Annotated in this window: 164 protein-coding genes, 4 tRNA genes and 2 pseudogenes (1 of these 170 cut by a window edge); 54 read left to right on the top strand and 116 right to left on the bottom strand. The window is 61.2% G+C overall.

The window, feature by feature from the left end:
- From fliT to C8K61_RS15350, 31 genes are all read right to left on the bottom strand, one after another.
- Positions 1 to 296, bottom strand: the 5' portion of a protein-coding gene (gene fliT / locus C8K61_RS15200) for a flagellar protein FliT (RefSeq protein ID WP_108097111.1). Its footprint begins 4 nt before the window's first position; the window shows 296 of its 300 coding nt (coding positions 1-296); it begins with the start codon at positions 294 to 296; its stop codon lies off the left edge, out of view.
- Positions 297 to 315: 19 nt separating this feature from the next.
- Positions 316 to 696: a flagellar export chaperone FliS gene (gene fliS / locus C8K61_RS15205; protein ID WP_108097112.1), complete on the bottom strand. Its 381-nt coding sequence runs from the start codon at positions 694 to 696 to the stop codon at positions 316 to 318.
- A 126-nt stretch (positions 697 to 822) separates the two neighbouring features.
- Positions 823 to 2,283, bottom strand: coding sequence for a flagellar filament capping protein FliD (gene fliD / locus C8K61_RS15210; RefSeq protein ID WP_108097113.1), 1,461 nt, complete (start codon positions 2,281 to 2,283; stop codon positions 823 to 825).
- A 79-nt stretch (positions 2,284 to 2,362) separates the two neighbouring features.
- A complete protein-coding gene (locus tag C8K61_RS15215; RefSeq protein WP_108097114.1) occupies positions 2,363 to 2,728 on the bottom strand; it encodes a flagellar protein FlaG in 366 nt (121 codons plus the stop codon).
- Positions 2,729 to 2,805: 77 nt separating this feature from the next.
- Complete coding sequence (locus C8K61_RS15220) at positions 2,806 to 4,275, bottom strand: flagellin (RefSeq protein ID WP_108097115.1); 1,470 nt, start codon at positions 4,273 to 4,275, stop codon at positions 2,806 to 2,808.
- A 415-nt stretch (positions 4,276 to 4,690) separates the two neighbouring features.
- Positions 4,691 to 8,644, bottom strand: a complete 3,954-nt coding sequence (locus C8K61_RS15225) for a glycosyltransferase (protein ID WP_146174293.1) — start codon at positions 8,642 to 8,644, stop codon at positions 4,691 to 4,693.
- Positions 8,641 to 9,714 (bottom strand): hypothetical protein, encoded by a 1,074-nt coding sequence (locus C8K61_RS15230; RefSeq protein ID WP_108097117.1) that lies wholly within the window; start codon positions 9,712 to 9,714, stop codon positions 8,641 to 8,643. Before C8K61_RS15230 ends, C8K61_RS15225 begins: the two co-directional genes overlap by 4 nt.
- A gap of 40 nt (positions 9,715 to 9,754) precedes the next feature.
- On the bottom strand, positions 9,755 to 10,438 hold the full coding sequence (locus C8K61_RS15235) for a PIG-L deacetylase family protein (protein WP_108097118.1): 684 nt from the start codon (positions 10,436 to 10,438) through the stop codon (positions 9,755 to 9,757).
- Complete coding sequence (locus C8K61_RS15240) at positions 10,435 to 11,787, bottom strand: FAD-dependent oxidoreductase (RefSeq protein WP_108097119.1); 1,353 nt, start codon at positions 11,785 to 11,787, stop codon at positions 10,435 to 10,437. The genes C8K61_RS15235 and C8K61_RS15240 overlap by 4 nt, the downstream gene beginning before the upstream one ends.
- 3 nt (positions 11,788 to 11,790) lie before the next feature.
- On the bottom strand, positions 11,791 to 12,462 hold the full coding sequence (locus C8K61_RS15245; protein ID WP_158272515.1) for a class I SAM-dependent methyltransferase: 672 nt from the start codon (positions 12,460 to 12,462) through the stop codon (positions 11,791 to 11,793).
- On the bottom strand, positions 12,459 to 13,154 hold the full coding sequence (locus C8K61_RS15250) for a WbqC family protein (RefSeq protein ID WP_108097121.1): 696 nt from the start codon (positions 13,152 to 13,154) through the stop codon (positions 12,459 to 12,461). The genes C8K61_RS15245 and C8K61_RS15250 overlap by 4 nt, the downstream gene beginning before the upstream one ends.
- Positions 13,147 to 13,698: a UDP-4-amino-4,6-dideoxy-N-acetyl-beta-L-altrosamine N-acetyltransferase gene (gene pseH, locus C8K61_RS15255; protein WP_108097122.1), complete on the bottom strand. Its 552-nt coding sequence runs from the start codon at positions 13,696 to 13,698 to the stop codon at positions 13,147 to 13,149. The genes C8K61_RS15250 and pseH overlap by 8 nt, the downstream gene beginning before the upstream one ends.
- Positions 13,695 to 14,768 (bottom strand): N-acetylneuraminate synthase family protein, encoded by a 1,074-nt coding sequence (locus C8K61_RS15260; RefSeq protein WP_108097123.1) that lies wholly within the window; start codon positions 14,766 to 14,768, stop codon positions 13,695 to 13,697. The genes pseH and C8K61_RS15260 overlap by 4 nt, the downstream gene beginning before the upstream one ends.
- Entirely contained in the window at positions 14,768 to 15,856 is a 1,089-nt protein-coding gene (gene pseG, locus C8K61_RS15265) for a UDP-2,4-diacetamido-2,4,6-trideoxy-beta-L-altropyranose hydrolase (protein WP_158272516.1), read from the bottom strand. The genes C8K61_RS15260 and pseG overlap by 1 nt, the downstream gene beginning before the upstream one ends.
- Before the next feature lies 1 nt (position 15,857).
- On the bottom strand, positions 15,858 to 16,562 hold the full coding sequence (pseF, locus tag C8K61_RS15270) for a pseudaminic acid cytidylyltransferase (protein ID WP_108097125.1): 705 nt from the start codon (positions 16,560 to 16,562) through the stop codon (positions 15,858 to 15,860).
- Complete coding sequence (locus C8K61_RS15275) at positions 16,559 to 17,179, bottom strand: pseudaminic acid biosynthesis-associated methylase (RefSeq protein WP_108097126.1); 621 nt, start codon at positions 17,177 to 17,179, stop codon at positions 16,559 to 16,561. The genes pseF and C8K61_RS15275 overlap by 4 nt, the downstream gene beginning before the upstream one ends.
- Before the next feature lie 19 nt (positions 17,180 to 17,198).
- The gene (gene pseC / locus C8K61_RS15280; RefSeq protein ID WP_108097127.1) at positions 17,199 to 18,356 is read right to left on the bottom strand and encodes a UDP-4-amino-4,6-dideoxy-N-acetyl-beta-L-altrosamine transaminase; all 1,158 of its coding nucleotides are present in this window, start codon (positions 18,354 to 18,356) and stop codon (positions 17,199 to 17,201) included.
- Positions 18,357 to 18,360: 4 nt separating this feature from the next.
- Entirely contained in the window at positions 18,361 to 19,356 is a 996-nt protein-coding gene (pseB, locus tag C8K61_RS15285; RefSeq protein ID WP_108097128.1) for a UDP-N-acetylglucosamine 4,6-dehydratase (inverting), read from the bottom strand.
- A gap of 179 nt (positions 19,357 to 19,535) precedes the next feature.
- Positions 19,536 to 20,855 (bottom strand): flagellar hook-associated protein FlgL, encoded by a 1,320-nt coding sequence (flgL, locus tag C8K61_RS15290; protein ID WP_108097129.1) that lies wholly within the window; start codon positions 20,853 to 20,855, stop codon positions 19,536 to 19,538.
- A 12-nt stretch (positions 20,856 to 20,867) separates the two neighbouring features.
- The gene (flgK, locus tag C8K61_RS15295) at positions 20,868 to 22,904 is read right to left on the bottom strand and encodes a flagellar hook-associated protein FlgK (protein ID WP_108097130.1); all 2,037 of its coding nucleotides are present in this window, start codon (positions 22,902 to 22,904) and stop codon (positions 20,868 to 20,870) included.
- Positions 22,905 to 22,939: 35 nt separating this feature from the next.
- Positions 22,940 to 24,208, bottom strand: a complete 1,269-nt coding sequence (flgJ, locus tag C8K61_RS15300; RefSeq protein WP_108097131.1) for a flagellar assembly peptidoglycan hydrolase FlgJ — start codon at positions 24,206 to 24,208, stop codon at positions 22,940 to 22,942.
- A 10-nt stretch (positions 24,209 to 24,218) separates the two neighbouring features.
- Positions 24,219 to 25,319, bottom strand: coding sequence for a flagellar basal body P-ring protein FlgI (locus tag C8K61_RS15305; protein WP_108097132.1), 1,101 nt, complete (start codon positions 25,317 to 25,319; stop codon positions 24,219 to 24,221).
- Positions 25,320 to 25,328: 9 nt separating this feature from the next.
- Positions 25,329 to 26,039, bottom strand: coding sequence for a flagellar basal body L-ring protein FlgH (gene flgH, locus C8K61_RS15310; RefSeq protein WP_108097133.1), 711 nt, complete (start codon positions 26,037 to 26,039; stop codon positions 25,329 to 25,331).
- 101 nt (positions 26,040 to 26,140) lie between these two features.
- Positions 26,141 to 26,926, bottom strand: coding sequence for a flagellar basal-body rod protein FlgG (gene flgG, locus C8K61_RS15315; RefSeq protein ID WP_108097134.1), 786 nt, complete (start codon positions 26,924 to 26,926; stop codon positions 26,141 to 26,143).
- Between the two features lie 46 nt (positions 26,927 to 26,972).
- A complete protein-coding gene (locus C8K61_RS15320; RefSeq protein WP_108097135.1) occupies positions 26,973 to 27,713 on the bottom strand; it encodes a flagellar basal body rod protein FlgF in 741 nt (246 codons plus the stop codon).
- Between the two features lie 208 nt (positions 27,714 to 27,921).
- Positions 27,922 to 29,244, bottom strand: coding sequence for a flagellar hook protein FlgE (gene flgE / locus C8K61_RS15325; protein ID WP_108097136.1), 1,323 nt, complete (start codon positions 29,242 to 29,244; stop codon positions 27,922 to 27,924).
- Between the two features lie 31 nt (positions 29,245 to 29,275).
- Positions 29,276 to 29,953: a flagellar hook assembly protein FlgD gene (locus tag C8K61_RS15330; protein WP_108097137.1), complete on the bottom strand. Its 678-nt coding sequence runs from the start codon at positions 29,951 to 29,953 to the stop codon at positions 29,276 to 29,278.
- Between the two features lie 20 nt (positions 29,954 to 29,973).
- A complete protein-coding gene (gene flgC, locus C8K61_RS15335; protein ID WP_108097138.1) occupies positions 29,974 to 30,426 on the bottom strand; it encodes a flagellar basal body rod protein FlgC in 453 nt (150 codons plus the stop codon).
- 14 nt (positions 30,427 to 30,440) lie between these two features.
- Positions 30,441 to 30,848: a flagellar basal body rod protein FlgB gene (gene flgB, locus C8K61_RS15340; protein ID WP_108097139.1), complete on the bottom strand. Its 408-nt coding sequence runs from the start codon at positions 30,846 to 30,848 to the stop codon at positions 30,441 to 30,443.
- 277 nt (positions 30,849 to 31,125) lie between these two features.
- Positions 31,126 to 31,953, bottom strand: a complete 828-nt coding sequence (gene cheR, locus C8K61_RS15345; protein WP_108097274.1) for a protein-glutamate O-methyltransferase CheR — start codon at positions 31,951 to 31,953, stop codon at positions 31,126 to 31,128.
- Positions 31,954 to 32,008: 55 nt separating this feature from the next.
- A complete protein-coding gene (locus C8K61_RS15350; protein ID WP_108097140.1) occupies positions 32,009 to 32,935 on the bottom strand; it encodes a chemotaxis protein CheV in 927 nt (308 codons plus the stop codon).
- Between the two features lie 80 nt (positions 32,936 to 33,015).
- On the opposite strand from C8K61_RS15350, the gene flgA reads away from it, so the two are divergent.
- From flgA to C8K61_RS15370, 4 genes are all read left to right on the top strand, one after another.
- Positions 33,016 to 33,774 carry a flagellar basal body P-ring formation chaperone FlgA gene (flgA, locus tag C8K61_RS15355; RefSeq protein WP_108097141.1) on the top strand — a complete coding sequence of 253 codons (759 nt, stop codon included), beginning with the start codon at positions 33,016 to 33,018 and terminating at the stop codon, positions 33,772 to 33,774.
- Between the two features lie 151 nt (positions 33,775 to 33,925).
- Positions 33,926 to 34,264, top strand: a complete 339-nt coding sequence (flgM, locus tag C8K61_RS15360) for a flagellar biosynthesis anti-sigma factor FlgM (protein WP_108097142.1) — start codon at positions 33,926 to 33,928, stop codon at positions 34,262 to 34,264.
- 52 nt (positions 34,265 to 34,316) lie between these two features.
- Positions 34,317 to 34,787 (top strand): flagella synthesis protein FlgN, encoded by a 471-nt coding sequence (locus C8K61_RS15365; protein WP_108097143.1) that lies wholly within the window; start codon positions 34,317 to 34,319, stop codon positions 34,785 to 34,787.
- Positions 34,788 to 34,890: 103 nt separating this feature from the next.
- A complete protein-coding gene (locus C8K61_RS15370) occupies positions 34,891 to 35,634 on the top strand; it encodes a flagellar brake protein (protein ID WP_108097144.1) in 744 nt (247 codons plus the stop codon).
- Between the two features lie 67 nt (positions 35,635 to 35,701).
- Here C8K61_RS15370 and C8K61_RS15375 read toward each other — a convergent pair whose 3' ends face one another.
- From C8K61_RS15375 to C8K61_RS15390, 4 genes are all read right to left on the bottom strand, one after another.
- Positions 35,702 to 37,009: an MFS transporter gene (locus C8K61_RS15375; protein WP_108097145.1), complete on the bottom strand. Its 1,308-nt coding sequence runs from the start codon at positions 37,007 to 37,009 to the stop codon at positions 35,702 to 35,704.
- 59 nt (positions 37,010 to 37,068) lie between these two features.
- Positions 37,069 to 38,310, bottom strand: a complete 1,242-nt coding sequence (locus C8K61_RS15380) for a glutamine synthetase family protein (RefSeq protein WP_178086462.1) — start codon at positions 38,308 to 38,310, stop codon at positions 37,069 to 37,071.
- A 255-nt stretch (positions 38,311 to 38,565) separates the two neighbouring features.
- Positions 38,566 to 38,640 (bottom strand) — tRNA-Arg (locus C8K61_RS15385).
- Positions 38,641 to 38,784: 144 nt separating this feature from the next.
- On the bottom strand, positions 38,785 to 42,270 hold the full coding sequence (locus C8K61_RS15390; protein ID WP_108097147.1) for an indolepyruvate ferredoxin oxidoreductase family protein: 3,486 nt from the start codon (positions 42,268 to 42,270) through the stop codon (positions 38,785 to 38,787).
- Between the two features lie 199 nt (positions 42,271 to 42,469).
- Here C8K61_RS15390 and C8K61_RS15395 point away from each other — a divergent pair, with 199 nt between their 5' ends.
- Positions 42,470 to 42,943: an Lrp/AsnC family transcriptional regulator gene (locus tag C8K61_RS15395; protein WP_108097148.1), complete on the top strand. Its 474-nt coding sequence runs from the start codon at positions 42,470 to 42,472 to the stop codon at positions 42,941 to 42,943.
- On the opposite strand, the gene phnN is transcribed toward C8K61_RS15395, so the two are convergent.
- Positions 42,940 to 43,497: a phosphonate metabolism protein/1,5-bisphosphokinase (PRPP-forming) PhnN gene (phnN, locus tag C8K61_RS15400; RefSeq protein WP_108097149.1), complete on the bottom strand. Its 558-nt coding sequence runs from the start codon at positions 43,495 to 43,497 to the stop codon at positions 42,940 to 42,942. The genes C8K61_RS15395 and phnN overlap by 4 nt on opposite strands.
- Before the next feature lie 412 nt (positions 43,498 to 43,909).
- On the opposite strand from phnN, the gene C8K61_RS15405 reads away from it, so the two are divergent.
- The gene (locus tag C8K61_RS15405) at positions 43,910 to 44,236 is read left to right on the top strand and encodes an Arc family DNA-binding protein (protein WP_108097150.1); all 327 of its coding nucleotides are present in this window, start codon (positions 43,910 to 43,912) and stop codon (positions 44,234 to 44,236) included.
- Positions 44,237 to 44,328: 92 nt separating this feature from the next.
- On the opposite strand, the gene mgtE is transcribed toward C8K61_RS15405, so the two are convergent.
- A complete protein-coding gene (mgtE, locus tag C8K61_RS15410) occupies positions 44,329 to 45,771 on the bottom strand; it encodes a magnesium transporter (RefSeq protein ID WP_108097151.1) in 1,443 nt (480 codons plus the stop codon).
- 317 nt (positions 45,772 to 46,088) lie between these two features.
- On the opposite strand from mgtE, the gene C8K61_RS15415 reads away from it, so the two are divergent.
- Positions 46,089 to 46,586 (top strand): DUF4124 domain-containing protein, encoded by a 498-nt coding sequence (locus C8K61_RS15415; RefSeq protein WP_108097152.1) that lies wholly within the window; start codon positions 46,089 to 46,091, stop codon positions 46,584 to 46,586.
- A 41-nt stretch (positions 46,587 to 46,627) separates the two neighbouring features.
- On the opposite strand, the gene C8K61_RS15420 is transcribed toward C8K61_RS15415, so the two are convergent.
- From C8K61_RS15420 to C8K61_RS15520, 21 genes are all read right to left on the bottom strand, one after another.
- Positions 46,628 to 46,704 (bottom strand) — tRNA-Arg (locus C8K61_RS15420).
- A 92-nt stretch (positions 46,705 to 46,796) separates the two neighbouring features.
- A tRNA-Arg gene (locus C8K61_RS15425) sits at positions 46,797 to 46,873 on the bottom strand.
- Positions 46,874 to 46,980: 107 nt separating this feature from the next.
- Positions 46,981 to 47,071 (bottom strand) — tRNA-Ser (locus tag C8K61_RS15430).
- A 61-nt stretch (positions 47,072 to 47,132) separates the two neighbouring features.
- On the bottom strand, positions 47,133 to 47,318 hold the full coding sequence (gene csrA / locus C8K61_RS15435) for a carbon storage regulator CsrA (protein ID WP_003283978.1): 186 nt from the start codon (positions 47,316 to 47,318) through the stop codon (positions 47,133 to 47,135).
- A 196-nt stretch (positions 47,319 to 47,514) separates the two neighbouring features.
- On the bottom strand, positions 47,515 to 48,750 hold the full coding sequence (locus C8K61_RS15440) for an aspartate kinase (protein ID WP_108097153.1): 1,236 nt from the start codon (positions 48,748 to 48,750) through the stop codon (positions 47,515 to 47,517).
- An 87-nt stretch (positions 48,751 to 48,837) separates the two neighbouring features.
- The gene (gene alaS, locus C8K61_RS15445; RefSeq protein ID WP_108097154.1) at positions 48,838 to 51,462 is read right to left on the bottom strand and encodes an alanine--tRNA ligase; all 2,625 of its coding nucleotides are present in this window, start codon (positions 51,460 to 51,462) and stop codon (positions 48,838 to 48,840) included.
- Between the two features lie 145 nt (positions 51,463 to 51,607).
- Complete coding sequence (gene ltaE / locus C8K61_RS15450; protein ID WP_108097155.1) at positions 51,608 to 52,630, bottom strand: low-specificity L-threonine aldolase; 1,023 nt, start codon at positions 52,628 to 52,630, stop codon at positions 51,608 to 51,610.
- Between the two features lie 80 nt (positions 52,631 to 52,710).
- Positions 52,711 to 53,730 carry a succinylglutamate desuccinylase gene (astE, locus tag C8K61_RS15455; RefSeq protein WP_108097156.1) on the bottom strand — a complete coding sequence of 340 codons (1,020 nt, stop codon included), beginning with the start codon at positions 53,728 to 53,730 and terminating at the stop codon, positions 52,711 to 52,713.
- Between the two features lie 31 nt (positions 53,731 to 53,761).
- Positions 53,762 to 54,049: a topoisomerase II gene (locus tag C8K61_RS15460; protein ID WP_108097275.1), complete on the bottom strand. Its 288-nt coding sequence runs from the start codon at positions 54,047 to 54,049 to the stop codon at positions 53,762 to 53,764.
- 13 nt (positions 54,050 to 54,062) lie between these two features.
- Positions 54,063 to 55,418: an N-succinylarginine dihydrolase gene (gene astB, locus C8K61_RS15465; protein ID WP_108097157.1), complete on the bottom strand. Its 1,356-nt coding sequence runs from the start codon at positions 55,416 to 55,418 to the stop codon at positions 54,063 to 54,065.
- On the bottom strand, positions 55,415 to 56,878 hold the full coding sequence (gene astD / locus C8K61_RS15470; protein ID WP_108097158.1) for a succinylglutamate-semialdehyde dehydrogenase: 1,464 nt from the start codon (positions 56,876 to 56,878) through the stop codon (positions 55,415 to 55,417). Before astD ends, astB begins: the two co-directional genes overlap by 4 nt.
- Entirely contained in the window at positions 56,875 to 57,906 is a 1,032-nt protein-coding gene (astA, locus tag C8K61_RS15475) for an arginine N-succinyltransferase (protein ID WP_108097159.1), read from the bottom strand. Before astA ends, astD begins: the two co-directional genes overlap by 4 nt.
- An 11-nt stretch (positions 57,907 to 57,917) precedes the next feature.
- Positions 57,918 to 58,931 carry an arginine/ornithine succinyltransferase subunit alpha gene (gene aruF / locus C8K61_RS15480; protein WP_108097160.1) on the bottom strand — a complete coding sequence of 338 codons (1,014 nt, stop codon included), beginning with the start codon at positions 58,929 to 58,931 and terminating at the stop codon, positions 57,918 to 57,920.
- A gap of 159 nt (positions 58,932 to 59,090) precedes the next feature.
- Entirely contained in the window at positions 59,091 to 60,311 is a 1,221-nt protein-coding gene (locus C8K61_RS15485) for an aspartate aminotransferase family protein (RefSeq protein ID WP_108097161.1), read from the bottom strand.
- Between the two features lie 387 nt (positions 60,312 to 60,698).
- Entirely contained in the window at positions 60,699 to 61,679 is a 981-nt protein-coding gene (argR, locus tag C8K61_RS15490) for a transcriptional regulator ArgR (protein ID WP_108097162.1), read from the bottom strand.
- A gap of 80 nt (positions 61,680 to 61,759) precedes the next feature.
- Complete coding sequence (aotP, locus tag C8K61_RS15495; protein ID WP_108097163.1) at positions 61,760 to 62,524, bottom strand: arginine/ornithine transport ATP-binding protein AotP; 765 nt, start codon at positions 62,522 to 62,524, stop codon at positions 61,760 to 61,762.
- Between the two features lie 60 nt (positions 62,525 to 62,584).
- A complete protein-coding gene (locus C8K61_RS15500) occupies positions 62,585 to 63,283 on the bottom strand; it encodes an ABC transporter permease (RefSeq protein WP_108097164.1) in 699 nt (232 codons plus the stop codon).
- The gene (locus C8K61_RS15505) at positions 63,280 to 63,969 is read right to left on the bottom strand and encodes an ABC transporter permease (protein WP_108097165.1); all 690 of its coding nucleotides are present in this window, start codon (positions 63,967 to 63,969) and stop codon (positions 63,280 to 63,282) included. Before C8K61_RS15505 ends, C8K61_RS15500 begins: the two co-directional genes overlap by 4 nt.
- 154 nt (positions 63,970 to 64,123) lie before the next feature.
- Positions 64,124 to 64,903 carry an ABC transporter substrate-binding protein gene (locus C8K61_RS15510; protein WP_108097166.1) on the bottom strand — a complete coding sequence of 260 codons (780 nt, stop codon included), beginning with the start codon at positions 64,901 to 64,903 and terminating at the stop codon, positions 64,124 to 64,126.
- 613 nt (positions 64,904 to 65,516) lie between these two features.
- On the bottom strand, positions 65,517 to 67,478 hold the full coding sequence (acs, locus tag C8K61_RS15515) for an acetate--CoA ligase (RefSeq protein WP_108097167.1): 1,962 nt from the start codon (positions 67,476 to 67,478) through the stop codon (positions 65,517 to 65,519).
- 434 nt (positions 67,479 to 67,912) lie between these two features.
- The gene (locus C8K61_RS15520) at positions 67,913 to 69,466 is read right to left on the bottom strand and encodes a sigma-54-dependent transcriptional regulator (protein WP_108097168.1); all 1,554 of its coding nucleotides are present in this window, start codon (positions 69,464 to 69,466) and stop codon (positions 67,913 to 67,915) included.
- Between the two features lie 266 nt (positions 69,467 to 69,732).
- Here C8K61_RS15520 and phhA point away from each other — a divergent pair, with 266 nt between their 5' ends.
- The 3 genes from phhA to C8K61_RS15535 are packed head-to-tail and all read left to right on the top strand — an operon-like array spanning position 69,733 to position 72,094.
- Positions 69,733 to 70,518: a phenylalanine 4-monooxygenase gene (gene phhA / locus C8K61_RS15525; RefSeq protein ID WP_108097169.1), complete on the top strand. Its 786-nt coding sequence runs from the start codon at positions 69,733 to 69,735 to the stop codon at positions 70,516 to 70,518.
- Between the two features lie 26 nt (positions 70,519 to 70,544).
- Positions 70,545 to 70,901 (top strand): 4a-hydroxytetrahydrobiopterin dehydratase, encoded by a 357-nt coding sequence (locus tag C8K61_RS15530; RefSeq protein ID WP_108097170.1) that lies wholly within the window; start codon positions 70,545 to 70,547, stop codon positions 70,899 to 70,901.
- The gene (locus C8K61_RS15535; RefSeq protein ID WP_108097171.1) at positions 70,898 to 72,094 is read left to right on the top strand and encodes an amino acid aminotransferase; all 1,197 of its coding nucleotides are present in this window, start codon (positions 70,898 to 70,900) and stop codon (positions 72,092 to 72,094) included. The genes C8K61_RS15530 and C8K61_RS15535 overlap by 4 nt, the downstream gene beginning before the upstream one ends.
- Positions 72,095 to 72,193: 99 nt before the next feature.
- Here C8K61_RS15535 and arfB read toward each other — a convergent pair whose 3' ends face one another.
- The 8 genes from arfB to C8K61_RS15580 form a co-directional block, all read right to left on the bottom strand.
- On the bottom strand, positions 72,194 to 72,607 hold the full coding sequence (arfB, locus tag C8K61_RS15540) for an alternative ribosome rescue aminoacyl-tRNA hydrolase ArfB (RefSeq protein WP_108097172.1): 414 nt from the start codon (positions 72,605 to 72,607) through the stop codon (positions 72,194 to 72,196).
- A 129-nt stretch (positions 72,608 to 72,736) separates the two neighbouring features.
- A complete protein-coding gene (locus C8K61_RS15545; protein WP_108097173.1) occupies positions 72,737 to 74,146 on the bottom strand; it encodes an amino acid permease in 1,410 nt (469 codons plus the stop codon).
- Positions 74,147 to 74,269: 123 nt separating this feature from the next.
- A complete protein-coding gene (maiA, locus tag C8K61_RS15550) occupies positions 74,270 to 74,920 on the bottom strand; it encodes a maleylacetoacetate isomerase (RefSeq protein ID WP_108097174.1) in 651 nt (216 codons plus the stop codon).
- A 3-nt stretch (positions 74,921 to 74,923) separates the two neighbouring features.
- Entirely contained in the window at positions 74,924 to 75,907 is a 984-nt protein-coding gene (locus C8K61_RS15555) for a fumarylacetoacetate hydrolase family protein (RefSeq protein WP_108097175.1), read from the bottom strand.
- A 170-nt stretch (positions 75,908 to 76,077) separates the two neighbouring features.
- Positions 76,078 to 77,214: a homogentisate 1,2-dioxygenase gene (locus C8K61_RS15565; RefSeq protein WP_108097177.1), complete on the bottom strand. Its 1,137-nt coding sequence runs from the start codon at positions 77,212 to 77,214 to the stop codon at positions 76,078 to 76,080.
- 14 nt (positions 77,215 to 77,228) lie between these two features.
- On the bottom strand, positions 77,229 to 78,326 hold the full coding sequence (hppD, locus tag C8K61_RS15570; protein ID WP_108097178.1) for a 4-hydroxyphenylpyruvate dioxygenase: 1,098 nt from the start codon (positions 78,324 to 78,326) through the stop codon (positions 77,229 to 77,231).
- Positions 78,327 to 78,622: 296 nt separating this feature from the next.
- Positions 78,623 to 81,046, bottom strand: coding sequence for an EAL domain-containing protein (locus tag C8K61_RS15575; RefSeq protein WP_108097179.1), 2,424 nt, complete (start codon positions 81,044 to 81,046; stop codon positions 78,623 to 78,625).
- 131 nt (positions 81,047 to 81,177) lie between these two features.
- Positions 81,178 to 81,405: a DUF3820 family protein gene (locus tag C8K61_RS15580; protein WP_108097180.1), complete on the bottom strand. Its 228-nt coding sequence runs from the start codon at positions 81,403 to 81,405 to the stop codon at positions 81,178 to 81,180.
- Positions 81,406 to 81,759: 354 nt separating this feature from the next.
- Between C8K61_RS15580 and C8K61_RS15585 the strand changes: the two genes are divergently transcribed.
- Positions 81,760 to 82,473, top strand: coding sequence for a 4'-phosphopantetheinyl transferase (locus C8K61_RS15585; protein WP_108097181.1), 714 nt, complete (start codon positions 81,760 to 81,762; stop codon positions 82,471 to 82,473).
- Positions 82,474 to 82,563: 90 nt separating this feature from the next.
- Here the strand turns inward: C8K61_RS15585 and C8K61_RS15590 are convergent, their stop codons facing one another.
- Positions 82,564 to 84,165, bottom strand: coding sequence for an ATP-binding protein (locus C8K61_RS15590; RefSeq protein WP_108097182.1), 1,602 nt, complete (start codon positions 84,163 to 84,165; stop codon positions 82,564 to 82,566).
- 36 nt (positions 84,166 to 84,201) lie between these two features.
- Positions 84,202 to 84,927: a response regulator gene (locus C8K61_RS15595; protein ID WP_108097183.1), complete on the bottom strand. Its 726-nt coding sequence runs from the start codon at positions 84,925 to 84,927 to the stop codon at positions 84,202 to 84,204.
- A gap of 905 nt (positions 84,928 to 85,832) precedes the next feature.
- Between C8K61_RS15595 and C8K61_RS15600 the strand changes: the two genes are divergently transcribed.
- Entirely contained in the window at positions 85,833 to 88,742 is a 2,910-nt protein-coding gene (locus tag C8K61_RS15600) for a ribonucleoside-diphosphate reductase subunit alpha (protein ID WP_108097184.1), read from the top strand.
- 374 nt (positions 88,743 to 89,116) lie between these two features.
- Positions 89,117 to 90,364: a ribonucleotide-diphosphate reductase subunit beta gene (locus tag C8K61_RS15605; RefSeq protein WP_108097185.1), complete on the top strand. Its 1,248-nt coding sequence runs from the start codon at positions 89,117 to 89,119 to the stop codon at positions 90,362 to 90,364.
- Between the two features lie 179 nt (positions 90,365 to 90,543).
- Here the strand turns inward: C8K61_RS15605 and C8K61_RS15610 are convergent, their stop codons facing one another.
- Together C8K61_RS15610 and C8K61_RS15615 are read right to left on the bottom strand one after the other, a co-directional pair.
- Positions 90,544 to 91,062, bottom strand: a complete 519-nt coding sequence (locus C8K61_RS15610) for a hypothetical protein (protein WP_108097186.1) — start codon at positions 91,060 to 91,062, stop codon at positions 90,544 to 90,546.
- A 325-nt stretch (positions 91,063 to 91,387) separates the two neighbouring features.
- A complete protein-coding gene (locus C8K61_RS15615) occupies positions 91,388 to 92,131 on the bottom strand; it encodes a class I SAM-dependent methyltransferase (RefSeq protein WP_108097187.1) in 744 nt (247 codons plus the stop codon).
- A 158-nt stretch (positions 92,132 to 92,289) separates the two neighbouring features.
- Here C8K61_RS15615 and C8K61_RS15620 point away from each other — a divergent pair, with 158 nt between their 5' ends.
- Positions 92,290 to 92,787, top strand: coding sequence for a hypothetical protein (locus C8K61_RS15620; RefSeq protein ID WP_108097188.1), 498 nt, complete (start codon positions 92,290 to 92,292; stop codon positions 92,785 to 92,787).
- 118 nt (positions 92,788 to 92,905) lie between these two features.
- Here the strand turns inward: C8K61_RS15620 and uraH are convergent, their stop codons facing one another.
- Positions 92,906 to 93,316 (bottom strand): hydroxyisourate hydrolase, encoded by a 411-nt coding sequence (gene uraH, locus C8K61_RS15625; RefSeq protein ID WP_108097189.1) that lies wholly within the window; start codon positions 93,314 to 93,316, stop codon positions 92,906 to 92,908.
- A gap of 16 nt (positions 93,317 to 93,332) precedes the next feature.
- The gene (locus C8K61_RS15630) at positions 93,333 to 93,827 is read right to left on the bottom strand and encodes a heme-binding protein (RefSeq protein ID WP_108097190.1); all 495 of its coding nucleotides are present in this window, start codon (positions 93,825 to 93,827) and stop codon (positions 93,333 to 93,335) included.
- Between the two features lie 138 nt (positions 93,828 to 93,965).
- Between C8K61_RS15630 and C8K61_RS15635 the strand changes: the two genes are divergently transcribed.
- The 4 genes from C8K61_RS15635 to C8K61_RS15650 all read left to right on the top strand — a co-directional run bounded on the left by C8K61_RS15635 (position 93,966) and on the right by C8K61_RS15650 (position 97,748).
- Positions 93,966 to 94,637, top strand: a complete 672-nt coding sequence (locus C8K61_RS15635) for a heavy metal response regulator transcription factor (protein ID WP_108097191.1) — start codon at positions 93,966 to 93,968, stop codon at positions 94,635 to 94,637.
- Positions 94,634 to 95,998, top strand: coding sequence for a heavy metal sensor histidine kinase (locus tag C8K61_RS15640; RefSeq protein WP_108097192.1), 1,365 nt, complete (start codon positions 94,634 to 94,636; stop codon positions 95,996 to 95,998). The genes C8K61_RS15635 and C8K61_RS15640 overlap by 4 nt, the downstream gene beginning before the upstream one ends.
- A gap of 268 nt (positions 95,999 to 96,266) precedes the next feature.
- Positions 96,267 to 97,079 carry a hypothetical protein gene (locus tag C8K61_RS15645; RefSeq protein WP_108097193.1) on the top strand — a complete coding sequence of 271 codons (813 nt, stop codon included), beginning with the start codon at positions 96,267 to 96,269 and terminating at the stop codon, positions 97,077 to 97,079.
- Positions 97,080 to 97,154: 75 nt separating this feature from the next.
- A complete protein-coding gene (locus C8K61_RS15650; RefSeq protein WP_108097194.1) occupies positions 97,155 to 97,748 on the top strand; it encodes a hypothetical protein in 594 nt (197 codons plus the stop codon).
- Here C8K61_RS15650 and C8K61_RS15655 read toward each other — a convergent pair.
- A complete protein-coding gene (locus C8K61_RS15655; protein ID WP_108097195.1) occupies positions 97,745 to 98,254 on the bottom strand; it encodes a thioesterase family protein in 510 nt (169 codons plus the stop codon). The genes C8K61_RS15650 and C8K61_RS15655 overlap by 4 nt on opposite strands.
- 274 nt (positions 98,255 to 98,528) lie before the next feature.
- Between C8K61_RS15655 and C8K61_RS15660 the strand changes: the two are divergent.
- Positions 98,529 to 98,963: pseudogene (locus C8K61_RS15660) on the top strand (hypothetical protein).
- On the opposite strand, the gene C8K61_RS15665 reads toward C8K61_RS15660, so the two are convergent.
- Positions 98,960 to 99,487, bottom strand: coding sequence for a thioesterase family protein (locus C8K61_RS15665; protein ID WP_108097196.1), 528 nt, complete (start codon positions 99,485 to 99,487; stop codon positions 98,960 to 98,962). The pseudogene C8K61_RS15660 and the gene C8K61_RS15665 overlap by 4 nt on opposite strands.
- A gap of 193 nt (positions 99,488 to 99,680) precedes the next feature.
- On the opposite strand from C8K61_RS15665, the gene C8K61_RS15670 reads away from it, so the two are divergent.
- A complete protein-coding gene (locus tag C8K61_RS15670) occupies positions 99,681 to 100,712 on the top strand; it encodes a GGDEF domain-containing protein (protein ID WP_108097197.1) in 1,032 nt (343 codons plus the stop codon).
- Between the two features lie 143 nt (positions 100,713 to 100,855).
- Here the strand turns inward: C8K61_RS15670 and ycaC are convergent, their stop codons facing one another.
- Positions 100,856 to 101,479: an isochorismate family cysteine hydrolase YcaC gene (ycaC, locus tag C8K61_RS15675; protein ID WP_108097198.1), complete on the bottom strand. Its 624-nt coding sequence runs from the start codon at positions 101,477 to 101,479 to the stop codon at positions 100,856 to 100,858.
- A gap of 156 nt (positions 101,480 to 101,635) precedes the next feature.
- Here ycaC and C8K61_RS15680 point away from each other — a divergent pair, with 156 nt between their 5' ends.
- A complete protein-coding gene (locus C8K61_RS15680; RefSeq protein ID WP_108097199.1) occupies positions 101,636 to 102,541 on the top strand; it encodes a LysR family transcriptional regulator in 906 nt (301 codons plus the stop codon).
- A 51-nt stretch (positions 102,542 to 102,592) separates the two neighbouring features.
- On the opposite strand, the gene C8K61_RS15685 is transcribed toward C8K61_RS15680, so the two are convergent.
- Positions 102,593 to 104,296, bottom strand: a complete 1,704-nt coding sequence (locus C8K61_RS15685; protein ID WP_108097200.1) for an amidase — start codon at positions 104,294 to 104,296, stop codon at positions 102,593 to 102,595.
- A gap of 129 nt (positions 104,297 to 104,425) precedes the next feature.
- On the opposite strand from C8K61_RS15685, the gene C8K61_RS15690 reads away from it, so the two are divergent.
- A complete protein-coding gene (locus C8K61_RS15690; protein ID WP_108097201.1) occupies positions 104,426 to 105,343 on the top strand; it encodes a bestrophin family protein in 918 nt (305 codons plus the stop codon).
- A gap of 32 nt (positions 105,344 to 105,375) precedes the next feature.
- On the opposite strand, the gene C8K61_RS15695 is transcribed toward C8K61_RS15690, so the two are convergent.
- Positions 105,376 to 105,588 (bottom strand): DUF6434 domain-containing protein, encoded by a 213-nt coding sequence (locus C8K61_RS15695; RefSeq protein ID WP_108097202.1) that lies wholly within the window; start codon positions 105,586 to 105,588, stop codon positions 105,376 to 105,378.
- Between the two features lie 172 nt (positions 105,589 to 105,760).
- The gene (locus tag C8K61_RS15700) at positions 105,761 to 106,579 is read right to left on the bottom strand and encodes an alpha/beta fold hydrolase (RefSeq protein WP_108097203.1); all 819 of its coding nucleotides are present in this window, start codon (positions 106,577 to 106,579) and stop codon (positions 105,761 to 105,763) included.
- 228 nt (positions 106,580 to 106,807) lie between these two features.
- Here C8K61_RS15700 and C8K61_RS15705 point away from each other — a divergent pair, with 228 nt between their 5' ends.
- Positions 106,808 to 107,863, top strand: coding sequence for a putative urea ABC transporter substrate-binding protein (locus C8K61_RS15705; protein ID WP_108097204.1), 1,056 nt, complete (start codon positions 106,808 to 106,810; stop codon positions 107,861 to 107,863).
- A gap of 131 nt (positions 107,864 to 107,994) precedes the next feature.
- Here the strand turns inward: C8K61_RS15705 and C8K61_RS15710 are convergent, their stop codons facing one another.
- The 3 genes from C8K61_RS15710 to C8K61_RS15720 all read right to left on the bottom strand — a co-directional run bounded on the left by C8K61_RS15710 (position 107,995) and on the right by C8K61_RS15720 (position 111,649).
- Complete coding sequence (locus C8K61_RS15710) at positions 107,995 to 108,243, bottom strand: DUF1145 domain-containing protein (protein WP_108097205.1); 249 nt, start codon at positions 108,241 to 108,243, stop codon at positions 107,995 to 107,997.
- Between the two features lie 234 nt (positions 108,244 to 108,477).
- The gene (locus tag C8K61_RS15715) at positions 108,478 to 109,860 is read right to left on the bottom strand and encodes a DUF1254 domain-containing protein (RefSeq protein WP_108097206.1); all 1,383 of its coding nucleotides are present in this window, start codon (positions 109,858 to 109,860) and stop codon (positions 108,478 to 108,480) included.
- A gap of 1 nt (position 109,861) precedes the next feature.
- Positions 109,862 to 111,649, bottom strand: a complete 1,788-nt coding sequence (locus C8K61_RS15720) for an alkyl/aryl-sulfatase (protein WP_108097207.1) — start codon at positions 111,647 to 111,649, stop codon at positions 109,862 to 109,864.
- Positions 111,650 to 111,746: 97 nt separating this feature from the next.
- Here C8K61_RS15720 and C8K61_RS15725 point away from each other — a divergent pair, with 97 nt between their 5' ends.
- The gene (locus C8K61_RS15725; RefSeq protein WP_108097208.1) at positions 111,747 to 112,637 is read left to right on the top strand and encodes a LysR family transcriptional regulator; all 891 of its coding nucleotides are present in this window, start codon (positions 111,747 to 111,749) and stop codon (positions 112,635 to 112,637) included.
- 32 nt (positions 112,638 to 112,669) lie between these two features.
- On the opposite strand, the gene C8K61_RS15730 is transcribed toward C8K61_RS15725, so the two are convergent.
- Positions 112,670 to 113,518, bottom strand: a complete 849-nt coding sequence (locus C8K61_RS15730) for a cache domain-containing protein (RefSeq protein ID WP_371919997.1) — start codon at positions 113,516 to 113,518, stop codon at positions 112,670 to 112,672.
- A 131-nt stretch (positions 113,519 to 113,649) separates the two neighbouring features.
- Between C8K61_RS15730 and C8K61_RS15735 the strand changes: the two genes are divergently transcribed.
- Positions 113,650 to 114,078 carry a hypothetical protein gene (locus C8K61_RS15735; RefSeq protein WP_108097209.1) on the top strand — a complete coding sequence of 143 codons (429 nt, stop codon included), beginning with the start codon at positions 113,650 to 113,652 and terminating at the stop codon, positions 114,076 to 114,078.
- 115 nt (positions 114,079 to 114,193) lie between these two features.
- On the opposite strand, the gene C8K61_RS15740 is transcribed toward C8K61_RS15735, so the two are convergent.
- The 3 genes from C8K61_RS15740 to C8K61_RS15750 form a co-directional block, all read right to left on the bottom strand.
- The gene (locus C8K61_RS15740; RefSeq protein WP_108097210.1) at positions 114,194 to 114,991 is read right to left on the bottom strand and encodes a phosphodiesterase; all 798 of its coding nucleotides are present in this window, start codon (positions 114,989 to 114,991) and stop codon (positions 114,194 to 114,196) included.
- Between the two features lie 153 nt (positions 114,992 to 115,144).
- Positions 115,145 to 115,675, bottom strand: a complete 531-nt coding sequence (locus C8K61_RS15745) for a cytochrome b (RefSeq protein WP_108097211.1) — start codon at positions 115,673 to 115,675, stop codon at positions 115,145 to 115,147.
- A complete protein-coding gene (locus C8K61_RS15750) occupies positions 115,672 to 116,757 on the bottom strand; it encodes a catalase family peroxidase (RefSeq protein ID WP_108097212.1) in 1,086 nt (361 codons plus the stop codon). Before C8K61_RS15750 ends, C8K61_RS15745 begins: the two co-directional genes overlap by 4 nt.
- Before the next feature lie 158 nt (positions 116,758 to 116,915).
- Between C8K61_RS15750 and C8K61_RS15755 the strand changes: the two genes are divergently transcribed.
- From C8K61_RS15755 to C8K61_RS15780, 6 genes are all read left to right on the top strand, one after another.
- Positions 116,916 to 117,428, top strand: a complete 513-nt coding sequence (locus tag C8K61_RS15755) for a sigma-70 family RNA polymerase sigma factor (RefSeq protein ID WP_108097213.1) — start codon at positions 116,916 to 116,918, stop codon at positions 117,426 to 117,428.
- Positions 117,425 to 118,180 carry an anti-sigma factor gene (locus C8K61_RS15760; protein ID WP_108097214.1) on the top strand — a complete coding sequence of 252 codons (756 nt, stop codon included), beginning with the start codon at positions 117,425 to 117,427 and terminating at the stop codon, positions 118,178 to 118,180. The genes C8K61_RS15755 and C8K61_RS15760 overlap by 4 nt, the downstream gene beginning before the upstream one ends.
- Positions 118,181 to 118,282: 102 nt before the next feature.
- A complete protein-coding gene (locus C8K61_RS15765) occupies positions 118,283 to 119,560 on the top strand; it encodes an FAD-binding oxidoreductase (RefSeq protein WP_108097215.1) in 1,278 nt (425 codons plus the stop codon).
- Positions 119,561 to 119,764: 204 nt separating this feature from the next.
- Positions 119,765 to 119,977: a hypothetical protein gene (locus C8K61_RS15770; protein WP_108097216.1), complete on the top strand. Its 213-nt coding sequence runs from the start codon at positions 119,765 to 119,767 to the stop codon at positions 119,975 to 119,977.
- 134 nt (positions 119,978 to 120,111) lie between these two features.
- Positions 120,112 to 120,627, top strand: a complete 516-nt coding sequence (locus C8K61_RS26635; protein ID WP_146174295.1) for a hypothetical protein — start codon at positions 120,112 to 120,114, stop codon at positions 120,625 to 120,627.
- A gap of 190 nt (positions 120,628 to 120,817) precedes the next feature.
- Positions 120,818 to 122,104 carry an NAD(P)/FAD-dependent oxidoreductase gene (locus C8K61_RS15780; protein WP_218277817.1) on the top strand — a complete coding sequence of 429 codons (1,287 nt, stop codon included), beginning with the start codon at positions 120,818 to 120,820 and terminating at the stop codon, positions 122,102 to 122,104.
- 82 nt (positions 122,105 to 122,186) lie between these two features.
- Here the strand turns inward: C8K61_RS15780 and C8K61_RS15785 are convergent, their stop codons facing one another.
- The 3 genes from C8K61_RS15785 to C8K61_RS15795 form a co-directional block, all read right to left on the bottom strand.
- Positions 122,187 to 123,509, bottom strand: a complete 1,323-nt coding sequence (locus tag C8K61_RS15785) for an FAD-binding oxidoreductase (protein WP_108097217.1) — start codon at positions 123,507 to 123,509, stop codon at positions 122,187 to 122,189.
- 125 nt (positions 123,510 to 123,634) lie between these two features.
- Positions 123,635 to 124,726 (bottom strand): polyamine ABC transporter substrate-binding protein, encoded by a 1,092-nt coding sequence (locus C8K61_RS15790; RefSeq protein WP_108097218.1) that lies wholly within the window; start codon positions 124,724 to 124,726, stop codon positions 123,635 to 123,637.
- A gap of 27 nt (positions 124,727 to 124,753) precedes the next feature.
- Positions 124,754 to 126,112 (bottom strand): glutamine synthetase family protein, encoded by a 1,359-nt coding sequence (locus tag C8K61_RS15795; protein ID WP_108097219.1) that lies wholly within the window; start codon positions 126,110 to 126,112, stop codon positions 124,754 to 124,756.
- A gap of 337 nt (positions 126,113 to 126,449) precedes the next feature.
- Between C8K61_RS15795 and C8K61_RS15800 the strand changes: the two genes are divergently transcribed.
- The 4 genes from C8K61_RS15800 (at position 126,450) to C8K61_RS15815 (ending at position 129,962) form a co-directional block, all read left to right on the top strand.
- Positions 126,450 to 127,334 carry a helix-turn-helix domain-containing protein gene (locus C8K61_RS15800; protein ID WP_108097220.1) on the top strand — a complete coding sequence of 295 codons (885 nt, stop codon included), beginning with the start codon at positions 126,450 to 126,452 and terminating at the stop codon, positions 127,332 to 127,334.
- A 184-nt stretch (positions 127,335 to 127,518) separates the two neighbouring features.
- The gene (gene lafA, locus C8K61_RS15805) at positions 127,519 to 128,427 is read left to right on the top strand and encodes a lateral flagellin LafA (protein ID WP_108097221.1); all 909 of its coding nucleotides are present in this window, start codon (positions 127,519 to 127,521) and stop codon (positions 128,425 to 128,427) included.
- Positions 128,428 to 128,694: 267 nt separating this feature from the next.
- Entirely contained in the window at positions 128,695 to 129,513 is an 819-nt protein-coding gene (locus C8K61_RS15810) for a winged helix-turn-helix domain-containing protein (RefSeq protein ID WP_256589450.1), read from the top strand.
- On the top strand, positions 129,510 to 129,962 hold the full coding sequence (locus C8K61_RS15815) for a hypothetical protein (RefSeq protein ID WP_108097223.1): 453 nt from the start codon (positions 129,510 to 129,512) through the stop codon (positions 129,960 to 129,962). The genes C8K61_RS15810 and C8K61_RS15815 overlap by 4 nt, the downstream gene beginning before the upstream one ends.
- A 101-nt stretch (positions 129,963 to 130,063) precedes the next feature.
- Here the strand turns inward: C8K61_RS15815 and C8K61_RS15820 are convergent, their stop codons facing one another.
- The 8 genes from C8K61_RS15820 to fliD (C8K61_RS15855) all read right to left on the bottom strand — a co-directional run bounded on the left by C8K61_RS15820 (position 130,064) and on the right by fliD (C8K61_RS15855) (position 136,293).
- A complete protein-coding gene (locus C8K61_RS15820) occupies positions 130,064 to 131,017 on the bottom strand; it encodes an OmpA family protein (protein WP_108097224.1) in 954 nt (317 codons plus the stop codon).
- Entirely contained in the window at positions 131,014 to 131,886 is an 873-nt protein-coding gene (gene motA, locus C8K61_RS15825) for a flagellar motor stator protein MotA (protein WP_108097225.1), read from the bottom strand. Before motA ends, C8K61_RS15820 begins: the two co-directional genes overlap by 4 nt.
- A gap of 8 nt (positions 131,887 to 131,894) precedes the next feature.
- Entirely contained in the window at positions 131,895 to 132,614 is a 720-nt protein-coding gene (locus tag C8K61_RS15830) for a FliA/WhiG family RNA polymerase sigma factor (protein ID WP_108097226.1), read from the bottom strand.
- 6 nt (positions 132,615 to 132,620) lie between these two features.
- Positions 132,621 to 133,145 carry a flagellar basal body-associated protein FliL gene (gene fliL / locus C8K61_RS15835; RefSeq protein WP_108097227.1) on the bottom strand — a complete coding sequence of 175 codons (525 nt, stop codon included), beginning with the start codon at positions 133,143 to 133,145 and terminating at the stop codon, positions 132,621 to 132,623.
- 61 nt (positions 133,146 to 133,206) lie between these two features.
- Positions 133,207 to 134,307 (bottom strand): flagellar hook-length control protein FliK, encoded by a 1,101-nt coding sequence (locus C8K61_RS15840; RefSeq protein WP_108097228.1) that lies wholly within the window; start codon positions 134,305 to 134,307, stop codon positions 133,207 to 133,209.
- 3 nt (positions 134,308 to 134,310) lie between these two features.
- The gene (locus tag C8K61_RS15845) at positions 134,311 to 134,610 is read right to left on the bottom strand and encodes a hypothetical protein (protein ID WP_256589451.1); all 300 of its coding nucleotides are present in this window, start codon (positions 134,608 to 134,610) and stop codon (positions 134,311 to 134,313) included.
- Positions 134,597 to 134,992 (bottom strand): flagellar export chaperone FliS, encoded by a 396-nt coding sequence (gene fliS / locus C8K61_RS15850; protein WP_108097230.1) that lies wholly within the window; start codon positions 134,990 to 134,992, stop codon positions 134,597 to 134,599. The genes C8K61_RS15845 and fliS (C8K61_RS15850) overlap by 14 nt, the downstream gene beginning before the upstream one ends.
- The gene (gene fliD / locus C8K61_RS15855; RefSeq protein ID WP_108097231.1) at positions 134,989 to 136,293 is read right to left on the bottom strand and encodes a flagellar filament capping protein FliD; all 1,305 of its coding nucleotides are present in this window, start codon (positions 136,291 to 136,293) and stop codon (positions 134,989 to 134,991) included. The genes fliS (C8K61_RS15850) and fliD (C8K61_RS15855) overlap by 4 nt, the downstream gene beginning before the upstream one ends.
- Positions 136,294 to 136,751: 458 nt before the next feature.
- On the opposite strand from fliD (C8K61_RS15855), the gene C8K61_RS15860 reads away from it, so the two are divergent.
- The 3 genes from C8K61_RS15860 to C8K61_RS15870 are packed head-to-tail and all read left to right on the top strand — an operon-like array spanning position 136,752 to position 138,651.
- Positions 136,752 to 136,952: a hypothetical protein gene (locus C8K61_RS15860; RefSeq protein ID WP_108097232.1), complete on the top strand. Its 201-nt coding sequence runs from the start codon at positions 136,752 to 136,754 to the stop codon at positions 136,950 to 136,952.
- Entirely contained in the window at positions 136,952 to 138,175 is a 1,224-nt protein-coding gene (locus C8K61_RS15865; protein ID WP_108097233.1) for a hypothetical protein, read from the top strand. Before C8K61_RS15860 ends, C8K61_RS15865 begins: the two co-directional genes overlap by 1 nt.
- Positions 138,175 to 138,651, top strand: a complete 477-nt coding sequence (locus C8K61_RS15870) for a DUF4376 domain-containing protein (RefSeq protein WP_108097234.1) — start codon at positions 138,175 to 138,177, stop codon at positions 138,649 to 138,651. Before C8K61_RS15865 ends, C8K61_RS15870 begins: the two co-directional genes overlap by 1 nt.
- 557 nt (positions 138,652 to 139,208) lie before the next feature.
- Here the strand turns inward: C8K61_RS15870 and C8K61_RS15875 are convergent.
- The 9 genes from C8K61_RS15875 to C8K61_RS15915 all read right to left on the bottom strand — a co-directional run bounded on the left by C8K61_RS15875 (position 139,209) and on the right by C8K61_RS15915 (position 146,932).
- Complete coding sequence (locus C8K61_RS15875; RefSeq protein ID WP_256589452.1) at positions 139,209 to 139,652, bottom strand: flagella synthesis protein FlgN; 444 nt, start codon at positions 139,650 to 139,652, stop codon at positions 139,209 to 139,211.
- A complete protein-coding gene (flgM, locus tag C8K61_RS15880) occupies positions 139,649 to 139,933 on the bottom strand; it encodes a flagellar biosynthesis anti-sigma factor FlgM (RefSeq protein ID WP_108097235.1) in 285 nt (94 codons plus the stop codon). The genes C8K61_RS15875 and flgM (C8K61_RS15880) overlap by 4 nt, the downstream gene beginning before the upstream one ends.
- A 78-nt stretch (positions 139,934 to 140,011) precedes the next feature.
- Complete coding sequence (locus C8K61_RS15885) at positions 140,012 to 140,437, bottom strand: flagellar FliJ family protein (RefSeq protein ID WP_108097236.1); 426 nt, start codon at positions 140,435 to 140,437, stop codon at positions 140,012 to 140,014.
- Between the two features lie 2 nt (positions 140,438 to 140,439).
- Positions 140,440 to 141,765 carry a flagellar protein export ATPase FliI gene (gene fliI / locus C8K61_RS15890; protein WP_108097237.1) on the bottom strand — a complete coding sequence of 442 codons (1,326 nt, stop codon included), beginning with the start codon at positions 141,763 to 141,765 and terminating at the stop codon, positions 140,440 to 140,442.
- A 2-nt stretch (positions 141,766 to 141,767) separates the two neighbouring features.
- Complete coding sequence (fliH, locus tag C8K61_RS15895; protein WP_108097279.1) at positions 141,768 to 142,460, bottom strand: flagellar assembly protein FliH; 693 nt, start codon at positions 142,458 to 142,460, stop codon at positions 141,768 to 141,770.
- Positions 142,461 to 142,471: 11 nt separating this feature from the next.
- Positions 142,472 to 143,521 carry a FliG C-terminal domain-containing protein gene (locus C8K61_RS15900; RefSeq protein ID WP_108097238.1) on the bottom strand — a complete coding sequence of 350 codons (1,050 nt, stop codon included), beginning with the start codon at positions 143,519 to 143,521 and terminating at the stop codon, positions 142,472 to 142,474.
- Positions 143,496 to 145,187 carry a flagellar basal-body MS-ring/collar protein FliF gene (gene fliF, locus C8K61_RS15905; RefSeq protein WP_108097239.1) on the bottom strand — a complete coding sequence of 564 codons (1,692 nt, stop codon included), beginning with the start codon at positions 145,185 to 145,187 and terminating at the stop codon, positions 143,496 to 143,498. The genes C8K61_RS15900 and fliF overlap by 26 nt, the downstream gene beginning before the upstream one ends.
- A gap of 19 nt (positions 145,188 to 145,206) precedes the next feature.
- Entirely contained in the window at positions 145,207 to 145,542 is a 336-nt protein-coding gene (locus tag C8K61_RS15910; RefSeq protein WP_108097240.1) for a flagellar hook-basal body complex protein FliE, read from the bottom strand.
- Positions 145,543 to 145,561: 19 nt separating this feature from the next.
- Positions 145,562 to 146,932, bottom strand: coding sequence for a sigma 54-interacting transcriptional regulator (locus tag C8K61_RS15915; protein ID WP_371919999.1), 1,371 nt, complete (start codon positions 146,930 to 146,932; stop codon positions 145,562 to 145,564).
- A 526-nt stretch (positions 146,933 to 147,458) separates the two neighbouring features.
- On the opposite strand from C8K61_RS15915, the gene C8K61_RS15920 reads away from it, so the two are divergent.
- Genes C8K61_RS15920 through C8K61_RS15950 form a run of 7 tightly spaced genes read left to right on the top strand, consistent with a single transcriptional unit; the run spans position 147,459 to position 153,734 of the window.
- Positions 147,459 to 148,298: a FliM/FliN family flagellar motor C-terminal domain-containing protein gene (locus C8K61_RS15920; protein ID WP_108097242.1), complete on the top strand. Its 840-nt coding sequence runs from the start codon at positions 147,459 to 147,461 to the stop codon at positions 148,296 to 148,298.
- Positions 148,295 to 148,666 (top strand): flagellar motor switch protein FliN, encoded by a 372-nt coding sequence (gene fliN, locus C8K61_RS15925; RefSeq protein WP_108097243.1) that lies wholly within the window; start codon positions 148,295 to 148,297, stop codon positions 148,664 to 148,666. The genes C8K61_RS15920 and fliN overlap by 4 nt, the downstream gene beginning before the upstream one ends.
- The gene (fliP, locus tag C8K61_RS15930; protein ID WP_108097244.1) at positions 148,663 to 149,418 is read left to right on the top strand and encodes a flagellar type III secretion system pore protein FliP; all 756 of its coding nucleotides are present in this window, start codon (positions 148,663 to 148,665) and stop codon (positions 149,416 to 149,418) included. The genes fliN and fliP overlap by 4 nt, the downstream gene beginning before the upstream one ends.
- A gap of 12 nt (positions 149,419 to 149,430) precedes the next feature.
- Positions 149,431 to 149,703: a flagellar biosynthetic protein FliQ gene (locus C8K61_RS15935; RefSeq protein WP_108097245.1), complete on the top strand. Its 273-nt coding sequence runs from the start codon at positions 149,431 to 149,433 to the stop codon at positions 149,701 to 149,703.
- Between the two features lie 5 nt (positions 149,704 to 149,708).
- Positions 149,709 to 150,509, top strand: coding sequence for a flagellar biosynthetic protein FliR (fliR, locus tag C8K61_RS15940; RefSeq protein ID WP_108097246.1), 801 nt, complete (start codon positions 149,709 to 149,711; stop codon positions 150,507 to 150,509).
- Positions 150,502 to 151,635, top strand: coding sequence for a flagellar type III secretion system protein FlhB (gene flhB / locus C8K61_RS15945; RefSeq protein ID WP_108097247.1), 1,134 nt, complete (start codon positions 150,502 to 150,504; stop codon positions 151,633 to 151,635). Before fliR ends, flhB begins: the two co-directional genes overlap by 8 nt.
- A gap of 2 nt (positions 151,636 to 151,637) precedes the next feature.
- Positions 151,638 to 153,734, top strand: coding sequence for a flagellar biosynthesis protein FlhA (locus C8K61_RS15950; protein ID WP_108097248.1), 2,097 nt, complete (start codon positions 151,638 to 151,640; stop codon positions 153,732 to 153,734).
- Positions 153,735 to 153,785: 51 nt separating this feature from the next.
- Here the strand turns inward: C8K61_RS15950 and C8K61_RS15955 are convergent, their stop codons facing one another.
- The 3 genes from C8K61_RS15955 to C8K61_RS15965 form a co-directional block, all read right to left on the bottom strand.
- On the bottom strand, positions 153,786 to 154,139 hold the full coding sequence (locus C8K61_RS15955) for a PilZ domain-containing protein (protein WP_108097249.1): 354 nt from the start codon (positions 154,137 to 154,139) through the stop codon (positions 153,786 to 153,788).
- A 166-nt stretch (positions 154,140 to 154,305) separates the two neighbouring features.
- Entirely contained in the window at positions 154,306 to 155,859 is a 1,554-nt protein-coding gene (locus C8K61_RS15960) for a hypothetical protein (RefSeq protein WP_108097250.1), read from the bottom strand.
- A gap of 145 nt (positions 155,860 to 156,004) precedes the next feature.
- A complete protein-coding gene (locus C8K61_RS15965; RefSeq protein ID WP_108097251.1) occupies positions 156,005 to 156,439 on the bottom strand; it encodes a hypothetical protein in 435 nt (144 codons plus the stop codon).
- A 240-nt stretch (positions 156,440 to 156,679) separates the two neighbouring features.
- On the opposite strand from C8K61_RS15965, the gene C8K61_RS15970 reads away from it, so the two are divergent.
- The 5 genes and pseudogenes from C8K61_RS15970 (at position 156,680) to C8K61_RS15990 (ending at position 159,074) form a co-directional block, all read left to right on the top strand.
- The gene (locus tag C8K61_RS15970; RefSeq protein ID WP_108097252.1) at positions 156,680 to 157,189 is read left to right on the top strand and encodes an ankyrin repeat domain-containing protein; all 510 of its coding nucleotides are present in this window, start codon (positions 156,680 to 156,682) and stop codon (positions 157,187 to 157,189) included.
- Between the two features lie 73 nt (positions 157,190 to 157,262).
- Positions 157,263 to 157,544 carry a peptidylprolyl isomerase gene (locus C8K61_RS15975; RefSeq protein ID WP_108097253.1) on the top strand — a complete coding sequence of 94 codons (282 nt, stop codon included), beginning with the start codon at positions 157,263 to 157,265 and terminating at the stop codon, positions 157,542 to 157,544.
- Positions 157,545 to 157,723: 179 nt separating this feature from the next.
- A complete protein-coding gene (locus C8K61_RS15980; RefSeq protein ID WP_108097254.1) occupies positions 157,724 to 158,032 on the top strand; it encodes a hypothetical protein in 309 nt (102 codons plus the stop codon).
- A 115-nt stretch (positions 158,033 to 158,147) separates the two neighbouring features.
- Positions 158,148 to 158,465 (top strand): annotated as a pseudogene (locus C8K61_RS15985) (DUF2025 family protein); the annotation flags it as partial.
- 207 nt (positions 158,466 to 158,672) lie between these two features.
- Positions 158,673 to 159,074, top strand: coding sequence for a VOC family protein (locus C8K61_RS15990; RefSeq protein ID WP_108097256.1), 402 nt, complete (start codon positions 158,673 to 158,675; stop codon positions 159,072 to 159,074).
- Positions 159,075 to 159,279: 205 nt separating this feature from the next.
- Here the strand turns inward: C8K61_RS15990 and C8K61_RS15995 are convergent, their stop codons facing one another.
- The 4 genes from C8K61_RS15995 to C8K61_RS16010 form a co-directional block, all read right to left on the bottom strand.
- Positions 159,280 to 159,762 (bottom strand): phage infection protein, encoded by a 483-nt coding sequence (locus tag C8K61_RS15995; protein WP_108097257.1) that lies wholly within the window; start codon positions 159,760 to 159,762, stop codon positions 159,280 to 159,282.
- Between the two features lie 250 nt (positions 159,763 to 160,012).
- A complete protein-coding gene (locus C8K61_RS16000; protein ID WP_108097258.1) occupies positions 160,013 to 160,861 on the bottom strand; it encodes an FHA domain-containing protein in 849 nt (282 codons plus the stop codon).
- A 95-nt stretch (positions 160,862 to 160,956) separates the two neighbouring features.
- Complete coding sequence (locus tag C8K61_RS16005) at positions 160,957 to 162,585, bottom strand: serine/threonine-protein kinase (protein ID WP_108097259.1); 1,629 nt, start codon at positions 162,583 to 162,585, stop codon at positions 160,957 to 160,959.
- A gap of 144 nt (positions 162,586 to 162,729) precedes the next feature.
- Complete coding sequence (locus C8K61_RS16010; RefSeq protein WP_108097260.1) at positions 162,730 to 163,524, bottom strand: Stp1/IreP family PP2C-type Ser/Thr phosphatase; 795 nt, start codon at positions 163,522 to 163,524, stop codon at positions 162,730 to 162,732.
- 271 nt (positions 163,525 to 163,795) lie between these two features.
- On the opposite strand from C8K61_RS16010, the gene C8K61_RS16015 reads away from it, so the two are divergent.
- The 3 genes from C8K61_RS16015 (at position 163,796) to C8K61_RS16025 (ending at position 165,240) form a co-directional block, all read left to right on the top strand.
- The gene (locus C8K61_RS16015) at positions 163,796 to 164,497 is read left to right on the top strand and encodes a YebC/PmpR family DNA-binding transcriptional regulator (RefSeq protein WP_108097261.1); all 702 of its coding nucleotides are present in this window, start codon (positions 163,796 to 163,798) and stop codon (positions 164,495 to 164,497) included.
- A gap of 114 nt (positions 164,498 to 164,611) precedes the next feature.
- On the top strand, positions 164,612 to 164,824 hold the full coding sequence (locus C8K61_RS16020) for a hypothetical protein (protein ID WP_108097262.1): 213 nt from the start codon (positions 164,612 to 164,614) through the stop codon (positions 164,822 to 164,824).
- 5 nt (positions 164,825 to 164,829) lie between these two features.
- Positions 164,830 to 165,240, top strand: a complete 411-nt coding sequence (locus C8K61_RS16025) for a DUF3010 family protein (protein WP_108097263.1) — start codon at positions 164,830 to 164,832, stop codon at positions 165,238 to 165,240.
- Here C8K61_RS16025 and C8K61_RS16030 read toward each other — a convergent pair.
- Genes C8K61_RS16030 through modA form a run of 4 tightly spaced genes read right to left on the bottom strand, consistent with a single transcriptional unit; the run spans position 165,222 to position 168,076 of the window.
- Positions 165,222 to 165,530 carry a hypothetical protein gene (locus C8K61_RS16030; RefSeq protein ID WP_108097264.1) on the bottom strand — a complete coding sequence of 103 codons (309 nt, stop codon included), beginning with the start codon at positions 165,528 to 165,530 and terminating at the stop codon, positions 165,222 to 165,224. The two genes, C8K61_RS16025 and C8K61_RS16030, sit on opposite strands and share 19 nt — an antisense overlap.
- Before the next feature lie 14 nt (positions 165,531 to 165,544).
- Positions 165,545 to 166,624 (bottom strand): molybdenum ABC transporter ATP-binding protein, encoded by a 1,080-nt coding sequence (gene modC, locus C8K61_RS16035; protein WP_108097265.1) that lies wholly within the window; start codon positions 166,622 to 166,624, stop codon positions 165,545 to 165,547.
- Positions 166,621 to 167,307, bottom strand: a complete 687-nt coding sequence (modB, locus tag C8K61_RS16040; RefSeq protein ID WP_178086457.1) for a molybdate ABC transporter permease subunit — start codon at positions 167,305 to 167,307, stop codon at positions 166,621 to 166,623. The genes modC and modB overlap by 4 nt, the downstream gene beginning before the upstream one ends.
- A 13-nt stretch (positions 167,308 to 167,320) precedes the next feature.
- Positions 167,321 to 168,076, bottom strand: a complete 756-nt coding sequence (gene modA, locus C8K61_RS16045; RefSeq protein WP_108097267.1) for a molybdate ABC transporter substrate-binding protein — start codon at positions 168,074 to 168,076, stop codon at positions 167,321 to 167,323.
- Positions 168,077 to 168,398: 322 nt separating this feature from the next.
- Between modA and C8K61_RS16050 the strand changes: the two genes are divergently transcribed.
- Positions 168,399 to 168,568: OprD family outer membrane porin (locus C8K61_RS16050; protein WP_146174296.1), on the top strand; the 170-nt coding region annotated here is incomplete at its 3' end.

Here is a 168,568-nt window from a genome sequence, read left to right on the forward strand (position 1 = left end):
CCAAACATCTGATAGATTTTGGCGCTTTGATTGGACTTGACCAGCACGGTGAGCTCGTCAGCAACGGCTTCGCGTTTGCGCACACAGGCGGCGGTCAGTTGGCGATACACCTCCACCAGCGCCTCCATTTGCTCGCGCAACGCTTCTTCGATATCGGCGCTGTCAGCCATGGCGGCACTCACCTGTTCACGGCAGGAGCTGTCCAGGGCGCCGATACGCTCCCAATCTTCCTTCTGAAAGGCGTCGATCAGGGCCAGGCGGGTACTTTCGATTTGTTGCAGCACGGAGTTAGCCATTTCCTTTTCCTCACCCACCTTACGGTGCGATCGCATCCCAGCCGGATTTGACTTCACGCAGCAGACCAGACACCTCGACCAGCGGGGTGGGGTCATTGCTTTTGTTGGCTTCCAGCATGCGGGTGATCATGTATTCGTAAACGCGATCAAGGTTCTGTGCGACTTCGCCGCCCTTGGTCATGTCCAGGCCTTCACGCAGACCGCCAACGATACCGATGGCTTTGCTGATCAGTTCGCCCTTGGTCGAAGCCTGGCCACGTGCCATGGCGCCTTGAGCCTGAGCCAGACGTTCCAGACCGCCTTCCATCAGCATCTGGATCAAACGATGAGGACTTGCTTCAAACACTTGAGACGAGACGCTCACTTGTTTGTACTGATTCATCGCCGACATCGCTCTCATTTTGCAAACCCTCGTGAACCGCTGTTTCGATATTCAAGCTATCGGCCAGTTTCGCGGGAGCTTTATGCCTGACCTGAGCTTTTTCATCATCAAAAAAAGCTATCAGCCAGGGCACATGAGTGCAAATCAGCTCTTCTTGACCAGGCCCGGCAAGCTATCAAGCTGCGATGCCAGGCTGTCGGCCGTGGTCGACAGTTGCGATACCAGGGCGTCCATTGCGTTGTACTGCTTGTACAGCCGCGTTTGCAGCGCCGTCATGCGCAGGTCGAGATCGTCCTGCTGCTTGTCGAGGCTGGTGATGGTGTTGTTCAGCGCCGTGGTGCGCTGCTCAAGGATGCCACCGCCATCGGTATAGGGTTTGAGCTTAGTCGTAAGTCGAGCGGCCAGGCCATCATCGCCGGTGAAATAAGCGGCGACGCCTTCGTAGTTTGAGCTGACTGCGGTGGTGAGCTTGGCGGTGTCGACTTCCAGGGTACCGTCCTGCTTGGTGGTAATCCCCAGGTTCGCCAGCGCCGAGATCGAACCGGTCCCCGATTGCGCCGAAACCAACTCATTGCGGATCGAACTGACCAGCGCCCGGGCAGTGGAGTCACCGGCCAGGCCCGCGACCACAGGATCGCTGTTGGTAACGGTGGTGACCTTGGTCAACGAGTTGATGGTGCTCATCATCTTGTTGTACGCAGTCACGAAGTTCTGCACGTTGGTTTGAACACCCGTGGTGTTGTCCGCCACGGTCAGCGTCAGAGGCTTGTCGGTTTCAGTTACGGCCGTCAGCTTCAAACTGATGCCATCAATGGCCTTGTCGATGGTATTGGAATCACTCACCACCGCCAGGCCATCCACGGTCAGCTTGGCGCTTTGCGCAGTAGCAATGGTCTTGCCGCCCTTGAGCGTCGCTTCGGCGACTGCCGCGTCGTACTCGGCAGTGGTGGCAAAGTCAGCTGGGTCCAGGGCCGCCGGTGGAAAGGTCAGGGCTTCCAGGGAAGTACTGCCCGTGCCGGTACTGGTGCCGGTCATGGTGATGTCTTTGCCATCACCCATCTTCGAGCTGGTGAGGACCAGGCGTGAACCTTGGCTGTCGGTCACGATGGTGGCGCTGATACCCGCGGATTTGCCTTGGGTATTAATGGCATCGCGCATGCCGGCCAGGGTGTTGTTGGTGCTGTCGACGTTGAGCGTCAGCGCATCTTCCCCACCCACTTTTATACTCAGGCTGCCGGTGTTGAATGCAGTGGTACTGCCGCCACTGAACGCTGCGGAAGCAATCTTGCTACTGGAAGCCAGTTGAGAGACTTCGACTTTGTACGTACCGGCTATCGCACTTTGCGACGCGGTAGCGTTGAGGGCCGTGGTATTTGACGAAGTGGCCGACTTGGCCAGGAAGCTGGAAGGGCTGTTGAGCAGTGCCAAAGCACTTTGGAACTCACTTACAGCACTTTTCAGCGAACCCAGAGCGGTCAGTTTGGTGGTTGTTTTAGTTTCGAGCTTGTCGATCTGGTTCTGCTTGGGCGCTTTTTCAGCCGCCACCGAAGCCGTCACGATATCGTCAATGTTGATACCCGAACCAATGCCAGTTACACCAGCCATCTCGCACCTCCGTCAAAATAACGTCCCGAATTCCCTTTAGGAACCGATCTGGCGAGTTGTACTCAAGAACCGTACCAACTCACGCTTTAGCCTCGAACATGAGGCTGCGAATGTCTTCCAGGCGTTCAGCCAGTTTCAGCAGTTCCTCGGAAGGAATCTGTCGTACCAGCTTGCCGGAGTCGGTGTCGATAACTTTGACCACGACTTCGCCGCTTGAGTCATCGACATTGAAATTCAAACCACGCTTTACCGTTTGCACGAAAGACTGAATATCAGCGACCGCTGCATCAATACTTCCGCCATCCGCCTGCGCGTCGGTGGTGGAGTCCGAACTACCGCTTGGCTTCAAATCCTTTGCAGCCTGCTGACCAGAACCTACCGCAGTAGCCCCATCGCGGTTTTGCCTGGGGAGAGCAGCAACAGACGTAATGTTGGAGACATCCATTTTAGTTACCTCACAATGGCCAAATGGGAGGAAGGGTCATCCCCTTCCTCCCACTGATTTTGGCGCCTCTTTCTGCGTTATTGCAGCAGACTGAGAACCGACTGTGGCAGTTGGTTAGCTTGAGCCAGAATCGCGGTACCAGCTTGTTGCAGCACTTGGTTCTTCGACAGAGTTGCAGTTTCAGCAGCGAAGTCGGTGTCTTTGATCCGGCTACGAGCAGCGTCAGCGTTCTCAGAGATGTTCTGCAGGTTGCTGATGGTGTTGTCGAAGCGGTTCTGTACAGCACCGAGGTCCGCACGCTGGCTGTCGATGTTGGCCAGAGCGTTGTCGATTACAGCGATTGCACGTTGTGCGCCGTCAGCGGTGGAGATATCCACATCACCTACGGTTTTCAGCGTAGCAGCAGCAGTGCCAAACACCTCAGTACTGGTACCGGTTACTGCGTACGAGACTGGCGAATCGAGCTGCACATAACCAGTCGCAGTACCACCACCGGCCGCTACGTCTTGAGTTGCACTGTAGGTGCCGTCGTTACCTTGCACAGCCACGTCAATGGTACCGGTACCACCAGCCAGCGTTGCGGTACCAAACTTGATGGTTTCACCGGTAGCCGAAGTAATGGTGACCTTGTCGTTCTGCGAGTCGTAGTTGGCAGTCAGGCCCAACTTACCGGAGTTCGAGTTGATCTGGCTGGCCAGGTCTTCGTTGGAAGTCACGCCGACCATTTGTACGGTGTTGCTACCCACGTTCAGGTTGAAAGTCACCGAGCCCGAGGTCAGGTTCACATCAGCCTGAATCACGGTACGGGCACTTGCCGACAGCCCTGCGATGGCGCCGTCAAATTTCTGTGCAACGCTCTTGGCGCTGTCGCCAGACACGGTCGAAACGACTTTGGTCTGACCGCCGCCTACAACAGTGATGTCGTTGGCAGCGAAGGCCACACCGCTACCTGCCTGGACTGTACCGGCAACAGTGGATGCCGAAGCAGCCGATGCACCAGCGGAGTCAGTAGTAGCACCGCCACCGATCTGGTACGAACCCAGCTTGGCAGCAGAAGCATCCTTCAAGGTAACGTCGATGGTTTCGAACGCGTTCGAACCTACTTGGAAGCTGGTGGTACCGAAAGTACCGTCGAGCAGCTTGCGACCACCGAAGGTGGTGGTTTCAGCGATACGGCTCAATTCAGCTTGCTGAGCGGTCACTTCTTTCTGCAGGGCGGCACGGTCAGTGTCGCTGTTCGAACCGTTGGCTGCCTGGATGGACAGGTCACGGATACGTTGCAGAATGTTGGTCGACTGTTGCAGCGCGCCTTCAGCGGTTTGCGACAGCGAGATACCGTCGTTGGCGTTGCGGGTCGCTACGTTCAGGCCGCTGATCTGGTTGGTCAGACGGTTAGAAATCTGCAGACCGGCGGCGTCGTCTTTGGCGCTGTTGATGCGGTAGCCAGTGGACAGACGTTGCAGGGAAGTATTCAGGGCACCGGAAGAAGCGTTCAGGTTGCGCTGAGTGTTGAGCGAAGCGATGTTCGTGTTAACTGTAAGTGCCATTTGGGCGTCTCCCGAGTACCTAGTATTTGCCTGAGCTTGCGACGTTCGGGGCCTGCAGCTCAGGCGCCCCTAGAATTCGCATTCGAAGTGTTTATCGGCGCTTGTTCTTGGAGCTTTAGCAAAAAATTTAATTTTTTTGCCTGGAGCCTTAGGAACACCAACAAACCATATCCACGACTTATGTATCGGCAGCCTGGGAAAAACTGGAGGGTCGCCCCTTACCTTTCGTCGCCAACTGTATAAAAAACAACCAGTAGACCACCTCAATCGGCAGATTGATGACGCCAAACTTTCGGCAAAACCGGCACTTAGGTGAAAACTTCCCCCCGTGAAGCCCGTGCGAAAAAAAGCCCCCGATTGATCCTCGGGGGCTTTCTTCAGTGCGCGGCAACGAAAAAAACTGCCTGATTGACCGTCAATCCGGCGACCAGGCCTTCAGCCAATTCTCCAGGTTGGCGCCTTCGAGCATCCAGTCACGCCGCACAACGCTGCGCAATTCGTCGCCCATGCGCGCGGTCGCGTCCAGATCGGCCAGGTGCATGCGGATGGCATCCACCCAGTTCTTGAAGCGGTTTTTTACCCGAGTCACCGGTAGGCCATCGCGGTAGCAAATCACGTCGCTACAGATCACCGGAAACCCGAGCACTCCGTACTCCAGCAGACGTAGGTTGCTTTTGCAGTCGTTGAACTGGTTTTGCTCCAGCGGCGCGAGTGCCAGATCCAGGTTCAGTGAGGCCAGCTTGGCCGGGTAGTGCTCAATCGGTACGCCGGCATGGAACTCGTGAACGATAGGTTTGAGCGGCTCCGGGCACATGCCCAAAAACACCCATTCGACTTCATCAGCCAGCTCGCGCACCACGTCGACGATCAACTCCAGGTCGCCGGTATGACTCAACCCGCCCGCCCAACCGACACGGGGCTTGCGCCCGACTCGCCGCTGCGCCTTCAAGCCGCCCCACCAACTGACGGGCAAGCGGTTGGCCACCACGCGGATATCGGGGTGCATATCCGCGCATGCCTCGGCCAGCGGCGCGGTGGACACTACAAAACGATCCGTCAGCGCGATAGCGCGGCGCATCGACTTGCGTACGTCGCGCGGCATAGCGTCGCGGTGAGTGCTTTTTAGCGGCAGATTAGGCAGGTAGTCATCCAGCTCGTACACCTTGAACACCGAAGACAACGCCTTGACCTCCTCCATCTCGGCGATCTGCTGCTCAGTGATCTGACGTTGAAAGATCACCGACTGGGCGTGAAAACGCTCCAGTTCCACCGGAAGCATATGGGTATGGCTGACCAGCCCATCGATAAGCCCCTGGTCGCGCATGGCGGCGAACGGCTGCTTGATGCGGTAATGACCACAACCGGTGCTATCAGCGGCGTAGCAAAGAATCTGCGGCAACAGCGGCTGCACCCGGCGGCTGCTGTAGTCGAACAGAAAGCCCGAGTTGCTCAGCGACAGGTTCGGGTTGTATGCCGGGTCACTCGCCAACTCCGGCAGCCAGCGGTGGTACATCTCATTGCGCTCGGCCTTGAACGCCGTTTGCCGAGCCAGGGCACCATCAATGGCCAGGGCCGGCAGTTCGATGCCGTTGCGCACCACCACGCTGTGGGGCGTCCAGACGTTGAGAAAACCGGCGGCACGCATGCGCAGACACAGATCGACATCGCCATAGAAGGCAGACAAATGCTGCTCATCCATGCCGCCCACCTCGACCAATAGTTCACGGCGCACCATCAGGCAGGCGGCGCCCACCGCGCTGTAGTTCTGCGCCACCTGCAGTCGGTTCATATAGCCGGGGGAATCCCCCGCTTCGCCGGCAAAACCGCGTCCGGCCACATCGTGCAGACCGAGAATGATGCCGGCCTGCTCGATCCTGCCCTGCGGGTCGAGGACCTTGGCCCCCACCACGCCGACCTCAGGACGCTGCGCATGGTTGAGCAATTGTTCCAGCCAATCCTCCTGAACAACCTGTACGTCGTGGCTCAACAGCAGCAGATACTCTGCCTCCACGGTGGCTGCCACGGCGTTCACCATGGCGGCGAAATTGAACTCGCCGTCAAAGCGCCAGACTCGCACCTGCTCGTTGTTCAGCGCCTCGACGCTGGCCAGCCAACTGCAGGCCTGGGCGTCCTGGCTGCCACAGTCGACCAGCAACAGCTCGTAGTTGGCGTAACGGGTTTTCTCCAGCAGGGTATCGACGCAGCGCTGCACCAACGGCAAGTGGTCACGCACGGCCACGACAATGGACACCTTGGGTTGCTGAGGGTGGCCGTAATCGATGTAGTAGCGCCCCGGCAGGAACGCCTGCACCGTGGCCTGATAACCCCGCGCCGCCAGGTGCTGCTCCAGCGCTACTTGCTCGGCCGGGTTGAACGCCAGGCTGGGCAGGTCGGCAATCAGCAGCACTTCCGGTACGCGGTGCAAGCCTTGACCGGCGCAGCCCTGCACCAGGCGCAACTGCAGGTCCAGCTGGAAGGCCTCAGCGAACAGCGGGTTAAAGCCGTCCAGCTCGACCACACTGCGTTGGCGAAACGCCCAATGCCGCCCGACCATGGCAGGAAAACTCAGCAGCAGGTCGAGGTTGAAATCCGGCTTGAACAGCCCGCCGATGGCGCCCAGCGGGGTACGTTGCAATTCATCGCAGAAGAACGCGTGGGCGACCTCGCCAGTGTGCGGCTCGGCGGCTTGAGCTTCGGCCAACTGCAGGCACAGCAGGAGCAAACCGGCCTGGGTAAATTCAACGCCGGCCTCGACGATGATCAGCCAGTCAAACGGCGCCACGCCCTGCTCGCCCACGGTGTAGGCGTTCACCGCTTCGACCAGCGTCTCGGCACTGATCTGAAACTGATCTACCTCGGTTTCCCCAGCAACGGCTGCGGCCGTGCTGAATACCGCGGTTTTGATCGGCGCCGGCAACGCCCGCTGCAGGCTGTGCAGTGTGGCGCGCAAGGCCGTGGCATTGCCCTGGCTGTCGAGCACAAGCACGCCCAACACCGGCCGTTGCACCTGGCAGCGCTGCAAGCGCTCGGCAATCAGGGCGCGCTCGCTGGCAATCGGCAGACGTGCCTCCAACCAGGTCAGCAGCTTGGGCACCAGACCGACCGCCATTTCGCTCATCAACTCGGCTACCCGCGCACTGGCCAGGCCATCGATTCCCAGGTTGAAATACGGCAAGCCCGCGGTGGCACGCGCCACCTGCGCGGCACGAAACTCGGAATCCACCAGCAAGCGCCCGATCGCCTCGGCCAAGCCCGAGGCCTCGACATCGGTGACCCCTGCCCGCGCGTCATAGCAAGGCCCGAACACGCTGTTGGCCGGGTGCTGCAGGTTGATCGCCGGCGTGCCGCAGAGCATGGCCTCGACACAGTAATTGGAGTCAATAGCGATCAGCACATCGGCGGCAGCCGCCCACAACGGCGCGTCGTCGACCAGATAGAAGTAATAGGCAGGATCGGCACCCCGCTCGGCCAATAGTTCTTTGAAGCGACGCTCGCCGAAGTGGTAGTTGGGCGGCCGGTCTTTGACGATCGGGTTGCACAGCACGCCATCGCGGCGCAGCGCCTCGCAGGCGTCAATAAAGTTGCCCACGGTCTGGCCGAATATGCCCTCGTCGCCCTGGGCCGTCAGGCTGCTGGTCCAGGTGGTGCCGAACACCACAATGGGTTGGCCTGCACGCAGCGCATATTTTTCCCGCAGCTCGCCATTGCGCAGCCCTCGCTCGCCCCGCAGCTTGACGAACTTGTCCCAGGCCGGGTTGCCAGTCACGCACATACGCTCGGCCGGCACCCCGTAGTCCAGATAGCCCTCCAGCCCACGCTGGCCGTACACCGCGTGTTTATCCGCGGTGAGTTGGGCATGCACGGTGTGAGGATCATTCAAGGCCAGCGCGTGGGACAGGTGTAACGACGGTATGCCCTGTTCACGCGCCCACAGCATGCCGACCTTGGCCACGCTCATGACATCTTCGCTGGCGATCATCAGGCACAGTCGGTAACTCTCCTGTGCCAGCTCCAGGCCTTGCAACAGGGTCAGCAGCAGCGGCAGTTCAACATGCAGACGGGCGCCGAGTACCGGCACGAGCGCCGGGCTGTCTTCCCCTTCCAGGGTGCTCAGCGGGCTTTCCAGATAAGTGTTGATCCGCTGGCGCAAAGGCGCGAGCTCGGCGTTGATGCGCGCGGCACCGGCCGGCCCCAGTTCATGATCAACCACGAACAGCTTGGCCCCGACCTCGTTGACCACATCCAGCAACGCCTGGGTCGCGTAGGGCGACAAGGTGACCACCGTCAGCGGCCCGTGGCGGCGGAAGAACTCGCGCAACACGCCTAGTTGGGATTCCCAGAGAAAACAAACAATCGCAGACGACTTCACGAGCTGACTCCGCTGTGGGTCTTGAAGTATTCACGCAACAGGCTGGTGGCCAGTTGGTAGTCCAGGCCGGCCGCCAGATTGACCTGCTGGCGCAGCAATTGATCGCCGGCCCAGTCATGCACGATGGCCATGTTGCGTTGATCAATGGCATCGGCGCCAAGCCAGTGCTGCAGTTGCTGTTGAGTCTGTTGATCCAGGTAGGCCTGGGGCTCGAAGCCGGGCCGGTAAGCCGCCAAGGCACGGAGCAGCAGGTACAGCACATGGCGGGTACGCAGGGAAATTGCGTGCGCCGCGCCCTGTTCGGCGAACTGCGCGGCCGTCAAACCAAGCAGCGTCTCGATGCCGGCCAGCGTCGGGCTATCGACCACCGCCTCGAGCGCGGCCAAGCGCGTCAGCCACTGCACGTTGACGGCAGGGTCGGGGCGCTTTTCCAAGCTCACCAGGTAACGACCACTGGCTACCGGCGAGAGCTTGGCCAGTACCTGCTGTTCCAGCAACAGGGCCAGGGCATGCAGGTGCTCATCGCTTTCCAGCCAGGACAGCAGACGCAACCATTTGAACCGATGGGGCAAGGCGCGATACAGCAAGGCGTTGTCCCACAGCCCGGCGTAGGGCTCCAGGGCAACCAGGCTCAGCCCCCGTGCGGAGGCCAGGGCCAGCAGGTCGCTGGGCGCACAGAACGCGGTGGCCTGATCCTCACGGGCGTTTTCCGGCCACTGCTCCATATCGCCCGCAAACGCCGCCTGCCAATGGGCCGGCGAACGCAAATCCAGCACCAGCCGTCCGCCGGGGCGCAGCGCTTCGGCACAGGTGTCGAGCAGCTGTGGCAACTGGCGGTTCGCCGCCAGCGCAGCAAAGGCGACTATGGCCTCCTGGCTCCCAGGCTGCAGGGCTGCTGCGTCCGCGCCGTTCAGCGTCAGCGCCGCGCCGCCGCTCAACTGGCGCTGGGCGAAAGACTGCTCGACACTCTGGCGCAACCGGCTGATGCCGGCATTGGCAAACAGCTGCGGCCCGCTGGAAAGCTGCAGCTGGGTATTGACCCAGTCAGGCGTGTTCGAAGTTTGAGTCATGGTGATCTGGCTCGTTGCGGTGACGACTGGCAGTCATCACTCAGTGAAAATTCAGGCGGCGCCCGAGAACAAAGGCTTCTGCCGCGTCTACCCCAACCGTTGCCCCGCGCCACCGCGCCAGGTGCTCGACAGCGCGTACCGAACGCGGGTGCGGCCAGGCGCGCATCTCCATGGCATAGGCATCCAGGGCACGCAGCTTGGCGTCCAGGGTCTGGGAAATATCGTTGAACCAGTTCGGTAGAAACGCCGGCGCACTATGGGGAATCTGCCACTCGGTAGAAGACGCCACCTCGAAAAAAAGCAGCGTGTGCACCGGATGCCCCGGCTGCGGCCGGCAAGCGGTTACCACTGCCTCGTGCAGCAAACGGTGGTCGATATTCACGTCACCGCTCCAGTGCCCATAGACCACGCCGGGCTGGTGACGCTGCACCAGGGCTTCGACCTTTTGCACGATATCCAGCAGGTCCAGGCTATCGAGACGGTTGTCCGGCAGGTCGAAGCATTCCAGGCTGGCGACCCCCAGGATGGCATTGGCGTTTTTGCAGGCGCTGCGCAGCGCGGCTTGCTCGGCCTCAGCGGGCGTGCCGCGGCTGAACAGCCCTTGCGCCATGATCGCCACATGCACCTGATCACCGCGGGCGGCATGCCAGGCGATGGTGCCGCCGCAGCCCAACACTTCATCGTCGGGATGGGCGGCGATCACCAATACGGTTTCCTGCGTCATTGCGCCTCCTGGAGCAAATCCGGTTGGCCGAAGCGCTGTTGCAACTGCCGGGCAGTTTCCAGCAGCACATCAGTCATAAAAAAAGCGTCCGAAGCGTTACGCCCACACAGCAGCAGCCGCTCGGACAAACCTGAGACCTGCTCACGCAACGCTTGCTGCGCGGCCTCCTGGGCCAGGGTCACTTCGGGAAACCCATTGGTGATCGCCTGCTCCGCCACCACGCGAACCACACAATCGGCAGTCAGCAAGCCGGCCGCACGCAGTTCCGCGATCACCGCCTGGCCCTGCTCGACCGGCGTTTCATCGCCGCGTTCGAGGGCTTCCACCGTCACCCGCCAAGGCTCGCCGGGGCGCGGTAAAAAGTTGTCGTAGAAGGTGACGCGAAAGGCCCGCGCGCCGACCTGGTTGAGATAAACGTAGTGACAATCACAGCCCGGCGCCTGATCGAGCAGCAGATGAAACAGCCGAATCGGCAGGAACCGCGGCGGCCCACCCGTACTCGGCAGCCCCAGTGCGCGGGCGAGAAACGCCACCGGCGCAGTCCAGACCAATTGTTCGAAGTCATGCTGACTGCCATCGGCGAGCAGCAAGTGCCCGCTGTTCAGGTCCACGCTGCGGATGTCGGCACCGGTCAGCAACTGCCCGCCCCGGGCGACCAGTTGCTCACACAAGGCCGTGGTCCACGCGCCCATGCCGCCTTCACTCGGGTAGCAATGGCGAATCGCGCTGCGCCCTTCGGTGTAGTCGGCAAAGCCCACCTTGCTGTCGTACAGAGGCGAGCGCTTGAGCTCGCGGCAGGCCTGCGGCGAGCCGGCGATCACCCGCCCATAGCCGAGAAACAGGTGGGCCTTGCTGCTGAGCTGTTCCAGGCTGGCCTGGTAAAAACGCCCGAGCAGCGGCTTGAACACGCGCTGCACCAGCGCCGCGCCAAAATGCTGGTGCAAGGCCTGATCGAGATTGGCCACCGCTTGCGGTGGCTCCGCCGCACTGATCAAGTCCGCCAGGCAGGCCTGGTAGTCCTCTCGCGGCAAGCGGGTGAGGTCGAGAAACTGGCTACGTGTATTCAGCACGCCCTGGAACACATTGCCGACCTTGAGCACCGGCACGTCCTGCCAGGTCAGCCCGAGGTTGTCGAACATCAGCCCGTCCACCACCGGTTGGCCGGTGAACGCCGGGATATGGGTGCCCAGGTCAAACACATGGCCGTCGCCAACCTGCTGCGAGCGCAACAAGCCACCGCAAGCCTCAGCGCGCTCCAGCAACAGCACCGGTTTGCCACAGGCCTGCAGCCAGCGTGCCGCCAACAGCCCGGCAACGCCACCGCCCACCACCACAATCGGTTTGGCCATGGCTCAGCCCAACGGCTTACGGGCGACCAGCAGCCACGATGCGAAACGATGATGGTCGGCGGGCTCATGGCGCTGGGACTGTTTTTCTTCCAGCGCCAGCAGTTGGAAGTCCCCAAACAGCTCGCGCAGGTGCGCCTGATCGGAGAAATGCACATTGCCGGTGTTGGCGAACGAGCCTGTGGTAAAGGCCTTGCGGGTGTAGCGGTCTTCACCCTCCTCGCCCAGGGCATAGTCCGAATGCAGGGTCGAGTACCAATCCACGCCGATAAAAAAACCGCCGGGCCGCAAGGCGTCATAGACCTGGCGCAAGCAGCGGCGAATCGCTTGCCCACCGTTGCAGGTCAGCGACGCACGGTCGATCACCAGGTCGAACCCCGGGGCGAAATCCCAGGGTTGGGTGAAGTCGCCGGTGACAATGTTCGAGGCCAGTTGCGGCAAGCGCTCACGCAGCTTGGCGGCAATGGTCGGGCTGCCTTCGATGGCGTAGTAGTCCACCCCCAGCGCCTGGAAAAACGGGATATTCGCCCCGGCCCCGCAGCCCAGCTCCAGCACCCGGCTGTGCGCGCCCAGATCGCGGCAATGACGCCGGGTCAGGCTGACCACATCGGACCAGGGCCATACCGACAGATGGGTGTTCTCGGCGTACCGCTGTTCCCACTCGTTGGAAAAACTCATAGCCACTCCCTGCATTCGGTTCGGCTGTCGCCGCTGTTCATCCACCAGTCCAGCACACTCAAGCCGGGCACAAATTCGCCCCACAGCTGTGGGTAGCTGGGCGGGGAAAACGCCTGATAACACACCTCGATGCCCGCTGCCGCAAATGCCGCCTCATCAAGATAATCGCGCCCCAGGGCGCCGGACAAATAATGCTCGGCCGCCAGGCTGCGGCAGATATCCAGCACCAGCTCCGACTTGCGGCTGCTCAGTGCCAGGTCGCTGGCACGCACCAGACGAGTAGTAATGCCAAGCTCCGCCAACCAGAACTGCAACTGCTGCCAGCACAGCTCGGCCAGGTTGTCTTCGTATTGCGCATACAAGGCCTCGAGTTTGCCAAAACGCTCGGCGAACTGCGGCGCCTTGCGGTAGTTCAGGCTGATGGCCTTGAGATGGTCAGCACGCCAGTTCTTGCTGTTGTCGATCTGCGTATCGCGCAGGGTGCCATCCAGATGGCCACGGGTACGCACCGGGATGGTCAGCCACTGCGCGCCCTGGGGCGTCTTGATCCGGTTGCGGTTGATAAAGCTGTTTTTCTCGAACTGCACGGTGTCGAGGAACACAAACACCTCTACCCGGGCAATCCGTTCGAAATAGCCCAGCCAGGGCAAGTAGGCCGGTTGATGGGCGGCGAGCCCGCGTGCCTCAGCCATCTAGCAGCTCACTCAGCAGCGCCTGGCGCTGCGTCTGCCAGGCGTCGGCGAACAAGGCGAACAGCTCGATATCGAACACCCCATCGTCGCGATGAATATGCCGCCGACGCCGCCCTTCCGAGGCAAAGCCCAGGCGTTGGTGCACCCGCAGGCTGGCGCTGTTGAAGCTGAGGACTTCCGAGCAGATTTTTTCCAGACCCAGCTCGGTGAACGCGTAGTCGGCGACGCAAAACAGCATGCGCGCGCCGCTGCCTTTGGGCTGCGGGGTATCGGCCAGATTGAAGCCCCAGGAACACCGCCGATGCTGCACCGTGATGTCGGTGAGGCTGGCGTAACCGATGGCCTCATCGCCCTGTTGAAAAACCAGGTGGCGCGACTGCGGGTTGGCCAGCTCGGCAGCCAGCCAGCGCATATGGGTGGCCAACTCGATAGGCGCGGTGTTGTACATGAACGGGCGATTGCTCTCGGCATTGCGCCAGCGCAGCAGCAGCTCGGCATCGGCCGCTTCGACGCGGCGCAAGCTGAATGCGCCAGCCTCGCTCATCGACCCGCTCCGACCACGAAGTCGCCCAGCTGCAACAGCTCGCCTTCGCCAATGGCGCGGGTGGCAACGCTGCCAATGGCCTGGTCGAACAGCGCCGGTGACAGGCCGTTGCCGGGGCGACGCAAACCGATATTGTTCGCCGTCAGGGTTTCCCCGGCGGCAATGGCGCGGATCGCCATCAGGCTGCGGCGCGCCAGAATGCGCATATCCACCTCGGCGGCTGTCGGCCGTACAAACGGCGAACCGAGAATGCGGCTGGCGCGGTGGATATGCTCGATCCACTCGGTAAGCCCCTGCACATTCTCCGAGAACCAGTGATCCGGGCCTGGCAGGTCGTGGTCGAGGGTGAAGTGCTTTTCAAACAGGCGGGCGCCACGCGCCACCGCCAAGGCTGCCGCCAACGGCCCCTGGGTGTGATCGGAAAAACCCACCAGCAAACCGGGGAAGGCCTGTTGCAGGGTGGTCAGTTTACTCAGGTTCACATCGGCGTCCGGCGTCGGGTACTGCGAGGTGCACAGCAGCAGCGCCACCGGCTTGCCGGCGAACCAGCCCACCCCTTCCAGGGCCTGGTGCACCTCGGCCAAATCGCTCATGCCGCAGGACAGAATCAGCGGCAAACCGGCTTCGGCATAAGAGCGCAGCAGCGGCAGGTTGGTGAAATCGTCCGAGCCCACCTTGATCGCCGGCACGCCGATTTGCAGCAACAGGTCGAGGTCGCTGCGGTTCTGTGGCGACGAGAAAAAGGTGATGCCCACTTTTGCGCAATAGGCCTTTACCTGGCGCCATTGCTCGGGGCTGAACTGGTAGCGCTGGAACATCGCCAGCATCGATTCGGTAACGCTCTGGCCCTGGGACTTGTAGGTGAACATCTGCTGCGGATCGCCGCAGAATTCCTCGGCCTTGAAGGTCTGAAATTTCACCGCATCGGCACCGGCCGCCTTGGCGGCATCGATCATGCGCAGGGCCAAGTCGAGGTCACCGTTGTGGTTAATGCCCACCTCGGCAATGCAGTACGGCGGCTGGTCGGCGCCGATGAGGCGGCCAGCGATGGCAAAGCTGTTGTGCGACATCAGTGTCTACCTTCTGCTGCCAGGGCCTGCGGCCTGGCCAAAATATCCAGCATCGCCAGGCTTACTCGCCCGGCGCCCAAGCCGTCCACCAGCGCCCAGCCGCGGACCGATAACGCGGCAAGCTGCGTCGCATCCAAACCGTCCAGAGCCCGACGATAATCGCCAGGCGTCAGGGCCGCGCTATCGCCCAGATTGATCGCCGCGCCCAGGCTGTGCAAACCGGCCGCCAGGCTGCGTTGATTATCCGCCAGCACCGCCACCAGCGCCGGCACGCCCAGGGCGCAGCGTTCCCAGGATGACGAGCCTGCCGCACCAATTGCCAGGTCCGCCTCGGCCAGCAATCGGGCCATGTAATCAATCTGACCATGCAATTGCCAGCCTTGCGTCTGACACAACGCGGCCAGCTGGCTGCCCTGGGGATGGGCGGCGCCTATCACAACGTCCACCTGCACCTCCGCTCGCCAGCCCACCAACGCCTGCAGCGCCTTGAACAGTTCGCCGCCATCATCACCGCCGGTGAAAAACACCAGCACCCGCTGCAAGGCGCCGGAGCGCGGTGCAGTGCGGGCACGGGCCAGCAAAAACTCTTCACGCAGCAGCGCAAACTCCGGGCCGAACAGGGCCTGCGCAGGCTGTTGCAACCAGGGGGCGTAACGCGCGCTGGACTGGTCATCGAAGCCTTGGTCGAGCAACAGGTCGCAATCCAGCGGGCGGTTGGCCAGGTCATCAATGACCATCAGGTGACGGGCAAACCCACGGGCGTTGCGGTGCCAGAGGGCATCCAGGCCGTAGTGGTCGATCACGCACCAATCGAACTGGCGCCCGCCCAGTTGCTGTGCCAGGGCGCGACTGTCGGCAGCCCCATCGATGGCCGCCTCGGCCGCCGTGACCGCTGCGCTCGCCAGGGCCGGCAAGCGCAGCAACTCATACTCCGCGGGGATCAACTGCAACGGCGCGCCGGGCAGATCACGGCAAGCAAAGGTCAGGTGCGCGCCCTGCTCCTGCAACTGCCGGGCAAGGGTCAGGCAGCGCATCAGATGGCCGCTGCCGACCACCAGGGAGGCGTCTACCCGGAACAGGACGCGCACGTCAGATATCCCCATGCTGCTGCAAGCTCGCGTACATCAGCTCGGCGCGGTGCCAGTCTTCCGGGGTGTCGATGTCCTGCACCAGGTACCGGGGCAACAGCACCGGCAATGAGTGCGGCGCAAACAAGGCCTCACCGCGCGCCCAGGCGGCGCTGCGGCCCCAATAGAACTGGCCGGCATCGTGGTAGACCGGCTCCAGATCCTGCGAGCGGGTTTCGTAATACTCAGGGTACAGCGACTCGATGCACTGCTGCGGATTCAGGCGAATGGCGCGCTGCACCGGAAAACCGTAGCTGGTGATGCTGAAGGCAAACTCCTTGTCCGGCCGCGCCTGCAGAATCGCCAGGCCCTCGCGCAAGCTGGCCGGCTGCACAAAGGGCGCGGTGGCATACAGGCAGCAGGCGTAGTCGGGCTGGTAGCCGAGCTGCGCCAGCTCGGCCAGGGCATGCTGGATCACCTCGACGGTGCCGGCATGGTCATCGGCCAACGCTGGCGGGCGCACAAACGGCACCTCGGCGCCAAGGCTGCAGGCCACTTCGGCGATTTCCGGGTCATCGGTGCTGACCACAACGCGGTCGAACACCCCGGCCGCCAGGGCGGCACGGATGGAATAGGCGATCATCGGCTGGCCATGGAACAGCTTGATGTTCTTGCGCGGAATGCGTTTGCTGCCGCCGCGGGCCGGGATGATCACCACCTTGCTCATGGGCGTTTTTCCAGCAGAAACCAGTTGAGGTCATCGGCCGGGAAATTGCTGTCGCGGCGATACACGAAGCCGTAATCCACCAGGCGCAGATCGGCATACAGATCAAGCATCTCGCCGGCAAAATCACGCTTGAACAGCTTGCCGGTATGGCCGCGATAACTGACCTCGACCGGCGCCGGGCTGTAGTACTCGGCAATCAGCACATACCGTTGGCTGGCGTCATAGAGCTTGGCGTAAGCCTGGGGCAACAACTCCGGCGGCAGGTGGATCAGCACGCCTTTGGTAAAGCTCAGGTCAACGGTCTGGCTCAGCGGGTAATCGAACAACGAGCCCTGCCACACCGTCGCCACGTTAAGGCTGTTGGCGATCTCGCAGGCCTTGGCGTTCAGCTCCACCCCGTGCAACTGGGTGCGCGGAAACAGGCGCGCCAATGCCTGCAAGTTGAGGCCGCGGTTGGTGCCCAGCTCCAGCACGCTCTCCAGGCGCCCGGCGTTACGCAGGGCCTGGGCAAAGAATGCCGTGGCCCAGGCCACGGGCAGCTCGCCATCGTTGCGGTCGACGTACTGATCGCCAAACTCGCCTTGCCAGAAACGCTCTTGTTCAGTCAGCTCACGCATGGGCGCGCTCTCCGCTCGGTCAATGCAAGACGCTGATCAGCGCCTGCACCACCTGCTCTTGTTGTTCGTCGGTCATATCCGGGTAAAGCGGCAAGCTCATGGCCTGGCGGTAATAACGCTCGGCCTCGGGGAAGTCACCGTCAGCGAAACCCAGCTGGCGGTAGAACGGCTGCAGATGCACCGGAATGTAATGGAGGTTCACGCCAATTCCGGCCGCGCGCAGGGCGCTGAAGATCTGCGCCTGATCGCTGTGCAGCGCATCCAGTTGCACACGCACCGGGTAGAGGTGCCAGGCCGACTCCGCGTCCTGTTGCGCACTCGGCAAGGTCAACGGCAAGTCCGCCAGCAGCTCGGCATAACGCGCCGCGAGTGCCCGGCGGCGCGTGACAAAGGCATGCAAACGAGTGAGCTGGGACAGCCCCAACGCCGCCTGGATATCGGTGATCCGGTAGTTGTAGCCAAGCTCGAGCTGCTGGTAGTACCAGGGGCCGTCACTGGCCTGGGTCATCAAGGCCGGGTCACGGGTGATGCCGTGGCTGCGCAAGCGGCGCAGGCGCTCGGCCAATTGATCATCCTGGGTAGTGAGCAAGCCGCCCTCGCCAGTGGTGATGATCTTCACCGGGTGGAAGCTGAACACCGTGATATCGGCAAAATCGCCGCAGCCAACCGGCCGGCCACGGTAGCTGGCGCCGACCGCGTGGGAGGCGTCTTCGATGATCCTGAAGCCGTACTGCTCGGCCAGCGCGCGAATGCCGGCCATATCGCAGCTCTGCCCGGCGAAAGCCACCGGCACTACAATTTTCGGCAAACGCCCACGGCTTTGCGCTTGCGCCAGCTTGGCGGCCAGGGCGGGCACACTGAGGTTAAGGGTCAGCGGATCGATATCGACAAAGTCCACCTGCGCGCCGCAATACAAACCACAGTTGGCACTGGCGACGAAGGTGTTGGGGCTGGTCCATAGCCAATCGCCGGGGCCCAGGTCCAGGGCCAGACAGGCAATATGCAGCGCCGCGGTGGCATTGCTGACCGCAACCGCGTGACGGGCCTGACAGGTGGCGGCCATCGCCTGTTCGAAGCGTTCAATGGTCGGCCCCTGGGTCAACCAGTCGGAACGCAGGACCTCGACCACCGCGTCGATATCCTGCGCGGATATGCTTTGCCGGCCGTAAGGGATCATCGAATCAGGACCAGACTTGGCCAAGCTGACGCAGCTCGTCAATGCTCAGGTAATGGGTGTTGGTGTCCGACACATACTCGAAGCTCTCGCTGACCGGTACGCCCCTCTCCCCCAGGCCATCGAGCGCATAGTCGCTCTGCTCGGTGAAGACAATCGACGGGGCAATCACAAAGTGCCGGGCAAACTCGAAGGTGTGGTTGCTGTCATCACGGGAAATCATCATCTCGTGCAGCTTCTCACCGGGGCGGATCCCCACCAGACGGTGCGGCAGCTCCGGTGCCAGGGCCGAGGCCAAGTCGACGATCCGCGCGGAGGGAATCTTCGGCACGAACAGCTCGCCGCCATGCATGCGCTGGAAGCTCTTCATCACGAACTCGACGCCTTCGTCGAGGGTGATCCAGAAGCGGGTCATACGCTCGTCGGTGATCGGCAGATCGACCGCGCCGTCGTTGATCAGCTTGCGAAAGAACGGCAGCACCGAGCCGCGCGAACCGACCACATTGCCGTAGCGCACCACGGCAAAACGGGTTTGCTGGCCACCGGTGATGTTGTTGGCGGCAATAAACAGCTTGTCGCTGAGCAGCTTGGTGGCGCCGTACAGGTTGATCGGGCTGGAAGCCTTGTCGGTGGACAGGGCAACGACCTTCTCCACACCATTGGCCAAGGCCGCATTAATGATATTTTCGGCACCGTTGACGTTGGTGCGGATGCATTCGGAAGGGTTGTACTCGGCAGCCGGCACCTGCTTCAGGGCGGCGGCGTGGACGACGAAATCGATTCCACGCATGGCTTGCTGGACGCGTTCGGCGTCGCGCACATCGCCGAGGAAATAACGCATGCAGGGCGCGTTGAACTCCTGCTGCATTTCGTATTGCTTGAGCTCGTCACGGGAGAACACCACCACCCGCTTGGGCTGGTAGCGATTGAGCAGGGTGCGGATAAAGGCCCGGCCAAAGGAGCCGGTACCGCCAGAAATGAATACGGACTTGCCATCGAACATACCGCTCTCCCCTGCCTGACCAGATGCTGACGCGCTCTATAGCACGGCCTCTGGCTCCATTGACAATTTTATGGCGCACGTTTCTGTAGTGAGGTCACCATAGCAAGCATGGTGCCAACCCTCGGAAACGCAAGGGAAAGCGCAAATCACCGCCGCGCATTGGCAGCGCGGCGGGTCGGTCAGGTGATGTAGTTGAACAGGCTGAGATTGGCGATCTTCACGTAGCTCTGCTGCGCCGCGGAAAGAATGGTGCTCTGCAGTGACAGCCGGGAGATGGCGTCCGCGTAGTCCAGGTCTTCAAGATCAGATTGAACCGACGTGTTGACCAGGGTGACGTCGGCGATGAAGTCGCCGGTGGAGTCCAGAGTGTTCAGGCGCGCGCCCACCGAGCCGCGCACGGCGTCCACTTTGCTGTACACCGAGTCGAGGTTGGACAGGGCTACGGCGGCGACGTCACGGATCACGCGGGCATCTTCAGCGGAGTCACCGGAGCCTTGCAGCGCCTTGCGCAGGTCGGACACGGTGTTGAGCAGGCTGCGCTTTTCTTCGTCCGGTTTGCGGTTGACGGTGAAGTCATCGCCGTTCTGCGGCACGCCGTCGATTTGCACCTTAACCCCACCGTAATTGATGAAGTCGGAGGTGGCCGAGTTGGTGTCCAGAGCGCCGGTAGCCAGCTGCCCGGCGGGTGGTGTGGCCGGGTTGTAGGTGGTCCAGTCGTAACCGGCCGGCAAAGTCGCCTGGTCGTAGACCACGTAATCGGTGCTGCTGAGAAAGTGAATGCCGATGCCATCGGTGGCAACCGGTGGGTTGCTTGAGGGAAAGGTGGTGTCGTAGGCAGTCTTGTCGGTGACCAGGCCCAGGGAAATCCGCCCTGTGCTCACGGTGCCGTCGACATTCACGCCGACGGTGGGGTGGTTGGTGGTCACTCGGTTGGCGTTAAAGACATTTTCGAACAGGTCCTTGCCGTCGTCGCCCAGGTTCACGAAGGTGCTACTGGCCACCTGCACCGCACGCTCCGATTCATCCCCTTGGTAGCTGTAGGTGCCGTCAGCGTTACGCACAAAGGGCTGCTGACCGGATTGGGAACCGCCAAACAGGTACTGGCCGCTGGCGTCTTTGCTGTTCATCAGGCTGAGCAGTTCATCTTCGCGCTGCTGGATCTCGGTGGCCAGGGACGAACGGTCGGTGGAGTCCAGCGTGCCGTTGCCGACCTGTACGCCAATTTCGCGGATGCGCTGCAGCACGGTCTCGATGGAGCTGAGAATGGCCTCTTCGGAATTCAGGCTGTTCTGCGCGGCGGTGTTGTTGGAGGTGTACTGGGCGTTCAGCGCTTGTTCCTGGCTCAGCTGCAGCAGACGCACGGACGCAACCGGGTCGTCAGCCGGGGTGAGGATGCGTTTGCCGGTACTGATCTGTTCCTGGGTGCGCGAAACGTTGGCGTAGTTCTTCTGCATCCCGCTGACGGAACTGTTAAAGGCCTGGATAGTGGAAATTCGCATAACTAACTAGCCTCAGTTGAAGGCGCCTATGAGCGTATCGAACAACGACTGCGCAACTTTAATCACCTGTGCAGAAGCATTGTAGTACTGCTGGAATTGCACCAGGTTCGCCGCTTCTTCATCCAGGCTGACGCCGGAGAGCGAATCACGGTTGTTTTGCGCCTGGGTCAGGACGGTTTCCGCCGCGTCGGCATTCACCCGCACCTGCGCGGTCAGCGAGCCAACTTGCTCCACCAGGCCACTGTAGGCGTTGTTGTAGGTGGCGCCCGTACCGGCAGCGCCAACACCTACGGTTTTCTGGGTTTGCAGGTCGATCAGTTTCAACGCGTTGCGGTTGTCGGCGGTGCCGGCGGTGTTCTGCCCCAGGGTAAAGGTATCGCCCGATTGCGGCGTACCTGTAATGGTGAATTCGTAGGAGTACGTGTTGTTGGTCGACGGGTCGGTGTAATCCAGGCGCAGGGTATTGGACTGGCCGGGGGTCAGCGCGGTGGTCGACGGCGACACGTAGCTCAGGGTCGCACCCGCCGGCAGCGTGCCGGTCAGGGTGTTGGTGGCCGAGTCAAAGGTCAGCGGCAAGCCGGTGCCGAACAGGTCCTGCAGGTCGGTGACATCGATCGGCGACGGGCCGCTGGTCAGATTCGGCTGACTGATCACGCCAGTGCCGCGATTGTTGGTGGTGGCCTGGGCGCGCGCAGAGCCGGCGAAGGCCAACTGGTCAGCCGACTGCAGATCGGTGCCGAAGTTGAACGCACCGCGACGGGTCGGTTGCAGGCTGAAGCGGTCACCGGCATTCGGGGTGCCATTGATGGTGACTTCGAAGCCCTGGTCGGTGGCCGGCGTGGTGCTTGGGTCGGCCAGCGAAATGGTATAGGGCGGCCCCGCACTGGCGGTGACGTTCATGGTCGCGCCGTCGCTCAGACGGCGGGCGGTGAAGTTGGTGCCGTCGTAATCCAGGCGATAGTCGCTGGTGGTCAGCGCACTGGAGTTGGTGATGGCCAGCGAACCCGTGGCGCTACCGGTATTGGTCGCTTGCGCCAGCACCCGCAGCGAGGCCGCAGTGGGGTCGTTGATATCGCTGAACAGCGGGCTACCGGCGCGACCGGCGAGGTCCAGCCCCTGCCCCAGCTGCTTGTTGACGGTATCGGCGAGCACAGTCGCCATCTGCCCGAGGCTGTTGTAACTCTTGTCCAGGGTGGTGTCGCGATAGGCGATCAGGCCGCCCATTTCGCCACCGCTGATTTGCGAGGTGATGGTCTGCGATACGCCGTTGATGCTGAGGTCAACCTGGAACCGCGTTGGATCTTCGACACCCGGTTTGGCCGTCAGGGTCGAGGCGGTGTTGCCCACCACCAGCGGCTGGCCGGTACCCACGAAGAGGCTGACGCTGCCGTCGGTTTGCTCAACGCTCTGCACGCCGATGATCTCGGAAATCTGCCGAATGGTTTCTTCCCGGGCATCAAGCAAGTCATTGGGCTCGGCGCCGGTACCCCGGGCACGGGCAATGGCGTCGTTATAGCTGGCCACGCTGGCGGCCATCGAGTTCACCTGAGTGGTCAGGGCGCTCATTTGCTGGTTGATCAGGCTGTTCTGCTTGTCCAGCTGGTCGTACAGGGTATTAAACGAGCTCGACAGGCCGGAGGCCTGCGACAGCAGCGCTTCGCGAGCGGCGGTGGAGGACGGGTCCTGGGAGGCGGTCTGCAGCGAGGCAAAGAACTTCTGCAGCGCCGGGCTGATGCCGGTGGTGCTGTTGGACAGCAGCGAGTCGAGCTGCTCGATCTGGCTCTTGAATGACTGCAGCTCGCTGTTGGAGCTAGTGGCAGTGCGCACCTGATTAGTGAGGAAGTCGCTGGCCAGGCGGCGTACGTCGACCACCTGGCTACCGGAGCCGATATAACCGGCGCCGGTGAACTGGGCGATGTTGGTCTGCTGCACCGACTCCTGGCGCGAATAGCCCGGCGTGTTGACGTTGGTGATGTTATGCCCGGTCACCGTCAAGGCGGTCTGCGCGCTGCGCAGGCCCGACAGCCCTACTGATAACAAGTCAGCCATGTCGATTCCTCACTAAAAACATCATCACTGCATCCTTACAAACGCGTAACGGTGGTTTCGCCCGCGGCGATGGTCTGGTACGTCTGCATCTGTTTGGCGATCTGCGCCACTTTATTGGCGTACTGCGGATCGGTGGCGTAGCCGGCTTGCTGCAACTCGCGAACGAACTGTTTCGGGTTGGCCGTTTTATCCAGCGCACCGTCGTAACGGTCGTTGTTCTGCAGGAAGCTTACGTAGTCGTTGAAGCTGTCCTGGAAGCTGTCGTAGGAGCGGAACTTGGCCGCTTCCTTCACCGCCTGGCCGCCTTTGTATTCGGTGGTCAGGGCGCGTGCCGATTCGCCATTCCAACCGCCGGCGGCCTTGATGCCGAACAGGTTGTGGCTGCTGGAGCCGTCGGAATCACGAATGATCGACTTGCCCCAACCGGTCTCCAGCGCGGCCTGGGCCACCAGGTAGGCTGGGTCTACGCCAATCTTGGCAGCGGCCTCTTTGGCCATTGGCAACATGGTGGAGATGAATTCATCCGCTGATTTGAACGCGGCTTTACCCGGTGCCAGCGGCGGTTGCGCCAAGCGGCGGCCGCTGGTGGCGTCGACAGCGGTCAAGTCGGCGTTTTTTCCGCTCGCGGTCGCGCCAATCGAAGCGCTGTTGCTCGCCGAATTGGCGGCCAACCAATCGTTCTGCGCCAACGGTTTGCCATCGTTACTGGTGGCACTCGTTGTATTTGGGACAATTCCGGCCAGCAATCGGTCAGTCAAAGTTCCTGGCAGTGACAAGCGGCGCTTATTCAGCAGCTTGCTGTCGTCACGGGCGCTGTCCACGGCCGGCAACTCCTTGACCGCCTTGCTGGTCAGGGTTTTGTTCGCCGTTTCGCTCGCGGTGGCGGCACTCACACCGATGGTGGCGCTGACGCCAGTGGTGGCCAGGGCGTCGCCAGCCTGGGCAAAAGGGTTAGCCTTGTGGACGCCCTTCTGCATCTTCGACATCTGACGCGCCAGCACGTCGGCCAGGCCGATACCGCCCTCTTTGGACATTTTGACCGCCAGCTCCTGGTCATACATTTGCTGGTAGGTCTTGGCCTCGTTGCTGTTCATGAAGTTGCCTTCGGAGAACGCTTCGTTTGCCGAACGCTGGGCCTTGAGCATCTGGTTGAGGAACAGCGACTCGAACTCCTGCGCCACCTTCTTGATGTTGGCTTCGCTGTCGCGGTCCTTACCCACCTTCAGATTGGCCAGGCGATTGATGTCGCTGTAGGCGCCGCTGTCGAGTGTGGAGCCAACCCCGGATGTCAATTTCGCGTCCATGGCTGCCTCCTTAAATCACAATCAGATCAGCCTGGAGCGCGCCGGCTTGCTTCAGCGCCTCCAGGATTGCCATCAGGTCGGACGGCGATGCGCCCACCTGGTTAACCGCCCGGACGATTTCATCCAGCGTGGTCCCCGGGCCGAACTTGAACATCGGCTTGGTTTCCTGCGAGGCATCCACTTTCGAGCGCGGCACCACAGCGGTCTGGCCGTTTGAGAAAGCACCCGGCTGACTGACGATCGGGTCTTCGGTGATGCTCACGGTCAGGCTGCCGTGGGTAACGGCGGCCGGCTGTACTTTGACGTTCTGGCCGATGACGATGGTGCCGGTACGCGAGTTGATGATGACTTTCGCCACCGCTTGCCCGGCGTCCACTTCGAGGTTTTCCAGGATCGACAGGTAGTCGACGCGCTGGTTGGGGTCGAGCGGCGCACTGACGCGGATCGAACCGCCGTCGATGGCCTGAGCCACACCGGGGCCGAGCAGTTCGTTGATCTGGTCGACCATGTGCTTGGCCGTGGTGAAGTCCGGACGGTTGAGGTTGAGGGTCAGGGTGTTGCCCTGATCGAAGCCACTTGGTACCGGCCGCTCAACGGTGGCGCCGCTGGGGATACGGCCAGCCGAGGGTACGTTGACGGTGATTTTCGAGCCGTCACCACCTTCGGCATCGAAGCCGCCGACCACCAGGTTGCCCTGGGCAATGGCGTAGACGTTGCCGTCGATACCTTTCAACGGCGTCATCAGCAGGCTACCGCCGCGCAGGCTCTTGGCGTTACCGATCGAGGAGATGGTCACATCAATGGTTTGCCCCGGCTTGGCGAAGGCCGGCAGGTCGGCATGGATCGACACCGCCGCGACGTTTTTCAGCTGCACGTTGCCGCCGGTAGGCACCTTGATGCCGAACTGCGCCAGCATGTTGTTGAAGGTCTGCACGGTGAACGGGGTTTGCGTGGTCTGGTCGCCACTGCCATTGAGGCCCACGACCAGGCCGTAGCCAATCAACTGGTTGGCACGCACACCCTGGATGGTCACCAGGTCTTTGATCCGCTCAGCCTGCACCGCCGAAGCGGCGAGCAGGAGACAGCAGGCGGTAAGCAGTCGTTTGATCATGACCGGCACTCAGAAAGGGAACAGCGGGCTGATGAAGAAACGATCGAACCAGCCCGGCTGGTTGGCGTCAGCAAATGCGCCAGTGCCCGAGTATGTGATGCGCGCATCGGCCACACGGGCGGACGACACGGTGTTGTCGGTGGCGATGTCATCGGCGCGGACCAGACCGGCAATGCGCACCAGCTCATCGCCGGTATTAAGGGTCATCCACTTCTCGCCACGAACCGCCAGAATGCCGTTGGGCAGCACCTCGGCGATGGTCACAGTGACCGAACCGGTCAGGCTGTTGCTTTGCGCCGCAGTGCTTTTGCCCGAGGCATCACGCGAACCGCTATAGGCCGCATCCAGGCTCAGCTTGCTGGCGTTGAGCGGGTTGATGCCGACGTCGGGATTGTCCACCGAGACGCTGCCACCGAACAGCGAGGTCAGGCCCAGCGAGGTCGAGCTGTCTTTGGCGATATCGGAGTTGGCCGCTTTGCTCGCCGAGGTGCGCTCGTTGAGGGTGATGGTGATGATGTCACCCACGCGGTAGGCCTTGCGGTCGCCATACAGGTTGTTCTCGAAACCGGTCTGGTAGATCGAACCGTTGTTCTGTGCAGCCGGCAGCGGCGTACGCGGCAACACCGGGGCGTAGTAAGGGTCGTTCGGCTTGGGCGGAGGCGCAACGCAGCCGCTCAGAGCAGCGAGGCCAAGCAGGGGGAGAAGAATCAGCCGTTTCATAACGAGTACCTCACAAACAAAGCAGAAGCGGAGCGAGCCACCGAATGCCTACCAGCTCCTTATGGCGGGCCAAACGGGCTGTGGCTAAACCCAGCCAGTAATTAAAGATTCTGGGTGATAAACGACAGCATCTGGTCCGCGGTGGAAATCACCTTGGAGTTCATTTCGTAGGCGCGTTGGGTGGTGATCATGTTGACCATCTCCTCCACCACGCTGACGTTGGAGTTTTCCAAGGTGTTCTGTTCGATGGTGCCCAGGCCGGTCAGGCCAGGCGTTCCGACTTGCGGCGCACCGCTGGAAGCGGTTTCCAGGAACAGGTTTTTGCCGACCGCTTCCAGGCCGCCCGGGTTGATGAAATCGGCGGTTTGAATATTGCCGACGATCTGCGGCGTCGGGTTGCCGGCGGTGGTCACCGAGGCGGTACCGTCTTCACCCACAGTAAAGGTGCGGGTTTCCGCAGGAATGACGATGGCCGGTTCCAACGGGAAGCCATTGGAAGTCACCACTTGGCCGTCGGAGTTCAGGTGGAAGCTGCCGTCACGGGTATACGCGATGGTGCCATCGGGCTGCAGCACCTGGAAAAAACCACGGCCGTTGACTGCCATGTCGAGCGGCTGCTCGGTGGTTTGCAGGCTGCCGATGGTGAACATTTTTTGCGTGCCGACGATGCGCACACCGGTACCCAGCTGCAGGCCGGACGGCAGTTCGCTGTCCTGCGTGCTCTGCGCGCCGGGTTGACGACGGATCTGGTAGAGCAAGTCCTGGAATTCGGCGCGGTCACGTTTGAAACCCGTGGTCGAGACGTTGGCCAAGTTGTTGGAAATGGTCGTCAGGTTCATGTCCTGGGCGGACAAACCGGTTTTACTGACCCACAGAGCCGGAAGCATGAATGTTCTCCTCGGGCGCCGACATCACGGCGCCGCGTACTGATATTTAGCTAAGTTGCAAAACACGAGCCAGGGACGTGGCGTCGTCTTCGGCCGTTCGCATCATCTTCACTTGCAGTTCGAACTGGCGGGACAGTGAGAGGATCGAGGTCATCTCCTCCACCGCATTCACGTTACTGGTTTCGACAAAGCCCGACTCCAGCTTGACGTTGGTGTCTGCCAGCGGTGGCGTGGTGCCCTTGTAATGGATCATGCCGTCCAGGCCCTTCTCCATTTGCTTGAGGTCGGGGTTGACCAGCTTGATGCGGTCCACCTCGGCCAGCACATTGGGTGCCTCGCCCAGCGCTCGGATGGTGATGGTGCCGTCTTGACCGATCTCCACCTTCTGCTCCGGCGGCACGGAAATCGGCCCGCCGTTGCCCAAAACCGGCAAACCGCTGCCGGTGCGCAGTTGGCCGAGGCCGTCGATTTTCAGGCTGGCGGTCCGCACATAGGCTTCTTTGCCGTCCAGGCCTTGCACCGCCATCCAGCCCTCACCACTGACGGCGACGTCCATGGGGTTGCCAGTGTCTTGCAAGGTGCCGGGGGTGAAGTCGGTGCCGGGGCGTTCGCTCATGGCGTAGACGCGCGACGGAAAGCTGTCGCCGAATACCTGCATGGAACGCGCTTGTTCGAAGTCACGGCGAAAACCGTTGGTGGAGATGTTCGCCAAATTGTTGGCATGGGCGCGTTGAGCCATGGTGTTCTGGCTCGCCCCTGTCATGGCGACGTACAGCATTTTATCCATCGTGTTTTCTCCGAGATTGGGCCCTGCCAAACGCTGGCGGCCTGCGGCTCTATGCAAGCTACAAAGCAGGCATCGTGCCAATCCCGAAAAAATAATGTATGCCGTTGATATAAAAGAATTTTTATAAACAACAAAGGGCTTCCGAAGAAGCCCCTTGCAGGTGTGCGGCGACGGTTTGCCGCCAGCGGCAAGCGCCGGCGACAAAGACTTAACGCAGGTTGATGATGGTTTGCGTCACCGCATTTTCGGTCTCGATGGTTTTGGCGTTGGCCTGGTAGTTGCGCTGCGCCACGATCAGGTCGACCAGCTCGGTGGAGATGTCCACGTTGGACGACTCCAACGCACCGGCAGTCAACGAACCCAAGGTGCCCGCACGCGGCGTACCGACCACCGGCTCACCCGAATCAGCCGACTGCACCCACTGGGTTTTACCCACTGGCGTGAGGCCCTGCACGTTGGCGAAGTTGGCCAGAATCACCTGCCCTTGAATCTTCGATTGGCCGTTGGTGTAGCGGGCAAAGATCTGGCCGGTGTCGTCAATTTCCAGACCGGAAAGTTGGCCGGTGGTGTAACCGTCCTGGGTCACGGCGTTGACCGCGAAGGTGCTGGACACCTGGGACGAACCGCGAATGTCCAGGGTGACAACCGCCGAAGCATCGGCCCCGTTGGAGGACCATACAGGCGGCGTAGCACCATCCGACTGCGCGGGAACCCAGCCAGTGATGGTCAGTTTGTTGTTGGTGTAACCCAAGCCCGCACCCGGAGTAACTGTGGCGAGCTGCCCGGCCCCATCGAAGGTAATGTTGGTGGTCGCAGGTGTAGTGAGTGCCGGGTTTTGCGGGTTACGACCATCGATCAATACGTTCATGGTCCAGTCGTTCGCCACCGGCGGAGCCGCAGCCGGGTCGGCATTGTTGATGAAGTACTGGGTCATGACGTGGGCATTGCCCTGGGCGTCGTAGATGTTCACCGAGGTCGACGAGGTGTAGCTGGTGGGGTCGCTCGGGTCGAACGGCGTGGTCGTCGGCGCCTTGCTGCTGGAGTTCAGGTTGAAGCTCTGAGTAATAGCCGTGGTGGCCTTCGGCGCTTGGTTGGAAGTCTGAATGCTCAGGTTGCCGACCACGCCGTTCTGCAGCTGACCGTTGGCATCAACGGAGTAGCCCTGCAGGTTGTAGCCGTTGTTGTCGACGATATTGCCGACCTTGTCGGTACCAAAGTAACCGGCACGGGTGTAGCTGATCGAACCATTGTTGCTGGTCACGAAGAAGCCGTTGCCGTTGATACCCATGTCCAGGGCGTTTTCGGTGTAGTCGATGGTGCCCTGGTTGAACAGCTGCGCCACGTTACCCAGCAGCACACCACTACCGATGGCGTTGCTGCTGGAAGCCAGCATGGACGAGGAATACAGGTCCTGGAATTCGGCACGGGACTGTTTGAAGCCCACAGTGCCGGCGTTGGCGATGTTGTTACCAGTGATATTCAGGTCACTGGAGGCGGCCTTGATACCGCTAAGTCCGATATTGAACGACATGGGATGCTCCTGAACGCCGGGCTACCGGCAGTTATTGACCTATCACTTGAACTTTGGAAATGCCGATGCTGCCGAGCCCTGCCAGGTTGAGCAGCATTTCGCCGCCGTTGATACCCAGGGTCACGCTATCGACGTTGGCTGGCAGGCTGGTGCCCATGGCCACTTCTTTGCCGTTTACCGAGGCAATGGCATCGAAGCTGTAAGTGCCGGGCGCCATGACATTGCCGCTGGAGTCTTTGCCATCCCACATAAACGTGATCTGGCCGGTTGATTGCTGGCCCAGGTTGACGCGCGATACCTGATTGCCTTTGCTGTCGAGCACGTTGACGTACAGGTTGTCGGTGCCACTGGTGAGCGCGATGCTGCCTTTGAAGGTTTCACTGGTATCCACCACCGCTGTGTCGGTGGACAGGATCACCTTGCGACCCACCAGCGACGAGGCTTGCAGCGCCTGCGAGGACTGGGTGCTGGAAAGGATGCTTTCCACGCTGGTATTGAGGTTGTCGAGACTTTCAACCTGGGTGAACTGCGCCAGTTGCGCCACAAACTCACTGTTGGTTTGCGGGTCCAGCGGGTTCTGGTTGTTCATCTGGGCTACCAGCAGTTGCAGGAACTGATCCTTGCCCAGGGTCTTGTCCGTGGTAGTAGTGTCCTTGACGGCATACTGGTCCAGGATCGAACTCTGGGTGCTTACGCTATCGACGGCCATTTCTTTCCCCTACGTTCGATTTACTGACCCAGGGTCAGAACCTTGGTCATCATTTGTTTGGCGGTATTCATCATTTCGGTGTTGGTCTGGAACGCGCGGCTGGCGGAGATCATGTCAGCCATTTCCTCGACCACATTGACGTTCGGGTAGTAGACGTAGCCGTCCTTGTCCGCCGCCGGGTGGTTGGGCTCGTAGCGCGGCGTCAGGCTGCTCTGGTCTTCCACCACGCCCATTACCTGCACGCCACGACCGGAGTTGTCCTGGTCGGCAAACAGGGAAGTGCCGGTGCCGTTCTGCTGCGCCTGCTGGTCGGTGAACACGGTGGCGAACACCGGGTGACGGGCGCGGTAGGTCTTGTCGACGCTGGAGGACACAGTCTCGGCGTTGGCGATGTTGCTGGAGATGGTGTTCAGGCGGGTGGTCTGAGCACTCATGCCGGTACCGGCGATATTGAAGACACTGGAAAGGGACATGGTGATGGTCTCCGTTATTCGCCGCGAATCGCAGCAACAAGGCCTTTGAATTTGGCATTCAGCAGGGTGAAGCTGGCTTGGAATTGCACAGCGTTTTCTGCGTAATTGGATTGCTCGATCTGCTCATCGACGGTGTTCTGGTCAATCGAGGGCTGTGTCGGCACGCGGTAATTCAGGCCAGCGTCGCCGTTATCCAAGCCTTCAGCGGCAATGTGGCCGGTGCTGGTGGTCGCCAGCGAGAAGGACCCGTTCTTGCTCTTGTCCGCCTGGGCGGCGAGCACGGAAGCGAAATCCAGATCACGGGCCTTGAAATTGGGGGTGTCAGCGTTGGCGAGGTTGTTGGCCAGCACTTCGGCCCGCTGGGAGCGAAAGCCCAATGCCTTTTCGTGAATGCCGAGTGCTGAATCGAAGCTGATGCTCATGTCTGCGAACCTTGCCAACTGGCGAACTGGTTTTCCGTGCAAGACATTTAGCAAAGCCTATGCCAACTTATTTAATCCTTATAAATCAATAGTTTAATAAATTTTAAGGTGTGATTCACGGCGGCAACGGCAAGGCTTTTCCGCTGCCCGGCAACGGCAACGTGGTTTCGCGTGAGGGGTTTGCCGCTTGTGGCAAAGGCGGCAATTACGCGGCAGCTTGAATAGCAGGCATAAAAAAGGGAGGCCCATGAGCCTCCCTTTATGTATCGCTAAAGCCTTACTTCACCTTGTAGATAATGCCAGGGCTGCACTGCACCATCTGGTAATGGTCGGGCAGCCCGTTCAACGCCTCGGATGCGCCAAGAAACAGATAACCGCCGGGTTTCAGCGTGGCGTGAATGCGCAGCAAGATGTCTTTCTTCACTTCGGCAGAGAAGTAGATCAACACGTTGCGGCAGAACACGATGTCGAATTTGCCCAAACTGGCGTAGCTGTCGAGCAAGTTCAGTGCGCGAAACTCCACTCGCGTGCGGATCGCCGGCTTAATGGCAAAACGTCCGCCGCCCTTGGGGTCGAAATAACGCTGCAAACGCTCCTGCGACAAACCACGGCCGATGGCCAGGCTGTCGTACTCACCGGATTTACACGCTTGCAGCATGGCGCTGGACAAGTCCGTCGCCACGATCTGCACCCCACCCTTCAACTGGCCGAGGTTGCTGCGCTCGAACTCATCAGTGGCCATCGACAGTGAGTAGGGCTCCTGGCCCGATGACGAAGCTGCCGACCAGATGCGCAAACGCGCGCTGGGGTTGGCTTTGAGCAGTTCGGGGTAGACCCGGTTTTTCAATACTTCGAAGGGATAGGTGTCGCGAAACCACAGGGTTTCGTTGGTGGTCATGGCATCGACCACCTGCTCACGCAAACCGCCGCGCGGCATGCTCTGCATGCGTTGCACCAGCTCACCCAGGGTTTTGATGCTGTTCTGTTCCATCAGCTTGTTCAGCCGGCTGGAGACCAGGTACTGCTTGTTGGCACCCAACACAATGCCACAAGCCTTTTCCAGGAAAATCCGGAACTGCTCAAAATCCACGTTACCTGAAGACACTAGCGCTGCCTCACCATACATATGGGTTGCTGAAGGGCCGTAAAGCCCTCAGCCCTCATTCCGAAACATTGATGCGCTCAATCACGCGGGATGCCAGGTCGTCCGGCCTAAACTTGGCCAGGAAATCGTCCGCACCGACCTTCTTCACCATAGCCTGATTGAATACGCCCGACAGAGAAGTATGCAGGAGGATATGCAGTTTCTGCATGCGCGAGTCCGCACGGATCTCCGCCGTCAGGGTGTAGCCGTCCATTTCCGGCATCTCGATGTCGGAAATCAGCATGATGAATTCGTCTTCGGGACGCTTGCCCTCGTCCGCCAGTTTGCGCAGGAACTCCAGGGCCTGACGGCCGTCGTTGAGCGCCGTAACTTCAACGCCCACCGACTGCAGACAACGCGTGACCTGCTTACGTGCCACCGACGAGTCATCAACGATCAGCACATGCTTGGTTACCGCTTTGCCTTGGGTGGCGGTATCAATCACGCCAGCGCTGATCGCTTCGGAAATAGGCGCCACTTCGGCGAGGATTTTCTCCACGTCGATGATTTCCACCAGTTGCTGGTCCAGGTGGGTCACTGCCGTCAGGTAGTGATCCCGCCCAGTGCCCTTGGGTGGCGGATGGATCTCTTCCCAGTTCATGTTGACGATGCGCTCGACCGAACGCACCAGAAAACCCTGAACCTTGGTGTTGTATTCGGTGATGATGACGAAACTGCTTTCCAGGTCGGCGAGCCCGGCACGGCCGGTGGCCATCGACAGATCAAGAATCGGAATGGTGCCGCCACGAATATTGGCCACCCCGCGAACCACCGGGCTGGATTTGGGCATGATGGTGAGCTTGGGGCATTGCAGCACCTCTTTCACCTTGAACACGTTGATGCCGTACAGCTGCTTGCTATCAAGGCGGAATAACAACAGCTCCAGTCGGTTTTGCCCCACCAACTGCGTACGCTGGTTAACCGAGTCCATCACTCCGGCCATACCCTGCCCCTCTTTCGAATGTTTGGTCACCGAACCCTGCTTAGCCTAGCAGCCGGCACGGGCTTTGCTTTGAAGCCAATATGAAACTGAAACTGCCACTTTTCCGACACTCGCCGCGCCGATTGCCTTCAGCAATCGGATCATGGCTGGCTTTGCTGGCATTTAGCCACACACATTATGCGGCCGCTGAGCTGACATTACCTGAACAACTTATCGGCGCAAGCCAAGGCTTTCTTGAGGTCACGGTTCAGGACTATTTAGAGCGTAGCGAAATCCAGGCGCGGCAAGAGATCCAAATCAACCGACTCGACCCACGGTTGCAATTGGCCCTGTGCGACGAAGATTTGACTACTTCCCTGGAGAGTCCAGCGCAGCCCGTTGGTCGGGTAACGGTCAAGGTCAGCTGCGAAGGGGCCACGCCCTGGACGGTGTTCGTGCCGGCGCAGGTGAAGCTGTACCGCAAGGTCGTGATCGCCATCCGCCCCCTCAAGCGCGACACCACGCTGGGTGAAATGGACGTGGCGTTGGTGGAGCGCGATGTCGGTTTGCTGACGCAGGGGTATATGACGGATATGGGCCAGGTGCTCGGCACCCGCCTCACCCGCGGCGTGATGACCGATCAGGTGCTGGCCCCGGTGACCATCGAACAGGCCAAAGCCATTCGCAAGAAGGATCAGGTGGTGATCAGCGCCCGAAAAGGCGGTATCAATGTGCGCATGCCTGGGGAAGCGTTGTCCGATGGTGTGATCGGTGAGCAGATCCGCATTCGCAATTTGAGCTCGCAGCGGGTGATTCGCGCGCGCGTAGTCGGCCCAGGGCAAGTAGACGTACAAATGTAAACCCGTTTTCTGCGCGCAATTTGCTGTGGCTTTTCATACACTGACCGCCTGTAGGACGCGGCAAACGACCTGAGGAAAAAAAATTTAAAGTTTTCTCAACCAGCGCCGACAAGCTAGGCAAGCGTCCAAACACCGTCTGAGGTTTTGCATCATGGTTATCGATATCAACCGGCTAAATAATGCCGCCGCGTCCACCAGCACCGGGCGTACCACTACGACCCAAACTGGTAGCCGCAACGATACCGCGAGCGCCACGCAACCCGCCGCGCCAGCCAATGCCGCCGAACAAAGCACCGCGAAAACCGGTGAATCGGTGCAGCTCAGCCAGCAGGCACAACAGTTGCAGAAAGTGACTGACAAACTTAGTGAGCAACCGATTGTCGACAAAGAACGCGTCGCCCGCCTGAAACAGGCCGTGGCCGATGGCAGCTACCAAGTCGACAGCAAACGCGTAGCCAGTAAACTGCTCGATTTCGAATCCCAGCGTTAACCCTTTTTGGGCGACTCTGGGGGTGTTGGACGCCTAACTCCGAGAGTTCGCCATGCACGACAAAACCCTGCTGCACCTCTTCAATGAAGACATCGGCACCGCCTCGCAGTTACTTGAACTGATCGACGCCGAATTCCAAGCCCTCACCGACCGCGACCTGCCCCGCCTGGAATCCATTCTGGCGGACAAGCAACCGCTGCTCGCCGTCCTCGGTCAGCATGGCGGCGAACGCAACAAGTTGCTCACCACCCTCAATCTGACTCCCGACCAAAGCGGCCTCAACGCCCTGGCCGAACAGTCGCCTGTCGGTAGCGAATTGCTCGACCGTGGCGCTGAACTCAGCGCCCTGCTAGAACGTTGCCAAGCGGCCAATACCCGCAACGGCAGGTTGATTCGCGCCAACCAGGCGTCAGTGGGTGGCATGCTCGGTATTCTGCGTGGGAACTCCGATACGCCAGGGCTCTATGACAGTCGCGGCGGTGCCGCTAGAATCGGCCAGCAGCGCCCGCTCAGTCAGGCCTGAGAACCACTTATAACAAGGCGCAGGGGACGTGCTGGCACGATGCTAGTATTCTTGAGCCCTACTTCAATAGCGCCATAGTATTTTGCTCGGAGAATTCTGGACCGTGTCCAACCCCTTCGCCGCGGGTGATGGCCCGCAACCACCGAAAGTCCTCAAAGCTCCGCTGGAAGTTTTTGCTGCGCTGCGCCAGTTGGAAGAACACCGCGACCCGCTGATCATCACTTTCCATGAACGCTCCCAGCGCTTTCAGACCTTCATCATTCAGATCAACCGCGAGCGCGGTCTGGTGGCGCTGGATGAAATGGTGCCCAACGACGGCGAGCGCTTTTTGAAAGCGGGCGAGAATTTTCGCATCGAAGGTTTTCACGAAGGCGTGCGCATCGCCTGGGAGTACAAGCAGCAGGTGCAGGTCGGGCAGATGGAAGGCTCCAACTGTTACTGGTGCCCGATGCCCACCGAGGTGCTCTACCACCAACGCCGCAACGCCTACCGAGCGCCGCTCAAGCAAGCCCAGCCAGTCAATATCGAACTGGGCGGCGACCGTTTGAAAGTGCCGGTAAAAGGCCACCTACTGGATATCTCCGCCACGGGCTGCAAATTGCGTTTCCCTGGCGATGCCAGCAAAGGCCTGCAGTCTGGTCAGGTGTACGAACGTTTGGTGGCGCAACTGCCCTTCGGTTCGATGACTACCGCCGTCGAATTACGCCATATGGTTTATGACGAGAAACTCGACCTGACCTTCGTTGGCATGCGTTTTCACCGCATGAACGGCCTGGAGCAGCGGCAGATCGACCGCTTCGTCTACCAGCTGCAACGCGAAGCGCGACGCGACGATATCGACGACTAAGCCGCGAGCCGCACACACAAAAACGCCACCCGACGAGGTGGCGTTTTTTTTGTGCGGGTTCAGGCCATCAGGTCGACTTGGTATCGGCCGGGTCTTCCACGGCCGCGGCAGACGGCGTTTGCATCTGATCGTGAACGATCTGCTCGTCTACCCGTGGATCAAGGGCCGCCACCAACGGCGAGCTGGTCATGTTGTCCGGCATCGACATATGGTGCAGCGGCGCATCGTCCACTTGGTGCAGATTGGTCACCGCATCCGGACGAATACGCAGCACCAGCACCGCCGCGCAGAAGCAGACAAAGGCGAAAAGCATGTTAGGCCCGAATTGCCGCATCAAGCCGCCAGCCACCAGCGGCCCGATACAGGCGCCGATGCCGAAGGTCACCAGTAGAATGGCTGTCAGCGACACCCGCCGCTCACCCTCGACATGGTCGTTGGAAAACGCAACAGCCAAGGGGTACAGACTGAACTGCAGCAGGCTGAGGACAAAGCCAACGGGGATCAGCAATTCCAGCGGCACCGTTGGCATAACCGCCAAAGGCAACGCCGCCAACACCAACAGCCCGGCACACCCACGGATCAACACGGCGCGATCATGCCGGTCCGATAACCAACCCAATGGCCATTGCACGACCAGGGCGGCCAATACGCAGCAGCCCATGAAGAGACCGACCTGTTCGTTGCTCAACCCTTGACGCGCGGCGTACAGCGGAGCCAACCCGTAGAACGAACCGATGACCAGGCCGGAGACCAGCGTGGTAGTCAACGATTGCGGCACTCGCTTGATAAAAAACCGTGGCTCCAACGGTGCGGGCCGCATGGGTGCGGGGTGAATCTTGCGGGTCACTGCGACAGGCACCAGGCAGAGCGAGAAACACATCGCCACCAGAATCAACAGTTCAAGCCCCAGCGCCGGATGCAGCACCAGCACCAGTTGTCCCAGTACCAGTCCGAGGTACGAGGCAATCATGTAACCGGAAAACACCATACCGCGCTGGCTGGCTTCGGCCTGCTCGTTAAGCCAGCTCTCAATCACCATGTACTGGCACATCATGCCGACCCCCACGATGGCGCGCAGCACCACCCAGGCCGGCAACCAGTCGAGCAGGCCATGGCCCAGAACCGCCGCAGTGACGACACCGGCGCAGGTAACGTAGGCGCGAATATGGCCAACGCGTGCAATCAAACGGTGACCGACCTTGCCGCCCAGCACGAGCCCGAGATAGTAGGCGGCCATCAGTGCACCGACCCATAACGAATCAGTTTTATCGGCAGCCAGACGCAGGCCGAGGTAGGTGCTCAGAAGACCCGAACCGATCAGCATCAACAGGCTGGCGAAATAAAGCGCTCGAAAAGACTTCCAGATTCGATGCATCAGCTTTCCGAACGGCTCCTTGAATGAGGGCCAGGCCACAACGGCCTGGCGGGTGACACTTACGCCTGGGCGGCCAACACACGGCGCTCCCACGGGGTAATTTCATCGAAGAAGCTGGTGAGCTCCATCGTCTTAGTAGCAATGTAGCCGTCAATGAACTCGTTGCCGAACATCTCGCGCGCCAACGTGCTGCGCTGCAGACGGTCGATTGCAGCCTGCATCGTAGACGGTAACCGCAAGGCATCCGGCACGTCGAATTCGCCTTGGATTGCCTCGCTCGGTTGCAGTTCCTGCTCGATTCCGTACAGGCCTGCCGCCAAGCTGGCAGCCAGGGCCAGATAGGGGTTCGCATCGGCACCGGGCAAGCGATTTTCTACTCGCCGCGCGACCGGTGAACTGGCCGGAATACGCAGGCCGGCAGCGCGGTTATCGTGAGACCAACAGGCGTTGTTCGGCGATGCGTAAGGGTGGAACAGACGCTGATAGGAGTTCACGTTCGGCGCGAACAGCAAGGTGAAATCCGCCATCGCCGCTTGTTGGCCAGCGATGAACTGGTAGAACGCCGGCGTCGCGTCACCATCGGCGGCGGTGAAAATATTCCGCCCACTGCCCTGCTCCACCACGCTCTGGTGAATGTGCATCGAGCTACCGGGCGTGTGCGCCAGCGGCTTGGCCATGCACACCACGGTAATGCCGTGTTTGAGCGCCACTTCCTTGAGCAGGTGTTTGAACAGGAAGGTCTGGTCGGCCAGCAACAGCGCATCGCCGTGCAACAGATTGATCTCGAACTGGCTGACACCCATCTCATGCATGAACGTGTCGCGCGGCAAGCCTAGGGCCGCCATGCAGCGATACACCTCGTTGAAGAACGGGCGCAGGCCGGCATTCGACGACACGCCAAACGCCGAGCAGCCATCTTCACGACGGCCATCAAGCCCTACCGGCGGCTGGAACGGACGCTGCGGATCCGGGTTGGGGGCGAAGACAAAGAACTCCAGTTCAGTCGCCACCACCGGCGCCAGACCGCGCTCGCTGTAACTCGCCAGCACACGCTTGAGCAGGCCGCGGGTCGACAGCCCCGAGCTGCTGCCATCCAGCTCATCGGCATCGCAGATGGCCAGGGCACGCGGCACGTCGCTCCAGGGCAGACGGTGAATCTGAGTAGGCTCGGCATTCAACGCCAGGTCGCCATCGTCCCCTCCATAGAACGGCGCCGGCGGGTAGCCGCCCATGATGCATTGCAGCAACACACCTCGCGCCAGCTGCAGCCGGCGCCCCTCCAGAAAGCCTTCGGCGGTCATCACTTTGCCGCGCGGTACGCCATTGAGGTCAGGGGTTACGCATTCAATTTCGTCGATGCCGGCCAATTGCACGGCAAGGGATCTGGGGCCATCAGTACTCATAACTTCTTATCCTTGTTGGAGCCGTCCGCAGACTAGCGGCGGCGCGTACAAAATACGCATCGGCTGTTCAATATTTCAAGCAGCGAGCACAGATATTCCGTCGCAGCGGTTGGCGACAGATAAAAAGAAAGGAGCAAAAAAGACCGCTAGAGATGGTGTCCCCTGCTGGAGTCGAACCAGCATCTAGCCCTTAGGAGGGGCTTATTCTATCCATTGAACTAAGGAGACAAACGCAGTGCAGAACGTGGCAAGCCGGCAAGCGTTGCCGACCGGCCGGCATGTTAACGGCGAGCCGCGTTTTTGTCATGTGTTTGCCAGGCGTAAAAACGCCGCCGCCCTGGCATCAGTGCGGCGGCGCAACCGTGCCGTTCCTCAGGCGGCAGCCACGTACAACGTAGAGGGGGCGCTGCTCTCATCACGCAGCGTGCGCCGCAGTTCTTCGGCCTGCCGGCTGACGGCTAGCAAGGCCTGATCCTTGACGTGACCGTAGCCGCGAATGCGCTCCGGAATACGCGCCAATGCCAATGCGCTGTGGCGTTTGGCGTCCTGCAAGTGCTGCAGAATCAGCGCCACGTCAGCCTCATAACCACCAATCAGCTCACGCTCCAAGCGGCGCTCGTGGCTGTAGCCAAACAGATCAAGCCGACTGCCGCGCAAGAACTTGAAGCGCGCCAGCAGTGCAAATGCCTGCAACATCCACGGACCAAAACTGCGTTTGCGCAGCTCACCGGTACGCGAATCACGCTTGCTCAGCCAGGACGGCGCCAGGTGAAACTGCAAGCGGTAGTCACCTTCGAATTGCGCCGCCAACTGGCGGGTGAATTCACCGTTGCTGTACAGACGCGCCACTTCGTACTCGTCCTTGTAGGCCAGCAACTTGAAGTAGTTGAAGGCCACCGCCTCGGTCAACGCCAACGGCTGGCCAGGAAATGCGCGCTCTTCCGCTTCACGCACCTGCTCGACCAGCGTCCGGTAGCGCTGGGCATAGGCCTCGTTCTGGTAGTCGCGCAACATCGCGGAGTTGCGTTCAAGTCGCTGCTCGAGGGTTTGTTCCTTTTCCGCTAACTGTGCAGCGGCGTCGGGTTTGGCCAGTTGCGCCACCGCCTGCGGTGCATGAGCGGCACGACGCCCCCAAAGGAAGGCCTGCAGATTCAATGGCACCGCCACCGCGTTGAGCTCGATCGCCTGATTGATCGCCTCGGCGCTCACCGGCACCAGGCCCAACTGGTAGGCATAACCGAGCATGAACAGGTTGGTGGCGATGCTATCGCCCATCAAGCCGGTGGCCAGTTCGGTGGCTTCGACAAAATGGGTCTTGCTCGCTCCTACTGCCTCAACGATGGCCTGTTGCATGGCCGCGCCGGGAAACTCGGCGTTCGGGTTTCGGGTGAACTCGGCGGTCGCCGCTTCGTGGCTGTTCACCACAGCATGGGCGATCTGTTCGTTGAGTTTGGCCAAGGCCTCCTCGCTGGCGGCCACCACCAGATCGCACCCGAGCAACAAGTCGGTCTCACCGGCGGCAATGCGCACGGCATAGATATCGTCTTGCGCGGCGGCGATGCGGATATGGGTAATCACCGGACCAAACTTCTGCGCCAGGCCAGCTTGGTCGAGCACACTGCAGCCTTTGCCTTCCAGATGCGCCGCCATGCCCAACAAGGCGCCGACGGTGGTCACGCCACTGCCACCCACGCCCGGGAGCAGGATGTTGTAAGGCCGCTCCAGGGTTGGCTGCGATGGTTCGGGCAGCACCGGGAAATCCGCGCCATGGCCCAACGCTTCCGGCTTGCGCAGACGTCCACCATGGACGGTGACAAAGCTTGGGCAAAAGCCATCGACGCAGGTGAAGTCCTTGTTGCAGGAGTTCTGGTCGATTTCCCGTTTACGCCCCTGGGCGGTTTCCAGCGGCAGCACCGATAGGCAATTGGACTTCACGCTGCAATCGCCACAGCCCTCGCACACCGCCGGGTTGATAAAGGCGCGTTTGGCCGGGTCGGCCAGCTTGCCGCGTTTACGCCGCCGACGTTTTTCCGTGGCGCAGGTCTGGTCATAGATGATCACCGACGTGCCTTTGAACTCACGCAGCTCACGCTGCACCGCATCCAGCTCGCGGCGATGGTGGAAGCTGACGATAGGGGCGAAACCGGCTCGACTGGGGTATTTGTCTGGCTCATCGGAAACCAGGGCAATGCGTTTCACCCCTTCGGCAAACACCTGCTGACTGAGCTGATCGACGCGCAGTTCGCCATCGATAGGCTGACCACCGGTCATGGCCACAGCATCGTTGTAGAGAATTTTGTAGGTAATGTTGACCCCGGCCGCGACCGCTGCACGCAAGGCCAACTGGCCGGAGTGGAAGTAGGTGCCGTCGCCCAGGTTCTGGAAGATGTGCGGGGTATCGGTGAAGGGCGCTTGGCCGATCCAGGTCGCGCCCTCGCCGCCCATCTGGGTGAAGGTATCGGTGTTGCGATCCATCCACTGGGTCATGTAGTGGCAGCCAATGCCGCCCTGCGCGCGGCTGCCGTCCGGCACTTTGGTGGACGTGTTGTGTGGGCAACCGGAGCAGAAATGCGGGGTTCGCACGGTCTTGTGTTTCGGCGCGGCCAGGGCTTTTTCCTTCGCGGCGAGGAAGGCCAGACGCGATTCGATTTGCTCACTGGAATAGATCGGTGCCAGGCGCTTGGCAATGGCGCGGGCAATCATCGCCGGGGTCAGTTCGCTGAGGTTTGGCAGCAGCGACACGCCCTCCTCGTCAAATTCGCCGACCACGCGTGGGCGTTTATCCACAGGCCAGTTGTAGAGCTGGCCGGTGAGCTGATCTTCGATGATGCTGCGCTTTTCCTCCACCACCAGAATCTCGTCCAGACCCTGGGCGAATTCATGCACCGATACCGGCTCCAGCGGCCAGCTCATGCCGACCTTGAGCACTCGCAGGCCAACCTGGGCGCAGAGCTCATCGTCGAGACCAAGATCGACCAGCGCCTGGCGTACGTCCAGGTAGGATTTGCCGGTGGTAATAATGCCCAGGCGTGGATTCGGCGAATCGAGTTTTACCTGGTTCAAATTGTTCGCCAACGCAAACGCCCGAGCGGCGTAAATCTTGTAGGTATTCAGGCGTTTTTCCTGCACCAGAGGCGGATCTGGCCAACGGATGTGCACGCCGTCTTCAGGCAGTTGGAAGTCGGTAGGGAGTTGCACTTGCACGCGCAGTGGATCGACATCCACCACTGCTGAAGAATCGACGTTCTCGGCGATGGTCTTCAGTGCCACCCAGCAACCGCTGTAGCGCGACAGCTCCCAGCCGAGAATGCCGTAGTCGAGAATTTCCTGAACGTTGGCCGGGTTGAGCACCGGAATCGAGGCGGCGATAAACGCGTGCTCGCTCTGGTTGGCGATGCTGGAAGATTTGCAGCCATGGTCGTCACCAGCCAACAGCAGCACACCGCCATGGGCAGACACTCCGGCGGAGTTGCCGTGCTTGAATACATCGCCGCAACGGTCCACGCCCGGGCCCTTGCCATACCACATGGCAAACACGCCGTCGTAACGTGCGCCGGGAAACAGGCTGGTCTGCTGGCTGCCCCACACGGCGGTGGCGGCCAGCTCTTCGTTGACGCCGGGTTGGAAGTGAATGTGGTTGTCTTGCAGAAAGGTCTTGGCTTCCCACAGGCTCTTGTCGAGGTTGCCCAGTGGTGAGCCGCGGTAGCCAGAGATAAAACAGGCGGTATTCAGGCCATGGGCGCTGTCGCGCTGTTTTTGCAGCATGGGCAGACGGGTGAGCGCCTGGGTGCCGGTGAGATAAAGGTGACCGGTTGCGAGTCGGTACTTGTCATCCAGGCGGATCTCGGCCAGTGACATAGCGGGCGCTCCTGTTATTTTTATGGCGACCTGGGCAGCTACGGTGAAAGCCGCCCTTGCTTCGCCCCGACAGGATCACTGCCCGGGCGCATGGCTAAGAATATGACTGGGCGGTACGGCTTTTTTCTTTCTATTTTTGGGTTCCGGCGCCACTCTTGTGCATGATCTATCCAAGAACAAAAACAATTGGGAACGAGTCATGCACAACCCTCTGAGCCCTATCGATCGCAAGATACTTCGCCTGTTGCAACACAACGCCGACCTCTCAGCTGCCGAGATCGCGGAAAAAGTCGAGTTGTCGCAATCGCCGTGCTGGCGGCGCATTCACCGCATGCAGGAAGAGGGGCTGATCGAGCGCAAAGTCGCCTTGCTCAATCCCGCGCTGCTGGGCTTTTCGATCACGGTGTTCGTCAACATCAAACTGTCTGCGCACGGGCGAAACAATCTCACCGAGTTCGAACAGGAAATAGTCGGTTACCCACAGGTGCTGGAGTGTTTCACCATGGCTGGTGGCTCCGATTACCTGCTAAAGGTGGTGGCTAAGGACATCGCCAGCTATGAGCGCTTTCTGCGCGATCAGTTGTTGCAGCGCCCCCACGTGCTGGAGGCCCATTCGAATATCGCCATGAGCGAAGTGAAACGAACCACCGAGCTGCCGCTGGACCTGGTCTAGTGGCGGTGGGTGACGATCAGGTTGAGCAGTGCAGCGACGGTGCGCTCGAAGTGGGCGGAGTTATCCAGCACCTGCAATGAACCATCTTGCGCCGTGTTCGCCAGTTGGAACTGGGCGTTGCGTGCCAGCCGTGCATTGATCTCTATCAGCGACTCACGGCCGCGTGCCAGCAGGCGCTCGCGCAGTACCTGGAGATCGACCGTCAGCAGGATCGCCAACAGATCCGGATAACGACACCGCGCCTCTGGCAGATAAGCGCGCGAACCATTCACCAGCACATCGTCACCTGCCGCCAGCCACGCATTGATTTCAGCGGGAATGCCATAAGCCAAGCCGTTGGCGCGCCAGCTCATGGCAAACGCGCCCTGCGCTTCCATCTGCTCGAACTGCTCGGGAGAGACCGCCTCGGCTTCCTCCCCCACCGCTTCCGCCGAACGGGTTATCACCCGCCGCACGATATGACAGCCCCGCGCTTCGAGTTGTGGGCCAGCGGCTTGCAGAAGGCTGTCCTTGCCCGAGCCGGAAGGCCCGATCAGATAAATCAGAGTGCCCATCTATCAACACCTCGCTGCATTGCTCAGCGCGTTTTCGGCGCTGGGCAAAATTCAGCGGCAATCTTGCCTGATCAAAACGATCCGTAGCAGAGAAAAGGTGAAACCGCTCTAATGTCGAGCCTTGCGGGCGAGACGCAGAGGAAAACATCAGCTTAAATAAACCGCACTGAAGTACCAATTGTGACCACTTTGACAAATGGCGCGCATTTTCGACAGTTGGTGCTGGCACAAAGCCTTTAGCCGGTTCAAAATGCGACACAGATTTGGCGTCAAATAACTGATGCAGTGACTGCTAAGTCAACAGGGGTTTCTTCGTTCCCCGTTGAACGGCTAGTGCTATTGATGGTCAAACCGGTGACAATCATGCAGCCAAGTGCCAGCATCGCTTCCCTGAACTAACCGGTTTAAATGTATGCGCCCTATGAAACAGGCTATTTATTCCAGCCGTACGGCTGACAAGTTCGTCGTTCGTTTACCCGATGGCATGCGCGAGCGCATCGCGGATGTAGCGCGTAATCATCACCGCAGCATGAACTCCGAGATCATCGCTCGTCTGGAACAGAGCATGCTCCAGGAAGGCTCGCTGGACGAAGACCTGAGCATGCGCCTCGATAGACCGGAACTGTCCCTGCATGAGCGTGAGCTGCTGCAACGGTTTCGCCAACTGTCCCGTCGCCAGCAAAACGCCCTGGTCGCTTTGATCGCCCACGATGCCGAGATGAACGCGGAAGAGGCCTAAGCCGGCCCCCACTGCTTCAGTTTCCAAGCCTCCATAAAAAAACCGCCAACGGCGGTTTTTTTATGTCTGCGGTTTGCCCCCTGCAAAGGGCGCTAGAGCAGGAACAGCGTTGCCAGGCCAAGGAAGATAAAGAAGCCGCCGCTGTCGGTCACCGCAGTGATCATCACACTGGAACCCAGCGCCGGATCGCGCCCCAAACGGGTCAGGGTCATGGGAATCAGCACCCCCATAAACGCTGCGAGCAACAGGTTGAGCGTCATCGCCGCAGTCATCACTATGCCTAACGACCAACTGCCGTAGAGCATGTAAGCGACCACACCGATCACCCCACCCCAGACCACGCCATTGAACAGCGAAACCGCCAATTCCTTGCGCATCAGGCGTGACGTGTTGCCGGTGCTGACTTGGTCCAACGCCATGGCGCGAACGATCATGGTGATGGTCTGGTTGCCCGAGTTGCCACCAATCCCGGCCACGATAGGCATCAACGCCGCCAGCGCTACCAGCTTCTCGATGGAGCCTTCAAACAGGCCGATTACTCGCGAGGCAATGAACGCGGTGATCAGGTTGACGGCCAGCCAGGACCAGCGGTTACGCAGCGATTTCCACACCGAGGCGAAGATATCTTCTTCCTCGCGCAGACCCGCCATGTTCAACACTTCGGTTTCGCTTTCTTCACGAATCAGGTCGACCATTTCATCGATGGTCAGACGGCCGATCAGCTTGCCGTTCTTATCGACGACAGGCGCCGAAATCAGGTCGTAACGCTCGAACGCTTGTGCGGCGTCATAGGCGTCTTCGTCCGGGTGAAAGCTCACCGGATCGTCGGCCATCACCTCGGCCACTTGCTTGTCCGGATCATTAACCAGCAACCGCTTGATCGGCAGCACCCCCTTGAGCACGCCGTCGTAGTCGACCACAAAGAGTTTGTCGGTATGGCCCGGCAACTCTTTCAGGCGGCGCAGATAACGCAACACCACTTCCAGGCTGACATCTTCGCGGATGGTGACCATCTCGAAGTCCATCAGCGCGCCGACCTGATCTTCCTCGTAAGACAACGCCGAGCGCACGCGCTCGCGCTGCTGCGCATCGAGGGTTTCCATCAGTTCGTGGACAACGTCACGCGGCAGTTCTGGCGCCAGGTCGGCCAGTTCGTCGGCGTCCATGTCCTTGGCGGCCGCGAGAATCTCGTGATCGTCCATGTCGGCGATCAGCGTTTCACGAACCGAGTCGGATACTTCCAGCAGGATGTCGCCATCGCGCTCGGCTTTAACCAACTGCCATACGGTCAGACGGTCATCGAGCGGCAAGGCTTCGAGAATGTGGGCAACGTCGGCGGAGTGGAGATCATCGAGCTTGCGTTGCAACTCGGCGAGATTCTGCCGGTGGACCAGGCTTTCCACCCGTTCCTGATGCTGGCCTTCCTGACGATGCGTCAGGTCTTCGACCAGCTTGTGCCGGTGCAGCAGTTCAACGACTTGTGCGAGTCGGTCCTGCAGACTTTCTTGCGGCTTTTTTGCTTCTACTTCGGTCATAGCACACTCCACCCCCAGCGGCAGAGCGCGCCAAAGGGATCAATCAGTCAATTCTTGATTGGTAAAGCGAGGTATTGAGCTACTACTGGGTAAGTCCATGATGGCAATCCATAAGCCTCGGCGAGGCTGACCGGCAAATGATACCACTGCTCCTAGGCTTTGCATGCGACAAAATCAGGCAAGAACAAGCGCTTGCACCACAAAGCTAGGTTTTCTCTGAATCCTTTGTACGACGCATTAGAAAGCCCTGGAGGCACGACAGAGCGAAGAAAAAATAGGCGTAGGGTGGACGAACAAACGTCATGGAGGACACCCCAATGCATGCCGCACTTTGCGCTACCGCACTGACCCTATCGCTCTGCCCAGTCGCGCTGTTTGCCGCGACTGTTTACCGCTGCGAAGACCACAACGGGCGAGTCACCTTCACCCATTTGGGCTGCGCAAGTGATCAACAAACCCAGCTACAGACGGCGGATAACCCACCGCCCAGTGGCGGCACCAAAGAAACCGAAAAAGCCGCCGAAAAAAACCAGCCCACAACAAAACCCACGGAACAAGAACACCGAGCGGTGGTAGGTATTGGTCAGCGCGAGGACGGCTGCGGCAATCTGCTCACAGCCAGGGAACGGCGCAAGGCCATGATCGACAAGGAGGCGCGCGCCGGCATGTCGCGAGCAGACGTCGAGAGCATGCTCGGCAAACCGCACAGCATCAGCAGCCAGAACGGCAAACTGCGTTACAACTACGTGGACAAACAGGACAACAACCGCAAGCGCAGCATCAGCTTCGATGCCGACGGCTGTGTTAAATCCTAGGCAATAAAAAAGGGCCTGCATGTCTGCAGGCCCTTTAAATATGGTGCACTCAGGAGGATTCGAACCTCCGACCGCTCGGTTCGTAGCCGAGTACTCTATCCAGCTGAGCTATGAGTGCAAGTACAACTTTTTACTACTTTCAGAGACTCTCAACTTCAATCTCTGACTTAAATCGCCGACTTGTTTTAGCAACAAATCAGGCTGTTTAAATGGTGCACTCAGGAGGATTCGAACCTCCGACCGCTCGGTTCGTAGCCGAGTACTCTATCCAGCTGAGCTATGAGTGCACAGGTGACGCAAATTATACAGCTTCGAAATTGATCTTCAACCAATTTTTCCAGTAATTTCAACGACTTACCGTTAAATCCCAGAACATCAATTTCGTTGAAATTAATGGCGGAGAAGGGGGGATTCGAACCCCCGACACCCTTTTGAGGTGTACTCCCTTAGCAGGGGAGCGCCTTCGGCCACTCGGCCACCTCTCCGCAACACGGGGCGCATGATATCCATGTTTTCCCCGTTTGCAAAGCCAAAAATTGATAAAAATTAGTGGCTTGGTTCTTGGTCCTTCTCTTTCTGGATGCGCTGGTAGATTTCCTCGCGGTGCACAGCAACTTCTTTCGGCGCATTGACGCCAATTCGCACCTGATTACCTTTAACGCCCAACACGGTGACAGTGACATCGTCACCTACCATCAGGGTCTCTCCGACCCGGCGAGTCAGAATCAGCATTCCCTTTCTCCTTACGGATTTACAGTTCAGGACAACTAGACAGTCTGCAAAAATTAAAATGGTGACGGCAGCGGCGCATATCAACCACCCCGCTGCCGTCACCCAAGTATTGACTAGTGTAGGCAGAAAGAAAGTTCCGCCTACCCCGCCAAAAAGACAAAAGGCGCGGAATCAACCGCGCCTTTCGAATAATCGCTTACTCGCCCTGCCGGGCTGGGGCATCCAGCTCGAAGGCGGTGTGCAGTGCGCGCACTGCCAGCTCCAGGTATTTCTCTTCAATCACCACCGAAACCTTGATTTCAGAGGTCGAGATCATCTGGATATTGATGCTTTCCTTGGCCAGTGCTTCGAACATGCGGCTGGCAACACCCGCATGAGAGCGCATGCCAACACCTACGATCGATACCTTGGCGATCTTCAGATCACCACTGACTTCACGAGCATTAATCTCGCGCGCAGTCTGCTCCAGCACTTGCTGGGCGTTCTGGTAGTCGTTGCGGTGCACGGTGAAGGTGAAATCGGTGGTGTTATCGTGCGCGACGTTCTGCACGATCATGTCCACTTCAATGTTCGCGGCGCTGATCGGGCCGAGAATTTTGAAGGCCACACCGGGGGTATCCGGCACGCCACGGATGGTCAGCTTGGCTTCGTCGCGGTTGAAGGCGATGCCGGAGATGATCGGCTGTTCCATGGATTCCTCTTCATCAATAGTAATAAGGGTGCCCGGACCCTCTTGGAAGCTGTGCAACACGCGCAGCGGGACGTTGTACTTGCCGGCGAATTCCACCGAACGAATCTGCAGCACCTTGGAGCCCAGGCTGGCCATTTCCAGCATTTCTTCGAAGGTGATCTTGTCCAGACGGCGAGCCTGGGGCACTACGCGCGGGTCGGTGGTGTAAACACCGTCGACGTCGGTGTAGATCTGGCACTCATCCGCCTTCAGCGCCGCCGCCAGGGCTACGCCAGTGGTGTCGGAACCGCCACGGCCGAGGGTAGTGATGTTGCCCTGCTCGTCCACACCTTGGAAACCTGCGACTACCACCACGCGTCCTGCCTTGAGGTCAGCGCGAATTTTCTGGTCGTCGATCTGCAGGATGCGTGCTTTGTTGTGGGCGCTGTCAGTGAGAATGCGCACCTGATTACCGGTGTACGACACCGCCGGCACACCGCGCTTGATCAGGGCCATGGCCAACAGGGCAATGGTCACCTGCTCACCGGTGGACACCATCACATCCAGTTCGCGCGGAACCGGTTGCTCACTAATCTGCTTGGCCAGGTCGATCAGGCGGTTGGTTTCACCGCTCATGGCCGACAACACGATGACCAGCTCATTGCCGGCTTCGTGGAATTTCTTGACCTTCTCGGCCACCTGCTCGATACGCTCGACGGTGCCGACGGAGGTGCCCCCAAACTTCTGTACGATCAAAGCCATTTGCAGCTGCCTCAGCCCCTCATTAATCAGTCGCCTCGACCCGTTGCCAAGGCCTGCCGGGCAGCAGGCGGCAACTTGGGTCGAGCGTTATAGACCCTGTTCGACGAATGGCACAGTCAGCGCCAGCGCGGCATCCAGTGCGCCGGCGTCAACGCCGCCGCCCTGCGCCATGTCCGGGCGACCGCCGCCTTTGCCGCCGACCGCTTGTGCGGCCTGCTTCATCAAATCACCAGCCTTGAGCTGCGCGGTCAGGTCCTGGGTAACGCCTGCGACCAGCACAACTTTGTCATCGCTCACCCCGCCAAGCAGGATCACTGCGCGGCCGAGCTTGTTCTTCAGCTGGTCGACCAGCGCCAACAGCGCCTTGCCGTCCAAGCCATCCAGACGATGGGCGAGTACCTTCACGCCTTTCACATCCACTGCCGAACCGGAGAGGTCATCGCCTGCCGCACTCGCGGCCTTGGCCTTGAGCTGCTCCAGTTCTTTTTCCAGCTGACGGTTGCGTTCAACCAGACCGCCGAGCTTGTCCAACAGGTTGTCGCGGTTGCCTTTGACCAGCACCGCGGCTTCTTTCAGTTGTTCTTCAGCACCGTTCAGGTACGCCAACGCCGCAGCGCCGGTGACCGCTTCGATACGGCGCACGCCAGCGGCCACGCCGCCTTCGCTGATGATTTTGAACAGCGCGATGTCGCCGGTGCGCGAGGCGTGAATACCGCCGCACAGTTCCACGGAGAAGCTGCCGCCCATGCTCAGCACGCGCACGTTGTCGCCGTATTTCTCACCGAACAGCGCCATGGCGCCTTTGTTCTTGGCAGTTTCGATATCGGTTTCTTCGGTCTCGACCGCAGTGTTTTTGCGGATCTCGGCGTTGACGATGTCTTCCAGCGCTTTGATCTGCTCAGGCTTGATCGCCTCGAAGTGGCTGAAGTCGAAACGCAGGCGCTGGCTATCAACCAGCGAGCCTTTCTGTTGCACGTGCTCACCCAGCACCTGGCGCAAGGCCGCGTGCAGCAAGTGGGTGGCCGAGTGGTTCAGCGAAGTGGCTTGGCGTACGTCGGCTTCAACGTGGGACTCAACCGCAGCGCCAACCTTCAGGCTGCCTTCGGTGACCACGCCGTGGTGCAGGAACGCGCCGCCAGCTTTGGTGGTGTCGCGCACATCGAAGCGCACGCCATTCGCCTGCAGGAAACCACAGTCACCAATCTGGCCGCCGGACTCGGCGTAGAACGGGGTCTGGTCGAGGACCACTACGCCCTCTTCGCCTGCGGCCAGCGCATCGACTGGCTGACCGGCTTTGAACAGCGCCAGAACCTTGCCGTTGCCGGAGGTGGCGTTGTAGCCGAGGAATACGGTTTCGCTGTCGACCTTGACCAGGCTGTTGTAGTCCATGCCGAACGAGCTGGCCGAACGTGCACGCACGCGCTGGGCTTCCATCTCACGTTCGAAACCAGCTTCGTCGAGGGTCAGCTCGCGCTCACGGGCGATGTCGCCGGTCAGGTCCATCGGGAAGCCGAAGGTGTCGTACAGCTTGAAGATCACTTCGCCCGGAATCACGCTACCTTTGAGCTCGGCCAGATCCTGCTCGAGGATTTTCAGGCCCTGCTCCAGAGTCTTGGCGAACTGTTCTTCTTCAGTCTTCAGCACGCGCTCAATGTGCGCTTGCTGCTGTTTCAGCTCTGGGAAGGCTTCGCCCATCTCAGCCACAAGCGCGGCAACGATCTGGTAGAAGAAGCTGCCCTTGGCGCCCAACTTGTTACCGTGACGGCAAGCGCGACGGATGATGCGGCGCAGCACATAACCACGGCCTTCGTTGGACGGGGTTACGCCGTCGGCAATCAGGAAGCCGCAGGAACGGATGTGGTCAGCCACTACTTTCAGCGACGGCTGATCGTCGTTGGTGCAACCAATGGCCTTGGCGCAAGCGGCCAACAGGCTTTGGAACAGGTCGATTTCATAGTTAGAGTGCACGTGCTGCAGCACGGCGCTGATCCGTTCCAGACCCATGCCGGTGTCCACCGACGGTGCAGGCAGCGGGTGCAGCACGCCATCGGCGGTGCGGTTGAACTGCATGAAAACGTTGTTCCAGATCTCGATGTAACGGTCACCGTCTTCTTCCGGCGAGCCAGGTGGGCCGCCCCAGATGTCGGCGCCGTGGTCGAAGAAGATCTCGGTGCAAGGACCGCACGGGCCGGTATCACCCATGGTCCAGAAGTTGTCGGAAGCGTACGGCGCGCCCTTGTTGTCGCCGATACGGACCATGCGTTCAGCCGGTACGCCGACTTCCTTGGTCCAGATGTCGTAGGCCTCGTCATCGCTGGCGTAGACCGTTACCCAAAGTTTTTCTTTGGGCAGGTTCAGCCATTTGTCCGAGGTGAGGAATTGCCAGGCGTAGTTGATCGCGTCGCGCTTGAAGTAGTCGCCGAAGCTGAAGTTGCCGAGCATTTCGAAGAAGGTGTGGTGACGTGCGGTGTAACCGACGTTTTCCAGGTCGTTGTGCTTGCCGCCTGCGCGCACGCACTTCTGGCTGCTGACGGCGCGGGTGTAGGCGCGCTTTTCCTGGCCCAGGAAGCAGTCTTTGAACTGGTTCATCCCGGCATTGGTAAACAGCAGCGTCGGGTCATTGCCCGGAATCAACGAGCTGGAAGCAACACGGGTGTGACCCTGTTCTTCGAAGAAGCGGAGGAAGGCTTCACGGATTTCTGCGCTTTTCATAAATTTTCCCACGGGAAGGCGGCGATCTAATTAGGTACAGCGCGCGGCAGGGCTAATGGCTACCGCTTTTAGGCCGGCAAAGGGCCGCATTATATCGGCCCAAGCCCCGGGGTACAGTGCCTTTGTTCGATAGTTAGCGGCGATTTCAAGCAGTTTTTTGCCCAGGCTCCCGGGCAAAGGCGGCGAATGCCTCGATCACCTGGTCGATATCAGTCCGGCTGACATCCAGATGGGTGACCAGACGCAGGCGCGCCGAGGCCGAAATGGTGATGCCCCGCGCGGCCAGAAACACCTTCAACGCCGCCGCTCGATCAGCCATTTGAACGTAGACCATATTGGTCTGCACCGGCTCAACGCTATAGCCCAACTCCACCAGGCCGGCCGCCAAAGCCGCGGCATTGGCGTGGTCGTCGGCCAGTCGCTGCACCTGGTGCTCAAGGGCATAAAGCCCGGCTGCCGCCAGAATCCCGGCCTGGCGCATACCCCCGCCGACCATCTTGCGCAGGCGCCGTGCCTTTTCGATCAACTGCTCGGTACCGAGCAGCACCGAGCCAATCGGCGCGCCCAGGCCTTTGGACAGACACACCGAAACGGAGTCGAAATACTGAGTAATTTCCCGCGCCTCAACGCCCTGTTTCACCGCTGCGTTGTACAAACGGGCGCCGTCCAAGTGCAGTTGCAAGCCATGTTCCTGGGTCAGTTTGCGTGCAGCCGCCAGGTAGCTGAGCGGCAGCACTTTGCTTTGCATGGTGTTTTCCAGCGCCAGCAGACGGGTACGGGCAAAGTGAAAATCATCCGGTTTGATCGCTGCCGCCACGCGCGCCAAGTCCAGCGAGCCATCGGCTTCGACCTGCAACGGCTGCGGCTGGATCGAACCGAGCACCGCCGCGCCGCCACCTTCGTATTTGTAAGTGTGCGCCTCCTGACCAACTATGTACTCGTCGCCGCGCTCGCAATGCGCCATCAGGCCAAGCAGGTTGCTCATGGTGCCGCTGGGCACGAACAGGCCCCGGGCGAAGCCAAGCTTATCGGCCAGGTACTCTTGCAGACGGATGACGGTGGGGTCTTCGCCATACACATCGTCGCCCACCGGGGCATGCAACATAGCCTCGCGCATGCCGGGGGTTGGTTGAGTGACGGTGTCGCTACGCAGGTCAATAACGGGCATTACGGGTCTCCTTCACGGCGGACCCTCGACCCTAAAGCAGCCGCCCGAGAGCGACAAGAGCTACTACGACTAAATGCCGATTAAAGTGCAGCGGCGCTGGTGGGCACCACCAGAATGCCGGCGCGCAGGCCGTTTTTCACCTTGGGGTTGGGGAAGATAATCCGCGCGCCCTGCTCTTCCACCACCCAGCGCATGCCGGCAATGTCTTCAGCCAGCACATAACCGACCGGCAACTCGCTGAAGTTCTCGATATCCGCCGGCAGGTTGAGGTGGAAGGAATCGCTGTGCTTGATGATTTCCCGCGCCACGGCAAACAGCTGCAGGCCATCGAGGTTACTCGCGTCCAACGCCGGCTCGCGGTTCTCGATCAGGCAGCGCAGGCGCGCTTCCAGCGCCTCGAGATTGATCCCATCGTTCTGGCCAAAGGCGCGTGCCTTGCCCAACTCCAGGGTGAAGGCCTCGGCATTCAACTGCGCATAGGTGTAGGCGCTGAAGGTAATCGACGCCTTGCTTTGCAGCAGCACCGCCGCCACGCCGGCCGCCTTCAGGCGCGCCAGCTCGAGCACCGAGTGCTTGCAGCCCTCACGCCAGGGGTAGAGGGCGAATTGCTCGATCTTCGAGCCGCGAATGGCGGTGTGCAGGTCGTAATGCAGGCGCTGGCGTGGGACATCGGCCGGGGCCTGATTAAAAAAGGTCGCGCTCAAGCGCTCCAGCTCACAGGCACGCAGGGCCTCGAAACCACTGCTCTGCTCGTGACGGCCGTTGAACAGGCGGTTGATGTCCTGCTCTATATACCGCTCGCCCTTGCGCATGGCTTCGGGGTTGCCGAGCAGAAACAACATGCGTGCGCGCGGCTTCAGTTCGCCGCGGGCAATGCTGTGCAGCAGACGGTCGAGGAGCTCGATCGGTGCCGTTTCATTGCCGTGGATGCCGGCTGACAACAGCAGGTCGAGGCCACTGTCCTGCCCCGCCGGCGGAGTGATTTCCAATGCGCCCTCGGCCAGCCAGCGCAAGCGAGCGCCCTCGGGGGTCAGCTGAATCTTGGCGGCCGGTTCGCGGCCTACCAGGGTCAGTTCCAGCAACTTGCCGAGGGCTAACATGGGCTAAGTTCCGTCTTAGTGGGGGCGGGTATCAGTGGTTGCAGTCGGGACCGTGGACGTGACCGTCTTCGTCGTCGATCTGCCCAGCCGGCTCCATTTCCAGCTCCAGGCTCACCAGGTTGGTGGCCAGCGGGCGCAGCAGCAGGTTGGCGTATTCCTCGTCACCCTCCTCCACGTCCACGCCGATGATCAGTTGGCCGCGGCCGTCTTGCTGAATCCACACTTCCTTGCCTTGCCAGATCACGGCAAAACGGGTGCAGGAGGTTTCCAGCTGGGTGCCGTCGGTATCTTCGAGGATCAGTTGCAGGCTATCGGACATGATCAAAACACTCTCAATTAAGCTGGAAGGGGTACACAGAGCCTAGTTTAAGGATCTGCGTCAGCTCATCCAATGCCGAACGGCATTCAGTGAGCAGCTGTGGGTCGGCCAGATCGCTCTCCGCCATGCGGTCGCGGTAGTGCTTGTCGACCCACACAGTAAGCGTGTCATACAGCGTCGGCGTCATGATCACGCCGCTGTTTACCGCGTTCAGCTCGTCTTCCTTCAACGCCACACGTAAGCGCAAACAAGCTGGGCCACCGCCGTTTTGCATGCTTTGCTTGAGATCGAACACCTGCACTTCGCGGATCGGTCCGTCTTCAGCGGTGAGCCGCGCCAGGTACTGCCACACGCGTTGGTTGTTGCGGCACTCCTCCGGCACGATCAGCAGCATGCCGCCATCGGCACGCGACAACAGCTGGCTGTTGAACAGGTAGGAATGCACGGCGTCTTCGACACTCACGGCATCGCGCGGCACGCACACGGCCTGCAGACGACCGCCACGGCGGCTGAGTTTGTCGTGCAGCTCGGCCAGCACCTTGTCTGTTTCGAGGAAGGCGTCCTGGTGATAGAACAGCACCTCGCCATTCCCCACGGCGATCACGTCGTTATGGAACACGCCCTGATCGATCACCGCCGGGTTCTGCTGGGCGTAGACCACACCGGCCTCGTCCAGACCATGCAGACGGGCTACCGCCTGACTGGCTTCCAGAGTCTGGCGCGCCGGGTAGCGCTGCGGGCCAGGGAAACGCGCGTCGAAGGCGCTGCGGCCGAAGACGAAAAACTCCACCCCAGCGTCGCCGTACCCTTTGCAGAAACGCGTGTGGTTGGCCGCGCCCTCGTCGCCGAACTGGGCAACGGCAGGCAAGGCGGCGTGGTGGGCGAAGTGCGCCTGGTCAGCGAACATCGCGCCGAGAATGCGGCTGGTGGTCGGATGTTCCAGGCTGCGGTGGTACTTGCAGTTGAGGTTGGCGGCGGTGAAATGCACCTTACCGTCGCGGGTGTCGGCGCTGGGGCTGACGGTGCAGGCGTTGGCCGTCCACATACTGGAGGCCGAGCAGCTGGCCACCAACAACGGCATCGCCTCTTTGGCGGCGCGCTGGATCACTTCGCTGTCGCTGCCGGTAAAGCCGATACGGCGCAGCGCGGCGACGTCCGGGCGTTCTTGCGGAGCGAGCACGCCCTGCTTGAAGCCCATTTTCATCAACGCCTTCATTTTCGCCAGACCCTGCTTGGCCGCGACCTTGGGGTTGGACACCTGCTGGCTGTTGCCCTGCGAGGCGACGTTGCCGTAGGACAAGCCACCGTAATTGTGGGTCGGACCCACCAGGCCGTCGAAGTTCACTTCATAGGCGTTTGTCGTAGTCACAGGCTGACTCCCGGGGTCAGGGTTGCAGGCAGGCTCAGGCTTTCACTTTCCAGCGAGGCCACGGGGTAGGCGCAATAGTCCGCCGCGTAGTAGGCGCTGGCGCGATGGTTGCCGGAAGCGCCCACACCGCCGAACGGGGCCGAACTGGCGGCGCCGGTCAGTTGTTTGTTCCAGTTGACGATGCCGGCGCGGCTTTCCAGCCAGAACTGCTGGTAGCGCTCGGCCGAGTCCGACAGCAAGCCGGCGGCCAGGCCGTACTGGGTGTTGTTGGCCTCGGCAATGGCGCCGGCAAAATCAGCGTAACGGATCACTTGCAGCAACGGGCCGAAGAACTCTTCGTCCGGGCGCGCGGCCACTGCCGTTACGTCAATAATGCCCGGGGTCAGCAAGGCGGCGTTTTCCAGCGGCTGACTCATTGCCAGCAAGGCTGTGGCGCCGTTGCTAAGCAATTGCTCCTGGGCCTTGAGCAAGTGGCGCGCGGCTTCCAGGGAAATCACCGAGCCCATGAACGGTGCCGGCTGGGCATCGAAGGCGCCGACCTGAATGGTCGCGGCCACCGCCACCAGGCGCGCCAGCATGGCATCGCCCCACTCGCCTTTAGGCACCAGCAAGCGGCGCGCGCAGGTGCAACGTTGGCCGGCCGAAATAAACGCCGACTGAATAATGGTGTACACCGCCGCGTCGAGGTCTTTGACCTGTTCGACCACCAGCGGGTTATTGCCACCCATTTCCAGCGCCAGAATCTTGTCCGGACGCCCGGCGAATTGCTGATGCAACAGGTTGCCGGTACGGCTAGATCCGGTGAAGAACAGGCCGTCGATGCCAGCATGCGCCGCCAGGGCCACGCCGGTATCACGCGCGCCTTGCACCAGGTTGAGCACGCCGGCGGGCAGGCCGGCTTCGATCCAGCACTGCACCGTCAGCTTGGCGACCTTGGGGGTCAGCTCGCTGGGTTTGAATACCACCGCGTTGCCAGCCAACAGCGCCGGAACGATATGGCCATTGGGCAAGTGGCCCGGGAAGTTGTACGGGCCGAACACCGCCACCACGCCGTGGGGCTTGTGGCGCAGCACGGCGGTGGCGTCGGCCAGTGGCCCGCTCTTCTCGCCGGTGCGTTCGCGGTAGCTCTGAATCGAGATGGCGACCTTGTTGACCATGCTGGTCACTTCGGTGGCCGACTCCCACAACGGCTTGCCGGTTTCTTCGCCAATGGTGCGCGCCAGCTCGTCGCTGCGGCTTTTCAGGGTGGCGGCAAAGCGTTCGAGCACGGCAATGCGCTCATCCAGCGAACGTTTGGCCCAGGCTGGAAAGGCCTGGCGCGCGGCCTGCACGGCCGCGTCCACTTGGCTTGCGGTGGCGGCCTTGCCGGTCCATACCACGGCTTGGGTCACCGGGTTCAGCGACTCCAGCGCCTCGCCGGCGCCATCGTGCCAAGCACCTGCAATGTAATGGCTAGTCATCGGCTCAGCTCCTTGTTTTCCACAGCCAGCGGTACCGCACGTACCTGGTCACCCGCTTTCAGTTGCAGGCGTTTGGCGGTGGCCTGATCGACCACCAGGGTGCCAGCGGCAAGCCGCGCCGGGGCGGCGGTGATGCGGCAGTCTTCGCGCTTGCGGTTGTGCATCAGGAATGGCGTGGCGTCATCGCCCGGGGTGCCAATGGCCAACACCAGCGCCTGGCTGTCACGCACGGCGCGAATCTTCGAGGTTTCTGCCTCAATGGCCGGGCCGGCGTCGAAGATGTCGACGTAACCCTGGTAGCTGAAACCCTCGGCCTTGAGCATGTTCAGCGCCGGCTCGGTGTCCGGGTGCACACGGCCGATGATCTGCCGCGCCTCTTCCGAGAGAAAGCAGGTGTACAGCGGAAACTTGGGCATCAGCTCGGCGATAAACGCCTTGTTGCCCACGCCCGTCAGGTAGTCGGCGCGGGAGAATTCCATTTTGAAAAAGTGCCGACCGAGGCTTTCCCAGAACGGCGAGCGCCCTGCTTCATCGGACATGCCACGCATCTCGGCGATGATCTTGTTGCCGAACAACTGCGGGAACTCGGCAATAAAAAGAAAACGCGCCTTCGACAGCAGGCGGCCATTCAGGCCGGTGCGGTGGTCGGCCTTGAGAAACAGCGAGCAAAGCTCGGAGTTGCCGGTCAGGTCGTTGGCCAGGAACAGGGTCGGGATTTCGCGGTAGATATCCAGTTCCTGCGAGGCACTCACTGTGAGGCCGACGCGGTAGTTGTACCAAGGCTCGCGCAGGCCGACAGCGCCGGCGACGGCGGAAATACCCACCACTTCGCCGTTGTCATCTTCGAGCACGAACAGGTAGTCGGCATCGGCGCGGGTGGCTTCGCCGCGGAAGGCTTTTTCCGCCCAACCGACGCGATGGGCCAGGCGTTCTTCATTGGCGGGCAAGGTGGTCAAGCCGGCACCGGTACTGCGGGCCAGGTTGATCAAGGCAGGCAAGTCGGCACTGCGCACGGGACGAACGATCATGGCTATTCCTCTTAAACCGCAACCAGGCGCACGCTCGCGCCCTCACCGACGCCCAAGGCCTCAGCAACATCAGCACTCAGGTTCACCGGCTTGCCCGGCACCCAATCCAGCTCGACCACCACCGCACGGAAATCCTGCAGTTGGCCGTTGGCGACCAGATACAGACGGCCCTTGCCCGGCTCACCGACCCGCGCTGGCACCACTCGGCTCTGGGCGATCGAGCGAATGCCCGAGGTACGCGCATGCAGGGTCGGGCCGCCGTCGAAGATGTCGATGTAGTGATCGGTTTCAAAACCTTCGCGCATCAGGATGTCGAACGTGATTTGCGCGCGCGGGTGGACCTGGCCCATGGCTTCCTGGGCAGCGTCCGGCAGCAGCGGCACATAGATCGGGTAATGCGGCATCAGCTCGGCGAGGAAGGTCCGGCTTTTCAGCCCGCACAGGCGCTCGGCTTCGGCGTAGTTGAGGTCGAAGAAGTTACGGCCCACGGCGTCCCAGAACGGCGAGTCGCCCTGCTCGTCACTGTGGCCGACGATTTCCACCACCACCGCATCGGCGAACCGCTCCGGGTGGCTGGCGACGAACAGCAGACGGCCACGGGAATTCAGCTCGGCCCACGGCGAATCCACCAGTGGCTTTTCCACATAGAAGCTGGTCAGCAGGCTGTTGCCGGTAAGGTCGTGACACAGCGACAACACGTGAATCTTGTTGTGGATCGACAGCGAGCGCGAGGCGTGCACGAAGGTTTCGTTGCGAAAGCTGTAGAACGGCTCGGAGTAACCGGCCGAAGCGACCACCCCGGAGCAGCCGACCAGGCGGCCGGTGTCGGTGTCTTCCAGCACGAAGAAATAGCTCTCTTCACCGTTGAAGCTGACTTCGGCGGCAAACGAGGCTTCCGACGCGGCGATCTTGTCGCCCAGCCGGCCCGCATCGTCCGGCAGCGAAGTAACACCAACCGGGCTGTCCGCAGCCAGACGTTGCACGTCAGCCAAGTCAGCCATTTGCGCAGGGCGCATCACCAGCATGGTGTTACTCCTTAAATTCTCTTTTGAAATGAAAAGCGGGAACGCCAGAGACTCGGTCCATGTGGGAGGGGCTTTAGCCGCGAGCTTTTAAAAGCAAAAGCTCGCGGCTAAAGCCCCTCCCACAACGACGGAAGAAGCTTCAGCGTCCGCGTACAGCCGTCAGGCTTGGGTCAGCTTGGCCACGGCGCGCTCGAAGCGGTCGAGGCCTTCGTCGATGTCGGCATCCGGAATCACCAGGCTTGGGGCGAAACGCACCACGTCCGGACCGGCTTGCAGCACCATCACGCATTCTTTTTCGGCGGCATTGAGCACGTCCTTGGCTTTGCCCTTCCAGGCATCGCTCAGGGCCGCACCGATCAACAGGCCAAGGCCACGCACTTCGGTGAAGATGCCGTATTTGGCAGCAATCGCCTCCAGGCGGGTTTTGAAACGCTCGTGCTTGGCTTTGACGCCATTGAGCACTTCAGGGGTGTTGATCACATCCAGCACCGCACCGGCCACCGCACAGGCCAGCGGGTTGCCGCCGTAGGTGGTGCCGTGCACGCCAACCGACAGGTGCGAGGCGATTTTGCTGGTGGTCAGCATGGCGCCAATGGGGAAACCGCCACCCAGGCTTTTCGCGCTGGAGAGGATGTCCGGCGTCACGCCGTAGTTCATGTAGGCGAACAGCTCGCCGCTGCGGCCCATGCCGCTTTGTACTTCGTCGAACACCAGCAGCGCGTTGTGCGCGTCACACAGCTCACGCACGCCCTGCAGGTAGGCTTTATCGGCCGGCAGAATGCCGCCCTCGCCTTGAATCGGCTCGAGCACCACAGCGCAGGTCTTGTCGGAAATCGCGGCTTTCATCGCGGCCAGGTCGTTGAACGGCACGTGGGTGACGCCCTCGATTTTCGGCCCGAAGCCATCGGAATACTTCGGTTGGCCGCCGACGGTCACGGTGAACAGGGTGCGACCGTGGAAGCTGTTGGTGGCGGCGATGATCTCGAATTTCTCCGGACCATACACATCGCTGGCGTAACGACGGGCCAGCTTGAAGGCGGCTTCGTTGGCTTCAGCGCCGGAGTTGGCGAGGAATACGCGCTCGGCGAAGGTGGCGTCCACCAACTTGTGCGCCAGGCGCAGGGCCGGCTCATTGGTGAACACGTTGGACACGTGCCAGATCTTGTTGGCCTGCTCGGTGAGCGCCTTGACCAGGGCCGGGTGGGCATGGCCCAGGGAGTTCACCGCGATACCGCCAGCAAAGTCGATCAGCTCTCGGCCGCTCTGATCCCAGACTCGGGAACCCTCGCCGCGCACCGGAATAAAAGCGGCTGGGGCGTAGTTGGGAACCATCACCTGATCGAAATCGGCGCGCTGTACCTGCACTTGCTCAACGGACATCGAAGCTCTCCTGACAAGGACCGCCGACCCCAAAGGCCGGCGCTGGAATGAATTGTAGGGACTGAATTGGGGAGGGCATTGTCGGCATGCGACAACTTCTTATAGCGCCAACCCGTTAATTTTCGCGGCTTTCATAAAGGCGACAGAAGCTGTCGCGAAGGCGCAGTCTAAACACTGTTGGGGGTTTGACCAACGATCGGCTGCGCGTCGGCGCTACTGCGTTAAAAATGTGTTTTGAATGCTCATGGGCTACAGCCCACTGCGCTTCAAAACACATTTTTGCCTTGTATCGCTCTAGCTCGCTCGATCTCGATCTGCGTTGCCTAGCAGATTTTCAGGATCAAAAGCATCGAGGCTTGAGCCTCGATGCTTTTGATCGTTAACCGATCAACCGCGTTCGGAAGGGATCGAGCTCAGCTCAAACGGGCTGCTGCTGCGGCGTTGGTTGCGGTCTTCGCGGGGGGTGGCGCCGAAGAAGTTGCGGTAGGCGCTGGAGAAGTGCGGGCCGGATGAGAAGCCGCAGGACAGGCCAATCTGGATGATCGATTTGCTGGTTTGCATCAGCAGCTGGCGAGCTTTGTTCAACCGCAGTTCCAGGTAGTACTGGCTAGGCACGCGGTTGAGGTACTGCTTGAAGATGCGTTCAAGCTGACGACGGGAGACGCACACATGCTGGGCAATTTCGTCGGTGGTCAGCGGTTCTTCGATATTGGCTTCCATCAGCAACACGGCCTGGGTCAGCTTGGGGTGGCTGGAACCCAGACGATTCTGCAATGGAATGCGCTGGCGCTCGCCACCTTCGCGGATGCGCTCGACCACCAACTCTTCCGACACCGCACCGGCCAGCTCGGCGCCGTGGTCGCGGGCCAGCACCGCCAACAGCAGGTCCAGTACCGCCAAACCACCACAGGCAGACAGGCGATCCCGGTCCCAGTCGAACAGGTGGCTGGTGGCGATCACTTTCGGGAAACGTTCGGTGAAGTCGTCCTGCCAGCGCCAGTGCACGGCGGCGCGGTAGCCGTCGAGCAGGCCTAGCTGGGCCAGCGGATAAACCCCGGCCGACAGCCCACCGATCACACAGCCTGCACGCACCAGTTGCTTGAGTGCGCTGGACAGCGCCGGAGCCAGGTGACCCGGCGGCTCATCGGCGAGCAAAAACAGTTTCTGACAACCTTCGAGCCTGCCTGCCCATGGCTCGCCGGGCAGACGCCAGGCGCCCTCGGCAGCCGGTTCGGCCTGGAGAAACACCAGCTCGTAGGCCACATCCGGGTGCACCCGCTGGGCGACACGCAAGGCTTCTTCGGCCAGAGCCAGGGTCATGGCCTTGGTGTTGGGCCAGAGGAGAAAACCGATTCGGTGGGCAGTCATGGCTGGCAGTTTAGGCTCTGATGGCATGCGCGTGCATGCGAGGTGTGCAGCAAAGTTGGAAAAACGAAGCGCGCTGAAGCTTACTTCAAGCTGCCGGAAAGAAACTGCTTCAAACGGTCGGACTGCGGGTTGGCCAGCACTTCTTTCGGGCAGCCGCGCTCTTCCACCACGCCTTTGTGCAGGAACACCAGTTGGTTGGAGACCTCACGGGCAAAGCCCATTTCATGGGTCACTACCACCATGGTGCGGCCTTCCTGGGCCAGGTCCTGCATCACTTTCAGCACTTCGCCCACCAGCTCGGGGTCGAGCGCCGAGGTCGGTTCGTCGAACAGCATCACTTCCGGTTCCATCGCCAGGGCACGGGCAATCGCCACGCGCTGCTGCTCACCGCCGGACATATGCGCCGGGTACGCATCTTTGCGATGCGCCACGCCAACCTTGGCCAGGTAGTGCTCAGCCTTTTCGATGGCTTCTTTTTTCGGCACACCAAGTACATGCACCGGCGCTTCGATGATGTTTTCCAGGGCGGTCATGTGTGCCCACAGGTTGAAGTGCTGGAACACCATCGACAGGCGCGAACGCATGCGCTGCAGCTGCTTGGGGTCGGCTGCTTTCAGCGCGCCGTCCTTGTTGGCGACCAGCTTCAGCTCCTCGCCATTGAGCAGGATCTTGCCGCCGTGCGGCTGCTCGAGCAGGTTGATGCAGCGCAGGAAAGTACTTTTGCCCGAACCACTGGAGCCGATGATGCTGATCACATCGCCAGCCTTGGCCGCCAGCGACACGCCCTTGAGCACTTCATGGCTGCCGTAGCGTTTATGCAGGTCTTGGACTTCGAGTTTGTACATGGTTCAGGTTCTCGACAGGCAATGGTTCAGCCGCAGCTGGCGTTGCTAAACGGAAAATTCTCAGGCCTTGCGTGGCGCCAGGTAGGCCAGCCAACGGCGCTCGGCCAGCTTGAACAGGCGCACCAGCACGAAGGTCAGGCACAGGTAAATGGCACCGGCAGTGATATAGGCCTCAAAGGCCAGATAGAACTGCGAGTTGATGGTTTTTGCCGCACCGGTAATGTCCACCAGGGTGACGATGGACGCCAGGCTGGTGGTGTGCAGCATCATGATCACTTCGTTGCTGTACTGCGGCAGCGCCCGGCGCAGGGCCGATGGCAGCAGGATGCGGCGGTACAACTTGGCGCGCGACATGCCCATGGCCTTGGCCGCTTCGATCTCGCCATGGGGAATCGACTTCAGGCTGCCGGCAAGAATCTCGGCGCTGTAGGCACTGGTATTGATGGCAAAGGCCAGGCAGGCGCAGAAAGTGGCATTGGACAGGTACGGCCACAGGACGCTGTTACGCACTGCTTCGAACTGCGCCAGACCGTAGTAGATCAGGAACAGCTGCACCAGCATCGGCGTACCGCGGATCACATAGGTGTAGAGCCAGGCCGTGGCGTTCACCAGAGGCTGCTTCGACACCCGCATCAAACCCAGCGGAATGGCAGCCGCCAGACCGACCGTCAGGGAAATCAGCAGCAGCTTGAGGGTGATCAGGATGCCACCCAGGTACAGGTGGAAATTTTCCCAGATGGGCGCGAAATCGAAAATCATAATTCAGCCACCTTCATGCCCACCGAATAGCGTTTTTCCAACGCCCGCAACAGCAGCAGCGACACACTGGTGATCACCAGGTACAACGCCGCCACCACCAGGTAGAAGGTGAACGGCTGATGAGTCGCATCCGCGGCGCTCTTGGCTTTGAACATCATGTCCTGCAGGCTCACCGTGGACACCAGCGCAGTGGCCTTGACCAGCACCAACCAGTTATTGGTGAAGCCGGGAATGGCGAAACGGATCATCTGCGGCACCAGCACGCGGAAGAACACTTGCGCGCCGTTCATGCCATAGGCCGCGCCCGCCTCACTCTGGCCTTTGGGAATGGCCATAAAGGCGCCCCGGAAGGTTTCCGACAGGTAGGCACCAAAGATGAAGCCCATGGTGAATACGCCGGTGACGAACGGGTCGAGGTCGATGTAATCCTCAAAGCCCAGCAGCGGTGCCACGCGGTTCACCACGTCCTGGCCGCCGTAGAAAATCAGCAGGATCAGCACCAGGTCCGGAATGCCGCGAATCACCGTGGAATAGGTTTCGCCCAACAGGGCCAGCCACTTGATTGGCGACAAGCGAAACGCAGCGCCGATCAGGCCGAGCACAATCGCCAGCGCCATCGAGGTCAGCGCCAGGGAAATGGTCAGCCATGCGCCATCAAGAATGGTCGAGCCGTAGCCGTTGAGCATGATGAAAAGCCCGTGAGAATAAACGTCACCGTAGGAGCGGCCGGTCCGGCGCTGCGGTTAGCCGGACCGGCCGCTCCTACAGGTTTTTGTCGCGCAAATAAAAAGTGGCACATCCCGCTGTTATCGAGCCTGTGCCACTTTCAGTAAGCGCGGGTTACTTGCCGTAAACGTCGAAGGCGAAGTACTTGTCCTGCACTTGTTTGTATTTGCCGTTGGCGCGGATGGCCAGAATGGCCGCGCTGATCTTGTCAGCCAGGGCTTTATCACCCTTGCGCACCGCAATGCCTTGGCCTTCGCCGAAGTACTTCTCTTCGGTGAAATCGGGACCTGCGAAGGCAAAACCTTTGCCAGCGTCGGTTTTCAGGAAGCCGTCATCGATGTTCACCGAGTCAGCCAGGGTCGCGTCCAGACGGCCGGAGGTCAGATCGAGGAACACTTCGTTCTGCGAGCTGTAACGCACGATCTCGGCGCCAGCTGGAGCGAAGACTTCGGTGGCGTAGCGGTCGTACACGGAGGAACGCTGTACGCCGATCTTCTTGCCTTTGAGGTCAGTCAGCGGATCAGTGATGGTGGTACCAGCCTTCATCGCCAGCTTGGCGGGGGTGGAGTAGTACTTGCCGGTGAAGTCGACCGATTTCTTGCGGTCGTCGGTGATCGACATGGACGACAGGATGGCGTCGAACTTGCGCACTTTCAGCGCAGGAATCAGGCCGTCGAACTCTTGTTCGATCCACTTGCACTCAACCTTCATCTCTTCGCACAGGGCCATGCCGATGTCGTAGTCGAAGCCGGTGATCTTGTCGTCAGGGGTCTTGAAGGCGAAGGGCGGGTAAGCCGCTTCAATACCGATACGCAGTGGCTTGGCATCATCGGCCATAGCCAGGGACGACAGCAGGGACACCGCCAGGGCGCCGAGAAGGGCGAGCTTCTTCATCATGGACTCCTTCGAATAGGTCGAGCGCTGGTTGGCAGGCTGACCATGAAATTATAGGAAGAGTCGCCATCTTTGCCGGGTGATAACCCGAAGGGACGAAGCTCATCGGCCGACGCGCGAGTAGCGGCGTCTGGGTGGCGGCATTCTAACGACAGCCCCAAAGCCGATATTTCTTCAATGCGACAAGTAATTACAAAAGACCCTGGCGGCGTGGCCAGGCTATTGACAGGCGCCGGCAAAACAGGCAGCGCACAGAGCTGGATTAAACGAGAAGCTAAAGCAGGTTTCGTGCCGGCTTTTTAACAACCCTTGTGGTTGCTGGATTTCTGCCGGAAATGGATTTTTATCCGGGGGGGAAAACTGCCCATAAAACGGGCAGGCTGTTTCCTATTGCCCCGTTGTGAATCGTGGGTGCTACCGGCTTGAACAAGGCCGATAAAAATTGGCCCACACAATGCCCCGCAGGAGCGGCCGGTCCGGCGCTCCGGTTAGCCGCGATGTTTTTGATCTTTAAGAGCATCGCGGCTGATCGGAATGCCGCCCAGCCCCTCCCACAAAAATCAAAACAAAAACGCCCGCGGTTACGCGGGCGTTTTAAAGGCGGCGGTAAACGTTATGCCACCGCTTGCTGCATCGACTTGTGGGTATCGATCAAATGCTGCACCACACCCGGATCGGCCAGGGTGGAGATATCGCCCAGGCTGTCGTATTCGGCCGTGGCGATCTTGCGCAAGATGCGGCGCATGATCTTGCCCGAGCGGGTTTTCGGCAGGCCCGGGGCCCACTGGATCACGTCCGGCGCAGCAATCGGGCCGATCTCTTTACGCACCCATTGCTTGAGCTCCTGACGCAGCGCTTCGCTCGGCTCTTCGCCGTTGTTCAGCGTCACGTACACATAGATGCCCTGTCCTTTGATGTCGTGCGGCATACCGACCACCGCGGCTTCCGCCACTTTCGGATGGGCGACCATGGCGCTTTCGATTTCGGCGGTGCCCATGCGGTGGCCGGACACGTTGAGCACGTCGTCGACACGGCCGGTGATCCAGTAGTAGCCGTCTTCATCGCGACGGGCGCCGTCACCGGTGAAATACATGCCGCGGAAGGTCTTGAAGTAGGTGTCGACGAAACGGTCGTGGTCGCCGTACAGGGTGCGAGCCTGGCCTGGCCAGGAATCGAGAATCACCAGGTTGCCCTCGGCGGCGCCTTCGATCAGGTTGCCGAGGTTGTCCACCAAGGCCGGCACCACGCCGAAGAATGGCCGGGTCGCAGAGCCCGGTTTCAGCGCCGTGGCGCCTGGCAGCGGGCTGATCAGCACGCCGCCGGTTTCGGTCTGCCACCAGGTATCGACGATCGGGCAGCGCGACTGGCCGACGGTTTCGTAGTACCAGTTCCAGGCTTCCGGGTTGATAGGCTCGCCCACCGAACCGAGCAGACGCAGGCTGGAGCCGTCGGCGCCTTCAATCGCCGCCTTGCCCTGGGCCATCATGGCGCGGATCGCGGTGGGTGCGGTGTAGAGGATGTTGACCTTGTGCTTGTCGATGATCTTCGACACCCGAGTGATGTCCGGGTAGTTCGGAATGCCTTCGAACAGCAAGGTGGTCGCGCCATTGGCCAGCGGGCCGTAGACGATATAGCTGTGGCCGGTCACCCAGCCGACATCGGCGGTGCACCAGTAGACTTCGCCCGGCTTGTAGTCGAACACGCGCTCGTGGGTCAACGCGGCATACAGCAGGTAGCCGGCGGTGGTGTGCTGCACGCCCTTGGGTTTACCGGTGGAGCCCGAGGTGTAGAGGATAAACAGGGCTTCTTCAGCGCCCATTTCTTTAGGGGCGCAGACGCTGCCGGCAACCTTCATCAGGTCTTCGTACCAGATGTCGCGGTGCTGGTTCCACTTGATCGGCGAGCCGGTGCGTTTGCACACGATGACTTTCTGGATCGAGCTGGTTTCCGGGTTGGTCAGGGCGTCGTCGACGTTGGCCTTCAGCGGGGTTTTCTTGCCGCCGCGCAGGCCTTCGTCAGCGGTGATCACCACCTTCGAACGGCAGTCGATGATGCGGCCAGCCAGGGCTTCTGGGGAGAAGCCGCCGAACACCACCGAGTGAATTGCGCCGATTCGGGTACAGGCCAGCATGGCCACCACCGCCTCGGGAATCATCGGCATGTAAATGGTCACCACATCGCCGCGGTGCACGTCCTGGCCGCGCAAGGCGTTGGCGAACTTGCAGACTTCTTCGTGCAGTTGGCGGTAGGTGATTTCGCGGTGGTCGGCCGGGTCGTCGCCTTCCCAGATGATTGCAACCTGATCGCCACGCTCAGCCAGGTGGCGGTCCAGGCAGTTGGCCGAGACGTTGAGGGTGCCGTCGGCAAACCATTTGATGTCGACGTGGTGGTCGTCGAACGAGGTCTGCTTCACCGCCGTGAACGGCTTGATCCAGTCCAGGCGCTTGGCTTGTTCACGCCAGAAACCGTCGGGGTTGATCACCGACTGTTGGTACATGGACTTGTAAGTGGCCTCGTCGGTCAGGGTGTTAGCCGCAACCTCGGGACGTACGGGATACAGTGACGCAGCACTCATCGGAGATACCTCGGTGAATAGTTGTTTTTGTATGGTGCCTTTTGTAGCCCTCCCCTCCCCGGCGGGCCATTCGACCATGGTCTTAACGGGTTAGAACCATGGTCTTAGAGGGGCCGGAGAAAATTTTAGACAAAAAAAGGCGACCATCGGGCCGCCCAGTCGAAACGCTCCGGGGAAGGAGCGTTCGCAATACCTTGCCTGTGATCACGCAGAACGCAGGACGGGGGTATTGAACGCCTTCTCGTCGCCGCAAACCATTGCACCTAAGTCGTACGGTGTAGGTTGGGTTGAGCTTAAGCGAAGCCCAACGATACCGAGTAGCCCGCCTCTCACCGCTGCCAAACAGAACATTGGTTGCCCACTGTCGTCCTGGTGGGCGTCAGCGTTGGGGCTTACTGCGGCGTATCGTTGGGCTTCACTGCGTTCAACCCAACCTACGGCTTGCCAATTCCATACTGGCGCAGCTTGTTGGCGATGGTGGTATGCGAAACCCCCAAGCGTTTGCCCAATTGCCGGCTGCTCGGGTGCTCGTGGTACAGGCGCTCGAGCACTGCCTGTTCAAACCGCCCGAGAATTGCCTCCAGCCCGCCCTCCAGGGAAAAATCCCCCAGCGGTTGTGGCGCGCCATAGTCCGGCAGGCGGATATGTTCGGCCAACACTCGCGCCCCGTCGCACAAGGACACCGCCTGAAACAGCACGTTTTCCAACTGCCGCACATTGCCCGGCCAGTGGTAGTGGCTGAGCCTCTCGAACGCCTGTGGCGCCAGCTTGGGCAGCGGGCAACCGATCTGCCGGCTGGCCTGGTCGAGAAAGTGCTCAGCCAACGGCATCAGCCCATCCAGGCATTCACGCAGCGGCGGAATGTGCAGGCTCAGCACGTTGAGGCGGTGGTACAGGTCCTGGCGGAATTCGCCCTTGCTGCACAGCTCGGACAGGTCGACCTGAGTGGCGCAGATCACCCGCACATCGAGGTACACCTCTTCGTCACTGCCAACCCGGCGAAAGCAGCCGTCCTGCAAAAAGCGCAGCAGCTTGGCTTGCAGACGCGGGCTCATTTCACCGACGCCATCGAGAAACAGGGTGCCGCCTGCCGTCAGCTCCAGCAGCCCCAACTTGCCCTCCGGCCGCGCCCCTTCGAAGGCGCCTGGGCCGTAACCGAACAGCTCGGTCTCGGCCATCGACTCCGGCAAGCCGGCGCAATTCAACGCCATAAAGGGCGACTGCCCACGCGGGCTGGCCAGGTGGCAGGCACGGGCGAGCAATTCCTTGCCGGTGCCGGTTTCGCCCTCGATCAGCAGCGGCGCATCCAGCGGTGCCATGCGCCGTGCTTCTCGGACCACGGCGGCTAACACCCGCGAGCTTTGAAAGATGCTGTCGAAGCCGCGCAGCTCCTGTTTGCGCACATGGTAGATGCGCTCGCCAACGCGGTCGGCGCGGTGCAGGGTCAGTACGGCGCCGGCCATGGCGTCGCTTTCTTCATGCTCGGTTTGCAGCGGGGCGATGTCGGCGAGAAACACGTCGCCCTTGATCTTCACCCGCAGGCCATTGATCCGCGATTTGTTGGCGCGCACCAGCTCGGGCAAGTCGAAGTCTTCGGCATAACGGGCCAGCGGCATGCCCGGCACTTCATCCACACGCACGCCCAGCAACTGGGCAGCGGCGCGGTTGGCGGCCACGATGGAGCCGGCCATGTCGATGGACAGCACCGGAAACTCCAAGGCGCCGAGCAAGGCATTCAGCTCCAGATGGCGGCGCTCGCTGGGCATCAGCCCCACACGCTTGACCCCGAACACCCCGGCGATGGCCTCGAACTTGGGCCGCAGCGACTGGAATTGCAGGTTGATCAGGTTCGGGCAGTGCAGGTAGATGGCATTGCCCTGCTCACCGCCGACTTCACCGCGGGCCACGTTGATGCCGTACTCGACGAGCAGGTTGAGGATGTCGCGAAGAATGCCAATTCGGTTCTGGCAATGGACTTTGATACGCATGGCGGGCTCTGTTTTTGTTGTTCTGGTGCCGTCACCGTCGGAGAAACCTGACAAGGCGGCGGAATTTTCGTAAAGGATAGTTTACGGATTGACGTCTCAGCAACGCGACACCTCGCTGCCCGCGCCGACTCGTCATCATTTCTTTACGAAATTTGCCACCAACGCCAATCGCCTGCCGCCGCCATGGGGCTGAAAAGCTGCACGCCAACGGTTATCTCTAGTCCCACCTAGCAGTCATTAATAACAACAACTACCGAGAGGCAGCGATGAAGCAGTCGCACTACGTGGCACGCGAGCCGGATGACAGCGGCTTTATTCACTACCCCGAGGCCGAGCATCAGGTGTGGAACACCCTGATCACTCGCCAGCTGAAGGTGATCGAAGGCCGCGCCTGCCAGGAATACCTGGACGGCATCGAGCAACTGGCCCTGCCCCACGAGCGTATTCCGCAACTCGATGAAATCAACCGCGTGTTGCAGGCCAGCACCGGCTGGCGGGTGGCGCGGGTGCCGGCGCTGATCCCGTTTCAGACCTTCTTTGAATTACTCGCCAGCAAGCAATTCCCGGTCGCCACCTTTATCCGCACCCCGCAAGAACTCGATTACCTGCAAGAGCCCGACATCTTTCACGAAGTGTTCGGCCACTGCCCGCTCCTGACCAACCCCTGGTTCGCTGAGTTCACCCACACCTACGGCAAGCTCGGCCTGGCGGCCAGCAAAGAGCAGCGGGTATTCCTCGCCCGCCTGTACTGGATGACCATTGAGTTCGGCCTGGTGGACACACCGCAGGGCCGCAAGATCTACGGCGGCGGCATTCTCTCGTCCCCCAAAGAAACCCTCTACAGCCTCTCGGACGCGCCGGAACACCAGGCCTTCGACCCAGTGGAAGCGATGCGCACGCCCTATCGCATCGACATTCTGCAGCCGCTGTATTTTGTTCTGCCCGACCTCAAGCGCCTGTTTGATCTGGCCCATGAAGACGTCATGGCCATGGTCGCCCACGCCGCCCAACTGGGTTTGCATCCGCCGAAATTTTCCCCTAAAGCTGCTTAACTTCCCTTTTCCCACAGGAGCCCCTGATGACTGCCCTGAACCAAGCCCACTGCGAAGCCTGCAAAGCCGATGCGCCGAAAGTGTCCGATGCGGAACTGGCGGTGCTGATCAAGGAAATTCCGGACTGGAACATTGAAGTGCGCGACGGCGTGTTGCAGCTGGAAAAGCTCTACGCCTTCAAGAACTTCAAACAGGCCCTGGCCTTCACCAACTCAGTCGGCGAGATCGCCGAAGCCGAAGGCCATCACCCCGGCCTGCTGACTGAATGGGGCAAGGTCACCGTCACCTGGTGGAGCCACTCGGTCAAAGGCCTGCACCGCAACGACTTCATCATGGCCGCGCGCACCGACCAGGTGGCCAAGACCGCCGAAGGTTTGAAGTGAGCCATTTTGGCCAGGTGGCGCGGGTGCCGGGCGACCCGATCCTCGGCCTGATCGACGCCTACCGCAGCGACAGCAACCCGCACAAAGTCGACCTCGGCGTTGGCGTGTACAAAGACCCACAGGGCAACACGCCGATCCTGCGTTCAGTGAAAATCGCCGAGCGCCACCTGCTGGAAAGTGAGACCACCAAGAGCTACATAGGCGGCCACGGCGACCCGCTGTTCACCCAGCATTTGGCGCGCCTGGTGTTCGGTGCCGATTCAAGCCTGCTCAACGCCAATCGTGCCGGGGCCACGCAAACGCCGGGTGGCACCGGAGCGCTGCGTCTGGCCGGCGAGTTTATTCACCGCTGTCTGCCGGGCCGTAGCATCTGGCTGAGCGACCCAACCTGGCCGATCCACGAAACCCTGTTTGCCGCTGCCGGGCTCAAAGTTCAGCACTACCCCTACGTCGAGGCCGACAACCGCCTGGTGTTCGACGCCATGCTCGCGGCCCTGCAGCTAATCCCCCACGGCGACGTGGTGCTGCTGCACGCCTGCTGCCACAACCCCAGCGGCTTCGACTTGAACCCGCAGCAATGGCGCCAGGTGCTGGCGGTGGTGCGCGAACGTAACCTGCTGCCACTGATCGACTTCGCCTACCAGGGCTTTGCCGAAGGTCTGGAAGCCGACGCCTGGGCCGTGCGCCTGTTCGCTGCAGAGCTGCCAGACGTACTGGTAACCAGCTCATGCTCGAAGAACTTCGGCCTGTACCGCGAACGAACCGGCGCCCTGTTGGTGAGCAGTGCCACGGCGGACAAACTGGTGGACGTGCGCAGCCAACTGGCCGCCATCGCCCGCAACCTGTGGTCTACCCCACCTGCCCATGGCGCAGCGGTGGTGGCGCAGATTCTCGCCGACGACAGTTTGCAGCGGTTGTGGCAGGAAGAAGTCGAGGCCATGCGCATGCGCATCGCCGAACTGCGCCAGGGCTTGCTGACGGCGTTGCAGCCGTACGGGCTGGCTGAGCGGTTTGCCCATATTGGCCAGCAGCGCGGGATGTTTTCGTACACAGGCTTGAACCCGGAGCAGGTCAAGCGGCTGCGTGATGAGCACAGTATCTATATGGTCGGCACCGGGCGCGCCAATGTGGCGGGGATGGACAGTCAGCATCTCGATTACCTGGCCGCTGCTATCGCCAAGGTAAGTGGCTGACTCGAGATTTTCGTTTCCAGGAATCGAGGCTGAAGCCTCTCCCTCAGGGTCTTGCGCTCTATGTGGGAGAGGTTTCAGCCTCGCGTTTTTGATCTCCAGCTAAAAATCCACCTTGCCCCTACCCGCCTTGATCGCCCCCCGCTGACTCTTACCTTCCAACCGGCGCTTTTTCGAGCCCAGGGTCGGCTTGGTCGGCCGACGTTTCTTTTCCACTTTGCTGGCGGCCAGGATCAGTTCTTTCAGGCGTTCGAGCGCGTCGGCGCGGTTCTGTTCCTGGGTGCGGTATTGCTGGGCTTTGATCACCACCACGCCGTCACTGGTGATGCGGCTGTCGCGCCATTCCAGCAGGCGTTCCTTGTAGAACGGTGGCAATGAGGAGGCATTGATGTCGAAGCGCAGGTGCACGGCGCTGGAGACTTTATTGACGTTCTGCCCGCCAGCGCCCTGGGCACGGATGGCGCTCAGCTCGATGTCAGTGTCGGGCAGGTGCACGTTGTTGGAGATCACCAGCATGGGGGGGGAAACCGGACATAGAACAGAGCGGCAGAATAGCCGGGCTGAGGGGTGTTGTGGGAGGGGCTTTAGCCGCGATGCTGTTGATTTTAAACGCTCGCGGCTAAAGCCCCTCCCACAGGGACCGAGTCAGTCAGTAACGGCCTGCAACGCTGCCGTCTTGGCCCGTGACAACTTCAACCGGTAGCACGCCCACATGATCACCAGCCACACCGGAATCGCGTACACCGATACCTGAATGCCCGGAATCAGCAGCATCACGCCAAGAATGAACAGCACGAACGCCAGGCACAGGTAGTTGCCGTAGGGAAACAGCAAGGCGCGGAAGGCAGTGCGTACGCCCTCTTTGTCCATGTGCTGGCGGAATTTCAGGTGCGAGAAACTGATCATCGCCCAGTTGATCACCAATGCGGCCACCACCAGAGACATCAGCAGTTCCAGGGCGTTTTGCGGCACCACGTAGTTCACCACCACGGCCAGGAAGGTCACCAGCGCCGAGAGCATCAAGGCATTTACCGGCACGCCGCGTTTATCCACCTTGGCGAACACCTTCGGCGCATCGCCCTGCTCGGCCAGACCCAGCAGCATGCGGCCGTTGCAGTAGGTACCGCTGTTGTAGACCGACACCGCCGCCGTGAGCACCACGAAGTTGAGCAAGTGCGCCGCAGTGTTGCTGCCCAGCAGGGAGAACACCTGCACAAACGGGCTGCCGCTGTAGGGGTCGCCGGCGCTGTTGATGTGCTCCAGCAGCAGATTCCACGGGGTCAGCGACAGCAGCACCACCAGGGCGCCGACATAGAAAATCAGGATGCGGTAGATCACCTGATTGATCGCTTTGGGAATCACGCTTTTCGGCTGGTCGGCTTCGGCAGCGGTAAAGCCCAGCATCTCCAGGCCACCGAAGGAAAACATGATAAAGGCCATGGCCATCACCAGACCGCTGACGCCATGGGGGAAAAACCCGCCCTGCGCCCACAGGTTGGTGACGGTCGCCTGTTCACCACCGGCGCCGCTGAACAGCAGGTAGCAGCCCAGGGCGATCATGCCGACGATGGCCACCACCTTGATCATCGCAAACCAGAATTCCGCCTCGCCAAACAGCTTCACGTTGGCCAGGTTGATGGCGTTCACCAACACGAAGAAGCCCGCCGCCGACACCCAGGTCGGCACGTCGGGCCACCAGTAGTGGATGTATTTGCCGACCGCAGTGAGCTCGGACATGCCGACCAGGATGTACAGCACCCAGCAGTTCCAGCCCGACAGGAAGCCGGCAAACCCGCCCCAGTACTTGTGGGCAAAATGGCTGAAGGAGCCGGCCACCGGCTCTTCGACGATCATCTCGCCAAGCTGGCGCATGATCATGAAGGCAATGAAGCCGCAGATGGCGTAGCCGAGGATCATCGATGGCCCGGCGCTTTTCAGCACCCCGGCCGAGCCCAGGAACAACCCTGTGCCGATCGCGCCACCGAGGGCAATCAGCTGGATGTGGCGGTTTTTCAGGCCCCGTTTGAGTTGGCCTGAGGAGAGACTGTCGTGCATGTAACGTCACCTACTTGTTTTTATCTGTGACGGGATCGGACCCGCCGGGCTTGTGGCTCGGCGGAATTTCACAAGGCAGTACAGCTTTGAGTCAGCCTTGGTGCAGTCGGCGCGCGGCGTCCGTTACGGAACGACCGCGGCGTCTGGCTGCACCTCCGGCGCGGCATTGATGAATGCCGGTAACGAGTTGCAGCGCTCGACCACAGCGAGAATGCGTGGGTACGCATGGAGGTCACAGTTAAAACGGCGCGCATTGTACACCTGCGGAATCAGGCAGGCTTCCAGTAAACCCGGCCGTTCGCCCAATGACAGCTCCGTGGCCTGTTGTTGCAGGCCCTGCTCCACTGCTGCCAGGCCAGTGGTGACCCAGTGGCGGTACCAGGCATCTTTGCCGGCCGCATCGACGCCCAGCTCGCTGCTCAGGTACTGCAACACCCGCAGGTTGTTCAGCGGGTGGATGTCGCAGGCGATATGCAGGGCGATGCTGCGGATCTGCGCCCGCTGGCCTTGGTCCCTGGGCAGCAGCGCCGGTTGCGGGTAACGCTCTTCCAGGTATTCCAGAATCGCCAGGGACTGGGCAATACGCTGATTGCCGTCGACCAGCAACGGCAGCAAACCCTGGGGATTCAGCGCCCGGTAATCGGCGCTGTGCTGCTGGCCGCCATCCTTGACCAAATGCACCGGCACCGCCTGATACGCCAGGCCTTTGAGGTTGAGGGCGATGCGCACCCGGTAGGCGGCGCTGGAGCGCCAGTAGTCGTAGAGGGTCAACATGGCTCAGCCCCGGTACTCCGTCACCACCTGGTCGATGGCGCCGAAAATGCTCTGCCCGGCGCTGTCGAACATCTCGATGCGCACCCGGTCGCCAAAGCGCAGGTAGGGGGTTTTCGCCTCGCCATGCTCGATGATTTCGAGCATGCGTTTTTCCGCCAGGCAGCTGCTGCCGGCGCTGCGGTCATAGTTCGATACGGTGCCGGAGCCGACGATGCTGCCCGCCCCTAGCCCGCGAGTTTTCGCCGCGTGGGCCAACAGCGTGGGGAAATTGAAGGTCATGTCGGTACCGGCATCCGGCTGGCCGAACAGCTCGCCGTTGATATGCGAGGTCAGCGGCCGCTGCACCTTGCCGTCGCGCCAGCTGTCACCCAGCTCGTCCGGAGTGATCGCCACCGGCGAAAAGCTCGACGAGGGTTTGCTCTGGTAGAAACCAAAACCCTTGGCCAGCTCGCCGGGAATCAGGTTACGCAGCGACACGTCGTTGACCAGCATCAGCAACTGGATATGCCCCGCCGCCTCAGCCGCCGACACGCCCATGGGCACGTCATCGGTGACCACGGCAATTTCCGCTTCGAGGTCGATGCCCCAGGCTTCGTCGGCCATCAGGATCGGGCTGTGGGGCGCGATAAAAGTATCGGCGCCGCCCTGATAGATCAGCGGGTCGTGCCAGAAGCTTTCCGGCATTTCCGCGCCACGGGCTTTACGCACCAGCTCCACATGGTTGACGTAGGCGCTGCCGTCAGCCCAGTGGTAGGCGCGCGGCAAGGGGCTGGCGCAGGCGCTCTGGTCAAAGGCAAAGGCTTCGCCTTCAAGGCCGTCGTTGAGGCGTTGGTAGACGGCTTCGAGTTTGGGCCGGGTGATGGCCCAGGTGTCGAGCGCGGCCTGCAGGGTGGGCGCGATGTTTGGGACTTTCACCGCGCGGATCAGGTCGCGGGAGACCACTATAAGCTGGCCGTCACGGCCTTGGTTCAGGGATGCGAGTTTCATAGGGACCTGTTTGTTTGATTTGTTTTAAATGGCGCAGGGCGGGACATCGCGGCCCTCTCCCCCGGCCCCTCTCCCGTAAACGGGCGAGGGGAGACCCGCAGACCGTGTTCAGTTCCCCTCTCCCGCTTGCGGGAGAGGGGCTAGGGGAGAGGGCCGAGGCCAACACCTATCTACCCTTTCCCCGGCGCCCGCCACGAATCCACATACGCCGCCACATCCACCGCCGCCGCCGCTTCACCAATTTCCAAACCACGGCGCGTATCGATCATCACCGCCACTTCCTCGACAAACGTCGCCGGGCTTTCCTGGCTCTTTTTCAGCGCCTTGGGGTGCGGGCCATGGGGGAAACCGCAGGGGTGCAGGGTGACCATGCCGGCCTCAATGTTGTCGCGGCTGAAGAAGTTGCCGCGGTGGTAGAACAGCACTTCGTCGTAGTCGTCGTTGTTGTGATAGAACGGCACCTTCAGCGCACCGGGGTCGCTTTCCACCGGGCGCGGGGTGAAGGTGCAGACCACAAAACCGTTGGCGACAAAGGTGGTGTGCGCCGACGGCGGCAGGTGGTAGCGGTGGCTCATCACCGGGCGGATGTCGCGCCAGTTCAGGCGCACCACGGTGTTGTCGCCATGCCAGCCGACCACGTCCAGCGGGTTGTACGGGTAGGTCACGGTGCTGATCTGGTTACGCCGCTTGATGCGGATCTGCCAGGTGCTCTCGTCCTGCTGCGCTTTGAAGATCTCGTCCAGGCGCGGGTGGTCGAGCACTGCCGGGTCGAAGATCGCGTGTGGGCCGAGCAGGCCTTTGTCGGGCAGCTGGTAGGCGCCGTCGGTGTTTTCGATCAGCAAAAAGAAGCTCGGCGCCGTGGCCTCGATGCGCCAGGCGGTGCCACGCGGAATCACCAGGTAGTCACCGTCACGGTATTCCAGGTGGCCGAAGTCGCAGTAGAAATGCCCGCTGCCTTCGTGGACGAATAGCAATTCATCGCCGTCGCTATTGCGCACCAGGTGGCCCATGGCGCCATTGCATTTCCACACCCGAATGCGAACGTCGCTGTTGTGCAGCGCCAGCGGCGCGGCCAGCGGGCAATCGCTCTCGCTCGGCACCCGGTTGAGGTCGAAGGCATGCGGGCGCAGCGGCCCTTGCCAATCCACCCAGCCGGTGGGCGGGTGCTTGTGGTGCAGGTGCGCGGCCGGACCGAAGAAGCCCTCGCGGCCCATTTCGCGCTCGTAGGTGCCTTCGGGGAAATCGCAGTGCGCCTGGCGCGAACACTCGCCTTCGCGCAGGGGAAAACTGATCCAGTTGCGGCTCATGCTCAGTTCCTCGTTCAGTCGGCCGCGATCACGCCGCGGCGCACCTGGTCTTCTTCGATGGACTCGAACAGCGCCTTGAAATTGCCCTCGCCGAACCCCTGATTGCCTTTGCGCTGGATAATTTCGAAGAAGATCGGGCCGATCACCGTGTTGGTGAAAATCTGCAGCAGGATGCCGTCATCACCGGGAGCACCGTCGATCAGCAGGTTGAGTTCTTTAAGCACCGCGGTCGGCTCGCTGTGACCGGCAACCCGGGTATCGACCTTGGCGTAATAGGTGTCGGGGGTGGTCATGAAATCCACGCCGTTGGCGCGCAGCTGGCGCACGGTGGCGTAGATGTCGTCGCTGGCCAGGGCGATGTGCTGGATGCCTTCGCCGTGGTACTCGCGGATAAATTCCTCGATCTGCGATTTGTCGTCGGCCGACTCGTTGATCGGGATGCGGATCTTGCCGCAGGGCGCTGTCATCGCCCGCGACAGCAGGCCAGTGAGCTTGCCTTCGATATCGAAATAACGGATCTCGCGGAAGTTGGCGATGCGTTCGTAGAAGCCCGACCAGACGTCCATCTGGCCGCGGTTGACGTTATGGGTCAGGTGGTCGATTTCGCTGAGGCCGACCGCGTTGTCCTGCGGGGTGCGACCTTCGATGTACTCGAAGTCGACGTCGTAGATGGTCTTGTCGCCGTAGCGATCCACCAGGTACAGCAACGAACCGCCGATGCCTTCGACGCAGGGGATATTCAGCTCACCGAAATTGGCGTGACTGCCCACCAGCTTGGCGCCCTGCGACTCGACATAAGCCGCGGCCTGGGCGGCGTTGTGCACGCGGAACGCCATGGCGCAGGCGCTCGGACCATGCTTGAGACCGAACTCGCGGACATGCCCGGTGGGGCTGCCGTTGAGGACAAAATTGATGTCGTTCTGCTGGAACAGAAACACTTCCTTGGAACGGTGCTTGGCGGTTTCGGTGAAGCCCATGGCTGTGAACAGCTCACGCAGCTGCTGGATGCCTTCGGGCGTGGGCGCGGTGTATTCGACGAACTCGAAGCCGTCGGTGCCGATGGGGTTATGGGCTTCGATGGGGGTAGGTTTGCGAGCGTGCACGGCGTTCATTGCGCCTCCTGGATTGTTGTTATGGGGTGGCCGCTTGGGGCCGCTGCATTCATAACAACCTGTGGGAGCAGGGCTCACAAGGTGGGGGGTTGGCTGGGCTGGGTGGCTAGCCAGGGTGGGTTGGCAATTAAACGTTACGCCCGCCAAAGCCTGGCGGCGGGGCTGGGAAGACCGTAAAGAAAACCTGCCAGCGCGGCCGGAATTCTTGCCACAAACCACCAGCTGACGCATCACCTGTAGGAGCGGCTTTAGCCGCGATGCTTTTTAGATCAACAGCATCGCGGCTAAAGCCGCTCCTACAAGGACGCCGCCGGTAAAGGTTCGACATACGCACTCAGGCGCACATCCCGGCCAAACGGCAGCGGCTTGGCAATCGCATACCCCTGGGCGTAATCCACCCCCACCTCGGCCAGCGCCTGCATGATCGCCGGGCTTTCGACGAACTCGGCGATGGTCAGTTTGCCCATCACATGGCCGATCTGGTTGATCGACTCGACCATGGCGCGGTCAATGGGGTCTTCAAGCATGTCTTTGACGAAGCTGCCGTCGATCTTCAGGTAGTCCACCGGCAGGTGCTTGAGGTAGGCGAACGAGGACATACCGGCTCCGAAGTCATCCAGGGAGAACCGGCAGCCGAGGGTTTTCAGCTCACTGATGAAATGCATGGCGCTGCCCAGGTTGGCGATGGCGCTGGTTTCAGTGATTTCGAAACAGACCTGCTGCGGCGGGATATTGAACAGGGCGAACTGTTCGCGCAGAAAACCGAGAAACGCCTGGTCGCCAAAGGTAGGCCCGGACAGGTTGATGGCACAGGTGGCAATCGGGTCGCTGTCCTGGTTGGCCTGGCGCTGGGCCAATACGCTGAAGGCATGGCTAACCACCCAGCGGTCAATCAACGGCATCAGGCCATAACGCTCGGCCGCCGGAATAAAGCGGATCGGCGGCACCAGTTGGCCGTCTTCATCGCGCAGGCGCAGCAGCAGTTCCAGGTGCGCACCCGCGCCCTGCTCGGCCGCCACCGGAGCGATCTGCTGGTAATAAAGGCAGAAGCGTTCTTCCTCCAGCGCGGCATGAATGCGCTGCACCCAAGCCATTTCGCCGAAGCGGTTAGACATTTCCGAGTCGTCGCTCTGGTACACCTGCACCCGGTTACGGCCCTTTTCCTTGGCCATGTAGCAGGCCATGTCGGCCGAGCGCAGCGCTTCAGCGAGGGTGATGCGCGACTGCGCCAGGCTGACCAGGCCGATGCTCACGCCAATACTGAAATTGCGCCCGTCCCAAGCAAACTGCAGGTCCTGCACGGTAATTCGTAACAACTCGGCAATCCGCGCAGCCGGGGCCGCCGGGCAGTTCTCCAGCAAAATGCCGAATTCATCGCCGCCCAGGCGTGCCAGGGTGTCACCCTCGCGCAGGTGCTCCTGCAACAGCACACAGACCTGGCGCAGCAACTGGTCACCCGCCGCATGCCCGCAGGTGTCGTTGACCACCTTGAACTGGTCGAGGTCGAGGAACATCAGCGCATGCTGACCGGGGTGAGTTTCCAGGCGCGCCAGTGCGTACTCCAGGCGCTGCTCGAATTCACGACGGTTGGCCAGGCCGGTGAGCGCATCGTGGGAGGCCTGCCAGGACAGGGTGTCGATGTACTGCCGTTCGCGGGTCATGTCGTGCAGCACCAGCACCGCCCCGGCAATGTGCCCGGCAATCTGGATCGGCGCCCCCACCAGGGCGACCGCCACCTTGCTGCCGTCCAGGCGCACCACCTGCTGGGCATGCGCACTTCCGCCGATCTCACCGGCCAGAATGCGCTCCAGCAACGGCGCGTCGGCCAGTTGGGTATCGGAATCCTGCAGATGGAACAAGGTGCTCAGGGCACGCCCACGGGCCTGGTCGATGCGGCACAGAATCAGGTCTTCGGCGGCCGGGTTCATGTACTCCAGGCAGCCGCGCTGGTCGGTGCGAATCACTGCATCACCAATCGAGGCCAGGGTGGTTTGCGCCCGCTCCTTCTCGGCGCGCAGCGCCTGATCAAAGGCCTCGCGCTGTTGCAGCAATTTCAGGGTGCGCAAGGTGGCCAATAGAATCAGCACCAGGGCCGCCAGCACATTGGCGGCCAGCAGCAATTGCTGAATAAAGCGCGAACCTTGGCCCAGGGTGTCAGAGAAGGCTTTCGCCACCGGGGTGACTTGCAGGTTGATCGCATAGATCTGCTCGTTCCAGGCATGGATCTGCGCCGCCGTGGCCGTGCCGGCGGCAATGGCCTGATGCATCTGCTCGGCCACCTCCTGCAAGGCCAGAATAAAACCGTCGCCGACCCGCCAGAGCTCGACGGCACGGGCCAGGTAACTGAATTGGCGGAAGTCGCGGTACAACCAGATCAGCCCGGGAATGTCCTGCGGATGGGTGCCGCCGCGCAAAAACCCTTCATAGGCGGCGCGGTAATCCGGACTGGGCAAGTCCATGGCCAGGCGCGCGGCGTGGTCGCCGAGGGGAATGGCGATGGCGGCCTGGTAGGCCTGGTAATCAGCTTCGTCGAGGGTGTCGGCATATAGATGGAGGTAGGAAAAGGCGTCCTTCTGGCCCTTGCTCCACAGGCTTTCGCCGGTGACATAGGCGCGCACCGACGACATCACCTCCAGGCTGATGCCCGCCAGCAAAGCCTGCAGCACGACAATGGCGATGAAAGGCCACACCAACACGAACAGGCGACGTTTGTCCCGCATTCGAAGTGCCCCACACGATCCCTATGAAGCGCGGCGCCAAGCGCTCACGCACGTCCCCCAAAACCGCCCGCGCTGACGAGGCAGTTTTTGCAGCATAGAAGCAAACCGGGAAAGTTGCGCAAGGCGCGGAATTACTGGGGTGGGCGGGACTTGTTGCGCAGTGGCGTCAGCAGCTCACTGAGGCCGTTGTGATCGATCTCCTGCATCAACTGCAGCAACTGGCCGATCTCGCCCTTGGGGAAACCTTCGCGGGCAAACCAATTCAGATACGGCCCCGGCAGATCCGCAATCAGCCGGCCCTTGTACTTGCCATAGGGCATCTCGCGGGTGACGAGCAGGAGGAGGTCTTCGGGTTTCATGGCGGGCCTTGATGCGTTTACGAACTGGCCGATGGTACCCGATCAAAAGATCGAGGCTGAAGCCTGGATTTCTGCAAACGAACCACCTTGCCCCCACTACCAGACAAAAAAAACGGGAGCCCAAACGGGCTCCCGCACTTAATCAGTGACTAAGGTTTGGTGCCTTCCGCCTCGAAGCGTCAGGGCCAAACTACAACCTCACCTGCGTTCCGAAGAAACGCGGCGGCAGTCTGGCAAATGTGGCCGCGAGGTTCCGTGTCGCTTTGTTACGGTTGTGCAAAGAAATGTAAGTGCGCGCCACGCTAATCGCCGCCAAGGCTGGCCGCATGGGCCGCGACCCGGCAGAATGCGGCCATGTCGACCTATACCCTCCCCGCCTGCTGCAGCCCGCTGAGTGACCACTGGCCTCTGCCGCAGCCGCAGCCTCTGGCCAATATCCAGTTCATCAGCACCCAGTTCGACCCGGCGCAGCTGCAGCCCGATGATTTCCAGCACAGCCAGATCCCCCTCACCCACGGCGTGGCCAAGCGCCAGGCCGAGTTTCTTGCTGGCCGCGTGTGTGCCCGCGAGGCGCTGCGCCGCTTGAATGGCAGCGAGGTGGTGCCAGCGGTAGGCGCCGACCGCGCGCCGCAATGGCCGGCCGGAGTGAGCGGTTCGATCACCCATGGCAAAAACTGGGCAGCCGCCATTGTTGCCAATAGCAGCGACTGGCGTGGTCTGGGCCTGGACGTGGAAAACCTGCTGAGCAGCGAGCGCGCCGCGCGCCTGCAGGAAGAAATCCTCACCCCGGCCGAACTGCGCCGCGCCAGCTTGCTCGATCCGGAGCAGCTGGGACTGCTGGTGACCCTGACCTTTTCGTTGAAAGAGAGCGTGTTCAAAGCACTCTACCCGCTGACCTTGCAGCGCTTTTACTTCGAACATGCCGAAGTGCTGGAGTGGACTAACGCGGGGTTTGCGCGGCTGCGCTTGCTGACGGATTTGTCGGCCGAGTGGAAAAGCGGCAGTGAGTTGCAGGGGCAATTCGGGCAGTTTGATGGGCGGTTGTTGAGCTTGATCGCTGTAGCTTAAGAGCATCGCGGCTGAAGCCGTTCCTACAAGGTTGCACAATCCGTAGGAGCGGCTTCAGCCGCGATCCCTGCAAACCTCGGTTGTTCGGCGTTATTGCTTGCGCGGCCACACCAGGCTGAAGCACGCGCCGCCGAGGGCTTCGCTGCGGCTGATCTGGGCGCGGCCGCCGTGCCAGTAGATGATCCGGCGCACAATCGACAAACCCAATCCATGCCCGCCCGAGGCGCGGGTGCGGCTGTCGTCCAGGCGCAGGAAGGGGGTGAACAGGCGTTCCCATTCGGCTTCGGGAATGCCCGGCCCGTCGTCTTCCACGTCCAGCCGGCAGCGTTTGAGCCCCACCTGGTAACTCAGGCGCACCCTCGATTCGGCGTGACGCATGGCATTGCTCACCAGGTTCTGCAGAGCGCGGTGCAGGTAGCGCCACTCGGCTTCCACCAACGCGCCGCTGCCGTCGACGGCGTGAATGCTAGGCCCGCGCTCCACGCGCACGCCCGGGCGCAGCGGCGCCAGTTCGTCGATCACCTGGTCGAGCAAGGCGTCGAGGTCGATGGCTTGGAAGTGCAGCGCCGGCGCGCCCTGCTCCAGGCGCGCGTAGGTGAGCATTTCGTCCACCAGCTTATCGAGGTCCTGGATGTCGCCGTCCATGCCGTCCATGTACTTGCGCCGGGCCGCGTCGGTTTGCGCGTCGCCGATCATTTCCAGGCCAAAACGCAGGCGCGCCACGGGCGTGCGCAGTTCGTGGGACACCGCGCGGACCATCTCGCGCTGGATGGTCAGCGAGCGCTGCAGGTGTTCGGCCATGGCGTTGAACGCTGCCGCCAGGCGCCCCACCGAATCGGCGCCACCGGCCGGCACCCGCGACTCCAGCTTGCCCAGGGCAATGCGCGTGGCAGTTTCTTCCAGGCCCAGCAGGCGCTGTTCCAACTGGCGCACCAACAGGTAGACGATCAGGCCGATCAGGCTCAGACCGAGTACACCGATCAGCACCAACAGCTGCGGTGGATAGGGATTCATCTGGTACAGCGGGCCGATTTCCAGCACCCAGGGCGTACCGGTGACGCCGGAGAACACGTGGATCGAGTCGCCCTCCTTGCCCAGCGCCATCACCGTGTCGCCTTCATCGATACGCCGACGCTGGTCGTCGTCCAGCTCGGCCTGGTCGGGCTTGACCAGGCGCAGGTTAAAACCGAACTCCTTGGCGGCGGCCAGCGCTTCCAGGCGTTGCGGTTGCTCGGCGATGGGGAAGCGGATCAGCTCGTCGATCAGCAGGTACACGGTGGCGCGCGCCAGTTGTTCGCTGATTTGCTGCACCTCGCCCACCAGCACCAGTTGCTCCTGGTCACCGAGCAGGCCGTAGACCTTGGCGGCATGCGGGCCGGTCTGTTCCACCAGCACCTGGCCGTCGAGCAGGCGGTTGCGCGCACGGCTGTCCAGCGTCTGGCTAGCCAACGGTTCGAGCGCCAGGGGAATGCCGAGCAAACGACCCCACACCACCACAGCGCGGCGGCGCTCCACCGGGGTCATGTTGGCGAGGTTATCGGTCATCAAACTGAAGGTGCCGCGCGCCAGGCGTTCGCGGTACTGGTCGGAGCGCACCTCGTTGAGCAGGTGCAAGCTGAACACGCCCAGCAAGGCGACCAGCACGAAGGCCGCCAGCATGCCGCCATAGATGCGCAGGAAAATCGAGTTCATCTGGCGGGCGTCCTGTTCTTCGTTATATAGGTGGCGTTAGCTCGCCAACGCTTCGGCGGCTTCGGCGACAAACAAGTAGCCCTTGCTGCGCACGGTCTTGATCAGCCGCGGGTGCATGGGGTCGTCACCGATTTTGGGGCGGATACGGGAAATGCGCACGTCGATGGAGCGGTCGAGGCCGTCGTATTCGATACCGCGCAAGGCGGTGAAGATTTCTTCGCGGGACAGAATGCGCCCGGCATTGGAGGCCAACAGCCACAGCAGGTCGAATTCGGCGCTGGTCAGCTCGATACTCTGCTCGCGCAACCAGGCTTCACGCATGGCGCTGTCGATCACCAGCACGCCGTACTCCAGACGGCGCTGATCGACCACCACCGCTTCGCTGCTGCCCTCGCTGCGGCGCAACAGTGCCCTGATTCGGGCCAGCAGCACCCGTGGGCGCACCGGTTTGCACACGTAATCGTCGGCGCCCATCTCCAGGCCGAGCACCTGGTCCATGTCGTCGCTGCGCGCGGTGAGCATCAGAATCGGGCCGTGGTAGCTGCCGCGTACCTTGCGGCAAATGGACAAACCGTCCTCGCCCGGCAGCATCAGGTCGAGCACCACCAGGTCCGGCTGCTCACGCAGAATGCGCGCCGCAGCCTGGGCACCATCGGCCTCGATGGCCACCTTGAGGCCGTTACTTTCCAGGTACTCGCGCGTCAGCTCGGCCAGACGCTGGTCGTCTTCGACAATAAGGATTTGCCAGGCTTCTTGCTCCACCACTGTCTCCTACTGCTTGGGCCGCGACCGGGAAAGGGCGGCATTGTATATCAAGGGGCGGCCCTCTCCCCCAGCCCCTATCCCGCACGCGGGAGAGGGGAGCCAATCGCCGCCCGCCGCACCGGCACGAATCAGTCCCCTCGCCCCTTGGGGAGAGGGCTAGGAAGAGGGGGAAACGGCCCACCGCAAAAGCTCGCCAGCGACTGCACAGCCCATGCCAACGCTGCAATAAAAAACACAACATATAGTGGTACGGTGAAAAACTTCGCAGCGGCGACAAAGCGCTGCGAACGACCATTTAACCGGCGACGAGTGGTGTAAATCGGTCTATCCCAGTGACCGTGCGGGCTAAGCCCAGTTACCCCAAAGTAACCCACAGGTTTATCCACAGGCTGTGTGTAACAGTCACCTTGCAATGAGTCGGTCAGCGCTCTATCTTGTATCCCCATCGCGCCAAACACCTACATGTTGGGTTTTGGTGACCTACCGGACACTACTAGAATGAAACGCCCCGGCCCTTTCGATGGCCACCACCGGTAGCTGTGAACGCTCTTTAATTCCCCATTCGCCGCCCGGGCGGCGAATTTGAAAACTGGCCTAAAAAATGCGTGACGAACGGCCAGCTTTCGGTGTAATGCCACCAGGCAAGCACCACTAGGTATTGTGGTTACGTTTTAACCAACGAACTGTAACTTTTTGAGCCAAGGAAGCGCTTGAGCCTTACCCAAACACCCTGCTGTAAGACCTTGCTGCCAGCCCTTCCCTAGTCGACAGGCGCTGTGTGCAGGGCATTTGGATTGTAGAAATAGTGGTTATAGAAACACCTGGTCCACAGAAAACAATGGAATGAACGGCAACACCGTCCAGTGTCCAAACTTAGATAAATGCAGAACACGGAGACTTCAATGCAGACCGACCTCTCTCGCGAGAACCCGCAGGCCGTAGCGCCTCAAGTGCCTGACACCACCCAGGACCTGAACGCCACCGCCCCTGGCCAACTGCGCGTGATCAAACGTAACGGCACCGTGGTGCCGTATACCGATGACAAAATCACCGTAGCCATCACCAAAGCGTTTCTCGCCGTAGAGGGTGGCACTGCTGCCGCCTCGTCGCGTATTCATGAAACCGTTGCGCGCCTGACCGAACAGGTCAGCGCCACCTTCAAGCGTCGCATGCCATCTGGCGGCACCATCCACATCGAAGAGATTCAGGACCAGGTTGAACTGGCCCTGATGCGTGCTGGCGAGCAGAAGGTTGCCCGCGACTACGTGATCTACCGTGACGCCCGCTCCAAAGACCGCGCCGTACGCAGCAGCAACGAACCGGCTCAGCCGCACCCAAGCATCCGCGTGACCCACGCCGATGGCAGCGTTACCCCGCTGGACATGGGCCGCCTGAACACCATCGTCACCGAAGCCTGCGAAGGCCTGGCGGAAGTCGACGGCGACCTGATCCAACGCGAAACCCTGAAAAACCTCTACGACGGCGTGGCCCAGAACGACGTCAACACCGCCCTGGTGATGACCGCCCGTACCCTGGTAGAGCGTGAGCCGAACTACTCCTACGTCACCGCCCGCCTGCTGATGGACAACATCCGCGCCGAAGGCCTGGGTTTCCTCGGCGTCGCCACCAGCGCCACCCACCACGAGATGGTCGACCTGTACGCCAAAGCGCTGCCGGCCTACATCGAGAAAGGCATCGAATTCGAACTGCTGAACCCGGTTCTGCGCGACTTCGACCTGGAAAAACTGGGCAAGGCGATCAACCACGAGCGCGACCAGCAGTTCACCTACCTGGGCCTGCAAACCCTGTACGACCGCTACTTCATTCACAAAGACGGCATCCGTTTCGAACTGCCGCAAGTGTTCTTCATGCGTGTGGCCATGGGCCTGGCGATTGAAGAGAAGCAGAAAGAAGACCGCGCCATCGAGTTCTACAACTTGCTGTCGTCGTTCGACTACATGAGCTCCACCCCTACCCTGTTCAACGCCGGTACCCTGCGTGCACAGCTGAGCTCCTGCTACCTGACCACCGTGCCGGACGACCTGGGCGGCATCTACGACGCCATCCGCGACAACGCCCTGCTGAGCAAATTCGCTGGCGGCCTGGGCAACGACTGGACCCCGGTACGTTCGCTGGGCGCCTACATCAAAGGCACCAACGGCAAATCGCAAGGCGTTGTGCCGTTCCTGAAAGTGGTCAACGACACGGCTGTAGCCGTTAACCAGGGTGGCAAGCGCAAAGGCGCTGTGTGTGCCTACCTGGAAACCTGGCACATGGACATCGAAGAGTTCATCGAGCTGCGTAAGAACACCGGTGACGACCGTCGCCGTACCCACGACATGAACACCGCCAACTGGATTCCAGACCTGTTCATGAAGCGCGTATTCGACGACGGCCCATGGACCCTGTTCTCGCCAAGCGAAGTGCCAGACCTGCACGACCTCACCGGTAAAGCCTTCGAAGAGCGCTACGAGTACTACGAAGCCCTGACCCAGTACGGCGGCAAGATCAAGCTGTTCAAGACCATCCAGGCCAAAGACCTGTGGCGCAAAATGCTCTCCATGCTGTTTGAAACCGGCCACCCATGGCTGACCTTCAAAGACCCGTGCAACCTGCGCAGCCCGCAGCAGCACGTCGGCGTGGTCCACAGCTCGAACCTGTGCACCGAGATCACCTTGAACACCAACAAGGACGAGATCGCCGTTTGCAACCTGGGCTCCATCAACCTGCCGAACCACATCGTCGACGGCAAGCTGGACCTGGCCAAACTGCAACGCACCGTGAACACCGCCGTGCGCATGCTCGATAACGTGATCGACATCAACTACTACTCGGTGCCACAAGCGAAGAACTCCAACTTCAAGCACCGCCCGGTCGGCCTCGGCATCATGGGCTTCCAGGACGCTTTGTACCTGCAGCACATCCCGTACGGCTCCGACGCTGCCGTGCAGTTCGCCGACAGCTCGATGGAAGCGGTCAGCTACTACGCCATCCAGGCTTCTTGCGACCTGGCTGACGAGCGTGGCGCCTACGAAACCTTCCAGGGCTCGCTGTGGAGCAAAGGCGTTCTGCCGCTCGACTCGCAGCAGATCCTGATCGAGCAACGTGGCCAGAAATACATCGACGTCGACCTGGCCGAAAGCCTGGACTGGGCGCCGGTACGTGCCCGTGTGCAGAAAGGCATCCGTAACTCCAACATCATGGCCATCGCACCGACCGCCACCATCGCCAACATCACCGGCGTGTCGCAGTCGATCGAACCGACCTACCAGAACCTCTACGTGAAATCGAACCTCTCGGGCGAATTCACCGTGATCAACCCGTACCTGGTTCGCGACCTCAAAGCCCGCGGCCTGTGGGACTCGGTAATGATCAACGACCTGAAGTACTACGACGGTTCGGTACAACAGATCGAGCGTATTCCGCAGGAGTTGAAAGACCTTTACGCCACCGCGTTCGAAGTCGACACCAAGTGGATCGTGGACGCCGCCAGCCGTCGCCAGAAATGGATCGACCAGGCCCAGTCCCTGAACCTCTACATTGCTGGCGCCAGCGGTAAGAAACTGGACGTGACCTACCGCATGGCTTGGTACCGTGGCCTGAAAACCACCTACTACCTCCGTGCCCTGGCCGCCACCAGCACCGAAAAATCCACCATCAGCACCAGCAAACTGAACGCGGTGTCGAGCGGTGGCGGCGAAAGCCAAAGTGCAGCGCCGGCTCAATCGGCCGCGCCAGCACCGCAAGCCGGTCCAGCACCAGTGCCGAAGGCTTGCGCCATCGACGAGCCGGATTGCGAAGCCTGCCAGTAACAGCAGTAGGCAAAGCTGAGCCTTGGCGGGCTCAGCTTTGCAGTGATAATCGGGGAACGTAGCTCCCCTCGGGAATCTGGGTCCCAGCCTTCGCTGGGACGACGGTGATAGACGTATAAACCTCCGTCATCCCAGCGCAGGCTGGGATCCAGAATCTCAAGCCGAACCCACTGTTTCGCCACAAGACGCTACAAGCACCACGGCCGGGGAGCCGCTCAAACCCCACGAACAACTCACCACCCCGGCAACCCATCGCCTGGCTGGATAAAACCAAAGGTCAGTCATTGCTTTGTGTGCACGAGCAGCGAACTAGACTGGAAACTCACAAAGGCCGCCCGCCCAAGGCGCACGGCCCTCAAGCGGGAGCAACGAACATGCTGAGCTGGGACGAATTCGACAAAGAAGACGGCGCCGAAACCGCCGCTTCCACCACCACTGCCACCGTCAACGACATGAGCCTCGACAAGCTCAATCAGGTGGGCGGTAACGCCGCGCTGGAAGCCCGCGCCGTAGACGCCAACGACTCCGACGCCGTGGCCCGCGCCAAAGCTTCGCTGAACGACCTCGACATTCAGGAAGGCCTCGACGACCTGGCCGGCACCAGCGCCCGCGTGCACGTTGGCGACAAGCAAATGATCAACGCCCGTGCCGATCTCAACCAGCTCGTACCCTTCAAATACGACTGGGCCTGGCAGAAATACCTCGACGGCTGCGCCAACCACTGGATGCCGCAAGAAGTAAACATGAACGCCGACATCGCCCTGTGGAAGAGCAATGACGGCCTGAGCGAAGACGAGCGCCGCATCGTCATGCGCAACCTGGGCTTCTTCTCCACCGCCGACTCCCTGGTTGCCAACAACCTGGTACTGGCCGTGTACCGCCTGATCACCAACCCCGAGTGCCGCCAGTACATCCTGCGCCAGGCCTTCGAAGAGGCGATCCACACCCACGCCTACCAGTACTGCATCGAATCGCTGGGCATGGATGAAGGCGAGATCTTCAACATGTACCACGAGATTCCATCGGTCGCTAAGAAGGCGAGCTGGGGCCTCAAATACACCCGCTCGATCTCCGACCCGAAATTCGAAACCGGCACCCCGGAAACCGACCGCCAGTTCCTGCGCAACCTGATCGCCTACTACTGCGTACTGGAAGGCATCTTCTTCTACTGCGGCTTCACCCAGATTCTGTCCATGGGCCGCCGCAACAAAATGACCGGCACCGCCGAGCAGTTCCAGTACATCCTGCGCGACGAAAGCATGCACCTGAACTTCGGTATCGACGTGATCAACCAGATCAAAATCGAAAATCCGAGCCTCTGGGATGCGCAGATGAAAGACGAAGCCACCCAGATGATCCTCCAGGGCACCCAACTGGAAATCGAATACGCCCGCGACACCATGCCGCGCGGCGTACTGGGCATGAACGCCGCGATGATGGAGGACTACCTCAAATTCATCGCCAACCGTCGCCTGTCGCAGATCGGCCTGAAAGAAGAGTACCCAGGCACCACCAACCCGTTCCCATGGATGAGCGAGATCATGGACTTGAAGAAAGAGAAGAACTTCTTCGAGACGCGGGTTATCGAGTATCAGACTGGTGGGGCGTTGAGCTGGGATTGATGGCCCGCTGACATCAGAGTACGTTCGCCCCACAACCTGCCATGGATGTTGGGGATGAAGCTAATAAAAAGCCCCGCCTTGTGCGGGGCTTTTTGCATATAGGGCAAAGAGTTAATGACCGAAAAGGGGACAGATTTATTTTTAGTGCTCTAACTTCTAGCCCCCCCCTTTTCCAACGCTTAGATAAGCCCTTTAAGTCGATCAATAACATCACGATCCAAACAAAGCACCACCACTCCCTTCTGCTCAATGCAGGCAGCCGAGTTGCTTGTTGTCAGGAAAAATATCCGGTCTCCGGTGATTTGAAACCAGCCCGCGCGAAAGCCATACATGGCCGTGCCATTGATGCGAACACCCCCTCCCATGATTGCGGCGTTGATGGCTGAAGCACTCAACCCTTCCAGTGGCCATTGGGCTTTGTAAAAGCCGGACCGAACATGCAGTGCGCCGTCTTCGACAAAAACCTTTCCCTTGGCCTGGTACACCCACCAACTTTGGAGCAAAAGGAAAATTGCGGCCCCCAATAACAAGCCCACACTACTAAAACGTTTGGTGGCCATGTACTCCACGCCCAACAACAGAGCTACCGGCAGTACTGCAATAAGCAGGCTATTGAGAAAAAACTCTTTGGAGCCAAGCCCTACCGTGATGACTTCCATCTGAATACCCCTGCCGCTCGTTAAGTAAATAGAACCCATGGGATATCCATAGCCTCCACAGGCGCGGATGACAGTAATTATCAACTGAGAACTATTTGTCTAGTTCAGAAAAACCCAACGAACATAACATTGCTTAACCAGCCAGCTGCTCTAGCATGGGGGTTTACAACAGAAAACTTAGAAGACGGAGAATTCTCAAACGGCATAAGCCGCATGTTCTTTAAAGAGGAAAGGAAACTTCTAAAACAATAAGAGCTGTAGCCAGACTTAAATACGGACGTTCACAAAGAAAACCAACGGAACATCGGGCGAGGTCAAAAGAAGCGTGACGAGTGAACTGTACAAATACCCTATCGCCCACGCCTCAAACCTTCACACAAACAAACACCCCATTCCCCTCTACCCCATCCCACTCCAACAGCTTCTGGTAGTCATGCCCAAACACATGCACTTCAAAATACGGCGCCAACAGCTCCTGCAATTCAGCAAAACTCACCGCTACCATCGGGTGTTCGTCGTGCCACACCTGTTTCTCCCCGGCCACGACCCGCTCGATCCGTAACTTCAATGCCTGCCGCTCGCCCTCTCCCGGGTAACTCCAGGCGGAGCTAAAGGCAAACTCGCCGTCTTCATGGGTGGCGGTGTGGGCGACAAAGGCGTTGTTGTCGATTTTGTTTTTATCCACGGCGTTGAAGCAGAACACCCCGCCCTCGGCCAACGCGCTGTGCACGGCGGCGATGCAGGCGTTGAGGCGCTCGATGCTGGCGCTGTAGTGGATGGAGTAGAGAAAGCAGGTGATCAGGTCGACCGGTTCGCTGAGGGTGAAGGTGCACATGTCCTGGGCGCTGAAGTGCGCTTCGGGGCAGCGTTGGGCGGCGCGGTCGAGCATGGGTTGGTTGATGTCCAGGCCCGCGCTCTGGTAGCCGGCGTCGATGAAGTGGCGCACGTGGGGGCCGGTGCCGCAGGCGAGGTCGAGGTGGCGTTTTCCGGTGTTGCCGAACAGTTGCTGCAGGCGGTGCACGCAGTGGCTTTGCGCCTGGTAGTCGATGTCGGCGCACATCAGGTCGTAGTAACCCGACAGGTCGGTGTAGAGGGCGTTGCCGGGCATGTGGGCCAACCGTTAGTGAGCGGGCGCGGATGATAGCCCAGCCGCGGCGCAGGCCGGAAAAATAAGGGATGGGCCACAGTTTTGCGCTTTGCCCGGGTGGCGCGCGCGGTTGTCTGTTCCAATTGCCGATTGCGTTGCGCACCGCCAGGAACTCGCCCATGGAACTCCGCCTGCTGACTCTCTCTGAAATCCACAAGGTACATTTTTATCGCCTGATCACGCTGGTCTGCCTGAGCGCGATGGCGCTGATGATGCTCTTCGCGCTGCTGGAAAAAGCCACCACCGAGACGCAGGTGTTTTCCCTGGTGGTGCTGGCGTTGCTGTGGCGGTTTGGCTGGGAGTGGCTGAAGGTGTCTAGGTGCTCGCCGATGTTTGTCCACGGTGACGAGTTGGTGGTCACCCACAAGGGAGAGACGCGCCGCATTGCCCTGACGCAGGTGCGCGAAGTCACGTCCAAGCACGCAATTTTCATGACACGGCGTTATCGCTCGTGGTCGGAGCATCTGGCGTTTATGCAACTGACGCTGCACAGCGGCGAGCGGCTGTTTACCTTGGCGGAAAGTGGGGTGTTGGAGTTTCCGGCGGGCAAGGTGACGTTGCAGGCGCTGCGGGCGGTTGTGGTGGCGGCGAAGACCAACGCGATTACCAAGGCATAAAAAAGCCGCTCTGTTTGCAATGTGAAAACCCCGCACTGGCGGGGTTTTGTGTATGTAACGGACGTCAGCCCAAACCAAGCCCCGTACTCGCGGGGCTTGGTTCATCTGCTGCAACCACTCAATTACCGCGATAGGTGGAAAACCCGTACGGGCTCAGCAGCAGGGGGATGTGGTAGTGGGCCACGGCGCCGTCGACGGCGAAGATCACCGGCACTTCCGGAAAGAAGGTGGCGGCGTTGTGGCTGCGGAACCAGTCGCCGGTTTTGAAGGTGACGCGGTAGGTGCCTTTCTCCAGTGGTTTGCCTTCGGGGTACAGGGCCGGAATGCGCCCTTGTTCGTTGGTGGTGCCGCTGTTGAGCAGCGTCCAGGTGCTGCCGGTTTGTTGTTCGAGGGTGACCTGTACGCTGGCCGATGGCAGGCCATCTTGCAGGTTGAGTACGTGCACGCTCAGGGGGTTGTCGGCGGCGTGGCTGAGGCTGGCGATGGCGCTCAGGGCCAGGCCGGCCAGTGCGGTGGTGAGGCGTTTCATGGTGGAACTCCTTGGGTTATGGCTGGGTGGGCAGGTGCTGGGCGATAGCTTCCTCGGCGCACCCCTGGTCGTTGGCGCTGCCGCCCGCGCCGGCTACGCCGATGGCGCCGATGACCTGGTCGCCGACACGCAAGGGCAGCCCGCCGCCGAGAAGCAGCAGTTCACTGACCGTGGTGAGGTTGGCGGCATCGGGGTTGCTGCGGGCGCGTTCGGCCAGGGTGCTGGTGGCGGTTTTGGTCGACAGCGCGGTGAAGGCTTTGCGCTGCGCGGCCAGGGTGTTGTGCGGGCCGACGTTGTCGTCCCGTTGCAGCGCCACCAGGTTGCCGCCGCGGTCGACCACGGCGGCAACGGCGGTCTGGCCCAGGGCGTGGCAGGTGGCGAGGGTGGTGCTAAGCAACTGGTTGGCCAGGGCCAGGGTAACGTCAGGCCGCTGGGCGACTGGCGATTCGGCCAGGGCGTGGCTGCTGAGGGTCAGTGCAAGAAGCGTGAGCGGGGCGGTTCGCAGGAGCATGGCAGGGTCCGGTCAATGGCTGGTGACGGCCATGCTGCGCCGCCCTGCCCCACGGGCCGATTACGCCTGGATTACCAATTTGTAATGGGAGATTGGCGCACAAGCGCCTAGCCTTATGCGCCTGTGTAGGAGGAACCGATGCGCATCCTGTTGGTGGAAGACGAAGTGAAGACGGCCGATTACTTGCGTAAGGGGCTGAGTGAGTCGGGCTATCTGGTGGAGGTGGCGGGCAATGGCCTGGACGGCCAGCACCTGGCGCAGGAGCACAGCTTCGATCTGATCATTCTCGATGTGCAGTTGCCGGGCATCGACGGCTGGCAGCTGCTGCAAATCATCCGCCGCAAGCAGCAAACGCCGGTGTTGTTTCTGACCGCGCGCGACGCCGTGGAAGACCGGGTCAAAGGCCTGGAGCTGGGCGCCGACGATTACCTGGTGAAGCCGTTTTCCTATGCCGAGCTGCTGGCGCGGGTGCGCACCTTGCTGCGCCGTGGCCCGCCCCGTGAAGTGGAGCAGTTTCTGGTGGCCGACTTGCACCTCGACCTGTTGCGCCGCCAGGTCACCCGCCAAGGCCAACGGCTGACGCTGACCAACAAGGAATTTGCCCTGCTGCATTTGCTGCTCAGCCGCGAGGGCGAGGTGTTGTCGCGGGCGCAAATTGCCTCGCAGGTGTGGCAGATGAATTTCGACAGCGACACCAATGTGGTGGACGTGGCCATCCGCCGCTTGCGCGCCAAGGTCGATGACCCGTTCCCGGCCAAGCTTATTCATACCGTGCGCGGCATGGGTTACACCCTGGCGGTCCAGCCATGAGGCGCTGGGCGCCGCGGGCGCTGAGTGTGCGCCTGGCGCTGATGTTTGCCCTGGTCAGCGCGCTGCTGTTGGGCGCTATCGGCTTTTACCTGTACCACTCGCTGCAACGGGAAATTGCCTGGCGCGATGACCAGGCCCTGCTCGGCCGGGTGCAGCGGATGCAGGCGATTCTGGCCGATACCCAGAGCATCGACGCCCTGCGTGAACGGCCGCAGCTGTACGAGAACATGCTCGGCAATCGCGACAATCTGTTGTGGGTGGTGGACGGCAACGGTGAGGTGCTGATCGAAATCAACCCACCCAGCTTGCCCCGCCCGGCACTGCCGGCCAGCGCCACCGCGCAGTTGGTCGACGACCCCTCGGGCGCGCCGTTGCGCCTCGCCTGGCAACAGATGCCGCGCGGCAACCAGCAACTGACGCTGATCGCCGGCAAGCTGCTTACCGAGCGCACGCAAATGCTCGCGGCGTACCGGCTGAAGTTATGCCTGGCGTTGGCCAGCGGCGTGCTGCTGGCGTTTGTTCTCGGCTGGCTGGTGAGCCAACGCGGCCTGCGCCCAGTGCGTGAACTGGCGCGGCGCACGGCGGCCATCGACAGCCAACACCTGCACGTGCGCCTCGATGAGTTTCACGCCACGACCGAACTGCAGCCGCTGAGCGAGGCGCTCAACCACATGTTGGCGCGCCTGGAACGCGGCTTCGCCCAGCTGTCACGCTTCTGCGAAGACCTCGCCCATGAAATGCGCACGCCGCTGAGCAACCTGATGGGCCACACCCAACAGACCTTGCAGCGTGAGCGCTCGGTGGCGGTGTACGAAGACTTGTTGGTGTCCAACCAGGAGGAATACGAACGCCTGGCGCGGATGATCGACAGCATGTTGTTTCTGGCCCGCACCGAGCAGGACGCCATCACTCGCCAGACCGTCGACCTGCACGCCCTCGGCGAACAATTGTGCGAGTACTTCGAGGGCATGGCCGAAGAGCGCGACATGCCGTTGCGCAATCAAGCCCACGGCAGTTTGGTGGCCGACCCGGACCTGCTGCGCCGGGCGCTGGCCAACCTCCTGGCCAACGCCTTGCGCTACGGCGCACCGGGCCAACCGGTGACCCTGACCACCGAATGCGTAGGCACCATGTTGCAACTGAGCGTACACAACCACGGCCCGGCGATTGCCGCCGAGCACCTGCCGCACCTGTTCGAACGCTTCTACCGCTGCGACCCCTCGCGCACCTTACACGGAGACTCGGGCGGGCTGGGCTTGGCGATAGTGCGTTCGATCATGCAGGCGCATGGCGGTGAGGTGTGGGTGCGCAGTGACGACACGGGCACCTGGTTTACCTTGGCATTTACCGGGCAGCAGTAAGCAGCGGCTGCTGCTCGATAGATGGGATTCACAACATCGCCGGTGGCGCACCGCCGGCCTTCTGTTGGGTGATAAACCGCTCTCGCTGTGAGGCCGCTGGCAAATCGCCCGACAACGTGAAGAAAACCCGGTATCTGGCCTACCGCCGATATTGATTTTTAGCCACCGTCCCCCCGACACTACAGGCGCTGCGCGGGTGTTCTCACTCCGCGCCCCGAGCACGCCACGTTCCCCACGCGGCGCTGCGTTCTCATGGAGCCGTTGTGTGATGGATCGCGCCCTCCCCGCCTGGCTATTGCTGGGCCTTTGTTTGCTTGCAGGCCGTTGTTTTGCCGAACCGGAGTTGGGCCAGGCGGAGTACGAAACGGCGATCGCTACCCGTGATGCGTTTACAGAACTGATGAAGTTGGGCGTCCTGCCGGACGATGGTGTGCAGTCCAAACTCACGCCCCGCGAGACCCTGAAAAAGCGCCGCGAACTCAATGATCTGCTGGAAAAGTACGAGCTCGAGTTGGAGGTTTCAGCCGACCTTGGTTTTCCCCCGGGGCTGTTTGCCCATGCTCATATCGACCGGCTTAAAGCGGCGACCGATGCCTGGATACGTGTGTCCGCCAGAGCCAAGGCATGCGATCAGCTGTACAAGATCACGAAAACCAACTTGCTGGCAGGTAGCCTGGCCTTCGCGGCCTATTGCTCGCGCCTCGACCCGGACAGCCCCTCTCCCACCGATGCCGAGCAAACCGCCATGGCCATGCGGGCGTTACTGGCCAGCCTGCAAAAACCTGATCAATACAGCAGCTACTACCCGTTGCAGGCCTTCGATCACCCGCAGTGCTTCGATTTACGCATGACCGATATGTACAAAGAAGGCAACGCCATGCACGACGACATGGCCCTGCACCCCTTGCTGCTGACGTTGGAAGACACCCAAGCGGAAGCCTATTTGCAACTGGCACTTTATGAAGCCACAAGTGACCCGGCCACAGCCAGACAACACCTCGCCCAAGCTGGCGCCAAGGGCTGTGTAGGCCAGGCGTTTGTCGACCTGCAGGCACAGTTGAATGGCAGCGCCGCCCGCTGACTATCGGTTTAGTTACACCGCACTACGGCCACTCTCCGCCAGGCAGGACTAACTTCCCCCCACCAAGGACAGGTCATGGAAAACATTTACAACGCCCCCAAAGCCGAGCTGGTGGAGAAACTCTCCAGCGAACACGGCGCACCCTTTTTTGTCGTTTCGCTGCGCAAGGTCTGCCTGCTGTTTCTCCTGACGTTCGGCTGGTATTCGTTTTATTGGAGCTTCAAGCACTGGTACACCCAGCGTCGCAGTGCGGGGGAGCCGGTGACGCCATTGTGGCGGTCGATTTTTTATCTGTTTTTTACCCACAGCCTGTTTGGCCTGATCAACAAACGCCTGGCGGCACGGGAGCTGCCGTACTGGCGATACGCTGCAGCGCCCCATGTGTTTGTCGGGCTCGCGGTGGTGATTTGGCTGATCAACCTGCTGGCTTACGGCGACGAACGCACGATGGTGGTGGCGCTACTGCCGGTGATGGCGCTGTTGATAGTGCGGGTGCTGGCGTTGATGGCGATCCAGCGTCAGGCCAACCTGGCCAGCGGTGACCCGAGCGGTGCCAGCAACTCGGGGTTGTCCGGCTGGACCTCGGTGTTCATCGTCGTCGGTGCGGGCTACTGGGCGCTGATTCTGCTGGGGGCGATTTCCATCTTGCTTGGCGTGACGCCGCGCTAAGGGTGGTTGCCGGGTTCTTGCAGTGCAGCCTCCCATCGCTGCACCTGGGCCGGCATCTCGGTGAAATTGCCGGCCAGAAAGGTAGCTGGCGCCAGGGTGGCGCGGCCTTGTTTGAATTTCATTTTCACCAGTACTTCGGCGGCCAAAGCGTCTTTGGCGTAAATGCGGTGGCCGAAGTAGGCGCATTTTTCGTTGGCGTACAGCACCCGCGTGGCCACCCGCACCCGGCTGAACAACGGCACCGGGCGCAGAAACTGCACCTGCTGGGCGACGTTCACAAAACTCGCGCCGGCGCGCAGCACGGGGAAAAATTGACCGATCTGCAGTAGGTAGTCGAGCTGCGCGGTTTCGGCGTATTGCAGGTATTTGTCGCTTTTCAGCACCTTGAGGCCAGCGTCCAGCGGGGTTACCCAGAAGTGGCTGAACACGGTGTCAGCGACGCCGTGACGCCCCTGGCGCAGCAGACCGATAACAACGGCGATGAGGTTGCGTAGCAAGCCGGACATGGCGGGCTCCTTCCTTGGGAAGGGCCACGCTAGGCAGTGGCGGCGCGGGTGTCCAGGTTTGTCGGGTATTCGCGGGGATGATAGGCCGTCTCCGCAGGCGCCTGCGCCATGAACTGGGGAGGTAAGAGCGGCCTATGACGGTTACCAATTCCTACCAAAAACACCCCATTTCCTACAGTCGTGAAATATCAGACTGACATGAAGCCTGCTCCCCTCCCCCTAAATTGGCGCCGCTACAGAAGAACCTTAAACGCGTCATTTCCGGAGTTTGAACATGAAATTTTTTTTGATGCCGGCATTGGTTATCGCCACTGCCCTAGTTACTACTGGCTGCATGAGCCACAACGTCAGTCAGCCCACAGCCCCACTGGTGGGTAACGTGGACGCAGCGCTGAAAGCTGACGTCGCCGTCGGCGAAAAAATCAGCGGTCAGTCGTCGACCAATCTGCTTTTCGGTTTCCTTCAGATGGGCGGTGACAGCCAGTTTGCAGACGGCGTTGCCTAAGGAGGCGTCGGCGGTTCGGCGTTCAACCTGTTCGACCCGGTAGCATCGACCAAAGCAGCGGCGGCCTACAAAGCGGTCAAGAGCTCCGGCTCCGATCTGATCCTGGCGCCACGCTACGAAGTCAACGTCAAAGACTACTTCTTCTTTAAACAGGTCGACGTGAAAGTCACCGGCAACAAGGGCAGCATCCAAAGCATTCGCTAACGCTGCAAGAAACAAAGGGGGGCAGTGCTGGGCGTTTGTAATGCAACTTCCCAGCGCTGCACCTGGGCCGGCATCTCGGTGAAACTGCAAGCCAGAAAGGTAGCGGGCGCCAGGGTGGCGCGGCCTTGTTTGAATTTCATTTTCACCAGTACTTCGGCGGCCAAAGCGTCTTTGGCGTAAATGCGGTGGCCGAAGTAGGCGCATTTTTCGTTGGCGTACAGCACCCGAGTGGCCACCCGCACCCGGCTGAACAACGGCACCGGGCGCAGAAACTGTACCTGCTGGGCGACGTTCACAAAACTCGCGCCGGCGCGCAGCACGGGGAAAAATTGACCGATCTGCAGTAGGTAGTCGAACTGCGCGGTTTCGTCGTACTGCAGGTATTTGTCGCTTTTCAGCACCTTGAGGCCAGCGTCCAGCGGGGTTACCCAGAAGTGGCTGAACACGGTGTCAGCGACGCCGTGACGCCCCTGGCGCAGCAGACCGATAACAACGGCGATGAGGTTGCGTAGCAAGCCGGACATGGCGGGCTCCTTCCTTGGGAAGGGCCACGCTAGGCAGTGGCGGCGCGGGTGTCCAGGTTTGTGGGGTATTCGCGGGGGTGATGGCGGGATCCCGAGCCTGCGAAATGCCGCACAACATGTCGGCTTAGAGCTATCCAGAATGTAAGTCTTTTGCTATCACTTATCAGGTAGCCAGCCAGTATCGAGCTCCGCCATGGACCATCTCCTGTCGTTCTTATCCGAAACAGTGCCTAAGGCCAGGACGGTCGAACAACTTACCCGCCCACTGTTGACGCTGCTCAACCGTGTTACTGGCATGGAGTCGACGTACCTGACCACCATCGACCTGGAACATGGGGTGCAGCGCATCGAGTTCGCTCGCAATGTGGGCTCCATAACCATTCCCGAGGGCTTGGTGGTGCCGTGGGAAGACACCCTGTGCAAACGCGCGCTGGAAGAAAACCGCATGTATTCGGACAACGTCGCCGAGTGCTGGGGTGACTCCGAGGCGGCTAAGGCGTTGGGAATTCGCACCTACGTGAGCGCGCCGATCCGCGCTCAGGACGGCCGTGTGTTGGGCACGGTATGCGCCGCCAGTGCCGAGCAGGTCGCCCGATCGCCCGAGGTAGAGCCGTTGCTGTTGCTGCTTTCCAGCCTGCTCGGTTATTCGCTGGAGCGGGAAAACCTGGTGGAGCGCCTGCAGGAGGCCAACAGCGAGTTGGCCACCCTGGCGCTGACCGATTCGCTCACCGGGCTGTACAACCGCCGGGCAATTCTCAGTGAGGTGCCGCGCGTGCTGGCCCTGGCCAAACGCGAGCAGCGTTATGCGCTGGTGGCGGTTGTGGATCTGGATGGCTTCAAGTCGATCAATGACACCTACGGCCATCAGTCGGGGGACACCTTTCTCAAGCAGGTGTCTGCCCACCTCAAGGGCTGCTTGCGCGCCAGCGATGTGCTGGGGCGTACCGGTGGCGATGAATTCGTGGTGATTGCCATGGGCATGCAGGCCGAGCCGCATGAGCTGGCCGGTGCCATGCGCAATGCCGCCGACCACCTGCAGGCACGCCTGACCAGCGCCACCATTGGCCGCTATGCCCTGGACAATGGCGAGCTGCGTTATGCGGGCGCCAGTGTCGGGGTGGTGGCATTGATGCCCGATGGGGTGGATGCCGATGAGGCGATAAAACTGGCTGACCGCGAGATGTACCGGGTCAAGCAGCAGCGTAAGGCGCTGGCGATCGCGTAGCGCAAGCCGAAGATCAAGCGCTCGCGGCTAAAGCCCCTCCCACAGGAATAGGAGTTCCATGGTGGGAGGGGCTTTCGCCGCGATGCTTTTCTGAACCTATAAAAAAACCGGAGCTGAGCTCCGGTTTTTTTATGCCTTGCGCCTTACTTCTTGGCGTTGTAGCTGGTGAACAGGTTGCGGTAGTCCGGGATGTGGTTGGCGCACAGGGTGCCCAGGCCTTCGATGTCGTTGCGCCAGTCGCGGTGCAGCTCACACGCCACGCCAAACCAGTTCATCAGTTGCGCACCGGCGGCGGACATGCGGTTCCAGGCGGCGTCGCGGGTCATTTCGTTGAAGGTGCCGGAGGCGTCGGTGACCACGAACACATCAAAGCCCTCTTCGATGGCGGCGAGTGCCGGGAAGGCTACGCAGACTTCGGTGACCACGCCGGCGATGATCAGTTGTTTCTTGCCGGTGGCCTTGATCGCTTTGACGAAGTCTTCGTTGTCCCAGGCGTTGATCTGGCCAGGGCGAGCAATGTACGGCGCTTCCGGGAACATCTCTTTCAACTCTGGCATCAGCGGGCCGTTGGGGCCGGTTTCGAAGCTGGTGGTGAGGATGGTCGGCAGCTTGAAGAACTTGGCCAGGTCAGCGACAGCCAGCACGTTGTTTTTGAATTTGTCCGGTTCGATATCGCGAACCAGGGAGAGCAAACCAGCCTGGTGATCTACCAGCAGAACCACGGCGTTTTCTTTGTCCAGACGGTTGTATTTGTAAGAAGTAGTCATGGTGCGTTCCTCGCTTTCTGTTTGGGTGCCCGCTGTTGGGCGTTAAGGTTTTTGCTTCGCTGCCGTGTTGTCGCGGCATGGGTAAAGATTAAAATCGATCATCTTTTTGCACTAGACTGCAAAAATTGCCTCTAGCGTTCTATTTGGAGAACGATCATCGAAGACCTCAACACCCTCTACTACTTCACCCAGGTGGTGGAACACGGCGGCTTCGCGGCGGCCGGGCGGGCGCTGGATATGCCCAAGAGCAAACTCAGCCGGCGCATCACTCAGCTTGAAGAGCGCCTGGGCGTGCGCCTGTTGCAGCGCACCAGTCGGCACAGCGCCCTGACCGAAATCGGCCAGGCCTATTACCAACGCTGCGTGGCCATGCGCGTGGAGGCGGAAAGCGCCGCCGAAGTGATCGAGCGCAACCGCAGCGAACCCCGCGGCCTCATCCGCCTGGCCTGCCCCACCACGCTGCTGAACTCCTGGGTGGGGCCAATGCTGACGCGCTACATGCTCAAGTACCCCTTGGTGGAGCTGGCGCTGGAGGCCACCAACCGGCGGGTAGATGTGCTCCATGAAGGTTTCGATATCGCCCTGCGCGTGCGTTTTCCGCCGCTGGAAAACACCGACATGGTGATGAAGGTATTGGCCAACAGCACCCAATGCCTGGTGGGCCACCCGCAGTACGCGCAGTGCCTGGACGTGGGTTTTGCGCCGGAAGAATTGAGCCGCCTGCCAAGCCTGTTCTGGGGCGGGCAGCAACGCGAGTATCAGTGGGAGTTGTTCAACAGCGAGGGCGCCAGCCTGCGCATCAACCACCAGCCACGAATGATCACCGACGACCTGCGGGCGCTCCGGGATGCGGCGTTGGCGGGGGTGGGGATCGTGCACCTGCCGAAGGTGGCAGTGCGTGATGACTTGGCGGCCGGCACCCTGGTGGAAATGCTGCCGGGGTGGACGCCCAAGTGCGGCATCGTGCACGCCATCTTCCCTTCGCGGCGTGGGTTACTGCCGTCGGTGCGGGCGTTGATTGATTTTCTGGGGGAGGAATTCAGTCAGAGTGATATGGCGTGAGCCCCTCCCCTCTCCCGTTTACGGGAGAGGGGACGGGGGAGAGGGCTAGGCTTATCCCAACGCCGGCGTACGCGGCGGAATCTGCCGCTTGCTGCCAGTGGCTTCAAACGCCGACGCCAAGCGCAGCAACGCCGAGTCATCGTAAGCCCGCCCGGCAAAGGTCAGCCCCACCGGCATACCGATATCGGCCATCACGCCCATCGGCACGGTCACCGTCGGTACGCCCAGGTGACGGATCGCGAGGTTGCCGTTGGCCACCCACACGCCGTTGCTCCAGGCGATATCCGCCGAGGCCGGGTTGACGTCGGCATCGGCGGGGCCGACATCGGCGACGGTGGGGAACAGCACCGCGTCCAGCCCTAGCTTGTCCATCCACTCTTCCAGGTCGATGCGGCGGGTTTGTTCCAGGCCACGCAGACCTTCGGGCAAGGTCGGGATCTGGTCCCAGGGGGTGATGCCGCGCTCGGCCATGCGCACGTATTCGTCCATACCAGCGGCCAGGTCGCCCTCGCGGTTGGGCAAGGTGCCGGGGTCGTGGGGGAAGATTTTCGGACCGTCGACGTCCACCAGACGGTTGAGCTTCGGGTCGCCGTTGGCTTGCAGGAAGTCGTCGAAAGCCCAGGCGGAGAGGTCCCAGAGTTCGTGGTTGAGAAACTCCGGCGACACCAGGCCGCGGTTGAACACGGTCGGCGCGCCAGGGCGGTCGCCTTCGCAATTGGAGACCAGCGGGAAGTCCACTTCCAGCACTTCGGCGCCGGCCGCTTCCAGGGCGTTGCGCGCGTCCTTCCAGAGGTCGATCACCGAGGCGCGGGTGATGATCCGCTGGCCAGTCGGGCCGCCGATGCCGGGGGCTTCGCTGGTGCCGGTGTCCGGGTCAGCGTTGATAAACATGCGCGGCACGCCCAGGCGTTTGCCGGCCAGGGCGGCGGGCTTGGCGGCCAAGTCCAGGTAAGAGCTTGGGCGTACTTCGGCTACCGGCGGGATTGGCACCCAGGGCTGCAGGCGCCACAGGTCGCCACGCGGGTTGCTGTCTTCGGCCACCACGTGTTCGAGCACCTCCAGCAGGTCGGCCATGGTCCGTGCGTAGGGCACCACCACGTCCATGGTTGGCGTCAGCGGCCAGTTGCCGCGCACCGAAATCACCCCGCGCGACGGCGTGTAGGCGCACAGGCCATTGTTGGAGGCCGGGCCCCGGCCGCTGGACCAGGTTTCTTCGGCCAGGCCAAAGGCGGCGAAGCTGGCAGCAGTGGCGGTGCCAGCGCCGTTGGACGAACCGGAGGCAAATGGCGCCGTCAGGTAAGCGGCGTTGTACGGGCTTTCGGCGCGGCCATAGACGCCACGTTGCATGCCGCCGTTGGCCATCGGCGGCATATTGGTTTTGCCCAGGCAGATGGCGCCAGCAGCACGCAGGCGCTCAATGGTAAAGGCGTCGCGCTGGGCCACCAGGTTGGCGAAAGCCGGGCTGCCGGACGCGGCGGTCAGGCCTTTGACCAGGTAGCTGTCTTTAGCGGTATAGGGGATGCCGTCCAACGGGCCGAGCACTTCGCCTTTGGCACGGCGGGCGTCGGAAGCATGCGCTTCTTGCAAGGCGTCGGGGTTGCGCACTACCACGGCATTCAGCGCGGTGGCAGTGTCGGCGCCATCATAGGCGTCGATGCGCGCGAGGTAGGCCTGCACCAGTTCTACGGCGGTGGTGCGGCCGCTTTCGAGCGCGGCGCGCAGCTCGCTAATGGACACCTCGGTGACTTCGATCATGCTGGCCTCTTTTCTGGTTGGCAGTTGCAGGCGCCTATTCTGCCTCAAGCAGGCAACAGAGGAAGAGTGGCACGCCAGGTGGCCGATGCCGCACAATCCGGCCACGCTCCATTGCCCCCGAGGCCGCGCATGATTACCCGCCCACAGAACCCGTCCGTGTTCGTGCTGCTGTTCTCGCTCAAGGGGTCGATCATCACGGCGATCTGGCGCAAGGTGCTGTTCACCGTGCTGATCAGTTCGCTGGTGGTGGCCAGCCACGGCACCCTGTACCACTACAAAGTGGTGCTGACCGCCACGCCCTTCACCCTCTGGGGCCTGACCCTGGCGATCTGCCTGGGCTTTCGCAACACGGTGGCCTACCAGCGGTTCTGGGAGGCGCGCACCCTGTGGGGCGAACTGTCGATCGTGACCCGCAACCTGACTCGGCAGATCCTCACCCTGCTGCCGGCGGCGGCCGACAAAGAACGCCGTGTACTGCTCAACCTGCTGATCGCCTTTGGCTACACCCTGAAAGACCAACTGCGCCGCACCGAGCCCAGTGAAGAATTGCAGCGCCTGCTGGACGAACCCACCCGCCACACCCTCGCCGACAAACAGAACCCGCCCAGCGCATTGCTGCATCGCCTAGGCGAACAAACCATGGAGTTGGCCCGGCAATCCGGCGCCAGCGATATCGTCCAGGTGCATCTGGACGAGCAGTTGAACCGCGCGAACTACGTGCTGGGCGGCTGCGAGCGAATCAAGAACACCCCCATCCCCTACCCCTACATTCTGATGCTGCACCGCATCGTGCACTTGTACTGCTTTCTGCTGCCGTTCTGCCTGGTGGACAGCATCGGCTGGTTCACCCCGTTTGCGGTGTGCGTGCTGGCCTATACGTTTTTTGGCCTGGATGCGCTGGGCGATCAGATTGCCGACCCGTTCGACACCCAACCCAATGATTTGCCGCTGGATGCAATGTGCCGCGGGCATGAAATTGCGGTGCTGGAAATGCTCGGCGAACCGGCGCCGGAGGCAGCACAGCCGGTGAATGGGGTGTTGCTGTGACAGTTCGGCGGTGACGGGGCTACCTGGCGGTTTTAACCCTGGCCGTGACGGCGGGTCCACTCGGCGGCGACGTCGCCCATGGTCTGCGGCTCACCGCTGCGGATCCAGGCCATGAAGTCTCGGGTGAGTTTGACGTCCGCGCGGCACTGCTCGGCTAAAAACCGACGCACGTTCTGGGTGGAGCGGTAGTTTTTATCCAGCGGTGTGTGTGCGGTGATGGGGTCGGCGTGCCAGTCGAAGGGCATGGTGGGGTTCTTCCGTGAAAAGGGAGACGGTGTTGTAACCCAAAACGCGGTGTTGTAGGAGCGGCTTTAGCCGCGATCCCTGCAAACGATGAAATCAACAGCATCGCGGCTGAAGCCGCTCCTACGGGACCGTGAGCAGGGCGAATACCCCGTGGGTATCCGCCGACTCAAATCACTGCGCAATAAAGCCCAACAAATCTTCATTCAGTTGCTGCGCATGGGTTACCGCAAAGCCGTGCGGCGCGCCCTTATACACCTTCAACTGCGCGCCTTTGATCAACTGCGCGGCCAGTTTGCCGGTGGTTTCGAACGGCACGATCTGGTCGCCGTCGCCATGGATCACCAAGGTCGGCACATCAATCTTGGCCATATCCGGGCGGAAGTCAGTGTCAGCAAACGCGGTCACGCAATCCACGGTGCCTTTGAGGGACGCCAGCAAGGCGATATTCAGGGTTTGGGTGAGCACACCATCGGACACCACTTGGCCCTGATTGATGCCGTAGAACGGCGTGGCGAAGTCGCTGATAAATTGCGCGCGGTCTTTCAGCAGGCCACCTTTGATGCCGTCAAACACAGACTTGTCCACCCCCTGAGGGAAGTCTGCCGTCTTGCCGAAAATCGGCGTCACCGCGCCCAGCAGCACCAGCTTGGCGACGCGCGCGGAGCCGTGTTTGCCGATGTAACGGCTGACATCGCCGCCACCCATGGAGAAGCCCACCAGGGTCACGTCCTTGAGGTCCAGGTGTTCGATCAGTTGGGCGATGTCGTCAGCGAAAGTGTCGTAGTCGTAACCGGTCCACGGCTGGCTGGAACGGCCGAAACCGCGGCGGTCGAAGGCGATGGTGCGGTAACCGCGGGAGCTCAGGTACTCCATCTGGTATTCCCACATATCGGCGTCCAGCGGCCAGCCGTGGCTGAACAGTACGGGCTTACCGCTGCCCCAATCCTTGTAGTAGATCTCGGTGCCGTCTTGGGTTTTGAACGTGCTCATAGGGCTCTCCTGAAGTGTCCATTGTCATCGGGAAGAAAACGCAGCAAGCATCTTCTCTATAACTACTATCTGCCTGGAATATGACGGCGCATTGGATGGCTGTGCTGGGTTGAAAATTTGCTTACAGAGGTAAGCACGGTTCTCAATTTTGTCGACACAAACCACACACACCAACGCCCTGGGATAAGCTCGCGGCGCTTACCCCTTTGCCCTCTGCTGGAGCCTTGCATGCGCCTTTCCCGTTTTCTGGTCATCGCCTTTGTGATGCTGCTGGGCAGCAGCACCAGCGCCCTGGCCCGTGACCAATTTCGCGTGTGCTGGAGCAACGATGCTGGCGCGTTGCCGTGGGGCTATGCGGCGCAGCAGAAGATCGTGGCCAAATGGGCCAGGAAGTACCGCATCAGCATTGACCTGGTGCGCGTCGACGACGCCACCGATGCGGTCAAGCAATACACCGCAGGCCAGTTCGATGGCTGCACCATGAATAACCTCCAGGCCCTGTCCCTGCCCGCCGCAGCCGGAATCGATACCACGGCGCTGCTGATCAATAACTTCTCCGCAGGCAACGACGGCATTCTGCTGCGCGGCAAAAACCTGCGGGCGCAAGACCTCAAGGGCAAAGAGGTGCATCTGGCGAAAAATTCGGTGGCGCATTACCTGCTGGTACGTGCGCTGGAGTCGGTGCAATTGAGCGAAGACGATGTGAGCGTAACGCCCACCGCCGAGGCCGATCTGCTGGCTGCCTATGGCGCCGGCGATATCGCCGCAGTGGCGGCCTGGAACCCGACGCTGGCGCAGCTCAAGGCCGCGGGCGACAGCACCTTGGTGTTCAGCTCGCACCGCATTCCTGGAGAAATAGTCCAGCTGCTCGCGGTCAACACCGACACCCTGCGCGCCAACCCGGCCCTGGGCCGGGCACTGACCGGGGCGTGGTTCGAAACCATGCAACGGATGCGCGCCACGGACGACAAAGGCGCCGCCACCCTCAGCGCCATTGCCAAAGGTGCGGGTATCGAGCTGGAAGACTACGAGGCCCAGCGCCGCAAAAACCGCTCGTTCTACTCCGCCCGCAGCGCCGTGACCTTTGCCGAAAGCCCGGGGCTGCCGGCGGCCATGGAACGGATGAGCGCCTTTGCCTTTAGCCACGGCATGCTCGGCAAAGCCACCAGCGCGCAGAGCATCGGCATCTCCTTCGCCAATGGCGTGGTGATCGGTAGCCCGGCGAATATCAAACTGCGCTTTGATTCGGCGTTTATGCAGGTGGCGGCGGATGGGCGGTTGTAGATCGGTGGTGGATCATCCCCCTCACCCTAGCCCTCTCCCCGAGGGGCGAGGGGACTGATTGGGGTTGCAGCAAGGTCGCAGTTCAGCTCCCCTCTCCCGCCTGCGGGAGAGGGGCTGGGGGTGAGGGCCGCTTAGCGCGCCAGCCCACGCAAATGCAGGAAACCAAACAGCAACACCTGCGCCCGTTCCAGCCACGGAAACGCCTGGCGCTTGAGGCGGCTGTTGAACAGCAAGGCTTCGCCGACATGGGCGGCGAACAGCACGCCGGTCACCAGTAACAGTGGCCGGTGCAGCGGTTCACCAAAGGGATAGATGATGTTGAGCAGCGCCATCAGCCAGAACATGGCGAGGGCGCCTTTGAGGAAGGACATCAGGTGCATGGGTGTTCCTTGTTGGGGTGTAGGTTGAACCCAACGATACGTTGCAACTCAGCCCACTCACCCCGCACTTTTGGGTAGGTTGGGTTGAACGACGTGAAGCCCAACGATACGCCTGAGTCCGCCCCGCCAGCGCCGCCAAACAGACCACTGCCGTTACCTCTCAATCGTCCTGTGGCAGCGGCAATAGGCCTGAGCGCAACGTATCGTTGGGCTTCGCCTTTAGCTCAACCCAACCTACCGCACCCGCTCGATGGCCGGCATATTCCACTTACCAGACAGAATCGCCGCCTCCGGCCAGTACAGCCGTGCAGTCAGGGCGAAGCCACCCTCTTTTGGAATCGGCAGCCAGTTGCCTTGCCATTCGCTGGCCGGGGCATCGGCTTGCAGGATGATATCCAGCGAACCATCGGCGTTGCGTTTGAGCGCGTCGCGGTCGCCCAGGGCGTAGCGGTTCAAGGGGTTGTCGACCAGGTAGCCGTCGGCGTCGTAGACGGTCACCGACCAGAACGCGCGCACTGGCGGCAACTGCCCGGCAGCGAAATGCAGGCGGTAGCGTTGGCCACCTTGCAGCGCGTTGCCCTCACCATCTTTGACGCCATTGGGGTACACCGCGTCTTCGCCCAGGTTGGCGCCAAACCCGGCCATAGCCACCGCCGCACGCAAGCCGTACTCGCTGCCATAACGACCAACTTGCGCCGGTGGCACCCGCCAGCCGGCTTTCAGGTCGACCGGGTGGGCGATCACGTCTTGCAGCTTGCGCTCGGCCAGCCAGATACCCAGCGCCACCGCGCGTTGCTGCAGCCAGCCCCACGCCGGCACCTCAGCCCCGGGCTGCACGCCCAAACGCGCCAGGCCTTGCAGCGCCGGCTGATCCAGGGTGGCCGACGGCGGATTGCTGGCCATCAAGCGCGCCAGGCGTTGGAAGAAGTCGCGGCTCTCCAGCGCGCGCATCTGGAACAGCGGCGGCACGCCGCGCTCGACCTTCACCGGCGGCACCAGCGACGCCGAACGTTTGCCCTGCTGCCACTCACTCAGCGGCGTCAGGCTGATCTGCTGCTGGATGCCGTGCACCGTCTCGTAGTCCGCCACGCCATTGGTTTGCAGTCGGCCGAGCAGCCAGGCAATCGCCGTCGGCGAGCGCAATAGCAGCATGCCTTCCGGCACCGTGCCCTTCCAATTCGGCCCGACCAGCAAATAGGTGGCCGCGTCCTTGCCCGTGGTGCGCGGGCCCAGCGAGGCATAAACGTTGGTCCAGGCATCGAGAAACTGCATCACGTTGTAGCGCTCGGTGGCCGGCATCTCGAACACCAGCGCCTGCTCGCTCAGGTCCAGCCACGCCACCGAATACAGGGTGTCGACGTTGGGCCGGACGATCTCGCGAAAGTGCGCGTCGGGGAATTTCTGCACGTGCACCAGGTGCTGGGTAGGCGCCAGGCTGTGGTTAAAGCCGTCGCGGGTGATTTCAGTAATCACCAGCGGGTAGCCAAACACATAACCTTCGGCGGCATCACGAATCACCTGGCGCTGGCTGAACAGCACGGCAGCCGCCAGCACCACGAGCACCACTAGCGCCAGCACGGTTCTAAACCACAGCCGCGACGTCAGAGGAACGCTCATCTCAACGCACCGTCAGGCTGATCGGGCTGTCGCTGAAGTCGAAGCAGCCGAGGAAGGTTTTGATATCCAGCAGGTTGCCATCGACCTTCACATCGCCCAGCACCGCGCCCTTGAGCAGGCTGTTCTGGCCGCTGATAACGGTGTCCAGGTAAGTTTTGTCGAGGGTCAGTTTCAGCGTCGTGCCGTCTGGAATTCCGGGGTGCAACTGCACCACGCCACGGCGAACTTCCAGGGCCCACTGCTGGTTGATGTCGGGGAACACGAAGCCCAGGGTCAGGTTCACGTCGTTGGCTTTGTCCGGGTCGACACGGGTGATCCAGTTCTGCAGGAAGACTTTCACCGGCAGGTTTTTCAGCATATCCGGCGACAGGAAGGTGCCGCGCAAGCGCTTGGCCATTTCCGCCAGTTGCTCTTCACCCAGGGTGCCTTCCAGCTCCATGGCGCTCATCAGGTACCAGTTGCGCCAGTTGATGTTCATCTGCGCGTAGCCGAGTTTGCGGAAGCTGCGGGCCTTGATGTCGCGCGCCAGTTTGTCTTCGTGGTCGATGCGGATCACATAGGTGGCGAGCTCCGCCGCCCATTGGTAGTCGCCCTTCAGGTAGGCATCGCCAGCAGCCAGCAGCACCTTGTCATGGCCCCCCATCAGCTCGACGGTGCGCTTGGCTTTTTCCACCGGAGGAATCGGGTCGAGGTCGACCGGGTCGCCTTTGAACCAGCCCAGGTAGCCTTCGTAAATCTGCCGCACGCTGTGTTTCACCGTGCCGTAGTACTCACGCAGGTACGGGGTGTAGCCGGCCAGGTGCGGCGGCAGTTTCACCTTTTCCACCAACTCGTCCGGGGTCAGGCCCTTGTTCATCCAGCGCACGGTCTGGTCGTGGATATAGGCGATGCCGTCGCGGGTCATGCGCAGCACTTCTTCCACTTGGTCAGCACCACTCACCGGGCGGCCATGGGAGGGCACCAGGTACTGGGCATGGAAGCTGCGCAACAGATCGAGGCTATTCACCCACGCCACCGGGTCGCGGAATTTGGCGCCGCGCAGGGTGTGGATGTTCGGCAGGGTCGGGCCCTGGTCCACTTCGGCGCTGAGCAGCACACCGCTGCCGGGGATGTACATGACGATCTCGTCCGGCGCCTCGCTCGGCGCCCAACGAAACTGCACCGGCAGGCCGGCGATGGTGGTGTCGAGTTGGTCTTTGAAGGTGATGGTGGGGGCAATGAAGGTGCTCTGCCCACCGACGGCAATCGGACCGATGCCACCGTTCATGTCCTTGCGATCCGCCGCGTTCAGCGCCGCACCGAAGGTGTAGGCCGAGCGCATGGCCAGGATCGGGCCGACCAGCGCGCCCTGGGTGACCACGTTGTCGAGCAGGGTTTCATGGGCGTAAATCTGCACCTCGCCGCTCTTCACTTGCTCTTCGCTGACGAAGCCTTTCACACCGTTGATATGGTCGGGGTGAAAGTGGCTGTAGACGATGGCCTTGACCGGCTTGTCGCTGATTTTGCGGAACTCGGCGAAAACCTTGGCGGACTCTTCTGGCGACTCACCGGTATCGAAAATGATCAGGCCCTCGGGGGCAATCACCATCACGCTGTTGGCGATGCTCCAACCGACTGCCGAGTAGACGGTGTCGGTAACTTTGTAGATCTGCTTGTTGAACACTTTGGTGTGTTCGGCCAGCTCGGCATTGATCGAGGGCTGAATGGTTTCGGCAGGCAGGTCGGCAAGAGCCGTCAACGGCAACGCCGCAGCCAGCAGCAAACCGCTGAATCGGTTGAGTGCGCTCATGAAGGATTTTCTTTTGTTGTTATGGACTGGCGCAGGTTGGCAAAGGCAGACTGATAATTCCAATGCAAAATTATCCAGCTTCTGATGCGAGATTCGCATGAATGACTTACGCCAGCTTCGCCATTTTGTCGCGGTTGCCGAATACGGCCATTTCGCCCGTGCGGCAGAGGCGATCAACCTCAGTCAACCCGCTCTGTCGCGCAGCATTCAGGCGCTGGAGGCCAGCCTCGGCTGCCGCCTCCTCGACCGCGGCCCGCGCAACGCCGTGCTCACCGCCCATGGCCAGTTGGTGCTGGAACATGCGCGACGGCTGTTGCAGGCCAGCCGCTCGTTGCACAACGCGGTCAGCCAACTGGCCAACCTGGAAGCAGGTGAGCTGCGCGTCGGCTGCGGCCCCTACCCTGCCGCGCGCCTGATACCGCGAGCACTGGGACAACTGGTGACGCGTTTTCCCAAGGTGCATGTGCAACTGGTGATCGACGGCTGGCTGCCACTGCGCGAGCAATTGCTCAACGACAACCTGGAGCTGTTCGTGGCCGATATCCGCGAGTTCGCTGGCGACCCCTTGCTGCATATCGAACCGCTGCGCATCCACCACGGGGTGTTCTTCTGCCGTCCCGGTCACCCGCTGCTCCGCGAGGCCACTGTCGACCGGGCCATGCTCAGCCGTTACCCCTTGGCCGGCACCCAACTGCCCGACACGGTAGCCGCCGCCCTGGGGCAACTCAGTGGGCGCCAGCAACTGCTGGAGATCGAGTGCAACAACTTTCTGGTGCTCAAAGCGCTGGTGGCCAGCAGCGACGTGATCAGCATGTCGCCATGGGATGTAGTGGCGGACGATGTGCAGAATGGGCGTTTGGCCGTGCTGCCCTTAACCAGCGATCAGCCGGCGCAGCAGTCGGCCTATGGCGTGGTTACCCGCTCCGGGCACAGCCTGTCGCCTGCGGCGCAGGCGATGCTTGAAGAGATTCGGCGGGAGGATGGCTAAGCGTCTGCATCTGATCTTTGTAGGAGCGGCGGCTACCGCGAGTAATACCCCACCGCCACCATGTAATTACCCACCTGCTGCAGATACGCATGCTTGTGTTCGTTGCGTTCGGTCACCGGGTTGCGCCAGAGGTATTCCAGCTCGCCCTTGCCGTCCTTTTTGATCGCATCGAGCATGCGCTGGCCGATCTCGACGCCGTCGGGGGCTTTCAGGTTGGCGAAGTCGGTGCCGATCAGGCGACGGTTGTAGCCGTGGGCGACAAAACGTTTGCTGTCGAGGTCGACCACAAACACGTAGAGGTCGTCCTGCAGGTAACGCGGGTCAAGGTCGTTGATGGCGGCGAAGGTGGTTTTCGGTTCTTTTTTGATGGCTTCGCTGGCTTCAGCCAAGAGCTTTTCCGCTTCCGCGGGCTTGGCCCGTGGCAGGTAAAAGCCGACGGCCAGAATGCGGTCGTTGATGCGTTGGAAATAGGTGTGCTTGCGCTCCACCTTACCGTCCTGGCGATTGACCCAGCGGTACTCGGCCTCGTGCATTTCCCCTTCCGGCTCGCTGAGGGCGCGGGCAAAGATTTTCTTCGCGTCCTCGTCGAGGGTCGCCGACACATCGCGCCCCACCAGCATCACCGAGGGTCCACCACTGGCGAGCATCACGCCCTGGGTGTTGACCACGTACACATACAATTGGCCGGTAACGAACTCGCCCTGGCGACTGAAGGCAGCGAACGCGGTATCACCGTTCTTCTCGTAGTAGTCCACCGCCTTGAGCAGCAACGCCTTGGCGTGCTGTGCCTCCTCTTGGTAGGCGGCGTCGCTTTGCGCCATGGCGGTAAAACCGAATAACGACAGCATCAACGTCAACAGCGCACGGATAGCCAGGGTCATGGACCAACTCCAGATTGAGGGACTGCTGTGCAGTGTAGACAGGTACGCGCCAATACCATTCATCCAACCTGCTGAACCAAAAAGGCTAACCCCGCTTCACAGCTCAAAGCCCCCAATAAAAGGCCACCACCATGAATGCTCGACTCCTCGTTCTGCTCTTGACCAGCCTCGCCGCGAGCGGCGTGTGGGCCGAAGCCTGCATGGTCGAAACCCGCGCACAAAGCGCCTCGGTGCCGATGGTGGAAGGCAAATCCTGCTACGAATACAAAGGCGTGCCAGCCGGCAGCATCGACTGGTCGTGCAGCAACGAAAGCAAGGAGACGCTGGCCAGCAGTAAAACCAAAGTCGCCAGTTGCCCGGAAAAACCCAAAGGCACCTGCATCGCCACCCTCACCCAGGAGTCGATGGCTAACCAGCGTTCCAGCAGCAAGGACAGCCACGCCGACTCAGCGAACATCCCCAAAGGCGCGCAAGTGCTGACCTATTACTACGACCTCAAGGATGAGTCGCAGGCGCGCACTGATTGTGAAAAAGCCGGGGGGCAATGGCGCACCCAATAGGGCGACTACCCGCTAGCGGGTATCCGTCGTTACGCCGACTTAAGCCCTGCCGCCCACTGCGACGGTGATGTCCATGGCTGTGCGGCGGCGGATATCGCCGGTGGCGCTATTCGCCCTACGCGAACGGCAGCGGCCCCGCAAACTCGCCAATCGGCAGCCAATGGGTGATCAGCCCGGTGTCGGCTTTCCAGTGATGCAGCAGCATGGCCGGCGGCTCGATATACGAGGCCTCCTCAGCATCCGGCCGCAGCCGCAGGGCAATTGCCGTGGTGGTGCTCGGCGCGGTGCACAGCAGGCTGCCGCCGAAACGCAGTTGCATAAAGCGGTGAATATGGCCGCACACCAGTCGCTCTACCTGCGGATGCCGGGCAATCACCTCGGCCAGGCGTGGGCCGTTGTGGCAGGCGTACAGGTCGATGTAGGGAATGCCGCTGGCGAACGGCGGTTGGTGCAGCATCACCAGGGTTGGGCGTTGGGGTTCGGCGGCCAGTGTCTGCTCCAGCCAGGCGGCGGCCGCGTCGTCGAAGTCGCCGTGGTGCAGGCCCGGGATGGTGATATCCAGGGCGACGATACGCACCGGACCGTACTGCCCGGCGACAAAGTGCAGCGGACCGTTTTCCGGCAAATAGCCAGAAGCGGCAAAGGCTGCGCGGAAGGCTTCGCGCTCGTCGTGGTTGCCGGGAATCAGCAGCAGCGGTTGCTGGATAACGGCGAGCAGTTTCTGCGCATGGGAATAGGAGGCCGGCGACCCATCATCGATCAGGTCGCCGGTGATGATCACCACATCGGGCGGCGGGTCCAGTGCCGCGACCTGCGCCACGGCGGCGAGGAACATGGCGTTGGAATCCACCAGCCCCTGATAGAGCTCGCCTTCGGGGCAGATGTGCGGGTCGGAGAGGTGAGCGATCAGCATGCAGATTCCTTTCGGTGTGGCTGAAAGGAAACGGCGCAGCAAATGTTGTACCGAGTAACGGCAATCGAGGCTGAATCGGATGGCCGCCCCCCTCTCCCACAAGGTTTCATGGTCATTTGTGGGAGGGGCTTTAGCCGCGAGATTTTGATCTGCCTACTTACCTCTGAGCATGCTACCGAGCACCTCATCGCGACGAATCCAGGCATGGAACAGCGCGCCGGCCAGGTGCAGCAACACCGTGGCAAACAACAGGTACGCCAGGTAGGTATGGGCGTTGCGCAGCACGGCGAAAGTCGGCGCATTGGCGGCCAGCAGCGCGGGCAAACGCAGGTTGCTGCTAAGCATCACCGGGTCGCCGGCTGCGGAAATCATCGCCCAGCCCACCAGCGGCAAGGCCAGCATCAAGGCATACAGCAGCACATGGGAGAGCTTCGCCGCGAGCTTCTGCACGCTGGGCATGTCGACGGGTAATGCCGGCGTCACGTGGGTAAAGCGCACCAGCAAACGCACGATTACCAACAGCAAAATGGCAATACCCAGGGGCTTGTGCAGGTTGATCAGCCATTGGTGCCGCTCGGACACCGAGGCCACCATGCCCACGCCGATAAACAGCATGGCGATGATCATCACGGCCATCAGCCAGTGCAGCAGGCGTGCCGGTGCAGAGAAGTGTTGAGTGCTCATGGGCGCTGCTCCTGGGCTGCGTTGGCGTGGTGCGGCAGCGATTCAACTTCACCGGCGCGGCGTTGGTACGAGGCGGCGTAGGCGGCGGAGCGGGCGGCCAGCAGCGGGTCGTCCGAGCCTTCGATGCCACTCGGCAAAATCAGCGGGTCGTAGTTGATGTCGCGGCATGCGCCGTTGTCTTGCGCCTGCTCGTGTTCGATCACCAGGGTGCCGGCATTCACTTGGCGGTGTTCGCCACTCCAGGCTTTGCTGGCGTCGTTACTCGGGTCGCCGGGATTGGCCAGGGTGAGGATCAGGCTCCAGCGCTGCGGACCGTTGGCCAGGCGCTGTTGCAGGTCGGCTTGCAGGTAGTCGTCGGCAGTCGGCGCAGCGCTGTCGGCCTGGGCGTCGGCGACCATGCTCCAGCGCACGGTCTGGCGAACGCCTGCGGCATTGGTCAGGTAGAAGGCGTTGACGCTGTTGTAGGTTTCAGTGGTGAAGCTGGCCGCCGGTTTGGCGGTTTTTACCCAGGCCAGAAAGGCGCCGGTTTCCGGGTGGGCGGCGAAAAACGCGCCGGCCTTTTTCGGGTCGGGTTTGCCGGTGGCCGGGTCCGGCGCGGTGGCTTGCAGCAGGCCGAAAAACGCTTCCGGGGTGCCCACTGGAAACACCGCCATGCTGTTCATGCCGGTACGCCACTGCTGGCCGTTGGCTTGTTGAAAACGCAGGGCCATGCTGCGCAGCGGTGCCGCGCTGTCGGGCGAATACGGGTTGCCGGTGGGCAAGGAAAAACGCCCCTGCACCGGCGTGCGGGTGGCGCTAAACACCTCGGCCGAGGACAACTCGACGCCGGCGCCATTGCTGTCGAAGTAGCCGGTCACGCAGATGCCTTTGGGGTGGTTGCGGCGAAAGCCCGGGTGCTCGCCGTTGTTGTGTTCGAGCACATCGACGACCCGCGCCGGGGTCACCCGCTCGGGGCTGAAGTAGCCGCCGGTGTAAGCCAGGGCGGCGGCGATCAACACGGTTACGGCGCCAATGGCGCCCAGGCGCAAGGCCAGGTTTACCGGGCTGAGGGGTGGGCGTTGCTGCGGGTCACTGTCGGCCATGGGAAGCTCCAGAGTCTGGCGAAGGTGCCGTCAGACGCACGTGCTAGGGTTTTATTCCCGGCCGGGTGTTTATTTATTTTTTCCACCCTTCGGGAATAATCTCCGCGCAGTGGCGTCTTGCTCACCACACTCTGCTGACACGACCAACCTGGACCGCCATGCACGGCATAGATGACCAACTGCGCGATCTGCTCCCCCGCCTGCGCCGCTTCGCCCAGTCGCTGACGCGCAACCCCAGCAGCGCCGACGACCTGGTGCAAGCCAGCCTGGAAAAAGCCCTGGGCGCCTGGGCCAGCAAACAACCGGACGGCGATCTGCGCGCCTGGTTGTTCGCCATTGTGTACCGCCAGTTTCTCGATGCGCAGCGCAGCGCCAGCCGCTACCGGCGCCTGCTGGAACTGTTCACCGGTGGCCAGGACGAGCACCATTCGCCTTCGGCCGAACGCACGGTGGTGGCGCAAACCACCCTCGCCGCCTTCGAGCGCCTGCCCCATGAACAACGGGCGATTCTGCTCTGGGTCACGGTGGAGGGCCTGCGTTATCAAGAGATCGCCGATATCCTCGGCGTGCCGATCGGCACCGTGATGTCCCGCTTGTCCCGCGCGCGCCAGGCATTACGCCAGCTCGGCGAGGGCGAAATCACCACCCCTTCTTTACGGGTCCTGAAATGATCACTCTGCCCCCCGGCGACCACGACTTGCATGCCTACGTGGACGGCCACTTGAACGAGGCCGAACGCGAACAGGTGGCGCTGTACCTCGCCGCGCATCCCGAGGTCGCCGCCCAGGTACGCGCCTGGCAACAGGACGCCCAGCACCTGCGCGCGGCCCTCAGCGGCGCCCTGCAGCTGCCACCCAACCCGCAGCTGGACCCGTTCGCCATCCGCCACGGCCTGCGCCGGCAACGCAGCCGCCACTTCGCTACCGCCGCGCTGCTGCTGATTGCCGTCAGCCTCGGCGGCGTTGGCGGCTGGCAGGCGCGCACCCTCAATTTTGCCAGCCATATGCTGCCGATGGCCGACGCCGTGCAGGCCTACCGCATGTTCGCCGTCAACGACGGCATGGCCAGCGACTGGAGCGCCAGCCGTGGCGATGCCCAGGGCTGGCTGGACCAGCACTTTGCACGCGCCGACCGGATGCCCGACCTCGCCGCCGCCGGTTTTCAACCGGTGGGCGGGCGGATGATCAGCACCGAACAGGGCGCGGCAGCGATGCTGGTGTACCAGGACCCGAACGGGCGCAAGGTGAGTTTCTACATCCGCCCGCCAGGCCCGCAGAACTACCTGCTGAGCCGCGGCGCGCGGCGCGATGGCGAATTGCAGGCGGATTATTGGTCGAGTGCCGAATACAACTATGCACTGGTGACGCCGGCTGATGATCCGGCCGCCGCTCAGGTGCGCCAGGCACTCGGCCAATCGATTTAAGCCGCAAAATTTTCGTGCGGACCCGCGACCAAACATGCCGTTGCGGCTCGGGGTAAGGTGGCGCTCTGAACCGATCTCGAAGAGCCCGATAACGAGCCGCACATGAGCACAACCCATCACACCCGCACCCATCACACCCGCGGACACGCCCTGGTAGTCGGTGCCGGCGTGGTCGGCATCGCCACCGCCCTGTGGCTGCAACGCCACGGCTGGCGCGTGACCCTGCTGGACCGCCAACTCCCCGGCACCGCCACCTCGTTTGGCAATGCCTGCACCTTTGCCACCTACTCGGTGGAGCCAGTGGCGACCCCGGGCATCTGGCGCCAGGCGCCAGCGTTGCTGCTCAAGCCGGACAGCCCGCTGAAAGTCCGCCCGGCCTACCTGGGCAAGATCGCGCCATGGCTGTGGCAGTTTCTGCGCCACTCCAGCGAGCAGCGGGTGCACGCCATCAGCCGTGACCTGGATACCCTGCTCAAGCCGTGCATGAGTTCCTGGGGCACGCTGCTGGACGACGCCCAGGCCAACCACCTGATTCGCCACGACGGTTCGCTGTATATTTTCGAAACCCATGAGCGGCGGGTAGCGGAGGAAATGGTCGCCTATCACCTGCCCTTCGAGGTGCCAATCCGGCTGGTGGAAAACCACGAACTGCATGCCATGGAGCCGGCACTCAACGCCCGCGCTGCTTTGGGCGTGGAGTTGCCCGGGGTGAGCCGCACGCTCGATCCGTATGCGTTGAGCCTTTGCCTGTTCCAACGTTTTCTCGCCTTGGGCGGGCGCTTCGAGCGCGGTGAATTGCGCGATATCCACCGCAGCAGCGCAGGCGGCGAACAGGTCAGCGCGGTGCTCGCCAGTGGTCAGACGTTGACGGCCGAGCGGGTGGCGTTGTGCACCGGTGCCTGGTCCAAACAACTGGCCAAGTCATTGGGTGACGAACTGCCGCAAGACACCGAACGCGGTTACCACGTGCTGTTCGAACAAGCCGGCGCCGTGCTCAACCGCCCGGTGTGTTGGGGCGCCGGTGGCTTCTATATGACGCCGATGGCGCAGGGGTTGCGGGTGGCGGGCACGGTGGAATTCGCCGGCACTCAGGCCGCGCCGGACCCACGGCGTTACCGCTACCTGGCCAATGGCGCGCGGCGTTTTCTTAACCTGCAGCATGAGCCGGCGTCGCAGTGGATGGGCTTTCGCTCATCGATGCCGGACAGCAAACCGGTGGTGGGCCAGTCGCGGTTATTGCCGCAGGTGTTCTATAACTTCGGCCACGGGCATGTGGGGCTGACGCTGGGTGCGGTGACGGGGCAGTTGCTGGCGGAGATGGCCAGCGGGTTGCAAACCTCAGTGCCGTTAGCGCCGTTTTCTCCTCACCGGTTTGGCTGATATATCGGGGTTTGCGCCATGATCAGCGATTGCAGGGATCGCGGCTGAAGCCGCTCCTAAAGAAGGCCACGAGGTCTAGGGCGGGGCTCTTAGCGACAATCAATTTCAGCGATATCAACTACCAACACCATGCGTTTCTCAAGGAAGCGGTGACAGGGGAAGCTTGGCCCCGAAGTCACTCACAACCCCCTTGAGGAACACACCATGAAAACCATCGTTACCGCTTCCCTGCTCACCGCTTTGTTGACTGGCACCGCCTTCGCTGGCGCTGATGTAAACCACAGCTACGACGCCGCCACCAGCAAACAGACCACCGAGCAAAGCAAAAGCCAGAAAGCTGATGACACCACCCAAGCCGTCGACAAAAAACTCGACAGCGAAGAGCAACGTTGGGGTCAGCCACGCTGGTGGCATTGATTGATCGCTCTACTCAAAGGCGCCGCTCAGGCGCCTTTGTTGTTTCTGCGTTACGACCACTGGTCCTGTTTGTCGAACAAGGGCAAATTGCCGCCACTCCACTCTGGGTAACTCACAGAAATGGAGCATCGATGATGAGCAAATTACCTTTCACTGCCTTGGTACTCAGCGGCCTGCTGGCCGCCTCTTCTTCCACCCTGGTATTGGCCGCCACAGTCAGCCCCGGCAACGGCGTGGGCGCCCCGGAAGCTGGCACGTCGGGTGAAGGCACCGGCACCTCCGGGACTAACGCGACCAGTCCGGGCACCGGCACCGGTACTGGCGCCACTGGCCAAGGCAACACCGGTACGGGAACCGGCGCACCCGCTGGCACCGGTACTAGCGGTACCGGCACAGGTGTCGGCACCGGGACGGGAACCACCGGCACCGGTGCCGGCACGACAGGAACTGGCGGCACCATGAGCCCTTCCGGCGGTAGCGGCGGTGGCGGCAGCAGCTCCGGCAGCGGTGGCACTGGCACAGGCGGTACGGGAACCGGCGGAACTGGCACCGGTGGTACTGGCGGCGGTGTGGGCGGCGGTACCGGTGGCGGCTCTGGCGGTGCCGGTGGCGCAGGCGGTGCCGGGGGTGGCGCAGGCGGCGGCAGCTGATGCGCCACAGCAGAAAACATGGCCAGTCGGGTTCGCCCCACTGGCCATTTTTTTGCCCGTAACGCGACGCGCTCGGGCTTACCGACTCAGCGCTTTGCAGGTATAACGGCAACGCGCCATGGCACTCGACCAGCAGCGCCCTTCCCCCGTTCCAAGGACATGCCCACTGTAGTCGGGCTGGAGAATTCAGGTGATCAAACCGCTGCGCATTGCCATCGTCGGCGCCGGCCCTGCAGGCCTGGCGGCCGCCCTTTATCTCAAGCGCAGCGAACACCAGGTGACGGTGTTCGAGCGCTTTGCCGAAGCTTCGCCGGTTGGCTCCGGGCTGATTCTGCAACCCACCGGCCTCAGCGTGCTGGAGAACCTTGGCCTGTTCGAGGCCATCGCCCAATTGGGCAGTCGCATCGACCGCTTGTACGGCGCCGATGCGCAGAGCGGGCGCACTGTTCTCGATGTGCGCTACGCCGCGATCAAGGGCGGCCGTTATGGCATCGCCGTGCACCGCGCCGCACTGTTCCACGTGTTGTTCCAGGCGGCACAAGCAGAAGGCATCAGGGTGGAGACCGGGTTGGATGTCGACACCCTGGACACCCGTGGCGACCAGGCCTGGCTGGTGGGTAATGGACAAGCGAAGGCCGGGCCGTTCGACCTGGTGGTGGATGCCAGCGGCTCGCGCTCCAAACTGAAAATGCTGGCCCTGCAACCGAGCGAACCCAAGCCGCTGGTGTATGGCGCCTTCTGGGCCTCGTTGCAGGCTGACCAGGCCGCCCTGAGCAGCCAAGCCCTGGTGCAGCGTTACCACCGCGCGACCACCATGATCGGCGTGCTGCCCATCGGCAAAGCCGGGCCGGGCAGCGCCGACATGAGTGCGTTTTTCTGGAGCACCAAACCGGATCAGGTCGAGGCGCTGAAACGCGCCGGTATCAACAGCTGGAAAGACCACGTCGCCGGGCTTTGGCCGGACTGCGAAAGTTATCTGCAGCAGATCAACGATTTCGACGACATGACCCTCGCCCGCTACGGTCATCACACCCTGGCCATGCCGGTGGGGCGAAGCCTGGCGATCATCGGCGACGCCGCCCACTCCACCAGCCCGCAACTGGGCCAGGGCGCCAACATGGCCCTGCTCGATGCGCGCGCCTTGATGCATGCGCTGAACACCAGCACCGACCTGGCCAGCGCCCTGCCCCGTTACGCGGCTTCACGACGGCTGCATGTGCGCACCTTTCAGGCGTTGTCGGGAGCGTTTACGCCGTTCTATCAATCGGACTCGCGGGTGCTGCCGTTCCTGCGGGATCGGGTGATGGCGACGTTGTCGAAAATTCCACCCGCGCCGCAGATTCTGGCGGCGATGGTGGCGGGGACGTTAGTCGACCCGTTCGGGCCGATTGGGTTGAAGGAAAGACACTGGGGTGTTTGTTTGCCGGAAGAAGCTGATCACCTCCAGCAATCTGGATTCCCGCCTGCGCGGGAATGACGGAGGTGCTCAACCTATCGCCGTCATCCCAGCGAAGGCTGGGATCCAGAATGGCGGGAAAGACACCGATGTCCGTCTCGCCTTAAAACCCAGCAATCTCGCGCAACCGATACCACGACATGCCCAACGCCAGCAGCGGCGTGCGCAGCAATTTGCCGCCGGGGAATTTCATGTGCGGCACGCTGGCGAACAGGTCAAAACCAGTACTGTCCTGACGGCAGATAGCTTCGGCCAGCAGGCGCCCGGCCAGGTGCGTGGTGTTCACGCCATGGCCGGAGTAGGCCTGGGCGAAGTACACGTTGGTTTCCCCGCGCAGACGACCGATCTGCGGCAGGCGGTTGGCGCCGATGCCGATGGTGCCGCCCCAGGCGAAGTCGATACGGGTTTCGGCCAGTTGCGGGAATACCCGCAGCATTTTCGGCCGCATGTAGGCGGCGATGTCCTGTGGGTCACGACCGGAGTAATGGCAGGCACCACCGAACAGCAGACGCCGGTCAGCCGAGAGGCGGAAGTAGTCCAGGCCAACCCGCTGGTCACACAGGGCGCGATTGCCAGGAATCAGTTGTTCGGCCTGGGCCGGGCTGAGCTGTTCGGTGCCGATGATGTAGCTGCCGGCGGGCAATACCTTGCCACTCAGTTCAGGCACCAGACCAGCCAGGTGGGCGTTGCCAGCCAGCACCAGGTGATTGGCGCGGACCATACCGGAGGCGGTGTGCACCTTGACCTTGGCACCGTATTCGATGCGCTGCGCGGCGCTGTTTTCGAAAATCCGCACGCCCAGCTTGTGCGCCACGGCGGCTTCGCCGAGGGCCAGGTTGAGTGGATGCAGGTGGCCGGAGCCGCTGTCGATCATGCCGCCGACAAACACCTTGGAGCCGACCACGCGGTCCATCTGCGCAGGCTCGATCAGGGTCAGCTCATGGCCGTAACCCATGGCCTCGAGCGCCTGTTTGTCTTCGATAAAACCTTGGTAATGCTGCGGCGTGTTGGCCAGGTCGCAGTAGCCCCAGCGCAGGTCGCAGTCGATGCCGTATTTGGCCACGCGCTCGCGGACGATTTCCACGGCTTCCAGGCCCAGGCGTTCCAGGGTGGCAACGCCGTCGGTGCCGATCTGCCCGGCGAATTTCGACAAGTCGTGGCCGACGCCACGAATCAGTTGGCCGCCATTGCGACCGCTGGCCGCCCAGGCAATTTGCCGGGCTTCCAGCAGCACCACCGAGAGGCCGCGTTCGGCCAGTTCGATGGCCGTGTTGAGGCCACTGAAACCACCGCCGACGATGCACACATCGCAGTCCTGCGCGCCATTGAGCACGGGGAAGTCGATCTGTTTGTTGCGAGTGGCGTGGTAGTAGGAGGCGGTGTGGGCAGTGCTAGCTGCGCCAGAGAGAGAAGAATTCAACGACATACAAAGGCCTTTAGCCTGGAGGTTTGCACGCCCCAAGCGGCTGATTGTGTTTCCAGGAATCGAGGCTGAAGCCTCGATGTTGATCGCGTAGGAGCGGCCGGTCCGGCCGCTCCTACAAGGGCCAGTTACCGACCGGACTTGTAGTTGTTCCAGGCGCGGGTGGTCCAGCGCATTACGGCGGTGGTCCATTCGGAGGAAACGTAGAGTTTTTTCAGCACCTCATCCGACGGATAGATGGACGGGTTCTGGCGAATTTCCGGGTCCATCACCGTATCCGCCGCCTGGTTGGCGTTGGCGTAACCGACAAAATCGCTGACCTGGCTGATCACGTCGGGCTTGAGCAGGTAGTTGATGTAGGCATGGGCCTCGGCGACGTTTTTGGCGTCGGCGGGAATGGCCAGCATGTCGAACCACAGGTTGGCCCCCTCTTTGGGCACCACATAGGCGATGTCGATACCGTTCTTGGCTTCCTGCGCGCGACTCATGGCCTGGAAGGCATCACCCGAGTAGGCGAAGGCTACGCAGATATTGCCGTTGGCCAGGTCCGCCACGTACTTGGAGGAGTGGAAGTAGGTGATATAGGGGCGAATGGCATCGAGCTTTTTCTGCGCTTCTTTATAGTCTTCCAGCTTGTCGCTACGCGGGTTTTTGCCCATGTAGTTGAGTACGGCCGGGTAGATCTCGTCCGGCGAGTCCATAAAGGACACCCCGCACGCTTTCAGCTTTTGCAGATTTTCCGGTTCAAACAACACAGCCCAGGAGTCGATGCTGTCGACGCCCAACACTTCCTTGATCTTCGCCACGTTGTAGGCGATGCCGTTGGTGCCCCACAGGTACGGCACGGCGTATTGGTTGCCAGGATCGTTTTCCTGGAGGCGCTCGAGCAATTGCGGGCTGAGGTTTTTAAAGTTGGGCAACAGGCTCTTGTCCAGCTTCTGGAAGACCCCGGCACGGATCTGCCGGCTAAGGAAGTGGTTGCTCGGCACGACCACGTCGTAACCGGTATGGCCAGCCAGCAGCTTGCCTTCCAGGGTTTCGTTGGAGTCGAAAACGTCGTACACCGGGGTGATGCCAGTTTCCGCCTGGAAGTCTTTCAAGGTGGTCTTGCCGATGTAGTCGGTCCAGTTGTAAACGTTCACCACGCCGGCGGCATACACGCCGCCGCTGAGCAGCAATACGCTGCCAGCCAGCACTGTTTTGATCAGTGATTTGCTCATTGAGACGCCCCTTAAGGTTGTTGTTTTTTACACGCTCAGCAGCAGGAACTCGCGCTCCCAGGAGCTGATGACGCGCTTGTAGTTTTCATGCTCGGCACGCTTCACAGCCACATACGCAGATGGGAAACGCTGGCCTAGGTATTCCTGGACCATGGTCGACTGCTCCATGCATTCCAGCGCCTGTTCCAGGGTCAGCGGCAGGCGCAGGTTACGGCGCTCGTAACCACGGCCAACCACCGGTTCGCTTGGGCTCAGGCCTTCGACCATGCCGACGTAACCGCACAGCAAGCTGGCCGCCAGGGCCAGGTACGGGTTGGCATCGGCGCCCGGCAGACGGTTTTCCACGCGCATGTTTTGCGGGTCCGATTCCGGCACGCGCAGGCCGACGGTGCGGTTGTCAGCACCCCACTCTACGTTCACCGGCGCCGAGGTGTCCGGCAGAAAGCGGCGGAACGAGTTCACGTTGGGTGCGAACAGCGGCAGGGTTTCCGGGATGTACTTCTGCAGGCCGCCGATGTGCGCGAGGAACAGCTCACTCATGCTGCCGTCTTCGTTGGCGAACACGGTTTTGCCGGTGGTCAGGTCCACCACGCTCTGGTGCAAGTGCATGGCACTGCCCGGCTCGCCGGTCATCGGCTTGGCCATAAAGGTGGCGGCCACGTTATGACGCAACGCGGCTTCGCGCATGGTGCGTTTGAACACGAAAATCTGGTCGGCCAGTTGCAGGGCGTCACCGTGACGGAAGTTGATTTCCATCTGCGCCGTGCCTTCCTCGTGAATCAGGGTATCGAGGTCCAGGCCCTGGGCTTCGCACCAGTCGTACATGTCTTCGAACAGTGGATCGAATTCGTTGGTGGCTTCGATGGAATACGACTGGCGACCGGTTTCCTGACGACCGGAGCGGCCCACAGGCGGCTTCAACGGATAGTCCGGATCCGGGCTGCGCTCGGTCAGGTAGAACTCCATTTCCGGGGCCACGATCGGCTTCCAGTTTTTCGCGGTGTACAGCGCCAACACCTTCTTGAGGATGTTGCGCGGCGACAGGTCGATGGGGTTGCCCATCTTGTCGTAGGTGTCGTGGATCACCTGGGCAGTTGGCTCCAGTGCCCATGGCACCAGGAACACTGCGTTTTCATCGGGGCGGCAGTGCATGTCGATGTCGGCAGGATCGAGCAGGTCGTAGTACACGTCGTCGTCGACAAAGTCGCCGGTCACCGTTTGCAGCAGCACACTCTCGGGCAGGCGCATGCCCTGCTCGGCGAGAAACTTGTTGGTGGGCGAGATCTTGCCGCGGGCGATGCCGGAGAGGTCGGAGACCAGGCATTCGACTTCGGTGACTTTGTTGTTATTCAGCCAAGTTTTCAGCTGTTGCAGATCGCCTTTCATAAACCCTCAGGGAGTTGTTCTTGAAGGCACCGAGTCTGCACGGCCGGCAATTGGGGCATCTATCCAGTTTGCGCAAAGCGCCCTGCCACTTTTTGGCGCATGCGACGTTTAGTCGCTAAACCGCCAACCTAAGCTCCGCAAACGGCTAAACAATCGCGCTCGCGAGCCCGGCCATAATCGGGCGACTTCTTTATTAATGAGAAAACGTAGCGAGCGAAGGATGGGCAAGGCAAAAACAGGCGAGTAAGCGCAGTTGGCTGTAGCCAATGAGCATTGCGAGTCTGTTTTTAACGCCGCCCAGCCGAGCGCAGTAGTTTTCTGCAGGCTCGGGGGGCGCATGCCGATCAAGGTTCTCCAGACACTCGATGTGGACCAACAGCGCACAGCCATTGATGGCTGGCAGCAGCACTACGCGCAGATGTCGTCCGGGCGTTTCCACGGCAGCATCGTGCATGCCCAGTGCAACGGCGTGGAGGCTTACGAAGAGCGGATGAACACCCGCGTCGAGCAGCATTTCCATGCACCCGACAATGCCCTGGTGTTCAGCTTCGACATGGCCGATGGCGCCCTTTATCTGCTCAACAGCCAGAGCCAGAACACCTGGATCACCCCCGAGAACTACCGCGAAGTGGCCGTGGTGGTCGACCTCAATCTGATGGGCCAGGCGCCCTGCGCCGACAGCCTCGACGGCCTGCTGCTGACCCCTTTGAAATCGCAACAGAGCCAAGTATTCAGCTCCTGGCTGAGTTACGTGCTGAACACACTCTCGGCCACCCCCGGCGCCAGCCTGGATGCCAACCTGTCGCGACAATTGGTCGATGACTGTTTGTTCGTGCTCGACAGCTCCTCGCGTTCACTCGACCAGCCGCGGCAACGGCGCCTGGCCGAAGACCGCCGCATCGTCAGCCAGGTGTTCGAACTGGCCAGCGCCTACCCCGAAGACAACTTCAATGTCCTGCAACTGGCCACGGCGGCCGGGGTGACGGTGCGGCAGTTGCAACATTCGTTTACCCACTTCACTGGCATTACCCCCAGTGCCTGGCTGCGCTTGCGCCGCTTGAACGCCGCGCACCGTGATTTAGCGCGAGCGGCACCGGAGGAAACGACGGTGGCAGAGGTGGCGATGCGGTGGTCGTTCTGGCATTTGGGGCGATTTTCCGAGGCATATCGGGGGCTGTTCAATGAACAGCCCAAGTGCACGTTGCAACGGCGCGGGGCCTAATGCCCAGCTGCCGCGCGCCGGCAATACCACCTCCTTCGCATGGTTCTAAATAAGCGCCGCCCTCCCCGCAAAAAAAGAAATTCACCGCCCCCCTTAATCCAACCAATCGACCTGTCGCCTTACCTTTTCAGCAGGCGATCACAGCCAGCTTCACTCAAGCCCACTAGCTCGAAGGATTACCATCATGGCTCTGTCGATTCATACCAACTACTCCGCTCTGGTCACTCAAACCAACCTGGGCAAAACCAACAGCGCGCTGTCCACCAACCAACAGCGCCTGGGCACTGGCTACCGTGTAAACAGCGCCGCCGACGACGCTGCCGGCCTGCAGATCGCTACCCGCCTCAGCGCCCAATCCCGCGGCATGGCTGTAGCCACCCGCAACACCAACGACGCTGTCTCGCTGCTGCAAACCTCCGAGGGTGCACTCAGCGAAATGACCGACATCGTTCAGCGCATGAAAGACCTCGCCACCCAATCGGCGAACGCCACTGCCAGCTCCGATGACCGCGACGCCATGCAGGCCGAGTACGACCAACTGGGTCAGGAACTGGGCAACGTGATCAAGAACACCAAGTACGCCGGTGAAGGCCTGTTCTCTGACGGCGGCGCTTCGGCGGTAACCGACGGTTCGGCCGGTAAGTTCTCTGCTGCCCTGGACTTCCAGATCGGCGCCAGCGCTGATGAAAAACTGACCCTGGACGTGAGCACACCGCTGACCGACCTGACCACTGCCCTGGACACCCTGTCGGCTCAATACGCCACCCCGGACAGCACCACTCCCGGTACTGAAATCGCTGGCGCTGACGGCACCGCTGCCAACGGCATGATCACCACCCTGAGCGACGCGCTGGACAGCATCGGCTCCCTGCGTGCTCAGTTCGGTGCCAACATCAACCGTCTGAACCACACCGCCAACAACCTGGCCAACATGAAAGACAACACCGACGTAGCACGCGGCACCATCATGGACGCTGACTTCGCTTCCGAATCGGCCACCATGACCAAGAACAGCATGCTGCTGCAATCGGGCATCTCGATGCTCAAGCAAGCCGGTCAGATGCCAGGCATGGTTATGTCCCTGCTGGGCTAAGACCTACGCACTACCCCGCGGTAACAACGCCCCGACTCGTTCGGGGCGTTGTCGTTGGTGCAACTTTTCCGGCTGTCGGGCACTGCGCAAAACAGCGGATTTGGCCTATATAACTAGCCAGCTTGTAAGAAATTTCCGACACAGTCCTTGATGCAACCTTTTTTTGACGCCAAAATGCCGACCGCTTTGTATTTTTTTGTAGCTGCTTAAGCAAATGCTCACAAAGCACCGGGGTCCTTGCAGGCACATATGACGATGAGTGAAACCATGCCGCGCACCGGGACCCAAGAGGTCCAGCCTGCGTTGGTAATCCGCACCGGGCGTTCGGATGAATGCCAGGCGCACTTTCACCCTGACCGCTATCAACTGGTTCTCTGCCGGGATGGCGTCGAGGAGAAAGTCGACCTGGGCTTTTCCGGCAGCCGTCTGCTGGAACGCTTGCTGCGCGTGCCCGGTGAAGTGGTGGCGCGTGATGAACTGCTGGCCTTTGCCTGGAGCGACCGGATTGTCGGTCAGGGCAGCCTGAACCAGCAGATCTACGCCCTGCGCCAAGTGCTCGGGGACGAGAAAAAGCGCGAAATCATCCAGACCCTGCCCCGCCGCGGCTACATGCTCAGCCCGAAATTCCTGGTCAATTTCGACAATGTTGCCGATGTACCCGCGCCGAGTTTTTTCGAACAACTGCAGCTGCCGCGGCGCGCCAACCGCACCGCCAATCAGCAACGCCTGGCCACCCTGATGGTGGCGACGGCGGTCGTGGCGTTGCTCAGCCTGATCGTGTTCACCTATATCTACTACGCGCTGTTCCAGTCCCAGGTACTGGTGGCTGAGCGCGATATCGGCAACAAACATTTCGTTTACGCCGCCACCGCGCCCCAGGCCCTGGCGCAGTTGCAGAGCGACACGGCCGCACTGTCCGTGCGGGTAGCCGGGTTGGCGGAGCAACCGGTGCAGTTTCGCCTCGGCGCCAACGCCGGGTTCTTTGAAATGCTCTGCGTGCAGCGCGATACCACGCGCTGGATGATGATCAACCGGGCGCAGATCGCCAAGGTCGCCGACGAGCAACTGCGGAGCTGCCTGCAATGAGTCGAGTGCAAAGGTGCCGCTGGTTTATCGGCGGCGCGCTGCTGGTGGTGGGCGCTTTGCTCGGCTTGCTACTGGTGTGCGTGAACTTCAAGTCCAGCAATGAATTTAATGGTCGCTACAGCTCCAGCGGTGCGGTGATTCTGCGCGATGGCCACAGCATCGAAGTCAGCCACACCCTGCTGGTCAAGGACGGTCGTTTCTACGCCATGACCCGCCAGGGCCAGAGCATCATGGAGACGTCCGGCATCGTCGAATCAGCCTTTCTCAACCGCATGCGCTTGCGGGTGGAGAAAGGCAAAGCCACCGACCTGGATGCCTCCAGCAACATCGATAACGACCTGCTGTTCAACCTGATGTATGGCGGTGAAGTGGATTCGGTGATTAATTTGCGGCCGATCGGCAAATGCTATTTCGCGGTGGAGACGCGCCAGCTGTATTGCGCGGATTAGATCAGGAACATCGCGGCTGAAGCCGCTCCTACAAGGACGCACAATCCGTAGGAGCGGCCGGTCCGGCGCTCCGGTCAGCCGCGAACCCTGCAAACCGCGACCTACAACTTCTCCACCGGCTGCCCACCTTCAAACTCGGCGCCCTGCTGGGAAAACTTCACCCGCGCATAACTCTCGCCGAACAACTGCCGATACAGACTCTCCGCGCTGTCGGTGAGCAACAGCACTTCAATGCGCCGATTGGCGCCATCCTTCGGGTCGTCCGCGCGCAGCGGCATCACATCCGCCTGCGCTGCCACCTGCAGCACATTGGCGGCCGGCATGCCCGCTTCCACCAGCACATTGCGTGCACGCAGGGCGCGGTCGCCGGAGAGGTTCCAGTTGTCGTAGCCCTGGCGCTGGCGGTACTGCACGGCGTCGGTGTGACCGCTGAGAATCAGCTTGTTGTCGACCTTGGCCAAGACCCCGGAAAGTGCAACCAACAGCCCTTTGAAATGCGGGTTGAGGGTGGCGCTGCCACGCTCGAACATAAAGCGGTTCTGGTCGTCCTTGATCAGAATGCGCAGGCCCTGGGGCACCACGTTGACTTCGATATTCGCCAGCGCGTCGACCTTGCCGGACACCTGGCGAATCAGCGCTGCCAGCTCCTGCAAGTCGGCGGTGGACTGGTAGTGCTTCGGCGTGTTGCCGTCGGCCTCCCCCTCATGCTGCGCCTCAGTCTTGCTGCCGCTGGCCTGACCGCTGCCCTGCGCCAACACTTCCGGCTTGGCCGGCATCGGCATGCCGTCCAGCTCGATCGGGGTTTTGCTGGTGCCGTCGAACACCCCGGCGCCGCCATCCACCAGCGGGTTGGCCGCCAGGTCACCGGCGGCCGGGTTCTCCAGATGGCTCTGCGGCTGGACGATCCACAGCACCATAAACAGCGCCATCATGGCCATGGTGAAGTCGGCAAATGCCACCTTCCATGCACCGCCATGGGCCTCGTCATGACCTTTGCGGCTGCGCCGCTTGATGATGATTTCGCGGTCTTTGTTACCACCTGCACGCTTGTTCATGCGGCGTCCCTTTGTTCCTCGTACTGGGTCACCCAGACTTCCAGTTGCTTGAATGCCGGTTTGACGTCCTGCTCGATCAACTTGCGCCCGGCGTCCACGGCCAACAGCGTTGGCTTGCCGGCGACATGGGCGACCAGGGTGGTACGCACGCATTCCAACGCCGACAGTTCCGTCTTGATTCGCTGGGTCATGGCGCTGGAGAGCGGGTCCATCAGGCAGTAGCAGCAGAAGATGCCGAGGAAGGTCCCCACCAGTGCCGCTGCAACGTGGGCGCCGACTTCGGCCACCGAACCACCGATATTGCCCATGGTGATGACGATACCCATGATCGCCGCGAGAATGCCGAAGCCCGGCATCGCCTCACCGACCTTGTGCAACGAGCGCGCCGGTTGCAGCAGGGCGTGCTCCATGGCTTCCAGTTCCTGTTCAAGGAACCCTTCCAGCTCGTGGGCGCTGATCTTGCCCATGGCCATCAGGCGGAAGTTATCGGCGATAAAGGCCATCAGGTTTTTCTCCTGACGGATCAACGGATACTTGGCAAACAGCTCGCTCTGCTCGGGCTCCTCAATGTGCGCATCGAGCACCTTGAGACCGCCGGCGTCGACCATCTCCAGCAGCTCGTAAAGCATCATCAGCAGTTGGCGCTGAAACTCTTCACCGCGGCGTTTGTACACGCACACGTCTTTGAGCTGTACGCACATTTCGTGCAGCACTTCCTTGGGGTTGGCCACCACCAGGGTGCCGATGCCGGCGCCGAGAATGATCAACATCTCGGCCGGCTGCCAGAGCATCGACAGCACGCCATGGGCCATGGTGTAGCCGCCCAGTACGCAGCCGACGATGATCAGTGCTCCGATTAATTTCTGCATAACAGCACCTAAGCACCTTGGGGTTTATCGGTTAAAAAACGGCAGGCCTTGGCCAGTGCCTGTTTGCTCAACTGACACACGCGGGCGTCAGTCAAATCCAGCACCAGCGCAATCTCTTTGAGGCTGAGTTCGTGCTGGTAGTAGAGGGTCAGAATCAGCCGCTCGCGCTCGTTCAGCGCGCCGAGGGCCTGCTCCAGCAAGCGCTCTTTATGCAGGCGGTCTTCGAAGCCGGCGGTGGCCTGGTCATGGCCGTTCTGCAGCAATTCGTCGAGGCTTTCGATGGCCTCGCTGGCGTCGGCGCAGAGGTAGTCCTGGTAGGCCTTGGCCGACAGACCGGTATCGGCCAGCACCTCTTCCTCACTCGGCACCCGGCCCAGGCGCCGGGCCAGGGCACGAATGGCATCGCGCACTTTGTGCACCTGCTGGCGCAGCTGGCGCGGACGCCAGTCGAGGCGGCGCAGTTCATCGAGAATCGCGCCGCGAATGCGCAGCGCGGCGAAGCGGCCGAACTGCTCGTCGGGTTCGCCGTAGCGGCGCAGGCATTCGAGCAGACCCATCAGGCCGATCTGCTCCATGTCTTCGCGGTCCATGGCCTGGCTGGCCTGCAGCGACAGCTGGCTGACGATGCGTTTGACCAGTGGCAGGTACTGGCGCACCCAGCGCTGTTCGGCACCGGGGGCGAACAGGGCGCGGGGCGTGGGCTGGGCGGCGTAGTCGACGGCATGCATGGCGGCTTACTGCACGAGCATCTTGCTGACCAGCACATGCTGGAACGGCGCGACGACTTTGCGGCTGGCGAAATCCGCCAACAGCGCGGTTTCCAATTGGCTTTGCAGGGCCGGAATGGTCAGGTTGCGCAGCTCCTCGAACTTCATCGCCGACAGGTAGGCCACGGCGGAACTGCGCACCATCGGGTCGGCCTGTTCGAGCTTTTTCGGGTCGGCGTCGGCTTCAGCCTGCAAGACCAGGTCGAGCACAAAGTAGTGCTCACGCTCGCCGCCACGCAGGCTGACGATGACCTTTTGCACCGGGAAGAAGGTGAACTCGCCGGGCTCGCCAGGCGCTTCCTGCTCACCAGCCAACGCCTGCGCGGCCGTCTCTTCACCGGCCGGCGCACCGGGCGCTGCCGGCGCGGTGCTGGCGATGGCGCTGCCGCCATGCAACAACGGTTTGAGCAGCAAGTAGTTGGTCACCACGCCGCCGACCACGACGAACATGTTGAGGACCAGCATGATGAGAATGACCCGTGGCACTGCCATAAAAAGCTCGCTATCCAGATGCTGTGAATAAGGCCCCACGCTTGATGCGCGTGGCCGTCGGTTAAACGGTGACCAGAATGTCGTCGCCGCGTTTGCCCTGCCGTTGCTCCTGCTCGGGCGCCGGCGCGGCGGCGAGAATTTGCTCTTCCACCGGCAAGCGCTGACGGGCCTGTTGCTGGCTCTGTTGCCCGGAGCTGTCGGACGACACCTGCACGTTCACCTGCAAAAAGTTCTGCCCCACCAGCTCCTGGCGCAGGCGTTCGCTGGTGTTGTTGAGCAAACGCGCGACGTCGCTGTTGGCCGCCGAGATCTGCACCGTGAGGCGCCCGGATTCGTGACTGAGGAGAATCTCCATGCTGCCCAGCTCTGGCGGGTCGAGGCGGATGGTGGCGCTCTGTACTTTCTGCTGCAGTTGCAGCTCGACGTTGTCGCGCAGCGCCACCAGCATCTGTTCGCCCCACTTGGCCTCCGGTGCCTGCAACCGCAAATGGCGCTCCAGCGGCGCGGCGGCCAGCTCCTGTGGCACCGCAGTGGTTGCTGGCGTCGGGCTGCTGGCGGTCATCGCGCTGATCGCCGGAGCACTGCTATCTGCCGTGACTGCCGTGCTAGCCGTGGCGGGTTCGGCACCCGCCGCTAAAGTGGCGAGCAAGGCACTGAGGGCATCGCTGTCGCTGTCCTGATTAGCGGCCGGCAGTGGAGGTGTTGCGTCGCTGCTGACGGTGCTGAGCGCAGCCAGTTTGACGTTCAACGCGGGCAACACCGGTTGAGCCTGAGTGAGCACATCCTGAGCCATCGCCGCATCGACCTGAGGCTGCTCAGCGCCTTGCGCAGCGTCACCGTCACGCGCCTGCACGGTGGTCATGCGCTGGCCGAGCATGCTCAGCAGCCACTGCTCGGCGCTCAGCTCCTGCTGTTGCAGGCTCGGGTCCAGCGGCAACTGCGCAAGCCCGTCGAGCAGTTCAGCAGGCTCGGCCGGCGCTGGCGTGACCTCGGCTGGCAAGGCTTCGCTGCTCGGCACGGCGCTCGCCAACAGCGCTTGGGCGTCGAGCACAAAACCCTCGCCGGTGGCTAGCGGACGATTGCCGGCCTGGGCTTGTGGCGCGATGGCTTCGTCGCCCGGCAAGGTGCCCTGGGCAGCAGGCGTGTTGATCAGTTGCAGCACGTGTTAACTCCGGTTTTGCAGCAGTTCGACGCGCTCGTAAGCCGAGCGCCCTTCGGCGTATTCCAGGTGCGACAGCATCAGCTGGCGCACCCGCTCACATTCGCCGGCGCAGGCTTGATAAGCCCGGCCATGCAGTTCTTTGAGCTGCTGTTGCAGACGCTGGCGTTCCAGGCTCGGCGGTACGTCGCGCTGCAGCTCTTCACGAATGGCCGCGTCCACCTCGCCCAATGCCAGCCAGTCACGGGCGGCCAGCACCTGCTGCAAACGCTCGTGCAGCAGGCGCAACCGTTCAACGCGAGGCACTGACACCCTCCCAGCCCTCGCGCAGGGTGCCGAGCAAGCGCACCACTTCGTCGAGGTCGGCGAGCGACAGGCTCACGCTGACGTCAGAGACCTTGTAGATGCAGTAGTCGTACAGCCGCGCCAGGCCCTGCACCAACTCGCCGCCCTGCTCGTAGTCGAGGGCGCCGTTGAGGCCGTTGAGAATGTTCAGGCACTTCTCCAGCGAGCGACCTTTTTGCTGGTAGCGCTTGCCTTCGATATGCCCACGGGCCCGGGCCAGCTCGTCGAGCAGGCCGTCGAACAGCATCAGCACCAGCTCATAGGGCGAGGCGGAGGCCGCTTTGGCCTCCAGGTCTACCGAGCGGTAGCTGTCGTAACCGTCGTTCAGGTTGTAGGTATTCATACGAACAGGCTGCTGGTTTGTTCCATGGAGGTCATGACTTGCATGAGGTTGGTGTACTGCTTGAGGTAGCGGCTGTATGAGCTGTCGTAACGCACCTGCAAGGTGTCGTAGTCATCGTTGATCTTGCTCAGCTTTTCATTGAGGCTGTCGACCCGCGAGGTCAGCAGGCCGTTGGAGCTGCTGGTGTAGACCTTGAGCGATGAGTCGAGGCTGTCGAGCAGATTGCCCTTGCCGGTGAACAGGGTTTCAAAGCCATCCGGGTCGGCGGCGATGGCCTTTTCGAAGGCCTTGGCGTCCAGGGTCAACTTGCCGCTGTTATTCGAGCTGACGCCGAAGTTGATCAGCGAGGTGTCGCCAAAGCTGGTGCGCACCAGGTTGTTGACCACCGACTTGATCGCCAACACGCTGGCGTCGCCGGCCAGCGCGCCACGGGCGCTGCTGTCGCTGCCGCTGGCAGTGAGCGAGCCGATGCTGGTCATCAGGGTGTTGAAGGCGTCGATAAACTTTTGCAGTTTGTCTTTGGTCGCCGACACGTCCTGGTCGATGTCCACGGTGAGCAGCTCGTCGTCGGGGCCGGTGACCTTGTTGAAGGTCAGGCTGACGCCGGTGATGGCGGCATCGAAGGTGTTGCTGCTGTTGGTCAGCTCCACCCCACTCTCGCCACCCAGATAGACGATGGCGTCCTTGGCGGTGGACAGCTGTTTGCGCCCGTCGACGGCGGTCTGCACGGCGGCGTTGTCGCTGCTCAGGCTGATGGCCTGATCGGCACCGGTCTTCTCGCTGGTGAGCACCAGGTTGACCTGACCATTGCTGCGCACCAGGGTGGCTTTGAGGCCGGTGTTGTCGCTGGCGTTATTGATTGCAGAAGCCAGGCCGTCGAGCGTGGTGATGCTGCTCATATCGACGGAAAAACTCTCGCTGCCCTGGCCAAAGGTCAGGCTGCCGCTGCCCAGGTCCGCATCGGTAAGGCCCTGCAGTGCCACCTGGTCTTTGCTAGCCAGCTGCTTGACGAAAAATTCATAACTGCCGCTCACCGCCGTCGCACCGACGCTGGCGGTGGCCACGCCTTCGCTGCTGAACTTGGCGCTGTTGATCAGCATGCTGTCGGCGCTGCTACTGGTGCTCTTCAGCGCCTTGGCGGCGGAAGCAAAGGTACTCAGGGCGGTTTTCAGATCGCCAACCGCCTTCAACTCGGCGTTGTATTTGGTCTCGCTGCGTTTGGCCCGCGCCTGCCCGGCCTGGACGTCGTATTGCGCCAGTTGCGTTGCCATCTGTTGCACGTAGTCGGAATCAATTGCCATGGTTATGTACCCCTCTGAATGCCATTGAGCAATATCGATGCCATACCTATAACTTGTTGATTTATAGGCAATTAGCTCGACTTTATGGAGAAGAAGAACTTCCGCCTGGACGGTGCTGGGCGGCAGGCGGAAACAGGGTTTCCGCCTGGCTGCGGTGTGCAGGATTACCAGGAGATAGGCGACTGGATGGGGTAGCGAATTAAGGGCGTGGGGCGAATATCGGTGTGCGTGGTTGCGGGGGCGCCCGGCTTCAAAGCCGTAGCACAAGGTGTGAGGTTGGGCCTTACACGGAGCTGAAACTCAGCGTTTGCCCCAGGCTGCCAAGATGCATTCATCGACACGTTAGAGGCACTGCACAGCGGCATTTGCGCCGGTGCATCGAGCGTGTGGTCAGTATCGGGCTCATCAACGGTGAGCCGCTTGGTTAGCCCTTAACCCAGAAAACCCCGGAGCACATCGTGAAGCTACCTGCTGCACCTTCGACGCTGTTCGACTTACCCCAGAACGCCAGCGGAACCGAGGCCTTCGTGGCCGCAGCCGCCAACCAGGCCCGCGCCGGCGACCCACTCCAGGGAAACAGAAATACCCAACGCGACTACCGGCTCAACCCAATGAAACCGGCTAAATCCAACCTGACCCTCGGCTACGGAGGCAACTGATGCAGAAGATCAGCGAGAGCACATCGGCGGCTACGCCAGCCGGTGAATTTACCGAAGGCAACCCGGTCGGCGCCGTCCCGGCGACCCCCATCAAAGCCGCGTGGCTGAACGCACTACAACGCGAGCTGGTCGCCGTCATTGAAGGCGCGGGCCTGACATTGAACCGTGAGGATGATGGCCAGCTATTTGTCGCCGTTCAGCGGCTTGTCGCCGACGCCAACACCTGGGCCAGCATCACCGCAAAGCCCAGCACACTGGCGGGTTTTGGCATTAATGACGCGTTCAGCAAAACCGAAACCAGCACCACTATTCAGGCCGCGATTGCTGCGCACTTCGCCACGACGGTAACCAATGCGCTGGCGCTCAAAGCCCCGCTGGCATCGCCAGTGCTGAGCGGCGTGCCTACAGCCCCGACGGCGGCCTTAGGAACAAACACAACTCAGTTGGCCACGACGGCTTACGTTGCCAACTCTATAAAGCAGATTCAAAGCGTCTCTGCCGCTGTGGCGGCTAACGCACTGACATTTACGCTGGCAGCGACTTCGCTAGATTTTCGCTCAAGCTCGATTAGCACCGGCACCGTCAATACACGGGCTGTACCTACGTTATCGCTGGTGATCCCCCAAGGGGCTACGCTCGGAACCACCAATGCAACGAGTGCTCGTATCGCGGTACTCGCCATTGATAGTGGCGGAACTGTTGAGCTCGCCGCCTGCAATCTGGCGGGTGGCTTGAACCTTGATGAAACAACGCTGCTCAGCACTACCGCTATCAGTGCAACCGCCACAGCGAAGAACATCGTTTATTCCACGACAGCCCGCACAGGAGTGCCATTCCGGGTAGTAGGTTTTGCTGACTTGACCCAGACCACTGCCGGAACCTGGGCCGCTACGCCCTCGATCGTCCAGGGCGTTGGCGGCCAGGCCTTAACAGCGCTGTCGTCACTCGGATACGGCCAAACCTATATCGATGTCACCGCTAGCCGCGTCTCCGGCACAACTTACACCAACACAACCGGTCGCCCAATTCTTGTGCAAGTCCAGACCGGTTACGCGATTAACCAGGCACTGACCTTTGTTGTGGACGGGGTTACCGTATTCACTCAGAGCCTCACGCTGGGCGGGGGCACAACAGCCGTCCTTAACCACGTGGTGCTGGTCAAACCAGGCGCCGAGTACACCGTTTCTGCTACCGCAGGTTTTGCTTGGAAGGAGTCCAGATAATGGCGCAGCAACATTTTATTGACCTTGAAACGAACCAACTCTTTGCCTACCAGCTGCCGGGGGACGAAGCGTTTATAAAACCTCACCTTGTTCCGCTAAGTAGTGAAGCACTAACGGCCTACCGAGCGGAGCAAGCTGCAGCTCTAGAGCCTGAGCCCGCACAGCAGATTGCACAGCGGCGATATGAAGCTGAGATTCAAGGCATAGAGTTCAACGGTGTCAGGCTCGACACTGGCCGCGATAGTCAGGCGCTTATCAACGGAGCTGCGCTGGCCGCCGTTATCGACCCTGGCTACGTGTGCAAATGGAAAACCGAGAGCGGATTTACGGAGCTGAACGCCACCGCGTTAGTTGCCATTGCTTCGGCTGTCCGCGCCCATGTGCAGGCCTGCTTTAACAGAGAGGCCGAGTTGTTGACTGCGGTGGCAGATAGGGTTTTCACGAAAGCGATGCTTAGTGAGGGATGGCCGGTATGAGTCGTTTTCCCTCTCCGCTAAAGGTAAAGCAGCAGCCGAACGGACACACCTAAAAACCAGATCAAAAGCCCCTCTCCCCCGCCCCTCTCCCGCAAGCGGGCGAGGGGTGACGTATGGCTAAAGCCGTGCACCTATCAGTTCCCTCTCCCGCTTGCGGGAGAGGGCTAGGGAGAGGGGCTGTTGATCTTGATCTGCTCTGGCCTTGGATATTGCTCTACCCCCCCGTCAGGAGGCCGAGCGGAGTCGTTGTGTAGGGGGTTGAGCGGGAGGGAGCCGCGAAAGGCGAAGACGGGCCAAGGTGACCGTTTTGCCGGCCCCCGGAACGACGACGGGAGCGAGTTGACCTGGAGTGAAGCGGAAGGCCGTATGTTGGGGCTAGACCTTTTGGTTCCTTTTGGGTGGTCCGGCGATCCGGCAATGCCAAAAGGGACTCGCGCGTAAGGCGGGAAACAAAACGTTCGGCGCACGCGGTAACCCAGAACGCCCGCGACACCAAATGCACCGAGTATCGGCGGATATCGCCAAAGCGATATCCGCCCTACGGTCCGGCGCCCCGCTCAGTAGCTTTGCTGGCCGTAAAGCCCACTATCAGCAGAGCCGCCCAACAGCTGCACCAGAATGTCGTTATGCATGGCCAACAACTGCCCATTACGCTCATTCAGCCGTTGGCACTGAGCGGCCAGCTGCCCGAGCTCACTCCAATACTGCTGCAACTGCGTACGCCGTACGCCAGGGTACAACTCGAACAACCGATACATCCCCGCCGCATCCGCATCCAGGCGAAAGGCACCGAGCGCCTTGCTGCGCCGCTCGGCTCGCAGCCGAGTGTCTTCCACCAACTGGCTGACCTGCTGGTTGATCACATCAATGCGCGCCGTATCCCGGCTCATCAGAAACTCGTAGAGCTCCTGCATCAGGCCGCGCAGGCGCAGGTAGTCGGCGCAGTCCTGTTGGATTTCGCGCTCGACCAGGCTCAGCAGTTGTTCGCGTTTAGCGCTCACGCATCGCTGCCGCTGTGGTAGGCCAGCATGCTGCGCGACAGGGCGCCGAGGTCCAGGCTGATCTCGCCGCGCTGCAAGGCGGCCTTGATCTGCTGGACCTTGTCCATGTCGATTTCCGGCAGGCTGCCGAGGGCTTCCTGCAACTGCTCCAGGGGCAGGCTTTCACTGCTCGGGCCAGTGCTGGCGGTTTTCTTTTGCGCGCCAACGGCGCTGCCCGAAGCAACTACGGGGCCTTCGCTCTGGGTGGCGACGACGGGCTTGAACTGCCGAGTGATTTCCATGGGTGCGTCCAACAAAGGTGGTTACAGAGCAACAGGCGACCGTTTTAACCCGTCACTTAAATCGATCACTGAAAAACTTCAAGAAACCTGCGCCCGCCACCACGCCTGGGCGGCGAGGCCATCCTGGATTTTCTGTTCCTGGCGGGCCAGTAGGTCTTGCCACTGGCTCATCTTGCTGTCGATCAACTGGGTGATCACTTTCTCGTTGCGCATGGCGCGCAGCAGTTCGGCCTGGATACGGCCGAGAAATTCTTCCGCCACCCCCAGCTCACGCCGCTGCAGTTCGAGCATCTTGAACAGGGTGGCTTTGTATTGCTGCTGGTTGCTGCATTGCAACGAGGTGGTCACCGGCACACTGAAGCCGCACAGGCGGCTGAGCCCGGTGATGTTGTTGCGGTAGCGCTGGCACAGGTTGCGCTGGTAGTTCACCCGGCCCATCACTTCCTGCACCTTGCTGCCACGCAAACTGGCCAGGCGCGCGAGTACGTTTATCTGCTCTTTCATGGCTACTTGAGGATGCTCTGCAAGGTGGCGATGCTCACGCCCAGCTCACTGCCCTCGCCCACTTCCTGGCGCAGAAAGCGCTCCAGGGCGGGGGCCAGTTGCACCGAGCGGTCAGTTTTGGTGTCCATGCCCGGGGTATAGCCGCCGAGCGGGATCAGCTCTTTGATCTTTTCAAAGGTGCTGTAGAACTCTTTGAACGCCCGCGCCGCGCGTTGCTGCGGCACGGCGCTGACCTGGGTCATGCAGCGGCTCACCGAGGCACTGATGTCGATGGCCGGGTAATGGCCGACATCGGCCAGGCGCCGCGACAACACGATATGGCCGTCAAGAATGGCGCGGGCGCAGTCGACGATAGGGTCTTGCTGGTCATCGCCTTCGGCCAGCACGGTGTACAGCGCACTCAAACTGCCACGGGCATCGGCGCCATTGCCGGCGCTTTCCACCAGTTCCGGGAGCATGCCGAACACCGATGGCGGGTAACCTTTGGTGGCCGGTGGCTCGCCGAGCGCCAGGGCGATTTCGCGCTGGGCCATGGCGTAACGGGTGAGCGAATCCACCAGCAGCAAAACATCGTTGCCCTGGTCACGAAAATAGGCGGCGATGCTGTGGCACAGCTCGGCGGCTTTGAGGCGCATCAGTGGCGATTCATTAGCCGGGGCCACCACCACCACGGCCTTGCGCAGCCCTTCTTCGCCGAGGGAATGCAGGATGAACTCCTGTACCTCGCGGCCACGCTCGCCGATCAAACCGACCACCACCACATCGGCCTTGGTCTGCCGGGTGATCATGCCGAGCAACACGCTCTTGCCCACCCCGCTGCCAGCGAACAGGCCAACACGTTGCCCTTTGCCGACGGTGAGCAAGGCATTGATGGCGCGCACGCCGACGTCCAATGCTTCGGTGACTGGCCGGCGTTTCAGCGGGTTGACCCGTGGCAACTCGGTTGGCAATGGATCGCGGCCGGTGAGCTTGCCGAGTTCGTCCAGTGGCTCGCCCAGGCCGTTGACCACCCGGCCTAACCACGAGTCGTCGATGCGCAGCGCGGTTTCTTCTTCGGCGGGAAACACCCGCGAGCCGGCGGTCAGGCCCATGGGTTTTTTGAACGGCATCAGGTAGGTGATATCGCGGTTGAAGCCCACCACCTGGGCTTCCAGCAGCGTGCCGTCAGCCTGTTCGACCATGCAGCGCTGGCCCGTCATGCGCCGGCAACCGAGGCTTTCCAGGAGCATTCCAGACACCCGCACCAGGCGGCCGCTGACCTTGGCCAATTGCACCGAGTCGAGCGAGCGCAGGGCTTCGTCGAGTTTGAAGGCTTCGCCCAGGGCCATGTTCAGGCCTCGCTCTGCACGTGTTCAGCCAGGGTTTCCATGCAGCTGTCGAGACGCTGCTGGCAGCCGATATCGGCTTCAGCTTGCGCAGTGACCACCCGGCATTCGCCCAGGCTCAGGCGCTCATCGGGAATCAGCCGCCAGGCGCTGGCGCGTTCCGGGGCCAGTTCCTTGATCCGTGCGCACTCCTCCGGGTTAAGCAGAATCTGCACTTCGCCCTGCTCGCCCGGCATCGCCGCCAGGGCCTCTTCGGCCAGGCTCAGCAGTTGCGTCGGGTGCAAGGTCAGTTCGCAGCGGATCACCTGTTTGGCGACCTTCTCCACCAGTTCCAGCAGCTGCTGTTGGCGCGAGCGCTCGAAGTCCTGGGCAAAGCGGCGGAATTCAGCGGCCAGGGCGTCCAATGGGCGCGCGGCGGTGTCGAAGGCTTGCCGCCCTTCCTGGCGACCTTCGTCACGGCCATTGCGCAGACCTTCCTGGCGGCCCTGGTCAAAACCGTCACGCTGACCGGCGTCCTGGCCCTGCTGCAAACCTTCCAGGTAGCCCTTCTCCAGGCCCTGCTGAAAACCATCGGCGACCGCCCGCTGCACTTGTGCCGGGTCGCCGCTCCAGTCGCCACCGGGCAGCACGTTGCAGCGCGGTGGAAAGCGGTACGGCCGCCAGCTGCGGGCATCGGCCTTGAGCACTTTGACGTTCATCAGGGGCGGCTTCATTCGACGGTGGCCTCACGGAACAGCTGCACCTGCAGTTCGCCTTCGGCAGACATTTCGCGCACCACGGCCATGATGTCTTTGCGCACCTGCTCGACGCGACTCAATGGCACCGGGCCCTGGCGGCGGCTGATGGATTCCATCTGCTGAGCCTGACGCTTGGGCAGCGCGCCCTGAATGGCCTTGACCAGCGCCGGCTCGGCGCCTTTGAGGGCCACCACCCACTCTTCCAGAGGGATGGTTTCCAGCAGCACCTGGAGCACGTCCTGGTTCTGCCGCGAGAGAATGAAAAAGTCGTACATCTCGTCTTCGATGCGCGTCACCAGGCCTTCGTTGTGCGCGCGCAGCAACTCGAACATCTGGTTCCGGTCGCCCTTGAAGCGGTTCATGATGTCCGCCGCCTGCTTCACCCCACGCACTTGCGAGCCTTGGGTGGAGAGCACGCTGAGGCTGCGGTCGATCAACTGCTCCAGCTCGGCGATCACATCGCTGTTCACCTCGCTCAAGTTGGCGATGCGGTACAGCAGCTCGTCCTGGCGTTCCACCGGCATGCACTCGAGTACATCGGTGGCCATGCCCGGCGGCAGAAAGGCGAGGAACACCGCCTGCATCTGCGCGTGTTCCTTGGCGATCAAGGCGGCGAACTGGCGCGGGTCGATCCACTCCATCTTGGCCATCTTGGCGCGAATCTCTTCGCCGTAGATGCTGTCCAGCAAGTTGCGGGTAATGTCGCTGCCCAACGCCTTGCCGAGCATGCCGGAGAGGTAATTGCGCGAGGCGCCCTTGATGCTGCTCTGCTCTTTGTAGTCTTCAAAAAAGCGCCCGATCACATCGGAAACCATCGGCTGCTTGATGTTGGACAGGCGCGCCATGGCCTGGCTGATGCCGATGATTTCTTCGCGGGTGAGGTGCTTGAGCACCCCTGCGGAAATGTCGTCACCCATGCTCAGCATCAGAATCGCCGCCTGCTCCATGGAATTGATCGCACGGGTGGCAGGGCGCGGTTTGAGGGCACGGCCGTCGTTAGGCGGGTTTGAGATCTCGGTCATTTCGGCCTATCCAGTGTTTGATCACTTCCGAGACGCGCTCGGGGTCGTTTTTCGCCAGCATCTGCAAATGTTCCACCTGCATTTCCAGGCCGGAGCCCGGTGCCGGCAGGCGGATTTCCGAGAGCGGATTGAGCTCGCCGAGAATGTTCATGCCGGGCAGTTCTTCGCCACGCTGGGTGGGCGTGAGGTGCAAGCGCCGCTCGCCTTCACGGGCTGCCAGCAGGTCGGCGTCGGCAGGTTCTGGCAAGGCCGGCAACTGCGTGCGCTGAGTGAGGTTGCGCAGCACCGGGCGGACCACCATCAGCAACAGCAGCAGGCTGATCAGGCCGAACACGCCAAGCTTGATCAGGGCCAGTACCGCGTCCTTTTCCCACCACGGCAGTTCTTCGGCCGGGGCCAACTCACTGGCGGTGAACGGGAACACGCTGAGGGTCACGCTATCGCCACGTTTTTCGTTAAAGCCGACGGCGCTCTTGATCATCGCCTCGAGGTCGCCGCGGGCTTTGTCGGTCCAGCCGCCTTCGGGCGCATTGGCGGCGTTCAACACCACCGCCACGCTTTGCTGACGCAGGGCAAAGGCCGGGTATTTGATGTGGGTGACGCTCTGGTCGAAGTCGTTGTTGCGGGTGCTTTCGTTGCGCGTCGAGGTGGCGGCCTTGTTCTCGGTTTTCAGCGCCTCGGCGGTGTTTGTCGCTTTCGGGTCGGTGGCCTTGGGATCGGCCGGCGGCGTCGGTGCCGGGCGGTTGCTCAGTGAGCCGGGCACGCCGAGGGCGAGTTGGTCGAGGGTGGTTTCTTCACGCAGCACTTCACTGCGCATGCGCGGCGCCTCGCCATAGGCCTGGAAGGTTTCTTCCTTCTGGCTGAAGTCGATGTCGGCCGCCACGCTGATGCGGTAGTTGTCGTTACCCAGAATCGGCGCCAGCACCTGCTCGATGTTGGCCACGGCTTTCTGCTGGTAGTCGTCGACCACTTCCCAGTTCTGCGACGGCCCGCTCCAGGCACCAACGCCGCGCGACAGCAGCGCACCGTGCTGGTCGACCACGCTGACGTCTTCGGGTTTCAGCTGCGGCACGCTGGCGGCCACCAGGTTGACGATGGCGGCCACCTGCTCGGGCTTCAGTTTGGAGCCGGGCGTGAGCTGCAGCATCACCGAGGCCTTGGCCGGCGCGCGGTGGCTGACCACGAACGAGCTGCTCTCTTCCAGGGCCAGGTGCACGCGAGCCTGCTCGATGCCTTTGAGGGCCATGACGGTTTTCGCCAGCTCGCCTTCCAGGCTGCGTTTCAGGCGCACGTCCTGGACGAACTGGCTGGTGCCCAATGGTTCCTCTTTATCGAACAGTTCGTAACCGGCGGGCACCGCCACCTTCACGCCCTTGGCGGCGAGCAGCATGCGCGCCCGGGCCAGGTCCTGTTCACGCACCAGAATCTGCCCGCTTTGCGGGTGCAAGTGATAGGGCAGCGCTTCGGCGTCCAGCACCTGCATGGCCTCGGCGGCCGGAAAACCCTCGCCAGCGCCATACAGCGGGCGAAAGGAATCGTTGTCACGCCACAGCGAATAGACCACCGCCACAGCGATGACCGCCGCAAGTGCGGCCATGCCCAGCAGTGACAGGCGCGGGTCCAGTTTGAACCCGGCGGGGAATCGGCTTTTGATTTGCGCTAGCACGTTGGCTTATCCCGGCCCGTTAAAGGGGCATTCTCATGATGTCGTCGAAGGCACCGCTGAGCTTGTTGCGTACCTGCAACAAGGCGGTGAAGGACAGGCTGGCTTTCTGACTGTCGATCATCGCGCCCACCAGGTTTTCGCTTTCGCCGCTGTCCACCGCCGCCATCGATTCGCTGGCTTTCACTTGCTCGGCATCCACCGCCCGCAGCGCCTGTTCAAACGAGGCGCCAATGCCCGCTTGCGGGTGGTTTCCAGAAAGCTGCATGGCCGGTTTGATCGCCTCGCCTTCGGCGATCTGGCTGAGCTGATTGAGCTGGCTGAGCAAGCCCTGTTGAACCGTGTTGATGGCACTCATGCTGTTTCTCCCAAAGGTCTTAAACCGGAACCTGCACGCCCTGCTCACGCATGGCATTGAGGCGATAGCGCAGGGCGCGGGTGGTCATGCCGAGGCATTCGGCGGCACGGGTTTTATGCCCGCCGCAGCGGCGGATGGTGTCGATAACATGCTGGTACTCGGCCCACTTGCCACTGGCACGCAGGGCCGCCTTGCCGCCCTCGCCCGGCGGAAGAATGGCGAACAGCGGCTCGGCCGCTGGCAGGCTGTCGAGGTTCATGCCCAGGTCGCGCGGCTGAATGAACAGGCCATTGCGCAGCACCAGGGCGCGCTGCAGGGTGTTCTCCAGTTCACGGGCATTGCCCGGCCAGTCGTGGGCCAGCAGGGCTTGGCAGGCATCGCTGGTGAGCAGGTTGTCGCTGCTTTCCTGCGGCGCGTATTTGCGGATAAAGCGGCGCGCCAGCGGCAGCACATCTTCCTTGCGCTCTCGCAGCGGGCTGATGTGCAGCGGCAATACGTCGAGGCGGAACATCAGGTCGGCACGGAAACGCCCGGCGGCCACTTCGGCCTGCAGGTCACGGTTGGTGGCGGCGACGATACGCACATTGAGTTGGATTTCCTTGCGCCCGCCCAGGCGCTCCACGCACTGCTCTTGCAGCACCCGTAGCAACTTGGCTTGCAGGCCCAGGGGCAATTCGCCGATCTCGTCGAGCAGCAAGGTGCCGCCGTTGGCCAGTTCGAATTTGCCCGGTTGTGCGGTGACCGCACCGGTAAAGGCGCCGCGCTCGTGGCCGAACAGAATCGACTCGAGCATCTGCTCCGGAATGGCGGCGCAGTTGACGGCAATAAACGGGGCGTCGCCGGTGGCGGTCGAGAAGCGATGGATGTAACGCGCCATCAGCTCCTTGCCGGTGCCGGTCTCGCCGGTAATCAGAATCGGCGCGCGGGTCAGGGCCACACGTTGTGCCATGGCCAGCAAACGGCGGCCTGCTTGCGAGCAGGAAACAAAACCTTCTTCGGCGTTGCTGGCGTGCTCCTGGCGGCGCAACAAGGCGGCCACCTGGGTTTCGCTGAACGGTGCCAGCAGGTAATCGACGCAGCCCAGTTCCAACAGCGCGGCGGCCTTTTCCTGGTCGGCGTATTCAACGATCGGCACCAGGCTGATATGCCCGGTCTGGCGCAGCAAGGCGCTGGCCTGGGCATACAGGTCGGCGGCGGCCTGGCTGCTGACAAACACGAACACCAGACGTGCACTGGCCAGCAGCGATGCATCCAGCTCCATAAAGCTGCTGCAGCGCCGAACGCGGCAACCCTGGTCGGCCAACTGCTGGCGCAACAGGGCATAACTGGCTTCATCACCGTGCCCGATCACCACCACGTGGCCGGTGGCCGCGGGCGCATCGAAGTGCACTTCTGATGGATATGTCTGTGCGTGGCTAAGACTGTTCAAGGTCAATTACCTGTGGTCGTCGCTCAAACACTCGCAACTGTTTATTGCTGCACGCAAGTGTGAACGGGTAGCACGAAATATTTTTCTCATGACCCTTTAATACAACTGTCACCAGGGTCGCCTTTTACACCTGCGCATGAACTTCTTATGGGCGCTTCGTTGAACTTCCGCGCCACTCGCCAGGTCCGATACAGGGCGCAGATCAGCTCGTAGGAAAAACCCTACACAACGGTGACGCAATTCACGAAATCACTTGTGCTTAATTAAAATCAACGCGGCGCAATGCCCATCAAAAACAGCATTTGATTTCTATTGATTTAAATTTTCCCCCTCCCCACGCCAGACTCCACCCCATGCCAAAGCCGCCCCCACGGGGTCAGCACGGCTATGTCGCGTTTTCGCCGCCTGTGATCAGGCAGCAACGCATCAGTGCCCTCCGACTATCTCCAGAGGGTTCTGCGGGTTATCCAGGAATACGGCCCTAACTATGACTGGTCATTCTAAAGTTCATCACCGCGTATCAGCGGACAGTGTGACGCGGTTAAAACCGCAGAAGTTGGGACGGCATTACCACAAGATCCCCCAGCACATTAAAGAAGTGGCCAGTAAATACCCACGTATTATTGGTGACTACTTCCTGCGCAACTACCGCATCAACCTTGAACTGTCCAAAGTCGAGGTATTGGAAGAGCGCACCAGTGATCCGGACTGTATATATAAGTCGATTTACGGCAAGGTCGGTTTTGCCATTGACCGGCCGCTGTTGACCGAAGCGCTGGAGTGCTATTACGGCGGCACCGGCCTGCCCAGCGAAGAGGCGCCACCGGTTAGCACCTCCGAGCAGCGCATGCGCAACCGCCTGGGTATCGACATCACCCAGATCTTCGCCCGCGCGCTGCTGTCGGGATCGACCTTCGGCAACCTGACGCCCCATGAAAACGACTTCGACCCCGCGGTCTGGGAGTACGTCGCCGAGTTCAAGTACATCAGTCACCTGTCCGGCAGCCAGTCCTCGATCTTTCTTTATCTGGACAACCAACTGGTCGACGAGCTGACCGCACGCCTCAGTGGCCCGGCCAGCACCAGCCTGAGCGGCAACCCGGCCAAACACATCCAGCACCTGCCGGTGCGCCTGGAATGTGTGGTGGCAGCGGTGCAGATGCCGCTCTCGCAAGTGCTCGCCCTGCAGGTCAACGACATCCTCATGGTGCGCCTGCTGGAGCACACCGAGGTGCGCATCAACCAGCACAAACTGTTTCGCGGCACCCTCTTCGAAGAAGACGGCTCCCTCTTTGTTACCTCGCTTGAGAGCGTGAAAAACCCATGAACGGCCAACTTTCCGATAACGAATTCGAGTCTTTGATCAACGACGACGACCTGGCCGTGGCCAGCCCCGTTACCGACTCCGGTAGCCAGGACCACGCCGCGCAGTTGCCGCAGCAGGACCTGAGTTTCTTCGGCCGCATTCCGGTGAATGTGACCCTGGAAGTGGCGTCCACCGAAATCTCGCTTAAAGAGTTGATGGACGTCGATGCCAGCAGCGTGATCGTGCTCGACAAGCTGGCCGGCGAGCCGCTGGATGTGAAGGTCAATGGCGCGCTGTTCGCCAAGGCCGAGGTGGTGGTGATGAATGGCAACTACGGCCTGCGCATTGTCGAGCTGTGCGGCAACGGCATCAGCGACATCAAGCCATGACAGCCCGTCGTGCCCTCGCCCTGCTCGCTCTGTTGCTGACCGGCCTGTGCCCGTTGGCCGCGCAGGCGGCTGGGGGCGAGATCTCGCTGCTGAGCCTGAACGACACGGCCAACGGCCAGGAAGTCAGCGTCAAGCTGCAGATTCTGATCGTCATGACCTTGCTCGGTTTCCTGCCGGCGATGCTGATGATGATGACCTGCTTCACCCGCTTCATCATCGTATTGGCGATTCTGCGCCAGGCCATCGGCCTGCAGCAGAGCCCGCCGAACAATGTACTGATCGGCATCGCCTTGTGCCTGACCATGTTGGTAATGCGCCCGGTCTGGCAGGAGGTATACAGCACCGCCTATGTGCCGTTCGAAGCCGACCAGATCACCCTCACCGAGGGCCTCGGCCACGCCAAAGCCACCCTGTCGAAATTCATGCTGGCGCAAACCAGCAAGAGCGCCCTGGACACCATGGTCGCCCTGGCCGGAGAAACCGTGCCGGATGACCTCAGCACCCTGGACTTCAGCCTGCTGCTGCCCTCCTTCGTGCTCAGCGAACTGAAAACCGCGTTCCAGCTCGGCTTCATGATCTTTATCCCGTTCCTGGTCATCGACCTGGTGGTAGCCAGCGTGCTGATGGCGATGGGCATGATGATGCTGTCGCCGATGATGATCTCGCTGCCGTTCAAGCTGATGATCTTCGTGCTGGTCGATGGCTGGGCACTCACCATGGGCACGCTGTCATCCAGCGTTCAGCCTTTTTAGGAACGCGCCGCCATGATCACTCCCGAAAGCGCTGTAGAGATCGTCGCCAACGCCGTGCACATCGTCGCGCTGATCGTCTGCGTGCTAGTGGTGCCGAGCCTGATTGGCGGCCTGATCGTCAGCGTGTTCCAGGCCGCCACGCAGATTAACGAACAGATGCTGAGCTTTCTGCCGCGCCTGCTGATTACGCTCGGCATGCTGGTGTTCGCCGGCCACTGGATTGTGCGCACCTTGTGCGACCTGTTTATTCAGACCTTCAAGAACGCTGGCGGGATGGTCGGCTGACTGCCATGCCTGCCAGCGAATCGATCTTTCAGGCCGGCCACTACCTGCAGCAGATGCAGGTGTACTGGTGGCCGTTCTGCCGGATTCTGGCGCTGTTCAGCATGGCACCGATCTTCAGCCACAAAGCCGTGCCCAAGCAGGTGCGTATTCTCTTGGCGCTGGCCGTGACCCTGGCGTTGGCCACGGCCCTGCCGCACATGGAGAGCATTGATCCGCTGTCGGCCAAAGGCCTGCTCACAGCCCTTGAACAGATCGCCATAGGCATTCTGCTCGGCGTCGCGCTGCAACTGGTGTTCACCGTGTTCACCCTGGTCGGTGACGTGGTGTCGACCCAACTGGGGCTGAGCATGGCGGTGTTCAACGACCCGATTAATGGCGTGTCGTCGTCCTCGATCATGTTCCAGCTGTACTTCGTGCTGCTGGTGTTTCTGTTCTTCGCCATCGACGGCCACCTGCTGGCGGTCAGCGTGCTGTACCAGAGTTTCATGTTCTGGCCGGTGGGCAGCGGCTTGCATTACGACGGCTTTGAAACGGTGATCTACGCGCTGTCCTGGGTGCTGGCGGCGGCGGTGCTGATCACCCTGCCCCTGGTGTTCTGCATGGTCCTGGTGCAGTTCTGTTTCGGTTTGCTCAACCGCGTGTCGCCGACCCTCAACCTGTTTTCCTTAGGCTTTCCGATGTCGATTCTGGTCGGCCTGTTGTGCATCTACCTGACCCTGCCCAACCTGCCCGACAGCTACCTGCATCTGTCCCGCGAGCTGCTCAACAACATCGGCCAACTGCTGCGCGGAGGTGCCCGTGTCTGAGCAGAACAGCGCCCAGGAAAAGACCGAAGACGCCTCCCAGCAGAAGCTGAAAAAGAGCAAAGAGGACGGCCAGAGCGCGCGCTCCAAAGACCTCTCCACCACCATCTCGCTGCTGGTGACGCTGCTGGTGTTGAAGTTCAGCGCCATGTACTTCTATGAGGGTATTCGCCAGAGCTTTTCGCTGGCCTACCTGGACCTGCGCCATAGCGAGATGGGCCTGGACGACCTGGACCTGATCCTCGCCCACAACCTGCTGCTGTTTATCAAGATTCTCCTGCCGCTGCTGCTCACCCCGGTGCTGGTGGTGCTGTTCAGCCTGGTGCCGGGCGGTTGGGTGTTCTCCGCAAAAAACTTCAGCCCCAAGCTGAGCAAGCTCAACCCGATTAGCGGCCTGGGGCGCATGTTCGGCATGCAGAACTGGGTGGAGCTGCTCAAGTCGCTGGCCAAGATCGCCGTACTGGTGAGCGTGGCCTACCTGCAGATTATCCACGCCGTGCCCAAGCTCATTGCCCTGCAGCGCAGCGACTTGCCCACCGCCATCGGCAGCGCGTTTGCACAGACCTACGACCTGATTCTGGTGCTGCTGGCAGTGTTCATTCTGTTCGCCGTGATCGACATTCCGCTGCAGTTTTTCTTCTTCCGCAAAAAGCTGCGCATGACCAAGCAAGAGCGCAAGGAAGAGCACAAAACCCAGGAAGGTCGCCCCGAGGTCAAAGCGCGAATCAAGCAGGTGCAGCGCCAACTGGCGCAACGGCAGATCAACCGCGTGATCAAGCAAGCCGACGTGGTGGTGGTCAACCCGGTGCACTTTGCCGTGGTGCTCAAGTACGACCCGAAAAAAGCCCAGGCCCCCTATGTGCTGGCCAAGGGTTTGGACGAAACCGCGCTGTACATCCGCAAGATGGCCAACGCCCATCAACTGGACGTGATCGAAGCGCCGCCGCTGGCGCGCGCCATTTACTTCACCACCCAGGTCAACCAACAGATCCCGACCCAGCTTTACAAGGCCGTGGCCCATGTTCTGACCTACATCCTGCAGCTCAAGGCGCACCGCCAGGGGCGCCGCAGTGCGCCGGTACTGGCGCGCAACCTTGAAATCCCCGATGAATTGCTGAGCCGAGTCTGACCATGAACCTACTGCAGCAACTGACCCTCACCCTGCGCAGCGGACGCATTGCCATTCCGCTGTTGGTCCTGGCCGTGCTGGCGATGATCATTCTGCCGCTGCCACCGCTGCTGCTCGATGTGTTGTTTACCTTCAACATCGGCCTGGCGATTCTGGTGCTGCTGGTCAGTGTGTCGTCGCGCAGGCCGCTGGACTTCTCTCTGCTACCGACCGTGATTCTGGTCACCACCCTGCTGCGCCTGTGCCTGAACGTGGCCTCCACGCGGGTGGTGTTGCTCAGTGGCCATACCGGCACCGACGCCGCCGGTAAGGTGATCGAGGCCTTCGGTGAGGTGGTGATTGGCGGCAACTTCATTGTCGGCATGATCGTCTTCGTGATCCTGATGATCATCAACTTCATGGTCATCACCAAGGGTGGTGAGCGCATTTCGGAGGTGACGGCGCGCTTCACCCTCGACGCCCTGCCCGGAAAACAGATGGCGATCGACGCCGACCTCAACGCCGGACTGATCACCCAGGATGAAGCCAAACAGCGGCGCGCCGATGTGTCCAAGGAAGCCGACTTCTACGGCGCCATGGACGGTGCCTCGAAGTTTGTCCGGGGTGACGCGGTAGCAGGCATTCTGATTCTGCTGATCAACCTGTTCGGCGGTGTCGCCATCGGCGTAATGATGTACGACCTGCCGGCCGGCGAGGCCTTCCGCCAGTACGCCCTGCTCACCATCGGTGATGGCCTGGCCGGGCAAATTCCGGCGCTGCTGCTGTCCACCGCAGCGGCGATCATCGTCACCCGGGTGAATGAGTCGGCGGAAATCACCAGCCTGGTGCAGAAGCAGATGCTGGCCTCGCCGCCGCTGCTGTACACCGTGGCTGGCATTGTGTTGATTCTCGGCCTGGTGCCGGGCATGCCGCACATTGCCTTTATCGGCTTTGCCGCGCTGATCGGTTTTATCGCCTGGCGGGTAGCCCGTGCCGAGCCGCCGATGGAAGCGGCGACCCTGGAGCAGACCGAAGCCATCAGCAAAGCCATGGACCAGGAGCGCGCGCAGAACCTGGCCTGGGAAGACATTCCCCTGGTGGAGCGGCTCTCGATTTCGCTTGGCTACAAACTGGTCGGGCTGGTCAACGAGGCCTCCGGCTCACCGCTGCCGCAGCGGGTGCGCGGGGTGCGCCAGACCCTCTCGGAGAGCCTCGGCTTTCTTCTCCCGGAAGTGCAGATTCGCGACAGCCTGCGGCTCAAGGCGGCGCAGTACAACATCCACATCAATGGCGAACGCATCGACGGCGCCGAGCTGCATGCCGACCGATTGATGGCCATACCCGGCCCGGAACTGTACGGCGAGATCGACGGCATTCTCGGCACCGACCCGGCCTACCGCATGCAGGTGGTGTGGATTCTGCCCAACGACAAACCGCGGGCGCTGAACCTCGGCTACCAGGTGATCGACTGCGCCAGCGTGATCGCCACCCACCTGAACAAAGTGGTGCGCGAACACCTGCCGGACATCTTCAAACATGATGACGTCGACCACCTGATGCAACGCCTGGCAGTGCAGGCACCGAAACTCGCCGAACACCTCAAGGGCGCGCTGAGCTTTACCCAACAGCACAAGGTGTACCGCCAGTTACTGCTCGAAGAAGTGCCGCTGAAAGACATCGTGACCATCGCCACCACCCTGCTCGAGGGCAGCGAAACCACCAAAGACCCGGTGCTACTGGCCTCCGACGTGCGCTACGCACTGCGCCGCAGCATCGTTGGCGGGATTGCCGGCGAGCGCCGTGAGCTATCGGTGTTCGTGCTGGAAAACGCCCTGGAAAATACCCTGCTCAGCGCCCTGAGCATCGCCCAGCAAGCCGGCCCGGTGAGCCTGGACAACATTCCGGTAGAACCCAACCTGCTCAACCAGCTGCAGAACGCCATGCCGGTCGTGAAGGAAAAACTGCGCAAGGACGGCCACCCGCCGATCCTTACCGTGATGCCGCAGTTGCGGCCGTTGCTGGCGCGTTATGCCCGGGTGTTCAGCCCGGGGTTGCATGTGCTGTCGCAGAATGAGATTCCGGAGAAGGTCGCGGTGAATATCCTCGGAAGCCTCGGTTAAACGGGACGTAGGGCGGATATCCGCCCTACGCACAGTTGATTCGGCCGAACGTCACACCTTCTGGCTGCGAGAAAGCACCAACGTCGCCTTCAACGAATCCACCAGATCGGTATACGCCTGCGCTGGCTCCTGCAGCGCAAAGCCCTGTTCGAAGCGCCCCGAGCGGCCGGTCTTGCGTGACCATTGGCAGATCACCGCCACCTCCACCAGGCGAAAGCGCGCCGCGCTGATCGGCACTTCGATACTGACGTGATAGACCTGCCCGACCAGAATCGGCAGCTCGGACATCAGCCGAAAGCCGCCGGCAGAAATGTCAGCGATCAGGCCCAGCGAGTCTTCAGTATCGCGAAGCAGCACCTGCATCCGATTGGCAGGGCGAAAGGTGACGCGAGTGTGTTGGCGCATGCTTGATTCTTATAGTCCCCAGCGGGCCGCCTTCCTGGCAGCACCGAACGGTAGTCGTCGACCACACCCCGCAGCCTGCGGGGTACAACCCAGGTGGCCTGCGCGAAACAACAGGCCACAGGGTAGAAGGCGACCACTTCGATAGGGGAATTAAGCGAGCACTGAATTATTTTTCGATTTTGTAGCGGACTTTTTGCGTGAGGACTTCACCACCCACTTTGTAGGCGGCGACCATGTCGTAAGTGCCGGGACTGCGGCCAGAGGAAGCTACGGTGAAACAGGTGTTGTTGGGCGTGGTTTTAGCGGTGTTTTTGCTGATATCGCTGGCGGCAAGTTGCTGCGGGATACCGTTGGTATCGAGGCGATAGAAGCTGGCAGCAATATCGGTAATGGTGCGCGCGTGGTAAAGGCAATACTCGCTGCTAGCGGCGGTAGGCACGAAGGCCCCGTCGCTATCGACTGGCAGAACAAACACAATGCCTGAGTTATTCAGCGACTCGATTTTTCGCGCGTCCCCCAGCGCCTTTTGGGCCGTGTCGTAGTTCTGACTGAAGCTGATGCCTTCACCCGGCATCTTGATCAAACTTTGAATCGACTGCTCCGCTTGACTGAGGAGCTTGCGTTTCTGCCAAAGCGCCGCGTTTCCGCCTCTGACGATGGAAAGACCCAGCCAGGTCTTGTCGGTATAGGGATCCACGGATGAGGAGCTTTTTTTCGCGAGGATATGGTCCTCGTAAGTCAGGGCACCCATGTCCACATCGTCCAACGAGGCGTGGTCCGGTGTGTCAGTCCAGGCCCTGCGCATGGCGGTGGGAACCAGTAAGGCAACGTCGCCAATCCAGGCAAACGGGTTGTACATCTCCCCATCCCTGCTCAGCTGGAAATAGCAGTTGGCGGGCACGCAATGCTCCTTGTTGATCAGCACGTAATCGCCCACGTTCAAGGGAATAAAAGAGCCATTGCGTCCCTGATTGGCGAGGTCACCTGCATTACCGGTGAAGTTGATGTTGATCGTCATCACCACATCATCTTTGTTGAGGCTTAACAGACTGGCGGCAATCTCCTTCGCAAACGCCCGCTCTGCCGCTGTCACCGGGTTGGCGAGGGAAATGGTCTTGGTTACTGAATCAATGAACTCAAGAAACGCGGCGGTATTGGCGTTTTCACCCTGGTCATATTCGAGCACCGTCAACTTCATATGCAGGTGATCGGCGTCCAGATTTTTAGGGCCATATAACAGCTCGCCCAGTGCCGGTATACCCGCGTTATCTGACACCCCAAAATGCGGGCCGAGAATACGGGTTACCGTGTCGGCCTCGGTGCCTGCGTTGGTTTCAGTGAACTGCGCAATCACTATCACCTCGTTAACGCCGCCAAGGTCCTTCAAATACTTGAAGTAGCCGTCACTGAGGTAAATAGCGAATACGTCTGCACCGGTTTTATCCGCGCCTCCCGGTGCCTGGCGGATAGTCAGCTCTGAGGAAACCTTGTTGCTGAATACCGTTTTGTCCCATATCACTTTGTCAGCAGCGGTTACAGTTGTCGTGTCAGCAGCAGGTTTTGCCGGGGTGGCACTGGTGGTAGCGGTGGCTACTTTGTCGTCATTTTTTCGATAGAGTCGCGACGTGCCGGTAGGTACCGAAATGCAGCTACTGAGGATTGCGCAGACCACCAGCAAAACGACAGCACGTTGGCGATGAGCGAAACGGGGACGGTCCATTCGACACTCCTCCTTGAGATTACCAAGTGACATCAAATTGAGTGGCACGGAATCCTCGAAGCGTAGATCGACATCCTGAAAGCGCAAACCCGCAGGCTAGAGGGGCGAAAAGGCCATCCGAAAGATGGCCTCTGCCTCTGCATTTTTACTTAACGAAGTACTGCTTGGCCCGCTCCGCCTCGGCGCTGGTGGGTTTGTAGCTCATCCACTGGTCGCTCTCTTTTTTCTTGTAACGCACCACGCCCTGCGCCACGTCGAACTCGTAGATGGGGTAGACCTCACGCAGGTTGAAGAACAGCGCCGGGGCGAACAGCAGGATGTCGGCGGTCAGGTAGCCGCCATTGAATTTCAATGGCACCAGGCCGTACATGGGTTCCATGCCGGGCTTGGTCGCTTTGAATTGATACTGGCCAAAACTGGTGGTGTCGTAGGTGCGATGCACCGGGGAGTCGAGGGTGACTTCGCTGTCTTTGTTGATGGCCAACGCCAGTTCCGGGTCAGTGGCGCGCAGGGAGGTGGTCGCGGTGCAGGCGCTCAGTACCGAGGCGGCGAGAGCGGTCAGAAGCAAACGTGTCAGCATGGTCAAATCCATTTTGATTATTAGAAGGCTACGGCGTAGCCCTGCAGAGGTGGTCGACCTCTGGCACATTGCCATCCGTAGCAGGCGAAACTATATAGGAACGTTCGTACAAAAAGCATCGGGCGTTCATGGCGCAAATTACCCATCGCCGCTATCAACAATCTCAATAAGCCCGTCCCGCTTGCAGCGACTAAGCTGCCGCTCACTACGTCCTACCCGCCTTTGCACGGAGCAGCCGCCATGACTACCCCAACCCCCGCCCTTGATGATGAAACCCTGGCCTTTGCCGAACGGGTATTCGATGCCGCACGCAACGGCGCCACCGTCGAATTGCAGGCGCTGCTCGGCCAAGGCCTGCCGGCAAATTTGCGCAATCACAAGGGCGACAGCCTGGTGATGCTGGCCAGCTACCACGGCCATCTCGACACCGTGGCCATGCTGCTGGAGCTCGGCGCCGATGCGGAACTGCGCAATAACAATGGGCAGACGCCGCTGGCCGGCGCGGTGTTCAAGGGCAACCTGCCGATGCTGGAGTTGCTGCTGAGCAAGGGCGCTGATGTCGAGGGGGCGACGCCGGATGGCAAGACCGCCTTGATGATGGCGGCGATGTTCAACCAAGGCGCAGCCATCGACCTGTTGCTGGCCCATGGCGCCAACCGCGACGCCCGTGAACAGGGTGGCCTGAGTGCGCTGGACCTGGCCCTGCGAATGAATACGCCGCTGGCCATCGAGCGCTTGCAAGCGGTCTGATGCCGGTGCGTCAGCCTTGAATACGGTGGCAATTCCGGTAGGCTCGTGGCCTTTCTCATAAGGAGTTTCTGCCATGCCTAAAGCCACCGCTCGCCACATCCTGGTGTCCACCGAAGCCAAGTGCAATGAACTGAAGGCCGCTATCGAAGGCGGTGCCGATTTCGCCCAGGTGGCCAAAGACAACTCGTCCTGCCCGTCCAGCCGTGACGGCGGCAACCTCGGTTCGTTCGGCCCTGGCCAGATGGTTAAAGAGTTCGACACCGTGGTGTTCAGCGCCCCGGTCAACGTGGTGCAGGGCCCGGTGAAAACCCAGTTCGGCTACCACCTGCTGGAAGTCACCAGCCGCCAGGACTGATCCTGCCGTAACGCCCTTGGTGCCACCGCGCGCCATGGGCGTTTGTATTTCTGCACTCTCGCTCCCTCCGCTCTCGCCCCCCCCCTCAGCCCAGCCGTTTTTTTGTATCGACAGGGTAAAGTCGCGTGCGCGCCCAAAGCGCTGTGGTTTGAATGGCCTCCCGTTTTCGAGGAGTTGCCATGCGCCATCTTCCCCTGCTTGCCGTTGCGGCATTCACTGCCACCTTTCTGAATATTCTGGCGATGGCCGCCGACATGCCCCCGCCGCGACCTGATGGCGAGCATCACAAAGGCCCGCCGCCGTTCGCCATTGAAGCCTGCAAAGGCCAGAGCGAAGGTGCCACCGTGAGTTTTAGCGGCCCGGACGGTAAGACCTTCAAAGGTGTTTGCCACGAATTCAACGGCACCCTGGCCGCCATGCCCGACCATCCGCCAGGCCTTGGCGATGGCGAGCACAAAGGCCCGCCAGCGAAACCCGAAGACGACTGACTGGATGCAATGAGTTCTCATTGAGCTCACGTTGATCTGGGGCAAGAGCCTACCGTCAGGGCCGCCGTATAACCGTGCGACCCGCGCCACGGCGCTTTTGCCCATGAGGTCGAGCATGAACATCACATCCGCGAGCATCTGTGCTGCCGCCGACGAGCTGAAGGGTTTCGTCGGCTTCAACACCAAAACCGGCCAGCACCTGGTGCGCTTCAGCGAGGACTCCTTTGGCCTCGACGTGCTGGAAAGCAGCATTACTCCAGCCTGTGAGTTCGTCTGGGTGCAGGTCGAAGGCGATCTGATGAGCCTCAACCGCGACTGCCTGCAACTGTTGCTCGACCAGAACATCGACGACCGCCTCAACCTCACTCCCGCCTTGCACGTGTACATGCGCCGCCGTGATCTGGCGGAAATCCATGCCGAGCGCCGGGTACAGAAGAAAACCTGCAGCGGCGACTGCCAGAACGGCACCTGCAAAAATGGCCATGGCGCCCATGAAAACGCTGAACGGTTACCCACTACCACCCTGCTGTAACCGTGGTTGGTCTAAATAAATGGCTGCGCCCTGTCGATTTGCCGCGCTGGCGTTCGACCAAGGGTGTAGTCGCTGAATCCAGCGACCCGCCATTAAGGAGCAACCACCATGGTTCGGGATATTTTCGTCAACCTGCCAGTCAAGCATCTGCCCAAAGCCATCGCCTTTTTTACCGAGCTGGGCTTCACCTTCAACCCGCAATACACCGATGACACGGCCACCTGCATGATTCTTGGTGAGCACATCTACGCCATGTTGCTGACCGAGGAGAAATTTCAGGCCTTCACTCCCAAGGCGCTGTGCAACGCGAAAACCCACAGCGAAGTGCTGACCTGCCTGGGCGTGGCGGATCGGCAAACGGTGGATGACTTGGTTCGCAAAGCCCTGGCCGCCGGTGGGCGAACCTTGAGTGAACCCAAGGATTACGGCTTTATGTACCAGCACGGGTTTGAGGACCTGGACGGGCATATCTGGGAGTTGGTGGCAATGGCGGATGAAGCGGTTGCGTAACGTTTCACCCCAAACCACCGTCGTCCCAGCGAACGCTGGGACCCAGAATATTGCGGCAGCCACGCAAACTCGCCCCATCCAGAACTCTGGGTCCCAGCCTGCACTGGGACGACAGTAGTAAAAAACCTAAACCGCAGTGAAATCGCGGGCAACAAAAAGCCCGGCCAGTGCCGGGCTTTGAAGGAAGGTGAAACCTGGCCTGGGATCAGGCCAGAGTGCGTGCTTGCAGACGATCAGCACCGCCTTCAGCAACACGGTTAGTACGTTCTGCACCGCCTTCGGCTACACGGTTGGTGCGTTCTGCACCGCCTTCAGCGACACGGTTGGTACGTTCTGCACCGCCTTCAGCGACACGATTGGTGCGTTCTGCACCGCCTTCAGCGACACGATTGGTGCGTTCTGCGCCGCCTTCAGCGACACGATTGGTGCGTTCTGCGCCGCCTTCAGCGACACGATTAGTGCGTTCTGCACCACCTTCAGCGACACGATTGGTACGTTCTGCACCGCCTTCGGCAACACGGTTGGTGCGTTCTGCACCACCTTCGGCAACGCGGTCGAGGACCATGTAGCCGCCTTCGTAAGCGATGCGGTGATCTTGTTGCAGACGGTCAGCGCCGCCTTCGGCATGAGCGGCTGGCAGGGTGAACAGACCAGCGATAAACAGTGCGGCGAATGCTTGAGATTTCATGATGGTTGCTCCGGAAGATTGGGGTGGCGTAAGTGAGTACGGGGCCAATCTTACGGATCGCCAGCTGATTAAAAAGTGAACGCTCGCGATAGCTGTCATCGATAGCATTGATAGCGAAGAAATAGCTTAGCTATCAGCAGGTTAACGATTTTTCACGAGCAAAAAGCATCGCGACTAAAGCCGCTCCTACCGATCAAAGGGTCCGTAGGAGCGGCTTTAGCCGCGATATTTTGAGCTGAACGAAAAAATGTCAGAGCAGGGTCTTGAGGGCGAATGCGCCGCCGATGGCCAGCACCAACGCCAGTACGCTGAGCAGCACTTTATTCACCGGGCGAGCTTCGACCGCGGCCTCTTGCTGCACGGCATTGTCCGCCGCTACTTTCAGTGGGTTGACGGTGGCCGCCTGGGCCACCGGTTTGATCACCGTCGGCTTGGCGATGTTGACCACTGGCATAAACAGCGTCGCGTCTTCGGCATCGGCTTGCGCCACTTCCACTTTCGGGCCAATCACCAGCAGGGTCACCGAGCCCATGCGCACCTGGTCGCCGGGTTGCAGCACGGCCATGCCGACTTTCTGGTGGTTGACGTACACGCCGTTGGCCGAGGCCAGGTCTTTGATCTCCAGCACTTCGTCCTTGAGGAAGAACTCGGCGTGGCGGCGCGACAGCTCCAGGTCGCCAAAACACATTTCGCACTTCACCGAGCGGCCGAAGGTCATCGAGCCGGTGACGTGAAATTTATGCCCTTGGTGCTCCTCGCCAGTGATCACCTGCAAGAACCAACGCGGAGCGGCGGCCGGTTTAGGTTTGCTCTTCGCCGGGTCGATCACGGTCAGTTCCAGGCTGCCCAGGCGTACTTTGTCTTCCGAGCGCAGTTGATACCGCGCGCCCACCCGGTCGCCATTGACGAACGTGCCGGCGGCGGTGCCGCAATCGGTGAGGTAGTAAAGGCCGTGGTCCTGGCGGATTTCCGCATGGAAGGGGCTGATATCGCTGTCGGTCAGTACCAGGTTGTTGCGGCTGTCCTGGCCAATGGTAAAACGCTCGTCGACCAACCAGATGGGGGCCTGACGGTTGTCGCTGAAATGAATCCTGAGCATGCGGCACGACCTTGAGAATGACAGCCAGCGGGGGGCGAATAACCCTTAGTGCGAGGCCCGCCGGAGCCTCGCAGAAAAGGAGTATCACTTTGCCACTAGTTGAAGAGTTTATTCCACAAGCGTTTGACTACATTCGGATTTTTTTCATCGGCAGGAGCGGCCGACGCACTGCTAGTGGGCGTTGTACGGCTGCTTGAAGCGGCCGCCGCAGAGGCCTTTTTCTTCGCCGCAGCCCGTGCCGCGATGGCCGCCTGGGTCTGGCGTACCCGCTCGTCGTGGCCATCCAGACTCTTCAGCAGTTTCTCGTTATCGGGCTGGGCTTCCAGGCCGCTTTTGATCAGTTGCAAGGCCTGGTCGTACTGGAGTTTGTCGTAGGCCACTTCGCTCAAATCGTAGAACCGTTCAGCCACGGCTTGCAGCCCGGTCAGAGCCTGCTCGTTACCCGGCGACCAGCCAAGCACCTGCTGGTAATAGAACACCGCGTTGTCGCCTTCGGGCTGCAGCAGCTTGTCTTCATTGGCGGCTTTCTGCGCCAGGTTCAGGCTGTTGGCGATGCGCGCCTGCAACACCCGCTGCAAGCCATCCAGGGCCTGGGCGTTGTTTTTGTCGATAAGCAGCACCTGGCGGTAGAAGTAGTCGGCGTTGTGCTGCGGCGGGTCGACCAGTTGGCCTTCGTTGAGGCTCAGTTCGCCCTGGGTGAGGAACTCGCTGATCTTCTGTTGTTGCTGGTAGTAATAGCCGCCAAGTCCAGCGCCACCGATCACCAGCAGCAGACCGAGGGCGACCATCCACAGCTTGGACTTGCCCTGCTGGGTCTTCGGCACCGTCACCGCAGGCGCCGATGCCGGCACCGCTTTCAGCGCCTTCTCTTTACTCTTGGCGTTGATCGGAACCACCGGCGTCAGACGGGTGTGGTCGAGGTCCTGTTCGTTCAATTCGGCAAGGCTGGCCAACAGCACATGGCAGTCAGCAAAACGGTCGTCCGGGTTCTTTGCCAGCATGCGGTTGAGCAGGTGCTGGAACTGGCGCAGACGGTCCGGCAGTTCTGGCGCCTCCATCTGCACATGGTTCATCACTGTCTGGGTGTAACTGGAACCTTTGAACGGGTTGGTGCCGGTGAGCATCTCCAACAGGATCACGCCGAGGCTGTAGATATCGCTCCGCGCATCCAGGGCTTCGCACTGCGCCTGCTCGGGGCTGCTGTAGGCAGGGCTGCCGACCGCGATATTGAAGTGAGTCAGCTCGCTGTTGAGGTCGAGCTCTTTGGCGATGCCGAAGTCGGTAATCACCGCCGTGCCGTCGGCGCGAAAGAGAATATTCGCCGGCTTGATATCGCGGTGCACCATGCCTTTGTCATGCACCACGGCCAGACCACTGGCGATCTGCCGGACGATGGCCAGGGCGCGTTGGCTTTCGAAGATTTCGCCCTTGTGCTGAGCCAGGTCACCGCCCGCGACAAACTCCATGGCCAGGTAGTAGCGGCCATCGGGCAACTGGTCGATGTCGTAAATGGTGATGATCGAGGGGTGATGCAAGGAGGCGACGATATGCCCCTCTTTGATGAAGCGCTTGCTGAAGGCTTCGTCGTCTGCGCTGAGCAGCACCTTGATCGCCACCTGGCGATGCAACGACTCCTGGGTGGCCAGGTACACCTCGGCCATACCACCTTTTCCCAAGCGGCCATGCACGAGGTAACCGGGAATTTCTAGCAAGCTGTCATTCATAAGAAGGTCGATACGCGTCGTTATAGTTATCGGGCCGGAGGCTCTAGGTCGCAGGGCGTAGAAGTCGCTGGCAGTGCCGCCCGTTGGCTGTGTCGTGCGCTCGGCGAAGGATTTCCGAGTTTCGGCGCATTTTCCAACAAATTGTCAGAGTTTTCCTAGATTCAAAAGTTTCCTGAGGAAACTTTGTGGGCGCTGATTCGCGCCGATTTGTTCCACGACTGCGAGCCCGATCACGATGCAGGAGATATTGTCGCGCCCGCCGGCCTCGTTGGCGCTTGCGATCAGTTGCTCGACCAGCTCGTCGAGGGTGGCCGCCGAAGCGCAGCGTTGCTGAATCTGCTCATCGCGCACTTCGCCGCTCAAGCCATCGCTGCATAGCAGCAGCAACTCGCCCGGCGCCAAGGTACCGCTGACCACGCTGACCTCCAGGCTCAGCTCGGGTTGGCCCAGGCAGCGGGTGACCACATTGCGTCGCGGGTGATTACGCGCTTCGTCCGGGCTGAGTTCCCCGGCATCGATCAGTTCCTGCACCAGGCTGTGGTCGCGACTGACTTGTTCGATGCCCTGCCCGCTGACGCGGTAGGCGCGGCTGTCGCCGACCCAGGCCAGTTCGAACTGGGCGTTGGTGAAACGCACGGCCACCAGGGTGGTGCCCATGCCGGCAGAGTCGGGATCTTGCTCGCCCGCCTCGATGATCGCCGCGTTGGCGCTGTGCACAGCGTGCTCCAACAACTCCCCCTGATGCACCGCTTCCAGCAGAGTATCCAGCGCCAGGGCACTGGCCACTTCGCCGCGCTGGTGACCGCCCATGCCATCGGCCACCGCCCACAGGTTCAGGGCCGGGCAGCAAAGCACCGCGTCTTCGTTGTGCGTGCGCACCTGGCCACTGACCGAGAGTGCGGCATAGCCGAGCGAGACTGGAGCGAAGGGAGTGGGCATAAGCCGTTGGCGGACCGTTTGCTGATGGGTGGAGGGTAAAAGGACGCTGAATGATGCGACCCTGCTACAGCGCTGTCATCGCTTTTACGCAAAAGTGTTAAACAGTCGAGCCTTGACCCTGCGACAGGCAACTCGATTTCAGGGGGTGCCAGCGCGCGGCAGAGCGACTAAAATCGGCAACCTTATTTCGTCGCCCTGGTTTTACGGCCGCCAACCGGCCCTGTATACCGCGCCACGAGCCTTACTTCCCGTCAGAGCAAGAGAGCCAGCAATGGGCGCACAGTGGAAAGCCAAACCGAAAGAAGCCGCCGCCAACGCCAGAGGCAAGATTTTTGGTCGCTTGGTAAAGGAAATCATGATCGCTGCCCGTAATGGCGCCGACCCGGACCTCAACCCCAAGCTGCGTTTGGCCATCCACCAGTCGAAAAAGGCTTCGATGCCCAAAGACACCCTGGAGCGCGCGATCAAGAAAGGCGCCGGCCTCCTGGGTGACACGGTGACGTTCCACCACGCGACCTATGAAGGCTTCGCCCCGCACCAGGTGCCGGTGATCATTGAGTGCCTGACTGACAACATCAACCGCACCGTCGCCGAAATCCGCGTACTGTTCCGCAAGGGCCAGATGGGCGCGTCCGGTTCGGTAACCTGGGACTTCGACCATGTCGGCATGATCGAAGCCAGCCCGGAGGGCGCTGCCGATCCGGAAGAAGCCGCTATCGAAGCTGGCGCTCAAGACTTTGAGCCCGCTGAAGAAGGCGCCACCTTGTTCATCACCGAACCCACCGACCTCGACGCCGTCAGCCGCGCCCTGCCTGAATACGGTTTTACCGTGAACTCGGCCAGCCTGGGCTACCGTCCGAAAAACCCGGTGACCTCGTTGACCGAAGCGCAAATGGAAGAAGTCGAAGCCTTCCTCGAAGCGCTGGATAACCATGACGACGTGCAGAACGTGTACGTCGGGTTGTCGGGCTAAGCCCCAAGAGCATCGCGACTGAAGCCGCTCCCAGATGAGTCTTTTGTGGGAGAGGCTTCAGTCGCGATACCTGGAAACACCGTTCCCTCTTTATATATCCCTGCGGACTCCCCCATGACCACCGACCTGCCCGAACAACCGAGCGAAGTGGATGCCACCACCGACGCCACAGAGAAGAAAGCCGGTTTCAGCTTCCCCTTCTCGGCCTTTGCCAAGGGCGCCCAGGACAAAACCCAGCTGGGCTACAAACCCATGGATAAGTCCAACCACGACAAAAAACCGGGCCGCGCGCCGAATGGCACCCGCCGCTCGATGGGCAAACGTTGAGTAGCGTGGTTGCCGGCCTGCTGTTGAAGGCCAATGAAGCGCGCATCGTTACCCTCGCCGGCACGCGCGCCAGCCACAGCCTGGTGGCAGAGAAATTCAACAAGCTGGCGGTGCCGAAAAACCCGACACAGGAAGATGTCGCCGCGTTCGTACGCGCGCTGAGCAGCTTTTGCACGGCCAACAAGGTCGAGAAGTTGATACTCAATCGCCGCGCCACGGCGGGCCAAGGTGCAGGCGGCGCGGGCACGTTTCTGTTGGAAGGCGTGGTATTGGCGAGCGCACTGGTACCGGTGGACTTCGCTCACCCGGCAACGATGAAAGCCACCGAGCGCAAAGCCGGTGACAGCAAGGCGCAGAAACCGGCAACCATCGACCTGGGCAAAGCCTACGACCTGGCTTACGAAGGCCTGCTGTAGGCCGCATCGGCCCCAATAAAAAAGTCTGCCAGGCGCTCAATCAACAGCGGTTTGCTGTGGCTGAACCAGCGTTTGGCCGCCCGCTCCTGCCACTCTTCGGCGCGGTCCAGGCTGTGCCGCGGCACGAAGTCGGCGAGGAACAGGCCCAGGCTCAACAGGTTGATCTCATGCCCGGCCAGGGTGATTTTCTCCAGCAGTTCATGCAACGCCGCGCGTAGCTCCGGCGGCCAGTGCTGGCCGGTGCAGAGTTGTTCTTCCAGCGCGCGGCAGGTGTCGAGTTTTTCCAGCATTGCCCTCTCCATTGTCAGGCCAACACCGCGACGGACTTCACTTGCGCCCAGAGGGCTTGGCCGACCTTCAATTCAAGCTGATCCCGGGAAAAACGCGTGATCCGCGCCAGCAACGGTGTGCCCTGCATAGTCAGCTGCACCAGCACATGGGCGCTGTTTTCGGCGGCCACCTCGGCCACCACGGTTACCGGCAACACATTGAGAATACTGCTGTGTGCCGGCTTATCCAGGGCCAGGCTGACGTCGCGGGCCTGCACCTTGAAGCGCATCTGCTTACCCAGCGGCAGCGGCGTATGGGCCACCTGAAAACGCAGTTCGCTTTCGGCAAAACCAAGGCTCAGCAGTTGATAGTCGGCGTTGTAGTCGCGCACCTGCGCTTGCACCACCACACCGGCGTCATCGCTCTGGGCCAGGGGCAAGTCCAGCCGCGCCATCAACTCGCTCACCGGGCCACTGGCCAACACGCGGCCCTCGGCGAGCAGCACCAGATGGTCGGCCAGCCGCGCCACTTCGGCGGGGGCATGACTGACGTACAACACCGGAATATCCAGCTCGTCGTGCAAACGCTCCAGGTACGGCAGGATTTCGTTTTTGCGTTTTTGGTCGAGCGCCGCCAGCGGCTCGTCCATCAGCAGCAGTTTCGGGCTGGTGAGCAGGGCGCGGGCGATGCCGACGCGCTGGCGCTCGCCGCCAGACAGGTGCTCGGGCATACGTTCGAGCAAATGCTCAATGCCGAGCAACTCCACCGCTTGCGCCAGCTTCACCCGCTGCGCGGCACCGCCAATGCGTTTGAAGCCGAACTCCAGGTTGCGCCGCACCGACAGGTGGGCAAACAGGCTGGCCTCCTGAAACACGTAGCCGAGCGCGCGTTGGTGAGTGGGCAGGAAAAAGCCCGCGGCGCTGTCTTGCCAGATTTCGCCATTGACCCGCAGGTAACCCTGACCAGCCCGCTCCAAACCGGCAACGCAGCGCAGGCAGGTGGTTTTGCCCGAGCCGGACTCACCGAACAAGGCGGTGACGCCGCGGCCGGGAATCTGCAAATCGACGTCCAGACCAAAGCCTGAATAGTCGACCTTGAAGCGCGCCTCGATCATCTCACCACCGCCTTGGTGCGGCCTTTGGCCTGCAGCACCAGCAGAATGACGAAGGAGAACACCAGCATGCCGCCGGCCAGCCAATGGGCCTGGGCGTATTCCATGGCTTCGACGTGGTCGAATATCTGCACTGAGACCACTCGGGTTTTATCCGGAATATTGCCGCCAATCATCAGCACCACGCCGAACTCACCAATGGTGTGGGCGAAACCGAGAATGGCCGCGGTGAGAAAGCCTGGCCGCGCCATGGGCAGGGCCACGCTGAAAAAAGTGTCGAGGGGGCTGGCGCGCAGTGTCGCCGCCACTTCCAACGGCCGCTCGCCGATGGCCTCGAAGGCGTTCTGAATCGGTTGCACTACAAAAGGCATGGAGTAGAACACCGAGCCGACCACTAAGCCGGCAAAACTGAACGGCAAGATCCCCAGGCCAAGGCTCTGGGTGATCTGCCCGATAAACCCGTGGGGGCCGAGGGTAATCAGCAGGTAGAAGCCAATCACCGTCGGTGGCAGCACCAGCGGCAACGCCACCACAGCGGCCACCGGGCCCTTGAGCCGGGAACGGGTACGCGCCAGCCACCAGGCGATGGGCGTACCGATGACCAGCAAGAGCACGGTGGTCAGCGATGCCAATTGCAGGGTCAACCAGATCGCAGCGAAATCAGCGCTGGTCAATGACATCGCCAACCTTCCTCAGAACTTAGAGTTGATAACCGTAGGATTTAATCACAGCAGCCGCCTTGGCACCGTGCAGGTATTCCACCAGGGCTTTGGCAGCAGCGCTGTCTTTGCCTTTGTTGAGAATAACGGCGTCCTGCTTGATCGGCTCATGCAGACTGGCGGGCACCAACCAGGCGGAACCGCTGGTGATCTTGCCGTCTTTGTATACCTGCGACAGGGCGACAAAACCCAGCTCGGCGTTGCCGGTGGAGATGAATTGCAGAGCCTGGGTGATGTTCTGGCCTTCAACGATCTTCGGTTGTACGGCAGCGCTAAGGCCAAGCTTTTCCAGCACTTGGGTTGCAGCCAGGCCGTAAGGCGCGGCTTTCGGGTTGGCGATGGCCAGGTGTTGGAAGGCGTTTTTCTTCAGCACTTCACCGTTGCTGTCGACATAACCCTCTTTCGCCGACCACAGCGCCAGCGAGCCGATAGCGTAAGTGAAGCGCGAGCCTTTGACGGTCTCGCCTTCGCTTTCGAGCTTGGCCGGAGTGGTGTCATCGGCGGCCAGGAACACTTCGAACGGCGCGCCGTTTTTGATCTGGGTATAGAACTGACCGGTAGCGCCGTAAGAGGCCACCAGCTTGTGGCCGGTGTCTTTCTCGAAATCTGCCGCCAGGGCCTGAATCGGCGCGGTGAAGTTGGCAGCTACCGCCACCTGCACCTCATCAGCAAAGGCGCCGCTCAGGGCGAACGTGGCAGATAAGGTGACAACCAGGCGAGACATACGATGAATCATGGACAACTCCTTGTTTTATGGTTTTTAGCAGTGAGGTGAACGACGACAGAAGAAAGTTTTTCACGTTCCACGCCTAGCGCTATCTCCTTGAGAATATAGCGATAAAGGGAGTTTCAAGCTCGGGTGGCAATGGCGCGCATCTTGAAAATATTTGACTTTAAAGTCAAGTTTTGGCGTTATGCACGCCGTCCGCTGTCTTTACTACTGCCTGAAACGCCCATTTTCAGCGGTTTCAGGCCATTCGCTATAGTCACACAAATATAGCGATTAAAAGCAACCAACGGACCACACCAAATAACAAAACGCTTCTGTGGAGCACAACATGACCAAGCACCCACTCGCCCTCGCCGCCGTTGTCGGCGCGCTCGCCCAACAAGCCAGTGCCGCTGGATTTATCGAAGACAGCAAGGCCACTCTGGGTCTGCGCAACTTCTACATCAACGCCGACAACCGCAACCTGGCTCGCGGCAACACCGCCAACGCCGCGACCAC

Source organism: Pseudomonas sp. GV071, assembly GCF_003050835.1.
Taxonomy (GTDB): domain Bacteria; phylum Pseudomonadota; class Gammaproteobacteria; order Pseudomonadales; family Pseudomonadaceae; genus Aquipseudomonas.

Bases quoted from the DNA above. Each gene is read 5' to 3' on its own strand.
- C8K61_RS15950 (WP_108097248.1), top strand. From the start codon at position 151,638: ATGAACCTACTGCAGCAACTGACCCTCACCCTGCGCAGCGGACGCATT.
- C8K61_RS15935 (WP_108097245.1), top strand. From the start codon at position 149,431: ATGATCACTCCCGAAAGCGCTGTAGAGATCGTCGCCAACGCCGTGCAC.
- C8K61_RS15350 (WP_108097140.1), bottom strand. From the start codon at position 32,935: ATGGCCGGAGTGATGGACTCGGTTAACCAGCGTACGCAGTTGGTGGGG.
- C8K61_RS15520 (WP_108097168.1), bottom strand. From the start codon at position 69,466: ATGCGTATCAAAGTCCATTGCCAGAACCGAATTGGCATTCTTCGCGAC.
- maiA (WP_108097174.1), bottom strand. From the start codon at position 74,920: ATGTTGACCCTCTACGACTACTGGCGCTCCAGCGCCGCCTACCGGGTG.
- C8K61_RS15800 (WP_108097220.1), top strand. From the start codon at position 126,450: ATGCCGATCAAGGTTCTCCAGACACTCGATGTGGACCAACAGCGCACA.
- pseF (WP_108097125.1), bottom strand. From the start codon at position 16,562: ATGAGCAAGGTGGTGATCATCCCGGCCCGCGGCGGCAGCAAACGCATT.
- C8K61_RS15980 (WP_108097254.1), top strand. From the start codon at position 157,724: ATGCGCCATCTTCCCCTGCTTGCCGTTGCGGCATTCACTGCCACCTTT.
- astA (WP_108097159.1), bottom strand. From the start codon at position 57,906: ATGATCGTTCGTCCCGTGCGCAGTGCCGACTTGCCTGCCTTGATCAAC.
- fliD (WP_108097113.1), bottom strand. From the start codon at position 2,283: ATGGCTGGTGTAACTGGCATTGGTTCGGGTATCAACATTGACGATATC.
- C8K61_RS15645 (WP_108097193.1), top strand. From the start codon at position 96,267: ATGGATCGCGCCCTCCCCGCCTGGCTATTGCTGGGCCTTTGTTTGCTT.
- C8K61_RS16020 (WP_108097262.1), top strand. From the start codon at position 164,612: ATGACCACCGACCTGCCCGAACAACCGAGCGAAGTGGATGCCACCACC.
- C8K61_RS15710 (WP_108097205.1), bottom strand. From the start codon at position 108,243: ATGCACCTGATGTCCTTCCTCAAAGGCGCCCTCGCCATGTTCTGGCTG.
- pseH (WP_108097122.1), bottom strand. From the start codon at position 13,698: ATGAGCGAGGCTGGCGCATTCAGCTTGCGCCGCGTCGAAGCGGCCGAT.
- fliP (WP_108097244.1), top strand. From the start codon at position 148,663: ATGACAGCCCGTCGTGCCCTCGCCCTGCTCGCTCTGTTGCTGACCGGC.
- C8K61_RS15635 (WP_108097191.1), top strand. From the start codon at position 93,966: ATGCGCATCCTGTTGGTGGAAGACGAAGTGAAGACGGCCGATTACTTG.
- C8K61_RS15555 (WP_108097175.1), bottom strand. From the start codon at position 75,907: ATGAAACTCGCATCCCTGAACCAAGGCCGTGACGGCCAGCTTATAGTG.
- C8K61_RS15375 (WP_108097145.1), bottom strand. From the start codon at position 37,009: ATGCATCGAATCTGGAAGTCTTTTCGAGCGCTTTATTTCGCCAGCCTG.
- flgL (WP_108097129.1), bottom strand. From the start codon at position 20,855: ATGCGAATTTCCACTATCCAGGCCTTTAACAGTTCCGTCAGCGGGATG.
- flgG (WP_108097134.1), bottom strand. From the start codon at position 26,926: ATGCTTCCGGCTCTGTGGGTCAGTAAAACCGGTTTGTCCGCCCAGGAC.
- C8K61_RS15580 (WP_108097180.1), bottom strand. From the start codon at position 81,405: ATGAAACCCGAAGACCTCCTCCTGCTCGTCACCCGCGAGATGCCCTAT.
- fliN (WP_108097243.1), top strand. From the start codon at position 148,295: ATGAACGGCCAACTTTCCGATAACGAATTCGAGTCTTTGATCAACGAC.
- C8K61_RS15750 (WP_108097212.1), bottom strand. From the start codon at position 116,757: ATGGCCGACAGTGACCCGCAGCAACGCCCACCCCTCAGCCCGGTAAAC.
- flgC (WP_108097138.1), bottom strand. From the start codon at position 30,426: ATGTCCCTTTCCAGTGTCTTCAATATCGCCGGTACCGGCATGAGTGCT.
- C8K61_RS15245 (WP_158272515.1), bottom strand. From the start codon at position 12,462: ATGAGTTTTTCCAACGAGTGGGAACAGCGGTACGCCGAGAACACCCAT.
- C8K61_RS15305 (WP_108097132.1), bottom strand. From the start codon at position 25,319: ATGATCAAACGACTGCTTACCGCCTGCTGTCTCCTGCTCGCCGCTTCG.
- flgH (WP_108097133.1), bottom strand. From the start codon at position 26,039: ATGAAACGGCTGATTCTTCTCCCCCTGCTTGGCCTCGCTGCTCTGAGC.
- C8K61_RS15790 (WP_108097218.1), bottom strand. From the start codon at position 124,726: ATGAGCAAATCACTGATCAAAACAGTGCTGGCTGGCAGCGTATTGCTG.
- C8K61_RS15715 (WP_108097206.1), bottom strand. From the start codon at position 109,860: ATGAGCGTTCCTCTGACGTCGCGGCTGTGGTTTAGAACCGTGCTGGCG.
- C8K61_RS15770 (WP_108097216.1), top strand. From the start codon at position 119,765: ATGAAAACCATCGTTACCGCTTCCCTGCTCACCGCTTTGTTGACTGGC.
- C8K61_RS15995 (WP_108097257.1), bottom strand. From the start codon at position 159,762: ATGAAATCTCAAGCATTCGCCGCACTGTTTATCGCTGGTCTGTTCACC.
- csrA (WP_003283978.1), bottom strand. From the start codon at position 47,318: ATGCTGATTCTGACTCGCCGGGTCGGAGAGACCCTGATGGTAGGTGAC.
- C8K61_RS15955 (WP_108097249.1), bottom strand. From the start codon at position 154,139: ATGCGCCAACACACTCGCGTCACCTTTCGCCCTGCCAATCGGATGCAG.
- astD (WP_108097158.1), bottom strand. From the start codon at position 56,878: ATGACTAGCCATTACATTGCAGGTGCTTGGCACGATGGCGCCGGCGAG.
- phnN (WP_108097149.1), bottom strand. From the start codon at position 43,497: ATGGGCACTCTGATTTATCTGATCGGGCCTTCCGGCTCGGGCAAGGAC.
- C8K61_RS15640 (WP_108097192.1), top strand. From the start codon at position 94,634: ATGAGGCGCTGGGCGCCGCGGGCGCTGAGTGTGCGCCTGGCGCTGATG.
- fliD (WP_108097231.1), bottom strand. From the start codon at position 136,293: ATGGCAATTGATTCCGACTACGTGCAACAGATGGCAACGCAACTGGCG.
- C8K61_RS16005 (WP_108097259.1), bottom strand. From the start codon at position 162,585: ATGAATGACAGCTTGCTAGAAATTCCCGGTTACCTCGTGCATGGCCGC.
- C8K61_RS15260 (WP_108097123.1), bottom strand. From the start codon at position 14,768: ATGTCGCACAACAGCTTTGCCATCGCTGGCCGCCTCATCGGCGCCGAC.
- C8K61_RS15395 (WP_108097148.1), top strand. From the start codon at position 42,470: ATGCACAACCCTCTGAGCCCTATCGATCGCAAGATACTTCGCCTGTTG.
- C8K61_RS16030 (WP_108097264.1), bottom strand. From the start codon at position 165,530: ATGCTGGAAAAACTCGACACCTGCCGCGCGCTGGAAGAACAACTCTGC.
- C8K61_RS15830 (WP_108097226.1), bottom strand. From the start codon at position 132,614: ATGCATGCCGTCGACTACGCCGCCCAGCCCACGCCCCGCGCCCTGTTC.
- fliS (WP_108097112.1), bottom strand. From the start codon at position 696: ATGAGAGCGATGTCGGCGATGAATCAGTACAAACAAGTGAGCGTCTCG.
- modA (WP_108097267.1), bottom strand. From the start codon at position 168,076: ATGATTCATCGTATGTCTCGCCTGGTTGTCACCTTATCTGCCACGTTC.
- mgtE (WP_108097151.1), bottom strand. From the start codon at position 45,771: ATGACCGAAGTAGAAGCAAAAAAGCCGCAAGAAAGTCTGCAGGACCGA.
- C8K61_RS15785 (WP_108097217.1), bottom strand. From the start codon at position 123,509: ATGTCGTTGAATTCTTCTCTCTCTGGCGCAGCTAGCACTGCCCACACC.
- C8K61_RS15735 (WP_108097209.1), top strand. From the start codon at position 113,650: ATGAATGCTCGACTCCTCGTTCTGCTCTTGACCAGCCTCGCCGCGAGC.
- C8K61_RS15690 (WP_108097201.1), top strand. From the start codon at position 104,426: ATGATTACCCGCCCACAGAACCCGTCCGTGTTCGTGCTGCTGTTCTCG.
- C8K61_RS15720 (WP_108097207.1), bottom strand. From the start codon at position 111,649: ATGAGCGCACTCAACCGATTCAGCGGTTTGCTGCTGGCTGCGGCGTTG.
- C8K61_RS15730 (WP_371919997.1), bottom strand. From the start codon at position 113,518: ATGACCCTGGCTATCCGTGCGCTGTTGACGTTGATGCTGTCGTTATTC.
- alaS (WP_108097154.1), bottom strand. From the start codon at position 51,462: ATGAAAAGCGCAGAAATCCGTGAAGCCTTCCTCCGCTTCTTCGAAGAA.
- C8K61_RS26635 (WP_146174295.1), top strand. From the start codon at position 120,112: ATGAGCAAATTACCTTTCACTGCCTTGGTACTCAGCGGCCTGCTGGCC.
- aruF (WP_108097160.1), bottom strand. From the start codon at position 58,931: ATGCTGGTGATGCGCCCTGCGCAAATGGCTGACTTGGCTGACGTGCAA.
- C8K61_RS15415 (WP_108097152.1), top strand. From the start codon at position 46,089: ATGCATGCCGCACTTTGCGCTACCGCACTGACCCTATCGCTCTGCCCA.
- astE (WP_108097156.1), bottom strand. From the start codon at position 53,730: ATGTTAGCCCTCGGCAAGTTGCTGGAACTGACCCTGGTAGGCCGCGAA.
- fliR (WP_108097246.1), top strand. From the start codon at position 149,709: ATGCCTGCCAGCGAATCGATCTTTCAGGCCGGCCACTACCTGCAGCAG.
- C8K61_RS15755 (WP_108097213.1), top strand. From the start codon at position 116,916: ATGCACGGCATAGATGACCAACTGCGCGATCTGCTCCCCCGCCTGCGC.
- C8K61_RS15585 (WP_108097181.1), top strand. From the start codon at position 81,760: ATGTCGACCTATACCCTCCCCGCCTGCTGCAGCCCGCTGAGTGACCAC.
- C8K61_RS15650 (WP_108097194.1), top strand. From the start codon at position 97,155: ATGGAAAACATTTACAACGCCCCCAAAGCCGAGCTGGTGGAGAAACTC.
- C8K61_RS15760 (WP_108097214.1), top strand. From the start codon at position 117,425: ATGATCACTCTGCCCCCCGGCGACCACGACTTGCATGCCTACGTGGAC.
- C8K61_RS15620 (WP_108097188.1), top strand. From the start codon at position 92,290: ATGGAACTCCGCCTGCTGACTCTCTCTGAAATCCACAAGGTACATTTT.
- C8K61_RS15965 (WP_108097251.1), bottom strand. From the start codon at position 156,439: ATGCTGACACGTTTGCTTCTGACCGCTCTCGCCGCCTCGGTACTGAGC.
- C8K61_RS15575 (WP_108097179.1), bottom strand. From the start codon at position 81,046: ATGCGGGACAAACGTCGCCTGTTCGTGTTGGTGTGGCCTTTCATCGCC.
- flgM (WP_108097142.1), top strand. From the start codon at position 33,926: ATGGTTATCGATATCAACCGGCTAAATAATGCCGCCGCGTCCACCAGC.
- flgE (WP_108097136.1), bottom strand. From the start codon at position 29,244: ATGTCGTTCAATATCGGACTTAGCGGTATCAAGGCCGCCTCCAGTGAC.
- C8K61_RS15275 (WP_108097126.1), bottom strand. From the start codon at position 17,179: ATGCGTGAGCTGACTGAACAAGAGCGTTTCTGGCAAGGCGAGTTTGGC.
- C8K61_RS15565 (WP_108097177.1), bottom strand. From the start codon at position 77,214: ATGAGCCGCAACTGGATCAGTTTTCCCCTGCGCGAAGGCGAGTGTTCG.
- C8K61_RS15740 (WP_108097210.1), bottom strand. From the start codon at position 114,991: ATGCTGATCGCTCACCTCTCCGACCCGCACATCTGCCCCGAAGGCGAG.
- C8K61_RS15765 (WP_108097215.1), top strand. From the start codon at position 118,283: ATGAGCACAACCCATCACACCCGCACCCATCACACCCGCGGACACGCC.
- pseC (WP_108097127.1), bottom strand. From the start codon at position 18,356: ATGATCCCTTACGGCCGGCAAAGCATATCCGCGCAGGATATCGACGCG.
- C8K61_RS15600 (WP_108097184.1), top strand. From the start codon at position 85,833: ATGCAGACCGACCTCTCTCGCGAGAACCCGCAGGCCGTAGCGCCTCAA.
- C8K61_RS15795 (WP_108097219.1), bottom strand. From the start codon at position 126,112: ATGAAAGGCGATCTGCAACAGCTGAAAACTTGGCTGAATAACAACAAA.
- C8K61_RS15815 (WP_108097223.1), top strand. From the start codon at position 129,510: ATGAGTCGAGTGCAAAGGTGCCGCTGGTTTATCGGCGGCGCGCTGCTG.
- flgJ (WP_108097131.1), bottom strand. From the start codon at position 24,208: ATGGACGCGAAATTGACATCCGGGGTTGGCTCCACACTCGACAGCGGC.
- C8K61_RS15215 (WP_108097114.1), bottom strand. From the start codon at position 2,728: ATGGATGTCTCCAACATTACGTCTGTTGCTGCTCTCCCCAGGCAAAAC.
- C8K61_RS15460 (WP_108097275.1), bottom strand. From the start codon at position 54,049: ATGTCCGATAGCCTGCAACTGATCCTCGAAGATACCGACGGCACCCAG.
- C8K61_RS15240 (WP_108097119.1), bottom strand. From the start codon at position 11,787: ATGGCCAAACCGATTGTGGTGGTGGGCGGTGGCGTTGCCGGGCTGTTG.
- C8K61_RS15865 (WP_108097233.1), top strand. From the start codon at position 136,952: ATGCAGAAGATCAGCGAGAGCACATCGGCGGCTACGCCAGCCGGTGAA.
- C8K61_RS15885 (WP_108097236.1), bottom strand. From the start codon at position 140,437: ATGAAAGAGCAGATAAACGTACTCGCGCGCCTGGCCAGTTTGCGTGGC.
- C8K61_RS15530 (WP_108097170.1), top strand. From the start codon at position 70,545: ATGACTGCCCTGAACCAAGCCCACTGCGAAGCCTGCAAAGCCGATGCG.
- C8K61_RS15655 (WP_108097195.1), bottom strand. From the start codon at position 98,254: ATGTCCGGCTTGCTACGCAACCTCATCGCCGTTGTTATCGGTCTGCTG.
- C8K61_RS15390 (WP_108097147.1), bottom strand. From the start codon at position 42,270: ATGTCACTGGCCGAGATCCGCCTGGATGACAAGTACCGACTCGCAACC.
- aotP (WP_108097163.1), bottom strand. From the start codon at position 62,524: ATGTACAAACTCGAAGTCCAAGACCTGCATAAACGCTACGGCAGCCAT.
- C8K61_RS15630 (WP_108097190.1), bottom strand. From the start codon at position 93,827: ATGCTCCTGCGAACCGCCCCGCTCACGCTTCTTGCACTGACCCTCAGC.
- C8K61_RS15485 (WP_108097161.1), bottom strand. From the start codon at position 60,311: ATGTCCGTTGAGCAAGTGCAGGTACAGCGCGCCGATTTCGATCAGGTG.
- C8K61_RS15505 (WP_108097165.1), bottom strand. From the start codon at position 63,969: ATGCTCAACGGCTACGGCTCGACCATTCTTGATGGCGCATGGCTGACC.
- ltaE (WP_108097155.1), bottom strand. From the start codon at position 52,630: ATGCCCGTTATTGACCTGCGTAGCGACACCGTCACTCAACCAACCCCC.
- C8K61_RS15330 (WP_108097137.1), bottom strand. From the start codon at position 29,953: ATGGCCGTCGATAGCGTAAGCACCCAGAGTTCGATCCTGGACCAGTAT.
- modC (WP_108097265.1), bottom strand. From the start codon at position 166,624: ATGATCGAGGCGCGCTTCAAGGTCGACTATTCAGGCTTTGGTCTGGAC.
- C8K61_RS15365 (WP_108097143.1), top strand. From the start codon at position 34,317: ATGCACGACAAAACCCTGCTGCACCTCTTCAATGAAGACATCGGCACC.
- C8K61_RS15405 (WP_108097150.1), top strand. From the start codon at position 43,910: ATGCGCCCTATGAAACAGGCTATTTATTCCAGCCGTACGGCTGACAAG.
- C8K61_RS15220 (WP_108097115.1), bottom strand. From the start codon at position 4,275: ATGGCACTTACAGTTAACACGAACATCGCTTCGCTCAACACTCAGCGC.
- C8K61_RS15500 (WP_108097164.1), bottom strand. From the start codon at position 63,283: ATGATTTTCGATTTCGCGCCCATCTGGGAAAATTTCCACCTGTACCTG.
- acs (WP_108097167.1), bottom strand. From the start codon at position 67,478: ATGAGTGCTGCGTCACTGTATCCCGTACGTCCCGAGGTTGCGGCTAAC.
- C8K61_RS15235 (WP_108097118.1), bottom strand. From the start codon at position 10,438: ATGACGCAGGAAACCGTATTGGTGATCGCCGCCCATCCCGACGATGAA.
- uraH (WP_108097189.1), bottom strand. From the start codon at position 93,316: ATGAAACGCCTCACCACCGCACTGGCCGGCCTGGCCCTGAGCGCCATC.
- arfB (WP_108097172.1), bottom strand. From the start codon at position 72,607: ATGCTGGTGATCTCCAACAACGTGCACCTGCCCGACACTGACATCGAG.
- C8K61_RS15810 (WP_256589450.1), top strand. From the start codon at position 128,695: ATGCCGCGCACCGGGACCCAAGAGGTCCAGCCTGCGTTGGTAATCCGC.
- C8K61_RS15960 (WP_108097250.1), bottom strand. From the start codon at position 155,859: ATGGACCGTCCCCGTTTCGCTCATCGCCAACGTGCTGTCGTTTTGCTG.
- C8K61_RS15380 (WP_178086462.1), bottom strand. From the start codon at position 38,310: ATGACCGCCGAAGGCTTTCTGGAGGGGCGCCGGCTGCAGCTGGCGCGA.
- fliH (WP_108097279.1), bottom strand. From the start codon at position 142,460: ATGAACGTCAAAGTGCTCAAGGCCGATGCCCGCAGCTGGCGGCCGTAC.
- C8K61_RS15745 (WP_108097211.1), bottom strand. From the start codon at position 115,675: ATGAGCACTCAACACTTCTCTGCACCGGCACGCCTGCTGCACTGGCTG.
- C8K61_RS15870 (WP_108097234.1), top strand. From the start codon at position 138,175: ATGGCGCAGCAACATTTTATTGACCTTGAAACGAACCAACTCTTTGCC.
- fliI (WP_108097237.1), bottom strand. From the start codon at position 141,765: ATGGCCCTGGGCGAAGCCTTCAAACTCGACGAAGCCCTGCGCTCGCTC.
- C8K61_RS15590 (WP_108097182.1), bottom strand. From the start codon at position 84,165: ATGAACTCGATTTTCCTGCGCATCTATGGCGGCATGCTGGCGGCCTTC.
- C8K61_RS15695 (WP_108097202.1), bottom strand. From the start codon at position 105,588: ATGCCCTTCGACTGGCACGCCGACCCCATCACCGCACACACACCGCTG.
- fliL (WP_108097227.1), bottom strand. From the start codon at position 133,145: ATGGCAGTGCCACGGGTCATTCTCATCATGCTGGTCCTCAACATGTTC.
- C8K61_RS15725 (WP_108097208.1), top strand. From the start codon at position 111,747: ATGAATGACTTACGCCAGCTTCGCCATTTTGTCGCGGTTGCCGAATAC.
- C8K61_RS15900 (WP_108097238.1), bottom strand. From the start codon at position 143,521: ATGACCGAGATCTCAAACCCGCCTAACGACGGCCGTGCCCTCAAACCG.
- C8K61_RS15970 (WP_108097252.1), top strand. From the start codon at position 156,680: ATGACTACCCCAACCCCCGCCCTTGATGATGAAACCCTGGCCTTTGCC.
- C8K61_RS15250 (WP_108097121.1), bottom strand. From the start codon at position 13,154: ATGGCTGAGGCACGCGGGCTCGCCGCCCATCAACCGGCCTACTTGCCC.
- motA (WP_108097225.1), bottom strand. From the start codon at position 131,886: ATGCAGAAATTAATCGGAGCACTGATCATCGTCGGCTGCGTACTGGGC.
- flgK (WP_108097130.1), bottom strand. From the start codon at position 22,904: ATGGCTGACTTGTTATCAGTAGGGCTGTCGGGCCTGCGCAGCGCGCAG.
- pseB (WP_108097128.1), bottom strand. From the start codon at position 19,356: ATGTTCGATGGCAAGTCCGTATTCATTTCTGGCGGTACCGGCTCCTTT.
- C8K61_RS15440 (WP_108097153.1), bottom strand. From the start codon at position 48,750: ATGGCTTTGATCGTACAGAAGTTTGGGGGCACCTCCGTCGGCACCGTC.
- ycaC (WP_108097198.1), bottom strand. From the start codon at position 101,479: ATGACTACTTCTTACAAATACAACCGTCTGGACAAAGAAAACGCCGTG.
- C8K61_RS15545 (WP_108097173.1), bottom strand. From the start codon at position 74,146: ATGCACGACAGTCTCTCCTCAGGCCAACTCAAACGGGGCCTGAAAAAC.
- C8K61_RS15615 (WP_108097187.1), bottom strand. From the start codon at position 92,131: ATGCCCGGCAACGCCCTCTACACCGACCTGTCGGGTTACTACGACCTG.
- flgB (WP_108097139.1), bottom strand. From the start codon at position 30,848: ATGAGCATCAGCTTCGATTCAGCACTCGGCATTCACGAAAAGGCATTG.
- C8K61_RS15705 (WP_108097204.1), top strand. From the start codon at position 106,808: ATGCGCCTTTCCCGTTTTCTGGTCATCGCCTTTGTGATGCTGCTGGGC.
- C8K61_RS15920 (WP_108097242.1), top strand. From the start codon at position 147,459: ATGACTGGTCATTCTAAAGTTCATCACCGCGTATCAGCGGACAGTGTG.
- hppD (WP_108097178.1), bottom strand. From the start codon at position 78,326: ATGAACGCCGTGCACGCTCGCAAACCTACCCCCATCGAAGCCCATAAC.
- argR (WP_108097162.1), bottom strand. From the start codon at position 61,679: ATGACTGCCCACCGAATCGGTTTTCTCCTCTGGCCCAACACCAAGGCC.
- C8K61_RS15605 (WP_108097185.1), top strand. From the start codon at position 89,117: ATGCTGAGCTGGGACGAATTCGACAAAGAAGACGGCGCCGAAACCGCC.
- C8K61_RS15320 (WP_108097135.1), bottom strand. From the start codon at position 27,713: ATGGATAAAATGCTGTACGTCGCCATGACAGGGGCGAGCCAGAACACC.
- C8K61_RS15975 (WP_108097253.1), top strand. From the start codon at position 157,263: ATGCCTAAAGCCACCGCTCGCCACATCCTGGTGTCCACCGAAGCCAAG.
- flgM (WP_108097235.1), bottom strand. From the start codon at position 139,933: ATGGAAATCACTCGGCAGTTCAAGCCCGTCGTCGCCACCCAGAGCGAA.
- C8K61_RS15820 (WP_108097224.1), bottom strand. From the start codon at position 131,017: ATGAACAAGCGTGCAGGTGGTAACAAAGACCGCGAAATCATCATCAAG.
- C8K61_RS16010 (WP_108097260.1), bottom strand. From the start codon at position 163,524: ATGCCCACTCCCTTCGCTCCAGTCTCGCTCGGCTATGCCGCACTCTCG.
- C8K61_RS16000 (WP_108097258.1), bottom strand. From the start codon at position 160,861: ATGCTCAGGATTCATTTCAGCGACAACCGTCAGGCCCCCATCTGGTTG.
- C8K61_RS15610 (WP_108097186.1), bottom strand. From the start codon at position 91,062: ATGGGTTCTATTTACTTAACGAGCGGCAGGGGTATTCAGATGGAAGTC.
- phhA (WP_108097169.1), top strand. From the start codon at position 69,733: ATGAAGCAGTCGCACTACGTGGCACGCGAGCCGGATGACAGCGGCTTT.
- C8K61_RS15670 (WP_108097197.1), top strand. From the start codon at position 99,681: ATGGACCATCTCCTGTCGTTCTTATCCGAAACAGTGCCTAAGGCCAGG.
- C8K61_RS15510 (WP_108097166.1), bottom strand. From the start codon at position 64,903: ATGAAGAAGCTCGCCCTTCTCGGCGCCCTGGCGGTGTCCCTGCTGTCG.
- lafA (WP_108097221.1), top strand. From the start codon at position 127,519: ATGGCTCTGTCGATTCATACCAACTACTCCGCTCTGGTCACTCAAACC.
- fliS (WP_108097230.1), bottom strand. From the start codon at position 134,992: ATGAATACCTACAACCTGAACGACGGTTACGACAGCTACCGCTCGGTA.
- C8K61_RS15990 (WP_108097256.1), top strand. From the start codon at position 158,673: ATGGTTCGGGATATTTTCGTCAACCTGCCAGTCAAGCATCTGCCCAAA.
- C8K61_RS15910 (WP_108097240.1), bottom strand. From the start codon at position 145,542: ATGAGTGCCATCAACACGGTTCAACAGGGCTTGCTCAGCCAGCTCAAT.
- C8K61_RS15230 (WP_108097117.1), bottom strand. From the start codon at position 9,714: ATGACTCAAACTTCGAACACGCCTGACTGGGTCAATACCCAGCTGCAG.
- C8K61_RS15685 (WP_108097200.1), bottom strand. From the start codon at position 104,296: ATGATCGAAGTCACCGAGGTGTCCATTAGCGAGCTGCGCGCCGCGCTC.
- C8K61_RS16015 (WP_108097261.1), top strand. From the start codon at position 163,796: ATGGGCGCACAGTGGAAAGCCAAACCGAAAGAAGCCGCCGCCAACGCC.
- C8K61_RS15700 (WP_108097203.1), bottom strand. From the start codon at position 106,579: ATGAGCACGTTCAAAACCCAAGACGGCACCGAGATCTACTACAAGGAT.
- C8K61_RS15665 (WP_108097196.1), bottom strand. From the start codon at position 99,487: ATGTCCGGCTTGCTACGCAACCTCATCGCCGTTGTTATCGGTCTGCTG.
- flgA (WP_108097141.1), top strand. From the start codon at position 33,016: ATGAAACTGAAACTGCCACTTTTCCGACACTCGCCGCGCCGATTGCCT.